175 protein-coding genes, 3 tRNA genes and 2 pseudogenes (1 of these 180 only partly in view) are annotated in these 191,841 nt (G+C 70.6%); 68 read left to right on the forward strand and 112 right to left on the reverse strand.

All coding sequences use genetic code 11. The annotated features are described in order from the left end of the window. The 3 genes from BT98_RS0105875 to BT98_RS0105885 form a co-directional block, all read left to right on the forward strand. Positions 1-303: the end of a DUF4340 domain-containing protein gene (locus BT98_RS0105875; RefSeq protein WP_019459822.1), read on the forward strand. Its footprint begins 765 nt before the window's first position; only the last 303 of its 1,068 coding nucleotides appear in the window; the start codon falls outside the window, past its left edge; it ends in the stop codon at positions 301-303. Further along, entirely contained in the window at positions 300-740 is a 441-nt protein-coding gene (locus BT98_RS0105880; RefSeq protein ID WP_027297165.1) for an NUDIX hydrolase, read from the forward strand. The genes BT98_RS0105875 and BT98_RS0105880 overlap by 4 nt, the downstream gene beginning before the upstream one ends. 67 nt (positions 741-807) lie before the next feature. After that, on the forward strand, positions 808-1,632 hold the full coding sequence (locus BT98_RS0105885; protein WP_019459820.1) for a hypothetical protein: 825 nt from the start codon (positions 808-810) through the stop codon (positions 1,630-1,632). Between the two features lie 13 nt (positions 1,633-1,645). Here BT98_RS0105885 and msrP read toward each other — a convergent pair whose 3' ends face one another. The 3 genes from msrP to BT98_RS0105900 all read right to left on the reverse strand — a co-directional run bounded on the left by msrP (position 1,646) and on the right by BT98_RS0105900 (position 5,267). Then, the gene (gene msrP / locus BT98_RS0105890) at positions 1,646-2,602 is read right to left on the reverse strand and encodes a protein-methionine-sulfoxide reductase catalytic subunit MsrP (RefSeq protein WP_019459819.1); all 957 of its coding nucleotides are present in this window, start codon (positions 2,600-2,602) and stop codon (positions 1,646-1,648) included. Positions 2,603-2,701: 99 nt separating this feature from the next. Continuing rightward, positions 2,702-4,165 carry a glycosyltransferase family 39 protein gene (locus BT98_RS0105895; RefSeq protein WP_019459818.1) on the reverse strand — a complete coding sequence of 488 codons (1,464 nt, stop codon included), beginning with the start codon at positions 4,163-4,165 and terminating at the stop codon, positions 2,702-2,704. 10 nt (positions 4,166-4,175) lie between these two features. After that, positions 4,176-5,267 carry a glycosyltransferase gene (locus tag BT98_RS0105900; protein WP_019459817.1) on the reverse strand — a complete coding sequence of 364 codons (1,092 nt, stop codon included), beginning with the start codon at positions 5,265-5,267 and terminating at the stop codon, positions 4,176-4,178. 206 nt (positions 5,268-5,473) lie between these two features. Here BT98_RS0105900 and ugpB point away from each other — a divergent pair, with 206 nt between their 5' ends. Genes ugpB through ugpC form a run of 4 tightly spaced genes read left to right on the forward strand, consistent with a single transcriptional unit; the run spans position 5,474 to position 9,675 of the window. Then, positions 5,474-6,844: a sn-glycerol-3-phosphate ABC transporter substrate-binding protein UgpB gene (gene ugpB, locus BT98_RS0105905; protein ID WP_019459816.1), complete on the forward strand. Its 1,371-nt coding sequence runs from the start codon at positions 5,474-5,476 to the stop codon at positions 6,842-6,844. Positions 6,845-6,848: 4 nt separating this feature from the next. Beyond that, positions 6,849-7,730, forward strand: a complete 882-nt coding sequence (ugpA, locus tag BT98_RS0105910; RefSeq protein ID WP_019459815.1) for a sn-glycerol-3-phosphate ABC transporter permease UgpA — start codon at positions 6,849-6,851, stop codon at positions 7,728-7,730. Further along, positions 7,730-8,599 carry a sn-glycerol-3-phosphate ABC transporter permease UgpE gene (gene ugpE, locus BT98_RS0105915; protein ID WP_019459814.1) on the forward strand — a complete coding sequence of 290 codons (870 nt, stop codon included), beginning with the start codon at positions 7,730-7,732 and terminating at the stop codon, positions 8,597-8,599. The genes ugpA and ugpE overlap by 1 nt, the downstream gene beginning before the upstream one ends. A gap of 5 nt (positions 8,600-8,604) precedes the next feature. Continuing rightward, positions 8,605-9,675 carry a sn-glycerol-3-phosphate ABC transporter ATP-binding protein UgpC gene (gene ugpC, locus BT98_RS0105920; protein ID WP_027297166.1) on the forward strand — a complete coding sequence of 357 codons (1,071 nt, stop codon included), beginning with the start codon at positions 8,605-8,607 and terminating at the stop codon, positions 9,673-9,675. Between the two features lie 45 nt (positions 9,676-9,720). Here the strand turns inward: ugpC and BT98_RS0105925 are convergent. The 5 genes from BT98_RS0105925 to ssb form a co-directional block, all read right to left on the reverse strand. Continuing rightward, positions 9,721-9,793 (reverse strand) — tRNA-Lys (locus BT98_RS0105925). Positions 9,794-9,912: 119 nt separating this feature from the next. Continuing rightward, positions 9,913-10,437 (reverse strand): peptidylprolyl isomerase, encoded by a 525-nt coding sequence (locus tag BT98_RS0105930; RefSeq protein WP_027297167.1) that lies wholly within the window; start codon positions 10,435-10,437, stop codon positions 9,913-9,915. Between the two features lie 60 nt (positions 10,438-10,497). Then, on the reverse strand, positions 10,498-11,025 hold the full coding sequence (gene coaD, locus BT98_RS0105935) for a pantetheine-phosphate adenylyltransferase (protein WP_019459811.1): 528 nt from the start codon (positions 11,023-11,025) through the stop codon (positions 10,498-10,500). After that, entirely contained in the window at positions 11,018-13,699 is a 2,682-nt protein-coding gene (gene gyrA / locus BT98_RS0105940; protein ID WP_244311116.1) for a DNA gyrase subunit A, read from the reverse strand. Before gyrA ends, coaD begins: the two co-directional genes overlap by 8 nt. A 152-nt stretch (positions 13,700-13,851) precedes the next feature. Next, positions 13,852-14,388, reverse strand: a complete 537-nt coding sequence (ssb, locus tag BT98_RS0105945; protein ID WP_019459809.1) for a single-stranded DNA-binding protein — start codon at positions 14,386-14,388, stop codon at positions 13,852-13,854. Between the two features lie 413 nt (positions 14,389-14,801). On the opposite strand from ssb, the gene uvrA reads away from it, so the two are divergent. Next, positions 14,802-17,804, forward strand: coding sequence for an excinuclease ABC subunit UvrA (gene uvrA / locus BT98_RS0105950; RefSeq protein WP_019459808.1), 3,003 nt, complete (start codon positions 14,802-14,804; stop codon positions 17,802-17,804). Between the two features lie 51 nt (positions 17,805-17,855). On the opposite strand, the gene BT98_RS0105955 is transcribed toward uvrA, so the two are convergent. Continuing rightward, positions 17,856-18,677: a phytoene/squalene synthase family protein gene (locus BT98_RS0105955; protein ID WP_026032976.1), complete on the reverse strand. Its 822-nt coding sequence runs from the start codon at positions 18,675-18,677 to the stop codon at positions 17,856-17,858. A 98-nt stretch (positions 18,678-18,775) separates the two neighbouring features. Here BT98_RS0105955 and BT98_RS0105960 point away from each other — a divergent pair, with 98 nt between their 5' ends. Continuing rightward, on the forward strand, positions 18,776-19,411 hold the full coding sequence (locus BT98_RS0105960; RefSeq protein ID WP_019459806.1) for a superoxide dismutase: 636 nt from the start codon (positions 18,776-18,778) through the stop codon (positions 19,409-19,411). 117 nt (positions 19,412-19,528) lie between these two features. Here BT98_RS0105960 and yajC read toward each other — a convergent pair whose 3' ends face one another. Continuing rightward, complete coding sequence (gene yajC / locus BT98_RS0105965) at positions 19,529-19,879, reverse strand: preprotein translocase subunit YajC (protein WP_019459805.1); 351 nt, start codon at positions 19,877-19,879, stop codon at positions 19,529-19,531. Between the two features lie 129 nt (positions 19,880-20,008). Between yajC and BT98_RS0105970 the strand changes: the two genes are divergently transcribed. Beyond that, positions 20,009-20,866, forward strand: a complete 858-nt coding sequence (locus BT98_RS0105970; RefSeq protein ID WP_019459804.1) for an ATP-binding protein — start codon at positions 20,009-20,011, stop codon at positions 20,864-20,866. Positions 20,867-20,967: 101 nt separating this feature from the next. After that, entirely contained in the window at positions 20,968-21,900 is a 933-nt protein-coding gene (locus tag BT98_RS23425; protein WP_019459803.1) for an MBL fold metallo-hydrolase, read from the forward strand. Positions 21,901-21,931: 31 nt separating this feature from the next. Here the strand turns inward: BT98_RS23425 and BT98_RS0105980 are convergent, their stop codons facing one another. Together BT98_RS0105980 and BT98_RS0105985 are read right to left on the reverse strand one after the other, a co-directional pair. Further along, positions 21,932-22,267, reverse strand: a complete 336-nt coding sequence (locus tag BT98_RS0105980) for a hypothetical protein (protein ID WP_019459802.1) — start codon at positions 22,265-22,267, stop codon at positions 21,932-21,934. 137 nt (positions 22,268-22,404) lie between these two features. Continuing rightward, a complete protein-coding gene (locus BT98_RS0105985; RefSeq protein WP_019459801.1) occupies positions 22,405-22,908 on the reverse strand; it encodes a DUF192 domain-containing protein in 504 nt (167 codons plus the stop codon). Between the two features lie 222 nt (positions 22,909-23,130). On the opposite strand from BT98_RS0105985, the gene BT98_RS0105990 reads away from it, so the two are divergent. The 6 genes from BT98_RS0105990 to BT98_RS0106015 are packed head-to-tail and all read left to right on the forward strand — an operon-like array spanning position 23,131 to position 28,628. After that, on the forward strand, positions 23,131-23,769 hold the full coding sequence (locus BT98_RS0105990; protein WP_019459800.1) for an SRPBCC family protein: 639 nt from the start codon (positions 23,131-23,133) through the stop codon (positions 23,767-23,769). Positions 23,770-23,797: 28 nt separating this feature from the next. Beyond that, positions 23,798-24,739, forward strand: a complete 942-nt coding sequence (locus tag BT98_RS0105995; protein ID WP_369699834.1) for an AAA family ATPase — start codon at positions 23,798-23,800, stop codon at positions 24,737-24,739. Further along, positions 24,726-25,955: a vWA domain-containing protein gene (locus tag BT98_RS0106000; RefSeq protein WP_019459798.1), complete on the forward strand. Its 1,230-nt coding sequence runs from the start codon at positions 24,726-24,728 to the stop codon at positions 25,953-25,955. The genes BT98_RS0105995 and BT98_RS0106000 overlap by 14 nt, the downstream gene beginning before the upstream one ends. Then, positions 25,952-26,296, forward strand: a complete 345-nt coding sequence (locus BT98_RS0106005) for an XdhC family protein (RefSeq protein WP_019459797.1) — start codon at positions 25,952-25,954, stop codon at positions 26,294-26,296. Before BT98_RS0106000 ends, BT98_RS0106005 begins: the two co-directional genes overlap by 4 nt. Continuing rightward, positions 26,293-27,000: an XdhC family protein gene (locus BT98_RS0106010; RefSeq protein WP_019459796.1), complete on the forward strand. Its 708-nt coding sequence runs from the start codon at positions 26,293-26,295 to the stop codon at positions 26,998-27,000. Before BT98_RS0106005 ends, BT98_RS0106010 begins: the two co-directional genes overlap by 4 nt. Then, a complete protein-coding gene (locus BT98_RS0106015) occupies positions 26,997-28,628 on the forward strand; it encodes an NTP transferase domain-containing protein (protein ID WP_019459795.1) in 1,632 nt (543 codons plus the stop codon). The genes BT98_RS0106010 and BT98_RS0106015 overlap by 4 nt, the downstream gene beginning before the upstream one ends. A 447-nt stretch (positions 28,629-29,075) precedes the next feature. Here the strand turns inward: BT98_RS0106015 and BT98_RS0106020 are convergent, their stop codons facing one another. From BT98_RS0106020 to BT98_RS0106070, 11 genes and pseudogenes are all read right to left on the reverse strand, one after another. Continuing rightward, on the reverse strand, positions 29,076-30,575 hold the full coding sequence (locus BT98_RS0106020; protein ID WP_019459794.1) for a M81 family metallopeptidase: 1,500 nt from the start codon (positions 30,573-30,575) through the stop codon (positions 29,076-29,078). Positions 30,576-30,580: 5 nt separating this feature from the next. After that, positions 30,581-31,831 carry a Zn-dependent hydrolase gene (locus BT98_RS0106025; RefSeq protein WP_027297169.1) on the reverse strand — a complete coding sequence of 417 codons (1,251 nt, stop codon included), beginning with the start codon at positions 31,829-31,831 and terminating at the stop codon, positions 30,581-30,583. Beyond that, positions 31,828-33,132, reverse strand: a complete 1,305-nt coding sequence (locus tag BT98_RS0106030) for an ArgE/DapE family deacylase (protein ID WP_027297170.1) — start codon at positions 33,130-33,132, stop codon at positions 31,828-31,830. Before BT98_RS0106030 ends, BT98_RS0106025 begins: the two co-directional genes overlap by 4 nt. 244 nt (positions 33,133-33,376) lie before the next feature. Then, positions 33,377-33,453, reverse strand: a tRNA-Pro gene (locus BT98_RS0106035). Between the two features lie 192 nt (positions 33,454-33,645). Further along, positions 33,646-33,954: pseudogene (locus tag BT98_RS28540) on the reverse strand (MerR family transcriptional regulator); the annotation flags it as partial. Beyond that, positions 33,954-34,283: an integration host factor subunit alpha gene (locus BT98_RS0106045; RefSeq protein ID WP_019460256.1), complete on the reverse strand. Its 330-nt coding sequence runs from the start codon at positions 34,281-34,283 to the stop codon at positions 33,954-33,956. The pseudogene BT98_RS28540 and the gene BT98_RS0106045, both read right to left, overlap by 1 nt. Positions 34,284-34,530: 247 nt before the next feature. After that, complete coding sequence (locus BT98_RS0106050) at positions 34,531-35,493, reverse strand: beta-ketoacyl-ACP synthase III (RefSeq protein WP_019460257.1); 963 nt, start codon at positions 35,491-35,493, stop codon at positions 34,531-34,533. Between the two features lie 14 nt (positions 35,494-35,507). After that, positions 35,508-36,671: a phosphate acyltransferase PlsX gene (gene plsX / locus BT98_RS0106055; RefSeq protein ID WP_019460258.1), complete on the reverse strand. Its 1,164-nt coding sequence runs from the start codon at positions 36,669-36,671 to the stop codon at positions 35,508-35,510. 26 nt (positions 36,672-36,697) lie between these two features. Next, complete coding sequence (gene rpmF / locus BT98_RS0106060; protein WP_026033043.1) at positions 36,698-36,901, reverse strand: 50S ribosomal protein L32; 204 nt, start codon at positions 36,899-36,901, stop codon at positions 36,698-36,700. A gap of 146 nt (positions 36,902-37,047) precedes the next feature. Further along, complete coding sequence (locus BT98_RS0106065) at positions 37,048-37,560, reverse strand: YceD family protein (RefSeq protein WP_019460260.1); 513 nt, start codon at positions 37,558-37,560, stop codon at positions 37,048-37,050. Next, complete coding sequence (locus BT98_RS0106070) at positions 37,557-38,135, reverse strand: ubiquinol-cytochrome C chaperone family protein (protein ID WP_027297171.1); 579 nt, start codon at positions 38,133-38,135, stop codon at positions 37,557-37,559. The genes BT98_RS0106065 and BT98_RS0106070 overlap by 4 nt, the downstream gene beginning before the upstream one ends. Before the next feature lie 174 nt (positions 38,136-38,309). Between BT98_RS0106070 and BT98_RS0106075 the strand changes: the two genes are divergently transcribed. Then, the gene (locus BT98_RS0106075) at positions 38,310-38,786 is read left to right on the forward strand and encodes an outer membrane protein assembly factor BamE (RefSeq protein ID WP_019460262.1); all 477 of its coding nucleotides are present in this window, start codon (positions 38,310-38,312) and stop codon (positions 38,784-38,786) included. A 68-nt stretch (positions 38,787-38,854) separates the two neighbouring features. On the opposite strand, the gene BT98_RS0106080 is transcribed toward BT98_RS0106075, so the two are convergent. From BT98_RS0106080 to BT98_RS0106130, 11 genes are all read right to left on the reverse strand, one after another. Further along, a complete protein-coding gene (locus BT98_RS0106080) occupies positions 38,855-40,072 on the reverse strand; it encodes an MFS transporter (RefSeq protein WP_019460263.1) in 1,218 nt (405 codons plus the stop codon). Beyond that, positions 40,072-41,079 (reverse strand): thiamine-phosphate kinase, encoded by a 1,008-nt coding sequence (thiL, locus tag BT98_RS0106085; protein ID WP_019460264.1) that lies wholly within the window; start codon positions 41,077-41,079, stop codon positions 40,072-40,074. Before thiL ends, BT98_RS0106080 begins: the two co-directional genes overlap by 1 nt. Positions 41,080-41,086: 7 nt before the next feature. Then, positions 41,087-41,617: a transcription antitermination factor NusB gene (nusB, locus tag BT98_RS0106090; protein WP_019460265.1), complete on the reverse strand. Its 531-nt coding sequence runs from the start codon at positions 41,615-41,617 to the stop codon at positions 41,087-41,089. Beyond that, a complete protein-coding gene (ribH, locus tag BT98_RS0106095; protein WP_019460266.1) occupies positions 41,614-42,108 on the reverse strand; it encodes a 6,7-dimethyl-8-ribityllumazine synthase in 495 nt (164 codons plus the stop codon). Before ribH ends, nusB begins: the two co-directional genes overlap by 4 nt. After that, entirely contained in the window at positions 42,105-43,262 is a 1,158-nt protein-coding gene (ribB, locus tag BT98_RS0106100; RefSeq protein WP_019460267.1) for a 3,4-dihydroxy-2-butanone-4-phosphate synthase, read from the reverse strand. The genes ribH and ribB overlap by 4 nt, the downstream gene beginning before the upstream one ends. After that, the gene (locus tag BT98_RS0106105; RefSeq protein ID WP_019460268.1) at positions 43,259-43,876 is read right to left on the reverse strand and encodes a riboflavin synthase; all 618 of its coding nucleotides are present in this window, start codon (positions 43,874-43,876) and stop codon (positions 43,259-43,261) included. Before BT98_RS0106105 ends, ribB begins: the two co-directional genes overlap by 4 nt. Next, the gene (gene ribD, locus BT98_RS0106110) at positions 43,876-45,072 is read right to left on the reverse strand and encodes a bifunctional diaminohydroxyphosphoribosylaminopyrimidine deaminase/5-amino-6-(5-phosphoribosylamino)uracil reductase RibD (protein WP_410527982.1); all 1,197 of its coding nucleotides are present in this window, start codon (positions 45,070-45,072) and stop codon (positions 43,876-43,878) included. The genes BT98_RS0106105 and ribD overlap by 1 nt, the downstream gene beginning before the upstream one ends. Before the next feature lie 5 nt (positions 45,073-45,077). Beyond that, entirely contained in the window at positions 45,078-45,530 is a 453-nt protein-coding gene (nrdR, locus tag BT98_RS0106115) for a transcriptional regulator NrdR (protein ID WP_019460270.1), read from the reverse strand. A gap of 15 nt (positions 45,531-45,545) precedes the next feature. Continuing rightward, positions 45,546-46,850 carry a serine hydroxymethyltransferase gene (gene glyA / locus BT98_RS0106120; RefSeq protein WP_019460271.1) on the reverse strand — a complete coding sequence of 435 codons (1,305 nt, stop codon included), beginning with the start codon at positions 46,848-46,850 and terminating at the stop codon, positions 45,546-45,548. A 10-nt stretch (positions 46,851-46,860) separates the two neighbouring features. Next, on the reverse strand, positions 46,861-47,337 hold the full coding sequence (gene rpiB, locus BT98_RS0106125) for a ribose 5-phosphate isomerase B (RefSeq protein ID WP_019460272.1): 477 nt from the start codon (positions 47,335-47,337) through the stop codon (positions 46,861-46,863). 100 nt (positions 47,338-47,437) lie between these two features. Further along, positions 47,438-48,346: a dienelactone hydrolase family protein gene (locus BT98_RS0106130; RefSeq protein ID WP_051004754.1), complete on the reverse strand. Its 909-nt coding sequence runs from the start codon at positions 48,344-48,346 to the stop codon at positions 47,438-47,440. A gap of 216 nt (positions 48,347-48,562) precedes the next feature. Between BT98_RS0106130 and hemB the strand changes: the two genes are divergently transcribed. Next, positions 48,563-49,558, forward strand: a complete 996-nt coding sequence (gene hemB / locus BT98_RS0106135) for a porphobilinogen synthase (protein ID WP_026033048.1) — start codon at positions 48,563-48,565, stop codon at positions 49,556-49,558. A gap of 52 nt (positions 49,559-49,610) precedes the next feature. On the opposite strand, the gene BT98_RS0106140 is transcribed toward hemB, so the two are convergent. Both BT98_RS0106140 and BT98_RS0106145 read right to left on the reverse strand, forming a co-directional pair. Next, on the reverse strand, positions 49,611-50,762 hold the full coding sequence (locus tag BT98_RS0106140) for an alpha/beta hydrolase (RefSeq protein ID WP_019460275.1): 1,152 nt from the start codon (positions 50,760-50,762) through the stop codon (positions 49,611-49,613). Positions 50,763-50,875: 113 nt separating this feature from the next. Beyond that, entirely contained in the window at positions 50,876-51,775 is a 900-nt protein-coding gene (locus tag BT98_RS0106145) for an alpha/beta fold hydrolase (protein WP_019460276.1), read from the reverse strand. A gap of 190 nt (positions 51,776-51,965) precedes the next feature. Between BT98_RS0106145 and BT98_RS0106150 the strand changes: the two genes are divergently transcribed. Both BT98_RS0106150 and BT98_RS0106155 read left to right on the forward strand, forming a co-directional pair. After that, positions 51,966-54,359, forward strand: coding sequence for a penicillin acylase family protein (locus tag BT98_RS0106150; RefSeq protein ID WP_019460277.1), 2,394 nt, complete (start codon positions 51,966-51,968; stop codon positions 54,357-54,359). Between the two features lie 54 nt (positions 54,360-54,413). After that, entirely contained in the window at positions 54,414-55,190 is a 777-nt protein-coding gene (locus BT98_RS0106155) for an arginyltransferase (protein WP_019460278.1), read from the forward strand. Between the two features lie 45 nt (positions 55,191-55,235). On the opposite strand, the gene BT98_RS23430 is transcribed toward BT98_RS0106155, so the two are convergent. The 11 genes from BT98_RS23430 to BT98_RS0106210 all read right to left on the reverse strand — a co-directional run bounded on the left by BT98_RS23430 (position 55,236) and on the right by BT98_RS0106210 (position 67,727). Next, positions 55,236-56,432, reverse strand: a complete 1,197-nt coding sequence (locus BT98_RS23430; RefSeq protein ID WP_019460279.1) for a patatin-like phospholipase family protein — start codon at positions 56,430-56,432, stop codon at positions 55,236-55,238. Between the two features lie 127 nt (positions 56,433-56,559). Continuing rightward, positions 56,560-58,794, reverse strand: a complete 2,235-nt coding sequence (gene parC / locus BT98_RS0106165) for a DNA topoisomerase IV subunit A (protein ID WP_019460280.1) — start codon at positions 58,792-58,794, stop codon at positions 56,560-56,562. A gap of 58 nt (positions 58,795-58,852) precedes the next feature. Then, complete coding sequence (gene recO / locus BT98_RS0106170) at positions 58,853-59,641, reverse strand: DNA repair protein RecO (RefSeq protein WP_026033049.1); 789 nt, start codon at positions 59,639-59,641, stop codon at positions 58,853-58,855. Between the two features lie 7 nt (positions 59,642-59,648). Next, positions 59,649-60,698 carry a GTPase Era gene (gene era, locus BT98_RS0106175; RefSeq protein ID WP_019460282.1) on the reverse strand — a complete coding sequence of 350 codons (1,050 nt, stop codon included), beginning with the start codon at positions 60,696-60,698 and terminating at the stop codon, positions 59,649-59,651. Continuing rightward, entirely contained in the window at positions 60,695-61,444 is a 750-nt protein-coding gene (rnc, locus tag BT98_RS0106180) for a ribonuclease III (protein WP_019460283.1), read from the reverse strand. The genes era and rnc overlap by 4 nt, the downstream gene beginning before the upstream one ends. Positions 61,445-61,449: 5 nt before the next feature. Next, positions 61,450-62,205, reverse strand: coding sequence for a signal peptidase I (lepB, locus tag BT98_RS0106185; protein ID WP_019460284.1), 756 nt, complete (start codon positions 62,203-62,205; stop codon positions 61,450-61,452). A gap of 82 nt (positions 62,206-62,287) precedes the next feature. Further along, entirely contained in the window at positions 62,288-62,752 is a 465-nt protein-coding gene (acpS, locus tag BT98_RS0106190) for a holo-ACP synthase (RefSeq protein WP_019460285.1), read from the reverse strand. A 64-nt stretch (positions 62,753-62,816) separates the two neighbouring features. After that, positions 62,817-65,120, reverse strand: a complete 2,304-nt coding sequence (locus BT98_RS0106195) for a RelA/SpoT family protein (RefSeq protein WP_019460286.1) — start codon at positions 65,118-65,120, stop codon at positions 62,817-62,819. A gap of 11 nt (positions 65,121-65,131) precedes the next feature. Next, positions 65,132-65,530: a DNA-directed RNA polymerase subunit omega gene (rpoZ, locus tag BT98_RS0106200; protein WP_019460287.1), complete on the reverse strand. Its 399-nt coding sequence runs from the start codon at positions 65,528-65,530 to the stop codon at positions 65,132-65,134. 96 nt (positions 65,531-65,626) lie between these two features. Further along, the gene (folK, locus tag BT98_RS0106205; protein WP_019460288.1) at positions 65,627-66,154 is read right to left on the reverse strand and encodes a 2-amino-4-hydroxy-6-hydroxymethyldihydropteridine diphosphokinase; all 528 of its coding nucleotides are present in this window, start codon (positions 66,152-66,154) and stop codon (positions 65,627-65,629) included. Beyond that, positions 66,138-67,727, reverse strand: coding sequence for an ABC transporter substrate-binding protein (locus tag BT98_RS0106210; protein ID WP_027297172.1), 1,590 nt, complete (start codon positions 67,725-67,727; stop codon positions 66,138-66,140). Before BT98_RS0106210 ends, folK begins: the two co-directional genes overlap by 17 nt. A 342-nt stretch (positions 67,728-68,069) precedes the next feature. Between BT98_RS0106210 and BT98_RS0106215 the strand changes: the two genes are divergently transcribed. Beyond that, positions 68,070-68,471 (forward strand): hypothetical protein, encoded by a 402-nt coding sequence (locus BT98_RS0106215; RefSeq protein ID WP_019460290.1) that lies wholly within the window; start codon positions 68,070-68,072, stop codon positions 68,469-68,471. A gap of 34 nt (positions 68,472-68,505) precedes the next feature. On the opposite strand, the gene BT98_RS0106220 is transcribed toward BT98_RS0106215, so the two are convergent. From BT98_RS0106220 to dapA (BT98_RS0106235), 3 genes are all read right to left on the reverse strand, one after another. Then, the gene (locus tag BT98_RS0106220) at positions 68,506-69,174 is read right to left on the reverse strand and encodes a sulfite oxidase-like oxidoreductase (protein ID WP_019460291.1); all 669 of its coding nucleotides are present in this window, start codon (positions 69,172-69,174) and stop codon (positions 68,506-68,508) included. Between the two features lie 243 nt (positions 69,175-69,417). After that, the gene (gene smpB / locus BT98_RS0106230) at positions 69,418-69,903 is read right to left on the reverse strand and encodes an SsrA-binding protein SmpB (RefSeq protein WP_019460292.1); all 486 of its coding nucleotides are present in this window, start codon (positions 69,901-69,903) and stop codon (positions 69,418-69,420) included. 145 nt (positions 69,904-70,048) lie between these two features. Beyond that, positions 70,049-70,927, reverse strand: coding sequence for a 4-hydroxy-tetrahydrodipicolinate synthase (gene dapA, locus BT98_RS0106235; RefSeq protein ID WP_019460293.1), 879 nt, complete (start codon positions 70,925-70,927; stop codon positions 70,049-70,051). 319 nt (positions 70,928-71,246) lie between these two features. Between dapA (BT98_RS0106235) and BT98_RS23435 the strand changes: the two genes are divergently transcribed. From BT98_RS23435 to BT98_RS0106255, 4 genes are read left to right on the forward strand one after another with little or no spacing between them, the layout of a single operon-like run. Then, entirely contained in the window at positions 71,247-73,214 is a 1,968-nt protein-coding gene (locus BT98_RS23435; RefSeq protein ID WP_019460294.1) for a lytic transglycosylase domain-containing protein, read from the forward strand. A 2-nt stretch (positions 73,215-73,216) separates the two neighbouring features. Further along, on the forward strand, positions 73,217-74,071 hold the full coding sequence (locus tag BT98_RS0106245; protein ID WP_019460295.1) for an alpha/beta fold hydrolase: 855 nt from the start codon (positions 73,217-73,219) through the stop codon (positions 74,069-74,071). Beyond that, entirely contained in the window at positions 74,068-74,529 is a 462-nt protein-coding gene (locus tag BT98_RS0106250) for a phosphatidylglycerophosphatase A family protein (RefSeq protein WP_019460296.1), read from the forward strand. The genes BT98_RS0106245 and BT98_RS0106250 overlap by 4 nt, the downstream gene beginning before the upstream one ends. After that, positions 74,529-75,014 (forward strand): CinA family protein, encoded by a 486-nt coding sequence (locus BT98_RS0106255; RefSeq protein ID WP_019460297.1) that lies wholly within the window; start codon positions 74,529-74,531, stop codon positions 75,012-75,014. Before BT98_RS0106250 ends, BT98_RS0106255 begins: the two co-directional genes overlap by 1 nt. 37 nt (positions 75,015-75,051) lie before the next feature. Here BT98_RS0106255 and BT98_RS0106260 read toward each other — a convergent pair whose 3' ends face one another. Continuing rightward, a complete protein-coding gene (locus tag BT98_RS0106260) occupies positions 75,052-76,119 on the reverse strand; it encodes a threonine aldolase family protein (protein ID WP_019460298.1) in 1,068 nt (355 codons plus the stop codon). 77 nt (positions 76,120-76,196) lie between these two features. After that, positions 76,197-77,084 (reverse strand): LysR family transcriptional regulator, encoded by an 888-nt coding sequence (locus BT98_RS0106265; protein WP_019460299.1) that lies wholly within the window; start codon positions 77,082-77,084, stop codon positions 76,197-76,199. A gap of 102 nt (positions 77,085-77,186) precedes the next feature. On the opposite strand from BT98_RS0106265, the gene BT98_RS23440 reads away from it, so the two are divergent. Continuing rightward, positions 77,187-77,630, forward strand: coding sequence for a CidA/LrgA family protein (locus tag BT98_RS23440; RefSeq protein ID WP_019460300.1), 444 nt, complete (start codon positions 77,187-77,189; stop codon positions 77,628-77,630). Next, the gene (locus tag BT98_RS0106275; RefSeq protein ID WP_019460301.1) at positions 77,620-78,315 is read left to right on the forward strand and encodes an LrgB family protein; all 696 of its coding nucleotides are present in this window, start codon (positions 77,620-77,622) and stop codon (positions 78,313-78,315) included. The genes BT98_RS23440 and BT98_RS0106275 overlap by 11 nt, the downstream gene beginning before the upstream one ends. A 4-nt stretch (positions 78,316-78,319) precedes the next feature. On the opposite strand, the gene BT98_RS0106280 is transcribed toward BT98_RS0106275, so the two are convergent. The 11 genes from BT98_RS0106280 to eno all read right to left on the reverse strand — a co-directional run bounded on the left by BT98_RS0106280 (position 78,320) and on the right by eno (position 90,017). After that, positions 78,320-78,964 carry a glutathione S-transferase family protein gene (locus BT98_RS0106280; RefSeq protein WP_019460302.1) on the reverse strand — a complete coding sequence of 215 codons (645 nt, stop codon included), beginning with the start codon at positions 78,962-78,964 and terminating at the stop codon, positions 78,320-78,322. A 131-nt stretch (positions 78,965-79,095) separates the two neighbouring features. Beyond that, the gene (locus BT98_RS0106285) at positions 79,096-79,584 is read right to left on the reverse strand and encodes a type II toxin-antitoxin system RatA family toxin (RefSeq protein ID WP_037249930.1); all 489 of its coding nucleotides are present in this window, start codon (positions 79,582-79,584) and stop codon (positions 79,096-79,098) included. Then, the gene (lipA, locus tag BT98_RS0106290; protein ID WP_019460304.1) at positions 79,584-80,714 is read right to left on the reverse strand and encodes a lipoyl synthase; all 1,131 of its coding nucleotides are present in this window, start codon (positions 80,712-80,714) and stop codon (positions 79,584-79,586) included. The genes BT98_RS0106285 and lipA overlap by 1 nt, the downstream gene beginning before the upstream one ends. A gap of 7 nt (positions 80,715-80,721) precedes the next feature. Further along, positions 80,722-82,116 (reverse strand): dihydrolipoyl dehydrogenase, encoded by a 1,395-nt coding sequence (lpdA, locus tag BT98_RS0106295; RefSeq protein ID WP_019460305.1) that lies wholly within the window; start codon positions 82,114-82,116, stop codon positions 80,722-80,724. Between the two features lie 22 nt (positions 82,117-82,138). Then, the gene (locus BT98_RS0106300; RefSeq protein WP_019460306.1) at positions 82,139-83,557 is read right to left on the reverse strand and encodes a hypothetical protein; all 1,419 of its coding nucleotides are present in this window, start codon (positions 83,555-83,557) and stop codon (positions 82,139-82,141) included. 5 nt (positions 83,558-83,562) lie between these two features. Next, entirely contained in the window at positions 83,563-84,039 is a 477-nt protein-coding gene (locus BT98_RS23445) for a GNAT family N-acetyltransferase (RefSeq protein ID WP_019460307.1), read from the reverse strand. Continuing rightward, the gene (locus BT98_RS0106310) at positions 84,036-85,418 is read right to left on the reverse strand and encodes a pyruvate dehydrogenase complex dihydrolipoamide acetyltransferase (protein WP_019460308.1); all 1,383 of its coding nucleotides are present in this window, start codon (positions 85,416-85,418) and stop codon (positions 84,036-84,038) included. The genes BT98_RS23445 and BT98_RS0106310 overlap by 4 nt, the downstream gene beginning before the upstream one ends. A 13-nt stretch (positions 85,419-85,431) precedes the next feature. Then, positions 85,432-86,844: a pyruvate dehydrogenase complex E1 component subunit beta gene (locus BT98_RS0106315; protein WP_019460309.1), complete on the reverse strand. Its 1,413-nt coding sequence runs from the start codon at positions 86,842-86,844 to the stop codon at positions 85,432-85,434. A gap of 1 nt (position 86,845) precedes the next feature. After that, on the reverse strand, positions 86,846-87,868 hold the full coding sequence (pdhA, locus tag BT98_RS0106320; protein ID WP_019460310.1) for a pyruvate dehydrogenase (acetyl-transferring) E1 component subunit alpha: 1,023 nt from the start codon (positions 87,866-87,868) through the stop codon (positions 86,846-86,848). A gap of 359 nt (positions 87,869-88,227) precedes the next feature. Beyond that, positions 88,228-88,551, reverse strand: coding sequence for an FtsB family cell division protein (locus tag BT98_RS0106325; protein WP_019460311.1), 324 nt, complete (start codon positions 88,549-88,551; stop codon positions 88,228-88,230). A gap of 185 nt (positions 88,552-88,736) precedes the next feature. Next, entirely contained in the window at positions 88,737-90,017 is a 1,281-nt protein-coding gene (eno, locus tag BT98_RS0106330) for a phosphopyruvate hydratase (protein WP_019460312.1), read from the reverse strand. 192 nt (positions 90,018-90,209) lie between these two features. Between eno and BT98_RS0106335 the strand changes: the two genes are divergently transcribed. Next, positions 90,210-90,833, forward strand: a complete 624-nt coding sequence (locus BT98_RS0106335; protein ID WP_019460313.1) for a YceI family protein — start codon at positions 90,210-90,212, stop codon at positions 90,831-90,833. 4 nt (positions 90,834-90,837) lie between these two features. On the opposite strand, the gene kdsA is transcribed toward BT98_RS0106335, so the two are convergent. From kdsA to tpiA, 4 genes are all read right to left on the reverse strand, one after another. After that, positions 90,838-91,674 carry a 3-deoxy-8-phosphooctulonate synthase gene (gene kdsA / locus BT98_RS0106340; protein WP_019460314.1) on the reverse strand — a complete coding sequence of 279 codons (837 nt, stop codon included), beginning with the start codon at positions 91,672-91,674 and terminating at the stop codon, positions 90,838-90,840. After that, entirely contained in the window at positions 91,671-93,302 is a 1,632-nt protein-coding gene (locus BT98_RS0106345) for a CTP synthase (protein ID WP_019460315.1), read from the reverse strand. The genes kdsA and BT98_RS0106345 overlap by 4 nt, the downstream gene beginning before the upstream one ends. Positions 93,303-93,420: 118 nt before the next feature. Then, positions 93,421-93,819 (reverse strand): preprotein translocase subunit SecG, encoded by a 399-nt coding sequence (gene secG, locus BT98_RS0106350; protein ID WP_019460316.1) that lies wholly within the window; start codon positions 93,817-93,819, stop codon positions 93,421-93,423. Positions 93,820-93,928: 109 nt separating this feature from the next. After that, positions 93,929-94,678 carry a triose-phosphate isomerase gene (gene tpiA, locus BT98_RS0106355; RefSeq protein WP_208852670.1) on the reverse strand — a complete coding sequence of 250 codons (750 nt, stop codon included), beginning with the start codon at positions 94,676-94,678 and terminating at the stop codon, positions 93,929-93,931. Positions 94,679-94,858: 180 nt separating this feature from the next. Here tpiA and BT98_RS0106360 point away from each other — a divergent pair, with 180 nt between their 5' ends. The 6 genes from BT98_RS0106360 (at position 94,859) to lexA (ending at position 101,439) form a co-directional block, all read left to right on the forward strand. Continuing rightward, positions 94,859-96,775 carry a peptidylprolyl isomerase gene (locus BT98_RS0106360; RefSeq protein WP_019462888.1) on the forward strand — a complete coding sequence of 639 codons (1,917 nt, stop codon included), beginning with the start codon at positions 94,859-94,861 and terminating at the stop codon, positions 96,773-96,775. A gap of 123 nt (positions 96,776-96,898) precedes the next feature. Continuing rightward, positions 96,899-97,915 (forward strand): anthranilate phosphoribosyltransferase, encoded by a 1,017-nt coding sequence (trpD, locus tag BT98_RS0106365; RefSeq protein ID WP_019462887.1) that lies wholly within the window; start codon positions 96,899-96,901, stop codon positions 97,913-97,915. An 86-nt stretch (positions 97,916-98,001) separates the two neighbouring features. After that, a complete protein-coding gene (trpC, locus tag BT98_RS0106370) occupies positions 98,002-98,853 on the forward strand; it encodes an indole-3-glycerol phosphate synthase TrpC (RefSeq protein ID WP_019462886.1) in 852 nt (283 codons plus the stop codon). Continuing rightward, a complete protein-coding gene (gene moaC / locus BT98_RS0106375) occupies positions 98,850-99,350 on the forward strand; it encodes a cyclic pyranopterin monophosphate synthase MoaC (RefSeq protein ID WP_019462885.1) in 501 nt (166 codons plus the stop codon). Before trpC ends, moaC begins: the two co-directional genes overlap by 4 nt. Before the next feature lie 16 nt (positions 99,351-99,366). Beyond that, positions 99,367-100,572: a molybdopterin molybdotransferase MoeA gene (locus tag BT98_RS0106380; protein WP_027297174.1), complete on the forward strand. Its 1,206-nt coding sequence runs from the start codon at positions 99,367-99,369 to the stop codon at positions 100,570-100,572. Positions 100,573-100,710: 138 nt separating this feature from the next. Further along, the gene (lexA, locus tag BT98_RS0106385) at positions 100,711-101,439 is read left to right on the forward strand and encodes a transcriptional repressor LexA (protein ID WP_019460679.1); all 729 of its coding nucleotides are present in this window, start codon (positions 100,711-100,713) and stop codon (positions 101,437-101,439) included. Here lexA and BT98_RS0106390 read toward each other — a convergent pair. Further along, the gene (locus tag BT98_RS0106390; RefSeq protein ID WP_019460678.1) at positions 101,433-103,700 is read right to left on the reverse strand and encodes a ComEC/Rec2 family competence protein; all 2,268 of its coding nucleotides are present in this window, start codon (positions 103,698-103,700) and stop codon (positions 101,433-101,435) included. The two genes, lexA and BT98_RS0106390, sit on opposite strands and share 7 nt — an antisense overlap. Positions 103,701-103,851: 151 nt before the next feature. On the opposite strand from BT98_RS0106390, the gene gltX reads away from it, so the two are divergent. After that, a complete protein-coding gene (gltX, locus tag BT98_RS0106395) occupies positions 103,852-105,234 on the forward strand; it encodes a glutamate--tRNA ligase (protein ID WP_019460677.1) in 1,383 nt (460 codons plus the stop codon). A gap of 110 nt (positions 105,235-105,344) precedes the next feature. Here gltX and dapA (BT98_RS0106400) read toward each other — a convergent pair whose 3' ends face one another. The 3 genes from dapA (BT98_RS0106400) to BT98_RS0106410 form a co-directional block, all read right to left on the reverse strand. After that, the gene (gene dapA / locus BT98_RS0106400; protein WP_019460676.1) at positions 105,345-106,349 is read right to left on the reverse strand and encodes a 4-hydroxy-tetrahydrodipicolinate synthase; all 1,005 of its coding nucleotides are present in this window, start codon (positions 106,347-106,349) and stop codon (positions 105,345-105,347) included. 9 nt (positions 106,350-106,358) lie between these two features. Then, positions 106,359-106,835, reverse strand: a complete 477-nt coding sequence (locus BT98_RS0106405) for a hypothetical protein (RefSeq protein WP_147292482.1) — start codon at positions 106,833-106,835, stop codon at positions 106,359-106,361. A gap of 271 nt (positions 106,836-107,106) precedes the next feature. Continuing rightward, positions 107,107-108,048, reverse strand: coding sequence for a LysR family transcriptional regulator (locus BT98_RS0106410; RefSeq protein ID WP_019460674.1), 942 nt, complete (start codon positions 108,046-108,048; stop codon positions 107,107-107,109). Positions 108,049-108,160: 112 nt separating this feature from the next. Here BT98_RS0106410 and BT98_RS0106415 point away from each other — a divergent pair, with 112 nt between their 5' ends. Both BT98_RS0106415 and BT98_RS0106420 read left to right on the forward strand, forming a co-directional pair. Further along, complete coding sequence (locus BT98_RS0106415) at positions 108,161-108,604, forward strand: DoxX family protein (RefSeq protein ID WP_019460673.1); 444 nt, start codon at positions 108,161-108,163, stop codon at positions 108,602-108,604. A 110-nt stretch (positions 108,605-108,714) separates the two neighbouring features. Further along, positions 108,715-109,521 carry a DODA-type extradiol aromatic ring-opening family dioxygenase gene (locus tag BT98_RS0106420; RefSeq protein WP_019460672.1) on the forward strand — a complete coding sequence of 269 codons (807 nt, stop codon included), beginning with the start codon at positions 108,715-108,717 and terminating at the stop codon, positions 109,519-109,521. 43 nt (positions 109,522-109,564) lie between these two features. Here BT98_RS0106420 and BT98_RS0106425 read toward each other — a convergent pair whose 3' ends face one another. The 5 genes from BT98_RS0106425 to BT98_RS0106445 all read right to left on the reverse strand — a co-directional run bounded on the left by BT98_RS0106425 (position 109,565) and on the right by BT98_RS0106445 (position 114,879). Continuing rightward, on the reverse strand, positions 109,565-110,824 hold the full coding sequence (locus BT98_RS0106425) for a PQQ-dependent sugar dehydrogenase (RefSeq protein ID WP_019460671.1): 1,260 nt from the start codon (positions 110,822-110,824) through the stop codon (positions 109,565-109,567). Between the two features lie 92 nt (positions 110,825-110,916). Continuing rightward, a complete protein-coding gene (locus BT98_RS0106430; protein ID WP_027297175.1) occupies positions 110,917-111,849 on the reverse strand; it encodes a DUF697 domain-containing protein in 933 nt (310 codons plus the stop codon). After that, positions 111,846-113,267, reverse strand: coding sequence for a YcjX family GTP-binding protein (locus BT98_RS0106435; RefSeq protein ID WP_019460669.1), 1,422 nt, complete (start codon positions 113,265-113,267; stop codon positions 111,846-111,848). Before BT98_RS0106435 ends, BT98_RS0106430 begins: the two co-directional genes overlap by 4 nt. Positions 113,268-113,274: 7 nt before the next feature. Next, complete coding sequence (gene gloA / locus BT98_RS0106440) at positions 113,275-113,670, reverse strand: lactoylglutathione lyase (RefSeq protein WP_019460668.1); 396 nt, start codon at positions 113,668-113,670, stop codon at positions 113,275-113,277. 204 nt (positions 113,671-113,874) lie between these two features. Beyond that, entirely contained in the window at positions 113,875-114,879 is a 1,005-nt protein-coding gene (locus BT98_RS0106445) for an aldo/keto reductase (RefSeq protein WP_019460667.1), read from the reverse strand. A 277-nt stretch (positions 114,880-115,156) separates the two neighbouring features. Between BT98_RS0106445 and BT98_RS0106450 the strand changes: the two genes are divergently transcribed. Next, a complete protein-coding gene (locus BT98_RS0106450; RefSeq protein ID WP_019460666.1) occupies positions 115,157-117,502 on the forward strand; it encodes a DUF4214 domain-containing protein in 2,346 nt (781 codons plus the stop codon). A gap of 75 nt (positions 117,503-117,577) precedes the next feature. Here the strand turns inward: BT98_RS0106450 and BT98_RS0106455 are convergent, their stop codons facing one another. Genes BT98_RS0106455 through BT98_RS0106475 form a run of 5 tightly spaced genes read right to left on the reverse strand, consistent with a single transcriptional unit; the run spans position 117,578 to position 121,356 of the window. Next, the gene (locus BT98_RS0106455; protein ID WP_019460665.1) at positions 117,578-118,405 is read right to left on the reverse strand and encodes a phytanoyl-CoA dioxygenase family protein; all 828 of its coding nucleotides are present in this window, start codon (positions 118,403-118,405) and stop codon (positions 117,578-117,580) included. Between the two features lie 19 nt (positions 118,406-118,424). Beyond that, the gene (locus tag BT98_RS0106460; protein ID WP_019460664.1) at positions 118,425-119,159 is read right to left on the reverse strand and encodes an amino acid ABC transporter ATP-binding protein; all 735 of its coding nucleotides are present in this window, start codon (positions 119,157-119,159) and stop codon (positions 118,425-118,427) included. A gap of 11 nt (positions 119,160-119,170) precedes the next feature. Continuing rightward, positions 119,171-119,821, reverse strand: coding sequence for an amino acid ABC transporter permease (locus BT98_RS0106465; protein WP_019460663.1), 651 nt, complete (start codon positions 119,819-119,821; stop codon positions 119,171-119,173). Next, complete coding sequence (locus BT98_RS0106470; RefSeq protein WP_019460662.1) at positions 119,818-120,456, reverse strand: amino acid ABC transporter permease; 639 nt, start codon at positions 120,454-120,456, stop codon at positions 119,818-119,820. Before BT98_RS0106470 ends, BT98_RS0106465 begins: the two co-directional genes overlap by 4 nt. An 18-nt stretch (positions 120,457-120,474) precedes the next feature. Beyond that, complete coding sequence (locus tag BT98_RS0106475; RefSeq protein WP_019460661.1) at positions 120,475-121,356, reverse strand: transporter substrate-binding domain-containing protein; 882 nt, start codon at positions 121,354-121,356, stop codon at positions 120,475-120,477. A 185-nt stretch (positions 121,357-121,541) separates the two neighbouring features. Between BT98_RS0106475 and BT98_RS0106480 the strand changes: the two genes are divergently transcribed. The 3 genes from BT98_RS0106480 (at position 121,542) to hutH (ending at position 125,790) form a co-directional block, all read left to right on the forward strand. Continuing rightward, positions 121,542-122,528 (forward strand): isopenicillin N synthase family dioxygenase, encoded by a 987-nt coding sequence (locus BT98_RS0106480; RefSeq protein ID WP_019460660.1) that lies wholly within the window; start codon positions 121,542-121,544, stop codon positions 122,526-122,528. A gap of 68 nt (positions 122,529-122,596) precedes the next feature. After that, positions 122,597-124,294, forward strand: a complete 1,698-nt coding sequence (hutU, locus tag BT98_RS0106485; protein WP_019460659.1) for a urocanate hydratase — start codon at positions 122,597-122,599, stop codon at positions 124,292-124,294. Then, positions 124,291-125,790, forward strand: a complete 1,500-nt coding sequence (hutH, locus tag BT98_RS0106490; RefSeq protein ID WP_019460658.1) for a histidine ammonia-lyase — start codon at positions 124,291-124,293, stop codon at positions 125,788-125,790. The genes hutU and hutH overlap by 4 nt, the downstream gene beginning before the upstream one ends. Positions 125,791-125,797: 7 nt before the next feature. Here hutH and BT98_RS23455 read toward each other — a convergent pair whose 3' ends face one another. The 11 genes from BT98_RS23455 to BT98_RS0106545 form a co-directional block, all read right to left on the reverse strand. Next, positions 125,798-128,575 (reverse strand): bifunctional diguanylate cyclase/phosphodiesterase, encoded by a 2,778-nt coding sequence (locus BT98_RS23455; protein ID WP_019460657.1) that lies wholly within the window; start codon positions 128,573-128,575, stop codon positions 125,798-125,800. A 215-nt stretch (positions 128,576-128,790) separates the two neighbouring features. Continuing rightward, positions 128,791-129,453: a GntR family transcriptional regulator gene (locus BT98_RS0106500; RefSeq protein WP_026033110.1), complete on the reverse strand. Its 663-nt coding sequence runs from the start codon at positions 129,451-129,453 to the stop codon at positions 128,791-128,793. 149 nt (positions 129,454-129,602) lie between these two features. Further along, positions 129,603-130,361: a cold-shock protein gene (locus tag BT98_RS0106505; RefSeq protein WP_026033109.1), complete on the reverse strand. Its 759-nt coding sequence runs from the start codon at positions 130,359-130,361 to the stop codon at positions 129,603-129,605. A 228-nt stretch (positions 130,362-130,589) separates the two neighbouring features. Then, positions 130,590-131,381, reverse strand: a complete 792-nt coding sequence (locus BT98_RS0106510; protein WP_019460655.1) for an FAD binding domain-containing protein — start codon at positions 131,379-131,381, stop codon at positions 130,590-130,592. 12 nt (positions 131,382-131,393) lie between these two features. Continuing rightward, positions 131,394-131,897: a (2Fe-2S)-binding protein gene (locus BT98_RS0106515; RefSeq protein WP_019460654.1), complete on the reverse strand. Its 504-nt coding sequence runs from the start codon at positions 131,895-131,897 to the stop codon at positions 131,394-131,396. A gap of 267 nt (positions 131,898-132,164) precedes the next feature. Then, the gene (locus tag BT98_RS0106520; RefSeq protein ID WP_019460653.1) at positions 132,165-133,187 is read right to left on the reverse strand and encodes an ABC transporter ATP-binding protein; all 1,023 of its coding nucleotides are present in this window, start codon (positions 133,185-133,187) and stop codon (positions 132,165-132,167) included. Then, positions 133,184-134,176, reverse strand: coding sequence for an ABC transporter ATP-binding protein (locus BT98_RS0106525; RefSeq protein WP_019460652.1), 993 nt, complete (start codon positions 134,174-134,176; stop codon positions 133,184-133,186). The genes BT98_RS0106520 and BT98_RS0106525 overlap by 4 nt, the downstream gene beginning before the upstream one ends. A gap of 6 nt (positions 134,177-134,182) precedes the next feature. Then, positions 134,183-135,094, reverse strand: coding sequence for an ABC transporter permease (locus tag BT98_RS0106530; RefSeq protein ID WP_019460651.1), 912 nt, complete (start codon positions 135,092-135,094; stop codon positions 134,183-134,185). Next, positions 135,091-136,032, reverse strand: a complete 942-nt coding sequence (locus tag BT98_RS0106535; RefSeq protein WP_019460650.1) for an ABC transporter permease — start codon at positions 136,030-136,032, stop codon at positions 135,091-135,093. The genes BT98_RS0106530 and BT98_RS0106535 overlap by 4 nt, the downstream gene beginning before the upstream one ends. Before the next feature lie 6 nt (positions 136,033-136,038). Further along, entirely contained in the window at positions 136,039-137,637 is a 1,599-nt protein-coding gene (locus tag BT98_RS0106540; RefSeq protein ID WP_019460649.1) for an ABC transporter substrate-binding protein, read from the reverse strand. A 415-nt stretch (positions 137,638-138,052) separates the two neighbouring features. Continuing rightward, positions 138,053-139,702: an ABC transporter substrate-binding protein gene (locus tag BT98_RS0106545; protein WP_019460648.1), complete on the reverse strand. Its 1,650-nt coding sequence runs from the start codon at positions 139,700-139,702 to the stop codon at positions 138,053-138,055. A gap of 209 nt (positions 139,703-139,911) precedes the next feature. Between BT98_RS0106545 and BT98_RS0106550 the strand changes: the two genes are divergently transcribed. From BT98_RS0106550 to BT98_RS0106570, 5 genes are all read left to right on the forward strand, one after another. After that, positions 139,912-140,298: a GtrA family protein gene (locus BT98_RS0106550; RefSeq protein ID WP_237719350.1), complete on the forward strand. Its 387-nt coding sequence runs from the start codon at positions 139,912-139,914 to the stop codon at positions 140,296-140,298. Continuing rightward, positions 140,295-141,218: a glycosyltransferase gene (locus BT98_RS0106555; RefSeq protein ID WP_027297176.1), complete on the forward strand. Its 924-nt coding sequence runs from the start codon at positions 140,295-140,297 to the stop codon at positions 141,216-141,218. The genes BT98_RS0106550 and BT98_RS0106555 overlap by 4 nt, the downstream gene beginning before the upstream one ends. 144 nt (positions 141,219-141,362) lie before the next feature. Beyond that, complete coding sequence (locus tag BT98_RS0106560) at positions 141,363-143,114, forward strand: type I secretion system permease/ATPase (protein WP_019460645.1); 1,752 nt, start codon at positions 141,363-141,365, stop codon at positions 143,112-143,114. Then, positions 143,111-144,487 carry an HlyD family type I secretion periplasmic adaptor subunit gene (locus tag BT98_RS0106565; protein ID WP_019460644.1) on the forward strand — a complete coding sequence of 459 codons (1,377 nt, stop codon included), beginning with the start codon at positions 143,111-143,113 and terminating at the stop codon, positions 144,485-144,487. Before BT98_RS0106560 ends, BT98_RS0106565 begins: the two co-directional genes overlap by 4 nt. After that, on the forward strand, positions 144,477-144,785 hold the full coding sequence (locus BT98_RS0106570; protein ID WP_019460643.1) for a hypothetical protein: 309 nt from the start codon (positions 144,477-144,479) through the stop codon (positions 144,783-144,785). The genes BT98_RS0106565 and BT98_RS0106570 overlap by 11 nt, the downstream gene beginning before the upstream one ends. A 43-nt stretch (positions 144,786-144,828) precedes the next feature. On the opposite strand, the gene BT98_RS23460 is transcribed toward BT98_RS0106570, so the two are convergent. Beyond that, on the reverse strand, positions 144,829-145,575 hold the full coding sequence (locus BT98_RS23460; RefSeq protein ID WP_026033107.1) for a glycerophosphodiester phosphodiesterase: 747 nt from the start codon (positions 145,573-145,575) through the stop codon (positions 144,829-144,831). An 88-nt stretch (positions 145,576-145,663) separates the two neighbouring features. Between BT98_RS23460 and BT98_RS0106580 the strand changes: the two genes are divergently transcribed. Then, the gene (locus BT98_RS0106580) at positions 145,664-145,972 is read left to right on the forward strand and encodes a hypothetical protein (protein ID WP_027297177.1); all 309 of its coding nucleotides are present in this window, start codon (positions 145,664-145,666) and stop codon (positions 145,970-145,972) included. Positions 145,973-146,013: 41 nt separating this feature from the next. Here the strand turns inward: BT98_RS0106580 and BT98_RS0106585 are convergent, their stop codons facing one another. Beyond that, positions 146,014-146,946 carry a nucleoside hydrolase gene (locus tag BT98_RS0106585; protein ID WP_019460640.1) on the reverse strand — a complete coding sequence of 311 codons (933 nt, stop codon included), beginning with the start codon at positions 146,944-146,946 and terminating at the stop codon, positions 146,014-146,016. After that, entirely contained in the window at positions 146,943-148,130 is a 1,188-nt protein-coding gene (locus tag BT98_RS0106590) for an amidohydrolase (RefSeq protein WP_026033106.1), read from the reverse strand. Before BT98_RS0106590 ends, BT98_RS0106585 begins: the two co-directional genes overlap by 4 nt. A gap of 92 nt (positions 148,131-148,222) precedes the next feature. Here BT98_RS0106590 and BT98_RS0106595 point away from each other — a divergent pair, with 92 nt between their 5' ends. The 3 genes from BT98_RS0106595 to BT98_RS23465 all read left to right on the forward strand — a co-directional run bounded on the left by BT98_RS0106595 (position 148,223) and on the right by BT98_RS23465 (position 152,548). Further along, on the forward strand, positions 148,223-149,848 hold the full coding sequence (locus BT98_RS0106595; protein ID WP_019460638.1) for an ABC transporter substrate-binding protein: 1,626 nt from the start codon (positions 148,223-148,225) through the stop codon (positions 149,846-149,848). Further along, positions 149,845-151,644: an adenine deaminase gene (locus tag BT98_RS0106600; RefSeq protein ID WP_019460637.1), complete on the forward strand. Its 1,800-nt coding sequence runs from the start codon at positions 149,845-149,847 to the stop codon at positions 151,642-151,644. Before BT98_RS0106595 ends, BT98_RS0106600 begins: the two co-directional genes overlap by 4 nt. Before the next feature lie 67 nt (positions 151,645-151,711). Beyond that, a complete protein-coding gene (locus BT98_RS23465) occupies positions 151,712-152,548 on the forward strand; it encodes a creatininase family protein (protein ID WP_019460636.1) in 837 nt (278 codons plus the stop codon). A 9-nt stretch (positions 152,549-152,557) separates the two neighbouring features. On the opposite strand, the gene BT98_RS0106610 is transcribed toward BT98_RS23465, so the two are convergent. Then, complete coding sequence (locus tag BT98_RS0106610; protein ID WP_019460635.1) at positions 152,558-153,190, reverse strand: HAD family hydrolase; 633 nt, start codon at positions 153,188-153,190, stop codon at positions 152,558-152,560. A 197-nt stretch (positions 153,191-153,387) separates the two neighbouring features. Here BT98_RS0106610 and BT98_RS23470 point away from each other — a divergent pair, with 197 nt between their 5' ends. The 3 genes from BT98_RS23470 (at position 153,388) to BT98_RS0106625 (ending at position 157,896) form a co-directional block, all read left to right on the forward strand. Next, positions 153,388-155,844: a circularly permuted type 2 ATP-grasp protein gene (locus BT98_RS23470; protein WP_019460634.1), complete on the forward strand. Its 2,457-nt coding sequence runs from the start codon at positions 153,388-153,390 to the stop codon at positions 155,842-155,844. Next, positions 155,841-156,710 carry a transglutaminase family protein gene (locus BT98_RS0106620; RefSeq protein WP_019460633.1) on the forward strand — a complete coding sequence of 290 codons (870 nt, stop codon included), beginning with the start codon at positions 155,841-155,843 and terminating at the stop codon, positions 156,708-156,710. Before BT98_RS23470 ends, BT98_RS0106620 begins: the two co-directional genes overlap by 4 nt. A 430-nt stretch (positions 156,711-157,140) precedes the next feature. Continuing rightward, the gene (locus BT98_RS0106625; protein ID WP_019460632.1) at positions 157,141-157,896 is read left to right on the forward strand and encodes an SDR family oxidoreductase; all 756 of its coding nucleotides are present in this window, start codon (positions 157,141-157,143) and stop codon (positions 157,894-157,896) included. A gap of 42 nt (positions 157,897-157,938) precedes the next feature. Here BT98_RS0106625 and BT98_RS0106630 read toward each other — a convergent pair whose 3' ends face one another. Beyond that, positions 157,939-158,958: a polyprenyl synthetase family protein gene (locus BT98_RS0106630; protein WP_051004772.1), complete on the reverse strand. Its 1,020-nt coding sequence runs from the start codon at positions 158,956-158,958 to the stop codon at positions 157,939-157,941. 92 nt (positions 158,959-159,050) lie between these two features. Between BT98_RS0106630 and BT98_RS0106635 the strand changes: the two genes are divergently transcribed. Then, entirely contained in the window at positions 159,051-159,263 is a 213-nt protein-coding gene (locus BT98_RS0106635; RefSeq protein ID WP_019460630.1) for a putative signal transducing protein, read from the forward strand. After that, on the forward strand, positions 159,260-160,003 hold the full coding sequence (locus BT98_RS0106640; protein ID WP_019460629.1) for a tRNA1(Val) (adenine(37)-N6)-methyltransferase: 744 nt from the start codon (positions 159,260-159,262) through the stop codon (positions 160,001-160,003). The genes BT98_RS0106635 and BT98_RS0106640 overlap by 4 nt, the downstream gene beginning before the upstream one ends. 21 nt (positions 160,004-160,024) lie before the next feature. On the opposite strand, the gene BT98_RS0106645 is transcribed toward BT98_RS0106640, so the two are convergent. The 3 genes from BT98_RS0106645 to BT98_RS0106655 all read right to left on the reverse strand — a co-directional run bounded on the left by BT98_RS0106645 (position 160,025) and on the right by BT98_RS0106655 (position 163,565). Further along, the gene (locus tag BT98_RS0106645; protein ID WP_019460628.1) at positions 160,025-160,303 is read right to left on the reverse strand and encodes a hypothetical protein; all 279 of its coding nucleotides are present in this window, start codon (positions 160,301-160,303) and stop codon (positions 160,025-160,027) included. 192 nt (positions 160,304-160,495) lie between these two features. Beyond that, positions 160,496-161,563 carry a ribonucleotide-diphosphate reductase subunit beta gene (locus tag BT98_RS23475; RefSeq protein WP_019460627.1) on the reverse strand — a complete coding sequence of 356 codons (1,068 nt, stop codon included), beginning with the start codon at positions 161,561-161,563 and terminating at the stop codon, positions 160,496-160,498. A gap of 136 nt (positions 161,564-161,699) precedes the next feature. Further along, positions 161,700-163,565 (reverse strand): ribonucleoside-diphosphate reductase subunit alpha, encoded by a 1,866-nt coding sequence (locus BT98_RS0106655; RefSeq protein ID WP_019460626.1) that lies wholly within the window; start codon positions 163,563-163,565, stop codon positions 161,700-161,702. Positions 163,566-163,922: 357 nt separating this feature from the next. Between BT98_RS0106655 and BT98_RS0106660 the strand changes: the two genes are divergently transcribed. Further along, positions 163,923-164,906: an endonuclease/exonuclease/phosphatase family protein gene (locus BT98_RS0106660; RefSeq protein ID WP_019460625.1), complete on the forward strand. Its 984-nt coding sequence runs from the start codon at positions 163,923-163,925 to the stop codon at positions 164,904-164,906. A gap of 46 nt (positions 164,907-164,952) precedes the next feature. Here BT98_RS0106660 and BT98_RS0106665 read toward each other — a convergent pair whose 3' ends face one another. From BT98_RS0106665 to BT98_RS23480, 7 genes are all read right to left on the reverse strand, one after another. Further along, positions 164,953-165,984, reverse strand: coding sequence for an amino acid ABC transporter substrate-binding protein (locus BT98_RS0106665; protein WP_019460624.1), 1,032 nt, complete (start codon positions 165,982-165,984; stop codon positions 164,953-164,955). A gap of 89 nt (positions 165,985-166,073) precedes the next feature. Further along, positions 166,074-167,687, reverse strand: a complete 1,614-nt coding sequence (guaA, locus tag BT98_RS0106670; protein ID WP_037250041.1) for a glutamine-hydrolyzing GMP synthase — start codon at positions 167,685-167,687, stop codon at positions 166,074-166,076. A gap of 56 nt (positions 167,688-167,743) precedes the next feature. Continuing rightward, positions 167,744-168,307, reverse strand: coding sequence for a GNAT family N-acetyltransferase (locus BT98_RS0106675; RefSeq protein ID WP_019460622.1), 564 nt, complete (start codon positions 168,305-168,307; stop codon positions 167,744-167,746). Further along, positions 168,304-169,689 carry an RsmB/NOP family class I SAM-dependent RNA methyltransferase gene (locus BT98_RS0106680; protein WP_019460621.1) on the reverse strand — a complete coding sequence of 462 codons (1,386 nt, stop codon included), beginning with the start codon at positions 169,687-169,689 and terminating at the stop codon, positions 168,304-168,306. Before BT98_RS0106680 ends, BT98_RS0106675 begins: the two co-directional genes overlap by 4 nt. A 127-nt stretch (positions 169,690-169,816) precedes the next feature. Beyond that, positions 169,817-171,316, reverse strand: coding sequence for an IMP dehydrogenase (gene guaB, locus BT98_RS0106685; RefSeq protein WP_026033104.1), 1,500 nt, complete (start codon positions 171,314-171,316; stop codon positions 169,817-169,819). Between the two features lie 174 nt (positions 171,317-171,490). Continuing rightward, entirely contained in the window at positions 171,491-172,165 is a 675-nt protein-coding gene (locus BT98_RS0106690) for an RlmE family RNA methyltransferase (RefSeq protein WP_019460619.1), read from the reverse strand. 132 nt (positions 172,166-172,297) lie between these two features. Further along, positions 172,298-173,374 (reverse strand): Ppx/GppA phosphatase family protein, encoded by a 1,077-nt coding sequence (locus BT98_RS23480; RefSeq protein WP_019460618.1) that lies wholly within the window; start codon positions 173,372-173,374, stop codon positions 172,298-172,300. Positions 173,375-173,500: 126 nt separating this feature from the next. Between BT98_RS23480 and BT98_RS0106705 the strand changes: the two genes are divergently transcribed. From BT98_RS0106705 to argS, 7 genes are all read left to right on the forward strand, one after another. Further along, positions 173,501-173,574, forward strand: a tRNA-Gln gene (locus tag BT98_RS0106705). 104 nt (positions 173,575-173,678) lie between these two features. Next, on the forward strand, positions 173,679-175,499 hold the full coding sequence (locus BT98_RS0106710) for a DUF6538 domain-containing protein (protein ID WP_019460617.1): 1,821 nt from the start codon (positions 173,679-173,681) through the stop codon (positions 175,497-175,499). A 212-nt stretch (positions 175,500-175,711) separates the two neighbouring features. Then, complete coding sequence (locus BT98_RS0106715; protein WP_239370890.1) at positions 175,712-176,722, forward strand: tyrosine-type recombinase/integrase; 1,011 nt, start codon at positions 175,712-175,714, stop codon at positions 176,720-176,722. Next, positions 176,722-178,698 (forward strand): hypothetical protein, encoded by a 1,977-nt coding sequence (locus tag BT98_RS0106720; RefSeq protein WP_019460615.1) that lies wholly within the window; start codon positions 176,722-176,724, stop codon positions 178,696-178,698. The genes BT98_RS0106715 and BT98_RS0106720 overlap by 1 nt, the downstream gene beginning before the upstream one ends. After that, positions 178,698-180,644, forward strand: coding sequence for a site-specific integrase (locus BT98_RS0106725; protein WP_019460614.1), 1,947 nt, complete (start codon positions 178,698-178,700; stop codon positions 180,642-180,644). The genes BT98_RS0106720 and BT98_RS0106725 overlap by 1 nt, the downstream gene beginning before the upstream one ends. Continuing rightward, entirely contained in the window at positions 180,641-181,318 is a 678-nt protein-coding gene (locus tag BT98_RS0106730; RefSeq protein WP_019460613.1) for a hypothetical protein, read from the forward strand. The genes BT98_RS0106725 and BT98_RS0106730 overlap by 4 nt, the downstream gene beginning before the upstream one ends. A gap of 388 nt (positions 181,319-181,706) precedes the next feature. After that, positions 181,707-183,461, forward strand: a complete 1,755-nt coding sequence (argS, locus tag BT98_RS0106735) for an arginine--tRNA ligase (protein ID WP_019460612.1) — start codon at positions 181,707-181,709, stop codon at positions 183,459-183,461. 95 nt (positions 183,462-183,556) lie between these two features. Here argS and BT98_RS0106740 read toward each other — a convergent pair. Beyond that, a pseudogene (locus BT98_RS0106740) lies at positions 183,557-183,991 on the reverse strand (helicase associated domain-containing protein); the annotation flags it as partial. A 486-nt stretch (positions 183,992-184,477) separates the two neighbouring features. Here BT98_RS0106740 and BT98_RS0106745 point away from each other — a divergent pair. From BT98_RS0106745 to BT98_RS27590, 4 genes are read left to right on the forward strand one after another with little or no spacing between them, the layout of a single operon-like run. Further along, positions 184,478-185,293, forward strand: a complete 816-nt coding sequence (locus tag BT98_RS0106745) for a TIGR04255 family protein (protein WP_019460610.1) — start codon at positions 184,478-184,480, stop codon at positions 185,291-185,293. Then, a complete protein-coding gene (locus BT98_RS0106750; RefSeq protein ID WP_019460609.1) occupies positions 185,290-185,949 on the forward strand; it encodes a hypothetical protein in 660 nt (219 codons plus the stop codon). Before BT98_RS0106745 ends, BT98_RS0106750 begins: the two co-directional genes overlap by 4 nt. Before the next feature lie 23 nt (positions 185,950-185,972). Then, positions 185,973-186,836 (forward strand): hypothetical protein, encoded by an 864-nt coding sequence (locus tag BT98_RS0106755; protein ID WP_027297179.1) that lies wholly within the window; start codon positions 185,973-185,975, stop codon positions 186,834-186,836. Between the two features lie 56 nt (positions 186,837-186,892). Continuing rightward, positions 186,893-187,168: a hypothetical protein gene (locus BT98_RS27590; protein WP_081798540.1), complete on the forward strand. Its 276-nt coding sequence runs from the start codon at positions 186,893-186,895 to the stop codon at positions 187,166-187,168. A gap of 496 nt (positions 187,169-187,664) precedes the next feature. Here BT98_RS27590 and BT98_RS27155 read toward each other — a convergent pair whose 3' ends face one another. From BT98_RS27155 to BT98_RS0106780, 4 genes are all read right to left on the reverse strand, one after another. Beyond that, a complete protein-coding gene (locus BT98_RS27155) occupies positions 187,665-188,234 on the reverse strand; it encodes a nucleoside/nucleotide kinase family protein (protein ID WP_115359244.1) in 570 nt (189 codons plus the stop codon). A gap of 37 nt (positions 188,235-188,271) precedes the next feature. After that, complete coding sequence (locus tag BT98_RS0106765; protein ID WP_019460606.1) at positions 188,272-188,832, reverse strand: hypothetical protein; 561 nt, start codon at positions 188,830-188,832, stop codon at positions 188,272-188,274. Then, positions 188,829-190,817 carry an AAA family ATPase gene (locus BT98_RS23485; protein WP_019460605.1) on the reverse strand — a complete coding sequence of 663 codons (1,989 nt, stop codon included), beginning with the start codon at positions 190,815-190,817 and terminating at the stop codon, positions 188,829-188,831. Before BT98_RS23485 ends, BT98_RS0106765 begins: the two co-directional genes overlap by 4 nt. A 799-nt stretch (positions 190,818-191,616) precedes the next feature. Continuing rightward, positions 191,617-191,841, reverse strand: a 225-nt coding sequence (locus BT98_RS0106780) for an ATP-binding protein (protein ID WP_027297180.1), incomplete at its 5' end; no start/stop codon positions are given.

Below are 191,841 nucleotides of genomic sequence, written 5' to 3' on the forward strand. Positions count from 1 at the left end.
GCGAAGCTCCAGGCCGATCCGGTGGGCGAGTCGCGCTTCACCCTGACCGACAACCTGGGCATCGCGGTGCGGGTCGGGCTGCAGGACGGGAATGTCTGGATCCGCCTGACCGCCACGGGCGACAGTGAGGCGGTGCGGCTGAACAGCCGCTGGCGCGGCTGGGCCTATCAGGTCGGCGCCTGGAAGGAGAAGGCCCTGGTGCCCCGCATCGAGGATCTGCGCCGCGAGGCACCCGTCCCCGCCCCGCCGGGCCAGTCGGAGCAGCCCGGGGTGCTGCCCCCTGCCCCACAGGCGGCCCCTTGAGCGCCCGCGAGTATCCGGACCGGCCCTGGGTCGGCATCGGCTGCGTGGTCCTGCGGGGCGAGGACGTGCTGCTCGTCCGCCGCGCCCGCCCGCCGCTCCAGGGCAGCTGGACCATCCCCGGCGGCGCGCAGTCGGTGGGGGAGACGATGGAGGAGACCGCGCGGCGCGAGCTGCGCGAGGAGGCCGGGATCGAGGTCGGCCCGCTGTCGATCGCCGTGGCGGTGGACGTGATCGACCGCGACGAGCAGGGCCGCGCCCGCTTCCACTACAGCATCCTCGATTTCTGCGCCCCCTGGCTTTCCGGCGAGCCCGTCCCCGGCGACGATGCCGCCGAGGCCCGCTTCTTCCGGCCGGAGGAACTGCCGGCGCTGGGCCGCTGGGCGGAGACCCTGCGCGCCATCGGGACGGCACGCGGGGTGCTGCGCGGGGCAAGCTGAGAGACCCCCGTTCCGCTACGGGGCCCGGGCGTTAGAATGCCGCCGAACCGATGGGAAAACCGGGCCCGTGAACCGCCGCCAGCTCCTGCCCTTCGCCGGCCTCCTGCTGCCCGGCGCCGCCACCGCCGCGCCGCGCCGGGAGGCGGCTGCCCCGAAACCGCTGCCGGTGCTGCCCTCGCTGGATGCCGACGGCAAGGCCAGCCTCACCCCGGAAAAGCGCGCCCTGGTGGAGAAGGTCCGCACCTCCTGGCGCGCCGCCGATGGCCGCAGCGTGGAGCAGGTCGTGGCGACGGTCGGCGGGATGGTGCGCGGCTTCCGGGCCCTGGGCTTCCGGGCGGAAACGGGGTGGCCCGACCATACCGCGACGGTCGGCTTCCTCGGCGCGCCGGTGCTGGTCACGCTGGTGCTGTCGCATGACAAGGATGTCGGCTGGCACCTGCAGCCGGACGGGCGCTTCCAGATCGGGCCGGATGTCTTCCAGCTCGGTGCCCTGGCCTATGCGGTGAACTGGCTGCAGGAGGAGGAGGAGGACCGGGGCGGCCCCGCCGGACGGGCAAGGCTGCGCGATCCGAGGAGCCTGGACTTCCTGGAGCCCGCTTCCGGAACCTCGCAGCGACGGCGCCTGGGCCCTTTGCTCGCCGAGGGCGGCTATGGCATCCGCGACCTCGCGGTACGCGCGGTGAGCCTGCCCCGCCCGGGCTTCACGGCGGGCTTCACGCTGCGTCCCCCTGCAGGCGCCGCCGCGCAGGGGGTGATGCGGCCCGTCTTCACCCGTCGCGCCGCCGACCTGGAGACCCAGCCGCAGACCCTGTCCTGGGAGCCCGGCAATGACGACGCGCGGCAACTGGCGCAGCGCCCGCCCGGCGAATGGCGCTTCGCCGCGCCGGTATAAGCGGCGGGAGGGCTCAGGTGTAGAGCCGCTCGCCCTCCAGCCCCTTGTAAAGATCGGCGACGAACTCGCCATAGCCGTTGAAGATCCGCGTCGGCACGCGCTCGTTGCTGCCCAGAAGGCGCTCGGTGGCCTGAGACCAGCGCGGATGCGGCACCTCCGGGTTCACATTGGCCCAGAAGCCGTATTCGCTGCTCTGAAGCTGTTCCCAGAAGGAGACGGGGCGTTTGTCGGTGAAGGTGACCTTCACCACCGACTTCCCGGACTTGAAGCCGTATTTCCAGGGGAAGAGCACCCGGATCGGCCCGCCATTCTGCGGCGGCAGCGGCTTGCCGTACATGCCGGTGGCGACGAAGCCCAGCTCGTTCTGCGCCTCGGCCAGGGTGCAGCCCTCGATATAGGGCCAGGAATACCAGATCTGCCGCAGGCCCGGCATGACATCGGGCTGCTGCGCCGTTTCCAGGACGAGGTATTTCGCGCCGGATGTGGGCTGGGCGAGGCGCACGAATTCGGAAAGCGGGAAGCCCGTCCAGGGCACGGTCATGGCCCAGGTCTCGACGCAGCGGTGCCGCAGCACGCGCTCCTCCATCCGCACCTGCTTCAGCAGGTCCTCCAGCCCGATCTCCCGCGGCTGGGCGACCATGCCCTCGAAGCGGATGCTCCAGGGAGTCATCTTCAGCTTCCGGGCCGCCGAGACGACATCCTTGGAATCCCCGAACTCGTAGTAGTTGTTGTAGGTCGTCGCGTTGCGTTCCGGTGTCGTGGCCCGGCCCGGATCGAAGCGCGGGTCGGGGGTGAGCCCGCCCGGCGCGGCGCCGCCCTGCGCGAAGACCGGGCCGCCATGCAGCAGGCCCAGCCCGGCGGCCAGGCTGCCGCCGATGAGCCCAAGCCCCTTGCGCCGCCCGACCACCAGGAACTCGGGCGTCGCGGCACTTTCGGGAAGTTCCCAGCCACGGCGGGTGCGGACGAGCATCGGAAGTCTCCTGCGACCCGTCTCATCTCCGTATGCGGGGCCGGAACGTCAAGGGCGGTGGCCGAATGATGACCGGCGCCGCCAAAGGCGCTCCCGTCGTCAGCGGGGGCGCGGCAGCAGGGCCGTGGATGCCCCCGGCGCGGCGGTGACGGCGTAGAGGCGGTACAGCTCCGCCTCCACCCCGCTCCGCGCCCGGGCAATCAGCCCGGGCAGTTCCCTCGCCGCGGGCCAGAGCGGCGGCCCGTCGCCGCGCCGGGTGCTGCGGATCAGCAGCCCCTTGCCCGTCGCCGGCCCCCCCGGCAGGGCGAAGAGGTCCCAGCGATCCCCGATCGCCACCACCGGCACGCCGGGCGGCAGGCGCAGCGCGAGCTGGCTTGCCAGCCCGTATTCCTCCGAGGCGACGAAATCCGCCCCTTCGGCGACGCGGGCCTGTTCCACTGCGGCGGCGAAGCGGTCCCAGCCACCGAGCCGGGCCAGGGTGGGATCGCTGCGGCGCGGCAGATGGAACGGCGCATAGGCGGCCTGAACCAGCACCAGCCCGGAGAGCAGCACGCCGATCGCCAGGCCCGGACGGAACAGCCGCTGCCAGAAGCCGGCGAGGCAGGCCGCGGCAAGGCAGGCGGAGGGATAGAGGATGGCCGGCCAGTTGCCCTGCACCCGGCTGCCCGTGGCCTGCCAGAGGAAGACCAGCGTGGCCGGCACCGTGAGCGCCACGAGCAGCCCGGCGCCGCTGTCCCGCCGCCGGACCCAGGCGCCGGCCACCACGCCGGTGCCGACCACGCAGAGCAGGAAGATCAGCGGCGTGGCCAGCCCGGCCTGCCCGCCGATGAGCTCGCCCAGGTAGCGGAAGGTGAGGCTCCCTTCGCGCAGCCCGGCCCGCCCGCCCTGCTTGGCGAAGGAGGCCCAGCCGTGCTGCGCGTTCCAGAACAGCACCGGGGAGAAGACCAGGATGGCCAGGACCCCGCCCGCCCAGAGCCGCCAGTCGCGCAACCAGGCCCGCGCCTTCGCATCCAGCAGCAGCCAGAGCAGCAGGCCGATCCCCAGGAAGGCGGCGGTGTATTTCGACAGCAGCGCGGCCCCGGCGAAGAGGCCCACCGCCAGCCACCAGCGCCCGTCCCCGCGGGCATGGGCCTCGGCGACCGCCCAGAGGGTCAGGCACCAGAAGACGATCTGCGGCGTGTCCGGCGTCATCAGCACGGCGCCGGCATTCACCAGCAGCGTGGCGTTGAACAGCGAGGCCGCCATCACCCCCGGGCGCCGGTCGGGAAACAGGAGGTTGCCCGCCCGCACCAGGGCCAGCGTGGCCAGCAGCAGCCCGACGGGGCCGAGCAGCCGGATGCCCAGCGGTGTGTCGCCCAGCAGCAGCGTCCCCGCCCGGATCCAGAAGGCGACCATGGGCGGATGGTCGTAGTAGCCGGGCGAAAGCGCCCGGGACCAGACCCAGTAGTAGGCCTCGTCCGGCGAGACCGGCACGGTGGCCGCGGCGATCAGCCGGGCCAGGGTGATGGCTGCCAGGGCCAGCAGCGGCGTCAGCAGGGACTGCGTGCGGAGGGACTGCATCATCGGCTTTTCCTCAGCGAGCGCGCCAGACCAGTGTCGAGGAGACGGCATAGTTCCAGACGGCGGTGATCAGCGCCCCGGCGGCCCCGGCAAGGCCCCAGCCCAGCGTCTCCTCCCGCACCAGCAGCCGGGCGATGCCGACATTGGCCGCCGCCCCGATGCCGCAGACCAGGTAGAAGAGCACCAGCCCCCGCCAGAGGGACGGCCCCTTGAGCCGCACGTCGCGGTAGGTGACGCGGTTGTTCAGCAGGAAGTTCGCCGTCATCGCGGCGAAGGTGGCGATCCACTGCGCGGTGGCAAAGCCGAGATGTCCGATCTCCACCGCTCCCCAGAGCACCAGCAGGTGGACAGCGATGCCGATCAGCCCCACGGCGGCGAAGCTGAAGAAGCGCCAGGGCAGCGCCCCGCCCAGGGCCTTGTCCAGCAACAGGCCGAGGAACTCCATCAGCACCGTGGCGTCGAGCTTGGATTCCCCCGCCTCGCGCGGGCGGAAGCGGTAGGGGACCTCCGTCACCCGCAGGGGGCGCCCGGCGGACAGCAGCAGGTCGAGCAGGATCTTGAAGCCTCGCGCCGAGAGCCGCGGCGCGATCTCTTCGAACAGGGGGCGCGGCAGCAGGAAGAAGCCGCTCATCGGGTCGCTCACCGAGGTCGGCAGGATCGAGCCGGCCATGCGCGCCCCGGCCTCGCTGATCCGGGCGCGCAGCGGGGAGAAGCCGCTGTCCTTCTCGCCACCCTTCACGTTGCGGGAGCCGACCGCCACCTCCGCCCCGCCGTCCTTCACGGCGGCCAGCATCAGCGGCAGGCGCGTCTCGTCATGCTGAAGGTCGCCGTCGATGACGGCCACATAGGGGGCGGAGGAGGACAGGATGCCCTCCACGCAGGCGGAGGCGAGTCCACGCCGCCCGATGCGGCGGATGCAGCGCACCCGGACATCTTCCGCCGCCACGGATTTCACCAGTGCCGAGGTTCCGTCCGGGCTGTTGTCGTCCACATAGACCGCCTCCCAGGCGATTCCGTCCAGCGCGGCCTCCAGGCGGCGCAGCATCGGCCGCACATTGGCGGCCTCGTTGTAGCAGGGGATGATGACGGAGAGTTCGGCGGGCACGGCGGCGGCTTAGCCCCGCTGCGCCTCCGGCGGAAGTGCGTGCTGCATCCGGCAGGGCCGCAATGCCTCCCGCCGTTCCCTGTCGTTTCGGTCCGGAAGCGGATCGAGACGTCATGCTCCCTTCATGAAAGTGTCATTTATCTGTAGCGTGGCCGCAACAAGCACCGGCGAAAGACCGGCCGCTCACTGACAGGGAGAACGCGATCATGCGGCGTCGTTCCGTTGCCGCCGGCGCCTTGGCGCTGGCTTCCGCCCCACTGGCCTCCGGGCTCCTCGGCCGCCCCGCCCTGGCGCAGGGCACTGGCAACCGCACCGAGATCCAGTTCTGGCACGGGCTGAGCCAGCCGCTGGGCGGGATGCTGGAGCAGATCGCCGCCGACTTTTCCGATTCGCAGGACAGGTTCCGGATCAACGCCACCTTCCGGGGCAGCTATCCGGACACCATGGTGGCGGCCATCGCCGCCTTCCGTGCCGGCACCGCGCCGCATATCGTGCAGATGTTCGAGGTCGGCACCGGCACGATGATCAATGCCGGCCGCGCCATCGTGCCGCTGCACGAGCTCGCGGCCCAGACCAAGGTCGATCTCGGGACCGCGGACTACCTCGCCGCCATCAAGGGCTATTACAGCCTGCCCGACGGGCGGCTGATGTCCCTGCCCTTCAACAGCTCCACCTCGATCGTCTTCTACAACAAGGATGCCTTCCGCAAGGCGGGGCTGGACCCGGCGAAGTTCCCGGCGACCTGGCCGGAAGTCACCGAGGCGATGCGCAAGCTGAAGGCGGCGGGCTTCGCCTCGCCCATGACCACCTCCTGGCCCACCTGGCTGAACGTCGAGCAGGTGAGCGCCATCCACAACATTCCGCTGGCCACCAGGGCGAACGGCTTCGAGGGGCTGGATGCCGAGCTGCGCATCCACAACCCGCTGCTGGTGAAGCATCTCGGCAACCTCGTGGAGTGGCAGAAGGAAGGCCTCTACCGCTACGGCGGCCGTGACTCGGCGGCGGATGCACTGTTCCCCTCGGGCGAGTGCCCGATCGTCATGGCCTCCTCCGGCCTGCGCGCCCGCACCGTGAAGGAAGCGAAGTTCGACTGGGGCGCGGCGATGCTGCCCTACTACCCGGAGGTGAAGGGCGCGCCGATCAACAGCATCATCGGCGGCGCCAGCCTCTGGGTGATGCAGGGTGGCCCCCGGGCGCAGCGCTCGGCAGCCGAGCTCCAGGGCGTCGCCGAGTTCTTCCGCTATCTCGGGCGGCAGGACATCGCCGCGAAGTGGCACCAGGACACGGGCTACCTCCCCGTTTCCATGGGCGCCTACAAGGCGACGCGTGAATCGGGCTTCTACGCGAAGAACCCCGGCGCCGACGTGCCGGTGGAGCAGCTCCTGCGCGGCGGCGGCAACACCACGGAGAACAGCCGAGGCATCCGCCTCGGCGGCTTCGCCGAGATCCGCAACATCATGCAGGAGGAGATGGAGCGGGCGCTGCAAGGGGCGCAGAGCGCCGACCAGGCCCTGGCCAGCGCGCAGACGCGCGGCAACCAGGTGCTGCGCAACTTCGAGCGCACCAACAAGGGCTGACCCGATGAGCGAGAAGACCGCCTTTCGCGGCAAGGCGCTGCCGCTCCTGCTGCTCTTGCCGCAGCTCGCGATCACGGCGGTCTTCTTCTACTGGCCCGCCCTCCAGGCGCTGATCCAGTCCACGCTGCGGGAGGACGCTTTCGGCCTTTCCAGCGAGTTCGTCGGGCTGGAGAATTTCCACGAGGTCCTGTCCGACCCGAACTGGCTGCAGGCCGCCTGGAACACGGCGATCTTCTCCTCCTCCGTGGCCATCCTGGCCCTTTCGGTGGCGCTGTTCCTGGCGGTGCAGGCGGATAAGAGGCTGCGCGCCGCCAGCCTCTACCGCACCCTGTTGATCTGGCCCTATGCCGTGGCCCCGGCCGTGGCGGCGGTGCTCTGGCTCTTTCTCTTCCACCCGCAGATCGGGCTGATCGGCCGCGCGCTCAACAATGCCGGCCTCGCCTGGGACTACCGGCTCAACGGCACCCAGGCGATGCTGCTGGTGGTGATCGCCTCGGCCTGGAAGCAGGTCGCCTACAACTTCATCTTCTTCCTGGCCGGGCTGCAGTCCATCCCGCAGAGCGTGCTGGAGGCGGCCGCCATCGACGGCGCCCGCCCGGTGCGGCGCTTCTGGACCGTGGTCTTCCCCCTGCTTTCCCCCACCATCTTCTTCCTGGTGGTGGTGAACCTGACCTACGCCTTCTTCGAGACCTTCGGCGTCATCCATGCGCTGACCCAGGGCGGCCCGGCCCGGGCGACGGAGACGCTGATCTACAAGGCTTGGTCGGATGGCGTGCAGAACCTGAACCTCGGCACCTCCTCGGCCCAGAGCGTCATCCTGATGCTGATGGTGGTGGCGCTGACGGCCTTCCAGTTCCGCTTCATCGACCGCAAGGTGCATTACTGATGGCCGATGCCGCCACCGCGACACGCCACCGGCAGGCGCGTTCGAAGCTGCTGGCCCATGCGCTGCTGATCCTGGGCGTCCTCATCTTCGCCTTTCCGATCTGGATCGCGCTGATGGGCTCCACCCACGATGCTTCCACCCTGGGGCGCGGCGAGGTGCCGCTGCTGCCGGGGCCGGACGCTGTCGAGAACTACGCCACCGCCTGGACCCAGGGCGGCGGCCGCATGCGCACCACCCCCGCCTGGGTGATGCTGTGGAACAGCGCGCTGATGGCGCTGATCATCGCGGTCGGGAAGATCACGATCTCCATGCTCAGCGCCTTCGCGGTGGTGTTCTTTCGCTTTCCCTTCCGGATGACCTGCTTCTGGCTGATCTTCATCACCCTGATGCTCCCGGTGGAGGTGCGGCTGATCCCCACCTTCCAGGTCATGGTGGACCTGCGCCTGACCGACACGATGACGGGGCTCACCCTGCCGCTGATCGCTTCCGCCACGGCGACGCTGCTGTTCCGGCAGTTCTTCCTGACCATCCCGGACGAGCTGGCCGAGGCGGCGCGGCTCGACGGCGCCGGGCCGCTGCGCTTCCTGCGCGACGTGGTGCTGCCGCTCTCGCGCAACTCGATCGCGGCGCTCTTCGTGATCCTCTTCATCTATGGCTGGAACCAGTATCTCTGGCCGCTGCTGATCGTGACCGACCGCTCGCTGGAGACCATCGTGGTCGGCCTCTCCAAGAGCATCGGCAACGGCGATTCCCAGAACGAGTGGAACACCATCATGGCCATGGCGGTGCTGGCGCTGCTGCCGCCCGTCGCGGTGGTGGTGGCGATGCAGCGCTGGTTCGTGCGCGGCCTGACCGAAACGGAGAAGTAAGCCCTTTGGCGACCCTGAAGCTGGACGAGATCCGCAAGTCCTTCGGCAAGACGCAGGTGCTGCACGGCATCGAGCTCGATGTTGCGGATGGCGAGATGGTGGTGCTGGTCGGCGCCTCGGGTTGCGGCAAGTCCACGCTGCTGCGGATCACCGCGGGGCTGGAGACGCCGACATCCGGCAAGGTGCTGATCGCCGGGCGCGACGTGACGCCGCTGGAGCCGGCGGACCGCGACATCGCCATGGTGTTCCAGAACTACGCGCTCTACCCGCATATGACGGTGGCACAGAACATGGCCTATGGGCTGAAGATCCGCGGCCTGCCGCGCCCGGAGATCGACCGGCGGGTGCGCGAGGCCGCCGAGATCCTGGGCCTGGGCGCCCTGCTGGATCGGCGCCCGCGCCAGCTCTCCGGCGGCCAGCGGCAGCGCGTCGCCATGGGCCGCGCCATCGTGCGGGAGCCGGCACTGTTCCTGTTCGACGAGCCGCTCTCCAACCTCGACGCCAGGCTGCGCGTGCAGATGCGGGCGGAAATCCGGCGTCTCCAGCGGCGGCTGGGCGTGACCTCAATCTTCGTGACTCACGACCAGGTGGAGGCCATGACCCTGGGCGACCGGCTGGTGGTGATGCACCAGGGCCGCGCGGCGCAGGTCGCCTCCCCCATGGAGGTCTGGGCGAAGCCGGCGGACACCTATGTCGCCAGCTTCATCGGCAGCCCCTCGATGAACCTCCTGCCGGCCACGCTGCTGGAAGGCGGTGCCGGTGCGCGGCTGGCGTCAGGACAGGAGATCCTCTTCGCGGACGGGCCGCGTCCCGGTGCTGCGGGAATGCCCCTGACGCTGGGGCTACGCCCCGAGCATGTGCTGGTGGGCGACGCGCCGGATGCCCTGCCCCTGACGGTCGATCTCGTGGAACCGCTGGGCTCCGAGACGGTGGTGCATGGCAGGCTGCCTGATGGCGTGCCGCTCACCGTCCGAGTGAACGGTCCCTTCGCGGGAAGCAGCCTGCCGGCGCTCCTCGACCCACGAGAACTCCATGTTTTCGATGGCGGGACTGGAAAGCGGCTGGAGACGGGCTGAGGGCTCAACGGCCCGGCCGGAGCATTCCAGGAACAGGATTTGGAGTGCGCCCGCTGGGGCTCGAACCCAGGACCCCAAGATTAAAAGTCTCGTGCTCTACCGACTGAGCTACAGGCGCCCAAGAAGGGTCGGTCGGACGGATAGCACAGGCTCCGCGCCACGCGAAGAGCATGGAGCCCGTGTCCGGCGCGGAAAACAGGGCGAGGCCACAGCGGCCCCGCCCTTCAGGAAGGCCCGCTACTGGCCTTCCGGCACATCTGCCGCGACGCGCAGGCGGATCAGCTTGTCGGGCTCCCGCACCATGCCGCTGGAACCGCTGCCGCGCTTGATCTTGTCCACGGCCTCCATGCCAGAGATCACGCGGCCCCAGATCGTGTACTGGCCGTCCAGGCTCGCGGCCGGGGCGAACATGATGAAGAACTGGCTGTTCGCGCTGTTCGGGTCCTGGGTCCGGGCCATGCCGCAGGTGCCGCGGATGAAGCGCGCCTTGGCCGGCGGGCTGAACTCGGCCGGCAGGTTCGGCAGCGGGCTGCCGCCCGTGCCGGTGCCGGTCGGATCGCCGCCCTGGGCCATGAAGCCCTCGATGACCCGGTGGAACGGCGTGCCGTCATAGAAGCCCTGGCGCGCCAAGGTCTTGATTCGCTCCACATGCTTCGGGGCCAGGTCGGGGCGTAGCTCGATCACCACGCGCCCGTCCTTGAGATCCATCAACAGGATGTTCTCGCGGTCGGCAGGCGCCGCGGCTTCGGTACTCTCGCTCATCAAGGATCCTCCGGCGATCAACGTCGTGGCGGTCAGCAGAGTGCGTCGCCGCATCTGGAACTACTCTCCCGTGGCATTCCGCACGCGGGCCAGCGTGCGTTCGAGCGTCAGGGCGGGCACGAAAGACGAGACATCCCCCCCCAGCCGCGCAATTTCCTTCACAAAACGCGAGGAAATGAACTGGTTGCGCTCGCTGGCCATCAAGAACACCGTCTCGATGCCATTGTCCAGCCGGTGGTTCATGCCCGCCATCTGGAACTCGTAGTCGAAATCCGACACCGCCCTCAGGCCGCGCACGATCATCCCGGCGCCGACCTCGCGCGCGAAGCCGATCAGCAGGCTGTCGAAGGGGCGCACGTCGATCGGCGTGCCAGTGCGGTCGGTCACCGCCCGCATCTCCGCCTGGACGAGCTCGACGCGCTCCTCCAGCGGGAAGAGCGGCCCCTTTCCCACATTGACGGCGACGCCGATGACCAGCCGGTCTACGAGGCGCGACGCCCGGCTGATGACGTCCAGGTGGCCGTTGGTGACCGGGTCGAAGGTCCCCGGATAGAGGCCGATCCGCTCGGCGCGGGCGGCCCTAGCCATCCTCCCCCTCCCCGTCATCCACCACGGGGAAGCAGGATGTCACACGTTCGTTATCGTCCAGGCGCAGCATGGTGACGCCCATGGATGTCCTCCCTGTGACCCGCACCTGGTCCACTGGCAGGCGGATCAGCCGGCCATTGTCGGTGACGAGCATGACATCGTCGCCCGGCTTGGCGGGGAAGGTCGCGACGACCTCGCGCCCCGTGCGCTTGCTCAGGCTGATATTGGCGATCCCCTGCCCGGCCCGGCCGGAGACGCGGTACTCATAGGCGGAGGAGCGCTTGCCGAAGCCCTGGTCGGTCACGACCAGCAGCAGCTCCTCGGCCGCTTCCAGCTCGGCAAACCGCTCGGCGGAGAGCGAGACCTCCTCGCCATCCTCCACCGGCTCGTCGGCCTCCAGGGGTGCCTCGGCGGGTGCGGCCTCCTCGGCTCCCTCCTCCGCCTCGGCCCCGTTGCGGCGCCGGGCGGCGGCGGCCTTGAGATAGGCGGCGCGCTCGGCACTATCCGCCTCGACATGGCGCAGCACGGAAAGCGCGATCACACCGTCACCATCCGCCAGCCGGATGCCACGCACACCGGTGCTGTCGCGGCCGGCGAAGACGCGCAGCGTGTCCGTCTCGGCAACGAAGCGGATGCAGCGGCCATTGCGGGTGGCCAGCATCACGTCGTCGCCTTCACGGCAGGTCTGCACGCCGATCAGGCTGTCGCCTTCGTCCAGCTTCATGGCGATCAGGCCGGAGGATCGGACATTGCGGAAATCCGACAGCCGGTTGCGGCGGACATTGCCACTGGCGGTGGCGAAGACGAGGTGCAGGTTCTCCCACAAGCCCTCATCCTGCGGCAGCGGCAGCACCGCCGTCACATGCTCATCTTGCTGCAACTGCAACAACTGGCGCAGCGAACGGCCACGCGCCGTCGGGCTGGCGAGCGGCAGCTTCCAGACCTTCTCGCGGAAGGCCATGCCGCGCGAGGTGAAGAACAGCACCCACTGGTGCGTATGCGCGTTGAAGGAGCGCACCACCACGTCGTCCTCGCGCGTCCCGGCGGCGGAACGCCCGCGCCCGCCACGGTTCTGCGCGCGGAAGCTCTCCAGCGTGGTGCGCTTCACATAGCCGTCGCGGGTCATGGTCACGACCATGAGGCCCGGCTCGATCAGGCTCTCGTCGTCCTGGTCCAGCACGCCATCGACGATCTCGGTGACGCGCGGCGTGGCGATCTGGGCGCGGACCTCGGCGAGTTCCTGCGACATCAGCTCCAGCCGCCGCACATGGCTGGCCAGGATGTCCAGGAGTTCGCGGATCCGGCCGCCGACCTCGTCCAGCTCGGCGACGATCTTCTCGCGCTCCAGCCCGGTCAGGCGCTGCAGGCGCAGCTCCAGGATGCCCCGCGCCTGGGTCTCCGTCAGGTGGACCGTGTCGTCGATCACGACATTGCCGCTGTCGTCCACCAGCGCCAGCAGCGCGCCGACATCGCCCGCCGGCCAGGCGCGGGTCATCAGGGCCTCGCGCGCCGTGTTGGCGTCGGGGCTCTGCCGGATCAGGCGGATGACCTCGTCGATATTGGCGACGGCGATGGCCAGACCGATCAGCAGGTGTCCACGCTCGCGCGCCTTGCTGAGGCGGTAGCGGGAACGGCGGAGGATCACCTCCTCGCGGAAGTCGATGAAGGCGCGCAGCGCGTCCTTCAGCCCCATCTGCCGCGGCCGGCCCTTGTCGAGCGCCAGGATGTTCGCGGCAAAGGAGATCTGCAGCTGCGTGAAGCGGTAGAGCTGGTTCAGCACCACCTCCGGCGTCGCCTCGCGCCGCAGCTCGATCACGATGCGCATGCCGGAGCGGTCGCTCTCGTCGCGCAGGTCGGAGATGCCCTCGACCTGCTTGGAACGCACCAGCTCCGCGATGCGCTCCAGCAGCGTGGTCTTGTTGACCTGATAGGGGATCTCGGTGACGACGATGGCATTGCGGTTGCCGCGCAGCTCCTCGATCGCCGTGCGGGCGCGCAGCGGGATGGCGCCCTTGCCGGTCTCGTAGGCGGAGCGGATACCCGCGCGGCCCAGGATCAGCCCGCCGGTCGGGAAGTCCGGCCCGGGCACCATCCGGATCAGCTCCTCCAACGAGATGTCGGGCTCGCGGATCATCGCCAGCGTGGCGTCGATGATCTCGCCCGCATTGTGCGTCGGGATATTGGTCGCCATGCCCACGGCGATGCCGTTGGCGCCGTTGACCAGCAGGTTCGGGAAGGCCGCCGGCAGGACGCGCGGCTCCTGCGCGCTTTCGTCGTAGTTCGGCTGGAAATCGACCGTATCCTCGTCGATGCCGACCAGCAGCGCGGCGGCGGACTTCGCCAGCCGCGCCTCGGTGTATCGCATCGCAGCCGGCGGGTCGCCGTCGATGGAGCCGAAGTTCCCCTGGCCATCGATCAGCGGCAGCCGCATGGAGAAGGGCTGCGCCATGCGGACCATGGCATCGTAGATCGCCGCGTCGCCATGCGGGTGATAGACACCCATGACGTCACCAACCACGCGGGCCGACTTGCGGTGCGGCTTGTCGGGCGTGTAGCCGGCCTCGTGCATGGCGAAGAGGATGCGCCGGTGCACGGGCTTCAGCCCGTCCCGCGCATCCGGCAGGGCGCGCGAGACGATCACGCTCATCGCATAGTCGAGGTAGGAGCGGCGCATCTCCTCCTCGAGCGCGACGGGCGTCCCGCTCAGCGGAACACCCGCGCCATTCTCATCCCCGCCGTTGCCGGCGCCGTCCTCGGTCTCGCTCACGCTGTCATCCTAAAATCATTCCTGGTCCCATTTCTGGTCCGGGCCCTCGGGCCGGGACCTCAGAACGGGATGTCGTCATCCAGGTCGCCCTTTGGCGCATCCCAGCCGCCGCCGCCGCCGCCGCGCGAGGGCGAGCGTCCGCCGGAGGCGCCGCCGCGCTCTCCGCCGCCGGCGCGCGGGCCACCGCCGAAGCCGCCACCGCCGCCGCCGGAATAGCCGCCGCCCTCACCACCCTCGCCGCCGCTGGCGCGGCCGCCGATCATGGTCAGCTCGCCGCCGAAGTTCCGCAGCACGATCTCGGTGGTGTACCGGTCCTGGCCGTCCTTGTCCTGCCACTTCCGGGTCTCGAGCTTGCCCTCGATATAGACCGTGGAGCCCTTGCGCAGGTACTTCTCGGCCACCTCGCCCAGGCGCTCGTTGAAGATCGCCACCGAGTGCCACTCGGTCCGCTCCTGGCGGTTCCCCTCGCGGTCCTTGTAGTTCTCACTGGTGGCGATGCGGAGGTTCACCACCTTGCCGCCGTTCTGGAAGTTGCGGACCTCGGGGTCGCGCCCCAGATTGCCCACCAGGATCACCTTGTTGACGCTGCCGGCCATTCATCCACCTCTTGCCTGGCATCGGGCCTCTCTCCATCGCCCCGGCCAAGGGACGGGTGGGACAGGACACCGGGCCGACTCGTATCGCCCCGTGCGGCACGGCCGACAGGGTCGGGCGAACTTACCCAAGGGAAGCGGCGCTCGCCACCCCCAGGGGAAGTTCGCCCGGAAGGCGGGCGGAGGCGCCCCCCGGCAACCTCCACCCACGGCGTGGATATGGTATCACGGTTGCAAGAACACAATGTGAACTAAGCCGCAAATCCTGCCATAATCGGCCCCTCACAGCCTGTTCCGCGGGAACCTTCAGGGACCCATCCGCTTTGCCCGACAGTCTTCCTCCCCGGTCCCCTTCCCGGACCCGCCGTCCCGGCCGCCGCACCGTCTCTGGCCAGGACACAGCCCAGGACACCAGCATGGCCGCCTCTCGCGACACCGACCTCGCCACTGCCGATGCCGCCTCCCCCGCCAGCGGCCTCCCGGCGAAGCAGGCCGGCGCGGCGCCCCGGGCTTCCGGGCAGGGCGCGGAGCGTGACGCGGGCCGAGGGGCGCTGAAGCCGGTGCAGGGCCCGGCCATCCGGGTCCGGGGAGCGCGGCAACACAACCTGAAGAACATCGACCTGGACATCCCGAAGGACACGCTGACGGTCATCACCGGCCTGTCCGGCTCGGGAAAGTCCTCGCTCGCCTTCGACACGATCTATGCCGAGGGTCAGCGACGCTATGTGGAGAGCCTGTCGGCCTATGCCCGGCAGTTCCTCCAGCTCATGGGCAAGCCGGACGTGGACAGTATCGAGGGCCTGTCCCCCGCCATCTCGATCGAGCAGAAGACCACCTCGCACAACCCGCGCTCCACGGTCGGCACGGTCACCGAGATCCATGACTACATGCGCCTGCTCTGGGCGCGGGTGGGCGTGCCCTATTCCCCCGCGACCGGCCTGCCGATCGAGGCGCAGACCGTCTCCATGATGGTGGACCGCGTCCTCGGCATGGGCGAGGGCAAGCGCCTGCTGATCCTGGCCCCCATCGCCCGCGGCAAGAAGGGCGAATGGAAGAAGGAGCTGGCCGAACTCCAGCGCCGCGGCTTCGAGCGCGCCAAGATCAACGGCACCCTCTACCGGCTGGAGGAGGCGCCGAACCTCGACAAGAAGCGCAAGCACGACATCGAGGCCGTGGTGGACCGCATCGTGGTCCGCCCGGGCATGGAGACGCGCCTCGCCGACAGCTTCGAGACGGCGCTGGGCCTGGCCGATGGCGTCGCCTATGCCGAGGATGCCGACAGCGGCGAGCGGACCGTCTTCTCCTCCCGCTTCGCCTGCCCGGAAAGCGGCTTCACCATCGAGGAGATCGAGCCCCGGCTCTTCTCCTTCAACTCGCCCCAGGGCGCCTGCCCGGTCTGCGACGGGCTGGGCACGGAGAGCTATTTCGACCCGGCCCTGGTAGTGCCCGACGACCTGCGCCCGCTGGCCGAGGGGGCCGTGGCGCCCTGGGCCGGCGGCTCCTCCTCGGCCTATTACGACCAGACGCTGGAAAGCCTGGCGAAGCACTTCAGGGTCTCGATGAAGACCCCCTGGACCGAGCTTCCGGCCGCCGTGCGCAAGGGCATCCTGCACGGTACCGGCACCGAGGTGGTCACGCTCCGCTACAAGGACGGGCTGCGCGCCTACGAGGTGAAGAAGCCCTTCGAGGGCGTCCTTCCCAACCTGGAGCGGCGCCTGCGCGAAACGGACAACCCCTGGGTGCGGGAGGACCTGGAGCGCTACAAGGCCGACCGCCCCTGCAAGGCCTGTCAGGGCGCACGGCTGAAGCCCGAGGCCCTGGCGGTGAAGGTCGCCGGCCTCCACATCGCCCAGGCCAGCGAGCTGTCGATCCGCAAGGCCATGGAATGGTTCCAGGGCGTCCATGGCACGCTGACCGTGCAGCGGCAGGAGATCGCCGGCCGCATCCTGCGCGAGATCAACGAGCGGTTGCGCTTCCTGGTGGATGTGGGGCTGGACTATCTCAGCCTCTCCCGTTCCTCCGCCACCCTCTCGGGGGGCGAGAGCCAGCGCATCCGCCTCGCCTCGCAGATCGGCTCTGGCCTGACCGGCGTGCTCTATGTGCTGGATGAGCCCTCGATCGGCCTGCACCAGCGCGACAACGAGCGCCTGCTCACCACGCTGCGGCGACTGCGCGATCTCGGCAATACCGTGCTGGTGGTGGAGCATGACGAGGACGCCATCCGCGCCGCCGACCACCTGATCGATATCGGCCCGGCCGCCGGCAAGGGCGGGGGTAACGTCATCGCCCAGGGCACGCCCGAGGAGGTCGCGGCCAATCCCAACAGCGTCACCGGCGCCTATCTCTCCGGCCGCCAGCGCATCGAGGTTCCCGCCGAGCGCCGCAAGCCCGATCCGGAGAAGACGCTCCGCGTCGTCGGCGCGCGGGGCAACAACCTGAAGGACGTAACCGCCGAGATCCCGCTTGGCACCTTCACCTGCGTCACCGGGGTTTCCGGCGGCGGCAAGTCCACCCTGGTGATCGAGACGCTCTACAAGGCCGTGGCGCGGCGCCTGATGGGCTCCGGCACCGTCCCCGCCCCGCACGACCGGATAGAGGGGCTGGAATACCTCGACAAGATCATCGACATCGACCAGTCGCCCATCGGTCGCACGCCGCGCTCGAACCCGGCCACCTATACGGGCCTCTTCGCACCGATCCGGGACTGGTTCTCGGAGCTGCCGGAGTCACGGGCGCGCGGCTACAAGCCAGGCCGCTTCTCCTTCAACGTGAAGGGCGGACGCTGCGAGGCCTGCCAGGGCGACGGCGTGCTCAAGATCGAGATGCACTTCCTGCCCGACGTCTACGTCACCTGCGACACCTGCAAGGGCAAGCGCTACAACCGCGAGACGCTGGAGGTCCGCTTCCGCGACAAGTCCATTGCCGACGTGTTGGAGATGACGGTGGACGAGGGCTGCGAGTTCTTCTCCGCCGTGCCCTCCATCCGCGACAAGCTGTTGGTGCTGCGCGAGGTCGGGCTGGGCTATATCCACCTGGGCCAGCAGGCGACGACGCTCTCGGGCGGCGAGGCGCAGCGCATCAAGCTGGCCAAGGAGCTCTCCCGCCGTGCCACGGGCCGCACCCTCTACATCCTCGACGAGCCGACCACCGGCCTGCACTTCGAGGATGTGCGCAAGCTGCTGGAACTGCTCCAGGCGCTGGTGAAGCAGGGCAACACGGTGCTGGTGATCGAGCACAACCTGGAGGTCATCAAGACCGCCGACTGGCTGCTCGACCTGGGTCCCGAGGGTGGCGAGGGTGGCGGCCGCATCGTCGCCCAGGGCACGCCGGAGGAGGTCGCGGCCAACCCGGGCAGCCACACGGGCCACTTCCTGGCCCCCCTGCTGCCCACGCCGAAGGCGAAGCGCAAGCGGGCCTGACCCCCGGCCGCGTCCCCGCCCCGAACGGGTTGGCGCGAGCGCGATCGGTCCTCAGACCCGCCCGCGCAGCCCGGCCCAGGCCACCGCCAGCCGGTCTGCGCCGCCGCGTGGCCCGGGCGGCTGGGCGAGGTCCGCCCCATCGGCGATCCGCCGCAGGTCCCGCCGCGCCAGGACCAGCGGCAGGGCGGCGGCGACGGCCGGCTTCGGCAGGTCCCGCAGCGCCTTCCGCGCCTGCTCCAGCACCGGCAGGGCCTCCGCCGCCAGCCGCCGTGCCACCGCCACCACGGCCGGGGCATCGGGGGCGATGCCCTCGGCCTCCGCCCCCGCCTCGGCCAGCATCTCCACCGGCAGCAGGTTGCGCCCCTGCCGCGCCTGGAGCGGCAGGGTCCGCAGCACCCCGGCCAACCCATAGCCGGCGCCCGCCGATTGCAGCGCCGGCAACAGGGCCGGCGGCGCCCCCAGCAGCCGCCCAGCCGCCACCGCGAATCCGCCGGCCGAGCCGCGCAGGTAGCTCTCGAAGGCCCCCCGGCTCTCGATCTCCTCGGCCTCGGCCTCCCGCGCATCCACCATCGCCTGGAGATCCGCCGCATCCAGCACCCCGGCCGTGACCAGCGCGTGCAGCGGCCCCGCCACCTCGTGCCGCCGCACCGGCCGGCCTGCCGCCATCTCGTCCAGCGAATCGCGCCACCATTGCAGGCGGATCAGCGCCATCATCGGCTGGCTCACGACCTCCCGGGCCCGGGCCAGCTCGTTGTTGAAGGCGATCAGCGTGAACAGCGCCTCACGCCGCTCCGGCGCCGCGAAGAGCGCGCAGAGGAAGCGATCGGGGTCGCTGCGGCGCGCGATCGCGCCGATCTCCGACAATTCAGCCATCGGCTGCCTTCTGGCGCCGCAAAGCCCGCCCCGCAAGGTTGACGCCTTACGGGGAGCCGCCCACCTTCCCGCCGGTTTCAACATTGGGGAGACCTCTCATGGCCTTCAGCCTTCCGCCTCTGCCCTATGATCCCGGCGCGCTCGCCGCCCGCGGCATGTGCCAGGAGACGCTGGAGCTGCATCACGGCAAGCACCACCAGGCCTATGTCACCGCCCTGAACGGCCTCATCGAGAGCAAGGGCCTCGCCGGCAAGAGCCTGGAAGAGATCGTTGCCCAGGCTGGCAAGGGCGGCGCCGACAGCCAGCCCGTGCTGAACCAGGCCGGCCAGCACTGGAACCACATCCTGTTCTGGCAGGTGATGTCGCCCGATGGCGGCGGCGACAAGCTGCCGGGCGCGCTGCAGACGAAGGTCGACAGCGACCTCGGCGGCCTGCAGAAGTTCAAGGACGACTTCAAGGCGGCCGGCGTCGGCCAGTTCGGCTCCGGCTGGGCCTGGCTGATCCAGGATGCCTCGGGCAAGCTGAAGATCACCAAGACCCCGAACGGCGCCAACCCGATCTCCACCGGCGAGGGCACGCCCCTGCTCGGCGTGGATGTCTGGGAGCACTCCTATTACCTGGACTTCCGCAACCGCCGCCCGGACTACCTGTCCAACTTCCTCGACAAGCTGGTGAACTGGGAATTCGTCGCCAGCCTGCTAGACAAGGGCCTGAAGTCCGGCCAGTCGGCCTGACCCGCGTCCGGGCGGCCCTGATGGCGCCGCCCGGAAACAGGAAAAGGGGGAACGCCATCGCTGGCGCTCCCCTTTTTCGCGTCCGCTCCGGAGGCCCGGCCCCCGGTGGCTTCCGCCTCAGCCCTTGGCCACGGCCGTGTCGTTGGCCGCGGTGGGCCGCACCACGCTGCCGATCGTGCCGCGCAGTACGTTGACGCGGACATTGGGGGCGATCTCGACCTCCACCTCGTCCGTACCTTCCTTGACCTTGGTGATCACGCCCACGATGCCGCCCGCGGTCACGATGCGGTCATTGCGCTTCAGCGACTGCAGCATGTTGCGGTGCTCCTTGGCCTTGCGCTGCTGGGGGCGGATCAGCAGGAAGTAGAAGACCACGAAGATCAGCAGCATCGGGGCGAGCTGCATCACGATTCCGGCGGCGCCGGAACTCCCGACGATGTCTTGCGCGTAGGCGGTGGAGACGAGCATGAGGGTTGGAGTTTCCCGGCTTGCGATGGATGGGGGCGGAACCTAGCCTTCGCCCCTCGCCCGTCAACCCATCCTTGCGGGCCGACCCCATCATCACTGTCCTTCGCAGCAAAAACGAGTCCCGCCCAAGTGTCCGAACTTCTGCCGGCCCTGCTCCGGATCGCCGAGGCGCTGGAGCGCTTGGCCCCCGCCTCTCCCGCCCCACCTTCGCCGGAAGGCGCCGATGCCTTCGTCTGGCACCCCGCCCCCGAGCCGCGCCTCGCCCCCGTGCCCAGCGTGGCCGCGGTCGATGCCTCCCTGCTCCAGGGCGTCGAGGCGCAGAAGGCGCTGCTTCTGGAGAATACCGGCCGCTTCGCCCGTGGCCTGCCTGCCAACAACGCCATGCTCTGGGGCGCCCGGGGCATGGGCAAGTCCTCGCTGGTCAAGGCCGCCCATGCCGCTGCCAACCGGGAAAGGCCGGGCAGCCTCGTGCTGATCGAAATCCAGCGGGAGGACATCCGCACCCTGCCGGAGCTGCTGAACATCCTGCGCGCCCAGCCCCGCCGCTGCCTGGTCTTCTGCGACGACCTGTCCTTCGAGCGCGAGGACGCGGACTACAAGGCGCTGAAATCCGTGCTGGACGGCGGCATCGAGGGGCGCCCGGCCAATGTCCTCTTCTACGCCACCTCCAACCGCCGGCACCTGATGCCGCGCGACATGATCGAGAACGAGCGCTCCACCGCGATCAACCCCGCCGAGGCAGTGGAGGAGAAGGTCAGCCTTTCCGACCGCTTCGGCCTCTGGATCGGCTTCCACAACTGCGACCAGCCGACCTTCCTGGCCATGGTGGAGGGCTATGCCGAGGCGCTGGGCCTCGACCTGCCACGCGAGGAGCTGCACGCCCGGGCCAAGGAATGGCAGGTCACGCGCGGCAGCCGCTCGGGCCGCGTCGCCTGGCAGTTCGTCACCGACCTCGCCGGCCGCCTGGGGCAAGCCCTGCCTGCATGACCGCACCAGGGGATGTCCCGCAGGAGAACCCGCGCGGGGACGCGCCGCTTCAGGGGACACCCCAAGAGGTACCCCGAGGGGCACCCCAGGGAGCGGTCCGGGTGAAGGGGCGCTTCCTCAACCCGGACGGCACACGCCCCGGGCAGACGCGGCGGGCCCTCTGGCGCCTGTCGCGCGAACCAGCCGGGCCGCCCTGGCCGGAATGGGTCGAGGACCCGCCGCAGCCGCCTCCGGCCGAGCCGCCGCCCGGCCATGTGGCGATCACCTTCATCGGCCACAGCAGCTTCCTGCTGCGCTTCGCCGGCGGTCCGACCCTGCTGACCGACCCGGTCTGGAGCAAGCGTTGCAGCCCCTTCTCCTTCGCCGGGCCGAAGCGGGTCCGCGCTCCGGCAATCCCGCTCGAAAGGCTGCCGCCGATTGATGCGGTGCTGCTCAGCCACAATCACTATGACCACATGGATCTGCCGACCTTGCGCCGCTTGCACCCCGTGCCGGTCATCACCGGACTGGGAAACGGCGCCTACCTGGGGCGGAAAGGAATGCCCGGAGCGGTGGAGCTGGACTGGTGGCAGGAGGCTCCACTGCCGGACGGGGCCACGGCCACCTACCTGCCCATGAAGCACTTCTCCGCCCGCACGCCCTTCGACGGCGGGCGGATGCTCTGGGGTGGCTTCGCGGTACGGACACGGGAAGGCAGGCGATTGATCTTCTGTGGCGACACAGCCCATGGCCCGCATCTGGCCGAGATCGGCGCCCGGCTGGGGCCTTTTGCCGTCGGGCTGGTTCCGATCGGCGCCTTCGTGCCGCGCTGGTTCATGCATGTGGTGCATATGGACCCGGCGGAAGCCGTCCAGGCCCGTGCCGATCTCCGGATCGGGACAGCCGTCGCCATGCATTTCGGCACCTTCCGCCTGACGCGGGAGGCCTTCGATGCACCGGTGAGAGACATGGAGGCCGCCCGCGCTGCCGCGGGCCTGCCGGACACCGCCTTCCGCGTTCCCGCCTTCGGCGAGACCCTGCTCCTGCCCCTCTGACCTCACGGGTGGCGGGTCTGGCGTACCGGTCCTACCGCACCGGGCCGGTGCCCGGGCCGCCGCGGGCAGAGGAGCCGCTGCCCGACTCGTCGCGCGGCGTCGCGCCGGGCTGGGCCGGCGTCACCGCCGGGCTCCGGGCGGTGCCATGCCCGATCGCGCTGCTGCCGCTGCCGGAATTGTCGCGTGGGGTGGAGCCGCTGCGGGGCGGCGTCACCGCCGGGCTGCTGCTGCTGCCCTTCCCCACGCTGCTGCTGCCGCTGTTCGACGTGTCGCGTGGGGTGGAGCCTTGGGCCCAGGTGGGCGGGGCCAGCATTGGCGCGGCCATCAGGCCCAGGACAGCGAAGGATGTGGCGAGGTTCCGGCGCAAGCGTGCGTCTCCTTGCAGGCGTGGCTGCCGCCTGTTCCCCCCTGGGGTCCCGGTGCGGTGGCCCTGGTTCCGGCGGGCAAGCCCACTCTGCAGGGCCAACGGTGCCGGGGCGAAAAGGTTTGCGCCCCGGCCCCATCTCAGCTGTTGCCGAAGATGCGCTGCTCCACCTTGTCGCCCACGCGGATGCCCAGGCGCTCGGCGGTGCCGGCCGCCAGTTCCAGCGTCGCCCGGACCGGGCCGTTGCTCTGGATCACCGCCTCGCTGCGCGGCACCGTGCGCTCGGCGATGCGGTCGATGGTGCCGTCCTGCCTGATGAAGACCATGTCGAGCGATGTGACGGTGTTGCGCATCCACATGCCGCTCTGCATCGGACGCCCCCAGTCGAAGAGCATCCCGCCATCCGGCGCCACGCGCTGGCGGAACATCAGCCCGATGCGCTGCTGCTCGGTGTCGGTGGCCATCTCCACGTTGAAGACATGGCGCTTGCCGTCGCGGGTGATGATCGTCAGCGGCTCGGCCGGCAGCGGCGGCTGCGGCCCCTGCTGCGCCCTGGCCGGCCGCGCGGCCAGGGCCGGGAGCACGGCCAGCGAGCCGAGGAGGAGGGAAGTCACCTGGCGGCGGCGCATCGCTTTCGGGTCCATGGGGTCTGCATTCCATCTCAGAAAGATATCGTGGGAATAAATCCCACAATACAGATTGCCGGCCTTGCCGCTCTACACCAAGAGCCGGACCCCCGAAATCCGGCCCCGATCCCCTTCCGCCCGGACTTTCTCCGCCGGTCTTCCCCCTCCGGAACCCTCCCCCTAGGCTGTGCCGAGATCGAGCTTCCGACCTGCAGTGATTCCCGCGATGGAGACGCCCAAATGGAAATGACCGGTGAACGGCGGATCGAGGCGCCGCGCCAAAGGGTCTGGGACGCCCTGAACGACCCGGAGGCGCTGAAGGCCGCGATCCCCGGCTGCGAGTCGCTGGAACGGACGCCGGAGGGCGGCTTCACCGCCCGCGTCGCGGTACGTATCGGCCCCATGGCGGCGAAGTTCAGCGGCAAGGTCAACCTGACCAACATCAACGCCCTGGAGTCCTACACCATCACCGGCGAGGGCAATGGCGGCGCCATGGGCTTCGCCAAGGGCGGCGCCGACGTGACGCTGGAGGAGGCGACGGACACCGTCACCCTGCTGCGCTATGCCGTGAAGGCGCAGGTCGGCGGCAAGATGGCCCAGCTCGGCGCCCGGCTGGTGGACAGCACCGCCAAGCAGATGGCCGACCAGTTCTTCGACCGCTTCGCCGCCAATATCGGCGTGCCGGAACCGGAGGAAGTGGCCGCCAGCGCCGCCGCCACCCCTGTCGAATCCCCCGTTCCCAAGGCCGCAGACAGCGCCGTGAGCGGCCTGGCCCTTGTACGCGCCATGATGCCGCGCGAATTCCTGGGGCAGAGCATGATCTTCTGGGGCGGGCTGGTCGTCTGGCTCCTGATGATGGCGCTGATCTTCCTCGGCTGAGGCTTCCCCATACCGTGACATCCGCGACGTGAACGGCGAGACCCCTCCCCCCGGTATCCCCGGCAGCCCCTCCTGGCCACGCGACGTGGCCGATACGCGGCGGCTCCTGGCGGAAGGCGGCTATGTGGCCGACGCCGCCCTGGCGACCTCGGTGCATCTCGCCCTGCGGATGGGCCGCCCGCTCTTCCTGGAAGGGGAGCCCGGCACCGGCAAGACGGAGATCGCCAAGGTCCTGGCTGCCCGGCTGCCGCGCCGGCTGGTGCGGCTGCAATGCTATGACGGGCTCGACCTGAACGCCGCGGCCTATGAGTGGGACCACGCCAAGCAGCTCATGGCGATCCGCCTCGCGGAAGCCTCCGGCAGTGCGGACGATGCGGCGGCGCTGGAGCGCGGCCTCTACGACCGCCGCTTCCTGCAGGAACGCCCGCTGCTCTCCGCCCTGGAGGGCAGCCCCGCCGTGCTGCTGATCGACGAGCTGGACCGCGCCGACGAGCCCTTCGAGGCCTTCCTGCTGGAGATCCTGGCCGACAACCAGATCACCGTGCCGGAACTGGGCACGATCCGCGCCCAGGTGCCGCCGGTGGTGATCATCACCTCCAACCGGACGCGGGAGGTGCATGACGCCATCCGCCGCCGCTGCCTCTACCACTGGGTGGACTACCCGGACGCGGCGCGGGAGCGCGCGATCCTGGAGGCCCGCGCCCCCGGCCTCTCGGAGCGCCTGTCGCGCGAGGTCGTAGGTTTCGTCCAGGCGCTGCGGCGCGGTCCGGACTGGTTCAAGCTGCCCGGCGTGGCGGAAACCATCGACTGGGCCCGTGCCCTCGCCGCCCTGGGCGCACGGGAGCTGGAACCGGCCCTGGTCGAGGAAACGCTGGGCGTCCTGCTGAAGTACCAGGACGACATCGCCCGGCTGCGCGGCGAGGAGGCGGCGCAGCTGCTGGCGGAGGCCCGGCAGGTTGCCGAGGCCTGAAGCCGCCGAGGATGAGCCCTCCGGTGCCGAATTCGCCGGCAACCTGATCGGCTTCGCCCGGCTGCTGCGCCGGGCGGGCCTGCCCGTCGGCCCGGCGGAAAGCCTCGCCGCCGCCGAGGCCCTGTTCATCACCGGGATCGCCGAGCGCGACACGGTGCGCGCCGCGCTGCGCGCCACGTTGTTGCACGCCCACGACCATCATGAGGTCTTCGACGGCGCCTTCGACCTCTGGTGGCGCGCCCCCGGCCTGCCCCTGGGCGGCGGGGAGGCCGGGACCGAGGCCACGGAGCGCCTGCCCGCCGCGCGGCGCCTGGCCGAGGCCCTGGCGTCGAACCGCGACCCCGCAGGGGGCGAGCGGGAGGACAAGCCGGAGGAGGCCAGCCTCTCGGTCAGCGCCGCGGAGCGGCTGGGCCAGCTCGATTTCGAGGCGATGAGCGCCGAGGAGATCGCCGCCGCCAAGCGGGAGATCCGCCGCCTCGCCCTGCCGCTCGCCGCGCGTCCGACCCGGCGCTTCCGGCCCGACCCGCACGGGCCGCGCAGCGACCTGCGCGCCACGGTGCGGGCCAGCCTGCGCCGGGGCGGCGAGATCCTGGCCATCGAGCGCCGCCGGAGGATGGAGCGGTCGCCGCCGCTGGTGGCGATCTGCGACATCTCCGGCTCCATGGCGCGTTATGCCCAGGTGCTGGTGCATTTCCTCCATGCGGTGACCAATGATCGCGACCGGGTGCATACCTTCCTCTTCGGCACGCGGCTGACCAATGTGACGCGGCAGCTTCGCCACCGCGATCCGGAGGTCGCCTTCCAGATGGTCGGCCGCACCGCGCCGGACTGGTCCGGCGGTACGCGGATCGGCGAGGCGCTGGAGCATTTCAACCGCGACTGGGCCCGGCGCGTACTGGGCCAGGGCGCCGTGGTGCTGCTGATCACCGATGGGCTCGACCGCGCTGGCGGCGAAGGGCTGGGCGAGGCGGCGGAACGGCTGGCGCATTCCTGCCGACGGCTGATCTGGCTGAATCCGCTGTTGCGCTATGCCGGGTTCCAACCCAGGTCCCAGGGCATCCGGGCGCTGTTGCCGCATGTCCACGAGCATCGCCCGGTGCATAATCTCGACAGCCTGCGCGCGCTGGTGGAGGCGCTGTCCGCCCAGGGTGGCTCCTCGGGCGGCCCACCCCGCGATGCCGCACCCCATAAGGCCAGGCCAAGGAGGCCCGCATGAGCGATACCCCCGTGATGGGTGAGGACATCCTGGCCGCCGCCGAGGCCTGGCGGCGGGAGGGCGAGGAGGTGGCCCTGGCCACGGTGGTGGAGACCTGGGGCTCCTCCCCCCGGCCGCCCGGCTCCCGCCTCGCGGTCAGCGGCTCCGGCCGCCTCGCCGGTTCCGTGTCCGGCGGCTGCATCGAGGGCGCGGTGGCCGAGGTGGCGCAGGCGGTGATGCGCGACGGCGTGCCCCAGCTGCTGGATTTCGGCATTTCCGACGAGCGCGCCTGGGAGGTCGGCCTCGCCTGCGGCGGCAAGCTCAAGGTCTTCGTGGAACGCCTCGGGGAGCAACGCGGGTGAGGACGGACATCTTCGCGCGGCTGCGCGCCGCCCAGGCGGAGAAACGCCCGGTCGCCCTGCTGACCCGCCTGCCGGACGGGGCGCAGCGCCTCTGGGGCGCCGGCGAGGATACGGAGGACATCGCGCCCGGACTGGCCGAGGCCGCCCGCGCCGCGCTGGCCGGGGATGCGGCGCGCATGGCCGAGGTGGCCGGGGAGAGCTGGTTCGTCCATCCGCACAACCCGCCGCTGCGGCTGATCCTGGTGGGCGCGGTGCATATCGCCCAGGCGCTGGTGCCGATGGCGGTGGCTGCGGGCTTCGCCGTGGCGGTGGTGGACCCGCGCCGTGCCTTCGCCACGGAGGAGCGCTTCGCGAAGGGGGCCGCGCTGATCCATGAATGGCCGGACGACGCCATGGCCCTGCTGGGCCCGGACGCGCGCAGCGCCGTGGTGACGCTGACCCATGACCCGAAATTCGACGACGCCGCGCTGGACGCGGCCCTGCGCAGCGAGGCCTTCTACATCGGTGCGCTGGGCAGCCGCCGCACCCATGCGAAGCGCCTCGCCCGCCTCGCCGAGCTGGGCCATGGCGAGGCCGCGGCGGCCCGCATCCATGCGCCGGTCGGGCTGAACATCGGCGCCGTCACCGCGCCGGAGATCGCGGTCTCCATCCTGGCCGAGATCGTGGCGGTGCGCCGAGGCGCCACGCTCGGGCAAAGGACGTGATCTTCGGCCTCACCCCGCTGGAGGACGCGGCCGGCGCCATTCTGGCGCATACCCACCGCCTGCCGGGGCGCGTGCTGAAGAAGGGCACGGTGCTGGACCATGCCGCGCTCGAAGCCCTGGCGGCGGCCGGGGAGAGCGCGGTCATCGCCGCGCGGCTGGAGCCGGGCGACGTGCCGGAGGACGAGGCGGCGAGCCGGCTGGCCGAGGCGCTGCTGCGGCCCGGCCTCACCCGTTCCCGCGCCGCGACCGGGCGCGTGAACCTTTTTGCCGCCGGGCCGGGCCTGCTGGCGCTGGACGTGGCGCTGATCGACCGGCTGAACACGCTGGACGAGAGCCTGACGCTCGCCACCCAGCCAACCTATGCCCCGCTTTCGGCGCGGGAGATGGCGGCCACCATCAAGGTCATCCCCTTCGCCGTGCCGGGCGCGGTGCTGGCCGAGGCCGAGGCGCTGGCCCGGGCCGGCCATGCCCTGTCCTTTCACCCCTATCGCCCGCTGCGCGCCGGGCTGGTGATGAGCCACCTGCCGGGGATGAAGCCCGGCATCCTGGACAACACGCTGGAGGCCACGCGGGCGCGGATCGCGGCGGTGGGCGGCGAGCTCCTTCCCGCCGAGCGCGTGCCGCATGACGAGGCCGCCATCGCCGGGGCCCTGCGCCGCCTGCGCGCGGCGGGGGCGGAGCTGCTGATGGTGATCGGCGCCTCGGCCGTGGTGGACCGGCGCGATATCGGCCCGGCCGCCATCACCCGGGCGGGCGGCGAGATCGCGCATTTCGGCATGCCGGTGGACCCGGGGAACCTGCTTTGCCTGGGCAGCCTGGATGGGCTTCCGGCCCTGGTCCTGCCCGGCTGTGCCCGCAGCCCGGCGCTGAACGGCTTCGACTGGGTGCTCCAGCGCCTCGCCGCCGGCATCCCGGTGACCGGGCGCGACATCCAGCGGCTGGGAGCGGGCGGGCTGCTGATGGAGATCGAGACCCGACCCCTGCCCCGCGCCGCCGCCGGACGGGCCGAGCCGCTGCCGCGCCCCGGGCACCGCCCCGTGGCCGCGCTGGTGCTCGCCGCCGGCCTGTCGCGGCGCATGGGGCCGGTGAACAAGCTGCTGGCCGGGGATGCCGCCGGGCGGCCCATGATCGCCCGCACGGTGGACCATGTCCTGGCCAGCCGGGCCGAGCCGGTGATCGTGGTGACCGGCCACGAGCGCGAGCGCGTGGAGGCCGCCCTGGCCGGGCGCCCGGTCCGCTTCGTGCACGCGCCCGATCATGCCGAGGGGCTTTCCGCCTCGCTCCGTGCCGGGCTGGGGGCGGTTCCGGAGGAATGCGAGGGCGTCCTGGTCTGCCTCGGCGACATGCCGCTGGTCGGACCCGGCACGTTGGACCGCATCCTGGATGGCTTCGACCCGGCGGCGGGCCGGAGCGTGGTGCAACCCGTCCATGAGGGACAGCCGGGCAATCCGGTCCTCTGGGGCCGGGAGTTCTTTGCCGAGATCGGTGCCCTGTGCGGCGACCGCGGGGCACGCGGGCTGCTGGCCCGCCATGCCGCCCGGCTGGCCGCCGTCCCTGTCACGGAGGATTCCGTGCTGCGCGACTTCGACACGCCGGAGGCCCTGGCCCGGCTGGATGCCCCGGCCTGAGACGGGTGGTGGAATGCCGTGGTCCCTGGGCACGGGAGAGCTTGGACGGACGGCGCGGGGCCGGAAGCGTTCCGCCTTTCCGCTTTCGCGGGGCGGGGCGGGCTGCCAGATGGGTTTCTTTAACGTTTTAGGATTTTAGACTTTTATCCGTCCGGATGGGGGCCGCTCCAGCTCTTCCCCGTTGCGGGTGATGCCGCGGCGGCGGGTGCGTGCGGCACCCGGCCATCCCTGGTGTCGGGAACCGGTTCGAGAACACTGCGGCGATGGGCCGCCGGAGATCGCCACCTGTGACGTGCCGGTAGGAGCTGCGGATCATGCGGCGGCGTGGTGGTGCGTTGATTTTATTCCTATGGCATGGGAATGGGCGGAGAGCAAGGGCAGTTTCCGGAACCGCGCCTTGGCATGGGATGCCGCCCCGGAAGGGTCATCCCCTTCCGGGGCCGCTGTTCAGCCCGTCACCGCATTCGCGCCCGGCTTCAGCCGCACACCCGGACGGATGTGTCGGAAGGGCAGGGTCGAGGGGTCGGCCACCACCGGCCCCGGCGCCACGGCCACCAGCACGCGCCCGGCGATAGGCTGGAAATCCGCGCGGAAATGCACGCTGGATTTCAGTGCCAGGATGCGCTCCGCCGCCGGGTCCACGCCGAAATGCCGGATCAACGCCTGGTCCAGCGCCTGCATCTTGCGGCTGGTGACGATCACCTTCACCCCGCCCACGGCCAGCAGGGCCGAGGGGCCGAGATCGACCCGGTTGCCCTTCGCCATCGGCCCGGTGCAGGTGAAGCGGCCGTCCGACAGACGCGCCACCAGCCCGGTCACCTCCGCCGGGGCGCCATCGGTTTTGCCGCCGAGGGCGAGGGTGACGGCGGCCCCCTCGCCCGCCGCATGCAGCGCCGCGGCGCTTTCGGCATCGTTGATCAGCGCGACGGTGGCATCCTGTGCATCCTGGCGCACCAGTTCCCGCAGCAGCCCGGTCGTGTCGCCATGGCCGCCGCCGCCGGGATTGTCCTGCGTGTCGGCGATCACCACGGGGCCGTTGATCTCCCGCGACAGGCGGATGGCGGTGGCGACGGCCTCGGCGGCGTCGAGCAGGTCGGGCACGAAATCCGCCTCCCGCCGGGCGAGATCGGCGAGGAAGCCCTCGGCGGCGGTGTCGGCGGTCTCCTGGCTCTCGGCATAGGCGGCGACGGCCATGCCGCAATCGGCGAAATCGGCATAGGGGAAGCCGAAGCAGAAGCCGAGCTCCACCACGCCCGGCACCGCCGCCTCCAGCCGCGCCCGCTCCGCCATGACATCGGCCATGGGCGAGACCAGCGTGCATTGCCCGGTGATCGGGGTCCAGTAATCCGCCTGCCGGAAGCTCTTCGCGAAGGGCGCGCCGCGCGCGATGCGGCGGAGCAGCAGCTCCACCGTCCGGGCGCCGCATTCCGCGCCGTCCACATGCGGATAGGTGCGGTAGGGCACGAGGATGTCGCTGTGCGCCACCATGGCGGCGGTCAGGTTGGCGTGGGGGTCCAGGCTGGCGCCGATCGGGATGTCGCCAGCGACGGCGCGGAAGCGGCGCAGCAGCTCGCCCTCCGCATCACCGAAGCCCTCGGCCACCATGGCGCCGTGCAGCTCCAGGTAGATCGCGTCCAGCGGCCCCTGCGCCATGGCGTCCTGCAGGTCGTGCAGCAGCAGCGCCGCCATGCGCTCGAAGGCCTCGGGCGTGAGGGGGCCGGAAGGGCCGGTGGTGGCCCAGCTCAGCGGCGCCACCGCGATGCCCCGGGCCTCGGCGGCGCGGATGGCTCCGGCGGCCGGGAAGCTGGTCGGGCGGATCACCTCCAGCATCGTGGCCGGGCGTTGCAGCGGCGGCGCCCCGCCGGGGGCCAGGAAATCCGCCCAGGTCGCCGGGCGCGGGGCGAAGGAATGGCTTTCGTGCTGGAAGCCGCCGATGGCGATACGCATGGTCCTCAGCCCCTCGAAACGCCGGCCGTGGCCAGCACCGCATCGGCCAGCACGCTGGCCCCGGCCTCGGCCCATTCCGGCGTGATGCTCTCTTCCTCGTTGTGGCTGATGCCGCCATGGCAGGGCACCCAGACGAAGCCGGTCGGCACCTTCTGCGCCACATAGACCGCGTCGTGCCCGATGCCGGTCGCCATGTCCCTGTGGCGGTAGCCGCGCCGCCGGGCGGCCTCGCGCAGCCGCTCCGCCAGTTCCGGCGCGAAGGGCGTGTGCGGCGAGTACCAGAAGTCCTCGACCTCGACCTCGACGCCGCGCCGTGCCGCCACCTCGGCGCCCCGGGCCTTCAGCGCATCGGCCATGCCCTTCAGCGCCTCCGGGTCGCCATGGCGCATGTCCACGCTGAACCAGGTCTCGGAGGGCACGACGTTGCGCGAGGAAGGCGTGACCTTCACCACGCCCACCGTGCCGCGCCCGTCGCCCCCGGCGGCCAGGGCGATCTCCTCCACCGCCTGCATCAGGATGGCGGCCGCGACGAGGGAGTCGCGCCGCCCCTGCATCTGCCCGCCGCCATGCGAGTCGGCGCCGCGCACCGTCACCTCCAGCCAGTGCTGCGCCAGGGCATGGGTCACGATGGCCATGTCCATCCCCTCGCGCTCCAGCACCGGCCCCTGCTCGATATGCAGCTCGAAATAGGCGCCGAGCTTCCGGAGGTCGGCGGGATCGGCCTCGCCCTTCCAGCCGATGGCCTCCAGCGCGTCGCCGAAGCGGGCGCCCCCGGCATCGCGCTTGTCGAGGATCTCCTGCTCCGTGAAGATCCCCATGGCCGCGCCGCTGCCCATCATCGGCGGGGAGAAGCGGGCGCCTTCCTCGTTGGTCCAGTTGACCAGCACGACCGGCGCCTCGGTCTCGATGCCGGCCTCGTCGAGCGCCCGCATCACCTCCAGGCCCGCCAGCACGCCCAGCACGCCGTCGAACTTGCCGCCGGTGGGCTGGGTGTCGAGATGCGAGCCCATGGCCACGGCGGGACGCGACGGGTCCCGCCCTTCCCGCCGCAGCACCATGTTGCCCAGCCGGTCGGTGGTGACGGTGAGGCCGATCGCCTCGCCCCAGCGGGCCAGGAGCTTCCGCCCCTCGCCATCCTCGGCGGTCAGGGTCTGGCGGTTGCAGCCGCCCTTCGCCGTGCCGCCGATCCGCGCCATCTCCATCAGCGAGTCCCAGAGCCGCGTGCCGGAGACGGGAAGGTTGCTGCTGGCGCTCATGCGTGGGCTCCTGGCGCGAGGGGTTCGACGCCGCACCACTCGGCCATGGTCAGCGCGATGGTGCGGGTGATGTCGTGCATGCTGGCGAGGCCGACGCTCTCGTCGATGCCGTGGATGTCCTGCGCGTCGGGCCCGAAGACCGCCGTGGGCGTGTCCTGGTAGAGGGTGAAGAACCGCCCGTCGGTCAGCCCGGAGGCGGCGTAGTGGCGCAGTTCCTCGCCCGCCGAATCCGCGTAGTGGTGCTTGGCCAGGCGCACGATCTCGCTGTCCATGTCGAAGACGCAGCCCTCGGCGTGGAAGCCCTTGAACTCCAGCTTCACCTGCGTGCCGCGCAGCCGCGTGTCGGCGGCGAGCTTCGCCACCAGCGCCTCGATATCCGCCTTCGCCTGCGCCGCCGGATAGCCGACCATGACGCCGACCCGCAGCCCGACGCGCGCCCGCGTCGGCACGGAGGAGTTCCACTCCCCGCCCTCGAAGCTGCCCAGGTTGACGTTCACCGGATGGTTCACGCCGTGGAAGGAGGCATGGACCCGCTCGGCGCGGTTCATCTCCGCCTCGTAGTCCTTGAAGCCGGCGGCGATGATCCCGGCGGCCTCGATGGCGTTCACCCCGGCATGCATCTCCCGCACATGGGTCGGGCGGCCGGTGACGGTGACCCAGGCCCAGATCACGCCGACCTCGGCGGAATAGACGGCGGCGAAGCCGGGGCCCGGCTCCGGGATGATCACCGCATCCGTGCGCGGCAGGGCGAGCATGGCGGCGAGCGCGCCGTTGCCGGTGCATTCCTCCTCGATCACCGCCTGCATCTGCACCTCGGCGGCGGGCTGCACGCCGGCCCGGCGCAGCGCCTCGAAGGCGGTGAGATAGGAGACGATCCCGGCCTTCATGTCGCCGGCGCCGCGCCCGTACATCCGCCCGTTCCGCACGTCCGGCTCATAGGGGGGCGTGACCCACAGGTCAGCGGCGCCTTCCGGCACCACGTCCACATGGCCCTGCAAGGCCAGGCTGCGGCCACGCTTCCCGCGGGGCGTGAAGACCGCCACGACATTGTCGCGCCCGTCATAAGGGATCAGCGGCGGTGAGAATCCTGGATGGTCCTTCAGGGCCGCCGGATCGGTCGGCACGCGGCGCGGGGCGAGGCCCAGCGCCTCGAAGTTGCGCGCCATCTCGTCGAGGGCGCCCTGCTCCTGGCCCAGCGTGGAGGGGCAGCGCACGAGGCGCGCCAGACGCTCCACGGAGTCCGCCTCCAGCGAAGCCACGGCGTCCAGGATCGCGCGGCGGAGGCCGGGGTCGAGCGTCACGGCTGGTGCCCCTGTCCATCGAGAAGGGATGCGGCGGTGCCGCCGACCAGGGACTGGGCCATCTTGCCTCCGGTGAATGCCGGGGGCGGAGGCTAGACCCGAAGCCATGGCGCCGGAAACACCGCGCGGCGCCGTTTTTCGGGCAACAAACAAGAGGATAGGGCCGGAAGCGCGGCAAATGCCGTGGGCGGTGCCCAAGTGCTCGGCAACCGGTTCGGGAGGAGGATTTCGGGGTGTTCGGGAATGGTCGGAGCGGCGGGATTCGAACCCACGACCCCCAGTCCCCCAGACTGATGCGCTACCAGGCTGCGCTACGCTCCGTGCGGAGGCCGTCTAGCATCGGCGCACCGCCCCGCCAAGCCCCCTGCCCCAAATGCTTCGCGGCGGCGGCGGAAAAGTGGTGGCCGGTCAGAATTCCCGGCTGTTGCCGCGGGTGATGAAGCGGATGCGGGCGGCGATGGATTCCAGCTCCTCCAGGCATTCGGCCAGGAGGTCCTCGCGCCCGATCGGCGTTTCCGGCGCGGGCGGGTTCGCCGTGGACTCGGTGCCGCTGTCGCGCAGCAGGCGCTGCACGCCCTTGATCGTGTAGCCCTGGGTGTAGAGCAGGTCGCCGATCCGCTTCAGCAGGGCGATGTCGTCCGGCCGGTAGTAGCGGCGGCCGCCGCCGCGCTTGAGCGGGCGCACCTGCGGGAACTTGCTTTCCCAGAAGCGCAGCACGTGCTGCGGGATATGCAGGTCCTCCGCGACTTCGCTGATGGTGCGGAAGGCCGTGGGCGCCTTGCGCGGGCGGAGCGGGGTGTCTTCCATCACCTCAGAGGGCATCAATAATCATCCTGGGAATCGGCCTCCCCGTCCGTGGGCGGGGCGTCGCCATTGATGCGTGCCTTGAGCACCTGGCTCGCCCGGAAGGACAGGACGCGGCGGGGCGAGATCGGCACCTCGATCCCGGTCTTCGGGTTGCGCCCGACGCGCTGGGCCTTCTGGCGCACCGTGAAGGTGCCGAAGGCGGAAAGCTTCACCGGATGGCCCGCCGCGAGGCTGGCCGAGATCCGTTCCAGGACATCCTCCAGGAGCGCGGCGCTCTCGTTCCGGGACAGTCCCACCTGCGCGTAGATCGCGTCTGCGAGATGCGCGCGCGTGACGGTCTGCATGCCCATCCATACCCCGGGTTGCCCATGGAAATGGAGTGAAAACCGCCCCTTGGGCGAGCGTCAACCACGAACGGGGATTCGGCACAACACTGCGGCACGGAAGCCACAGAAATGCCCGCGTCACGCAGAAGCGTGTGTGCGCCTTGCCTCGGCAAGAGGCGGCTGGCGTGAAAGGAGGGCGCATCGCCCCGTCCTGGCAGGGGGCGGCGACGGAGTCCGGTGCGGAAAGGCAGGCCGCGCAGGCGGGTCAGTAGCGCGCCAGCGCCGCGCCCCAGGTCAGGCCGCCGCCGATGGCCTCCATCAGCACCAGGTCGCCGCGCGCGATGCGGCCATCGCGCGTGGCCTCGGCCAGGGCCAGCGGGATCGAGGCGGCGGAGGTGTTGGCGTGGCGGTCCACGGTCACCACCACCCGCTCCCGCGGCAGGCCGAGCTTCTTGCCCATGGCCTCGATGATGCGGAGATTGGCCTGGTGCGGCACCAGCCACTGCACGGCGGAACGGTCCAGCCCATTCGCCGCCAGGGCCTCGTCCACCACGGCGGCGAGCTTGGAGACGGCGTGGCGGAAGACCTCCCGCCCCGCCATGCGGAGCAGGCCGGGGCCGCCGGTGCTGCCGGCGCCGCCCTCGACATGCAGGATGTCGGCGAAGCGCCCGTCCGCATGCAGGTGCCAGGAGAGTAGGCCGCGATCCCCGTCCTCCGAGGCGCGCAGCACCGCCGCCCCGGCGCCGTCGCCGAACAGCACGCAGGTGCCGCGGTCTGACCAGTCCACGATGCGGGAATAGACCTCCGTGCCGATCACCAGCACGGTGCGCGCCTGCCCACCCCGCATCAGGGATTCCGCCATACCCAGGGCATAGACGAAGCCGGTGCAGGCGGCGGACAGGTCGAAGGCGATGCCGGACGGGGCGCCGATCGCCGCCTGGACCAGCGCCGCCGTGGAAGGAAAGGCGCTGTCCGGGGTCGAGGTGGCGACGATCACCGCATCCACCTCGGCAGCCGGGATGCCCGCCTGCTCCAGCGCCCGCAGGGCCGCCGCCGCGCCCATAGAGGAGGCCGTCTCCCCTTCCGCGGCGATATGCCGCCGGCGGATGCCGGTACGCTCGCGGATCCATTCATCCGAGGTGTCCAGCCCATAGGCCTGGGCCAGTTCCTCGTTGCTGAGGGCACGTTCGGGCAGGTAGCCGCCGGTCCCGGCGATGATGGCGCGCATGGGCGGTCGATTCTTCAGCGGAGGGCGGTGGAGGAGAGGCCCGGGGTTTCGTGGCCGGGCGTGTCGCGACCCGGTTCTTGCTTGGACGCACCGTCAGGCGGGACGGCGGGGGGGCCGTCTTCCGGTGCGGCCGCCGCGGGGCCCCGCCGCAGCAGGGCGGCACCCTCGCGGATGCGTTCGTTGAAGCCGTGGCTCACCATGTCCAGCGCCACGTCCACGGCATGGGCGAAGCCCAGCGCGTCGGTGCCGCCATGGCTCTTCACCACCACGCCGTTGAGCCCGACCAGCACCGCGCCGTTATAGCGGCGGGGGTCCATGTAGTCGCGCAGCCGGTCCAGCGCCGGCCGCGCCAGCAGGTAGCCGATCCGCGCCAGGATGGTCGAGGTGAAGACCTGCTTCAGCAGCCCGCCCATCAGCTTCATGGCGCCCTCGCCCGTCTTCAGGGCGATGTTGCCGGTGAAGCCGTCCGTCACCACCACGTCGGTCGTGCCGGCGGTGATGTCGTGGCCCTCGACGAAGCCGCGGAAATTGGGGCCGAGATGGCTGTCGCGCAGGATCTCGGCGGCCTGGCGGACGCGCTCGTCGCCCTTCAGCTCCTCCGACCCCACGTTCAGCAGCCCGATGGTCGGCGCCGGCAGGCCCAGCACGGCGCGGGCGAAGGCATCGCCCATGACCGCGAACTCGGCCAGGTTGCGCGCGTCGTACTGGACGTTGGCGCCCAGGTCGAGCAGCACCACGTCGCCGCGTGCCGAGGGGCCGATCGCCGCCAGGGCGGGACGGTCGATGTCCGGCAGGGTCTTCAGCACGATCTTGGCCAGCGCCATCAGCGCGCCGGTGTTGCCGGCGGAGACGACGCCCGCCGCCTCGCCGACCGCCACCGCGTCGATCGCCATGCGCATGGAGGAGCCCCGCACACGCAGCGCGGCGGTCGGCTTCATGTCGCCCGGGATGGCCTCGGCGGCATGGCGCAGGCTGCAGGCCCGCGCGGCGCGCGGACGGCGGGCCAGCAGGCCGGACAGCTTCGCCTCGTCGCCCAGCAGCAGAAACCGGGCCTCGGGGTGGCGTTCCGCCGAGAGCTCGATCCCGTCCAGCACGGCGTCGGGGGCGTTGTCGCCGCCCATCGCATCGATGGCGAGCGAATAGGCGGGCACGCGGCCCGCGATGGACCCTTCGGACACGACAGGTCTCGCGGTGCCGTCGTGGCTCAGGTGCGGACCGCGGCCTTCAGGGCGTCGCCGGCCTGCACGACCTCACGGCCGTCATAATGGCCGCAGGAGGAGCAGACATGGTGCGGGCGCTTCAGCTCGCCGCAGTTCGGGCACTCGTGATAGGCGGAGGCGGTGAGGGCCTCGTGGCTGCGGCGCATGCCGCGGCGGGAGGGCGAGACTTTCTTCTTAGGGACGGCCATGGTCGCCGGGCCTTTCTAAAATGGCTTCTGCAAGAGCTGCATGAATTGGGCGCGATCGACCGGAATCGATGCAAGCTGAGGGCGGGCCTCTACCACCCGCCCCCCCAGGAAGCAAGCCTGAAGCGGCCCCGCCTGGAGCCGTGCGGTCAATCGCCCCGCTTCAGGCGGCTCAGCGCGGAGAAAGGGGTGACGGGCTTGTCGCCCGCTCCTTCCGGCCCGAGTCCCGCTCCCGGAGCGCGTGGATAGGGGTCTAGGGACAGGGCGAGCTGCTGCGCCAGCGCCTCCCCGAGATCGAGCACGCCGTTCTCGGCCTCCACCTCGTCCGGACCTTCCAGGATGTCCTCCTCGTCGGGTTCGGAGGGCTCGGCGGCGGGGGGCGGCACGCGCCAGTCGATCTCCTCGTCGATCTCCTGCGGTACCGGCTCTAGCGTCACCACGCAGGCCTGGGTCACGCTGGCCTGCATCCGGCCGCGCACGGCGACATTGCCGCCGGCCTGCGGGGTGAGCGCCACCTTGGCCTCCAGCTTCCCCAGGGACAGCAAGCCCAGGCGGCGGGCCAGGGCCTCGCATTCCTCCGGCGTGGCGGCGAGGCTCTCGCGCTGGCCGGAGCGGGGGATGTTGGCCAGCACCACGGGCCGGGAAAACTCGTTCTTGGTCACGTCTGGAACTCCAGCAGGTCGAGGCGGCCGGCGGCTAGATCGCCGATCCCCCGGGCCGAAAGGGCGGCGGCGATCCGGCAGGCGCGCGCGGCCAGCAGGGCCGGGGCGCCCTCCGGCGGCTCATCCCGCCAGATGTTGCGCGCCAGGACTGTTTCCAGGGGGGCTGTTTCCAGGGGGGGCGACTCCGCCGTCCCGTCCTGTGCCTTCCCCATGGCCTCCAGCGCCGCCTCATAGGCGCGTGCCCGGCCGTGGAAGGCCTCCCACATCGCCTTCACACGCCGGCCGATGGACATGTCGCCCACGCCCATCTCCCGCAGGTTCAGGTCCATGTCGGCGAACATCGCGTCGAAGACCGCCTGGGCGAGTTCCCGTCCACGCGGGTCCGGGTCATGGCGCAGGCGGTGCACCAGCAGCGCCACATGCAGGGCGATGGCGTCGAAGCGCCCCTCCAGCGTGTCGGGCACACCGATCGTCCCGAACAGGCCCGGGGCGCGGGCCGCCGCCACGCTGGCGGTGTAGAGCTCGAAGCCCGCACGCTCGAAGGGCTTGCGCCGAAGGAGGCCGAGAAGGCCCATATTCTGTCCCGATCACCGTTTCGAGGCTGCCCCGCCCGCTCAGCACCGTTGACCGGAGGGCAAGGCGGTGGCAATCCGCCCGACGAGATGGCCCGCGCCCCCTCCCCAGTCAATCGCCGCCCCTCGGGGCGATCCCGCCTTCTGCCAGCCGGCCGCGCCGGTCTCGCATTGGCCATGGCAGCACTGCTCGCCGTGCCCCTTGGTGGCTGCTCGGTCTTCGGCGCCCCGCGCGAGATCCGCGGCAACCGGGTGGACCCTGAGCAGCTCGCCCAGATCACGCCCGGGGTGCAGACGCGCCAGGACGTGACCGCGCTGCTCGGCTCGCCCAGCGCCACGGGGACCTTCGACCCCAACGAGTGGTACTATATCAGCGAAGTCACCCATATCCGCCCGGCCCAGATGCCGGGGGTCAGCGATCAGCGCGTCGTCGCCATCACCTTCGACCAGGGTGGCGTGGTGCGGAACATCCGCGAGCTGACCGACAAGGACAGGAACAACGTCTCCTTCGTGTCGCGCGAGACCCCTTCGCCCGGCACCGAGCGCAGCGTGCTGCAGCAGCTCTTCGGCAATATCGGCCGCTTCAACGGCGCCGGTGGCTCCATGGGCTCCGCCACCAGCGACCAGGGTCCCGGCGGCGGACCGGGCCGCTAAGGCCCCCCCCGCAGCCACCAGCGCGCCCGCGGCCGGCAGGAGCCGGCGCGGGTCCCCTTGGTTTCCGCTCAGGCCAGGGCTGGGCGGGTCGCGGACACCCGCCACAGCGCCAGGGCCAGCGCCGGCAGCAGCAACAGGTTCACCGCCTCCCAGCCCAGCCATTCGTGCAGCAGGCCGGAGCCCAGGGCGGTGCAGGCCACCGTGCCGAAGACGATGCAGTCGTTGACCGCCTGCACCCTGAAGCGCTCCGCCGGGGCATGGCTTTCGCCCAGCAGGTTGGTGGCGCCCACGAACATGAAGTTCCAGCCGATCCCCAGCGCGACCAGCGCCAGGGAGAAATGCGCGAACTGCCGCCCCGCCAGGCTGGCCAGCACGCAGGCCGCCGTGAGCGCCACGCCCCAGAGGATCACCCGCCGCGCGCCGAAGCGCGCGATCAGCCGCCCCGTGACGAAGCCGGGCGCGAACATCGCCAGCGAGTGGAGCTGGATGACCGTGGTGCTTTCCCCGATCCCGAAGCCGCAGAGCATCATCTCCAGCGGGGTGGAGGTCATCACGAGGTTCATGGTGCCGTAGGCCACGGCGGCGGTCAGCGCCGCCGTCACGAAGGCCGGGCGGGCCAGGATCTCCGCCACGCGCAGCGCGGTCTTCGGCCGGGGCGGCGGCGGCGGCAGGCGGGTGAAGGCCAGCAGCGCGAGGCAGCAGAGCGGCAGCAGCGACAGGGTGAGGTAGGTGCCCAGGAAGAGCACCGGCTCCAGGAGGCCGCGCGTGTGCTTCACCAGCTCCGGCCCCAGCGCGGCGGAAAGGATGCCGCCCGCCATGACGAGGCTGATCGCCCTGGGGCGATAGGCCGGGGTGGCGACCTCGGCGGCGGCGAAGCGGTAGTGCTGCGCCACGCCGGCGCCCAGCCCGGCCGGGACGGAGGCCAGGCAGTAGAGCAGGAAGTCGCCCCGCCAGACGCCCCAGGCGAAGGCCAGCGCCCCGGCGAAGGACAGCAGCGCCCCGATGACGAAGCCCGGGCGGCGGCCGAGGCGGGCGAAGACCATCCCGGCCGGGATGGAGGCGGCCATGGTGGCCAGCATCTGCAACGCCATCGGCAGGGTGGCGAGCATCTTGTTGGGCACGAGGCTGTAGCCGATCAGCGCCGACATCGCGACCTGCCCCACCACGGCCGCGTTGCTCAGCGCCTGGCAGAAGAAGAGCAGGCGGATGGTGCGCCGCATCCCGGCGGGCTCCTCCCCCGGCATGGCCAGGGGGGCCGTGGCTCCGGCGGGCTGCGCTGCGCTCATCAGAAGTGGCTCCATCCCCCTCGCGGCACGGAAACCGCCCGTCCCGCCCGGTCCAGTACCGTGACCGAGGCCGGGCCCGCCTGGAAGCGTCCGATCCGCGCGACGGGGATGCCGCTGCGGCGGGACGCCTCCTCCACCCGGGGCGCATCGGCGGGATCGGCGGCGAAGAGCAGCTCGTAGTCGTCGCCGCCCGCCAGCAGCGGCAGCAACGCGGCATCGTCGCCCGCCACCGCCGAGCGCGCCGGGCCGGACAGCGGCACGCGGGCCATCTCGATCGCCGCGCCGATCCTGGCGGCGCGGCACAGGTGCCCCAGGTCCTGCACCAGCCCGTCGGACACATCCATCGCCGCCCGCGCCACGCCGCGCAGCGCGATGCCCAGGGCCAGGCGCGGATCGGGCAGGCGGTAGCGGCGCAGCAGGTGGCCCCCTGGGTCGGGCGGCAGGCGCCCCTGCCCCACCGCCAGGCCCAGCGCGCCGTCGCCGATGCAGCCGGAGACCCAGACATCGTCGCCCGCCCGCGCCCCGTCGCGGCGCAGCGCCGCGCCCGGCGGCACCGTGCCCAGGATGGTCAGGGAGTGGCAGGCGGGGCCGGGGGTGGAGACCGTGTCGCCGCCCAGGATGCGGAGGCCGAAGAGCCGCTGGTCCTCGGCCAGCCCGGCGGCGAAGCCGGCGACCACGGATTCTGCCGTGCCGCGCGGGAAGGCCGTGGTGAGCAGGTAGCCCAGCGGCTCCGCCCCCATGGCGGCGAGGTCGGACAGGTTGGTGCGCAGCAGGCGGCGGGAGACCGTGTCCGGCGGATCGGTGGGGAGGAAATGCACCCCCTCCACCATCGCATCCGCCGCCAGCACCAGCGTCCGGCCCGGCGGCGGATCGAGCAGCGCCGCGTCGTCGAGCAGGCCCAGCGCCTCTGGTGCCGCGAGGGGCCGGAAATGCCGGGCGATCAGCCCGAACTCGCCGGGGAGCGGTCCTTCGCCGGGGGACGCGGCCGCGGGCGGATGCGGGGGCAAGGCCGGCTCAGGCGCGGGCGGGGTTGAACTCGCCAGTCCGCAGGTCCTTGGCCATGGCGTCCAGCACCCCGTTGGCGAAGCGCGGCTCGGCGCCGTCGAAGAAGCCGTGGGCCACGTCCATGTACTCGTTGATCACCACCCTGGCCGGCGGCTCGTTGCCCGACCACAGCTCGGCCGCCGCCGCCCGCAGCAGGGCGCGCAGCACCGGGTCGAGCCGGTCCATGCTCCAGCCGGCGGACAGGTGCCCGGCCACGATCGGGTCGATGGTCTCGGCGTTCCTGGCCACGGCGCGGACGATGCTGGTGAAGAGCGGCACATCCGCCTGCGGCACCCGTCCTTCCTCGAAGCCGCCCTCGCCCGGCAGCGCGCCGAGGCGGTGCTGGATGAACTGCTGGATGATGGCCTCGGCATTCTCGCCGCCGGCCTCGGACTGGAACAGGGCCTGCACCGCGGCCACGCGGGCGCCCAGGCGCGGCCGCGCCTTGTTCCCGCCGCCCTGCCCCTTGCTCTTCGTGTTGCTCTTCGGCGTGTCGCTCATTCGGATAATCCCAGGCTTCGGGCGAGCGCGATCTGGCCGATCAGCGCATGGGCCGCCTCCGCCCCCTTGTTGTGCCGGTCCGGGCGCGAGCGCTCGATGGCCTGCTGCAGCGTGGCGACGGTCAGCAGCGCGAAGCCCACGGGGGCCGCGGTCTCCACGGTGATGTCCATCACGCCGCGACAGGCTTCCCGGCAGATGTGTTCGTAGTGGTCGGTGTCGCCCTTCACCACGCAGCCGAGGATCAGGTAGCCGTCATGGCCGCCCCGCTCCCCCTTGGCGTTCAGGGCCATGCGCAGCGCCGCCGGCAGCTCGAAGGCGCCCGCGACGTCCACCACCTCGGTCCGGGCGCCGACCTGCTCCAGCACCGCCAGGGCGCCGTCGCGCATCCCGCCCACGACCTGGGCGTAGTAGGGCGCCTGGATCAGCAGCACGCGCGGCGCCGGCCCTTCCAGGACCGCCTGGCCGCGTTCCGGTGCGTCCTGCGTGCTCATGCCTGCTTCCCCTTCTGGCCGGCCTTCCCGCATTCCGAGATCGGCCGCGTGTCCACCACCGTCAGCCCATAGCCCTCCAGCCCGACGATGGGGCGGGGGTGGTTCGACAGCAGCACCATCTCCTTCACGCCCAGATCCGTCAGGATCTGCGCGCCGATGCCGTAGTCCCGCAGCTCCGGCGCCGCGCGGCCCTGGCCGGCGCGGACCCGCTCGCTCAGCGCCGTCGGCTTCATCTCGCGCAGCAGCACAACCACGCCGTGGCCGGAGCGGCCGATCTCCTCCATCGCGGCATGCAGCTCGGCCGGTCCCTGGCGGCTCAGCGTGTCGGCCAGCATGTTCACCGCGTGCATCCGCACCAGAGCGGGGCCGTTGCGGTCGGGCTCGCCCTTCACCAGGGCGATGTGCTCGCCATACTCGATGGTGTTGGCATAGACGATGATCTTCCAGGGCCCGCCCGGCGCATCCTCCAGCACGTTCTCCTCGACCCGCTTCACCAGCCGCTCCGTGCGGCGGCGATAGGCGATCAGGTCGGCCACCGTGCCGAGCTTCAGCCCGTGGTGCTGGGCGAAGGCCACGAGGTCCGGCAGGCGGGCCATGGTGCCGTCGTCGTTCATGATCTCGCAGATCACGCCGGCGGGGTTCAGCCCGGCCAGCCGCGCGAAATCCACCGAGGCCTCGGTATGGCCGGCGCGCACCAGCACGCCGCCCTCGCGCGCCGCCAGCGGGAAGACATGGCCGGGGGTCACGATGTCGCGGCGGCCCATCTCCGGGTTGATCGCGACCGCCACGGTGCGGGCCCGGTCGGCGGCGGAGATGCCGGTGCTCACCCCTTCCCGCGCCTCGATCGAGACGGTGAAGGCGGTCTGGTGCCGGGTGCCGTTGCTCTGGCTCATCAGCGGCAGGCCCAGTGACTCGACCCGGGCGCGGGTCATGGCGAGGCAGATCAGCCCACGCGCGTGCCGGGCCATGAAGTTGATCGCGTCCGGCGTGGCGAACTGCGCCGGGATCACGAGGTCGCCCTCGTTCTCGCGGTCCTCGTCGTCCACGAGGATGAACATGCGGCCGCGGCGGGCCTCCTCGATCAGCTCCTCGGTCGGGCTGAGGAAATCCGCGAGCGAGGCGGAGACGGGCTGGTTGGTCGCGGAGGCGCTCATGCCTCGAACTCCTTCAGGCGGGCGACATAGCGGGCCAGCATGTCGATCTCGAGATTGACCTTCGCGCCCGGGCCCAGCGCGCCGAAGGTGGTGACCTCCCGGGTGTGCGGGATCAGGTTCACGCCGAAGAGGGCGCCCTTCTCCCCATTGCCCATGACCTCGTTCACCGTCAGCGAGACGCCGTTCAGCGTCACCGAGCCCTTGGGCGCGATGAAGCGGGCGAGCTGCGCCGGCGGGCGGAAGACCCAGCGCTCCGAACCGTTCTCGGGGGTCACCGAGACCACCTCCGCCAGACCGTCCACATGGCCGGACACGACATGCCCGCCCAGCTCGTCGCCCATGCGGAGCGGGCGTTCCAGGTTGATCCGGGTGCCGGGCCGCCATTCGCCCAGCACGGTCAGCGACAGGGTCTCGGCCGAGGCCTCCGCCTCAAAGGCTTCGGGCTCCAGCGCCACGGCGGTCAGGCAGCAGCCGTTGCAGGCGATGGAGGCGCCGAGCTGCGCCCCCTCCAGCCAGCCCGGCGGGGTGCGGACATGCATGCGCATGTCCCGCCCCTCGCGGATCGGGGAGACGGAGAGGACCTCTCCGGTGGCGGTGACGATTCCGGTGAACATCAGGCGCGCTCGAACTCGCTCAGCAGGTCGGGACCGCACGGGATGGTGGCGGTGCGAAGGAACTTGGGAATGGCGGCGAGGGAATCCACCGGCAGGGCCTGCGCGGCGGGCAGGCCATCGCCCCCCATGATGCCGGGAGCATGGAACCAGGCGAGCCGATCCACCAGTCCCGCGCGAAGCAGGGAAGCCGCGAGCGTGGCGCCACCCTCGACCATCAGCCGGGTCACGCCCCGTGCCGCCAGGGCACGGAGGATCGCCTCCGGGTCCAGCCGGTCGGAATCGCGGGCGCCGCTTGGGTCCGTGGCCGGGCGGCCTGAGGGCGGCACCACCACCAGCGTCGCCCCGGCGCCGGACAGCCGGTCCATCGCCGCGCGGTCATGCCCCGCCACGGTCAGCACCACCACCTCCCCCCGCGCATGCACCGCTTCCGGCCCGCCTTGCAGCAGCCGGGCGGTGGGCGGGGTGCGGAGGCGGGTGTCGGCCACGGCGCGCAGGATCGGGCGCGGGGTGAAGCCCTCCAGCCGGCAGCTCAGGTCGGGGTCGTCGGCCAGCACCGTGCCGCTGCCGACCAGGATGGCGTCATGCGTGCCGCGCAGCGCATGGGTCAGCCGGCGTGCCTCGGGGCCGGTGATCCAGCGGCTTTCCCTCGTGCGCGTGGCGATGCGCCCGTCGAGCGTGGTGGCGAGCTTGAGCGTCACCAGCGGCAGGCCGGTCTCGATGCGGCGGATGAAGCCGGCATTCAGCGCCCGCGCCTCCGCCTCTAGCACCCCTTCCGTGACCGCGATGCCGGACTCCCGCAGCCGGCGGATGCCGTTGCCGTCCACCCGCGGATCGGGGTCGCGCAGGGCGGAGACCACCCGCGCCACGCCCGCCCTGGCCAGCGCATCGACGCAGGGCGGCGTCTTGCCCCAGTGGGAGCAGGGCTCCAGCGTCACATAGGCGGTGGCGCCGCGCGCCGCCTCGCCCGCCCGGGTCAGCGCGTTCACCTCGGCATGTGGGCGGCCGCCCGGCGAGGTCCAGCCGCGCCCGACCACCACCCCGTCGCGCACGATGACGCAGCCGACGGCGGGGTTCGGCCAGGTGTTGCCCAGGCCGCGCGCCGCCAGGGCCAGCGCGACGCGCATGTGCTGCCGGTCGATCTCTGTCGCGGGGATGTCGTTGTCGTGAGGCATGGCGAAGGGGGGCGGGTTTGGCACCCCCCTCAGCCATTGTCCAGCGAACCGAGCAGGTCCTGGAAGTCCTTCGCCTCGCGGAAATTCTCGTAGACGCTGGCGAAGCGCACATAGGCCACCTGGTCCAGCTCCTTCAGCCGCTCCAGAACCATGCGGCCGATCTGCTTGGAGGTGACCTCGCTGTCGCCGTCCGTTTCCAGCCGGCGCTGGAGGCTGTTGACGATGCGGTCCACGGCCCCCTCCTCCACCGGCCGCTTGCGTAGCGCGACCCGGATGGAGCGCCCGAGCTTGTCGCGGTCGAAGGGCACGCGGCGCCCGTCGGTCTTCACCACCGTCAGCTCGCGGAGCTGCACCCGCTCGAAGGTGGTGAAGCGCTCGCCGCAGCCGTTGCAGACGCGGCGGCGGCGGATGGAGGTGCCGTCGTCAGCCGGCCGGCTGTCCTTGACCTGCGTATCCTCGCTTCCGCAGAAAGGGCAGCGCACCGGCCGGCGGTCCCGTCAGGCCTGGTAGATCGGGAACCGGTTGCAGAGTTCGAGGACCCGGGCCTTCACCGCCGTCTCGGCGGCGCCGTTGGCCCCGGGGTCGTTGGCCTTGCCCAGCCCTTCCAGCACCTGGCCGATGAGCTGGCCGACCTCGCGGAACTCGGCCTCGCCGAAGCCGCGCGTGGTGCCGGCGGGCGAGCCCAGCCGCACGCCGGAGGTCACCATCGGCTTTTCCGGGTCGAAGGGGATGGCGTTCTTGTTGCAGGTCAGGTGGGCGCGGTTCAGCGCCGCCTCCGCCGCCTTGCCGGTCAGCGACTTGGGCCGCAGGTCCACCAGCATCAGGTGGTTGTCCGTGCCGCCGGTGACGATGCCGAAGCCCAGGGATTGCAGCGTCTCGGCCAGGGCCTTGGCATTGGCCACCGTCTGACGGGCATAGGCGCGGAAATCGGGGCGCAGCGCCTCGCCGAAGGCGACGGCCTTGGCGGCGATGACATGCATCAGCGGCCCGCCCTGGAGGCCCGGGAAGACGGCGCTGTTGATCTTCTTGGCCAGCGCCTCGTCATTGGTGAGGATCATGCCGCCGCGCGGGCCGCGCAGGGTCTTGTGCGTGGTGGTGGTGGTGACATGGGCGTGCGGTACGGGCGAGGGATGCGCACCGCCCGCCACGAGGCCGGCGAAATGCGCCATGTCCACCATGAAATAGGCGCCGACCTCGTCCGCGATCTCGCGGAAGCGGGCGAAGTCCCAGTGCCGGGCGTAGGCGGAGCCGCCGGCCACGATCACCTTGGGACGGCTTTCCCGCGCGATGCGGGCGACCTCCTCCATGTCGATGATCTGGTCCTCGCGCCGCACCGTATAGGGCGCGACCTTGAACCACTTGCCCGACTGGTTGGCCGGGGAGCCATGGGTCAGGTGCCCGCCCGCGGCGAGGTCCAGGCCCATGAAGGTGTCGCCCGGCTGCATCAGCGCGAAGAACACCGCCTGGTTGGCCTGGGCGCCGCTATGCGGCTGGACATTGGCGAAGCTGCAATCGAACAGCTTCTTCGCCCGCTCGATCGCCAGGGACTCGGCGATGTCCACGACCTCGCAGCCGCCATAGTAGCGGCGGCCGGGATAGCCCTCCGCATACTTGTTGGTCAGCACCGAGCCCTGCGCCTCCATCACCGCGCGGGAAACGATGTTCTCGGAGGCGATCAGCTCGATCCCGTCCTGCTGCCGCGCCAGCTCGCCGGTCAGGGTGGCGGCGATCTCGGGATCGGTCTCGCTCAGCGGCGCGGAGAAGAAGCGCGACAGGTTCGGGGCGGTGGTCTGGTCGTTCATCGGGGGGGCCTCAGGCGGAAGGCGTGCGTTCGGGCGTCAGCTTGGTCACGCGGCGCTCGTGCCGCCCGCCCTCATAGGGGGTGGTCAGGAAGGCGCGCAGGGCGTCCAGCGCCACTTCCGGTCCAGTCACCCGGGCGCCGAGGGCGATGACATTGGCATCGTTGTGCTGGCGCGACAGCCGCGCGCCGGTGACATCGTGGACCAGGGCGCAGCGGATCTTCGGGTGGCGGTTGGCCGCAATGGAGATGCCGATTCCCGTGCCGCAGACCAGCACGCCGAACGGGGCGTGGCCGGAGCTGACCGACTGCGCCACCTTGTTCGCGAAATCCGGGTAGTCCACGCTTTCCGATCCATGCGTGCCGAAATCCTCGACCGTATGGCCGGCGCCTTCCAGCGCCTTCTTCAGCGCGGCCTTCAGCTCGACGCCGGCATGGTCGCTGCCCATCGCCACCATGAACGTGGCGCGCGGGGGGGAGGATTGTGTCATGTGCCGTTCCCTACCATGGCTGCGGGTTCCGTGAAACAACGACCGCCCCGTTGCCGTTGCCCGGGCTGCCATGCACCGGTCGTGGCGCCGCCGGATGCGGTCACTCCTGGCCGCCGGGCGGCAGGCGGGCCAGGAAGGCCGCCACCCGGCGGAGCGCGTCGGCGCGGGCCGCCGCGTCGGTGCCCATCCGCACCCGGCCATCGCCCTTCGGGGTGATGGCCATGCCGGACAGTTCCCGCACGGGCATATGGGGCTGGTCGAAGCCATGTTCCGCCCCCGGATAGGTCACGCTTTCGACGGACGGGCCCGGCCGCTCCCCGGCGCGGCGAGCCAGGGCCTCGCAGAAGCGCGCCGGGGTCCAGCCGTCGGCGCCGCCCAGCAGCATCAGCACCGGCGATGCCGGATCGAAGGGCGGCAAGGCACGGCCGACCCGGACGCAGCCGGGATAGAGGGCCACGGCCCCCCGGACCAGCCCCTCCGGCACAGGACCGAAGACGCGGTTGGCCGCCGCGAGCACCGTGCTGCCGCCATGCGACCAGCCGAGCAGCACGACGCCGCCCGCCGCCGCCCAGCCCTGCCGTTCCGCCCAGGCGGCAGCGGCCAGCGCATCCCCGCGCCGGAGGTTCTCCGGCTGAATGCCGCGCTCCCCGCCATGGCAGACCTCGGCGACGCCGCGCGGCCCGAAACTGTCGGGGAAGAGCACGGGATGGCCGCTCGCGGCGAGGCGCGCTGCCCAGTCCGCCTCGCGCGCCGGCAGGTGCATGGGCCGGGCCGGTCCGCCCAGCCCGCCGCAGCCATGCAGGGCCACCACCGGCACGCCCTTCCGCCCGCCTTCGGGCAGCACCAGCAGGGCGCGGAGCGTGATGCCGTCCGGGCCGGGGAAGGCCACGGCTTCCGGCGCCACCATCGCCGGCCGGGCTGTGGCGAGGGTGGACAGAAGGCAGGCCAGGGCCGCCAAAGGGCCCAGGCAAGGGCCCCGGCGCGGCGGGCGTAGGCGGAACGGGTTCATGCCAGGATCTCCCGCCGCCCCGGGGTTGGGCGGCACGCAGCGGATGCGCGGCCCGCGCCAGACCCTTCCGGTCCTGGCCGCAGCCCCGCGCAACGGGAATTTGGCATCCGGCGGCGGTTTGGCCACATAGGGGGCTCCGATGGCCGGATCGCCCGGCGTCGCGGGGCCTTGCCCCTGGCGCCCGGCGGCTCCGTTTCGCAGAGGCCCGAGAACCGCGTGATCATTCCCAGCTTTCCCCTCGCCCGCCCGCGCCGCAACCGGCGCGACGACTGGACCCGTCGTCTCGTGGCCGAGAACCGGCTTTCGGTGGATGACCTGATCTGGCCGATCTTCATCCGCGAGGGCGATGGGGCGCCCGTCGAGGTGGCCTCCATGCCCGGCCAGTTCCGCGTCGGGCTGGACCGGATCGTGGAGCATGTGGGCCAGGCGGTGGAGCTGGGCATCCCGGCCGTCGCGCTCTTTCCCGCCACGCCGGCCGGGCGGAAGGATGCCGAGGGGACCGAGGCACATAATCCGGAGAACCTGATCTGCAGCGCCGCCCGCGCGTTGCGCGCCGCCTTCCCGAAGCTCGGCCTGATCGGCGACGTGGCGCTCGATCCCTATACCGACCACGGCCATGACGGGGTGATCCGCGACGGCTATGTCCACAACGACGATTCCGTCGCGGTGCTGGTGAAGCAGGCGCTGGTGCAGGCCGAGGCGGGGATCGACTGCCTCGCCCCCTCCGACATGATGGACGGGCGCATCGCCGCCATCCGCCGGGCGCTGGACGAGAAGGGCCTCGTGGACACGCGGATCATGTCCTACGCGGCCAAGTACGCCTCCGGCTTCTACGGCCCCTTCCGCGACGCGCTGGGCTCGGGCGGCGCGCTGAAGGGCGACAAGAAGACCTACCAGATGGACCCGGCCAATTCCGACGAGGCGCTGCGCGAGGTGGCGATGGACCTGTCGGAAGGCGCCGACATGGTCATGGTCAAGCCGGGGATGCCCTATCTCGACATCATCCGCCGGGTGAAGGACGAGTTCGGCGTGCCGACCTTCGCCTACCAGGTGAGTGGCGAGTACGCGATGCTGACGGCGGCGATCCGCAACGGCTGGCTGGATGGCGACCGCGTGGTGCTGGAGGCGCTGATGAGCTTCAAGCGCGCCGGCTGCGACGGGGTGCTGACCTATTTCGCGCTGGACGCCGCGCGGCGGCTGCGCGCCGGCTGAAACACCGGGGGCACGGAGCGCCCGGGGGAGAATCCTCCCCCGGGCGGTGTCCTCAGCGGTGCTGCGGCGGCACCGGGCGGATGCGGCCGCGCGGGGCCGGCGGGGCGGCGGGCGCCGGGGTATCGAGGAAGATCTCGCGCAGCCGCCCGGCCAGGTAGGTCTGCGCCTCCCTGGCCTTGGACAGCACGGCATCGGCGCCGAAGAACTCGTGCGTCACGCCGGGATAGACCTGCCGTTCCACCGGCGCGCCGGCCCGGCGCATCGCTTCCTCCAGCCGGGCGCCGTCATCGGCCAGCGGGTCGATCTGGGCGTTGACGATGATGGTCCGCGGCAGGCCGCGCAGGTCCGCCTTGCCGTAGATGTTCAGGCGCGGGTCCTGCAGGTCCGATCCGCCATTGGTGTACTGCCCCAGGAACCAGAGCAGCGCCGGGGTGCCGAGCGGCTTGGCATTGGCGAACTGCTTGTAGGACGGCGTCTGGTCGGTGCCCGCGACCGGATAGATGGCGCCCACGGCCATCGGCTTCGGCGCATTGCCGGCATGGGCCGCGAGCGCCGTGGCCAAGGCGAGGTTGCCGCCCGCGCTCTCGCCCACGATGGCGACCTTGTTCGGATCGGCGCCCAGCACGGTGGCGTTGCGCACCGCCCAGACATAGGCGGCATAGGCGTCGTCATGCGCCGCCGGGAACTTGTTCTCCGGCGCCTTGCGGTAGTCCACCGAGACCACCACGGCGTTCGCGTCGGCCGAGAGGGCGCGGCAGGAGCTGTCATAGGTGTCGAGGTCCGCCAGCACCCAGCCGCCGCCATGGAAATAGACGATCAGCGGCAGCGGCTTCTGTCCCCGGCGCTCGGGGAGCTGGGCCGAGCTGTAGACGCGGGCCGGCAGCGCGCCGCCCGGGCCGGGGATGGAGATGTCGCGCACCAGCGGCAGCGGGCGCGGGTCGGTGGACTTGCCGTTCTGGAGCAGCAGCCGCTTCACCGCGTCGGACAGGCCGGGCTGCAGCCGCGCCTCCAGCGGCGACAGGGTCTCCACCGGCTTCGGGTTCAGCGAGGCGAGGCTCTCCAGCAGCGCCTTCATCTCGGGGTCCGCCAGCCCCGTGGGATCGGCCGGGCCGGCGGGCGGGGCGGAGGTGCTGGCGCAGGCCGAGAGCAGGGCGGGCATCCCGAGGCCCAGGAACAGGGCGGATCGGCGGGAAAGCGGTGTCATCGGGCAGGTTTCCTCAGGTTACCGGACCCGGCTGCATGAGCCGGGAAGACGGTCCGGGAACGCCGGGGGCGCGGGCACGGTTCCTGCCGGTCGCGCATGGCTGATACGTTTCGTCACGGCGTAACCTCCGCGTGTGCATCCCGCTCGCGCGCTAGGAAGCGGGCCACGAGGGAGGTCTGGGACAGGCTCATCAGGGCCGGCGCGTGGCCGCAGCCCGGGATCACCGCCAGTTCGGTGCCGGGCCGTTCCAGCATCCGCGCGGCCGTCTCCGGCAGCAGCAGCGGGCTGTCCTCGCCGCGCAGCAGCAGCACCGGCAGGTCCAGCATCCGCCAGAGCGCCCAGAGGTCGACATCGGCGGCGGGCGAGAGCCGCATCGGCTCGCCGATCGCCGGATCGTAGTGCAGCACCAGCCGCCCATCGACCGTCGCCCGCGCGCTGGTTTCCGCGAGGTGACGCCACTGCGCGTCCGTGAGCCGGCCGAAGCCGGCATGGATCGCGCGCAGGTGCCGCTCCAGCGCCGGCAGGTCGGGAAAGCTCAGCGCCTCCGCCATATAGGCGCCGATATGCGACAGCGCCTCCGCCGGGATGAAGGCGCCCACGTCGTTCAGCACCAGGCGCCGCAGCCGGTTGCCCGGCAGCGCCGCCACCGACATGCCGATCAGCCCGCCCATGGAGGTACCGACCCAGTCATAGGGCCGCTCCAGCGAGGCCAGCATCGGCGCCAGGCCAGTCACATAGGTCGGCACGCTGTAGAGCGCGCCCTCGACCAGCCAGTCGCTGATGCCGCGCCCGAAGATATCGGGGCAGATCACCCGCCGGCCCTGCCCGGCCAGCAGGCGGGCCAGCACGTCGAAGTCCCGGCCGGTGCGAGTCAGGCCGTGCACGCAGATCACCGGGTCGCCGTCCAGTGGGCCCCATTCGGTCCAGCGCAGCGTCGCGGCGAAGGGGTTGAAGCGGCAGCGATAGGCCCCGGTGCGGGGCGGTTCCGCCCAGACCCTTTCTGGGGTGGTCATGCGAAGGCGTCTCCCGTTCCGAGTCGTGTCAGGGCTGTCGCGGGCGGATGCTTTCACGCCCCGCCCCGCTTTCCGATCACGTTCCGTCCAGGGCCGGAAGGGGCCGCACCCCCGCGCCGCCTGCCGCCCCTGGCTTGACCATGGCTGGGACCCCTGGCGCCCGCGCCGTCCGCGCCCATACTGCGCGGGCATGCGCCACCCGCACCATCCCCGCCACCGCCCGCCGCGCCGCCCGCTGCGCGCCGCCCTCGCGGTCCTGGCCCTGCTCGTGGTGCTGGCCCTCGCCGCGCTGGCGGGATGCCTGTGGTGGACGCTGCCGGCGCGCGAGGCGGGGCTTTCGCTGCCGGGGCTTTCCGCCCCGGTCGAGGTGGCCCTCGACGCCCAGGGCATCCCCCGCATCGCCGCGCGGAACGAGGTGGATGCGGCCATGGCGCTGGGCCTGCTGCATGCCCGCGACCGGATGTTCCAGATGGACCTGATGCGCCGCAGCGCCTCGGGCCGCCTCGCCGCGATCGCCGGCCCGGCGGCGCTGCGGGCCGACCGCTTCATGCGCGTGCTGGGCCTCGCCGGGCGGGCCGAGGCCGACCTCGTGGCCCAGGCGCCGGAAACGCGGCGCCTGCTGGAGGCCTATGCCGCCGGGGTGAATGCCTGGATCGCCGAACGCGGCCGCTTCGCCGCGCCGGAATTCCTGCTGCTGGGTGCGCCGGAACCCTGGCGGCCCGCCGACAGCCTGCTCTGGGGCAAGCTGATGGGGCTCTACCTGTCCGGCAACTGGCGCACGGAGCTGGCCCGTGCCCGGCTGGCGCGCAGCCTGCCGCCGGAACGGATCGGGGAGCTCTGGCCCGCCGACGAATCCTCCGGCAGCGCCGAGGTGGCCGCGGCCATGCCGGCGCCAGGCACGCCCGGCCCGGAGGCGCTGGAGCGGCTGCTGGCCGCCCTGCCGGAATTCCCGGGCGATGCGCCCCTGCCGGACAGCGCCTCCAACGCCTGGGCCGTGGCGGCGCGGCGCTCCGCCACGGGGGGCGCCCTGCTGGCCTCGGACCCGCATCTCGGCTTCGGCGCGCCGATCCTGTGGTATCTGGCGCGGATCGAGCTGCCGGAGGGACGCTTCCTGGCCGGGGCCACGGCGCCCGGCGTGCCCTTCGTGGTGATCGGCCGCAGCGACCGGCTGGCCTGGGGCTTCACCACCACCCATTCCGACACGCAGGATGTCTTCGTCGAGCGCCTCGCGGGCGTGGCGGGCTACGAGACCCCTGACGGCCCCCGCCCCTTCGCGCTGCGCGAGGAACGGATCGCCGTGCGGGGCCAGCCGGACACGGTGCTGCGGGTGCGCGAGACCCGCCATGGGCCGGTGGTGTCGGATCTGGAGGCACCGGGCGGCGATTCCCCGGAGACGCCCCCCGGCACGGTGCTGGCGGTGCAGATGGCCAGCCTGGCACCGGGCGACACGGCGGCCTCCGGGCTGCACGCGCTGAACCGGGCCGGGACGCTGGAGGAGGCGGGCGAGGCCGTGGCGCGCATCAGCAGCCCCGCGCAGAACGTCGTGGTGGCGGATGCGGCGGGCGAGGTGGCGCTGTTCCTGGCGGGACGCACGCCCATCCGGGCCTCGGGCGATGGCGGCATGCCGGCGCCGGGCTGGGACGGCAGCCATGACTGGACCGGCTGGATCCCCTTCGCGGAGATGCCGAACACGCTGCGCCCGGCCTCCGGCGCGGTGGCCAATGCGAACAACCGGGTGCAGCCGCGGGACTCGTCCGTCTTTCTCGGCCGCGACTGGTTCGGCGACTGGCGCTTCCGCCGCATCGCCGGGGCGCTGGCCGCCCGGCCGCGCCATGCGCCGGAGGATTTTGTGGCGCTGCAGGAGGACACGGTCAGCCTGCTGGCCCGCGAGCTGCTGCCCCGTCTCCGCGCCATTCCCCGCCCCGCCGGCCTCGCGGGCGCGGCGCGGGACCTGCTGGACGGCTGGGACGGCGAGATGGCGGCGGACCGGCCGCAGCCGCTGATCTTCAACGCCTGGATGCAGGAGGCCGGCGCCCTGGCCCTGCGCGCCGGCGGCGTGCCGGAAGGAAGCTGGGAGGCGGAGCCGGAATTCCTCCGCTTCGTGCTGACCACCCCGGCGGGCGCCGCGCACTGGTGCGGGCCCGGCGGCTGCGACGCCCTGGTGGCCGAGGCGCTGTCCCGGGCCGGCGACGGGCTCGCCGCGCGCTTCGGCCCGGACCCCGCCGCCTGGCGCTGGGGCGAGGCGCACCGGGCGCTGTTCGAGCATCCGCTGCTGCGCTACGTGCCGCTGCTGTCCCGCCTGACCCGGATCAGCGTGCCGACGCCGGGTGACGACCAGACGGTGAACCGCGGCGGCTACCGGGCGGATTTCGCGCATGTGCACGGGGCGGGCCTGCGGCTGGTGGCGGACCTCGCCTCGCCGGACGGGCTGCTGGCGGTGATCGCCACCGGACAGTCGGGCAATCCCCTGTCCCGGCATTGGTCCGACCTGAACGCGGCCTGGGCGGCCGGGCATCCGCTTCGCCTGGGCCGGGAAGCGCCCGTGGAGGGAAAACTGCATCTTTCTCCCGTCGCGGCACGTTGAAACGGCATTGATGCATTGCGGCCGGGCCCCGCAATCACGAGAATAAGAGGGACGATGCTTTCCCGCAGCCCCACCCGACCGCAGTTCTTCTATACGACCACGCCCCTGCCCTGCCCCTACCTGCCGGGGCGGACGGAGCGGAAGATCGTGACCGAGCTGGCCGGGCCGGATGGCGAGGCGCTGCACGACCGGCTGTCCCGCGCCGGGTTCCGCCGGTCCCACAACATCGCCTATACGCCCGTCTGCCCGGGCTGCCGCGCCTGCATCCCGATCCGCATCCGGGTAGCGGACTTCACCCCCGACCGCACGCAGCGCAAGGTCGGCCGCGCCAATGCCGACCTCCAGGGCCGCGAAACGCCCGCCCGCGCCACGGCGGAGCAGTACGCGCTTTTCCAGCGGTACCAGCAGGGCCGCCACGGCGACGGCGACATGGCCTCGATGGGCTTCTACGACTACCGCGCCATGGTGGAGGACACGCCGATCACCACCCGCGTGATCGAGTTCCGCGAGGCGCCGGACCGGCTGGTGGGCGCCTGTCTGACGGACATGCTGGGGGACGGGCTCTCGGCCGTCTATTCCTTCTACGACCTCAACTCGGCGCGCCGGTCGCTCGGCACCTTCACCATCCTCTGGCTGGTGGAGCACGCGGCGCGGCTGGGCCTGCCCTATGTCTATCTCGGCTACTGGGTGCCGCAGAGCCGGAAGATGGCCTACAAGGCCCGCTTCCGCCCCAGCGAGGTGCTGACCGGCGGCACCTGGCGCCCGCTGACGGATGCGGAGGCCGAAGGCGAGAGCGAACCCGTCGCCGCCTCCCCGGCCCCGGTGGAATAGGCCCGCGCCGCTTCCGCCAGGGCCGCCTGGCCTCTCTCCGCCGCGTCAGGCCGCGGGCGGGGCGAGCGGCGGCGGGGCCAGGCCGTTCGCGGCGGGACCGGCCTCGGTCCTGACCTCCCCACGGCAGACCTCGTGCAGCATGGCGGCCAGCCCGGCCGGCTTGCGCCGTGTCCAGGGTGCCTGCCGCAGCGCCGCCCAGAGCTCCGCATGGCCCGCCTCATGCCTTTCCCGGATGGAGGCGCGGGAGAATTCGGCGTCGCTGCCAGAGATCGCCGTGCTGCCCGGGTCGTAGGTCACGTGCAGGATGTCCATCCGGCTGGTCCGCGCCAGCGCCTTCTCCTCCGGCAGGTCCTGCCCCGCCAGCTCGGGCCGCGCCTCGCGGAGCAGGCTCCGGGCGTGGCAGAGGTCCAGCCGCGCGGCCAGCGAGCGGATGCCGCGGCAGGTCCGGCTGGCATACCGGATCTCCTTCTGCCGCCACTGCACCCCGTCCATGCTGTCCGGCACCGGCCCCTGGCGGTTCCAGAGGTCGATGACGAAGACGACGCAATGGCCCTCCGGCGGGCTGCGCAGGATGGCCTCCAGCGGTGTGTTGGAGACGCAGCCGCCATCCCAGTAGGTACGGCCGCCGATGCGCTGCGGCGGAAAGGCCGGCGGCAGGGCGCCGCTGGCCATGACATGCTCGGGGGTGATGCGGCTTTCGCGGCTGTCGAAGAAGACCAGCTCGCCCGTTTCCACATCCGTGGCCCCCAGGCTGAGCCGCGTCCCGCCCTCGGGGCCGAGGCGGTCGAAGCGGATCAGCCCCTCCAGCGTCCCCCGCAGCGGCGCCGTGTCGTAGAAGCTGAGGGCCGCCATGGAGCCGGGCGGCGAAAGATAGGGACCGGGAAGGCGTGGGGCGAAGAAGCCCGGCTGTCCCAGGAGCAGCGCCTCCCAATGGCTGAGCGCACCGGACAGGCGGGGATTGCAGTCCCGCAGCCCGGCCAGGGCCGTGCCGGGGCGCGAGATGGCCTGCCAGAAGGCGGCCATCCGCTCCAGCCGGTCCGCGGGGTCGTTGCCGGCGATCAGCGCCCCGTTGAAGGCGCCGATGGAGATGCCGATCACCCAGTCCGGGGCGAAGCCGGCCTCCTCCATCGCCTGATAGGCCCCGACCTGGTAGGCGCCGAGCGCGCCACCCCCCTGGAGCGCGAGGATGACCGTCGGCTTGCGCCCGTTCTCGGGGCGCACCGGGACCGGGGCAGTGGCCATGCAGGCCCTCCTGGATCATGGCTGGAACACGGTCCCCCGGCCGGACCGTTCATTCCATCTCAGAAATGCTACACGGCCCGCGCCCGGCCCGCACGCGTTTTCGGCCCCCGCGCCCGGTGGAAGTTCCTCAGCCGTCGAAGCTGTTGCTCTTGGGGAAGCCGTTCGGCGGCATCTTGCCAGCACCGGCGCGGTTCCCCACCCAGCCGGACAGCGCCGTCTCCGTGCGGGTGCGGCCGCCGAGCTGCCAGGTAAGGCCATCGGCGCGGCGGAAGACCTTCACGTCCGACAGCCCGCCATCCTTGTAGCCCTGCAGCGTCACGCCGCGGCCCCGGCTCATCTCCGGCACCTGCTCCAGCGGGAAGACCAGCAGCTTGCGGTTGTCGCCGATCACCGCGACGCTGTCGCCCTCGACATCCGTGACTACGAAGAGGCGGTCCGGCGGCTCCACGGTCAGCACGTTCTTGCCGGTGCGCTTCTCGGCCAGCAGGTCCTCGGCCCGGGCGATGAAGCCGCGCCCGGCCTTGGAGGCGAGCAGGAAGCGCAGCCCTTCCTTGTGGACGAAGGCGGCGATGATCTCGTCCTCGTTGCCCAGATCGACCATCAGGCGCACAGGCTGCCCGTCGCCGCGCCCACGTGGGAGGGCGTCGGCCTTGATGGTATAGGCGCGGCCGTTGGAGGCCATGAAGACGATGCGGTCCGTGGTCTCCGCATGCAGGCTGAGCTGCAGGGAGTCGCCTTCCTTGAAGCGCAGCTCGGCCTCGGGCGGCAGGTGCCCCTTCTGCGCGCGCAGCCAGCCCTTCTCGGACAGGATGACGGTGATCGGCTCGCGCTCCACGAAGGCGGATTCGTCCACCAGCGCCGCCGCCGGGGCCTGGGCCTGCACGGTGCGGCGGTCGCCCAGCGCGCCGGCGCCGAACTTCTCCCGCGTCGCTTCCAGCTCCTCGCCGATCCGCTTCCAGCGCGCCGCCTCGCTGGACAGCAGGCGCTGCAGCGTCTTGCCTTCTGCCGTGAGCTTCTTGTGCTCCCGCCGGATCTCCATCTCCTCCAGCTTGCGCAGGGCGCGCAGGCGCATGTTCAGCACCGCCTCGGCCTGCACCTCGGTGAGCGAGAAGGTGCGGATCAGCGCCTCCTTGGGATGGTCCTCCTCGCGCACGATGCGGATCACCTCGTCGAGGTTGAGATAGACGGCGAGATAGCCGTCCAGGATCTCCAGCCGCCGCTCGATCGCCGCCAGCCGGTGCTGCGAACGCCGCACCAGCACCACCTCCCGGTGGTCCAGCCAGTGGCGCAGCACCTCCTTCAGCCCCATCACGCGCGGGGTGCGGTCGGCGGCGAGCACGTTCATGTTCAGCGGGATGCGCGATTCCAGCGGCGTGGCGCGGAACAGCGTCTCCATCAGCATGGCGGGATCGACGGCGCGCGTCTTCGGCTCCAGCACCACGCGGACCACATCGGTGCTCTCGTCCCGCACATCGGCCAGCAGGGGCAGCTTCTTCTGCTCCAGCAGCTCGGCGATCTGCTCGATCAGGCGGGACTTGGCGACCTGGTAGGGGATTTCCGTGACCACGACCTGCCAGGTGCCGTTCTTGAGCGGCTCGACCTCCCATTTCGCGCGCAGGCGGAAGCCGCCACGTCCGGTCTCGTAGGCATTCAGGATCGCCTCGGGGCTTTCCACCAGCACGCCACCGGTCGGGAAATCCGGCCCCGGCACGTGGCGGACCAGGTCGGCCGTGGTGGCGGCCGGGTTGCGCACCAGCTCCAGCGCCGCGGCGCAGAGTTCGCCCGCATTGTGTGGCGGGATCGAGGTCGCCATGCCGACCGCGATGCCGTTGGCGCCATTGGCCAGCAGGTTCGGGAAGGCCGCCGGCAGCACCACCGGCTCCCGCTCCTCCCCGTCATAGGTCGGGCGGAAATCGACCGAGTCCTCCTCGATCCCCTCCAGCAGCGCCTTGGCCACCTCGGTGAGCTTGGATTCGGTGTAGCGCATGGCCGCGGCGTTATCGCCGTCGATATTGCCGAAATTCCCCTGCCCCTCGACCAGCGGGTAGCGGGCGGCGAAATCCTGCGCCAGCCGCACCAGGGCCTCGTAGACCGAGGCATCGCCGTGCGGGTGGAACTTGCCGATCACGTCGCCCACCACGCGGGCGCATTTCTTGAAGCCGCCCGCCGGGTCCAGCTTGAGCTGGTGCATCGCCCAGAGCAGGCGGCGGTGCACCGGCTTCAGCCCGTCCCGCACATCCGGCAGGGAGCGCGAGACGATGGTGGACATCGCATAGGCGAGGTAGCGCTCGCTCAGCGCCTCGGCCAGCCGCGTCTCGTTGACGCGCCCGCCTTCCGGAAGGGTCTTCAGGTCATCCGGCATCGCTCAGTCCTCTCGCCCGATGGCGTTCTTGCTTCGTTCTCGATCTCAGTCTGGCGTTCTACGCCGAAACATCGTCCGGGGGAACCTCCGGCGGCGGTTCCGGCGGCGCGGCCAGGGCGGAGACGCGGTCGTAGAGCATCTCCCGGGCCGCCGGGACCGGCCGGTGCCGCGTGCCGAAGGCGTCGCGGGCCAGGAAATGCCCGGTCAGGCGCAGCCCGGCGGCCCAGTCCCCTGGCCCGGACGCGGCTTCGGCATCGCGCAGAAAGGCCGGCAGCGGCAGGAGACGGTCGCGATAGGGTTCCGCGACTTCGGCGCAGACCGCCCGGCCGGTGCGGGGCGAGACATGGGTCAGGCCCTCGGTCGCCCCGGTCTGGGCGCAGCGGGACAGGTCGAGCCCGTAGCCCAGGTCGGTCAGCAGCAGCAGCTCCCAGCGGATATAGTCGGGCAGCAATCCCGGCGTCGCCGCTGCCTCCTGCGTGCCCAGCCGCGCCAGGATGGGCAGTAGCCCCCGGAACAGGCGCGGATGCGCCTCCCGCTCCGGCAGAGCCTCGCCAGCCACCGCGCAGGCGGCGGAGAGCAATGCGAGCGCCAGCGGGTCCTCCAGCGCCAGGGCGGCGGTGGGGTGGACCAGCTCGCCGCCCAGGCTGCCGAGCTGGTCGGCCAGCCGGGCCCGCCAGCGCGCCTCGATCAGGTTGCCCGCCTGCCAGACCGCCGCCTGCCCGCGGGAGGCACCGCCATGCACCATGCCGCCATGGCGCCCTTGCGCCTCGGTCAGCACCACCGCCACCGCCCCGCCCTCGCCATAGGGGCGGGCATCGAGGACGATGGCCGGGGCCTGCCACTCGATCAGGGGGCTACCCCTCTTCCTCGTGCAGGCCGATGGCGCGCAGCCGGGCGCGCTCCTCGTCCCAGCCCGGGCGCTCCTTGACGTTCAGGAAGAGGTGGACGCGGCGTTCCAGCAGGCGGGTCAGCTCCTCCCGCGCCCGGCGGCCGATCTCCTTGATGCGCGCGCCGCCATCACCGATCAGGATCGCCTTCTGGCTGGCCCGGCCGACATAGATGGTGCAGTCCACCCGAACGCTGCCGTCGCGCCGCTCCTGCCAGCTCTCGGTCTCCACCGTGGCGTGGTGCGGCACCTCCTCATGCGTCTGGCGCAGGATCTGCTCGCGCACGATCTCGGCGGCCAGCATCCGCTCGTTGAGGTCGGACAGCTCGTCCTCGGGGAAGAGCCAGGGCCCCTCCGGCATGGTCTCGGCCAGTTTCGCGGTCAGCCGCTCCAGCCCGTCGCCGGTCTCGGCGCTGACCATGAAGGTCTCGGCGAAGGTGAGCTGCTCGTTCAGCGCGGCGGTCAGCGGCAGCAGCCGCTTGGTGTCCAGCAGGTCGGTCTTGTTCAGCACCAGCCAGAGTGTCGGGGAGCCCCGCCGCAGCCGGTCCACGATCGCCTGCACCGCCTCTGTCAGCCCGGCCCGCGCATCCACCACCAGCAGCGCCATGTCGGCATCCTGCGCGCCCGTCCAGGCGGCGGCGACCATGGCGCGGTCGAGGCGGCGCTTGGGGCGGAAGATGCCCGGCGTGTCGGTCAGCACGACCTGGGAACGGCCGTGCATCAGCACCGCCCGCACCCGGAAGCGCGTGGTCTGCGGCTTGGGCGAGACGATGGTGACCTTGGCGCCGGTCAGCCGGTTCACCAGGGTGGACTTGCCGGCATTGGGCGCGCCCAGCACGGCGACGATGCCGGCGCGGGTCGGCCCCGGGGGCGCCTCCGGCGGCTGTTCCGGCGGGGAGCCTGGGAGCTGTTCCGCTTCCCGGGCTTCTGCCTGACCGGGATGCTGTCCGGCTTGGGTCCCAGGCCGCCGGGCCACCGGCACGGGTTCCTCGGGCGTGTCCGCCCTGTTCTCGGTCATGATTCTTCTTCTCGGGCCCGCACCGTGCCAGGAGCTGGGCCAGGAACTGGGCCAGGGGCCGGGCCGGTGTTTCCCGCCTCCGGGGGCAGGCCGGCCAGCCAGGCCTCGGCGGCGGCCTGTTCGGCGGCGCGCTTGGTGTCGCCCTTGCCCTCGGCGGTGCGGCCCTGCGCCTGCACCTCGATCACGAAGACGGGCGCGTGGGAGGGACCGGTGGTGGAGGCCGTCCGGTACACCGGCAGGCCCAGGCCACGGCCCAGCGTCCATTCCTGCAGGCGACTCTTGGCGGACATGGGCGGGGTCGGGTCGGCGGCCATCAGCTCGGCCCAGTAGCGGCGGACGAAGCGCTGCGCCGCCTCCAGCCCGCCATCGAGGTACAGCGCTCCGATCAGTGCCTCCGTGGCGTCGGCCAGCACGGTGGCGCGCTGGCGCAGCCCGGTGCGGCCCTCGGCCGGGGGGATGCGCAGGGCCTCGGACAGGCCGATCCCTTCCCCGACCTTGGCCAGCGTGTCGGCGGCCACCAGCACGGCGAGGCGCTTGCCCAGTTCGCCCTCCCGCTCCTGCGGGAAACGCTCGGCCAACCATTCGGCGATGGCGAGCGCGAGCACGCGGTCGCCCAGGAACTCCAGGCGCTCGTTGCTGTCGAGCTGCCGGCGGCGCGGGTCGGCGGCGGAGCGGTGGGTCAGGGCCTGGGAAAGCAGGGCCGGATTGGCGAAGCGGTGCCCCAGGCGGTCGGCGAAGTCACTCACGGCGGTCAGCGAATCCCCGAGAAGATTCGGTTCCAGCGGACCTCGAAGGGCCAGCGCCAGACCTGCCACCAGGGCGCGGAACCGTCCCAGGAGAAGAAGATGAACTCGGCGCGGCCCACCAGGTTCTCCACCGGCACGAAGCCGACCGCGTTCATGTAGCGGCTGTCCTGGCTGTTGTCCCGGTTGTCGCCCATGGCGAAGAGATGCCCGGCCGGGACCAGGTATTCCGGCGTGTTGTCCGCCTGCCCGTTGTCCGAGAACTCGATGATGTTGTGCGTCCGGGGCTGCGCGCCGGCGCTGGGCGGCAGCGTTTCCAGGTAGCGCCGGGCCTCCATGGTCGGCCCGTCGCCGGTCACGGTGTAGGGGCCGGCGAAGTCCCGCTTCACCGGCTGGCCGTTCACGTAGAGGATGCCGCCGGTCACCCGGATGCGGTCGCCCGGCAGGCCGACGATGCGCTTGATGTAGTCCGTCGTGCCGTCGGAGGGCAGCTTGAACACCACCACGTCGCCGCGCGCCGGCAGGCGGCCGAGGATACGTCCGGAGAACAGGTCCGGCGTGAAGGGCAGCGATGCGTTCGAATAGCCATAGGCGTATTTCGACACGAACAGGTAGTCGCCGACCTGGAGGGTCGGGATCATGCTGCCGGAGGGGATGTTGAAGGGCTCGAAGGCCACCGTCCGGATGCCCACCGCGATGATCACGGCGTAGACGATGGTCTTGAGGCTCTCCACCCAGCCGCCCTGGGCCTTGTTCTTCGCCATGCTGCTCAAGGGAAGGATCCACGTTCGCGCGGCACGGAAGGGGCCGCAGGGGGCCGGTTAGACCCCCTGGCCCTCCGGCCTGTCAAGGAAGGCCGTGCGGCGTGCCGCCGATACCGGACCCGATGCCCGGGCTGGCGGCCAGGGTCACGGGGATGCCGGCGATGATCACGATCGCCTCGGCATAAGGGTATTCGTCGGTCATGGTCAGGCTGACCTGGGCGGCGTAGCCCCGCGGCGTGATGGCCGAAAGCCGCGCCGCCGCGCCGCCGGTCAGCCGCAGCGTGGGCTGGCCGGTGGACAGGTTCACCACCCCCAGGTCGCGGTGGAAGACGCCGTGGCTGAAGCCCGTGCCCAGCGCCTTGGAGGCCGCCTCCTTGGCCGCGAAGCGCTTGGCATAGGTGGCGGCGCGCAGCTTCTCGGTGCGCGATTCCGCCTTGCGCCGCTCGGCCTCGGTGAAGACGCGCTGCACGAAGCGGTCGCCGTGCCGCGCCAGCACCTTCTCGATGCGGCGGATGTCCACGATGTCGTTGCCGAGGCCGATGATCATGCCTCCGGTCATAGCGTGGCGACGGGGAAACGTCGCCCCCGGCCTCGTTCCGCGCCCCGGACCGTCAGCCCGTGGCGCGCTCGACCTGCTCGATGCCGGTGGTGGCGCGCAGGGTCGCGATGACCCCGGACAGGTGCCGCAGGTCGCGGACCTCCAGGTCCACCCGCAGCTCCGTGAAGTCGCTGGCCCGGTGCAGGAACTTCAGGGACTGGATCTTCGCGTCCTGCTTGGCGATGGTGATGGTCAGCGCCGCCACGGCCGCGTTGTCGTTGGCGGTGACAATGGACAGCCGCGCGAGGTGCTGTCCCACCGAGCCCGCGGCGGTGTCCCAGTCCACATCGATGAAGCGTTCCGGCGTTGCGGCGAAGGACGTCAGGGTCGAGCACTCGGCATTGTGGATCGTGACCCCCTTGCCGGTGGTCACGATGCCCACGATGCGGTCCCCCGGCACCGGGTGGCAGCAGCCGGCGAAGCTGACCGCCATGCCCGCCACGAGGCCGGAGATGCCATAGGCCGCCTCCGGCCGCCGCGCCTGACGGCTCGGCAGCACCGTGGCCCCGGGCTTGCCGCGCGCCTGGGTGAAGGGCAGCATCTCGTGCGCCTGCCGGCTTGGCCCGCGCAGCTCCGGATAGACGGCGTGCAGCACGTCCCTGGGCTGGATGTTGCCGCTGCCCACGGCAATGCAGAGCTCGTCATAGCCCGGCTGCTTCAGCGCCTTGATCGCGGGCTCGACGATCTTTTCGGAGAAGTCCAGCCCCTCCTGCCGGAAGGCCCGGGCCATGGCGCCCCGGCCGTTCTCGCGCGCCTCCTCCCGCTGCCGCGCCAGCACGAAGCGGCGGATGCGGGCCCGCGCCTTGCCGGTGACGACGAAGCGCTCCCAGGCCGGGTTCGGGGTATTGCCCCGGGCGGTGATGATCTCGACCTGGTCGCCATTCTCCAGCCGCTGGCGCAGCGGCTTGATCTGGCCATTGATCTTGGCGCCGACGCAGGCATCGCCGATGGCGCTGTGGACCTGGTAGGCGAAGTCCACCGGTGTGGCGCCGCGCGGCAGGGCGATCAGGTCGCCTTTCGGCGTGAAGCAGAAGACCTGGTCCTGGTGCAGGGCGAGCTTGGTGTGCTCCAGGAAGTCCTGCGCCTCGCCCCCGGCATTCTCCAGGATGTCCAGCAGGTCCTTGACCCAGGGATAGCGGCGGCGCGGCGGAGCCGCGGTTCCTTCCCGCCCCTGCTTGTAGATCCAGTGCGCCGCCACGCCGTACTCGGCGACCTCGTGCATCTCCGGCGTGCGGATCTGCACCTCGATCTTGGCGTTGCGCCGTTCCGGCACCGTCACGCCCGTGTGGAGCGACTGGTAGCCGTTGGGCTTGGGGGTGGAGATGTAGTCCTTGAACCGCCCCGGCACGACGCGATAGGCCGAGTGGACCGCGCCCAGCGCGGCATAGCACTGCCCCTTGTCCGGCACGATGACGCGGAAAGCCATGATGTCCGAGAGCTGCTCGAACTCGACCTTCTTCTCGTGCATCTTCAGCCAGATGGAATAGGCCGACTTTTCCCGCCCCTGGACGTCGATCAGCGGCACCGCGGCCGCGGCCAGCTTGCGGCGCAGGTCGGCGGCGATCTCGTCGATCAGGTCGGCGCCCTGGCCGCGCAGGAAGGCGAGCCGGGCGGAAATGGTCTGGAAGGCGTCCGGCTGCAGCTCGCGGAAGCAGATCGCCTGCAGCTCCGTGCGCAGGGCGTCCATGCCGATGCGCTCGGCGAGCGGCGCGTAGATCTCCATCGTCTCGCGCGCCACGCGCTGCCGCTTCTCGGGCTTGACCACGAGATGCAGGGTGCGGACGTTGTGCAGCCGGTCGGCCAGCTTCACGAGGAGGACGCGGATGTCCTCGCTCATCGCCAGCACCAGCTTGCGGAAGTTCTCGGCCTGCTTGGTGCGCTCGGACTGGATCTCCAGCCGGGTCAGCTTGGTCACGCCGTCCACGAGGCGGGCGACCTCGGTGCCGAACTGCTTCTCCAGCACCTGGAGCGTCAGCCCGGTATCCTCGACCGTGTCGTGCAGCAGGGCGGTGACGATGGAGGCGGTGTCCAGCCGGTAGCCGGCCAGGACCCGCGCCACGGCCACGGGGTGGCCGATATAGGGGTCGCCGTTCTCGCGCGCCTGGCCCTCATGGGCCTTGCGCGCGACCTCGTAGGCCCGCCGGATCAGGGCCGTGTCGGCCCGCCCGTCATAGGAGGCGACCAGGGCCGCGAGCTGGGCCCCGTCATCCTCCGGCCCGGCCGCCATGGCGGGGGCGGGAGTGGTCTCCGCCAGGGTGCCGCCGGTGCCGTCAGGGGCGTGCGCCGCCCAGAACCAGCCGGCTCCGGCGGCGCACACGCCCGGGCCTCTCAGCGGCGGCCGCCCAGCTCGGCGGCGATGGCCGCCTCGATGTCGTCGGTGTTCAGGTCGTCGCCCGAAGCCGCGGAATCGGGGCCCTCGTTCTCGTTCACGTCCATGACGCCGAAGATGTTCTCGTCGGTGGCGATGAGGTCGATGACCTCCTCCTCCACCGGCTCGGGCTCCGGCGCGCGCAGCAGGGACTTCACGATGTCCTGCTCCAGCGCCTCCAGGTCCACCGTCTGATCGGCGATCTCGCGCAGGGCCACGACCGGGTTCTTGTCGTTGTCCCGGTCGAGCGTCAGCTCCTCGCCCCGGCTGATGTTGCGAGCACGCTGCGCCGCCTTCAGCACAAGCTCGAAGCGGTTCGGAACCTGGAGGATGCAGTCTTCAACCGTAACGCGTGCCATATCGAAAACCAGTCGCTGCTTGGGAGGACAAAACTAGATAGACGTCGGCCCCCCGCGCCGCAAGGCTTTTGCCGGAAGCCGGCCGTCCCGGACGGGTCAGAGCCGACGCATCGGCATGGGCGGCAGCCGCTCCAGCAGCGCCTCCACCGGTCCTTCCACCGGATGCCGCCAGCCAGGGGCCACCTCCGCCAGGGGCAGCAGCACGAAGCGCCGCAGATGCGCCCGGGGATGCGGCAGCACCGGGTCCGGCGCCCCGCGGACCGTCCCGCCCACCGCGATCAGGTCCAGGTCCAGCGTCCGGGGGGCGTTGGGATAGGGGCGGACCCGGCCGGCCGCATCCTCGATCGCCTGCAGGGCGCGCAGCAGCGCCAGGGGGTCGGCCGTGCCACGCAGCCGGGCCACGCCGTTCACATAGGGGGGCGAGCGCGGGTCCGGCGGGTCGGCCGGCGTTTCCCACCAGTTGCTCAGCGCCACCAGCGGCAGGCCGCAGATTCCGTCCAGCGCCGCCGCGGCGCGGCGGCAGGCCTCCAGCGGCCCGGTGCCGTCGGCGGCGGGCAGGTTGGCCCCCAGCGCGACCAGCGTATCGGCGAAGGGCCGCCCCGCCGCCTCAGGGACGCCGGACATTCCAGAAGATCGGCATGTTGGCGGGCACGATGTCCTGCAGGGTGTCGCGGTAGGCGGTCGGGTAGAAGAGCTGGCCCAGGGGCAGGAAGGGAACCTCCTCGAAGGCGATCGACTGCATGTCCCGGGCGATCCGTTTCTGGGCCGTCTCGTCCGGGGCGTCGAACCAGCGGTCGCGCAGCGCCTCCAGCCGCGGGCTGGTGGGCCAGCCGAACCAGCCGCCGGCGCCGTTGCCGCGCAGCGGGATATGGGTGGCGGGGTCGGCCACCGTCAGCCCCTCATAGGTGGTGGCGAAGGCGCTCCATCCCCCCTTCTCCACCGGCTCCTTGCTCGTCCGCCGCTGCACCAGCGTGCCCCAGTCCATGCTGGTGTATTCCACGTTCAGCCCGAGCCGCTTGAACAGATCCGCCGCCACCTGGGCGAAGGTCTGGGTGGTGGGATAGTCGGAGGGCGACATCAGCACGATCCGGTCGCCCTTGTAGCCGCTCTCGGCCACCAGCTTCCGCGCCCGCTCGATGTCGCGCGGGCCGGCCAGCACCTCCATCCCCGCATCGTTGGCCATGGGCAGGCCGGGGGTGAAGACGCCGCAGGGGACCTGGAAGAGCTCCTTTTCCTCCCCCAGAGCGGCGGTCATGAAGTCCCGCTGATCCAGCACCGAGAGGATGGCGCGCAGCAGCTTCGGGTTGTCGAAAGGCGGGTGCAGGTGGTTCAGCGCCAGCATCCCCATCACCCCCACCCGGTCGTTCACCGCGACCTTCACCCCGCGCGAGCCGCGCAGCATGGGCAGCAGGTCGAACTGCGGCACCTGCACCCAGTCCACCTCGCCATTCTGCAGGGCCGAGGAGGCGGTGGCGCTGTCGGGCATGACCCGCCATTCCACCCGGTCGAAATGCACCACCTTGCCGCCGGCGAGGTAGCTCGGCGGCTCCTGGCGCGGCTGGTAGCGGTCGAAGCGCGCATAGACGGCGCGGTCGCCGGAGACCCATTCGTCGCGCAGGAAGCGATAGGGGCCGCTGCCGACATACTCGGTGATCTGCTGGAAGGGATCGGTCCTCGCGATCCGCTCCGGCATGACGAAGCAACTGTCGGCGAAGGCATGGGTCATCAGGGCGAAGGGGTGCTTCAGCCGGATCTCGAAGCGCCGGTCGTCCAGCGCCTTCATCTCTTCCGTCAGCTCCAGCAACTTCTGGCCCAGCGGGCGGCGCTTCGCCCAGCGGTTGATGCTGGTGACGCAATCCACCGCCCGCACCGGCTCCCCGTCATGGAAGAGCAGCCCGTCCCGCAGGGTGAAGCGCCAGGTGAGATGGTCGCCGGAAAGCTCGTGCCTCGCCACCATCTGCGGCCGCGGCACGAAGCCGGCGTCGCGGGCATAGAGCATGTCCCAGATCATCAGCCCGTGGTTTCGGGCGATGGTGGTCGTGGTCCAGACCGGGTCGGCATTGGCCAGGTTGCTTTCCGGCACGAAGCGGAGGACCCGGGCATTTTGTGCCAGGGCCGGGCCGGAGAGTGGGGAAACCGGCAATGCCGGCGCCGCCATGCTCAGGGCGCCCGCCGCCAGGAAACTTCTGCGTCGCATGGCCCCGAATCCCTTTTGCCGCCGGAGCCATGAGGCTAGGCGGCCCACGCCCCGGATTCCAGCGGGCAGGGCATCGCAGAAAATGCGGCGGGGGCTGCCCCGTTTTCGCCCCATTCTGAACGCCGCTGTCGAGCCAGCTTCATGCCTTTCCTGAATTGAAGTCTTTTATATGTTGATGGAATTCAGTTTTTCCGACCGCGGATCGAAGGAAATTGGGGCGAAATTGTGTTTGCAATGGGGCAGCGAGGGCCCCTATGAGGGCCGGGGCGAGTTTGATGCCGCATCGCACAACGGGATGCAGGGGGCGGGGTCTTGCGGGATTTTCGGATCGGAAAGGGGCTCGTGGGTGGGCTGGCGGTGCTTCTGCTCGCCTGTGCCTCCGGCCATGCCCTGGCACGGCCCTTGCGGAATTCGGGCGGCGGGCTGGTGATCACCGCCGCTTTCGGCGGCGCGGTGCCGTCGCAGAACATCGGCGGCGACAGCGTCTACGTCATCGCGCGGCTGGGTGATGCCGAAGGGCTGAACGACCGCTTCACGATCGCCAGGGCCTCGCCCTTCCTGCCCCAGACCAAGGCGGTCTGGGACAGCCGTCCGCAGATGGCCCTGGGTGCGCGCTACGATATCGGCCGGATCGAGAACCTGGGCGAGGTCTCCGTCGGCGCCCTGGTCTGTGCCGCCGTCGAGTACGATCCGGCGGAACGCCGCCCGATGGTCGGTGTCGCCTCGCTGCGCGTGAGCTTCTGACGCGCATCGCATCCACCGGAGGCGTGGGCCGCGTTCAGCCGTAGCGTTCCTCCAGCCAGGGATCGCCGCGGTGGTGATAGCCGCGGACCTCCCAGAAGCCCGGCCGGTCCTGCGCCAGGAACTCGATCCGCCGCAGCCATTTGGGGCTCTTCCAGAAATACAGGTGCGGCACCACCAGCCGCATCGGCCCGCCATGCTGCCGCGTCAGCGGCGCGCCGTTCCAGCGGAAGGCCAGCAGGTTCGCGGGCCGCGCGAAATCCTCCATGGCGAGATTGGTGGTGTAGCCGTCATGGGATTCGAGCGAGACGAAGCGGGCCTCGTCCTTCACCCGCACATGCCCGATCAGGGCACTGACCGGCACGCCGTCCCAGTCGTTGTCGTAGCGTGACCACTGCGTGACGCAGTGGATGTCGTTGCGGAAGCCCTGCTGCGGCATGGCCTGGAGCGCGTCCCAGTCGAGCAGCGCCGGTGCCGCCACGAGCCCGTCGATCCGCAGCTTCGCGCGGTCCAGAGGCACCTCGGGCTGCACGCCGAGATCCAGCACCGGGAAGTCGGTCACCAGGCGCTGGCCGGGCGGCAGGCGGTCCCGCTCCGGATCGCCGGGCCTGCCGGTGAGCAGGCGGCCCTCCTCGGCCCAGCGGCGCTTGGTTTCCACCAGCTTCTCGCGGATACGCCCGGCCGGCCCGGTCCCATCCTCGCTCATCCCATCCCTCCTCGCGCGGCGGCAGGGATGGCAGATGAGGCGGCGGGGCCGGTGGCGCAACGGGCCGCATCGCGCCCCGGCGAGCGCGGCTTCAGGGCGTGGCGGGCAGTTCCCGTGCCAGCGGCGCGTCCGCTCGGGCCGGGGAGGCGCACAGGGCAAGGACCGACACCAGCACCAGCGCGCCGATCATGCCGACATGGCCGGTGGCGGTGTGGAAGGCGACGACCTACCTCGGCCCCGGCTTCAGCCCCGGTCGCGCATCAGCCGGGCCTTGTCGCGCTTCCATTCGCGGTCGGCGATGGCGGCGCGCTTGTCGGCCTTGTTCTTGCCCTCGGCGAGGCCCAGCACGACCTTGGCCATGCCGCGCTGGTTGAACAGGATCTCCAGCGGCACCAGGGTCGCGCCTTCCTTGGAGACCGCCCCGGCCAGCGAGGTCATCTGCTTACGGTGGAGCAGCAGCTTGCGCGGGCGGCGCGGCTCGAACTTCGCCACCACCGAACCCGCCTGCCATTCGGGGATGTAGCAGTTGAACAGCCACATCTCCCCGTCCCGCTCGCCTGCCCAGGCCTCGGTCAGCGTGGCGCGGCCGGCGCGCAGCGACTTCACCTCCGGCCCGACGAGCATGATGCCCGCCTCCACCGTGTCGTTGATCTTGTAGTCGAAACGCGCCTTGCGGTTGGTCGCGGCGGTTCCGTGGCTGATCAGGCCCTTCTTGCGTGGCTCTGCCATGCTGTCCGTTCCCGGAGCCCGTGTCCCGCGCACCTGGCGGGCCGGTTTCCGGCCTTTCCTGTCATCGCGTGGCCCGGCCCCGGGCTGTCACGCCCGCCGGCCGTCACGCCCTGGCACCCTGGGGGCCTCGCCCCGGGCGCCACATTCAGTTGAGCAGCCCCGCCGCCACCATCGCCTCGCGCACCCGGCCACGGCTGGCCTCCGCGATCGGCGCCAGGGGCAGGCGGCAATGGTCGGAACCATAGCCCAGCAGGCTGGCGGCATGCTTCACCGGCCCCGGCGAGGTCTCGCAGAACATCGCATCATGCACCGGCAGCAGCCGGTCCTGGATCGCGATGGCCTCGGCCACCCGGCCCTCGGCCCAGGCATCGTGCATCTCCCGGCACAGGCGCGGGGCGACATTGGCGGTGACGCTGATGCAGCCATGGCCGCCGGCGGCCAGGAAGGCCACCGCCGTGTGGTCCTCGCCGGAAAGCTGGCAGAAATCCGGGCCGCAGGCGGCGCGGGTGTGCAGCGGCCGGGCGAGGTTCGCCGTGGCGTCCTTCACCCCCACGATATTGGGGTGCTTCGCCAGCCGCGCCATGGTCTCGACGCTCATGTCCACCACCGAGCGCGGCGGGATGTTGTAGATCACCACCGGCAGGTCCACCGCATCGGCGACGGCCATGAAGTGGCGGTACAGCCCCTCCTGCGTCGGCTTGTTGTAGTAGGGCGTGACCACCAGCGCGGCATCCGCGCCCACCTCCTTGGCATGGCGGGTCAGGCGGATCGCCTCGGCCGTGCTGTTGGAGCCGGCGCCGGCCATCACCGGCACGCGGCCGGCGGCGACCTCGACGCAGAGCTCCACCACGCGGTCGTGCTCGGCATGGGACAGGGTCGGGCTCTCGCCCGTGGTGCCGACGGGGATGAAGCCCTGGGTGCCCTGCTCGACCTGCCATTCGACGTGGTCGCGGAAGGCTTTCTCGTCCAGGGCTCCTTCGCGCGTCATCGGGGTGACCAGGGCGACGAGGGAGCCCTTGAACATGGCGGATGATCCTTGAGGATGGCGGGCGGAAATCATGGGCCCCGCCGGATGGCGGGGGGAAGTCGCCGAAACTAGGCGTCCGGCGGGCGCGGAACAAGGCGGCGCGGGACGGCTTCCGCGCCGGGATGCGTGCGGCCCCGGCGTGCGGCCCCGGCGTGGGGATTTCCGGCGTGGGGATTTCCGGCGTGGGGATTTCCGGCGTGCCGGGGGCAGCCCGCCGGAACGGAGGACGGATCGGGATGAACCAGGCGCGAAACGACCGCCCCCGGCCGCAACCCGCCACGGGACAAAGCCGCCGCGCTCGGGTAAAGGCGATGTCATGCGCCGTGCCGCCATCGCCCTGCTGCTCGCCACCGTCGCCTTCCCGAGATCCATTCCCGCCCAGCCCTGGTCGCCGGAAGACCAGCGCAATGCCGGGCGGGTGGCCCTGGCCATGGCGGATTCCGGCCGGATGATGGAGGCCCAGGGCCTCGCCCTCACCGCCGATCCGATGGTCCGCAAGCTGGTCACCTGGATTCGCCTCCAGGCCAAGGACCAGGCCACGGCAGGCGAGCTGGCCGCCTGGATCGAGGCCAATCCGGACTGGCCGCTGCCCGGCCTGATGGCGAAGCGCGCCGAGGAGGCGCTGGTCAACGACCCCGACGACGCGCTGGCGCTGCGCTTCTTCGCGCAGCATCCGCCGCGCGGCCTGGAGGGCGCACAGCGCTATGCGGATGCGCTGAACCGCGCCGGAAGGCTGGGCGAGGTCACGCCCGTGCTGCGCGCCGCCTGGGTGCAGGCCCCGGGCGACGCCGTTGCGGAACCCGGCTTCCTGGCCCGCAACGCCTCGGTGCTGACGCCGGAGGACCACTGGCAGCGCTTCGACCGGCTCGCCTATGCCCGCGAACTCGGCGCGGCGGCGCGGGTGATGCCCTATCTCGACCCGGCGCGCCGCCCCGCGGCCTCGGCCCGGCTGGCGCTGGCCGGGGACCGGCCGGAGGCGGAGGCGCTGCTGCCCGCCGTGAGCACGCCCGATCTGGGGCTGCTGGTGGAACAGGCCCGCTGGCTGCGGCGGCGCGACCGCGATGCCGAGGCCGCCACGGTCTGGGAAGCCGCCGCGCGGCTGCAACGGGACCTTTCCCCCGAGGCCGCCCGGGCGGTCTGGACGGAGCGCGAGGTCCTCGCCCGCAAGCTGATCCGCCTGAACGAGCCGCGCGCCGCCTACCGGGTCGCGGCCGAGCACGGCCAGCCCGGGCCGGGTGCCGCGCGCGGCGAGGCGGAGTTCCTGGCCGGCTGGATCGCCCTGCGCCGCCTGAACGAGCCCGCCACCGCGCATCTGCATTTCAGCCGGGTGGCCGAGGGCAGCACCAGCATCATCACGCGCTCCCGCGCCGCCTACTGGCAGGGCCGCGCCCTGGCCGCGCAGGGCGATACGGCCGGCGCCAAGGCCGCCTGGAACGCCGCCGCCAGCCTGCCGACCTCCTATTACGGGCAGCTCGCCTCCTTCACCCTGAACGAGAGCCCCGCCCGGCTGGCGGAGCGCATCCGCGCCGCCGGCGCCGCCCCGCCGCCACCCGGCCAGACCGCGCTCTTCGTGGACCGGGAACTTCCCCGGGCGGTGCTCACCCTGGCCGATCTCGGGTTGCAGCGGCGCGCCCTGCCCTTCCTGCTGCGGCTGGAGGAGCTGTCGCCGGATGCGGGAACGCGGCTGCTGGTGGCGCGGCTGGCGGACAGCACCGGGCGGCCGGACCAGGCGGTCTGGGTCTCGCGCCGCTCCGGCATCGACGGCGTGGCCCTGGTGCCCGAGGGCTGGCCCACCCCCTACCCCACGCCGGACGGGCTGGAGCCGGCCCTGGTCCGCGCCATCTCGCGCCAGGAAAGCAATTTCGACCCCCAGGCGGTCTCGCCCTCCAATGCCCGCGGGCTGATGCAGCTGCTGCCCACGACGGCGGCCGAGGTGGCGCGCAGGAACGGGATCCCGCACCAGTTCGGCTGGCTGACCAGCGACCCGGCGCACAACATGAAGCTCGGCTCGATCTACCTGGGCGACCAGCTCGCCCGCTTCGGCGACAACCCGGCTCTGGCGGCGGCGGCCTACAATGCCGGGCCGCGCCGGGTTGCGGAATGGCTGGCCACCTATGGCGAGCCGGGCACGCCCGGCGTGGACATGATCGACTGGGTGGAGCTGATCCCCTTCTCCGAGACCCGGAACTACGTGCAGCGCGTGATCGAGAACATGGTCGTCTATCGTGCCCTCGGCGGCGACGGGGCGCAGCCCCATCCCCTGGCCCGCTGGCTGGCTCCCTGAGCATGGCGGAACAGGCTCCGCGGGAGCGCCGGATACGCAGCCGCGACGGATACACCCTGGCGGTGCTGGACTGGGCGGGCGACGCCTCGCGCACCCCGCTGCTCTGCCTGTCCGGGATCGGGCGCAACGCGCTGGACTTCGCCGGCCTGGCGGAGCGCCATGCCGGGCAGCGCCGCGTGGTGGCGCTCGACTATATCGGCCATGGGGAAAGCGACCGCGCCGCCGAGGTCACGCGCTACGACCCGCGCGAGGCCCTGGCCGATGTGCTGGATGTCTGCGCCGCGCTGGGCATGCCGCGGGTGGTCACGGTGGGCACCTCCTTCGGCGGGCTGCTCTCCATGTTCCTGGCGCTCCAGCGGCCGGCCATGCTGCGGGGCGTGGTGCTGAACGATATCGGTCCGCGCATCGAGAGCGGCGGGGTCGGCCGGGTGCGGGAGTTCCTGGGGCGGGACCCTGCCTTCGCCTCGGAGGCCGAGGCGGCCCAGTATCTCCGCCGGGTGCAACCGCAGCTTCCGGTGGCCGACGAGGCCGGCTGGCTGCGCCTCGCCGCGCGCACCTACAAGCGCGGCCCCGACGGCCGCCTGCACCCGCGATGGGACCTGCGCATCGCGCGGGCCATGGACACGGGCGCGGCGGTGAGCGATTTCGGCCCGCTCTTTTCCGGCCTGCACGACATCCCGGTCCTGCTGGTCTGGGGCGAGCTGAGCGAGATCCTTTCCGCCGCCACGGTGAACCGGATGCGGGGGGAGAAGCCGGACCTGGAGCTCGTGGTCCACCCGACCTCCGGCCATGCCCCGCTTCTGGAGGAACCGGAGATCGCCCCGCGCCTGGATGCCTTCCTGGACCGGCTGGCGTGACCGCCCTGGCCCAACAAGCGGCGACCCCGCGCCTCGCGATCCTCGTCGCCTCCATGGGCGGCGTGGGGCGTCTGCGCCCGGCGCCCGGCACCTGGGGCTCGGCCCTGGTCCTGCCCCTCGCCTGGCTCGGCCCCGGGCCCTGCATGCTGGCGGCGGTGCTCTTCACCCTAGCCGGGGTGCTGGCCGTCAGCCGCCTGCCCCGGGCGCAGAGCGACCCGCCCTGGGTGGTGGTGGACGAGGCCGCCGGGCAGAGCTTCGCCCTGGCCGCGCTGGCGCCGCAGGCCGGTCTTGCCTGGGTGCTGGCCGCCTTCCTTCTGTTCCGCTTCTTCGACATCCTGAAGCCGCCGCCGGTCCGCTGGGCCGACCGGCGCGACGGGCCGGTCTGGGTGATGCTGGACGACGTGCTGGCCGGGGCGCTCGCCGCCGCCGTGCTGGCGATCGCGCGGAGCCTGCCGTGATGCTGCCTGACGAGACCCTGGCGCAGGCCGGGCGCCTGCTGGAACGCCTCCAGGCCCGGGGGCTGACCCTGGCCACGGCGGAAAGCTGCACGGGCGGGCTGATCGCCGCCGCGCTGACGGCCGTCCCCGGCTCCTCCGCCACGGTGCTGGCGGGGTTCGTGACCTATTCCAACGGGGCCAAGACGGCGATGCTGGGCGTGCCGGAGGCGGTGATCGCCTCGGTGGGCGCGGTCAGCGAGGAAACCGCCCGCGCCATGGCCGAGGGCGCGCTGGAACGTTCCGGCGCCGACCTCGCCGTGGCGGTGACGGGCATCGCCGGGCCCGGCGGCGCCGTGCCGGGCAAGCCGGTGGGGACGGTCTGGTTCGGCCTCGCCCGGCGGGGCCGGCCGGTGCGCGCGCTGCGCCACGTCTTCCCCGGCGACCGCACGGCGGTCCGCGCCGCGACCGTGGCCGAGGCGCTCCGCCTGCTGGACGAGGCGGCCTGACGCCGGGGGCGGCGGAGCCTCCCCCGGGTCGCGCCGATCAGCGTTCCGCGACGATGCCGCGGATGGCGGCCAGGGTTTCCTCGATCATGCCCGAGGACACGTCGAGATGCGTGCAGGCGCGGATCTTGCCGGCCAGGGCACTGACCAGGATGCCCTGGCGGCGCAGCTCCGTCTGCAGATCAGCGGGCGAGAAGCCGGCGCCGCGCGGGTCGAAATAGACCAGGTTGGTATCCGGATCGGTCACCTCGATGCCCGGGATCTGCTTCAGGCCGCGCGCCAGGGCGGCGGCGTTCATGTGGTCCTCGGCCAGCCGGTCCACGTGGTGGTCAAGGGCGTAGAGGCAGGCCGCGGCGCAGACGCCGCCCTGGCGCATCGCCCCGCCCAGCCGCTGCTTCCAGCGCCAGGCATGGCCGATGAACTCCTCCGACCCGCAGAGCACCGCGCCGAGCGGGGCGCCGAGGCCCTTGGTGAAGTCGAGCCAGGCGGTGTCGAAGCCGGCGCACATCTCCGCGGCCGGGATGCCGGAGGCGACGCAGGCGTTCAGCAGCCGGGCGCCGTCCATATGCGTGGCCCAGCCCTGCTCATGCGCCACCGCCGCCACGGCATCGAGCTGCGCCTTCGGCCAGACCGCGCCGCCGCCATGGTTCGAGGTCTGCTCGACCTCCAGCATGGTCTGGGGCGGGGCGTTGCGGTTGCGCGGGCGGATGGCGGCGCGGACGGCCTCGGCATCGAACATGCCGCGCGGGCCGGCGAGCCCGGTGATCTGCACCCCGCCCAGCGCGGCATGGGCGCCGCCTTCGCTGTTGATGATATGCGCCGTCTCATGCGCCAGGATCTCGTCGCCCGGCCGTGTGTGGACCAGCGTGGCGATGACGTTGCACATGGTGCCGGAGGGCAGGAAGACCGCCGCCTCCTTGCCCAGCAGGGCCGCCATGCGGTCGCAGAGCGCGTTGATGGTCGGGTCGTTGCCCGATTGGTCGTCGCCCACCTCGGCCCGGGTCATGGCCTCCAGCATCGCCGGGGTCGGGCGGGTCTGGGTGTCGGAATAGAGGTTGATCCGGACGGGCGGCGCACCGGCGGGCGGGCGGGGCGGGGCATGGACCATGCGCGCGGACTCCTGACACTGCTTCGGCGGGGAAACTGGCAGGGATGGCGCATCGCGTCATCCCCTCGCGCCCCGGATCAGCGGCGCAGAGGCAGGGCGGCCCGCACCATCTCCAGCCAGGCCCTGGCCGCCGGGGAGAGCGCGCCGTCCTGCCGCCAGATCAGCCCGCACTGCCAGCGCAGGTCGGGCTCCTCGACCAGCGCCACGGGCATGGAGAGCGGCGCGCGGGGGGCGACCATCAGGCGGGGCAGCAGCGCCACGCCCAGGCCGGAGGCCACCAGGGCGGTGATGAAGTCGCTCTGCCCGCTGCGCGCCGCCTCGCGCGGGGCGAAGCCGCGGGCGGCGCAGGCGCGCTGGATCACCTCGTTCAGCGCGAAGCCGGTCTCGAAGAGGATCAGCGGCCGGTCGCGCAGCTCCTCCAGCCGGATCGCCTCCCGGCCGGAAAGCGGGTCGCCCTCCGGCAGCAGGGCGACCAGCGGATCGTCCCAGACCGGCTGCCATTCCAGCCCCGCGGCGATCGGCAGAATGGCCATGGCCATCTCGATCTCCCCGCCCAGCACGGCTTCCGACAGGGTTAGCGAGCCCTGTTCCAGCAGGGCGATGGTGATGTCCGGATGCGCGGCCCGGAAACGCCCGACCAGCGGCGCGAAGAGCGCGGCACTGCCGAAGGGGGTCAGCCCCAGGCGCAGGTGGCCGCGCGTCAGCCCGCGCAGCGCGTCCAGCTCGGCCAGCATGGTGTCGCGGCTGGCCAGCATGGCCTGGGCATGGCGCAGCACGACCTCCCCGGCCTCCGTGGGCCTCACCCCATGGGGCAGGCGGTGCAGCAGGTCGAGGCCCACCTCGTCCTCCAACTGGCGGACGGCCTTGCTGACGGTGGGTTGGCTCGCGAAGATCTCGCGGCTGGCGGCGGAGAAGCCGTTGCGCCGCACGACCTCGACGAAGGCCCGGAGGGCGCGCAGGTCCATACCCTATTCTGTATCGGAATGGGCTGAATTCCAGCAATTCATTTTGGGTATGCTGCGGCGCGGCCTATCTTTCTGCCTCCGACGCCCCAGCGGACATCAGCCATGAGCATCCCCGTCAACCTCGCAGGACCCTTGCGGCACGAGTTCCAGAAGCGCTGGTGGCTCCAGGCCGGCTTCTTCGTCCTGGTCTCCTGGGTCAGCGGGCAACTGGTGCAGCGGACGGGGATCGGCCTGCCCGGCACCATCCTGGGCCTGGGGCTCGTGCTGGTGCTCCTCGCCTCCCGCCTGATGCGGCCGGAAAGCCTGCGACGTGGCGCGCTGGTTCTTCAGGACCACCTGATGCTGTTCTTCGTGCCGCCCATGCTGGCGTTGCTGGACCATCCGGAATTCCTCAGCCGCGACGGCCTGCTGGTGCTGCTCTCCGTGGTGGCCGGCACGCTGGCCGTGATGGCCGGGACCGGGCTGGTGGTGGAGTTCTGCATCCGCGCCATCGAGCGGGCCGAGGCGCGCGAAGGCACTCTCCGGGACGGGCATCATGTGGCCTGAGCATCCCCTCGCCGCCCTGGCCTGGCTGCTGGCGACGTTGGCGATCTATGCGGGCAGCCGAGCCCTGCACCGCCGTTTCCTGGCATGGTGGAGTTCGCCGCTGCTGCTCACCTGGGTCTCGCTGCTGGTGCTGATCCCGATGGCCCATTCGGACTACCGGACCTATCTCGGCGGCACCGCCTGGCTGGGGGCGCTGCTGGGGCCGGCGACCATCTCCTTCGCGCTGCCGATCTACGACCAGCGGGCGCTGATCCGGCGCTACTGGCCGGTGCTGACGGCCGGGGTGCTGGCGGGCAGCGTGTTGTCCGTCGCCGTCTCGGCCGCGATGGCACATCTGCTGCACTTCTCGCCGACCATGGAGCTGAGCCTCTTTCCGCGCTCCGTGACCACGCCCTTCGCCATGATCGCCTCGCAGGAGATCGGTGGCGTCCCCGGCATCACCGCCAGCTTCGTGGCCATCACCGGCATCTTCGGCGCCACGATCGGGCCGGCGCTGATTCGCCTGCTGCGCCTGCGCAGCGGCTTCGCGCGTGGTGCCATGCTCGGCATGGGCGCGCATGGCGCCGGCGTCGGGCGGGCCTACCAGCTTTCGGCGCAGGACGGTTCCGTGGCCAGCACGGTGATGGTGCTGGCGGGGCTGCTCAACGTGCTGGTGGCGGTGGGGGTCGCCGCCCTGATGGGGTGACGGCTCAGCCGGCGCCGCCCGGCTGGAAGTGCTTCCGCCAGACCGGTCCGGCGCCGGGGCGCGCCGCCACGGCCCGGGTCAGCGCCTCCAGCCTCGGGCAGTGGGCCGGTATCCAGTCCTTCCCGCCCATCCAGCGGGTCAGGACCGAGAGATAGATATCCGCCGCCGAGAAGCGCGATCCCAGGATGAAGGGGTCCGGCCTCGCCTCCCGCTCCACCAGAAGCCAGATCTCCCGTCCCATCTCGCGCGCGCGCTCGCGGATGGCAGGGGCATGGGACGGATCGGCGCTGAAGCGCTCCGGATAATCGACGCGGGTCACGTGCGGATAGAATTCCCCGGCGGCCAGCGCCATCCAGCGCAGGGCCCGGGCGCGTGCCGGATCGCCGGGCGGCGGCAGAAGGGCCGCTTCGGGGTGCCGGTCCGCCAGGGTCAGCAGGATGGCGAGGCTCTCCGTCAGCACCGTTCCATCCGGAAGCAGCATCGCAGGAACACGGCCCATCGGGTTGATCCTGCGATATTCGTCGGAGAGCTGATGGTCGCCTTCCAGGGGCACCGGACGCAGCTCCACGGGGGCGCCGATTTCCGCCAGGGCCATTTCCGCGGTGCAGGAGCCGGAGCGGCGGTCACCGTAGAGGATATAGGGTTCCATGACCCGTGACACTGCGCCCGGAAGCGCGGCGGAGGCGAGTCAGAAAACCTGATGCCCCGTATCAGCCCGCTTCATGGAGGCTTCAAGGAAGCAGTCAGGAAACGCCTTCAACCTGCTGATCCTGTGGTTTTCTAGCTGATCGGCTGCGGCTCGCCACGCGGCTGGGTGACGCCGGGGCGGCCATAAAGGGCCATGGCGCGGCGTTCGAAGGCCCGGACCATCAGCCGCACCGCCTCACCGAAGACGGTGCCGATCACCGCCTGGAGCAGGCGTGAGCGGAACTCGAAATCCACGAAGAAGTCGACTTCGCAGCCCGTACCGCCGCCTGGCTGCGGCACGGGCCGGAAGCGCCACTGGTTGTTCAGGTAGCGGAAGGGACCATTCAGGTATTCGACCTGGACATGGCCGGGGCGGTCCAGCGTGACCTGGGAGCGGAAGGTCTCGCGGAACATCTTGAAGCCGATGGTCAGATCGGCCACCAGCTTCTTCTCGTCGCCCGAAATGACCCTTGCGCCCACGCACCAGGGCAGGAATTCCGGGTACCGGCCGACATCCGCGACCAGATCGAACATCTGCTGCGGCGTGTACCGGAGCAGCCTCTTTTCTGCATGGGTCGGCATCAGACGGCCGAACGCGCCCCCTGCCCGGCCGGTTGCATCCCGAGCCGGGCCTCGCGGGCGGCCCGGAGCGCCGCGAAGTCACGGTCGGCATGGTAGGAGGAACGGGTCAGCGGCGTGGCCGAGACCAGCAGGAAGCCCTTGGAACGGGCCATGGCGGCATAGTCCTCGAACTCCGCCGGCTCCACGAAACGGTCCACGGCGGCATGCTTGACCGTGGGCTGCAGGTACTGGCCGATGGTCAGGAAGTCGATCTCGGCCGAGCGCATGTCGTCCATGACCTGCAGCACCTCGACCCGGGTCTCGCCCAGCCCGACCATGATGCCGGACTTTGTGAAGACCATCGGGTCCAATTCCTTCACCCGGTCCAGCAGGCGGAGCGAGTGGAAGTAGCGGGCGCCGGGGCGGATGCTCGGATAGAGCTTCGGCACCGTCTCCAGATTGTGGTTGAAGACGTCCGGCCTCGCCTCCACGACAACCTCCAGGGCCCCATCCTTGCGCAGGAAGTCGGGGGTCAGGATCTCGATGGTCGTGTCCGGCGCGGCGCGGCGGATGGCGCCGATGGTCTCGGCGAAATGCCGGGCACCGCCATCCTTCAGGTCGTCGCGGTCCACCGAGGTGACGACGACGTGCTGGAGGCCGAGCTTGGCCACGGCGTCGCCGACCCGGCGCGGCTCGTCCGCGTCCAGATGCTTCGGCATGCCGGTGGTGATGTTGCAGAAGGAGCAGGCGCGCGTGCAGATCTCGCCCATGATCATCATGGTCGCGTGGCGCTTGGACCAGCACTCCCCGATATTCGGGCAGGCGGCTTCCTCGCAGACCGTCACGAGCTTGTTGTCGCGCATCAGCTCGCGCGTCTCGTGATAGACCGGATGGGTCGGGGCCTTGACCCGGATCCATTCCGGCTTGCGCTTGATCGGGTTATCGGGCCGGTGCGCCTTCTCCGGATGGCGCAGGGCCGCCGCGGAAGGGACCGCGGCCGGGCGTGGCGAGAGCGTGGGCAAGGGTTCGCGCGCCGCCAGCGCGGCGCGCACCTCCTCGTTCGGGGTGGGGGCGATGACGGCCGCTGCCGCCTCGCCGCTCCGCTGCACCGCGCCGCCGGCGCGGTGGTCCACCAGGATACGGTTGGCCATGACGTCCCTAGATGTGGATCACGCGGCCATAGGCATCAAGCACCGACTCATGCATGGCTTCCGAGACCGTGGGGTGGGGGAAGATCGTGTCCATGAGCTCCTGCTCGGTGGTCTCCATCGTCTTGGCGATGACATAGCCCTGGATCATCTCCGTCACCTCGGGCCCGACCATGTGGGCACCCAGCAGCTCCCCGGTCTTGCTGTCGAAGACGGTCTTGATGAAGCCCTCGGGCTCGCCCAGCGCGATCGCCTTGCCGTTGCCGATGAAGGGGAAGCGGCCGACGCGCACCTCGTGCCCGGCCTCCTTGGCCCTGGCCTCGGTCAGCCCCACGGAGGCGACCTGCGGGCGGCAATAGGTGCAGCCCGGGATGTTGTTGGTGTCCATCTTGTGCGGATGGCCGCCGGCGATGGCCTCGATGCAGGCGATGGCCTCGTGGCTGGCCTTGTGCGCCAGCCAGGGCGCGCCGGTCAGGTCGCCGATGGCGTAGACGCCGGGCTCCCCGGTCTCGCCGAAGCCGGTGGTGACCACATGGGTCCGCTCCACCTTCACCTTGGTGCCTTCCAGGCCGAGATCCTCGACATTGCCGACGATGCCGACCGCCGAGATCAGCCGGTCGGCGGTGATCTCCTGGGTCTTGCCGCCGGCCTCGACCGTGACGGTCACGCTGTCGGCGCCCTTCTTCACGCCCTGCACCTTGGCGCCGGCCAGGACGGTCATGCCCTGCTTCTGGAAGGCCTTCTGCACGAAGGCGCTGACCTCGGCATCCTCGACCGGCAGGATGCGGTCCAGCGCCTCGATCAGCGTCACCTTGGCGCCCATGTTCAGGTAGAAGGAGGCGAATTCCGAGCCGATGGCGCCGGAGCCGATCACCACCAGCGACTTCGGCATCTCCTGCGGCACCAGGGCCTCGCGGTAGGACCAGATCAGCTTGCCGTCCGGCTCGATGCCGGGGAGGACGCGGGCGCGGGCACCGGTGGCGAGCACGATGTGCTTCGCCTGGATCTCGGCGACCGGCTTGCCGTCCTTGGCCACCGAGAGCCTGCCCGGCCCCGCCAGCTTCGCATGGCCGTCGAAGACCGTGACCTTGTTCTTCTTCAGCAGGTGCTTCACGCCGCCCGAGAGCTGCGAGGCGACCGCGCGGGAGCGCTTGACCACCTTCTGGAAGTCGAAGCGGATATTGTCGGCGGCGAAGCCATAGGCATCCAGCGTGTGCAGCAGGTGGTTGATCTCGCTGGCGCGCAGCAGCGCCTTGGTCGGGATGCAGCCCCAGTTGAGGCAGATGCCGCCCAGGTTCTCGCGCTCCACCAGCGCCACCTTCATCTTCAGCTGCGCCGCGCGGATCGCCGCGACATAGCCGCCGGGGCCACCGCCCACCACCACCAGGTCGAACTGCTCGGCCATCGGTTCTTGTCCTTCCGTGTGATCAGCCCGCCGCCAGACCCGGCAGGCGGCGCAGCGCCGGCATCCGCCGGGCCGCGAGTGAGAGGATTCCCCAGGCCGCGGCAATGGCGCCGCCGAGCATCAGGGCGAGGTTGTAGCGTTCCTGGTTCACCGAGGCCCCGGCATGGACGAGGAGCATGATCCAGGCGGGCGCGGCGTAGAGCAGGAGCGGCGTCAGCCGGCCGGCGCGGCGCGCGGCGGCAAGGCCGAAGGGCGCCAGGAGAACCATGCCGATCCCCCAGTAGCGGCCGATCCACAGCCCTCTCCAGGCGAGGGAGAGCGTGGTCAGCGCGTGCCAGAACGGGTGGAGCAGGATGCCCTCCCGCACGATCGCGGCGAAATGCGCGTCGATGCCGCCGGACAGCGCCAGGGCCGCCTCGCGGTGCTGCTGGCCCAGGTCGTAGAAGCTGCCGGGCCGGTCCCAGTCGAGCGGCCAGACCGTGTCCCGGCCGAACAGGGCGGTGGCGAGGTTGTCGCCGAAATCCGGCAGCCAGTAGAGGAAGGAGGCCAGGAGCTGGCGTGCCGTCATGTCGTTGTAGGACAGGCGCTCGACCAGCACGGCGGGGCCGTAGCCGGCGCTCAGGGCGAAGTGGCCGAGCACGAGCCCGTTGCGGATCATCCAGGGCAGCAGCGGCAGCGCGAGGCCCAGCGCGAGGAGCGGCAGCGCCGGCCAGGAAAGCCGCCCGCGCGCGGCGAAGACGGCGACGGCCAGCAGCGCCACGGGGATCAGCACCATGTGGCTGGGGCGCGTCAGCACCAGCAGGCCGAGGGCCGCGCCCGCCAGCAGGGCCGGGAGGCCCCGCGGGCCGCGATCCTGGAACAGACGGAGGAACAGCAGCGCCGCGCCGGCGAAGAGGAAGAGGCCCAGGCTCTCGGTCATGGCCAGGGTGATGAGCTTGGCATAGCTCGCCAGCGTGCCGAGGCCGATGACGGTGGCAAGCGCCGCGATGGCCGTGCTGCCGGACAGGCGCCGCGCGGCGGCGAACAGGAAGGCCAGCGCGCCGGCACAGAGCGCCATCTGCACCGGCAGGGTGAGGCCGCGATAAGGCGGGCAGTTCTGCGCCACGTCGCCGCTGGACCAGTGGCGGACGAGGCAGGCCGCGTTCTCGCGCAGCCGGGGGTCGAGCTCCATCATTCCGGCGAGGAGCAGCGGATAGCCGGGGCCGAGGAACATGCCGGGCGGCGGGACCTCCCGGCTGCTGTCCACCTTGTCGAAGAAGCCGTCGGAATAGACGCCGTGATGCACCAGGTCCCAGGCCGTCATGGCGTAGAAGCGCTGGTCGAAGACATCCAGCGTCCGGGGCCGCGCGGCCGAGCCGACCGCCAGCAGCACCGCGAGGCACAGGGCGAAGGCGGCCCCGGCCTGGAGCAGCGGGGAGAGATGGCCAGCCGGGCGCGCCATGGCGGTCAGGCCGCGAGGCCCCGCAGCGCCTCGCCATCGAGATAGCAGCGCTGGTGACCGATGGCCGTGCCGGCCCCGAGCCGGTCGTAGAAAGCGACGGCTGCTACGTTGTCGTCCTTCACGCCCCATTCCAGCCGGTCGCAGCCGGCGGCCAGGGCACGGCGCGCCAGATCGGCGAAGATGGCCCGGCCGATGCCCTGCCCCCGGGCCGCTTCCTCGACGAAGACCGTGGTGGCGTGCATCAGGCTGCGGCCGCTGTACATGCGGAAGCGGAAAGTCCAGGCGGCATAGCCGAGCGGCACGCCGTCCCGCTCCACCAGCAGGGCCCAGGCCACGGGCGGCGCGCCGAAGAAGGCGCGCCGCAGGTCGTCCTCCGTTGCGGTCACCCGCTCCGGCTGCCCCTCATGGTCCGCCAGCGCCCGGGTGAGGCGCAGCAGCACGGGGATATCGGCCGGAACGGCGTCCCGCAGCAGCGGGGTCACAGCATCAGGCTCAGCGGGTCCTCGACCGTCTTCTTGAAGGAGGCCAGCCATTCCGCCGCCAGCGCGCCATCGACCACGCGGTGATCGACGGAGAGCGTGCAGGTCATGACCGTGGCGACCGCCAGGGCGCCGTCCTTCACCACCGGGCGCTGCTCCCCGGAGGAGACCGCCAGGATGCCGGCCTGCGGCGGGTTGATGATCGCCGCGAAGTCCTTCACCCCGAACATGCCCATGTTCGAGATGGAGAAGCCGCCGCCCTGGAACTCCTCGGGCTTCAGCTTGCCGGACTTGGCGCGGGCGGCGAGGTCCTTCATCTCGTTGGAGATGGTGGCGAGGCCCTTCTGGTCGGCCTTGCGCACGATCGGCGTGATCAGCCCTTCCGGGATCGACACGGCCACCGAGATGTCCACGTCGTCGTACTGGATGATCGCGTCGTCGGTCCAGGTCGCGTTGACGTTGGGGAACTTCCGCAGCGTCGCCGCCGCCGCCTTGATCACCAGGTCGTTGACCGAGAGCTTGAAGGCGCCCGGCCCGTCCTTCGGCGCGCGGGCGTTCAGGTCGGCGCGCAGCTTCAGCAGCGCATCGAGCTGGATGTCCATCGAGACGTAGAAATGCGGGACGGTCTGCTTGGATTCCGACAGGCGGCGCGCGATGACCTTGCGCATCGAGCTGTTCGGGATCGCCTTGTGCGGGGCCGTGATCGCCGGGGCCTTGGGCGCGGGCTTCGGTGCCTCCGCCTGCGGCGCGGCGGCGGGAGCGGCGGGCTGGGCCGCGGCGGCCGGCTTCGCGGCGGCGCCACCCTGAACACCCCCCTTCTTCTGGGCCGCCTCGATATCCGCCTTCACGATCCGCCCGTTCGGGCCGGAGCCCTGCACGGCGCCCAGGTCGATCCCCGCCTGTTCCGCCATGCGGCGGGCGAGCGGCGAGGCGAAGACGCGGCCGTTGGAGCCGCCGCCCGCGGACGCGGCCGGCGCGGCCTCGCCCTTGGGCTGCGGCGCGGGGACCGGCTGCTCGGCGGCGCCCGCCACCTTGCCGCCGGCTTCCTTGACCGCTTCCAGCGCCGGGCTGCCGGAGGGGGAGGTGTTGCCCTCCCCTCCCTTCCCGTTGGCGGCCGGGGCGCCGGAGGGCACCGCCTCGCCTTCCTCGATCATGATGCCGATGGGCGCGTTGACCTTCACGCCCTCGGAACCGTCGGGCACCAGGATCTTGCCCAGGACGCCCTCGTCGACGGCCTCGAACTCCATCGTGGCCTTGTCGGTCTCGATCTCGGCGAGGATGTCGCCGGACTTGACCGTGTCGCCTTCCTTCTTGAGCCAGCGCGCCAGCGTCCCCTCCGTCATGGTGGGGGACAGGGCGGGCATCAGGATGTTGGTGGCCATGCGGATGCGCCCCTTACTTGCGGTAGGTCACGGATTTCACCGCGTCCACCACCTGCGAGAGATGCGGCAGGGCCAGCTTCTCCAGGTTCGCGGCATAGGGCAGCGGCACATCGGCGGCGCAGACCCGGGCCGGCGGCGCGTCGAGGTAGTCGAAGGCCTCCTCCATCACCCGCATCGCCACCTCGGCGCCGATGCCGGCATAGGGCCAGGCCTCCTGCACGATGACGAGGCGGTTGGTCTTCTTCACCGAATCCACGACGGTCCCGGTGTCGAGCGGCCGCAGCGTGCGCAGGTTGATGACCTCCGCCTCGATCCCCTCGCCCGCCAGCTGCTCCGCCGCCTGCATCGCGAGGCCGACCTCGATCGAATAGGCGACGATGGTGACGTCCTTGCCCTCGCGCTCGATCTTGGCCTTGCCGATCGGCAGCACGAAGTCCTCGGCGGTCGGACACTCGAAGGTCTGGCCGTAGAGGATCTCGTTCTCGAGGAAGATGACCGGGTTCGGGTCGCGGATCGCGGCGCGCAGCAGGCCCTTGGCATCGGCCGCCGACCAGGGCGCCATCACCACCAGACCGGGCACGCTGGCATACCAGGCGGCATAGTCCTGGCTGTGCTGCGCGGCGACGCGGGCGGCGGCGCCGTTCGGGCCACGGAAGACGATCGGGCACTCGATCTGGCCGCCCGACATGTAGCGGGTCTTGGCGGCGGAGTTGATGATCTGGTCGATCGCCTGCATGGCGAAGTTGAAGGTCATGAACTCCAGGATCGGCTTCAGCCCGTTCATGGCCGAACCCACCGCGATGCCGGTGAAGCCGTGCTCGGTGATCGGCGTGTCGATCACGCGGCGCGGGCCGAACTCGTCCAGCAGGCCCTGGGAGATCTTGTAGGCGCCCTGGTACTGCGCGACCTCCTCGCCCATCAGGTAGACGCGGTCATCCGCCCGCATCTCCAGCGCCATGGCGTCGCGCAGCGCCTCGCGCACGGTGGTCGGCTTGGTCGGGCCCCAGTCCTTCTCCGGGGCGATCGGCTTGGCCGAGGCCTCGGGGCGCTCGGCCGCGCCCTTCTCGGCCACCTTCTTGTGGTCCTCCGCCTCCTTCGCCACGCCGGTATGCGCGGCGGCAGGGGGGGCAGGCTCGGTCGGCTGGTTGCTGTCGGAGCCCGGCGCGGCGGGCTTCGCGCCCTCCCCGCCACCGTCCAGCTCCGCGATCGGGGCGTTGACGCTGACGCCCTCGGTGCCCTCGGGCACCAGGATCTTCGTCAGCTTGCCCTCGTCCACGGCCTCGAATTCCATCGTGGCCTTGTCGGTCTCGATCTCGGCGATGATGTCGCCGGAGCGGACCTCGTCGCCTTCCTTCTTCAGCCAGCGCGCCAGCTTGCCCTCGGTCATCGTGGGCGACAGGGCAGGCATCAGGAGAGTGGCACCCATCTCAGCGGCTCTCCACCATAACATCGGTCCAGAGTTCGGATTCGTCGGGTTCGGGCGAGGTCTGCGCGAACTCGGCGGCATCGGTGACGATGGCCTTCACCTCGTCGTCGATCTTCTTCGTCTCGGCCTCGTCCACGCCGAGCTCCTGCAGCCGCTTGCGCACCATCTCGATGGCGTCGTGCGTCTCGCGCATCTGCTGCACCTCGTCGCGGGTGCGGTACTTGGCCGGGTCGGACATGGAGTGGCCGCGGTAGCGGTAGGTCTTCATCTCCAGCAGGTACGGGCCCTTGCCCTCGCGGCAATGGGCCACGGCGCGCTCGCCGGCCTCCCTGACCGCCAGCACGTCCATGCCGTCCACCTGCTCCCCGGGGATGCCCCAGGGCGCGCCGTTCTGCGACAGGTTCTTGGAGGCCGAGGAACGCTCGACGCTCGTGCCCATGCCGTACTTGTTGTTCTCGATGATGAACACGACCGGCAGCTTCATCAGCGCGGCCATGTTGAAGCTCTCGTAGACCTGGCCCTGGTTCGACGCGCCCTCCCCGAAATAGGTCAGGCTGACATTGTCGGTCTGGCGGTACCAGTTCGAGAAGGCCAGGCCGGCGCCGAGCGAGACCTGCGCGCCCACGATGCCGTGGCCGCCGAAGAAGCCCTTCTCGACGCTGAACATGTGCATCGAGCCGCCCTTGCCCTTGGAATAGCCCGTGGCGCGGCCGGTCAGCTCCGCCATCACGCCGCGCGCCTCCATGCCCGTGGCGAGCATGTGGCCGTGGTCGCGATAGGAGGTGATCACCTGATCGCCGGGCTTCAGGCACATCTGCATGCCCACCACCACGGCCTCCTGGCCGATGTAGAGGTGGCAGAAGCCGCCGATCAGGCCCATGCCGTAGAGCTGTCCCGCGCGCTCCTCGAAACGCCGGATCAGCACCATGTCGCGATAGGCCTTCAGCAATTCCTCGCGCAAGGCGGATGGATCCTTGGACTTCCCGCGGCGCTGCTTGGAGGTCGGTTCGACGCCCTGGATCATGGGGGCCCTCTCGCTGCTGTCCTGATGGGCTATCTGCCGGTATTCGCGGCGGCAGCCTCAACTTGGCAGATACGCGGGAGACGGCGCGCCCGCAAGCGCACCCAAGCAGCCGGACAGGTCGTAAGTAATTGATGCTGCATTGCAGCAGGAGATTTTTCGTCCACCTTTCCATCATTCTTCAATGAAAGGGGAAAGGCGGCCCTATCTATACATTTAAACTTCTAGATGACCGGCGCGAAGACTTGGCGGATGCCACACCATGTCTTTTTGCGGCGCACAAGAACCCTTCCGGACGCGCTGCCCGTGGGCACGGGCGGCGCGTCCGGGCAGGCCGCGGGGCCTGCCCGGACGCGGATGGATCAGAACAGGCGCTCGTTGGGTCCGTAGGGAATCACGATCTCATCCTTGCCCACGACGTTCAGCAGGGCACGGGCGCGCTCGTCGAGCATGTCGCGGTCCAGGTGCTCGGCCCGCAGCCCGGCGACCCGGCGGTCCATGGCGTCCCGCTCCGCCTCGGCGAGGCGAAGCTCGCTCCTGGCATCCTCGATCTGCGCCATGCGCACGGCCCTGGCTTCCGTGCCGCGCGAGCCGCTGATCGCGTGATGGGCGAAATAGGCGCAGATGGCCAGAAAGACCGCCGGCAGCACAGCCCCCTGCAGGCGTCTCTTGATCGACTTCAACATGGTTGATCGCCCCCCCGAGCGATGAAAACCCCTCAATGGCCGCGAGAAGACACTCGCACGTGCGAACGTGCAAGGGATTCAACGCGCAAGGAATGGTTTCGCGGTGCCGGTGTGTCCCCGCCGCCCCGCCGGGCGTGCGTTGCGGGGCGGTGGCGGGGCACCCGGAGGGGTGCCCCGCGGCGCGCTCAGCCGCGCGGCAGCACGGAGCGGCCGGCGTAGCGCGCGGAGGTGCCCAGGCCGCCCTCGATGCGGATCAGCTGGTTGTACTTGGCCAGCCGGTCGGAACGGGACAGCGAGCCGGTCTTGATCTGTCCGCAATTGGTCGCCACGGCGAGGTCGGCGATGGTGGCGTCCTCGGTCTCGCCGGAGCGGTGCGACATCACCGCCTTGTAGCCGGCGCGGTGTGCCATCTCGACGGCCTCCAGCGTCTCGGTCAGCGAGCCGATCTGGTTCACCTTCACCAGGATGGCGTTGGCGATGCCCTGCTCGATGCCCTGGCGCAGCCGCTCCGGGTTGGTGACGAAGAGGTCGTCGCCCACGAGGTTGCACTTGGCGCCCAGCTTCTCGGTGAGGAGCTTCCAGCCTTCCCAGTCGTCCTCGGCGCAGCCGTCCTCGATCGAGACGATCGGGAACTTGCCGCACAGTCCGGCGAGGTAATCGACCATGCCGGCGGCGTCGAGCTTCTTGCCCTCGCCTTCCATGTCATAGACGCCGTTCCTGAAGAACTCGGTCGAGGCGCAGTCGAGCGCGAAGACGATGTCCTCCCCGACGCGGTGGCCTGCCGCCTCGCAGGCCTGGGCGATGAAGCCCAGCGCTTCCTCGGCCGACTTCAGGTTCGGCGCGAAGCCGCCCTCGTCGCCCACATTGGTGTTGTGGCCGGCGTCGTGCAGCTTCTTCTTCAGCGCGTGGAAGACCTCGGCGCCCATGCGGACGGCATCGGCCTCGGTGCCGGCGGAGACCGGCATGATCATGAATTCCTGGATGTCGATCGGGTTGTCCGCGTGCTGGCCGCCATTGATGATGTTCATCATCGGCACCGGCAGGGTGCGGGCATAGACGCCGCCGACATAGCGGTAGAGCGGCATGCCCAGGTCGGCGGCCGAGGCCTTGGCCACGGCGAGCGAGACGGCCAGGATCGCGTTGGCGCCCAGGCGGCCCTTGTTGGGGGTGCCGTCGAGCTCGATCATGGTCTCGTCGATCTTGACCTGCTCGGTCGATTCCATGCCCGAGATGGCGTCGAAGATCTCGCCCTCGACATTGGCAATGGCCTTGGCCACGCCCTTGCCGCCGTAGCGGGACTTGTCGCCGTCCCGCAGCTCCACGGCCTCATGGGCGCCGGTCGACGCCCCCGAGGGCACGGCGGCGCGGCCGGCGGCGCCGGAATCCAGCACCACATCGACTTCGACCGTGGGATTGCCGCGCGAGTCGAGGACCTCGCGCGCGATGATATCGGCGATGGCGGCCACGGCAGGTATCCCTCTGTTGGTTTCCCGGTTATGGCGCATAGGGTGCCCATCGGCCCAGGGCAAGGGGGGCTACGCGGCGGCCCGGCCATGGCGCGGGGACCACCGGGCGGACCGGGTTGACCGGATGGCCGCCACCCCGCCCAATGCATGGCATCGCGGGCCGGCACGGAAGACGGGGGAGATTCGGGGGATATGAGGCGACGCGTCCTGGCCGGGCTCCTGCTGCCCCTCCTCCTGCTCCCCGCCACCCCCGCCCTGCCGCAGGGCGCCCCCGCCATGAACCGCGACCCGATGGCGATCCGCGCGGGCCGCTACCGCCTGGATTCCGCGCATGGCCGCATCACCTGGGCGGTGAATCATTTCGGCCTGTCGATCTACCGCGGGCAGATCACCGGGGTCGAGGCGCAGCTGGTGCTTGATCCCGCGAACATTGCCCGCACCGCGCTCGACGTGACGGTGCGGGTGGACGGGCTGCGGACCGGCGACGCGGATCTCGACCGGCATCTGCGGACGGCGGATTTCTTCGACCTGTCCCGCTTCCCGACGGCGCATTTCGTGGCGGAGAAGGTGGAACGGACGGGGGAACGCGGCGCCCGGGTCCACGGGCGGCTGACCCTGCATGGCGTGACGAAGCCGGTGACGCTGCGCGTCACCTTCAACGCCGCCGGGGTGCATCCGGTGAGCAAGCGCTACACGCTCGGCTTCGACGGCAAGGCGACGATCCGGCGCTCGGAATTCGGCATGACTGGCTACCTGCCCGCCGTGGGCGACGAGGTCTCGCTGGAGCTGGAAGGGGAGTTCCAGCTCCAGGAGTAGAAGGTCAGCCCGGTTTGGCGAGCCGGTCGAACGCCATCAGCCGCTCAATCAGCGCGGGCATCTCCCGGACCGGGATCATGTTCGGCCCGTCGCTGGGCGCGTGGTCCGGGTCCTCGTGGCATTCGATGAAGACGGCCGCCACGCCCACCGCCACCGCGGCCCGGGCCAGGACGGGGGCGAATTCCCGCTGCCCGCCCGAGGAGGTCCCCTGCCCGCCCGGCTGCTGCACCGAATGGGTGGCGTCGAAGACCACGGGGAAGCCTGTTTCCGCCATGATGGGCAGGGCCCGCATGTCGGAGACCAGGGTGTTGTAGCCGAAGGAAGCGCCGCGCTCGCACAGCATCACCTGGTCGTTGCCGGTGGAGGCCAGCTTGGCCGCCACGTTGCGCATGTCCCAGGGCGCCAGGAACTGGCCCTTCTTCACGTTCACCGGCTTGCCGGTCCGCCCCGCCGCCAGCAGCAGGTCGGTCTGGCGGCACAGGAAGGCCGGGATCTGCAGGCAATCCACCGCCTCCGCCGCCGGGGCGCATTGCTCGGCAGCGTGGACATCGGTCAGCACGGGCAGGCCGGTGGCCTCCCGCACCTCGGCCAGGATGTCCAGGCCCTCCGCCATGCCGATGCCGCGGGCGGCATTGGCGCTGGTCCGGTTCGCCTTGTCGTAGGAGGACTTGTAGATCATCGCCACCCCGGCCTTCTCCGCCATCTCCCGCAGGGCATGGGCGGTTTCCAGCGCATGGGCGCGGGATTCGATCTGGCAGGGGCCGGAGATGAAGGCGAGCGGCCGGTTGTTAGCGATCTCGGCGACCCGGCTGCCCGGGGCGCCGACGCGGACGGTGATCATACCAGCCTCGCCTGCTTCACCGCCGCGCCCACGAAGCCCGCGAAGAGCGGGTGCGGGGCGAAGGGCTTGCTCTTCAGCTCGGGATGGAACTGCACGCCGATGAACCAGGGATGGTCCGGCCGCTCCACGATCTCCGGCAGCACGCCGTCCGGCGACATGCCGGAGAAGCGGAGCCCGTGCTCCTCCAGCCGGTCGCGGTAGTTCACGTTCACCTCGAAGCGGTGGCGGTGGCGCTCGGTGATCTCGGCGGCGCCGCCATAGACCTGCCGCACCAGCGAGCCCTCGGCCAGGATCGAGGGATAGGAGCCCAGGCGCATGGTGCCGCCCAGGTCGCTGGCCTCGTCGCGGCGCTCGGTGACGTTGCCGCGCCGCCATTCGGTCAGCAGGCCGACCACGGGCTCGGCGCAGGGGCCGAACTCGGTGGAGGAGGCCTCCTTCAGCCCGGCCTCGTTCCGCGCCGCCTCGATCACCGCCATCTGCATGCCGAAGCAGATGCCGAGGAAGGGGATCTTGTGCTCGCGGGCGAAGCGGACGGCCTCGATCTTGCCCTCCGCGCCGCGCTCGCCGAAGCCGCCCGGCACCAGGATGCCGTGCACGCCCTCCAGCCGCTCCACCGCGCCGCCGGTCTCGAAGACCTGGGCATCCACCCAGTCCAGCTTCACCTTGACGCCGTGCGCGATGCCGCCATGGATCAGCGCCTCGTTCAGCGACTTATAGGCGTCCAGCAGGTTGGTGTACTTGCCCACCACCGCGACCTTCACCTCCCCTTCGGGGTGGTTGAGGCCGCGCACGATCTGCTGCCAGCGGCTCAGGTCCGGCTCGCCATAGGCGGACATGTCGAAGTGGCGCAGGACCTCCCGGTCCAGCCCTTCCTCGTGATAGCTCAGCGGCACCTCGTAGATGCTGCTGGCATCCAAGGCCGGGATCACGCTCTCGGGGCGCACGTTGCAGAACAGCGCGATCTTGCGGCGCTCGTTGTCCGGGATCTGGCGGTCGCAGCGGCAGAGCAGGATCTGCGGCTGGATGCCCAGGCCCAGCAGTTCCTTCACGCTGTGCTGCGTCGGCTTGGTCTTCAGCTCGCCGGCCGAGGGGATGTAGGGCACCAGCGTCAGGTGGACGAAGAGGCTCTGCCGCTGGCCGAGCTCGTTGCCGAGCTGCCGCAGGGCTTCCAGGAAGGGCAGGCTCTCGATGTCGCCCACCGTGCCGCCGACCTCGACCAGCACGAAGTCGTAGTCCTCGGTCTCGGCCAGGACGCCGGCCTTGATGTGGTCGGTGATGTGCGGAATGACCTGGACCGTCCCGCCCAGGTAGTCGCCGCGGCGCTCCTTGGCGAGCACCTCCGAATAGATGCGCCCGGAGGTCCAGGCATCCGCCTGGTTCGCATGGACGCCGGTGAAGCGCTCGTAGTGGCCGAGATCGAGGTCGGTTTCCGCCCCGTCATCGGTCACGAAGACCTCGCCATGCTGATAGGGACTCATCGTCCCCGGGTCCACGTTGAGATAGGGGTCGAGCTTGCGCAGCCGGACCTTGTATCCGCGCGCCTGCAACAGCGCCGCGAGGGAGGCGGCGGCGATGCCCTTGCCGAGAGAGGAGACCACGCCGCCGGTGATGAAGATGAACCGCGTCATGGGAGTCCGTCATAACCCTTTCCGGGGGTGCCCGGCTACACGCACGGCACGCGGGAGGGCCATGCGCGGATCAAACCCGCGCGGGTGTTGAACCGTGCGGGGATCGATGCAGGGGCCGTCAGTTGTTCGGGACGGAAGGCCCGGACGGAGTCGCGGGCAGGGCCGGCAGGGCCGGGGGTGCGCCAGGCGCCGGGGTCGTGGAAGGTGCGGCGGGCGTACCACCGGGGGTGGCGGGCGCGCCGGCGGCCGGGGGCGGGTTGTTCAGGATGGAGCTGCCGCCGCTCTGGCTGGCGCCACGGTTGATCAGCGCCAGCGCCATGGCCAGCACCATGAAGAGCGTGGCCAGAACCGCGGTGGAGCGGGTCAGCAGGTTGGCGGTGCCGCGCCCGGTCATGAAGGCGCCCATCCCCTGGGAGGAGCCGATGCCGAGGCCGCCACCCTCGCTGCGCTGGAGCAGCACCACGCCGATCAGCGCGAGGGCGACGAAGAAGTGCAGGACGAGCAGGACGGTGGTCATGGTGCCCGGCTTCTAGCCGCCCCGCGTGACCGTTGCTACCCCGGCCGAGCGGCCCGGCCGGGGTTTTGCGCCCGAATCCCGCGCATATCCCGACCGATCCGGGCCCGGATCAGCCCGCCGCGCCGGCGGCGATGGCCAGGAAGTCCGCCGCCACCAGCGAGGCGCCGCCCACCAGCGCGCCATCCACATGCGGCAGCGCCAGGATCGCCTTGGCGTTGGAAGGCTTCACCGAGCCGCCATAGAGCAGGCGGGTGCCCTGCCCCGCCTCGCCGAAGCGGGCCACCAGCTCCTGCCGCATCCGGGCATGCATGGCGGCGATGTCCGCCTCGGTGGGCGTCTTGCCGGTGCCGATGGCCCAGACGGGCTCATAGGCCACCACGCCCTTCGCCGCCGTGAAGCCGTCCGGCAGGGAGCCGGCGATCTGCCCGGCCACCACGGATTCGGCCTCCCCCGCCTCCCGCTGGGCCAGGCTTTCCCCGACGCAGACGATGGGGACCAGCCCGGCGGCGATGGCGGCCTCGGCCTTGGCCTTCACCAGCGCGTCCGTCTCGCCATGGTCGGCGCGGCGCTCGGAATGGCCGAGGATCACATAGGCGCAGCCGGCATCCGCCAGCATCGGGGCGGAAACGTCGCCGGTATGGGCGCCCTTCTCCTCCGGCGAGCAGTCCTGCGCCCCGACCGCGATGGGCTGGAAGGCGATGGCGGCGGAGGCCGCGTGGATATGCACGAAGGGCGGGCAGACCAGCAGGTCCACGGCGCCGGTCACCGCCCCCGCCCCTTGCCGGACCGCGTCGGCGAGGCCGGCGGCCTCCCGGGCGGTGCCGTTCATCTTCCAGTTGCCGGCGATCAGCGGGCGGATGCCAGGGGTCATCGAAACCTCTCCGAACGTTTCATTCGCTCTCCCCGGCGGTATCCCGGCCGGTGGAGGTTTGGCAACTCCGCCCGCCTCCGGTAAGGCGTGCCCCCGACCCGGCGTACCATGCCGGACCCTTCTTCTTTCGGGCGCCCCCGGGCCGCCTCAGGGACTTGCCGGACCGAGATGCTCACCGCCTTCCGCCGCCTCGCCGGGACATGGTTCGCCAAGGGCCTGTTCCTGCTGCTGATCCTTTCCTTCGGCATCTGGGGGATCGAGGACGTCGTGCGCAATTTCGGCCGTGACAGCGCCGTGGCGCGCGTGGACGGGCAGCCGATCGAGCTGGCCGAGGCCCAGCAGGCGGCGCGGCGGCAGATGGCGCAGCTGCAGCGGCAGCTCGGCCCGGACTTCGCCGTCAACGATGCCGTGCGGCAGACCGCGGCCCAGCAGGCGGTGGCGGCCCTGGTCAACCAGCGCATCGCCTCGGCGGAATCCGACCGCATGGGCATCGCCGCCTCCGACCAGGCGGTGCGCGACTACGTCTTCGCCATCCCGGCCTTCCAGGCGGGCGGGCAGTTCAGCCGCCCCATCTTCAACCAGTTCCTGCGCGGCAACGGGCTGGACGAGAACGGCTTCCTGGCCCTGGTGAAGCGGGAGCTGGAGCGGCAGCAGATCATCACCTCGATCCGCGCGGGCATCCACGCCCCGGATGCGCTGGTGAAGCCCCTGCTGGCCCAGGCGGGCGAGCGCCGCGTGGTGGAGCTGGCGACCCTGCCGCTCTCGGACGCACCGGAGCCGCCGGCCCCGACCGGGGAGCAGCTCCGCCGCTTCTGGGAAAACAACCCGCAGCAGTTCTCCACCCCGGAATACCGCACCGCGACCGTCGCGCGGCTGGCCGCCGAGATCGTGATGAAGGACGTCCACGTCACGGACGAGGAAATCGCCCAGGCCTATGCCGCCGCCGGCGACCGCTTCCACGCGCCGGAACGCCGGACGCTGGAGCAGGTCCTCTTCCCCACCGGCCCCCGGTCGGAGGAAGAGGCGAAGGCCCTGGCCGAGGCCTGGAAGGGTGGCGCCGGTTTCGCCACGATCAGCGAGAAGGCGAAGGCGGAGGGCGGGCAGCCGGTGGAGCTGGGCACGCTGTCCCAGGCCGAGATCCCCGTGCCGGAACTGGCCCGGGCGGCCTTCGCCACGCCGGAGGGCGAGGTGTCGGCGCCGGTGAAGTCCTCCTTCGGCTGGCATGTGCTGAAGGTGGCCAAGGTCGACCCCCCGGCGGTGCGCGGGCTGGACCAGGTGCGCGACGAGCTGCGCAACGAGCTGGCCCAGAGCAAGGCCGCGGACATGGCCTTCGAGCGCATCAACGGCGCCGAGGACGCGCTGGCCGGCGGCGCGAAGCTGGCGGAGGCGGCGAAGCAGTTCGGCATGGAGGTCGGCACGGTGACGGTGGATGCCACCGGCCATGCCCCGGACGGGCAGGCCGCCACGCTGCCGGTGCCGGACTATGCCCGCGACGAGACGCTGGCCGCCATCTTCGCGGCGCAGCCCCGGCAGCCCGCGCGGATGGAGGAATCCAAGGCCGGGGCCGGCTTCGTGGGCGTCGAGCTGGATTTGGTCCAGCCCCCCGCGCCCCGGCCCTTCGAGCAGGTGGTGGACGCCGTCCGCGCCGCCTGGACCGAGGATGCCCGTGCCCATGCCCAGGAGGAGAAGGCGGCCGCCCTGCTCGGCGCGGTGAAGGACGGGCGCAGCCTGGAGGATGCGGCGAAGGAGGCCGGGGTGATCGCCCTGCGCAGCGATCCCTTCGGCCGCGACGGGCGCAACGAGGCCGGCCCCCGCGTGCCGCCCGAGCTGCTGAACCAGATCTTCGGCACGAAGCCCAAGGACGCCACCATGGCGCGTACCGCCCAGGGCTTCGCCGTGGCGCAGGTGCTGGAGGTCACGCCGGGCGACGTGAACGATGCCACGGCCCTGCGGGCCTTCCGCGGCCGGATCGAGAACGGCATGGGGGACGAGCTGGAGATCCAGTACCTCAACGCCCTGCGCGACCGCACCCCGGTGCAGATCAACGAGGCGCTGCTGCCGCAGGTCGCCGGAGGGATGCCGTGATGCCGCGCGCCCCGCTTGATCACGGCGCCGGGAGGCGGAACACTGTCCGGCCATGATCCTGGCCATGATCCCCGACGCCGCCCTCCCCCGCCCCCTGCCGGCCGGCCCGGGAAGGGGCCGGCCATGAGCGAGACCTCCCTCAAGCCGGTGCTGGCGCGCGTTGCCCAGGGCGAGACGCTGGAAGAGGACGAGGCGGAGCGGGCCTTCGGCATCATCATGAACGGCGAGGCCACCCCGGCGCAGATCGCCGGGCTGGTGATGGCCATGCGGCTCCGCGGCGAGACGGTGGCGGAGATGACCGGCGCGGTCCGCGCCATGCGCGCCCGCATGGTGCCCGCCGAGGTGCCGCCCGGCGCGGTGGACATCGTCGGCACGGGCGGCGACGGCGCGGGGACGCTGAATATCTCCACCGCCGCCGCCATGGTGGTCGCGGGCTGCGGCGTGCCGGTGGCCAAGCACGGCAACAAGGCCCAGTCCTCGCGCTCCGGCACGGCGGATGCCTTCGCGGCGCTGGGGGTCAACCTCGACATACCCTTCGAGCGCATCCCGGCGGTGATCCGCGAGGCCGGGATGGTCTTCCTGATGGCGCAGCGCCACCACGCCGCCCTGCGCCACGCCGCCGGGCCGCGCGTGGAGCTCGGCACCCGCACCATCTTCAACCTGCTGGGGCCGATGGCCAATCCGGGCGGGGTGACGCGGCAGATGACGGGCGCCTTCGCCCCGCAATGGCTGCGCCCGATGGCCGAGGCCCTGGGCCGCCTGGGCAGCGAGCGCGCCTGGCTGGTGCATGGGCAGGGGCTGGACGAGCTGACCGTCAGCGGCCCCAGCCAGGTGGTGGAGCTGCGCGACGGTCGCCTTCGGGAGTTCACCGTCTCGCCGGAGGATGTGGGCCTGCCGCTTTCCCCGGTGGAGTCGCTGCGCGGCGGCGATCCGGAGCGCAACGCCGCGGCGCTGCTGGCGCTGCTGGACGGTGTCGCCAGCCCTTATCGCGACTGCGTGGTGCTGAACGCGGCCGCGGCCCTTGTGGTGGCGGGCCGGAGCGACGATCTGCGCGAGGCGGCCCGGATGGCCGCCGCATCCATCGACCAGCACGCCGCGCGCGGCGTGCTGGAACGTCTTCGCACCGCCACCGCATCCTGACCACCCCCCGGCCCCTCCGGCACATGCAACCCGGAGCGGCGGCCGAAGCTTGACGAGGCGGCGTCACACGCCGCAGGAACCGTTCCATGGACCAAGCCTCAACGCTCGCGGCTCCCGAGACCCGGAGTGCCGCCAACCGCGACATGCCCGACATCCTCGCCCGGATCATGGCCGAGAAGGCCGTGGAGGTGCAGGCGCGGATGCACGAGATCTCCCGGTCCGAGATGGAACGGCGCGCCACCGCGGCCCCGGCGCCGCGTTCCTTCACCGGGGCGCTGTGCAAGTTCCTGGGCGAGGGCCGCACGGGCCTGATCGCCGAGATCAAGCGCTCCTCCCCCTCCGGCGGGCTGATCCGCCAGGACTTTTCCCCGGCGAAGCTGGCCCGGGCCTATTGCGATGCGGGCGCCGCCTGCCTGTCCGTGCTGACCGACGCGCCGCATTTCGGCGGCTCGCTCGAATACCTCGCCGAAGCCCGCGCCGCCTGCGAGTTGCCGGTGCTGCGCAAGGACTTCATGCTCGACCCCTACCAGGTCTTCGAGGCCCGGGCCGCCGGGGCCGACTGCATCCTGCTGATCATGGCCGCCATCACCGACGAGCAGGCGCATGCGCTGGAGGACACGGCGCGCAGCCTGGACATGTCCGTGCTGGCCGAGGTGCATGACGAGCGCGAGCTGGACCGCGCGCTGGGGCTGGAGACGCGGCTGATCGGGGTGAACAACCGCGACCTGCGCACGCTGCGGACGGATATCGCGGTGACCGAGCGCCTCGCCCCGCTGATCCCCGCCGACCGCATCCCCGTGGGCGAGAGCGGTATCCGCACGCCCGAGGACGTCCGCCGCATGGCCGAGGCCGGGGCGCGCTGCCTTCTGGTCGGGGAGCACCTGCTGCGCCAGCCGGACGTGGGAGCGGCGGCCCGGACGCTGATCGAGGCCGGTTGAGCGGCGGCGAAACCGAGGGCGCCCCCGGCTCCCTCACCCATTTCGACGCGGCCGGAAAGGCCGCGATGGTCGACATCTCGGCCAAGGCGGTCACCGAGCGCCGCGCCACCGCGCGCGGCCGCGTCGTGATGCGGCCTGAAACCCTGGCGCTGATCCGCGAGGGCCGTGCCGGCAAGGGCGACGTGCTGGGCGTGGCGCGGCTGGCCGGCATCATGGCCGCCAAGCGCACCGCCGACCTGATCCCGCTCTGCCATCCCCTGCCCCTGACCTCGGTGAAGCTGGAGCTGGAACCGGTGGAGCCGGATGCGGTGGAGATCGCCGCCACCGTGTCCACCGCCGGGCGCACCGGGGTGGAGATGGAGGCGCTGACCGCCGCCACCGTGGCGGCCCTGACCGTCTATGACATGTGCAAGGCGGTGGACCGGGGGATGCGGATCGAAGCGGTGCGCGTGGTGCACAAGTCGGGCGGCAAGTCCGGCACTTTCGAGGCCGACTGAAAGGGTTCCAGCCAGGATGATCCCGGTTTCCGAGGCGCTGCGGCGAATCCTGGATGCGCTGTCCCCCGTTCCGGCGGAGACGGTCAGCCTGCCGGAAGCCTGGAACCGCGTCCTGGCCGCGCCCGTGGCGGCGCGCCTCACCCAGCCGCCCGCCGACGTCTCGGCCATGGACGGCTATGCCGTGCGGGCCGCCGAGGCGGTGGAGGGTGCCAGCCTGGCGGTAACCGGGGCCGCACCGGCGGGCCATCCCTTCGCCGGCACGGTCGGGCCGGGCGAGGCGGTGCGGATCTTCACCGGCGGCTTCGTGCCGGAAGGGGCGGACGGCATCCTGCTGCAGGAGGACGCCACCGCCGAGGGCGCCCGCGTCACCGTGCGGGAGACCGTGCGTCCCGGGCGCTGGATCCGGCGGCGCGGGCTGGACTTCGGCGCCGGGGAGGAACTGCTGTCCCCCGGGCGTCGGCTCACCGCGCGGGACATCGGGCTCGCCGCCGCCGCCAACCATCCCTGGCTCGCCGTGCACCGCCGGCCCCGGATCGGCATCCTGGCCACGGGCGACGAGATCGCCCTGCCCGGCGACCCGCTGCCGCCGGGCGGCATCGTGTCCTCCAACGCCCATGCCCTGGCCGCCCTGGTGCGCGGCGCGGGGGGCGATCCCGTCATCCTGCCCATCGTGGCGGATGATTCCACGGCCATCGCCATGGCGGCCCGGGCGGCGGAAGGCTGCGACCTGCTCGCCACCACGGGCGGCGCCAGCGTCGGGGAGCATGACCTCGTGCAGTCGGCGCTGGGGCCGCAGGGCTTCGCGCTGGATTTCTGGCGGATCGCCATGCGCCCCGGCAAGCCGCTGATCTGGGGGCATCTGCGGGGCGTGCCGCTGCTCGGCCTGCCGGGCAACCCCGTCTCGGCCCTGGTCTGCGGCGTGCTGTTCCTGCGCCCGGCCATCGCGCGCCTCGCCGGCCTGCCGGCGGGCCCCGCCCCGACCCGGCTGGCCCGGCTCGGGCGCGCCCTGCCGGAGAACGACCGACGGGAGGACTACCTCCGCGCGAGCCTGGAGGCCACGGGCGCGGACCTGCCCGTCGCCACGCCCTTCGCGGCGCAGGACAGCTCGATGCTCAAGACCCTGGCCCGCGCCGATGCGCTGGTGCTGCGGGCCCCGCACGCCCCCGCCCTGGCGGCGGGCGAAACGGTGGAAATCATCGACCTCGCGGCGCTCGGGGTCTGATCCGGCGCCTCCCTGACCCTTCCGTGATGGCGGAACACCTGTGGAATCCGGGGATAAACTTGACGACAAGCCAGGAACTTATCTAGAACAAGCAGATAACGTTTCCTCTTTGTTCGCCGCCCGGTTGGGAGATGCGCCATGCTAACGCGGAAGCAGCACCAGCTTCTCGTCTTCATCGACCGGCACCTGCGCCAGACCGGCTTCTCGCCCTCCTTCGAGGAGATGAAGGAGGCCCTCAACCTGCGCTCGAAGTCCGGCATCCACCGCCTGATCACGGCACTGGAGGAACGCGGCTTCCTCAAGCGGCGCGCGCACCGGGCCCGGGCGCTGGAGGTGGTGCGGCTGCCGGACAGCCTCGCGCCCGGCAAGGCGCCGTCCCGCGCGGCAGCGGCGGGCCCCGCCGGATCGTCCGGTGGCGCCTCCAACGTCATCCGCGGCAACTTCGCGCCGAACCTGGCGGGGGTGCCCTCCCCGGCCGAGCACAGCACCGTGCAGCTTCCGCTCTATGGCCGCATCGCCGCCGGCCAGCCGATCGAGGCGCTGCGCGACACCGGCGGCAGCGTGGAGGTTCCGGCCTCGCTGCTCACGGGCGGCGAGCACTATGCGCTGGAGGTTTCGGGGGATTCGATGGTCGAGGCCGGAATCCTCGACAACGACACGGTGATCATCCGCCGGGGCGAGACGGCTGAGAACGGCACCATCGTCGTGGCGCTGGTGGACGATGCCGAGGTCACGCTGAAGCGCCTCCGCCGCAAGGGCAATTCCATCGCCCTGGAGCCCGCCAACGCGACCTACGAGACCCGGATCTTCGGCCCTGACCGGGTGAAGGTCCAGGGCACGCTGGTCGGGCTGCTGCGCCGCTACTGACCTGTCCCGGGGGGTGATCCGGGGGCTTCCGCGGGATCGGCGGCCATGTCCGTCCCGCCCTCGTCCTCCTGCGCCGGGGCCTCGCGCGGCCTCGGCTTCGGGACCGGCGGCACCCAGGGCCGTTCTCCCCGCAGCATCCGGTCCGTGACCACCCTCGCCCCCTCCGGGCCGAGGAACACCGCCTGGGCGCCGTCACGCCAGACGCTGAAACGGTCCACCACCAGCGGCGCCCGTCCGGTGCGGCAGCGGCCACGGACCGGCTCGGCCGAGACCAGCACCGCCACGCTGTCGCACCAGGGTTCCATCCGGATCGGCGCCGCCGCCGCGCCCCGGCGCGTCTTCACCTTGCGCAGCAGGGCAATCGCCGGCGCCCCGGGCCGGGGCCGCAGCAGGCAGTGGTCGGCGGCGCAGCGCAGCCCGGCTTCCATCCTTTCCTCTTCCGCCGGCAGCGGGGCGAAGCCCGCCTCCCCCCAGTCGCGCAGCCAGCTGTCGCGCGCGAAGCCGTTGCTGCCCGAGCCGCGCTCCAGGAAGACGCCTTCCGGGCTGCGATAGGCGATCAGCCGCGCATCGGCCGAGACCAGCAGGTCGGGTTGCGGCACCGTCGGCCCGGAGAACAGGCCGAGCAGGATCAGCGGCACCCCGGCCCAGCGCCAGCGCGTGCGCCAGAGGCAGAGCCAGAGCATCCCGAAGCTCGCCAGCAACAGGCCCCAGGCGGGAATCGGCGACGCGATGGCGGCCGCTCCGGGCCAGGAGGCGACGCGGCGGGCGGTGGCCAGCACGATCTCCGTGCCCCAGCCCATCGGCACCAGGGCCAGCCATTCCAGGCGGAAGGGCATCAGCAGCACCGCCAGCATCCCCGCGGGCATCACCAGCAGCGAGGTCACCGGCACCGCCACCGCATTCGCCACCACGCCATAGAGCTGCAGCCGCCCGAAATGGTGCAGGCCGTAGGGCATGGTCGCCAGCCCGGCGAGCAGCGAGGTGAGCGTCAGCCCGAGCACCGCCACCAGCCCCCGCCGCCAGGCCTCGCCCTGGCCGCGCAGCCGGTCCAGCGGGGCGCGCATCGCCTCCCACCCGGCGATCAGCGCCAGCACGGCGGCGAAGCTCATCTGGAAGGAGGGGCCGAGCAGCGCCGCGGGCTGCCAGGCCAGCACCAGCGCGGCGGCCAGGGCCAAAGCGCGCAGCGACACCACCCGCCGCCCCAGCAGCATCGCCAGCGTCGCCAGGGCGGCCATGGCCAGGGAGCGCAGCATCGGAACCTGCGAGCCGGTGAGCACCGTATAGCCCGCGCCGAGCAGCAGCCCCGTGGCGGCGGCGACGGACTTGCTGTCCACCCGCAGGGCCAGGGGCGGCACCAGCGCGACCAGCAGCCGCACCACGCTCATGCCCAGCCCGATCACGATGGCCACATGCAGGCCGGACACGGACAGCAGATGCGCGAGGCCGCTGTCGCGCATCGCCGCCACGGCCTCGTCCGGGATGGGCGTCTGGCTGCCGGTGAGCATGGCGCTGGACACGGTGCCCGTCGCGCCGCTGCCGAGCACGGCGAGGACGCGCTGTTCCAGCAGGCTGCGCAGCCCGGCGAAGCCGCTCCCTCCCGGCGATGGCGGCGCGGCCTCCAGCCTTTCGACGGCGGCGAGGGCCGAGGCGCTGCCGGCGCGGCCCTCGAAGAAGGCGGCCCGCTGGTAGTCCCAGGCGCCGGGGGCCGGGGGCGGCGGTGGCGGCCGCAGCAGGGCGCGCACCCGTAGCCGGTCGCCCGGCGAGACGGGGGTCTCGTCGCCCTTCTTCAGCCGGAGGCGCAGGCTGCGCTCCAGCGCCGGCTGCCCCTCGCCCGGCCTGGCGCCGGTCAGCACGACGCGCCGCCCGCCCGGCAGGCGTTCGACCGAATCCACCGTGCCGGTCAGGATCACCGCCCGGCGCGGCAGGTCCGGCACGGGGGGCAGGCTGGCGCGCGCCCAGACGGCTAGGGCGAAGCCCAGCGCGACAGTGCCGGCCAGCCCCAGCAGCAGGCCGGGCAGCGGTGCCCGCCGCCGCAGCCAGAGCGCCGGCGCCAGAAGCGGCCAGGGCAGCCAGAGCCAGGCTTCCGAAGGTTCCGTGGGCAGGGCGAAGTAGAGCAGGATGCCGGTGCCGAGCGCGACGGCGAACCAGGGCGGGATGCGACTCCATTCCGCCTGCAACAGGGTATGGAGCCCTTCGCGCAGACGCGTGGCGAGGCTGGGCCGGGCCTGCCGGCCCGGTGCGAGGAGGATGGTGGAGGACAACAACCCAAGGTTGTTTCATTCCGGGCCTGGGCGCAACTCTCCGTGAGGGTCTTCCCGCCGGGACAGGGCGCCCCGTCCCGCCGCCGCCACATTCCAGCGCCGGCGGCGTCCCGTCTTCAAACCGGTCCGGACAGGATGCTAATCAGCCGGAATGACCGTCCGCACGCGCTTCGCGCCCTCTCCCACGGGCTACCTCCATATCGGCGGCGCCCGCACCGCGTTGTTCAACTATCTCTTCGCCAGGCACCATGGCGGGCAGTACCTGCTGCGCATCGAGGATACCGACAAGGCCCGCTCAACGCCGGAAGCGGTGCGGCAGATCCTGGAAAGCCTGGAATGGCTCGGCCTCTCGCCCGACGAGCCGCCGGTGATGCAGTCGTCCCGTGAGGCACGGCATGCCGAGGTGGCGCGGCAGCTCCTGGCCGAGGGCAAGGCCTATCTCGCCTTCGACACGGCCGAGGAACTGGCCTCGATGCGCGAACAGGCGATGAAGGAGGGCCGCCCGCCCCGCTACGATGGCCGCTGGCGCGACCGCGACCCCTCCGAGGCGCCGCCGGGCGTGCCGGGCGCCGTGCGCATCAAGGCGCCGCGCGAGGGCGAGACGGTGGTCCGCGACCTCGTGCAAGGCGAGGTGCGGGTGAACAATGCCGAGCTGGACGACATGATCATCCTGCGCTCGGACGGCACGCCGACCTACCAGCACGCGGTGGTGGTGGACGACCACGACATGGCGATCACCCATGTGATCCGTGGCGACGACCACCTGACCAACACCTTCCGCCAGATCATGATCTATGACGCGATGGGCTGGCCGCGGCCGGACTTCGCGCATATCCCGCTGATCCATGGCGCGGACGGGGCGAAGCTGTCCAAGCGCCATGGCGCCGTGGGCGCGCTGGAGTTCCGCGACCAGGGCCTGCTGCCGGAGGCGGTGTGCAACTACCTGCTGCGGCTGGGCTGGGGCCATGGCGACGAGGAGATCGTGCCGCGCGACCGCGCCATCGAGCTCTTCGAGCTCCGGGATGTGGGGCGCTCGGCCAGCCGCATGGACTACACCAAGCTGGCGCATCTGAACGGCGTCTATATCCGCGATGCCGATCCCGACCGGCTGGCGCGGGAGGTGATGACGCGCCTCGCCAAGCGGGGCCTGCCGATCGACGATGCCGGCGCGGCACGGGTCCGCGCCCTGGTCCCCAGCCTGCAGCCCCGCGCCCGCACGCTGGAGGAGATGGCGGACGGCGCCGCCTTCGTGCTGGAGCGGCCGGAACCCGACGCCAAGGCGGCCGGGCAGCTCAACGAGGAATCGCGGGCGCGGCTGGCCGCCCTGGCCGGGGCGCTGGAAACGGTGGAATGGGATGGCCCCGCGCTGGAAACGCTGCTGCGCGAGCAGGCCGAGGCGCAGGGCGTGAAGCTGGGGGCGCTGGCGCAGCCGCTGCGCGCCGCGCTGACCGGGCGCACGCAGTCGCCGCCGATCGACGCGGTGCTGCTGGCCCTGGGCCGCGAGGAAAGCCTGCGCCGCATCCGGGCCGCCTGAACCGCGCCATCCCTCCCGCGGCCCGGCCGGCGGGATGGCGCGCCCGTCCCGCCGGCCGGGCCAGCAGGACGATGTGGAAGGCCGGGAGGCTTCCCGGCCTGGCCTCGCTCCTAGTGGAGCTTGCCGGGCCTCGCTTCCGCGCCCGGATGGACGGGGCGGGATGCCGGGAACGGCATGTCCTCCGGCCGGGCCGCCAGCAGCTCCTCCTGCGGAAGAAGCGTGCCGAGAAGCCGCTCCAGTGCCATCCGGGTCTCCACGCGGGCGCGGATCAGGGGCAGGCGCGGCCGGCCATCGCAGAGCCGCAGGCTCTCCAGCCCGGCCTTGAGGGGCACGGGATTGCTTTCCGTGAAGAGCGCCTCATGCAGCGGCGAAAGGCTCTGGTGCAGCGCGGCGAGCATCCCGGCGTCACGGGCCGCCCAGGCCCGGTACTGGGCCGTGCAGAGCGCCGGCAGCAGGTTGGCGGCGACCGAGATGCACCCCGCCCCACCCGCCAGCAGGTGCGGCACGGCGGTGGCGTCGTCGCCCGAGAGCTGCGGGAAATCCGCGCCGCAGAGGCGGCGCAGCCGCGCCGGGCGGCCGATATCCGCCGTGGCATCCTTGAAGGCCTGGACCAGCCCGCCGTCGCGCAGGGACGCCACGGTCTCGTCGGCGATGGCGACGCCTGTCCGCGATGGCACGTCGTAGAGGACGAGCGGCAGGCCACTGACGGCCGCCACGGCCCGGACATGTGCGCGGATGCCATCCTGGCTCGGCCTGATATAGGGCGGGGCGGCGCAGAGCAGGCCCGTCGCGCCGCCCCGGGCTGCGGTGGCGGCGAGTTCCACCGCGGCCTGGGTGCAGCCACCGCCGACGCCGGCGATCACCCCCGCCCGATGGCCGACCGCCTCGGACACGACGCGCAGCGCCCTGGCCTGCTCGACCGGCGTCATCGCGGCCGCCTCGCCGGTGCTGCCGCAGACCACCACGGCGGAGGCCCCGCGCGTGACGCAGCGTTCCGCCAGCCGGGCGAGGGCCGCCTCGTCCAGTTCCCCGTCGCCGGGGCGGAAGGGCGTGGCGAGGGCTGGAATCCAGCCTTCCAGGCGGGGAAGGAGATACGCGGAGGCTCGGCCCATCATCGCCGTTCCTCAGCGCGCCGGGTGCCGGCCCGGCAATGGCGCGTGCAGCCGGCAGGTCACCACCACCGCGCCGTCCGGCCCGGACGCGACATGCACCGCCCTGAAGCCATCGCCGCGCAGGCGCCGGACCAGCGAGAGGGCCACGCCCCTCGCCTTCTCGCCGAGCAGGCGCAGGGCCAGGCGGCCGCCGGACGCGCCTTCGGCCAGGGCACGGCGGGCGGAGCGGGCCACCGACAGGGCCTCGTCCTCGCTGTGCAGGCGGGGCGCCACCACGACCTCGGCCGCGACAGGATGGGCCGGGGGATCGGTGACGCAAGTGGCCGAACGGCAGCCCCGGCGCACCGTGGCGCAGAGCAGGTCGGCGCTGCCGCCACCGATGATCAGCACGCGGTCGTGCGGCTGCGTCTCCACCGAATCGAGGAGATCGCCGCCCGGCGCCGCGCCGGGGGCGAGCAGGCGCTGCAGCCGCGCAGGGCGGCTCAGCAAGGCCAGGGGGAGCGGGACCGTCCGGGCCGTGGAGGCCTGGGAGGGCCGGGGCGCGGGCGCGGGCGCCGCCGCCGTGCGGATGTTTGGCATGCGGGAAGAATAGGCCCGGCCAAGTAAAGGCGATATTTGCCGCATCGGCCGTCCGCGTAAAGAAGGCATAAAGACCGCGGCGCCGACGGGCCGCGGCCCCAAGTAATCCGCTGGCCGCCTCATTGGCGGGACGGAAGCGGGCCGCGTGCATCTGGCGCCGGCGCTTCTCCGGGGGTCCGGCTCACCGCCGGGGCAGGTTCTTCTCCCAGGGCGGTTCCGGCACCCAGGCCTCCGCGAGATATGCCACCATCGCCCTTGTCTTGGCGGGCGCCTGCCGTCCCGCTCCTGCCGGCAGTGGCGGCTGCACGGCATGGATGCCGAGCCAGCCCATCGCAGGCTGGTCCAGCCCGATCTCCACCAGCCTGCCGTCGCGCAGGGCCTCGTCGAGCAGGAAGACCGGCTGGTAGATCAGCCCGTGCCCGGCGATGGCGGCCTCGCGCAGCGCATCGCCGTTGTTGGCCCGCAGGCTGCCGCCGACCGGTACCGGGACCTGCCCCTGCTCCCCGAAGACCCAGCGATCCGGGCCCATCGCCTCCGACAGCGTATAGCCGAGGCAGGCGTGCCGCCGCAGGTCCTCCACCCGCCCCGGGGTGCCGTGCGTGGCGAGGTAGGAGGGCGCGCCGCAGACCGCCATCCGCACCGGCGCCAGGCGCCGCGCCACCAGGCTGCTGTCGCCCATGCGGCGGATGCGGATGGTCAGGTCCCAGCCTTCCTCCACCAGGTCCACCAGCCGGTCGTTCAGGCCCAGCTCCACGGTCACGCGCGGATGGCGGCGGCAGAATTCCGCCAGCAGCGGCGCCACATGCCGCGTGCCGAAGGAAACCGGCACGTTGAGCCGCAGCAGCCCACGCGGCTCCAGCCGGTCGGCGGAGACGGCGCGCTCGGCCTCCTCGATCTCCGGCAGCAGGCGCAGGCAGGAATCGAGGAAGCCCCGCCCCGCCTCGGTCAGGGAAAGCCGGCGTGTCGTGCGGTGAAGGAGCCGCACGCCGAGGCGTTCCTCCAGCGCCGCGACATGCTTGGTCACCATGGTCTGGGACAGGCCCAGCGCCCGGGCGGCGGCGGAAAAGCTGCCCAGCCCGGCCACCCGCGCGAAGACCTGCATGCCCGTCACGCGATCCAGCATCGGCCCGGCCCACTCTCCCGGTGTGAGGTGAGTTCCGGAATAGACCGATTATCCCCCGGCCGGCGAGGGTGCATCTCCACCGGCACAGATTCCGACGGAGAACCCTCCCCCGATGACCGCCCCTCACACTGCCCCCAACACCGCTCCCTGGGGCGCACTCCTCCTGCGGCTCTCGCTCGGCGTGCTGTTTCTGGCCCATGCCGGGCTGAAGATCCTCGTCTTCACTCCCGCCGGCACGGCCGCCTTCTTCGGCAAGCTCGGCCTGCCGCCGGCCCTTGCCTATGCCACGATGGCCGTCGAGGTCCTCGGCGCCATGGCGCTGATCCTGGGCGTCTGGGCCCGGCTGGCCGCGCTGGTGCTGATCCCCGTGCTGCTCGGCGCCATCCTCACCGTGCATGGGGCCAACGGGTTCTTTTTCACCAATGCCGGCGGCGGCTGGGAATACCCCGCCTTCTGGGCCGTAGCCCTCTTCGCCCAGGCCCTGCTGGGCGATGGCGCCCTGGCGCTGAAGCCGACCCCGCTGCCCGCCGCACCGCGCCAGCCGGTGCATGCCTGACGCGACGGACGGCGCGGAGCGCTTCCCCGGCGGCCCGCGCCCTGCCTGAACCTCCTGCCACGCCGCGCATCGAAGCGGCCGTGGCGAAGCCCGCCAAGGAGACGCCGACCATGACCACCCCGACACCCCGCCAACCCGTGATCTTCATTCCGCATGGCGGCGGCCCCTGCTTCTTCATGGACTGGCCGAACACCTGGGACCGGATGGCGGAACACCTGCGCGGCATCCCGCGGCGCCTGCCCGCGCGGCCGAAGGCGATCCTGGTCGTTTCCGGCCATTGGGAGACGGCGGTGCCCACCGTCACCACCGGCACGCAACCGCCGCTGCTCTTCGACTATCACGGCTTCCCGCCGCACACCTACGAGCTGCGCTACCCGGCCCCCGGCTCCCCGAAACTGGCGGCGCGGGTGCAGGAGCTCCTGGGGCGGGCCGGGATCGAGTCCGCCGGGGACGCGGCGCGCGGCTTCGACCACGGCGTCTTCATCCCCTTCCTTCTGGCCTTTCCGGAGGCAGAGATCCCGGTGGTGGAGCTTTCCGTGCGCGAGGACCTGGACCCGGCGGCGCATCTCGCCCTGGGCCGGGCGCTGGCGCCGCTGCGGGACGAGGGGGTGCTGATCGTGGCAACCGGCATGACCTATCACAACCTCCGCCACTTCATGCGGCCGGATGGGGTGAACGACGAGGTGTCGGTGGCCTTCGACGGCTGGCTCGCCCAGGCCGTGACCGCACCGCCCGAGCAGCGCGACCGGCTGTTGCAGGACTGGGAGCATGCCCCCGGCGCCCGCGCCTGCCATCCGCGCGAGGAGCACCTGATCCCGCTGCTCCTCGCCGCCGGCGCCGCCGGGGAGGACTCCGGCCAGCGCGACTACAGCGACCGGGTGATGGGCAAGGCGCTGTCCGGCTTCCGCTTCGGCTGACGCGGGCGGCGATGGCGGGGGCGCCTCCCCTGCCATGTCTGCGTCAGCCGGTGGCGGTGACGCGCCAGACGGTGTTGCCGCTGTCATCGGCCACCAGCAGCGCGCCCACGGCATCCATGGCGACGCCGACCGGGCGGCCATACACCTGTCCCGTTTCCGGATCGGCCATGAAGCCGGTGAGGAAATCCCGCGCGGGACCGCTCGGGCGCCCATTGGCGAAGGGCAGGTAGAGCACGCGGTAGCCGGCGAAGGCCGTGCGGTTCCAGGAGCCGCGCTGGCCGATGAAGGCGCCGCCGCGCCATTCCGCCGGAAAGGCGCCGCCGGTGGAGAAATCCAGCCCGAGCGAGGCGGTGTGCGGCCCGAGCGCGTAGTCCGGCACGATGGCGCGGGCCACCAGCTCCCGCTCCCGGCTCCCCATCTTCTCCCGCATGCGGGGGTCGATGTGCGTCCCGAAATAGCTGAAGGGCCAGCCATAGAAGCCGCCCTGCCGCACATGGGTCAGGTAGTCGGGCACGAGGTCGTCGCCGATGTTGTCGCGCTCGTTCACCACGGTCCAGAGTTCGCCCGAGCCGGGTTCCCAGGCCATGCCGACGGGGTTGCGCAGCCCGCCGGCGAAGAGGCGCTCGTTCGAGCCGTCCAGATCCACCTGCAGGATGCAGGCGCGGCGGCGCTCGTTCTCCAGCCCGTGCTCGGCCACGTTGCTGCCGGACCCCACGCTGACGAAGAGGCTGCGCCCGTCCCGCGCCGGCAGCAGGTTGCGCGTCCAATGGTTGTTGTAGCCCCCGGCCGGCAGGTCGAGGAGCTTCCGCCCCGGCGCCGTGATCTTTCCGCGCCCATCATTCCAGGGAAAGCGCAGGAGCGCGTCGGTGTCGGCGACAAAGAGGGAATCGCCCAGCACCGCCATGCCAAAGGGCCGGTTCAGCCCCTCCAGCAGCAGGGTCCGGCCGCCGGCCTGGCCCGCGCGGTCCGGGGCGTGCAGCAGGGTGACGCGGTTGGCGCGCGGCGCCTCGGACACCAGCACCCGGCCGTCCGGCAGGGGCAGGATCATGCGGGGATTGTCGAGGTCCGTTCCGAAGGCCGTCACGGTGAAGCCCCGCGGCGCCTGCGGCCTCCGCCCGGCGGGCCAGCCGCCGCCATGGGAGCGGTTGACCACGCGGTGCGCCGTGTTCGGCGCGGGCAGGTCCGGCTGAGGCCCCATGCCCGGAAGCTGGCCGGGGCCGTGCTGGGCCAGGGCGCGGGCGGCGTGGCCTGCGGCGAGTCCCCCGGCGGCGAGACCGAGGAGAAGGTTGCGTCGAGGCGTCATGGTCGGCTGGCTCCTGTCGCGGTCGCGTCCCGGCGGCGGTGGCATTCCCAGCGCAACGTCCGAGGTGGCGGAACGCTTCGGAGGCGTGCGTCTCAGCGCTCGCCCTGGCCCCCGCCCACGAGGCCAGCCGGAGGCGTGCCGGGAGCGGGCACGATGCGGCAGGCGGCGGCGGCCGCGCGGGCCAGGGAGAGCATGCGCCGCGCCGCGACGGCCCCGGTGGCGGCCTCGCCCGCCAGCTTCTCCACCAGCGGGTTCGACACCACGGCGCGGGTCGCCGCATCGGCCAGGACATTGGTGGCCGCGACCGTGGCGGCGGAGAAGGCCGAGCGCCGCAGCAGCGCCACCGTGCCCGCGATGCCGGGCCGCAGCCCGTGCAGCGCCGCGACCTGCCGCACCAGCCGCACCGCGCGCCAGCCGAAGACCAGCGCATCCCAGGCCGGGGACGGGCTGATGGCGGTGGCGGCGAAGGCCTGCACCGCCGCGGTGCGGCCCAGGGCGATGGCCTGGGCATCCAGGGCGCGCAGCGGCCCGGCTTCCAGCAGGGCGCGCAGGGTGGGGATGTCGGGCGCCTCGCGCAGCGCCGGCAGGGTGTCGCGGGCGGCGGGCACGCGCGCCGCCCAGCGGATCGCATCCGCCTTGGCGCGGGCGAGGTCGCCCGTGGCCAGGGCCTCCCGCGTCCGGTCCACCGCGTCCAGCGCGGCCAGGGCACGAACCTCGCGCAGCCCGGCCCAGAAGATCAGGCCGAAGCCGAAGACCGCCACCAGCAGGGTGAGCCCGCCCAGGACCGGCCCGCGCTCGAACTGCGAGGCGACGAAATTCGCCGCGTCCAGCATCGACAGGCCGAGGATCAGCGAGGCCACCCCCGTCGCGGCGAGGCTGAGGCTGGACCAGCCGCCGGTGCGCGGCTCCGCCACAGGCACCACCGCCTGTTCCCAGCGCAGGTCCAGCCGCTCGTCCGGGCGGGAGGGCGCCTCCTCCTCCAGGATCACGCGCGGGCCGGCGGGCGGGGTCCTCGGGTCGCTCACAGCAGGTCTCCGATCAGGCTGGCCAGCAGGCGGTCCAGCCCCAGATGCGGAACGCCGGAATGGCCGCCGGGCTCCAGCCGGGGCGGGCGGAAGACCGGCATGGCGAAATAAGGGGCGCTCCAATAAGCCGCGTCCGGCCGCCGCGCCGGCACCTGCCCGGGATCGACCCGCGCCCAGCGTCCGGTCTCCAGCAGCACGCCGCGCACGGCGGGCACGGCATGGCCGTCGCGCTCGGCCAGCGTGTCCTCGGTGCAGCGGAGCGCGGCGATGGCCTGCACCGAGACCTCCGCCCCCGCCGCCAGGACGCGGGCGCGGGGCGAGGAGACGAGGTCGCCCAGCAGCGCGGCGAGGTTCTCGCGCGAGGCTTCCGGCACATGGTCCGCCTTGGTCGCGGCGAAGGCGACATGGGACACCCCGGCGCCCGTGATCCAGTCGAGCCAGGAGCCGCCATAGCGCAGGCTCTCCGCGATCGCGGCCAGGGATTCCGCCGTGTCGTCGAAGGATTCGCGCCCGGCATGCAGCGCGCCCAGCACGTCCACCAGCACCGCCTGGCGGTCGAAGCGGCGGAAGACCGGCTCGAAGAAATGCGCCCGCTGGTCCTGGAGATAGGCATCGTGGCGGCGGGACAGCAGCGCCGCCATCTCCCCGCCCCGGGCCGCCTCCGGCAGCGGAAAGAACCAGAGCAGCGGCGTTTCCCCGCGCGGCCCGGGATTGAGCACCCGGCCGGGCTGCAGGAAGCGCAGGCCCAGCTCGTCCCGGCAATGGCGCAGCGCGTCGCGGTAGAGCACCCAGCCACGGCGGACCAGCGCCTCCTCCGCCGTGGCGGCGGGCGGCAGGGCGCGGGCGAAATCCAGGAAGGCGCGCACCGGCTCGGCCCGGATGCGTTCCAGCCGCGCCAGCGTGGCATCGGACCAGCCGGCATGGCTGCCGTTGAACATCGGCAGGTCCAGCAGCCACTCGCCCGGATAGTCGAGCAGCTCCAGCGTCACCTGCCGGTCGGGCAGGAGCTGGCCCCAGAAGTTCCTCCGGCGGATGGTGAGCGCCAGGGAGAGGGTCGAGAGGTCCTCCGTCCGCGCCGGCCATTGCGGCGGGTCGGCGGCGAGGGATTCCAGATGCGCCAGCGCGTCGAAGCGCGGCGTGTTCTCGGTGCCGGCGGGGACGAGCTGGACGGACAGGAGACGGCCGCCGGCCGCCTCCTCCAGCGCCGGCAGGGTGCGGGCGCGTGAGCCCGCCGCCAGCAGGTTGGCCACCAGCGAGGTCAGCATCACCGTCTTGCCGGCCCGCGACAGGCCGGTGACGGCGAGGCGCACCTTGTCACGCCCGGCGAGCGCGCGGGCGGCATCCTCCGTCCCGGCCAGGACGTCCCGCCACAGCCGGCTGGGCGTCCCGGTCAGCACATCCAGGGGCGACGGGCTCACCGCTGGATCAGGGGCGCTGGATCAGCTCGATCTTGTAGCCGTCCGGGTCCTCGACGAAGGCGATGATGGTGGTGCCGTGCTTCACCGGCCCGGCCTCGCGCGTCACCTTGCCGCCGCCGTGGCGCACCTTCTCGCAGGCCGCGGCCACGTCGGGCACGCCCACGGCGAGATGGCCGAAGCCGGTGCCGATCTCGTACTTGTCCACGCCGTAGTTGTAGGTCAGCTCGATCTCGCCGCCATTCTCCTTGTTGCCCTCGCCATAGCCGAGGAAGGCGAGCGTGTACTGGCCGACGGGCACGTCGTTGCGGCGCAGCTCCTTCATGCCCAGCAGCTCGGTGTAGAACTTCACGCTGCGGTCGAGATCGCCGACGCGGATCATGGTGTGCAGGAAGCGTCCGGACATTCGGGGGTCTTTCTCCTCTATGGCGTTTCAGCGCCGGAGCGGGGGCCGCGTTTCAGCGTGCCCGGGACGTGGCGGGGCGGAAACCGCACCGGCATGTCCCGGCCCCGGAATCGGCGGGCACGGCGCCCACGCCAGGGCGGGCCGGGTCCCTAGCTGGCCCCGGCGCCGCCCGGGCGCAAGCCGCCGCCGGGCCACGCGGGCCGGTCAGCCGGTCACGCGTCCCTCCACCGGATAGGCCGGGTCGGTGTAGCCAGGGGTGGAGGGGTGCCCGGCCGGCACCAACCGGTCCACCAGCGCCTCGTCCTCCGCCGTGAAGCGATGGTTCAGCGCGCCGAGATACTCCTCCCACTGCGCCTCGGTGCGCGGCCCGGCGATGGGCGCGGTGACGAGGCGGTTGTGCAGCAGCCAGGCCATGGCGAACTGGCCGGGGGTGATGCCGCGCACCTGGGCGTGGCGCGCGATCTCCTGGGCGATCTCCAGGCTTTCGCGACGCCATTCAGTCTCCATCAGGCGCTTGTCGGCGCGTTCCGCCCGCGTGCCCGCCTCCGGCGCCGCATCGGGGCGGTACTTGCCGGTCAGCACGCCCCGCGCCAACGGGCTGTAGGGGGCGACGCCCAGGCCGAAATGGGCGCAGGCCGGCAGGTGCTCCACCTCCGCCATGCGATTCAGCGCGTTGTAGAGCGGCTGGCTGACCACGGGCCGGTCGATGCCCGCCGCGTCGCAAAGGCGGCAGATCTCCGCCAGCCGCCAGGAGCGGAAGTTGGAAACGCCGAAATGGCGGATCTTCCCGGCGCGCACGAGATCCGCCATGGCGCGCACCGTCTCCTCCAGCGGCGTCTCGTGGTCCTCCTTGTGCAGGTAGAGGATGTCGATTGCCTCCACGCCCAGGCGGCGCAGGCTGGCCTCGGCGGCCAGGATGCAGTGGCGGCGCGACAGGCCGCGGTCGTTGGGCCCCTGCCCCGTCGGGTTGGCGAGCTTGGTGGCCAGCACCCACCAGTCGCGCTCGCCATGGATCAGGCGGCCGGTGATCTCCTCGGAGCGGCCGGCATTGTAGACATCCGCCGTGTCGATGAAGTTGATCCCGGCCTCCCGCGCCCGGGCCACGATGCGCCCGGCGACATCCTCCTCCGCCGGGCCGCCGAACATCATGGTGCCGAGGCAGAGCGGCGAAACCTTCAGGCCGCTGCGACCGAGCCTGCGATACTCCATGGAAGTCCTCCACCCTTGTCGTGCCGCCGCGATCCTAGGGCGGGCGATCCGGAATGCCGACTCCTCCAGCCCCCGCGAACCTCGGACCGGCCTTCAAAATGCAACCATAAGTTGTTGTTAAAAATCAGGTTTCTCCCGCCATTCTTTCGGTTTCGATCTGGTCGCGTGCCGATTCTTTCCCGATAACCACTGCTCCACGAGGGTTATCGCTATGGCGACGAGCAGCTTCACTCCGACAGGGCCCACCTTGGCCGGCCCCCTGACGACGGACGACCGGTTGGTCGTCGAAGCGGGCCAGGCGCTCGACGTGACCGGCCTGGTGCTGGTCGGGGCTGTCTCGGATGCGGGGAGCCTGTCGGTTCCGGCCTCCTCGACCCTGGAAGTCGCCCGGAGTGGTGCGACGGAACAGAGCATCGACCTCTCGGGACGGATGGAGGTTGCGGGCACCGTCAGAGTGGACAACGGACAGGCCCTCGTCGCATCCCAGGGTGAGCTCGTTCTGGCCGGAGGCTATTTCGGCCCGCCCGTCATGGACGCGGGCTCGACGATCATGGTGCCGAGCTACGCCCAGAATCCTTCCATCAAGGTGGAGGGCCTGGTCCATGGCTATGGCGTCATGGGGGCCGGGCGCGAGTTCAGCCGCGGCCCGGCCCTGTACGGCACCATCGAGAACCTCGGGACGATCGTGGCGGATGCCCCCGGCCACCAGCTCTCCGTGGCCGCACGCACCTTCACCAACACCGGCGTGCTGGAGGCCGGGAGCGGCAGCACGCTTGACGTGCTCACCACCTCCTTCATGGGCGCGGGCACGCTGATCGTGCGCGATCATGGGCAGCTTCTGGCCGGCGCGGGCGTGAATCCGGACAGCCACATCATCCTCGACGGCCCCGACTCCCAGATGTCGGGGCATGTCTTCTTCATGGGCGCCCGCTTCACGCTCGAAGGCCACGACCAGATCGGGGTGAACGGCTACAACGGGGTGATCAACCGCTATGGCCTGACCCAGGTCGGCACCGCCGGCAGCCTGGAACTGCTGAACGGGCGCGACTTCCACTCGGTCAACACCATTGCCGACAACGGCAGCATCCTGCTCGGCGGGGGCGATTTCGATTCCGCCGGGCTGACCGTCGGTGCCACGGGCAGCTTCGCCGGGCATGGCAGCCTCGGCGGGACGGTGGTGAACAACGGCACCATCACCGCCCAGGGCGGGACGCTGGTGATCGACAGCGCCAGCCTCACCGGCACGGGCGGCTTCGCGATCCAGGCCGGGGCGGAGCTCAGCCTGGGCGACCGGGTGGCGGACAATGCGGCGGCGGGGATCGGCACGCTGGGCACGGATGTCGGCATCCGCTTCCTGGGCGCGACCGGCACGCTGAGCATCGAGGAGGCGGGCGATTTCCATGCCTCCGTCGCGGGCTTCGGCATCGGCAACCGCATCGACCTGATGAACGAGAGCATCGGCTTCGGCATGCTCAACGCCGATGGCACGGCGAGCCTCTATGGCAGCGGGGCGCAGGCGGGCGAGCTGGTCGCCGTCCTGTCGATGAAGGACCTGCGCTCCGGCCATTTCGTCACGGTCACCGGCGACGGCCATGGCGGCACGCTGGTCGGGCTGAGCGACAGCGATCCCGGCCTCGTGCACATGGTCCAGGGCGGCGCGGGCGACGACCGGCTAAGCCTGGACGGCCATGCGCTGAACCATGTCGATGGCGGCGGCGGCCACGACAGGCTGGTGCTGGGCGCCGTCGGGCTTCGCGGCAGCGAGGTCGCCATCCAGGCGGACGGCACCCTGCTGTTGCAGGCCGGCGGCGCGGCCGCCGTGCTGCGCGACGTGGAGGAGGTGCGCTTCGCCGATGGCCGCATGGTCTTCGACCTGCACGACCCGGCGGCGGAGGTCATGCGCCTCTATGGCGCGGCACTGGGGCGCTCGCCGGACCCGGCCGGGCTGAACCACTTCATCGATGCGCTGGACGGCGGGCAGAGCCTGGCCGGCATCGCCACCGGCTTCCTGAACAGCCGCGAATTCGCCATGCGCTACGGCAGCCTCGACGACACGGGGTTCGTCACCCGCCTCTACGGCAATGTCCTGGGCCGCGCGCCTGATGCCGAGGGGCTGTCCTTCCACATCACCAATCTCGCCCATGGCATGTCGCGCGAGGAGCTCCTGGTCAGCTTCTCGGAAAGCCAGGAGAACATCGCCCGCACCGCCCCGGTGGTGCAGGCGGGGATCTGGGATGCCGACGAGACCGCCATGCGGGTCGCCCGCCTCTACGACGCCACCTTCGGCCGCCACCCGGATGCGGGCGGGTTGCAGTTCTGGGCGGACCGCATCGAGAGCGGCGCCCTCGCGCTCGCCGGCGTCGCACGGGGCTTCGAGGGCAGCGCGGAATTCCAGGCGAGCTATGCCGGGCTGGACAATGCCGGCTTCGTCACCCGGCTCTACCAGAACGCCCTGCACCGGGCGCCGGACGCGGGCGGGCTCGCGAACTGGACGGCGAATCTCGACGCGCATGTCCTCAGCCGCGCCGAGGTGCTGCTCGCCTTCTCGGAAAGCGCGGAGCACCAGATGCTGACCGCGGACCTGACGGGCAGCACCTCCGGCCACGGCATCGCCTTCGCCTGATGGCCTCCGCCCGGCGGCTCTCGTCCGGGGCCGTCCGCGCGAGACCGGTCGCAGCGGCCGGTCCCACGATGGCGCTCAGGCGCGCCGGACGACCGGGAAGACCGGGCTGTCCATCGGTCCGCCCGGTTCCGGCGCGCCCGGCAGCGGCGGCGGCGACATGAAGCCGTTCCGCAGCACATAGGTCGCGTCGTCGCCCGTCCAGCGCGACGACACGGCGCGGCGCCGCGTCGGCAGGTGATTGCCCGGCGCGCCGTGCAGGGTGAGGCCCTGGAAGACCACGCAGTCGCCCGGCGCCAGGTCCCAGCCGAGCAGGCGGTTCTCCCGCTTCACCTGCTCCATGTCCGGCATGGTCTCGAACTCGTCGGTCGGATGGTCCTTCTGGTCGGCGAAGCGCTTCGGGCGGAACCAGCGGCCCCAGCGGTGCGAGCCGGCCACGTACTCCACCCCGGCCTCGCGCGGCACCGGCTCCAGCGCCATCCAGAGCGAGCAGACCTGGAAGCCGTCCACCGTCCAGTAGGGCTGGTCGTGGTGCCAGGGCGTCGGCTCCAGCGTGCCCGGTTCCTTCACCAGCACATGCTCGTGGAAGAGGTTCACCTTGCGCGAGCCCATCAGCCGCCCGACGATCTCCGCCGCCGGGGAATGGAACAGGAATTCCCGGTATTCCGGGATGCGCTGCCAGTTGCAGTAGTCGGCGAAGAACATGCCGGGCTTGCCCTCCGGGGTGTAGCGCTTCCCCATCGGCCCGGGCTCCTCCATGTTGCGCTCGATGCCGCGGTCCAGCATCGCCAGCCATTCCGGGCCGAAGGCGCCGCGGACGCGGACGGCGCCGTCCCTGTCGTAATCCGCGCGCAATGCGTCGAGCTGGGCCGCGAGGGCTTCCGGCAAGGTGGCGGTGGCAGACATGTCCTGTTTTCCTTCGGGGCTAGCCCGCCGCCCAGGCGACGCGGCCGAGATAGGTGGCGAGGAAGCGTCGCAGCCGCTCTTCCGCCGGATGGGTGAAGACCTCCTGCGCCGGCCCATCCACCAGCACCCGCCCGGCCTCCATGAACAGGGCGCGCGTGGCGACGGAGGCGATGAAGCCCATCTCGTGGCTGACCACGAGCATGGTCAGCCCGTCCTTCGCGAGGTCGCGGATCACGTCCAGCACCTCGGTGGTCAGCTCCGGGTCGAGGCTGGCCGTCGGTTCGTCGAAGAGCACGAGGCGCGGCCGCGAGGCCAGGGTGCGGGCGATGGCCACGCGCTGCTGCTGCCCGCCGGACAGGGTGGCGGGCTTGCGCCCGGCCTGCTGCGTCAGCCCCACCCGGGCCAGCATGCGCTGCGCGATCTCCCGCGCCTCGGCGCGCGGCATCTTCCGCGCCACGCGCAGCGGCATGGCCACGTTCTCCTCGGCGGAAAGGTGCGGCCAGAGGGCGAAGTTCTGGAAAACCATGCCGATGGCGCCGTCGCCGGGGCGGGCCTGCCTGCCCTCCACCGTCACGCGGCCCCCGCTCAGCGGGTCGAGCCCGGCGATGCAGCGCAGCAGCGAGGACTTGCCGGAGCCGGAGGGGCCGATGATGCCCAGCACCTCGCCCCGGGCCACGGAAAGGTCGATGTCGCGCAGGATCTCCACGTCGCCGACCCGGCGCTGGAGGTTCTCGACGCGCAGGAGCTCGCTCATTCCCCTCTCCCTCAGGCCGCCAGGAGCCGCGCGGTCACGCGTTCCGCGCGCCGTCCGGCCACGGCCATGATCTCCACCAGTGCCCAGTAGAAGACCGCCAGCACCGCCATGGCCGGGGCATAGGCGAAGGTGGCGCTGCCGACGCCGGTCACGCGGAAGGTGATCTCGGGCACGGTGATGATCGACAGGACGGCCGTTTCCTTCAGCAGGATCACGGTCAGGTTCACGATGGCGGGCAGCGCCGCCAGCGCCGCGCCCGGCAGCAGCACGCGCAGCACGGATTGCGCGCCGTTCAGCCCGGCCAGCCGCGCGGCCTCCATCTGGGCGGGCGGCACGGCGACGAAGCCGCCCCGGAAGACCTCGGAATAGTAGGCGCCGCCATAGACGGTCAGCGCCAGCATTCCGGCCAGGACGGGCGAGAGGTCCAGCCCGATGAAGGGGCCGCCGTAGTAGAGCAGGAAGGACTGCACCAGGAAGGGCGTGCCGCGCACCACCTCGACCAGCACCGCCAGCAGCCAGCCCAGCGGGCGCGGGCCGAGATGCCGGCCGCAGGCGACCAGCAGGCCGAGCACGAGGCCCAGCGCCGCGCCGCCCAGCCAGACCAGCAGCGTCAGCGGCAGCCCGTTCAGCGCCGCGACGAAGGATTGCTGCAGGACGTTCACGGGACGCGCCTCCGTGCCGAGCCGATGCCGAGCAGGACGAGGTTCAGCGCCAGGTAGAAGAGCCCGGCCAGGGCATAGGATTCCAGCGGCATGAAGGTGCTGGCGGCGATGGCCTGGGAGTTGCGCGTGATCTCCGAGATCCCCACCACCGAGACCAGGGCGGAAGCCTTGAGGATCATCGTCGCCTCTCCGACCAGGGCGGGGCGCATGGCGGCCAGCGCGATGGGCAGGCGGATGCGCAGGAAGGTCTGGCGCGGCGTCAGCCCGGCGAGCAGCGCGGCCTCCAGCGCCGGCCTCGGCACGGTGGAAAGCCCGCCGCGCAGGATCTCCCCCGCATAGGCGGCGCAGCAGAGGCCGAGCGTGCCCACCGCCGCCACCCAGGGCGAGAGGTGCAGGCCCAGGAAGGGCAGCGCGTAGTAGGAGAGCAGGAGCTGCACCAGCAGCGGCACGCCGCGGAAGAAGGAGACATAGAGGCGCGCGAAGAGCCGCGCCCCCGCCGAGCGGGCGGTGGCGGCGGCGGCGATCAGCGCGCCGAGCGAGAAGCCGATGGCGATGCCGGCCAGGGACACCAGGATGGTGTTTCCCGCCCCGCGCAGCAGGGCGGGCCAGGCCTCCGCCAGGAACGCGGCGTCCAAGCTGTCAGGCCGTCCGGGTCAGACGGCGGGGTCGGTCACGCGGGCCGGCACGTCGAAGCTCTGGCCGAACCACTTCTCCTGGATCTTCGCCAGCCGCCCGTCGCCGCGCATCTTGTCCAGCGCCGCGTCCACCGCGTCGAGCAGCGGCTTGCTGGCCTCGTCCTTGCGGCCGAGGAAGCCGAAATAGCTCTTGGCGCCGAAGGTGGGCAGGACCACGGCGAAGACGTTCGGGCGCTGCTTGGCGGTATAGGCGATGTTGGGCAGGGAGTTCCCCACGGCGACGATGCGCCCGGCGGCGAGGTCGGCATAGGCCTCCGAGAAGGAGACGTATTCCCGCACCTCCGTCTTGCCCGGCAGCTTGCCCACGAATTCCTGCGTCTGGGCGAGCTGCGAGGTCGCCTTGCCGGAGCCCACCGCCTTGCCCGCCACATCCTCGGGCTTGGTGATCCCCTTCTCGCCGGCGCGCTTCAGGAAGGCGACCGTGGCCTCCGCCACGGGGGCGGTGAAGCGGTAGCGTTCGGAGCGGGCCCTGGTGATGGTCGCGGGGCCGGCCACCATGTCGTAGTTCCCGGCATCCAGCCCCGGCAGCACGGATTCCCAGGGCAGGTCCTGGAACTCCACCTTCACGCCCAGCTCCTTGCCGATCTCGGCGAAGGTATCGGCGTTCAGCCCGACCTGCTTGCCGCCCTCGGTGAAGTCGAAGGGGGCGAAGTGGAATTCCGAGGCGACATGCAGCACGCCGGCGCTCTTCGCCTTGGCCAGCGCGTCCTGCGCCCGGGCGAGGCGCGGCGCCGCCAGGGTGAGGGCCGCCGCGGCGCCGAGCAGCGCCAGCGGGCGCCGCCCGATCGCGGCGACCCCACGGGCGAAAGCCGGGGACGGCCGGGTGGGAAGATCCGTCATGCCTCATCTCCATGCCGGGCCTCCATCATGCGGGCACGCGGGAACGCGCGCTCCTTTGCGGGGAGACCTCCGGGAATTCCAGACCGAGCCGTGCCGCGGCGTTCCCGCCGTCTTTCGGGATGCAGGTTGACCTGCCCTGCCCGCCTCGTAAAGCTCTGCGCCGGAAGCTTTCCGAGGGTATCCCCATGTCCGCCTCCGTCGCGCCGGCCACCCTGCCCATCATCGACATCGCCGGGCTGCGCGCGGGCCATCCGGGGGCGCTGGAACGCGCGGCGGCGGAGATCCACGCTGCCTGCACCGGCCCGGGCTTCTTCTACATCCGTGGCCACGGGGTGCATGAGGGCGTGATCGCCGCCGCGGTGGACGCCGCCCGCGCCTTCTTCGCCCTGCCGGAGGACACCAAGCGCCAGGTCGCCGCCAATCGGCTGCACCGCGGCTGGCACGCCATGGGCGGGGCGCTGATGGAGGGCGCGAGGCACACCGACCGGAAGGAGTTCTTCTCCATCGGGCTGGAACTGCCGGAAAGCGACGCGGCGGTACGGGCGGGCGAGCCGCTGCGCGGGCCGAACCAGTGGCCCGCCTTCGTGCCGGCCATGCAGCCGGCCTTCGCCGACTATTTCCGCGAGATCGGCCTCGCCGGGGCGGCGCTGCTGTCGGCCGTGGCGGCGAGCCTCGGCCTGCCGCCGGATTTCTTCGCCGCCTCCTACCGCAAGCCGCTGCAACGGACCCAGGCCATCTACTACCCGCCCCGGCCCGAGGGCGCGGGCGAGGACGAGTTCGGCGTGGCGCCGCACACGGATTTCGGCTGCCTGACCCTGCTGTGGCAGGATGGCAATGGCGGCCTCCAGGTGCGGGAGCGGCAGAGCGGCGGCTGGATCGACGCGCCGCCCCTGCCCGGCACGCTGGTGGTGAATGTGGGCGACCTGCTCGGGCGCTGGAGCAACGACCGCTTCGCCTCCACCCCGCACCGGGTGATCAACCGCTCGGGGCGGGAACGCTTCTCCATCGCCACCTTCTACGACCCGGATTTCGGCGCCATGGTCGATCCCCGCGCCCTGGGCGCCGCGGAAGGCGAGGCGCGCTACGAGCCGGTCACCGCCGGGCAGCATATCCTGAACCGCTTCGACCAGGCCTTCGGCTACCGCAAGCGCCTCGCCGCCGCCCAGGGCTGACGCCGGGGCCCGTCCGCGGCCCCGCCCGCCCTGCCCCCTCTTTCCACGCCGCGAAGGGACCCCCGCCCATGCCGGATTCCGCCGCCGAGAGCCACCGCTTCCGCAACGCCCCGGCCATCCGCGCCCCGCGCGGGCCGGAGATGAGCGCGCGCCACTGGACCACCGAGGCCGCGCTGCGGATGCTGATGAACAACCTCGACGACGAGGTGGCGGAGCGGCCGGAGGAGCTGGTCGTCTATGGCGGCATCGGCCGCGCCGCGCGGGACTGGCAGTGTTACGAGGCCATCGTGGCGACGCTGCGCCGGCTGACCGGGACACAGACCCTGCTGGTGCAGTCGGGCAAGCCGGTCGGGGTCTTCGAGACCCATGCCGATGCGCCGCGCGTGCTGATCGCCAATTCCAACATCGTGCCGCACTGGGCGAACTGGGAGCATTTCTCCGAGCTCGATCGCAAGGGGCTGATGATGTACGGCCAGATGACGGCCGGTTCCTGGATCTATATCGGCTCCCAGGGCATCGTGCAGGGCACCTACGAGACCTTTGCCGAGGCCGGGCGGCAGCATTTCGGCGGCAGCCTCGCGGGACGCTGGATCCTGACCGCCGGGCTCGGCGGCATGGGCGGGGCGCAGCCCCTGGCCGGGGTCTTCGCCGGGGCCTGCGTGCTGGCGGTGGAATGCCAGCCTTCCCGCATCGAGAAGCGATTGCAGACCCGCTACCTCGACGAGAAGGCCGACGATCTCGACACCGCGCTGGCGATGATCCGCAAGGCCCGCGACGAGAAGCGCGCCATCAGCGTCGGACTGCTCGGCAACGCGGCGGAGGTCTTCCCGGAACTGGTGCGGCGCGGCGTGGTGCCGGACATCGTCACCGACCAGACCTCGGCGCACGACCCGGCCAACGGCTACCTCCCCGCCGGCTGGACGCTGGACCAGTGGGAGCGCGGGCGGGAGCGCGACCTGCAATCCGTGGCCGCCGCCGCGAAGCGATCCATGGTCGCGCATGTGCAGGCGATGCTGGACTTCCAGCGCCTGGGCGCCGTCGTGATGGATTACGGCAACAACATCCGCCAGATGGCGCAGGACGAGGGGCTGGAAGGCGCCTTCGGCTTCCCGGGCTTCGTGCCCGCCTATATCCGCCCGCTCTTCTGCCGCGGAATCGGCCCTTTCCGCTGGGCGGCGCTGTCCGGCGATCCGGAGGACATCTACCGCACCGATGCCAAGGTGAAGGAGCTGATCCCCGACGACGCGCACCTGCACAACTGGCTCGACATGGCGCGGGAGCGGATCGCCTTCCAGGGCCTGCCCGCGCGCATCTGCTGGGTCGGGCTGGGGCAGCGGCACCGGCTCGGTCTCGCCTTCAACGATATGGTGGCGAAGGGCGAGCTGAAGGCCCCCGTGGTGATCGGCCGCGACCATCTCGATTCCGGCTCCGTCGCCTCGCCGAACCGGGAGACCGAGGCGATGCGCGACGGGTCCGGCACGGTGTCCGACTGGCCGCTGCTGAACGCCCTTCTCAACACCGCCTCCGGCGCCACATGGGTCTCCCTGCATCATGGAGGGGGAGTCGGCATGGGCTATTCGCAACATGCGGGGATGGTGATCGTGGCGGACGGCACGCCGGAGGCGGAACGGCGGCTGCGGCGGGTGCTGTGGAACGACCCCGCCACCGGCGTGATGCGCCATGCCGATGCGGGCTACGAGATCGCCATCGACTGCGCCCGGGAACAGGGGCTCGACCTCCCGATGCTCGCCGGAGGCCAGCCATGATCACGCCGGGACAGGCACCGCTCGACGCGCTGCGCGCCGTCATGGCGGGCGAGGCGCTGGAACTCCCCCCCGGCTGGGAGGGACCGATGCGCGCCTCCTGCGACGCGCTCGCCGCGCGGCTGGCGGCGGGGGACACGATGTATGGCGTGAACACCGGCTTCGGGAAGCTCGCCAGCACGCGGATCAGCGATCCCGATCTCGTGCAGCTCCAGCTCAACCTGATCCGCAGCCACGCGGCGGGGGTGGGCGAGCCGCTGCCGGACGCGGTGGTGCGGCTGGTGCTGGCGCTGAAGGCGCTCTCCCTGGCGCGCGGCGCATCGGCGGCGCAGCCCTCCACGGTGGAGGCGCTGCTGGCCCTGCTGAACGGCAACGTCCTGCCGGTGATCCCGGCGCGCGGCTCGGTCGGCGCCTCGGGCGACCTCGCCCCTCTCGCCCACCTGTCCCTGGTGCTGATCGGCGAGGGACAGGCCATGGAGCTCGGCGCCACCGTGCCCGGCGCCGTGGCGCTGAAGCGGCTGGGGCTGAAGCCGCTGGCCCTGGGCCCCAAGGAGGGGCTGGCGCTGCTCAACGGCACGCAGGTCTCCACCGCCCTGGCGCTCGCCGGCCATTTCGCGGCCGAGGATCTCTGGCGGACGGCGCTGGTCTCCGGCGCGCTCAGCACCGAGGGGGCGCGCGGCTCCGACACGCCCTTCGACCCGCGCATCCATGCGCTGCGCGGCCAGGAGGGGCAGATCCGCAGCGCCGCGATCCTGCGCGCGCTGATGGCCGGCAGCACCATCCGCGACAGCCACCGCGACAACGACCCGCGGGTGCAGGACCCCTATTCCCTGCGCTGCCAGCCCCAGGTGATGGGCGCCTGCCTCGACACGCTGGAGCACGTGGCGAAGGTGCTGGCGCGGGAGGCCAATGCCGTCACCGACAACCCGCTGGTGACGGAGGATGGCGACGTCCTGTCCGGCGGCAACTTCCATGCCGAGCCGGTGGCCTTCGCCGCCGACCACCTCGCCCTGGTGCTGGCCGAGATCGGCGCCCTGGCGGAGCGGCGCATCGCCCTGCTGGTCGATCCGGTGCTTTCCGGCCTGCCGGCCTTCCTGGTGAGGGAGGGCGGGCTGAATTCCGGCTTCATGATCGCCCAGGTGACGGCGGCGGCGCTGGTGGCGGAGAACCGCGCCCTGGCCACGCCGCGCAGCGTGGACAGCCTGCCCACCAGCGCCAACCAGGAGGACCATGTCAGCATGGCCACCGGAGCCGGGCTGCGCCTGGCGCAGATGGCGCGGAACCTGACCGACATCCTGGCCATCGAGCTGCTCTGCGGCGCCCAGGCGGTGGAGTTCCACCGGCCGCTGCAATCCTCGCCGGCGCTGGAGCGGGCGCATGCCCTGGTGCGCGGCGTGGCCGAGCCCTGGGAGCGGGACCGCCAGATGGCGCCCGACATCGCCGCCGTCTCGCGCCTGATCCAGAAGGGCGGCTTCGCGGGCCTCTGCCCCGCCGTGTGAGCGGGGGTCAGACCTGGGGACCGGCGCTTGCCCAGGGGGTCTTTTCCAGGAAGGCCTTGATCTCGCCGGCCGGGCGGGGCGGGCTGAACAGATAGCCCTGCCCTTCCTCGCAGCCCTGGCGCAGCAGCATCTCGTGCTGCTCCGGGGTTTCCACCCCTTCCGCCAGGGTGATCATGCCCAGGCTGGCGCCGAGGCTGGTCACCGCGCGCACGATGGCCGCACAGTCCTCGCGCCCACCCATGTCGCGGACGAAGGACTGGTCGATCTTCACCTTGTCGAAGGGGAATTTCCGCAGGTAGCTCAGCGAGGAATAGCCCGTGCCGAAATCGTCCAGCGCGATCCGTACGCCATGCCGGCGGATCTGGTGCAGGGCGGACAGCGTGTCCTGCGTATCCTCCAGCAGCACCGTCTCGGTCACTTCCAGCTCCAGCCGGTCCGGCCGCAGGCCCGACCGTTCCAGGGCGCCGAGGATCTGCTGCACCAGCACCTCCCCGGCGGCGAACTGGGTGGCCGACAGGTTCACCGCGATCTTCAGGTGCGCGGGCCAGGTCGCGGCCTGGCGGCAGGCTTCCTCCAGCACCCAGGCGCCGATCGGCACCATCAGCTCGCTCTGTTCGACGAAGGGCATGAACTCCGCCGGAGAGACCAGCCCGCGATGCGGATGGCGCCAGCGGATCAGCGCCTCGAAGCCGACCGCCTCGCCTGTGCAGAGGCGCAGGATCGGCTGGTAGAACAGCTCGAACTCCTGCCGCGCCAGGGCATGGTGCAGATCGGCTTCGAGCTGCCGCCGGGACTGCATGGCCCTCTCCATCTCAGGCTCGAAGAAACGGAAGCGCCCGCGCCCCTCCGCCTTCGCCTGGTAGAGGGCGAGGTCGGCCTTGCGCATCAGCGCGTCCTCGCCCTCCTCCTCGCCGGGCAGGAGCACCGCGATGCCCAGGCTGACCCCCACGCGCAGGGTTTCCCCGCCCAGGCGGCAGGGCAGGCTCAGCTCCGCGATCAGGCGCTCCGCCAGGGTGGCGGCATCCTCCGCACGCTCCAGCCCCGTCTGCAGCACGGCGAACTCGTCGCCGCCGAGCCGTGCCACCGTGTCGATGCTGCGCACGCAGCGCCGCAGCCTCGCCGTGGCCTCCCGCAGCACCGCGTCCCCGGTGGGATGGCCCAGCGTGTCGTTGATCTCCTTGAAATGGTCGAGGTCCAGATACAGCAGCGCGCAGCCCTCGCCGCGCCCGGCCCGTGCCACGGCGGCGCTCAGGCGCTCGCCGAAAAGGCTGCGGTTCGGCAGGTCGGTGAGCGCGTCGTGGCGCGCCATATGGGCGATCCGCGCCTCGGCGGAACGCCGGGCGGTCACGTCCTCCAGCGTGGCGATCCAGCCTCCGTCGGGCATCTGGCGCAGGTTGACCGACAGGAAGCGGCCATCCTCCAGCTCCCAGGAGAAGGCCCAGCGGCCGCGGCGAACCGCCCTGCCCTCCGCCGGCCCGCCCGGCTGCGGGTCCTTCCGGAGATGCGAGCGGAGATTCCGGAGATCCTGCCGGGTCAGGGCGCCACCGGCCAGGACGGCGGCAAGGAGGCTGGACACCGGATGCCCGATGGGGACAGTGCCGTCCTGCAGGCCCAGGATCGCCAGGAGGCGCTGGTTGGCCACCTGCAGGATGCGGGATGCATCCAGCATGCAGATGCCCTGCACGAGATTGTCCAGGGCGACGCCGAAGCGCATCGCCTGGAGGACGCGCTCATGCTCCGCCTGCTCGCGCTCCCGCAACAGCTCCAGCTCCGCGCGGCTCTCCGCCGCCTGGGCCCGGGCGATGCGGGCCTGGTTGAGCAGTTGCCGCCGCCCCAGCAGCGTCATGCCGAGTACGCCGGCCTCCAGCAGCAGCGCCGAGCCGAGGAGAAGCCATCGCTGCCGCCGCCATCCTTCGAGCAGGGCGTCGCGCGTGCGGCTGACGGCAATGACCAGGGGGTTGAGTTCCAGGGAGCGCAGGACAATGACGCGCGACATTCCGTCCATGCCGGTCTGCGCGCGCAGCGTCCTGGTCTCACCGGGTTTCGGCGCCTGCCCTATCCGTGCCCTCACGATGCTGTCCGCCCCTGCATCCAGCGGCGGGAAGCGCGAGAGCACCAGGCCGTCCAGGTGGATCAGGGTGATGGCCATGCCGGGCAATGTGGCCAGCTTGGCGTAGAAGCTCTCGAAATAGCTGAACGGCATGGCCACCAGCACGAAGCCCAGGAGATCCCCCTGGGCACCGAGGATGCGGCGGCCGATCCAGATCCGCCGGCGCATCCCCTCCGGGGTCCCGGGCGGATCGCCAATGATGCGGTCCTCCTCCTCCAAGGACAGCATGCTGGCGATCCAGTCCCGCGACAGGGGCGGCCGCGGCTGGTCCGCTCCCCCCACGCCCAGGACGGCACGGCCCGAGCGGTCATAGACACCGATGGTCTCGATCTGCGGGAGGCCGGCGACCCAGTCCTTGAGGCGCCGCCTCAGCTCCGGCGCGACACTGGCACGCGCGAGGTCATCCACATTCTCCACGCCGCGCTCGCGCAGGCCATCGGTGATGCTCAGGTTGATCAGTTCGATCGACTGGAAGGCCCGGTCCGCCTGATCCGACAGCGCCAGGGCCAAACGCTCCAGATCCTGCGTCCCGGCGACGAGGGTGCGCTCGCGCAGATCCTGCAGGAGGAGGAAGGTGCCGGCCGCGATGGCCAGCGCCAACGCCAGGCTCCCTGCCAGCAGGAATGCCGCGGAACGGGAGATCCCGTTCCGGTCCTGCCAGGCACAGCGATTCATCGGCGTTTCCCCCCACATCGGGAAGGCGGCCGGCCATCGCAGGTTGTGAAGGCCTCGCGCTGCCCGATGAAGCGCCCCCGAGAGATGTGAGGAGCGCCCCCAGCAAACTCCCTTGTCAGGAAAGATGCCACCGAAAGTTGCATTTCAGCCCATGTCTGGCACCGAAATTCCATCGCATCAACCTGCGCGCCAGCACCGTCTCCGAGGGCCGCCCGCTACAGGACGGTGCCGGCCTCCGGCGCGGTCAGGGCGGAAAGCACGCCGGTGCGGAAGGTCCAGACCGCCTCGTGCATGGCGCGGGCAGCATCGGCCGCGCGCCCTTCCAGCACGGCCAGAAGGAGGTTCTCGGCAACCGGCGTGTCGGAACCGGCCTGCCCCGGTCGGAGCAGCATCATGCGGCGTGATTCGTCCAGCAGGCGGCCGATCTGATGGGACAGGCGCTCGTTTCCGGAGAGACCCGCGACACGCCGGTGGAAATCATGCCGCGCCTCCAGCCTCTCGACGAGACTCGCCGCCGCCATGGAGCGTTGCCTTGCCTCGGCCAAGGCCGTGTCGCCCGAAGCCACGCGCCCGGCCGCGCGCCGCGCCGCCTCGGGCTCCAGCAGAAGGCGCAGGTCGAAGACCTCGTGGATGTCGCGGATGGTCACCAGCGACACCACCCAGCCACGACGTGGCACGGCGTCGACCAGCCCTTCCTCCGCCAGTCGGGCCAGCGCGGCCCGGATCGGCGCCTTGCCGAGGCCGAGGCGCTGCGCCGTGCTGCCTTCCGCCAGGGTCTCGCCGGGGCGCAGGCGGCAGTCGATGATCTCTCCGCGCAGCCGGTCCATGGCCTGCCGGGTCAGCGAGGCATTCGGCATGTCCGGGGCGGATTCTGTCATGGCGCTGCCTCTCCAACTGACATGTCAGATGAGGATTATCCCGGTTTCCGCCGCGTGCCACAAGAAGGCGGTGGGCCGAGCAAGGAACCGCACGCAAAAAACCCCCGGCACCACGGGCGCCGGGGGTCTTTCGGTCCAGAAGGACGAAATCAGTTGTCCTTGAGCACGACCGCCTGACGGCCACGCTGCCCGTCACGGACCTCCAGCGCGACCTTCTGGCCCTGCTGGACATCCTGGACGCCGGCGCGCTGCAGCACGGAGGAGTGCAGGAACACGTCCTGGCCACCATCGTCCGGCGTCACGAAGCCGAAGCCGCGCACCTGGTCGAACCACTTGACGGTGCCGCCGACGGCGTAGGTCGGGCCACCCTCGTCGCGGCCGAAGTCACGGCGCGGCGGCGGACGGTCGCCGAAGTTGCCACGCGGCGGGCCGCCACGGTCGCCGAAGCCACCGCCGCCGAAGCCGCCACGGTCGCCGAAGTCACGGCGCGGCGGACGGTCGCCGAAGCCACCGCGATCGCCGAAGCCGCCACGCGGCGGGCCACGGTCGCCGAAGCCGCCGCCGAAGCCGCCACGGTCGCCGAAGTCACGGCGGGGCGGACGGTCGCCGAAGTCGCGGCGGGGGGGACGGTCGCCGAAGCCGCCGCCGGCATGGCCGCCGGGGCCCTTCTTCAGCTCGGTGATGCGGGTCACCAGGCGGCGTCCCTGGCGGTCCGTGCCGATCTCGCAAACCAGCTTGTCGCCCGTCTCGGGGGGCTCGATGCCGGCTTCGGTCAGGGCCGATGCGTGGAAGAAAACGTCCTGGCCATCGGGGCCAAGCACAAAGCCGAAGCCTTTACGCCCGTTATACCACTTCACCTCGGCCTCGACGGCGCCGGTGCCACCCTGGGGGTCGTTGTCGGGAAACACTGTCTCTTTCGCCTACGCAACTTCCACGGCCCGACGGAATGCAGGACCGGTGCGATGATGGTCGCACGCACTCATGCGGAAATCTAGCCGAAACGACAAAACGCGGGGTAAAGACATGCAATTTTACGCTGCGGATGCTCCGCCGCCAGCCAGGGTGCCGGACGGCTCCCCGGCGTCTCGTGCGGCGGTCCGTCTCCCGGGGCTTTCCGCAAGCGGCCGCGCAGGGCTTCAGCCGGCGTCCAGCACGGCCCGCCTGGCCATCACCGTGACGAGATGCGCCCGGTACTCCGCTCCGCCGTGGATGTCGCTGAGCAGGTCGTCCGGCGGCTGGCGAATCCCCGCCACCGCTTCCGGACTCCAGCCCGCGGCCAGGGCCGCCTCCATCTCCGCCTGCCGGAAGACGCCAGGGCCAGCGCCGTTCACCACCACGCGCACCCCCGCCGGTCCTTTCGCCACGAAGACTCCGGTCAGCACATAGCGCGAGGCCGGGTTGCGCATCTTCGCGTAGCCGGCCTTTTCCGGCACCGGGAAGCGCAGGGCGACGACCAGCTCGTCCGGCTCCAGCGCCGTGGTGAACATGCCCTGGAAGAACTCGTCGGCCCCGATCTCCCGTCGGTCGGTCACGAAGCGGGCGCCCAGCGCCAGGGCGGCGGCCGGATAGTCGGCGGCCGGGTCGTTGTTCGCCAGGCTGCCGCCGATGGTGCCGCGGTTGCGGACCTGCGTGTCGCCCAGATGGCCCGCCATGCGCGCCAGGGCGGGAATCGCCTGCCGCACCACGTCGCTGTCCTGGATGTCCGCATGGCGCGACAGGGCGCCGACGACCAGCGTGTCGCCCTCCCGGCGGATGCCCTTCATCTCGGCGATGCCGGTGAGGTCCACCAGCGAGGAAGGCCGGTTCAGCCGGTGCTTCAGCGCCGGCAGCAGGGTCTGGCCGCCCGAGAGCGCCTTGGCCTCCGGATCGGCCAGGAGCTTCACCGCTTCGGCGAGGGAGGAAGGCTTGTGATAGGCGAAATCGTACATGGTGCCCTCCCCTTACTCGGCCGCCGGGGCAAGGGCCGGCTTGCGGCCGTGCATCACCTGCTGCGCCGCGTCGATCGCCGCCACGATGTTATGATAGCCCGTGCAGCGGCAGAGATTGCCCTCCAGCCCGTGCCGGATCTCCACCTCGGACAGCCCCTCGGGATGGCGCTTCACCAGGTCGATGGCCGACATCACCATGCCCGGCGTGCAGAAGCCGCACTGGAGCGCGTGATGCTCGCGGAAGGCCTCCTGCATCGGATGCAGCGTGCCGTCCGGCCCGGCCAGCCCCTCGATGGTGGTGACCTCGCTGCCCTGCGCCTGCACGGCCAGCACGGTGCAGGACTTCACGCTCTCGCCATCCACATGCACCACGCAGGCGCCGCACTGGCTGGTGTCGCAGCCGACATGGGTGCCGGTCAGGCGCAGCTTCTCGCGCAGCAGCTCCACCAGCAGGGTGCGGCCCTCGACCTCCACCGTATGCGCCGTGCCGTTCACGTTCAGTGACACCTGAGGCATCGCACCCCTCCCCATCCCTGCTGCGTCGGATCAATAGTCGCCATCGGCGATGGCCGGCGAAGATCCCGGCTTTCCGGCAAGAGTCCGGCCCCTGGCGGCCCACGTCAAGCAGGGCATTGATTGAGAGCGATTCTCAGATGAGCGCCGCACCGGCCTGCGCCGTCTGGGAATGGCGGGGCGGGAACGGAAAACGGGCGGAAGAGCCACGGGCCCTCCCCCCGCCGCATCGCGCGCCGGAGCCGCGGGGCCCCGGCCCGGCGTCAGGCTTCAGACATAGGCCGGCACGTTGCGGGCCAGCGGGTTCTGCTCCTCCGGCAGGTCGTGCAGGTGGCAGGCCGCGAAATGCCCGCTCTCCGTCGGCTTCAGCCGCGGCTCGTCGGTGCGGCAGCGGTCGAAGACATAGGGGCAGCGCGTGTGGAAGCGGCAGCCGGAGGGCGGGTTGATCGGGCTCGGCACGTCGCCCTTCAGCACGATGCGCTTGCGCCCGGCACCCGGTTCCGGCACCGGCACGGCGGAAAGCAGCGCCTCCGTATAGGGGTGCTTCGGCGCGGCGAAGAGCTGCCGGCGCGGCGCCACCTCCACCATCTTGCCCAGGTACATGACCGCCACGCGGTGCGTCATGTGCTCGACGATGGCGAGGTCGTGGCTGATGAAGAGCAGCGCCAGGCCGAGCTCCTTCTGCAGGTCCTGCAGCAGGTTCACGATCTGCGCCTTCACCGACACGTCCAAGGCCGAGACCGCCTCGTCGCAGATGATGAGGTCGGGTTCCGCCGCCAGGGCGCGGGCGATGCCGATTCGCTGCCGTTGCCCGCCGGAGAATTCGTGCGGCCAGCGGTTGATGGCGTCGCGCGGCAGGCGGACCGTGTCCATCAGCCTGTAGAGCCGCTTCTCCAGGTCGTCGCCGCTCTTGGCCATGCCGAAGTTGCGGATCGGCTCGGCCAGGATGTCGCGCACCCGCATGCGCGGGTTCAGCGAGGAGAAGGGGTCCTGGAAGACCACCTGCATCCGCCGCCGCATCTTCCGCAGCGTGCCGAGCGGCATGTCGTCGATGCGCTGTCCATCCAGGACCACCTGCCCCTCGGTGATGTCGAAGAGACGCAGGATGGCCTTGCCGACGGTGGACTTGCCGCAGCCGGATTCACCTACGACGGAAAGTGTCTCGCCCCGGTTCACCGAGAAGGAGACACCGTCCACGGCATAGACATAGCCCTTCACCCCGCCGAGCAGGCCGCCGCGGATGGGGTAGTGCTTCTTGAGGTCGATGACCTCCAGGACCGGCGTGCCGCTCATGCCGCGAGCGCCTCCTTCTCCGCATAGTGGCAGGCCGCGAGATGGCCGGGCGCCTTCAGCTCCAGCGCCGGGGCCACCTTGCGGCAGAAATCCGTGGCGTAGGAGCAGCGGCCGGCGAAGACGCAGCCCTGGATCTTCTGCTTCAGGCTGGGCACCAGGCCGGGGATCTCGGCCAGCCGCTCCGTCTCGCCCGTCAGGGAGGAGCCGAGCTTCGGCACGGCGCCGAGCAGGCCCTGGGTGTAGGGATGCTTGGGCGCGCGGAACAGCTCGCCCACCTCCGCCTCCTCCACCTTGCGGCCGGCATACATGACGATCACCCGCTCCGCGACCTCGGCCACCACGCCCAGGTCATGGGTGATCAGCACGATGGCCGCGCCGACCCGGTGCTTCAGGTCGCGCATCAGGTCGAGGATCTGCGCCTGGATGGTCACGTCGAGCGCGGTGGTCGGCTCGTCGGCGATCAGCAGCTTCGGATTGCAGGCCAGCGCCATGGCGATCATGACGCGCTGGCGCATGCCGCCGGAGAGCTGGTGCGGGTACTCCTTCACCCGCCGCTCCGGCGCCGGGATGCCGACCAGCTTCAGCATCTCGATGGCGCGCGCCTCCGCCTGCCTGCGGTTCATGCCCTGGTGCAGGCGCAGGCTTTCGCCGATCTGCTTGCCGATGGTCAGCACCGGGTTCAGCGAGGTCATCGGCTCCTGGAAGATCATGCTGATCTCGTTGCCACGGATGGCGCGCATCTCGTGGTCCTGGAGCTTCAGCAGGTCCTTGCCCTCGAAGCGGACGGAGCCGGCGATCCGGCCCGGCGGCTCGGGGATGAGCCGCAGGATGGACATGGAGGTGACCGACTTGCCGCAGCCGGACTCGCCCACGATCGCCACCGTCTCGCCGGCATTGACGTGGAAGCTCAGCCCGTCGACGGCGCGGTTCACGCCGCCGTCGGGGGTGCGGAAATGGGTCTGGAGGTTCTCGACTTCGAGCAGGGCCATGTCAGGTCAGATCCTCTTGGCCGCGCGCGGGTCGAGCGCGTCGCGCAGGCCGTCGCCCAGCAGGTTCACCGCCAGCACGGAGATGGACAGAAACAGGGCCGGGAAGAAGACGATATAGGGCTTCACCTGCCAGAGGGCGCGGCCCTCGGCCATGATGTTGCCCCAGGACGGGATGATCGGCGGCGTGCCGGCGCCGATAAAGGACAGGCTCGCCTCGATCAGCATGGCGGCGGCGCAGATATAGGTCGCCTGCACGGTCATGGGCGCGATGGTGTTGGGCAGGATGTGGCGCCAGATGATCACCGGCGTGCGGGTGCCCGAGGCGACGGCCGCGTCCACATAGGGCTGCTCGCGCAGCGAAAGCACCACGCCGCGCACGAGGCGCGAGACGCGCGGGATCTCGGCGATGGTGATGGCCAGCACCACGTTGCCGACCGAGCCGCGGCTGAGCGCCATCAGCGCGATGGCCAGCAGGATCGAGGGGATGGACATCAGCCCGTCCATCACCCGCATGATGATGCTGTCCGCCCAGCGCACGAAGCCGGCGAAGAGGCCGATGGCCAGGCCGATCACCGAGGCGAAGAAGGCCGTCGCGAAGCCCACGATCAGCGAGACGCGGGTGCCGTAGAGCACGCGCGAATAGACGTCGCGCCCCAGCATGTCGGTGCCGAACCAGTACATGGCCGAGGGCTCGCGCGTGCGGCGCGCCGGAGCCAGGGCGGTCGGGTCCACCGTCCAGAGATAGGGGGCGAAGACGGCGACGAAGACCAGCAGGGCGAGCAGGAAGCCGCCCAGGGCGATGGTTGGGTAGCGCCGGATGAAGCCGATCGCGCCCTTGCGGACCTTGGCGACCGGCATGACGTCCGGCATCGGCGGCGCGGCCGCGGTGCTCCGCGGCTCGAGGACGGAGGTGCTCAATAGCGGATCCTCGGATCGAACAGGGTGTAGAGCAGGTCGATGCAGAGATTGACCAGCACGTAGGTGAAGGAGAAGAGCAGCACGACGCCCTGGATGATCGGGTAGTCGCGGCGCAGGATCGCATCCACCGTCAGGCGGCCGAGGCCGGGTATGGCGAAGACGCTCTCGGTGATCACCGCGCCGCCGATCAGCAGGGCGATGCCCAGGCCGATCACCGTCACGATGGGCACGGCGGCGTTCTTCAGCGCGTGCAGGAACAGGATGCCCGTCTGGCCGACGCCCTTGGCGCGGGCGGTGCGGACGTAGTCCTGCTGCAGCACCTCCATCATCGTGGCGCGGGTGATGCGGGCGATCAGCGCGATATAGGCGCTGCCCAGCGCCAGGGACGGCAGGATCAGGTTGGCGAACCAGGGGCCGATGCCCTGGGACAGCGGCGTGTAGCCCTGCACCGGCACCCAATCCAGGCGCAGCGCGAAGAAGTAGGCGAGCAGGTAGCCCACCACGAAGGTCGGCACCGAGAAGCCCAGCACCGCGAAGCCCATCACGAAGCGGTCGATCCAGGACCCTGCCTTCCAGGCCGCGACCACGCCCATCGGCACGGCGATGGTGATGGCGATCAGCAGCGTCAGCACCATCAGCGACAGCGTCGGCTCGATGCGCTGCGCGATCATCGTGCTGACCGGCAGGTTGGTGAAGATCGAGGTGCCGAGGTCACCCTGGATGATGTGCCAGGCCCATTCGCCGAAGCGCACCAGGAAGGGGCGGTCCAGGCCGAGCGTGGCACGGATGCGCTCCACATCGGCAGGCGTCGCCTGGTCGCCGGCGATCACCGCGGCCGGATCGCCCGGCGCGAAGTAGAGCAGCGAGAAGACGAAGAGCGCGACGATCACCATCACGGGGATCGTCGCCACGATTCGACGGAGGATGTACGAGAACATGGACCCTTATGCCTTGGAAACGCCCCAGAAGACAGGGAACGGCGCCTGCACCACGCCGGAAACGTTCCGCCGCCATGCCTGGTAGGACAGGAAGAACCCGGTGGGGGCGTAGAGGCCCGCCTCCACCGCCGCGATGTTGAGCTTGTCGATGGCCGCCTTCTCGGCCGCGAAATCCGGCGCGGCGAACCACGCATCGCGCGCCGCCTCGACCGCATCCGACTTCGGCCAGCCGAACCAGGCAGCGTCGCCATTGGCGCGGATCGGCGTATAGGCGGCCGGGTTGATGCAGTCTCCGCCGGCATGCCAGGTGTGGAACATGTTCCAGCCGCCCTGGCCCGGCGGCCCCTTCACCGCGCGGCGGGCACCCACCGTGCCCCAGTCCGTCGCCACGAAGTCGAGCTTGAAGCCGATGCGTTGCAGCAGGTCGGCGGTGACGTCGCCCTGCGCCTTGGTGATCGGCTGGTCCTGCGCCACGATGCAGGTGACGGGGCGGCCGTCATAGGAGGAGGAGGCGAGCAGCTTCCGCGCCGCCTCGATGTTGCGCATCTTCAGGATCTCGCCGCCCGCCTCGGTGTAGAGCGGCGTGCCGGGGGTGAAGTAGCCGGCCATCGGCTTCCACAGGCTGTCGTCGTCGCCGACGATCGCCTTCATGTAGTCCTCCTGGTTCATCGCCATCATCACCGCATGGCGCACCTTCACGTCGTCAAAGGGCGGCTGGGTGTGGTTGAACCGGAAGTTGCCGATGTTGCCGAGCGGATCGGCGATATCGACCATGACGTTGCGGTTGGCCTTCAGCATCGGGATCAGGTCGCTGATCGGGCTTTCCCACCAGTCGATCTCGCCGTTCTGCAAGGCGCTGGAGGCCGTCGCCGCGTCGGGCATGACGATCCACTCGATCCGGTCGACCAGGGCCTGCTTGCCGCCCGCCAGCCAGGAGCCCGGCTCCTGCCGCGGCCTGTAGTCGGCGAACTTCGCGAAGACCGCCCTGGCGCCCGGCACCCATTCCTCCCGCACGAAGCGGTAGGGGCCGGAGCCGACGTATTCCTTGATCTGCTCGAAGGGGTCGGTCTTCGCGATCCGCTCCGGCATGATGAAGGAGCAGGGTGCGTTCACCTTGCCCAGGGCGAGCAGCATCTTGGGATAGGGCTTCTTCAGCGACCAGCGGATGGTGCGGTCGTCCACCGCCACCAGCTCGTTCTGCTGCGCCCGGATCATCTGCCCCATCGGGTCGCGCACCGCCCAGCGGTTCAGGCTGGCCACCACATCCTTCGCCAGCACCGGCGTGCCGTCGTGGAACGTCAGCCCGTCGCGCAGGCGGAAGGTCCAGACCAGCCCGTCGGAGGAGACCTCCTCGCTTTCCGCCATCTGCCGCTGCGGCTGCAGCTTGCTGTCCACGCCATAGAGCGTGTCCCAGACCAGGGTGGCGGCGTTGCGCACCACATACTGGGTGCCCCAGATCGGATCGAAATTGGCAAGGTTTGCCTGGGGAACGAAGCGCAGGGTCTTCGCGGCCGCACCCTGCGCCAGCGCGGGGGCGGAAAGGCCCGCCGTCGCGGCAACGATGCCTAATCCGGCGCCAGTCCTCAGGAACGAACGTCGATGCATCGAAAGCGAATCTCCTAAGCGGCGCCCGGGAGAGCGGCCATGTGGAAAAGGCTCCGTGCAGGAACGGCGGACGCCATGCCTGTTGGAACCTCGCCATGAGCCAGCACAATGCATGCCACTCCCGGACCTCCCCCCGCCTGGACCGGTCGCTTGGCCGGAGAAGCGTTATTTTCCTTGCGGCGAGCCTAACACGGGACGCCCCGGTCTCCGCGAGAGGAAAACAGGCGCCGGATCACGGAAAAATGTCATGCGTATTGCGGAAACGTGACGAAAATTCGATCTGATGCTTCAGCCGATAGCTGAAGTCAGCCGCGCAAACCGTTGATGATCCCGAAAACAGGCGCGAATGTGGGGTGGCGCCCGTCATGCCCGGCCCCTGGCCCGGCCTTCCCGCGGGAAGGCCGGGTGGCCGGCGTCAGGCCGTGCGCTGCACGTTCCAGAACAGCGGCATGCCCTTCAGCACGCCACTCAGCGTGCGGCGGTAAGCCGTGGCCTGGAAGTACTGGCCCAGCGGCAGGTAGGGCACGTCCTCGAAGGCCTGCTTCTGGACCTCGGCCGCGAGCTTCTTCTGCGCCTCCAGGTCCGGCGCCTCCAGCCAGGCGGCGCGCAGCTCCTCCAGCTTCGGCGCGGTCGGCCAGCCGAACCAGGCCTTCTCGCCATTGCCACGCAGGGACTGGCTGACAGCGGGGTTGAACATGTCCAGCCCGGCCCAGAAGGTGAAGAAGATGCTCCAGCCGCCCTTGGACGGTGCCTCGCGGCTGGCGCGGCGCTGCACCACCGATCCCCAGTCGGTGGAGATGAACTCCACCTCCATGCCCGCCTTCTTGACCATGTCGGCGCCGACCTGGGCGAGCGCGTTCAGCGAGGGGAAGTCGGAGGCGGCGATCAGGGTGATCTTCTCGCCCTTGTAGCCGGCGGCCTTGAGATCGGCCTTCACCTTGTCGTAGTCGCGCGGGCTGGTCAGCGCCTCCATCCCGACATCACTGGCCATCGGCGTGTCCGGCGGGAAGAAGCCGACATTGTCGCGCCACAGGCTGCGGTCGTCGCCGATCACCGCCGACATGTAGTCCGCCTGGTTCACCGCGCCGAGCAGGGCGCGGCGGATGGCCGGGTTGTTGAAGGGCGGGTGCAGGTGGTTGAAGCGGCAGATCGCCACCAGCCCGGTCGGGTCGGGGATCTCGACCACGATGTTGCGGTCCTTGCGCAGCACCGGCTGCAGGTCGGCGGTGGGCTGCTCCCACCAGTCCATCTCGCCATTGGTCAGGGCGTTGGAGGCGGTGGCCGCGTCCGGCATCACCGTCCATTCGATCCGGTCGAAATGCGCGAGTTTCGGCCCGACGGTCCAGTTCGGCGTGCCGTCCTTGCGCGGCACATAGCCCTCGAAGCGCTTGTAGACGATCTTCGAGCCCGGCACCCGCTCTTCCGGCACCCACTGGAAGGGGCCGGAGCCGATGACCTCCTTCACCGGCGTGGCGGGGTCGGTCTTGGCGATGCGCTCCGGCATGATGAAGCAGATCGGGGTGGAAGGCTTGCCCAGCGCGTCGAAGAGCAGCGGGAAGGGCTTCTTCAGCCGGAAGAGGATGGTCTTCTCGTCCGGTGCCGAGAGCTCCTCCGTCACCGCCATCAGGGCCTGGCCCAGCGCGTCGCGCGCCGCCCAGCGGCGGATGGAGGTGACGCAGTCCACCGCCTTCACCGGCTGGCCGTCATGGAACTTCAGCCCGTCGCGCAGGGTGATGGTGACGCGGCGGCCGTCCTCCTCGACCTTGTGGCCCTCGGCCATCTGCGGCTGCGGCTTGTAGTCCTCGTCATAGCCATAGAGCGTGTCCCAGACGAGGAAGCCGTGGTGGCGGGTGACATAGGCGGTGGTGACGATCGGATCGACCACGGCGAGGTCGGCCTGCGGGATGAACTTCAGCACGCGCGGCGCGGCGGCCGGTGCGGCCGCTCCCGGCGCGGCGGCCGGGGCCGCGGGCGCCGGCCTGCCCGCCTGGGCATGGCCGTTCTTCGGCAGGGCGGAGGCCATTCCGGCCAGGGCGACGCCGGCCAGCAGATCACGGCGGAACATCGGACAACCTCTCCAGATGTCGGGTTTGTCAGGAAAGGAAGCCCGCCCCCGGACGCGGCGCAAGCCCCCGCCCCCGTAACGGATCGTATTCCCCGCCGCCGGCCCGCCGGGTGCCGGGCGCTTGGCTTTCGCGCGCCGCTCGCCTATTGCCCTGCGGCATGGAGGCCAGCCTTGCCACGAACGACCGAAACGGCCCGGGGCCCCGGGCCGTGCTGAGGCAGATGTGGCGCTTCGGCGTGGTCGGCGGCATCGGATTCTTGGTCGATTCCGCGGTGCTCATGGCCGCCATCGCCCTTGGCGCCGGCCCCTATGGCGGGCGGGTGCTGTCCTATCTCGCGGCGGCCACCACCACCTGGGCGCTGAACCGGGCCTGGACCTTCCGCGGCCGCGGCGCCGGGCCGGCGCACCGGCAATGGGCGCGCTTCCTCCTGGTGAACCTCGTCGGCTTTGCCCTGAACTACGGAACCTACGCCCTGCTCCTCTCCAACATGCCGCTGGTCGCGGCGCACCCCGTGCTCGGCGTGGCCGCCGGCGCGCTGGCCGGCATGGGCGGGAACTTCGCCCTGTCCCGCCGCTTCGTCTTCACCGACCGATGACGGAACCCCGCATCGCCGTGCTCGTCCCCTGCCGGGACGAGGAAGCCGCCGTGGGCGAGGTGGTGCGCGGCTTCCGCGCCGCCCTGCCCGGCGCCACCGTCTATGTCTATGACAACAACAGCACCGACCGGACGCGGGAGGTCGCCGCCGCCGCCGGGGCGGTGGTTCGTTCGGAGAGCCAGCCCGGCAAGGGCAGCGTGGTGCGGCGGATGTTCGCCGACATCGAGGCGGACGCCTATGTGCTGGTGGACGGCGACGGCACCTACGACGCCTCGGCGGCGCCGGAGATGGTGCGCCGGCTGCTGGAGGAGCGGCTGGACATGGTCACCGCCATCCGGGTGGACGAGAGCGTCGGCGCCTATCGCCCCGGACACCGCTTCGGCAACCTGATGCTGACCGGCATGGTCCGGCTGGTCTTCGGCAACCGGATCACCGACATGCTCTCGGGCTACCGCACCTTCTCGCGGCGCTTCGTGAAATCCTTTCCCGCCCTGGCGCATGGCTTCGAGACGGAAACCGAGTTCACCGTCCATGCCCTGGAGCTCCACCTCCCGGTCGGGGAACTGCCGACCCCGTATCGCGAGCGGCCGGCCGGTTCCGCCTCCAAGCTGCACACGATCCGCGACGGCGTCCGCATCCTGGGCACCATCGCCGCCCTGGTGCGGCGTGAGCGCCCCCTGCCCTTCTTTGGCGGCCTGGCCGCCCTGCTGCTGTTGCTGGCGGCGCTGCTGATGATCCCGGTGCTGGAGACCTATCTGGAAACCGGGCTGGTGCCGCGCATGCCGAGCTTCCTGGCATCGGTCGGGCTGACCATCCTCGCCTGGCTGTCGATCGCCTGCGGCCTGATCCTCGACACCGTCACCCAGGGACGGCGGGAGGCCAAGCGGATGGCATATCTTTCGATTCCGTCACGATATTGATTCCATCGCAAAATTAATACAAACTTCCGCGAGGGTTAATTATACTGGCGGTTGTACTCTTTAACCTTCGGGAACCTGTTCGTTGGTATTGGACTACCCCGCGTACCGCCGTGATCCCGCTTCTTCCCCGGAAAGGAATTCCGCATGACGCCTCCCAAGGAGATCCGGGAAAAGGACACGGTGTTATCGCGGGCACTGGCCGCCTGCCGGCAGCAGTTCATCGGCGTGGCGCTGTTCAGCGGCGTGGTGAACGTGCTGCAGCTCACGATCTCGCTCTACATGATGCAGGTCTTCGACCGCGTCCTGGCGACGCGCAGCACCGACACGCTGCTCTGGCTGACCGTGGTCGCGGGCAGCGCGATCCTGCTGCTGGCGGTGCTGGAGGGTGTGCGCGGGCAGGTGATGCAGCGGGCCGCCGGCTGGATCGAGGCCCGGGTGGCGCCCGAAGGCTTCCTGCGCGCCCTGGAGGCGCAGCTTCGCGGCCGGACCTACCGCACCGAGGCGCTGCGGGACCTTTCCCTGGCGCGCAACTGGCTCGGCAGCCCGGCGGCGCTCGCCCTCTATGACGTGCCCTGGGTGCCCATCTACCTCGCCGTGATCTTCCTGCTGCACCCGCTGCTCGGGGCCGTGGCGCTGGGCGGTGCCGTCCTGCTCTTCGTACTGACCCTGCTGGGCGAGGCGGTGACCTCGCCGCTGCTGAAGCAGGCGGGCACGGCCAGCCTGCTCGCCAACCGTCGGGCGGAGATGCTGATCCGCAATGCCGAGGTGATCGACAGCATGGGCATGGCCCCGGCCGTGCTGCGCCGCTGGCGGGAGGCCGTGGCCGACGGCACACCGCAGCAGGAGCGCGCGGCGAACCGGGCGGCGCTGCTGATGTCGGTGACGAAGTTCACCCGGCTTGCCCTGCAGATCGCCATCCTGGGCCTGGGCGCCTGGCTGGTGCTGCGGCAGGAGCTGACCTCCGGCGCCTCCATCGCGGGCTCGATCATCATGGGCCGCGCCCTGGCGCCGGTGGAGCAGGTGATCGCCGGCTGGAAGGGCCTGGTGCAGGTGCGCCAGGCGTTGCAGCGGCTGAAGACCTTCCTGGCGCTGCCGCGCCTGCGCCCCGCGGGCATGCCGCTGCCGGAGCCCAAGGGCCGGCTGGTGGCGGAGCGCCTCGCCTATGCGCCGCCGGGCCAGACGGCCGCGGTGATCAAGGGGCTGAACTTCGCGATCGAGGCCGGGGAGAGCGTGGCCATCATCGGCCCCTCCGCCGCCGGCAAGACCACGCTGGTCCGCCTGCTGATCGGCACGCTGGCGCCCAGCGCCGGGGCCGCGCGGCTGGACGGGGCGGATGTCTCCACCTGGCTGCGCGAGGATCTCGGCCGCCACCTGGGCTACCTGCCGCAGGATGTGGAGCTCTTCGAGGGCAGCGTCTTCCGCAACATCGCCCGCATGGGCGAGGCGGAGCCGGAGGACGTCTTCGCCGCGGCGAAGCTGGCCGGCTGCCATGAGATGATCCTGCGCCTGCCCCAGGGCTACGACACCGAGGTCGGCGAGGCCGGGCAGCAGCTTTCCGGCGGCCAGCGCCAGCTGGTGGGCCTGGCCCGCGCGCTCTTCGGCCAGCCGAAGCTGCTGGTGCTGGACGAGCCCGACAGCAGCCTGGACGGCGATGCCGAGGCGCGCCTGCTCCATGCCCTGCGCGAACTGCGGGAGCGTGGCACCACCGTGGTGCTGGTGAGCCACCGCCCGGTCCTGGTCCAGGGCGTGGACAAGGTGATGCTGCTGCGCGACGGGCAGATCGATGCCTTCGGCCCGCGGCAGGAAGTGCTGAACCGCGTCATGGGGCCGCGCCCGGCCGTGGCCGCACCGCGCAACCCCGCTTCCCTGCCCGGCCAGCCTGGAGTTGCCGCATGAGCGCGAATATCGCCCTGCCGCCCGGCGGCGGCCCCCTGACCCCGGCCTCCGCGGGCCATCCCGGCCTGCCGGAACTGGTGCTGGACCTGCCGCGCCCCCGCACGCGCGGGCCGATGCTGCTCGGCATCGCCAGCATCGCGCTGTTCGTCGGCGGCTTCGGCACGTGGTCCTTCACCGCCCCCTTGAGCGAGGCCGCCATCGCCCCCGGCGTCATCAAGGCCGAAGGCAACCGCCGCGCCGTGCAGCACCTGGAAGGCGGAATCGTGCGCGAGATCCTGGTCCGCGACGGTGACGAGGTGAAGGCCGGGCAGGTCCTGATGCGGCTGGACGACACCCAGTCCGATGCCACGCTGGAAAGCTCGCGCGGCACGCGCTGGGCGCTGATGGCGCAGGCGGCCCGGGACGCGGCCGAGGTGGCGGGCGCCACGACCGTCGCCTATCCGGCGGAACTGCTCTCGTCCGACGATCCTCGCGCGCGGGAGGCGATGACGGGGCAGAGCATCCTCTTCGCCAGCCGCCTCGCCAGCCTGGCCAGCCAGATCCAGGTGCTGGAGTCCCGGCTGGGCCAGTACAGCGCCTCCATCCTGTCCAGCCGGGCCCAGATCACCAGCCAGCAGCGCCAGCTCGACCTGCTGCGGCGCGAGGAAACGGATGTGCGGGCGCTGGTGGCGCAGGGGCTGGAGCGGATGCCGCGGCTGCTGGGCCTGCAGCGCCAGATCGCCTCGGCCGAGGGCAACATCTCCGACCTGCAGGGGCAGGTCGAGCGGGCCGAGGCCCAGATCGCCGAAACCCGGAACCAGCTCCGCAACACCCGCGACCAGCGCGTGCAGGAAGCCTCCACCGATGCGCGGGAGGTCGATACCAAGCTTCGGGAGCTGGAGGAGCGCATCCGCGCCGCGCAGGACGTGTCCACACGCCGCGAGATCCTGGCGCCGGTCGATGGCGTCGTGATCAACAGCCATTTCTTCAACGCCGGCGCCGTGGTGAAGCCCGGCGACACGGTGCTGGAGATCGTGCCCGAGCGCGACCGGCTGGTGGCGGAGGTGAAGGTCTCGCCCACCGACATCGACGTGGTCCATAACGGGCTGGAGGCCGAGGTCCGGCTGCCGGCCTTCAAGCAGCGTCTGGTGCCCTATCTGCACGGCCACGTCACCTTCGTGGGCGGCGACGTGAACCAGGAGCCGCAGCGTGGCACCGAATACTACCGCGCGCAGATCGTGATCGAGCAGGACCAGCTCGCCAAGCTGGAGAATGTCTCGCTGAAAGCCGGCATGCCGGTGGAGGCGCAGATCAAGATCGGCGAAAGGAGCTTCTTCCGCTACATGATGCAGCCTCTGATCGACAGCTTCCACAGGGCCTTCCGTGAGCAGTAGCAACAAGCCGGCCCCGGCCGCACATCCCTGCATCTTCAGCGACGGGATCATCGATGCCCAGGTGCGCCACGGCGTGGCGCGCTTCACCCTGGGCCAGACCGGAACGGACGGCCAGCTCGCCCCGGCGGGCCAGCTCGTCCTGCCGCTGACTCAGCTTCCCAACCTGATCGGCAGCATCACGCGGCTGCTGCAGGAGCTTGAGGCGCGCGCCCGGCAGGCGCAGCAGCAGCAGGGCACGGCGGCGGCGGCCGAACCGGCTCCGCCAGCCGGGGGCGCCTTCCGCTTCTCCACGGACTGAGGCTTCCGGGCGCCCCTGGTGGCGGGGCGCCCGATCCCGGCCCCTATTCCCGCTCGTCGCGCATCCGCATGGCCAGGACGGGGTCGTCGCTGGCCATCGCATCCACACCCAGATCCAGCATGCGGCCGATGCTGTCCGCGTGGTTGCCGCCCCAGACGGCGACCCGCAGGCCGGCCGCGCGCAGGCCCGCGACCAGCTCCGCATCCATCACGCTGGCATGGGTCTCCACCATGGAAAGCCCATGGGCCCGCGCCACGCCGATGATCCCCGGCAGGCCGAGGCCTTCCAGCATGGCCGGGTCGAAGAGCCAGGCGACATGGTCGAAGCCGCCCGCCGCCTGGGCCGCGGCGGCGGTGGGCGCATGGAAGGCGATGATGCCGCAGCGCCGCCGCATCCCATGCCGGTCCAGGATCGGGAGCGCCACCTCCAGGAGGCCGGGATAGGGCCTTCCCCGCGCATCGGTCTTGAGCTCCACCTGCAGGCCGCAGGAGGATGAGGCGACCAGCTCGGCCACATCCTTCAGGTGGGGGATGCACGCGCCGCCCGCCCCACGCAGGCGGAGGCGGGTCAGCTCCTCCGCCGTATGCTCGGCCAGCAGGCCCTGTCCCTCGGAGGTCCGCTCCAGCCTGGCGTCATGGAGCACGATCGGCTGTCCATCAACCGACAGGTGTATATCGCACTCGCAAAATTCAACCTTGAGATGAGTTGCGCTGCGAAACCCGTCAATACTGTTCTCGGGCCACAAAAATGCACCGCCGCGATGCCCGATGATTTTTGTCATAGGCAGCATTTTCTCCCATCTTCTTGAAAGGGTGGAACTGGATGCGCATTGGGCCTATTCGTATTCTCACCTGCCCTGAAGCGTGGAACGTGGTGAGATGTCGCTCATTCTGGTTCTGTATGACTTGCCACAAGGCGCGACCGAGGTTCTGGAACAGGCGATCTGGGAAGTCTCGGAAAGCCACTGGATCGCCAATGCGAACGCTCTCTTTGTTTCGAGCGACATGCCGGTGAGCTACCTTTCCCAGCATCTTCGTGGCGCCCTGCGGCGCAACGGGATCGCCGGGCCGATCCTGGTGATGCGCATGGCGGAAGATATCGCCACGGACGGCCTGCCGCCGGATGCCGCCTCCTGGCTGCGGCAGCAGGTGGAACTCCCCATGCCACGAGGCGCCCGGGCGAACTGAGGCCCGGCCCCCGCCCGGCCCGCGCGACGGGCCGCCATGGCTCATGGCAGTGAGGCCAGGCGCCCGGCCAGGGCCTCGAAGAACGGCTCAGGGTCCAGTGTCTCCGCGACGTGGATGTTCGGCGGCTGGCGCATCCGGTTCCAGCGGTCGATATGCGTGCGCCCCCGGCCGATGCCGGTGCCGCATTCCACCTCCACCCAGGCTTCCCGAAGGCCGAAGAGTTCCGGCCACAGCACCAGCGCGACGGCGCAGGGGTCGTGCAGCGGAAAGCCGCGATGCCCGAAGCGGCGCGAGGCCGGCACGCCGCGCAGGATGGCGCAGGCGGCCTCCAGGCAGGTCCCCTTCCCCATCCCGGCCAGCCGCTCCACCACCGCGGGGGTGACGAAGGCCTGGGCGGTGAGGTCCAGCGTCACGAGGCTGACCGGCAGGCCGGTGGCGACCAGGGCGGCCAGGGCCTCGGGGTCGGAGGCAGCGTTGAACTCCGCCGAGGGGGTCCAGTTCCCTTCGCCCCAGGCACCGGTCATCAGCACGATCTCGCGCACACGGTCGTGCAGGTCCGGCTCGGCCAGGAGGGCCAGGGCGAGGTTGGTGGCCGGTGCCAGTCCGACCAGCGTCACCTCGCCCGGGGCGGCGTGGCGCAGCAGGTCCCGGATGGCATCCGCCGCCCGGCCCGGCGCGGCGGGCGGGCCTTCCGGCAGGCGCACCCCGGCGAGGCCATCCGCCGCATGCACCGCCGTCTCGGAACGGAATTCCCCCAGCAGCGGGCGGCGGGCACCGCCCACCACCGGCACGGCCCGCCCGGCCAGCCCGACAATGGCGCGGGCATTGGCGAGCGTCCGCTCCAGCCCGACATTGCCGCCGCAGACCGTCACCAGCCGGACATCCAGCTCCGGCGAGGCGAGCGCCAGCCAGAGCGCCAGCGCGTCGTCCGTGCCGGGGTCGCAGTCGATGACGGTGGCGCGGGGTGGGTTCATCCCAGTTCCGCCTCGACCAGGCTGCACCAGTAGGCGGCGCCATGCGCCAGGATCTCGTCGTTGAAATCGTAATGCGGGTTGTGCTGGTAGCCTTCGGGATGGCGCGGCGCGCCCATGCCGATGAAGGCGAAGGCGCCGGGACGTTCCAGCAGCATGAAGGCGAAGTCCTCGCCCGGGGTGATCGGCTCGGGATCGTCGTCCACCAGGGCCTCGCCCACCGTGGCGCGGGCGGCGCGCAGCGCGACCTGCACCTGCTCCGCATGGTTCACCGTGGGCGGCGTGCCGTGGATGTAGCGGGCCTCCACCGTCACCTCGTGCGTGGCGGCGGTGTTCTCCGCGATGGCCAGGATGCGGCGCTCCAGCAGCGCGCGTTCCTCGTTGCGGAAGGCGCGGGCGGTGCCGCGCACCACCACCTTCGCCGGGATCACGTTCGGTGCCTTGGCATCGCCGGCCGCGATATGGCCGACGCTGACCACGCCGCTCTGCAGGGGATCGATGTTGCGCGCGACGATGCTGTGCAGGGCGGTGATGAACTGCGCCGCCGCCAGCGTGGCATCCGCCGCCAGGTGCGGCCGCGCGCCGTGCCCGCCCTTGCCGGTGAAGACGGCCTCCCAGGTATCGGCGCTGGCCAGGGCGCGGCTGCGCGGCACGGCGATGCTGCCCACCGGCATGTCGAGCATGTTGTGCAGGCCATAGACCGCATCGACGGGGAAGGTCTCGAACAGCCCTTCCCGGATCATGCGGTCGGCGCCGCCGAGCCCTTCCTCGGCGGGCTGGAAGACGAAGTGCACCGTGCCGGAGAAGCGGCCCGGGTTCCGCGCCAGCCACTTCGCGGCGCCAAGCAGCATGGCGGTGTGGCCGTCATGGCCGCAGGCATGCATCGTGCCGGGCGCCCCGCTGGCATAGGGAAGCCCCGTCACCTCGCCCATCGCCAGCGCGTCCATGTCGGCACGCAGCCCGATGGCCCGGTTGCCGCCGCCGCTGCTCCCCTTGCCACGCAGCGTGCCGACCACGCCGGTCCCGCCCAGCCCCTCGGTCACCTCGATCCCGGCCTCGCGCAGTTCCTTCGCCACCAGCGCGGCGGTGCGCGTCTCCTCGAAGCCGAGCTCCGGATGGGCATGGATGTCGCGGCGCCAGGCGGTCATCGCCGGGGCGAGAGGGGCGAGATCCTCCGGTGAGGGCATAATTCGTCTCCAGACTGGATAGCGGGCTTGCTTTCCGGCGCCGGGCGGTATCATGCCACGCGCCAGACATCACTGCCACCGGACCACCCGCCATGCGCCTTCCACGCCTCCGCGACGCCCTTCTCGCCACCACCCTCCTGGCCGGCGCGGTACTGGCGGTCGCGGCACCGGCCGCGGCCCAGGGGGGAGGCCAGGAACAGGACACGCTGCGCATCGGCATGGAGGCCGGGCCGACCAGCATCGATCCGCATTTCGCCAGCGTCATTACCAACTACGCCTATGGGCGCCACTACTTCCAGCCGCTGATGGAACAGGATGCGCGGCAGGTCCTGCGTCCGGCGCTGGCCACCGAATGGCGCGCGGTGGACGACCTGACCTGGGAAATCAGGCTGAACCCCGCGGCGCGCTTCCAGGACGGCACGCCGGTGACGGTGGACGATGTCGCCTTCACCATCGCCCGCGCCGGCGACGTGCCGAACTCGCCCTCCTCGCTCAACACCTATACCCGCCCCGTGAAGTCGGTGGAGCAGGTGGACGCGCACACGCTGCGCATCCACACCCATGCGCCGACGCCACTGATGGCGAACTACCTCTCCATGGTGATGATCCTCGCCAAGCACGCGGCGGAGGGGCTTTCCACCGCCGATTTCAACGCCGGCAAGGGCATGATCGGCACCGGTCCCTACCGCTATGTCTCCTGGACGCCCGGCGGCGTGGCGGTGATGGAGCGCTACGAGGAATTCGCCGGACCGAAGCCCGCCTTCCGGCGGGTCGAGTTCCGCCCCATCGCCAATGCCGGCGCTCGCACCGCCGCGCTGCGCGCGGGCGATGTGGACCTGATCGAGATCGTGCCGACCGACCAGTTCGACCGCTTCAGCAAGGACCCGGCCTTCGCCACCGCCGTCAGCCCCTCCAACCGGCTGATGTTCCTGACGCTGGACAGCGACCGCGAGGTGACGCCGCACATCGCCGGCCGTGACGGCAAGCCGATCCCCAACCCGTTGCGCGACGTGCGGGTGCGCAAGGCGCTGTCCATGGCGATCAACCGGGAGGCGCTGGTCTCGCGCGTCATGCAAGGCCAGGGCCTGCCGACCAACGACCTCGCCCCGCCGGGCTACTTCGGTGCCTCGCCCGAACTGGCGAAGCCGCAGACCTTCGACCTGCCGGGCGCGAAGAAGCTGCTGGCCGAGGCGGGCTATCCGGAAGGCTTCGCGGTGCAGATCAACGGGCCGAACGACCGCTACGTGAATGACGAGCAGGTGGTGCAGGCGGTCGGCCAGATGTGGAGCCGCGCCGGCCTCGCCGCCACGGTGGAGACGCGGCCGCGCGGCACCTGGCTGAGCGAGTCGGCGCAGTTGAAGTACTCGGTGAACCTGTCCGGCTTCTCGCCCAATCCGGAGGTGCTGGGGATGCTGGAGGCGCTGATCCACACGGTGGACCCGTCGCGCGGCTTCGGCCCCGCCAATCGCGGCCGCTTCAGCAATGCCGCGATCGACCGGCTGATCGAGCAGGCCCGCACCACCATGGACGACCGGGAGCGCGAGCGCATCAGCCGCGAGGCCACGCGCATGGCGGTCGTCGAACAGCAGGCGCTGATCCCGCTCTATTTCCAGACCAACACCTGGGCGATGCGGAAGGGCCTGCGCTACGAGGCCCGCACCGACGAGATGACGCTCGCCACCAGCGTGGGCAAGGCGCCCACGGGGAACGGGCAGTGAGCTTCGCCCCCGAAGCCCCCATTCCCACGGAGACCCGCCGCCGCGCCGTGCGGGCGGCGCAGGGCAAGGCCCCCTTCGACCTGCTGCTCACCGGTGGCACGCTGGTGGATGTCGCGACCGGCGAGCTGCGCGCGGCGGATGTCGGGCTGGTGGGCGGGCTGATCGCTTCGGTGCATCCGCCCGGCACGCGCGCCGATGCGGCGGAGACCCACGACGTGACGGGCCGCTTCCTGGCGCCCGGCTTCGTGGACAACCACCTGCATTTCGAATCCTCCTTCATGGCGCCGGTGGACTATGCCGCGACCGTGGTGCCGCACGGCGTCACCACCACCGTCTGGGACCCGCACGAGCTGGCCAACGTGCTGGGCGTCCCGGGGGTGCGCTGGGCGGTGGAGTCCGCGCGGGGCCTGCCGCTGCGCGTGCTGATCGCCGCCCCGTCCTGCGTCCCCTCCGCGCCCGGGCTGGAGGTGGCGGGGGCCGAGATCGGGCCGGAGGAGATGCGCGAGATGCTCCGCTGGCCCGAGGTCGCGGGCGTCGCCGAGGTCATGGACATGGCCGGCGTGCTGTCCGGCAGCGAGCGGATGGAAGGCATCGTCGCCGCCGGGATGGCTGCGGGCAAGAACGTCAACGGCCATGGGCGGGACCTGGCGGGCCCCGCCCTCCAGGCCTATGCCGCCTCGGGCGTGACCTCGGACCACGAGATCACCTCGGGCGAGGACCTGCTGGCCAAGCTGCGCGCCGGGCTGACGGTCGAGCTGCGCGGCAGCCACGACAATGTCCTGCCGGGCGCCGTGGCGGCGATCCTGTCCCTGCCGGTCTTCCCCGCCGGCCTCGTCGCCTGCACGGACGACATCTTCCCGGACGAGCTGGTGGCCAAGGGGGGGCTGCGCGACATGCTGGCGCGGCTGGTGGCGCGCGGGCTGAACCCGGTGCTGGCGATCCGCATGGCCACGCTGAACGCGGCGCTGCGGCTGAAGCGCGACGATATCGGCCTCGTGGCGCCGGGACGACGGGCGGAGATCGCCGTGCTCTCCGACCTGCCCGGCATGGTGGTGGAGCGTGTCTATGTCGCCGGCCGCCTCGTGGCGGAGGGTGGCCGGATGCTGGAAGCCCTGCCCCGCGACCTGTCCGATGCGCCGCGCGGCACGGTGAAGCTGGCGCCGCAGGCCCCGGAAGCCTTCCGCCTGCGGGTGAAGGGCATCGACAACGGATACGCGCGCCTGCCGGTGGTCGGCGGCGCCCGCGTGGTCCATTGGGCCGAGGCCGAGGTCGCGGTGCGCGACGGCGTGGCCGAGCTGCCGCCGGGCCATGCGCTGATCGCCGTGCTGCACCGGCACGGGCGGCGCGACCCGGCGCCGATGCTGTGCCTCGCCGATGGCTGGGGCGAGCCCGCGGGCGCCGTGGCCACGACGATCAGCCATGACAACCACAACCTGCTGGTGCTGGGCCGCGACCCGGCGGACATGGCGGCCGCCGCCAATGCGCTGATCGCCTCGGGCGGCGGCATGGCCGTGGCGGCGGGCGGCGCGGTGACGGGGCTGATGCCCCTGCCCATCGCCGGGCTGCTGGCCGAGACCCCGCCCGGAGAGACCGCCGCCAGCTTCGCCCGTCTGCGGGCGGCGGCGGATGCGGTGATGCAGTGGAAGCCGCCCTTCCGGGTCTTCCGGGGGGTGACCGGCATCTCGCTGGCCTGCAATCCCGGCCCGCATCCGACCGATCTCGGCATCACCGATGGCGGCACCGGCGAGGTGCGCGACCCGGCCCTGCCGATCGGGGCGGAGCCGGTTCCGGCCTGAAGGGCGGCGCGACGCCGGGGGCGGCCTTCCGGCGTTGCCGTGTCGGAGAGAAAGGAAGACGCCCGCCATGCCGATCCGCACGCGTTTCTGGGCCGAGCTGCGCTGGCCGGAATTCCGTGACCTGCCGGAGAACACGGTGGCGGTGCTGCCCATCGCCGCCACGGAGCAGCACGGGCCGCACCTGCCCGTCTCCACCGACCAGACCATCAATGCCGGCATCCTGGCCCGGGCGCTGACCCATTGCCCGCCGGAACTGCCGCTGCTGGTGCTGCCCCATCAGGCGGTGGGGCTTTCGGTGGAGCACCTGGCCTTCCCCGGCACGCTGACGCTGGACGAGGAAGGCTTCCTCGCGCTCGTCACCGCGATCGGCGCCAGCGCGGCGCGGGCGGGCGTGCGGCGGCTGGTGGTGATGAACGCCCATGGCGGCAACGGCGCGATGCTGGAGGTCGCCTGCCGCCGCCTCCGCGCCGCGCACCGTATCCTGGCGGTCAGCGCCCATTGGGACCGGATGGGACGCCCCGGGGAGCTCGCCGATCCGCTGGAGGCCCGCTACGGCATCCATGCCGGGCGGGACGAGACGGCGCTGATGCTGCGCCTTTCGCCCCAGGATGTGGACCGCGCCGCCATGGCCGACTTCCCCAGCGCCCGCCGGCGGCTGGAGGAGCAGGCCCCGGCCATCGCCTCCTCGCTGGGCGCCACGCTGGCCTGGCAGGCGCAGGACCTGAACCCGGCCGGGGCGGTGGGCAATGCCGCGAAGGCCACGGCGGAGATGGGCGAGGCGCTGCTGGATTTCGCCGCCCGGCGCATGGCCGGGCTCTGGCGGCAGGTGGCGGCGGTGGACCTGGACGCCTGGCTGCGGGATATGCCCGGGGACATGAACGGGGGGATATCCGGGGCGCCGTAGTCCCCGCCGTCAGGCCAGCGGCTTCACCGGCAGGCCCAGCGTCACCAGCGCCGCCCGCAGGTGCTCGGGCGAGGTGAAGTGGATGCCCTGCATCCCGAGGCCGGTGGCCGCCTGGGCGTTGGCCGGGTTGTCGTCGATATAGACGGCCTGTCGCGGGTCCACCCCGAAGCGTTCCAGCAGCAGGCGGTAGATGCGCGGGTCGGGCTTGATCAGCTTCTCCCGCCCGGACACCACCACGCCCCGGAACCAGCCCATGAAGTCGAAGCGCTCCTCCGCCACCGGAAAGGTCTCGGCGGACCAGTTGGTCAGGGCATAGAGCGGCACCCCGGCCTCGCGGAGTTCGCGCAGGATCTCCACCGTGCCGTCGATGGCGCCCCGGATCATCTCCGGCCAGCGCTGGTGGAAGGCGTCGATCAGCGCCTCCTGCCCCGGGTGCTGGGCGCGCAACAGGGCGGTGGCCTCGGCCCAGCTCCGCCCGGCATCCTGCTGCAGGTTCCATTCGTTGGTGCAGACCCCGGCCAGGAACTGCTCCATCCCCGCCTCGTCCCCGGGGAAGAGCTGGCGGTAGAGGTGGCGCGGGTCCCAATCCACCAGCACGCCGCCGAGATCGAAGATGACGATGCTGCGCGGTTCGGCGGCCATGCCGGGTTTCCTTCCGGATCGGGGTGGGGCGGAGCGGCGCAGACTGCCCGCTTCCGCCCGGGAAGTCAGCCACCCAGGAGGAATCGGCGCGCCGGGCCGGGACGGCGGCTGGCGCAGCGGGGGCCAGCCCGGCTAGATGAAAGGATGAGCGCCACCTTCCCGTCCGCCACCCCCATGCCTGCCGGGCCCTTTCCGGGATGAGTGCCGCCGCCGACGAGATGGTGGACGGCCGGGGCCGGGTCCGTCCGCACTGGCGCAGCATCCTGGGTGCCTTGTCCGGCCTGTCCGGCCCGGACCTGTCGGACCGCGCGCTCAGCCTGCACCGGGCGCTGGAGGAGGACGGGATCGCCTCGCTCCTGCCCTCCGAGGAGCGGGTGACGGCCTGGCGCTGCGACCTGCTGCCCATGCCTATCCCGGCGGGGGAGTTCGCCTATCTGGAGGCGGGGCTGGCGCAGCGGGGCCGGCTGCTGCAGGCGGTGCTGAAGGATGTCTATGGCCCCCGGCGCCTGCTGGCCGAGGGGCTGCTGCCCGCCGAGCTGGTCTTCAACAACGCAGGCTTCCTGCGCGCCTGCCGCACCACCGGCCCGGTGCCGCGCCCGCCCATGCTCAGCGTGCTGGCGACGGACCTGCAACGGGGCCAGGACGGGCAGTGGCGCGTGGCCGGGGATTCCATCGCCCGCATGGCCGGGCTGGCGCAGGCGCTGGAGAACCGCCGCCTGCTCGCCCGCACCATGCCGGAGCTGTTCCGCCGGGTGCCGCTGCGGCCGATGCGCCCCTTCCTGGAGGCCTGGCAGCTCTCGCTCCGCCATGCCCTGCCGCCCGGGCACGAGGAGGACGCCATCGCCCTGCTCACCCCGGCCGTGGGCGATCCGAGCTGGGCCGAGAACGTGGTGCTGACCCAGGCGCTGGACTGTATCCCGGTGGAGCCGGGGGACCTCACCGTGCGGCGGGGCCGGCTCTACCTGAAGACGCTGCGCGGCCTGCAGCCGATCGGCGCGCTGCTGCGGCGGATGCAGGGGCATCTGCTGGACCCGCTGGAATCCGATGGCCCCGCCGCGGGCGGCGTCGTCGGGCTGATGGATGCCGCGCGCAACGGCGCGGTGCGGATCGTCAACGACCCGGGCGCCGACATGGCGGAGGCCCCGGCGCTCGCCGCCTTCCTGCCGCGCCTCTGCGAGTTGCTGCTGGACGAGGCGCTGCGCCTGCCGGGGCTGCGCACGCTCTGGCTGGGCGATCCCGCCGCCCTGGAGGAAGTCCGCGCGGCGCCGGAACGGTGGATGCTGCGCTCCGCCACCGATCCGCGCAGCCCCGCCGTGCTTCTGGACCTGTCGAACCAGGCCCTTCTCGCCCGCCTGGAGGCCCGGCCGGAAGGCTGGGCGGCCACGGAGATCTCCCCGCCCTCGCAGGCGCCCTGCTGGGTGAGCGATGCCGGGGAGGATGGGACCGGCGCCAAGGTGCCGCTTCCCGTGCGGCTCCGCATGTTCCTGGCCGGCGACGACGCGGGCGGCGCCCCCTTCTGGCGGGTGCTGCCCGGCGGCTTCGCCCATATCCTGGAGGACGGCGCCCATGCCTTCACGCGGGTGCCGGAGGGCGGGCTGTCCAAGGATGTCTGGGTGCTGGAGGACGAGGCGGAGGCCGGGCTGCTTCCCGCCCTCCAGTCGCCGCCGCTGGCGCTGCGCCGGATGGCGGCCGGCATGCCGTCCCGGGCCGGGGACAACCTGTTCTGGCTGGGCCGCTACGTGGAGCGGCTGGACACCGCCGCACGCCTTTCGCGCGCCGCCCTGGTGCGGCTGGAGCGCGACGCCCTGTTGCCGCACGAGCTGGCGGAGCTGCACACCCTGGCCCGCTGCCTGGTGCCCGCCGGGCTGGTGAAGGTGGAGGACTTCCCCGTTGCCGGGGATGCGGGGCCGTTGCGCCGCGCGCTGCTGCGCGCCGCCCGGCCGGATGAAGCCCTGTCCCGCGCCTTCGGGCGCATCGCCCGGCTGGTCGAGGCCACGCGCGACCGCCAGACCGGCGACATGCACGACGCCTTCCTGCAGCCCTTGCGGGAGATGCGGGACAAGCTGCCCCAGGTGCGCGACCTGCAAGCCCTGTCCCGCCTGCACCGTGCCGCCATGCGCTATGCCGCCGGGGTCGCCGGGGTGGCGGCGGAGAACATGGTGCGCGGCGGCGCCCATACCTTTCTGGACCTCGGGCGCCGGGTGGAACGGGCCCAGTCCATCGCCTCCGCCCTGTCCATGGCGCTCGACCAGCCGCCGGCGCGGCTGGAGGCCGGGCTGCGCCTCGCCCTGGAGCTGTGCGATTCCGTGATCACCTACCGCACGCGCTACCTGGCCGCGCCGCAGGCGGAACCCGTGCTGCGGCTGGTCCTGGCCGATGCCGGCAACCCCCGCGGGCTGGGCTTCCAGTTCGCCCGCGCACGCGAGCTGCTGGAGAGCCTGGCCGGCCTCGATGACAGCCTGGCCGGGGAGGCGGAGGCCCTGTGGCAGGAGACCTTCGCCATCGCCGAGGGGCCGGCGGCCGTTGTGCCCGCCCGGCTGCGGGGGGTGGAGGAGCGCGCGGGCAACCTCGCCGAAGGGATCTCGCGCCAGTATTTCACGCTGCTGCCGCAGGCGCGGTCGCTGGTGCCGGTCATCGGGCGGGGGATGGCATGATCCTGCGCGTCCGGCACGTCACCAGCTATGCCTATGGCCATCCGGTGGAGATGGCCACCCACATGCTCTGCCTGACGCCGCGCGACCTGCCGGCGCAGCGCGTGCTGAGCACGGGCCTGACCAGCACGCCGGAGGCCGCCCGGGTCACCACCGGGCAGGACCATTTCGGCAACCATGTCACCTGGCTCTTCCTCGACAGCCCGCATGAGCGCTTCGAGGTGGTGACCGAGGCGGTGGTGGATGTGCGGTTCCCGCCCCCTCCCCCGGCCGGCTCGACCCTGCCCTGGGAGGCTGTGGCGGCCCTCGCGCCGCGTGATCCGGAGGCCGCGGAGTTCACCTTCCCCAGCCCCATGGTCCGGGTGGGCGATGCGGCGCGGGACTTCGCCGCCGCCTCCTTTCCCGCCGGCCGGCCGGTGCTGGAAGGGCTGCTGGACCTGAATTCCCGCTTCAGGAAGGAATTCCGCTTCCGCTCCGGCGTCACCGGCATCGCCACGCCGGTGGACGAGGTGCTGCGGCGGCGCGAAGGCGTCTGCCAGGACTTCTCCCACGTCATGATCGCCGGGTTGCGCGCCCTCGGCCTGCCGGCGCGCTATACCTCCGGCTATATCCGCACCTATCCGCCGCCGGGGCAGCCGCGCCGCGTCGGCGCCGACATGTCCCATGCCTGGGTCGGCGCCTGGCTGGGGCCGGAGCTCGGCTGGCTGGATCTGGACCCGACCAACGACATCCTGCTCTCGGAGGAGCACGTCCTGCTCGGCTGGGGACGGGATTTCGGCGACGTCTCGCCGCTGCGCGGCATCATCCTGGGCGGCGGGCGGCACAAGCTGGAAGTGGGCGTGGACCTGGCGCCGGTCGGCGAGGATTGATTCCGGACGGCGGAACGCGCCAACCCATGGGCGCGCGTGCACCGGCCGTCGCCGCGGAGCCATGCTCTCCGGCATGATCCCCCGACGCCGCTTGCTTCCCGGAGCCCGCTCAGGTATAGGAATAAAATCAACCCACATCGTGGCGCAACGGCCCCCCGGGAACACGAGCCTGGGCACTCCCCCGGTTCGCGACACCGGGCACGGCCCTGCATCCGTCCGGTCGGATAAAGGGCTAAAATCCTAAAATCCTAAAATCCTAAAAATCTGCACGGCGCGCGTGACGGAAGGCCCTGACCCGTGAAGGCGGACGGCACCGGCTCGCGACGCGTCCGGCGGCCTGCGTTCCGCCGTTCGATGACACGTCTCCCTCGTCTTGCCGCAAGGTCGCGGGCGACGCAGGCTGCGCCCGCATTCCAGGGAGTGGGACGAGATGACGGAATCGCGGATCGCGGTGGTGACGGGCGCCGGCTCGGGGATTGGGCGCGCGGCCACGCTGGCGTTGCTGGCCGATGGCTGGTCGGTGGCCCTGGCCGGGCGGCGGCGCGATGCGCTGGAGGAGACGGTGGCGCAGGCGGGCGAGCATGGCGGCCACTGCCTGCCGGTGCCGGCCGACATCACCGACGCGGCCTCGGTGAAGGCGCTCTTCGCCACGGTGAAGCAGCGCTGGGGGCGGCTGGACCTGCTGTTCAACAATGCCGGGCGCGGCAGCCCCGCCGTGGATTTCGACGAGATCAGCGACGACGACTGGTTCGGCGTGGTGGCGGCGAACCTGAACGGCGCCTTCCTCTGCGCCCGCGCCGCCTATGCGATGATGAAGGCGCAGGACCCGAAGGGCGGCCGCATCATCAACAACGGCTCGATCAGCGCCTATGCCCCCCGGCCCGGCAGCGCGCCCTATACCGCCACCAAGCACGCTGTCAGCGGCCTGACCAAGTCAATCAGCCTGGACGGGCGCAAGCACGGCATCGCCTGCGGCCAGGTCGACGTGGGCAATGCCGCGACCGAGATGACCGAGCGCATGACCCGGGGCGTGCCGCAGGCGGACGGGCGAATGATGGTGGAGCCGCGGATGGACGTGGCACATGTCGGGCGCGCCGTGGCCCATATGGCCGCGCTGCCGCTCGACGCGAATGTGCAGAGCATGACCATCATGGCCACCGCCATGCCCTTCGTCGGGCGCGGCTGAGCCAGCGGACGGGGGAGGACGCCGCCCTCCCCGTTCCACGCCTCAGCGGGCGCGGGCGATGCAGAAGCGGATGATGTCGGACAGGGCTTGGCGCTCCGGCCCCTGCGGAAAGAGGTCCAGCGCCCGCTGCGCCGAGCGGCCGTAATCCTCCGCCAGCGCCAGGGTGGCACCCAGCGTGTCGTGTCGGCGCATCAGCTCCAGGGCGCGTTCCAGGTCGCCCTCGCCCTGCTCCCGCTCCTCCAGCACCCGGCGCCAGAAGACGCGCTCCGCCTCGTCGCCCCGCTGGAAGGCCAGCAGGACCGGAAGGGTGATCTTGCCCTCGCGGAAATCGTCGCCGACCGTCTTGCCCAGCTCGGCCTGGCGCGCGGAATAGTCCAGCGCATCGTCCACGAGCTGGAAGGCCATGCCGAGGTCGCGGCCATAGGCGTGCAGCGCCTGGGCCTCGGCTTCCGGCCGGTCGGCCACCACGGCGCCGATCTCGGTGGCGGCGGCGAAGAGCGCGGCGGTCTTGCCGGCGATGACCTGGAGGTACTGCTCCTCGGTCGTGGCCGTGTCGTTCTGGATGACGAGCTGCAGCACCTCGCCCTCCACGATCGTGGCGGCGGCCTGGCTCAGGATAGCGAGTACGCGCAGCGAGCCGTCGCGCACCATCAGCTGGAAGGCACGGGCGAAGAGGAAGTCACCCACCAGAACCGAGGGCTTGTTGCCGAACAGCGCGTTGGCGCTGGCCTGGCCGCGGCGCAGGGAGCTCTCGTCCACCACGTCGTCATGCAGCAGCGTGGCGGTGTGCAGGAACTCCACGCAGGCGGCCAGGGCGGCATGGCGCTCCCCCCGGTAGCCGCACATGCGCGCGGCGGCCAGGGTGAGCAACGGCCGCAGGCGCTTGCCCCCGGCCGCGACGATATGCGCGGCGAGCTGCGGGATCAGGGAGACCGGGCTGTCCATGTGCTCGACGATGAGCCGGTTGCACAGCTCCAGATCGTCGCGGACCAGCTTGGTCAGAACCACGAGCGCAGCCTCGGGATTCTCGTCGTCGGGCGTCGGCGTGACGGCTACGCTCAAGCAGGAAATGACCTTAGAAGACCGGCCGGCAACATAACCATGACGGGCAGCCACGCCAAGGCGCGCGCGCCCACAACCCTGCCGGAGCACGCATGCACATCCTGGCCACGGGCCTCGACCCGGTCCGCCTGAGCTTCCTGCAGGCCTTGTTGCGGGATGCGGGCATCCCGTCCATCGTCCTCGACGCCCATGTCAGCGCCGTGGAGGGCGGGATCGGCGCCTTCCCCCGCCGGCTGGCGGTCCGGCAGGAGGATGCCCGCGCCGCCGAGACGGTGCTGCGGGAGGCGGGCGAGACGGGCGCGTGACCGGCGGCCCCATTCTCACCGAGGACCGGCTGCTCGATGGCCGGGTCCTGCTGCGCCAGCCCGCCGACGGGCTGCGGGCGGGCCTGGATGCCGTGATGCTGGCGGCGCATGTCCCGGCCCGGCCCGGGGAGGCGGTGCTGGAGCTCGGCTGCGGCAGCGGTGCCGCGCTGCTCTGCCTGCTGGCCCGCATCCCGGGCCTCGAAGGCATCGGGGTGGAGCGCGACCCTGGCCTAGCCGCCCTCGCGGCGGAGAACCTGCGCCGGAACGGCTGGGAGGGGCGCGCCCAGGTCCGAACCGCGGATATCGCCTGCCCGGAGGCCCTGCCCGGCCGGGGATTCGCGGCGCATGGCCTGGCCAATCCGCCCTACTGGACGGGCGGCACCGCCTCGCCCGATCCGCGCCGGGCGGCGGCGATGCACGAGGCGGAGCCGGTGCCGCTGCCTCTCTGGGCGAAGGTCCTGGCCCGGGGCATCCGCCCGGGCGGGTCCGCGACGCTGATCCTGCCCGCGCATCGGCATGGCGAGGGCTGGGCGGCCTTGCGCGGGGCCGGCTTCGGGGCCGTCTCGCTCTTCCCGCTCTGGCCAAGGGCTGGGCGGGAGGCGAAGCGGGTCATGTTGCAGGGCTGGCTGGCGCGGCGGGGGCCGGACCGGGTTCTGCCCGGGCTGGTGCTGCATGAGGGCCCGGGCTGGTCCGCCGGGGCGGAGGCCGTGCTGCGACAGGGGGCCGCCCTGCCCGGCTGAGCGGCGCGGCCGTCCCTCGCTTCAGCCCTGCGCTTCCGGATGGCGCAGCAGCCAGAGCCGCTCATGCGCCGCCACGAGGCTTTCCATGTTCTTGCGCCGGTTGACGTCCGGATGCACCGGCTTGCGGGTCAGCATGACCTCGAGAAGCCGCAGGAGATCCTCCGCGACCTCGAAATCCTCCTGGTCGCAGGCATGGTGGAAAGCAATCAGGATCTTGTCCGAGAGGCGCCGCGTCTGCCGCGGGGCCGAGCCTGGACGCGTGCCCGGCTTTGTCGTCTCGCTGCTATCGTTATCAGCCATGTCGAGGCCGGCACCCCACGCTATGATCGGATGGATTGACGTCATTTCGTCAAATACACGCAGTCCAATTTATCCGGTGCCAGCGTGCCACGAAACCCCGTCACTGTACCGTCATTTTCGACCGAAGAAACACAAATTTGAGACACCGCCCGTCATCCTGGGCAGTGCCTCCCCTGCTTTCTCCGATTTCGCTCAGTGCCGGGAGCGTTCCGAGACAGAAACATCCTTGGATTCCGCGGCGGAGGCGTTGAACACGCTGTCCTCGAAGGCCTCTTCCCAACTTCCGGTTGTGGAAGCCTTGGAATACTCCGTGGCACGGTTCTCGAAGAAATTCGTGTGCTCGATGGCATTCAGCATCTCGTCGAGCCAGGGCAGCGGGTTGCGCTCGATCCGGTAGACCGGCTCCAGGCCGAGCTGCTGCAGCCGGCGGTCGGCGATGAAGCGGATGTACTGCTTCACCTCCGGCGCGGTCAGTCCCTGCACGTCGCCCAACTCGAAGGCGAGGTCGATGAAGGCGTCCTCGTGTTCCACGATCGTCTCGCAGATCTGCGTGATCTCGCGGCGCAGGGCCTCCGTCCAGATCTCCGGATTCTCCTGCACGAAGGTGTGGAAGAGCTTGATCACGGACAGGCAGTGCAGCGTCTCGTCGCGCACCGACCAGGTGACGATCTGTCCCATCCCCTTCATCTTGTTGAAGCGAGGGAAGTTCAGCAGGATCGCGAAGGAGGCGAAGAGCTGGAGCCCCTCGGTGAAGGCGCCGAAGGCGGCCAGCGTCTTGGCGATCTCGGTCTTCGAATCGACCGAGAAGCCCTGCATGTAGTCGTACTTGTCCTTCATCTCCTTGTACTTGAGGAAGGCCTGGTACTCGGTTTCGGGCATCCCGATGGTGTCGAGGAGATGGCTGTAGGCCGCGATATGCACCGTCTCGATGTTCGAGAAGGCCGACAGCATCATGAGCACCTCCGTCGGCTTGAACACCTGGGAGTAGTGCTTCATGTAGCAGTTGTTCACCTCCACGTCCGACTGCGTGAAGAAGCGGAAGATCTGCGTCACGAGGTTGCGCTCCACCTCGGACAGGTTCTTCTGCCAGTCCTTCACGTCATCGGCCATCGGCACCTCTTCCGGCAGCCAGTGGACGCGCTGCTGCGTCAGCCAGGCGTCATAGGCCCAGGGATAGCGGAAGGGCTTGTAGACCGGATTGGCGGTCAGCAGGTCGAAATGCGGCGGCATCTCGTCGGAGGGGTTGTGGCCATCGGGCATGGGGCGTCTCGCTGCGTTTTCAGTCTGTCTCGTTGGCGGCGCGAGGAAGGGGCCGGTGGGGCGGCCTCCATGCCGGGGCGCTGGCCCCCGCCACCTTCCGCCGGGGGAGCCCCCGCCGCGCCGGACCCGGCTCCGCCTACTGGCAGGCCAGGCATTCCTCGTAGTTGGTGGTCCCGCCAGCCGCCTGCTGCGCCACCAGCGGCAGCGGGATCTGCGCCCCCTCCGCCACGGCGGCCAGGCCCAGCGAGGGCTGCATCGCCACCTTCTCGCTGATCGTGTCGGCGCGCTGGATGGAGAGCGAGCGGCAGTAGTAGAGCGACTTCATCCCCTTCTTCCAGGCCTGGAAGTGGATCTGGTGCAGGTCGCGCTTGTGCACGTTCGCCGGCAGGAAGATGTTCACCGACTGCGCCTGGCAGATATAGGGCGTACGATCGGCGGCGTGCTCGATCACCCAGCGCTGGTCCAGCTCGAAGGCGGTCTTGAACACGGCCTTCTCCTGATCGTCCAGGAAGTCTAGGTGCTGCACCGAGCCCTTGCTGACGGTGATGCTGGTCCAGGTGTCGTCGTCGTCGCGGCCGTGCTTCGCCAGCACCTTCTTCAGATGCGGGTTGCGCACGATGAAGGAGCCGGAAAGCGTCTTGTGGTTGTACACATTGGCCGCGATGGGCTCGATGCCGGCCGAGGCACCGCCGCAGATGACGCTGATCGAGGCCGTGGGCGCGATCGCCATCTTGTTCGAGAAACGCTCGTTGAAGCCGTACTCCGCCGCATCCGGGCAGGGGCCGCGCTCATTGGCGAGCCTGACGCTGGCGGCATCGGCCTGGGCGCGGATATGCTTGAACATCCGCTTGTTCCAGACCTTGGCCACCACGCTCTCGAAGGGAACGTTCTGCGCCTGCAGGAAGGAGTGGAATCCCATCACGCCGAGGCCCACCGAGCGCTCGCGCATGGCGCTGTAGCGCGCGCGGGCCATGCTGTCGGGCGCCGTGTCGATGAAGCTCTGCAGCACGTTGTCGAGGAAGCGCATCACGTCCTCGATGAAGGTCGGATGGTCCTTCCACTCGAACCAGGTCTCGAAGTTCAGCGAGGAAAGGCAGCACACGGCGGTGCGCTGCTGCCCGTGCTGGTCGCGGCCCGTGGGCAGCGTGATCTCGGAGCAGAGGTTGGAGGTCTTCACCTCCAGCCCGGCCAGCTTGTGGTATTCGGGGCGCGCGTTGTTCACCGCGTCGCTGTAGATGATGTAGGGCTCGCCCTGCTCGATGCGCGCCAGCAGGATACGGATCCAGAGGCCGCGCGCGGAGATCTTGCGGATGACCGCGCCGTCCTTGGGGCTGGTCAGCGCCCATTCCTCGTCGGCCTCCACCGCGCGCATGAAGGCGTCGGGGATCAGGACGCCGTGGTGGAGGTTCAGCGCCTTGCGGTTCGGGTCGCCGCCGGTGGGGCGGCGGATGTCGATGAACTCCTCGATCTCGGGATGCGAGACCGGCAGGTAGACGGCGGCCGAGCCGCGCCGCAGCGATCCCTGGGAGATCGCGAGCGTCAGGCTGTCCATCACGCGGATGAAGGGCACGATGCCGGAGGTCTTGCCGTTCTGGCCGACCTTCTCGCCGATCGAGCGCAGGTTGCCCCAGTAGGAGCCAATGCCGCCGCCCTTGGAGGCGAGCCAGACATTCTCGTTCCACAGGCCCAGGATGCCGTCCAGACTGTCATCCGCCTCGTTCAGGAAGCAGGAGATCGGCAGGCCGCGCGTGGTGCCGCCATTGGACAGCACCGGCGTCGCCGGCATGAACCAGAGCCTGGAGATGTAGTCGTAGATCCGCTGCGCATGTGCGGCGTCGTCGCCATAGGCCGATGCGACGCGGGCGAAGAGGTCCTGGTAGGATTCGCCGGGAAGCAGGTAGCGGTCGTCGAGCGTGGCCTTGCCGAAGTCGGTCAGCAGCGCGTCGCGGCTCCGGTCGATGGTGACCTGGCCATGCCCCTCAAGCTGAACGGCGTCGAACATGGCGGTCCTCTCCTTAGGCGGGTCCGGGGGCGGTGAAACACGGAAACGGAATCCGACGCGGGAGTCGGGGCGGGATTCTTAACACCACATCTGGTGGGGTTCCAGGGAAAGGCCGCTAGACGTTGTGGCTGGAGACCGACAGGGCGGATTGCGCGAAACGCCGCGGCAATCCTTGCTTTTCCCCCTCGCAAGGTGCCGCGGGGCGGATGATGGCGCCGTCCTTATCCCCCTTTTCCCCGTTTTCCACAGGCGATACGGAGACCACGGGAGGCACCGACCTCAAAGCTTCACTGGCTACCTCACCTTCCGGTGACTAGCGGAACGCTCCCCGTAGCCCGTGGAATCCAAGCCGTCACCATGCCCAGCAAGCCTGTCGAGAACCTGTCGCCCGTGCCGGCGGAACGGCGCGCAGAATTCGCCGCCCTGCCGCCCCTGCGGGAGGCGCATGCCGGGGCCATGGCCTCGGTGGCCGCCTTCGGCGAGATCGAATCCGCCGCCGCGCCGGCCGGGGTGGAGAAGAGCCTGCTGCGCGTGGCGGCCTGGAACCTGGAGCGCTGCCTCTATCCCGATGCGGCCGCGCGCCTGCTGCGGCAGCAGGGGGTGGACCTGGTCCTGCTCTCCGAGATGGATTCCGGCATGCTGCGCACGGGGCAGCGCCACACCACGCGCGACCTCGCCGGCTTCCTCGGCCATGGCCATGCCTATGCGCTGGAGTTCCTGGAGTTGGCACCCATGCCGGCGCCGGTCGCCTACGACGATCCCGCGACCGATAACAGGCTGGGCTTCCACGGCAACGGCTTCACCAGCGCCCTGCCCTTCCGCGACCCGGTGGCGATCCGGCTGGACGAGGTCGCGGACTGGTTCATCGACCCGCCCGGCGGGCAGAAGCGCATCGGCACGCGCATGGCGGTGGCGGCCACCTTCCGCTGCGGCGATCGGGAATTCGTCGGCTGCTCGGTGCATCTGGAAAGCCGCGCCGACTTCGCCGGCCGCGCCCGGCAGATGCGCGGGCTGCTGGATGCGCTGGATGCCTATGCCGGCTCATTGCCGGTGCTGATCGGCGGCGACCTCAACACGAAAGTGGCGCCGGGCGGCCATGACGATCCGGAGGAGATGCTTTTCGGCGAAGCGGCGGCGCGGGGCTATGACTGGTCCGGCTGCAACCTCGCCGGCGTCACCACCCGCCGCAGCACCTGGAGCAGCGGCCTGAACCCGCGTCAGCTCGACTGGTTCTGCACGCGCGGCCTGGTGGCCGAGGCACCCGCGGTGATGCCCTCGGTGGACGAGGTCGGAAAGGTCCTTTCCGACCATGATGCGATCCTGCTGACGCTGCGCCTCTGACGACGCGCGGCCGGGAGGGACGCGGCCTCCCTCCCGGCCGTCATGTTCAGCGCATCGGCGGCGGGTATTGCAGCCCGCCCTTGTTCCACAGGTTGTTCAGCCCACGCTGCACGCCCATCGGGGTGATGTTGCGGTCCCAGACCTCGGCGTAGTTGCCGACCTGCTTGACCACCTGCACGGCCCAGTCCGCCGGCACGCCGAGCATCTTGCCCAGGTCGCCGCTCTTGCCCATGAAGCGCTGGACCTCGGGGTTGTTGTTGTCCACGAAGCTCTCGACGTTCTTCGAGTTCATGCCCAGCTCCTCGGCGGTGAGCTGGGCGTAGTGCGTCCATTTCACGATGTCGAAGAACTTCCAGTCGCCCTTGCGGACCATGGAGCCGAGCGGCTCCTTCGAGATGATCTCCGGCAGGATGGTGTACTCGCCGGCATTGGCACCCTGGCTGAAGCGGAAGGAGGCGAGCGAGGAGGCATCGGTGGTGAAGGCGTCGCAACGGCCGCTGATGAAGGCACTGCGGATCTCCTCGATGCTCTCGATCACCACCGGGGTGAACTTCATGTTGTTCGAGCGGAAGTAGTCGGTGAGGTTCAGCTCGGTGGTCGATCCCGGCTGCACGCAGACGGAGGCCCCGTCGAGCTCCTTCACCGACTTCACGCCGGAGGCCGTCTTCACCGCGAAGCCGGTGCCGTCATAGAAGTTCACCGCGGCGAATTCGAGGCCCAGCGCCGCCTCGCGCCCCAGCGTCCAGGTGGTGGAGCGCACCAGCATGTCCACCTCGCCCGATTGTAGGGCGGTGAAGCGGTTGGTGGCGGTGGTGTTGACGAAGCGGACCTTGTTCGCATCGCCCAGGATGGCCGTGGCGACGGCGCGGCAGGTATCGGAATCGATGCCCTTCATCACGCCCTGGCTGTCGGGCAGGCTGAAGCCGACATTGTTGCCGGCGACGCCGCAGAGCAGGTAGCCGCGCTCCTTGATCGCCCCCATCGTGTCGGCGGCGGGCTGGGCCGAAGCCTGGTGCGCGGCTGGAAACGCGGAGATGGCGACGGCCAGGGCGGCCGCCGCGACGCTCGTCATGCGCATCGTGTCTTACCCTTCCCAGGGGCCTCCGTTCCGTTGGAGGCCGATGGGTCGAGCGTCGCCGTGCTACCGCCCGCCAAACAAGCGGTGGTTTACTCCCATTCGATGGTCCCGGGCGGCTTGCTGGTCACGTCGTAGGCAACGCGGTTGATCCCGCGCACCTCGTTGACGATCCGGTTGGCAACCCGGCTCAGGAAGGCGATCTCGAAGGGATAGACATCCGCCGTCATGCCGTCCGTGCTGGTGACGGCGCGCAGGGCGCAGGCCTGGTCGTAGGTGCGGCCGTCACCCATCACGCCCACGGTGCGGACCGGCAGCAGCACCGCGAAGGCCTGCCAGATCGCGTCGTAGAGGCCGGCATTGCGGATCTCCTCCAGGAAGACCAGGTCCGCCTGCTGCAGGATCTGCACCTTTTCCCGCGTCACCTCGCCGGGGATACGGATGGCGAGCCCCGGCCCCGGGAAGGGGTGGCGGCCAACGATGGCTTCCGGCATGCCCAGTTCACGGCCCAGGGCGCGGACCTCGTCCTTGAACAGCTCGCGCAGCGGCTCGACGAGCTTCATGCGCATGTTCTCGGGCAGGCCGCCGACATTGTGGTGCGACTTGATGGTGACGGAGGGGCCGCCGGTGGCGGAGACGCTCTCGATCACGTCCGGATAGAGCGTGCCCTGGGCCAGGAAATCGGCGCCGCCGATCTTGGCCTGCTCCTCCTCGAAGACCTCGATGAACAGCCGGCCGATGGTCTTGCGCTTCACCTCCGGGTCGGTGACGCCCTTCAGCGCGCCGAGGAAGAGGTCGGAGGCGTCGCGGTGCACCAGCTTGATGTTGAAGCGGTCTCGGAAGGTGGCGAGCACCTGCTCCGTCTCGCCCGCGCGCATCAGCCCGTGATCGACATAGATGCAGGTGAGCTGGTCGCCGATCGCCTCGTGGATCAGCACCGCCGCCACCGAGGAATCGACGCCGCCGGACAGGCCGCAGATCACCCGGCCGGCGCCGACCTGGGCGCGGATGCGGGCGATCTCCTCGGCGCGGAAGGCGCCCATGGTCCAGTCACCCTTGCAGCCGCAGACGGCATGCGTGAAGTTCCGCAGCAGCGCGGCGCCGTGCGGCGTGTGCACGACCTCCGGGTGGAACTGCACGCCGTAATAGTGGCGGCTGTCATCGGCGATGATGGCGAGCGGCGCGCCCTCGCTCACGCCCACCGGGCGGAAGCCTTCCGGCAGGCGCGTCACGCGGTCGCCATGGCTCATCCAGACCTGCTCGCGGGCGCCCTTCTCCCAGACGCCCTGGGTCAGGGCGCAACCGTCGGTGATCTCGACGAAGGCGCGGCCGAACTCGCGGTGATGGCCGCTCTCCACCAGCCCGCCGAGCTGGGCGCACATGGTCTGCTGCCCGTAGCAGATGCCCAGCACCGGCAGCTTGAGGTCGAAGACGGCCTGCGGCGCGCGGGGGCTCTCGCCCTCGTTCACGCTGGCCGGGCCGCCGGACAGGATGATGCCGCGCGGCTGGAAGTCGCGGATACGGTCGTCGCTGGCGGTGAAGGGCCAGATCTCGCAATACACCCCGCTCTCGCGCAGGCGGCGCGCGATCAGCTGCGTCACCTGGCTGCCGAAATCGAGGATCAGGATGCGGTCATGCCCCCCAGCGGCCTCTTGCGCCGAGGCGGGGGCTGGGGTGACGGGAGTCGTCGCGGTGGGGTCGGCCATGGCGGCGCGAAGCACGGCGGAAGGGGCGGCGTCAACCACTTCCTGCGCAGGGCAGGTCAGCCGCGGGAAGAAACGGCTGTGGCGTCGAGCAGGGTCTCGATCGGGTCCCAGGCGATGGCAGTCTGCTGCACTGCCCGGCCGCCGACCTGGATGACCTCCTGAGCGACTGGGCGCCCGCCGAGATGGCGGTAGAAGAAGCGGGCATGGTTGTCGGACAGCACCCAGAGCATGGCCGAGGCGCAGCCGATCGCCGCCAGGTGCGCGGCGGAGGCCCGCAGCAGCCGGCGGCCGATTCCCTGGTCCCGGTAGTCGCTGAGGACATAGAGGGTGGCGACCTCGCCCTCCCCCCAGCGGCTTCCCATCCCCGCGCGCCGGGCGGGACCGGCCGAGGCGAAGCCCACGACGCGCCGGCCCGGCTCCGGGATCTCGGCGACGAAGAGCGCCTCGCCCTCCCGCCGGGAGATCAGCCCCTGGCCGTAGCCGGCGCCGATCCGCTGCGGCGAGAGGTTGGCGAGGTAGTCGTCCGGCAGCAGCCCGGCATAGGAATCACGCCAGGCCGCGACATGCACGGCGCCGATGGCGAAGGCATCCTGCGGCCGGGCGCGGCGGATGGCGGTCACGATGTCCCGGCCTCCCGCCGCTCCAGCACGGCGCAGAAGAAGCCGTCCGTCTCCTCCCGGTGCGGCGCCAGGGCCAGGAAATCCCCTTCCGTGCCCGAGGCGCCACCCAGGATGCCACCCAGGCCGGCGCCCATAGCGGCACCGGGCCTGACCGGAACCGCCTCCCCTTCCCACCCGGCGAAGCCCTGCGCCCAGGCCTCCGCCAGCGGCACCGCCCGGAACTCCGGATGGTCGCTCAGAAACTCCCGCACCTGCACCTCATCCTCCCCGGGCAGGACCGAGCAGGTAGCGTAGACCAGCTTTCCCCCCGGGCGCACCAGGGAAGCCGCGCGGCGCAATATCTCGCCCTGTTTCACCTGGAGCTCCGCCAGGTCGCCCGCGCCGGTACGCAGCCGGGCATCGGGGTTGCGCCGCCAGGTGCCGGTGCCGGTGCAGGGCGCATCCACCAGGACGCGGTCGAACTGCCCCGCCCGGCGCTTGGCCCAGCGGTCGCCAGGCACCAGCAGATGCGTCTCTGCATTGTCCACCCCGGCCCGGCGCAGGCGCTGCGAGGCCCCCGAGAGCCGCGGCACGGATACGTCGCAGGCCACGATCCGCCCGCGATTGTCCATGGCGGCCGCCATGGCCAGGGTCTTGCCCGCCGCCCCGGCGCAGTAGTCGGCGACCCGCATCCCCGGCCGCGCATCGGCCAACAGGGCGATGAGCTGCGAGCCCTCGTCCTGGATCTCCACCAACCCCTCGCGGAAGGCGCGGGTGGCCAGGATCGGCTGACGCTCCGCCAGCCGTAGGCCCCAAGGGGACAGGGTGGTGGGCTGTGCCGTGATGCCCTCCGCGGCCAGCGCGGTGATGGCCGTCTCGCGCGTGCCCTTCAGCAGGTTCACCCGCAGGTCCAGCGGCGCGGCGCCGCTCATGGCCTTCGCCGCCTCCGGCAGTTCCGGGCCGAAACGCTCGCGGAAGCCCGGCAGCGCCCAGCCGGGGATGTTGAGCCGGATCTCCTCGGGCATCTCCGGGCGCAGCAGCGGTGGCCGCAGGGCGGAAAGGACGCGGCGCTCGCCCGGCTCCAGCGGCGCCTCCGCATGGCGTTCGCCACTGAAGGCAGCCAGCACGGCCTGAAGGGATTCCCCGGAGGCCATGAGCATGTAGGTCGCGACCAGCAGGCGCGGCGTCGGCTGGCCGCCGACACGTCCCAGGTGCCAGTCGAGGCGCAGCCGCTCCCGCACCACGCCCCAGGCGATCTCCGCCACGGCGCGGCGGTCGCCGCCCCCGATATAGCGGCGCGCCCGGAAGAACTCGTTGGCCACCGCGTCCGCCGGGCGACGGGGCTGGGCCTCCTGCTGCTCCAGCAGGGTGACGGCGGCGGCGATACGGGCGGCGGGGGTCATCTCAAGAATTCTGCCTGAACGGGCAACGCCCCGGGAAGGCGCCTGGATGGCAGCGCCTCGGCCCGGGGCGGGTTGCATGGAAAGGAATGGCTCCGGCCCGGCCTGCCGCCGGGCCGGAGGAAGGGTCTCAGCCGTCGGCGCGGTAGTTCGGCGCCTCGCGGGTGATCGCCACGTCATGAACATGGCTTTCCCGCAGCCCGGCATTGGTGATGCGGCGGAAGCGGCAGTTGCGCTGCATCTCCGCCATCGTGCCGTTGCCGGTATAGCCCATGGCCGAGCGCAGCCCGCCCACGAGCTGGTGGATCACCGCGCCGACCGGGCCCTTGTAGCCGATGCGGCCCTCGATCCCCTCGGGCACGAACTTCAGGCTGTCCTGTACCTCGGCCTGGAAGTAGCGGTCGGCCGAGCCGCGCGCCATGGCGCCCAGCGATCCCATGCCGCGATAGGACTTGAAGGAGCGGCCCTGGTAGAGGAAGACCTCGCCCGGCGCCTCGTCCGTGCCGGCGAAGAGGCTGCCCATCATCACGCAATCGGCGCCGGCGGCGATGGCCTTGGCGATGTCGCCCGAGGTGCGGATGCCGCCATCGGCGATGGCCGGCACGTCCTTTTCCCGCGCCGCGGCGGAGCATTCCAGCACCGCCGTCAGCTGCGGCACGCCGACGCCGGCCACGATCCGGGTCGTGCAGATGGAGCCCGGGCCGATGCCGATCTTCACCGCATCGGCGCCCGCCTCGATCAGCGCCAGCACCGCCTCCGGCGTCGCCACGTTGCCAGCGATCACCTGCACGCTGTTGGAGAGCTGCTTCACCCGCTCCACCGCCTTCAGCACGCCGGCGGAATGGCCATGGGCGGTGTCCACCACGATCACGTCCACCTCGGCATCCACCAGGGCCTCGGCGCGGCGCAGCCCGTCCTCGCCCGTGCCGGTCGCGGCGGCGGCGCGCAGGCGGCCCATCGCGTCCTTCACGGCGGACGGGTTGGCCTGGGCCTTGTCCATATCCTTGACGGTGATCAGGCCGATGCAGCGGTACTGGTCGTCCACCACCAGCAGCTTCTCGATCCGGTGCTTGTGCAGCAGCGACCGCGCCTGCTCCGGCGTGGCGTCGTTCAGCACGGTGACGAGGTTCTCCCGCGTCATCAGCTCATAGACCCGGAGGTTGGGGTCCGTGGCGAAGCGCACGTCGCGGCTGGTGACGATGCCGACAAGGCGCTTGCTTTCCCGCTCCACCACGGGGATGCCGCTGATGTGGTGCTGGTCCTGCAGGGCGCGGACATCGGCCAGGGTCTGGTCGGGATGGATGGTGACGGGGTTCACCACCATGCCGCTCTCGAACTTCTTCACCCGGCGGACCTGGGCGGCCTGCTCCTCGATGGAAAGGTTCTTGTGGATCACGCCGATGCCGCCGGCCTGGGCCATGGCGATGGCCATGGGGGCCTCGGTCACCGTGTCCATCGCCGCGGCGACGAGCGGGATGTTCAGCCGGATTTCCCGCGTCAGCCTGGTGCGGGTGTCGGTCTGGGAGGGCAGGACGGTGGAATAGCCGGGAACCAGCAGCACGTCGTCGAAGGCGAAGGCCTCCTCGAAGGTGATGCGGCTGTCGATTCGGGGGAGCATATCGGGTGCCATGGGCGGGGGCCTCTCGGGGGATGGCGCTGCGCGACCTTGGCGGCCCCTCCTACGCTGCCGGGGCGGTCGATGGCAAGCTTCTCCGCCCGTGCAGGTTGTCCCGCACGATCCTGGCAGGGTCGCGCCCGCCGCAGGGCCGCCGGCCTGGACGCACCGCCACCGCGGTCCCAGATCTCAGTCGTTTGAGCCGCGGAAGCCCTGGGCCACGACATAGGCCTCGGCGCTGTCTTTGCGGCTGGCGGGTGGCTTGGCATGGCGCACCTGGGCGTAATCGCGCTTGAGCGCGGCCAGCAGCTCCTTTTCCGTGCCGCCCTGGAAGACCTTCGCCACGAAGCCGCCTCCCGGCGCCAGGACACGCCGCGCGAAATCCGCCGCCAGCTCCACCAGCCCCATGATCCGCAGATGGTCGGTCGCGTTGTGGCCGGTGGTGTTGGGCGCCATGTCGGACAGCACCAGGTCCGCCTGCCCGTCCAGCGCCGCCAGCACCGCATCCTCGCCCGCCTGCTCGGTGAAGTCGCCCTCCAGCAGCACCGCCCCGTGGATCGGGTCGATCGGCAGCAGGTCCAGCGCGACCACCCGGCCGCGGTCGCCGATCGTCTTCAGTGCGACCTGGGTCCAGCCCCCGGGCGCGGCGCCCAGGTCCACCACGCGCTGGCCCGGTTTCAGCAGCTTGAAGCGCTCGTCCAGTTCCAGCAGCTTGAAGGCGGCCCGCGATCGCCATCCGGCGGCCTTGGCGGCGCGGACATAGGGGTCGTTGATCTGGCGTTCCAGCCAGCGCTGGGAGGCGGTCGTCCGGCCCTTGGCGGTGCGCAGGCGCGCGGTGAGGCCGCGATCGGCGGGAGGTTTCATGGACCTCTTATAGAGCAGGTCGCCATGGATGGAGCAGGGGCAGCGAGACCCGAAAGCGCGGAGCCGCCCCGCAGACGGCGGGCCAGGAAAACCGGCCGCCGGTTGTTTCCCGGAAGGCCCGGCACGCGGCCTTCAATGCGTTGCGGCGCTCGCCCCGCGTGCCAGGAGCCATTCCCGCCCCCGGCGCCCGGCCGCGGGGCGGCCATGGCGCATCATCCGCAGCAGCATGCCCTCCCGCAGCCCGCGATCGCAGACGGTGAGGCGCGGGGCAGGCCAGGTGCGGCGGATGGCGGCGTAGATGGCGCAGCCCGGCAGGACGAAGTCCATCCGCTCCGGCCCGATGCAGGGATGCGCCGCCATGCCCGCCCGCCCCAGCGACAGCAGCTGGTGCAGCGCCTCGTCCGCCGCATCGATGCTCAGCACCTGCCCGTCCACCAGCGGGCGCGAATAGCGCGGCAGGTCCAGGGCGATGCCGGCCAGGGTGGTCACCGTGCCGCTGGTGCCCATCAGGCTGACCCCGCCGGCGCGCATCTCCTGCCGGATGCAATGGACGGCGTTGAAGGGCTCCAGCCGGGAGGCGATCTCCTCCACCAGCGCGGCGAAGCCCTGGCGGCTGTCGCAGAGTGCGCCCGCCTGCTCGGCTACCGTCACCACCCCCACGGGGACGGAGACATAGCCGAGGAGCGAGGGCTGCGCCCCCGGTTCGCGCGGCGTGCGGATCCAGGCGACCTCGGTCGAGCCGCCGCCGATGTCGAAGAGCAGGATCCGCCGGTCCGCCTCCGCCATCAGCGGCGCGCAGGATTCCATGGCGAGGACCGCTTCCTCGCGCGGCGAGATCACCTCGATCGGCAGGCCCAGGGCGGATTCCGCGCGGCGCAGGAAATCCGCGCCATTGGCGGCGCGGCGACAGGCCTCGGTGGCGACGGCACGCGCCGCATAGATCGGGCGGCGGGCCAGCTTGTCCCGGCAGGCGGAGAGCGCCCCCAAGGCACGGTCCACGGCGCTGCTGGTCAGGCTGCCGGTCCGGCCCAGGCCCTCCCCCAGGCGCACGATTCTGCTGAAGCTGTCGAGGACGCGAAAACCCTCCGGACCGCCGGGCGCGGCCAACAGGAGGCGGCAGTTGTTTGTCCCGAGGTCGATCGCCGCATGGACCGGCGCGGCGAAGGCCGAGCCGGGGCGACAGGTCGGGAGGTGGCTCATCGTCGCCATGGGATTGTCATGATCCGGGAGCCCATGCGCCTGGGCAAGAGCTTTCATGCGCTGGGGTGGTTGCAGGCCATGAGGACCGATGCTATCTCGCGCCTCGTCAGTGACCGGGGCATTCGACCCGGCCTCTGGGGAATAGTTTAACGGTAGAACTCCCGACTCTGACTCGGGCAGTCTTGGTTCGAATCCAGGTTCCCCAGCCACTCCCAAATCCTTCAAAGTCTTCGAGTGCCACCGCCCGGTATGCGGACCACAAGGTCCACATGGCCGGTCCACCCTTTTGCTGGGCAGGACGCGGATGGCACCCATGGCCATTAACCTCCAGTTACGCGGCGCCGTGTATCGATTCAGGCGACGCGTACCCGACTCCCTCGTGGAGCGGATTGGCCGCAAGGAGATCATCCGCTCGTTGGAAACCTCTTCCCGGGCCGAAGCCGGTCTCCGGGCGCGCGTCGCTTGGTTGGCGACGGAGAGGGTCTTCGGGATGGTTCGCGCGAACAAGTCCTTGGAAAGGGCGCAGATTGATGAGTTGTTGCGCAGGCTGACCGATGAGGCGGTCCAGAACTCTCCTACTCGAGCGGAGCTATCCAGGGATTTCGAGCGTCTAGAGCCCAGGTATGTGGATCTGCTCTTCGGCGACGAGGGGCGTAGAGCCATCCTCTCCCATCCTGGCAAAGAGCAAGACCTAATCCTTGAGCACCTCGAACGCCTATTGGATGGCGCCGAGATCGCGGTCCTCAAGGAAGCCACCGAGACGGCTCAGACAGAGGCGCGGGTCCACGAGATCCGGCGGACGATGGCTGAGCGCGAACGGCGGGATATGCATTGGATGGCCTTGGCTGCCATGCTGATGCTGAAGGAGGAGCGCTCGGCCAAGGTCCCGACGTCCGCCGCCCTCCCGGCCTCAGAGGCAACGGCAGAGCCTAAGGATGCAGGCCGGAAGGAATCTGCGCCCGCCGCTCTGATGACCACAGGGGCATCGAGCCTCGCATTCCTTGCGCACCGCGATGCCTACCTAGCCAGCCGTGTGCTTGCCACCGACGACTTCCCCGCCCTGAAGCCTAACTCCATCAAACAGGCGACCAAGACTCTTGAGCTCTGGGCCGAGTTGATGGGGGACCGGCCAATTGCTGTGATCACCAAGGTCGAGGCCCGCCGCTTCCGCATCCTGCTTCGGACCCTGCCCGCCGCCTACGGCAAGGCGGTCCGAGCCGGACCCGTTTCGCTGGAGGCTGAGATCCAGCGAGCGCGGGCTCGGCAGGCGGAGGTCGATGGCCGAAACGCGTCCCTGGCACCTGACATGGAGCGCGAGGCGGACATCGCACTGGTCGGTCTCAGGACGGTCAAGCGACACTTCAGCGCGTTGAGCGCCTACTGGCAGTGGCTGGCTAACCATAGCTACGCGCCAGAGGACGCCAACCCGTTCATCGGCTTCTCGTGGCCGGGCGTCCGCAAAGGCCGCAAGGGGCGGGACATGTGGTCGGAGCAGGATCTCCGGACCCTCCTCACCTCCCCCCGCTTTGCCTCCGGCTCCGAGCGCGGCTCCTTCTGGTGGATCACCATCATCGGGATGTACTCGGGAATGCGGGTCGAGGAGATTGCCCGGCTCCGTATTCGCCAGGACATCCGGGACCTCCACGGCAGGCTTGCCTTTGTCGTCCAGGAGCAGTTGGGTGTTTGGAGCCCGAAGACTGAGGCAGGCGCCCGAATTGTTCCGGTCCACCCTTTACTGCTGAAGCTCGGCTTCCATGACTTCGTGGAGCGACGGGCGGCTCAAGGTCATCAACGACTGTTCTACGACCTGCCGCCGCGGGGGAAGGAGCAGAGCTACGGCGCCGACTTCTCCCGGGAGTTCTCCAAGTACAAGGCGGCGCTCGGCATCGGACCCGGAACAGTCTTCCACAGCTTCCGGCACTCGGTCCGCACGATCCTGACCAATGCGCCCGCGGACCAGTTCCGCGACGCCTGGATCGACGCCTTCATGGGGCATAGCGCTGACGAGGATGCTGACGAGGGGCGGCCAAAGCGTCAGTCGGTCGGCGTGACCGTCTACCTCAAGGCGGTGGACATGGAGAACCTCTGCAAGGTCGTCGAGGCCATCCGCTACCCTGTCGAGCCGACGCCATGAGCCGAGATCGCCATCGACCTGGCACCGGTCGGGCGACTCGAATCGGCCGCCAGGAGGCGCCACCGAAGGAGCCATGTAAGGGAGAAGCGGACGCCGCGCCGTACCGCTTGGTTGCCTCGACTGCTGACCTGGTCGTCTCTGGCGAATCCTTTCCGGGCCTTCCCCTCTTCAAGCCCAGGGACGCTCTTATTGATGCTGTGCCCTCCTTGTGGGTGCTCGCGGGGGTCAGGGAGCGGAGCTACAGCCTGAACACAGTGGAGGCTTACGCCACGGGCCTGCTCCTCTTCCTGAACAGCCAGGAGGTGGCTGCTCCCAATATCGGCTGGCAGCGCGCGACCAAGGACGACGTTGTCCGCTTCAAGCGCGAGCTTGCAGCACGCGGAAACGACGCCGACACGATCGCGCTGCGTCTCGCAGCCGTCGAGAACTTCTATGCGTGGGCAGAAACCCACGGCTTCGTCCGGGTCAGGCCGTTCAAGGTCAATCCGAAGGGTGAAGGACCCGCGCCGGTCGTCAAGGCGCCTCCAAGCACCCGGGCCCGCAAGGAAGTCTTCACGGAGGAGCAGTTCGAGCGGATCAGGGCCTGCATCGTCATGGACGACCCCATTTTGAGGCGGCGCGTCGACCTGATGTTCCGCTGGGGTTGGGGCGTAGGCCTTCGGGAGGCCGAGGTCTGTGGCCTGTCGGTGCGGAACCTTCGCCGGTCAGTCGAGGCCGAGGCACCCCCGCGCGCCCGCGGCAGGAGCCTCGGGGAAGCGTTTGCCGCCACCGCCGCCGAAGGATTTGTTCTCGACCTCGTTCCCGCCGCTACCAAAGGGGCAAAAGGGGGTGCAGTGCTGGTGCCCCGCGCCCTCATGAAGCCCACAGTGGAGTGGATCGACGGATCCCGCACTGAGTTTGCCAGAGCGGACGCGGACTGGGTTTTCGTCACCGAGGGCGGGAGGCCGCTAACCCCGGAGACGCTGGGACGATACTTCCTGGCAGCCGTCAAAGCCGCGAAAGAAGTGGGTTCTTTCCACTCCCTTCGGCACTCCTACGCGACGCGGGTGCTGTCGGAGTTCAATCGCCTCGGCCACCCCGAACTCGGCGCTCTCTTTGTCCAGAAGCAGTTGCGGCATGCCTACCGGGAGACGACCGAGCAGTACACGCACATGGTGCATATGCGGGACCATGCCATCACCGCTGGGATGGCCGTCAACCGTGCATTTGGTGGGAGGAACTGATGACGACACATGATCGCCTACCTTCCCGGCGCGCGAAGCTTCATGCGGAGAAGATCGCGTCTCTGTTGTCCCTCGGTCCTATTGGCAAGGTACTGGCCTCGCATTTCGAGGAGCGGGTATCCGCTGCTCCGCAGTCCACTGGCCAGACCGTCTGGACGCATGTTTCGGTGATCCGGGACGTCCTCTCAGAACGCGGCGGAACCATTGACGGCCCGATGTTCGATGCCTTGTACACGAGGCTTGAGGCCTCAGGCATGGCGCCCTTGTCGAAGGCTACGCTCTACGGAGGTGCGATGGGCATCGCCAAGCGGTTGATGGATGACGGCGCGATCCCCGCATTCAAGGTGCCGCGTCGCTACGCACACAAGGCGGTCCTCGCTGCAACGCCACCGCCGCGTCGCATGACCGATGGCATCGACCCCGACACGTCGGTTTCAGACCATCAGTTTCTGGAGGCTGTGGTCGACTTCGCCTATGCCGAACTCGAGACGTGGAATAGGAAACGCGCCCTTGCCGCCGAGATCGCGGAGGCGGGGCGGCTGGCCTACCAAGACATGCTCCCCCGGCTGGATGAGAGCCTCGGAAACAAGATGGACTCTGGTTGGGCCGGAGCATTGATTCGCGACCGCAGGGCTGAACTGGCGCGGGACAGCTTTCCAGTGGACGCGATGGGTCTGGCCTCCTTCACCTACTGCTACCTGTTCGCTCAGGAGGCCCTGGACGGCATTCCCTTGACGGCGAATGCGATGGCCCGTGACGGAGGACTGACACCTGCCGAGCGCAGATATGCTCGCAGGATGAAGTTCGTCTCGGGCAGCTACCCCGGGCTCTTCCCTTCGGTCCTGTGCCCGAGCCAGGATGAGGCGGCGGCTCTGGCGGTGCTACTTGCGGCCGCACACGTGAACGCCTTCTCGATTGCCGAACTACGTGCCGGTTGCCTGCGCCCAACCGAGAACCCGAATGTCTACGTCCTGGCCTGGCATAAGCGCCGGGCTGGAGGAGCCATGCACGGTCTGGCGTTCCCAGAAGGAGAAGACTTGGCAGCGGACCGCCAGTACGACGAAGTGGCCGATCCCAGCATCACGTATGACTCAGCCACAGGCGAGGTATCCCGCATTCTTCCTGACTGCGGACGTGCTGTCAGGGGACGCTCTGTCCCCGCTGTCATCCGGCTCTACAAGGACGGCGCTACTGCATTGCGTCGTGCCATGGGGTACCGCGAGGACGACCCCGAGGCGCCCCTCCTCCTGACACGGCCCGACAAGATGTACCCGGGCGAAAAGGCGGGCAACGTTTACCAGCCGAGCCTCGCCACGCTCACGCGTGCTGTCGAGGAATTCCGATTGCGCTTCGCTGAGGCGCGAACCGATGACATCCCAGGCGTGGCGGAAGCGCGATTCACCTTGAAGTCTATTCGTGTGTCCGCGATCCATCAGCATCTACGCGCCAGGCGGGATCCGGCAGCCGTCCAGACGACAGCGCAGCACAAAGGCCCAAGGGCGACGGCCTACTATCTCCGCCACCGGGAAAGCATGCAGATCCACTCCGAGGAGACGCGCCGGATTGTGGATGCGATGGAGACGGCGGTCCGTGAGAACAACCTTGTTGTCGGCTTGGCTGAGGCACCGCCAAATGTCCAGGACATTGGCCACGGTGCGGCCTGCCGGGACCGGTACACTGGCCAAATGCCGGGGCAGCGTGAGGGTCGCCCATGTGACTTCTTCATCGGCTGCCTGACCTGCGAACGTGCCGTGGTCGTTGCCACGCCCTTGAATTACGCACGCATCCTCCGTTGGCGCGACCATCTTCTCTCGTCGCGGAGGCGGCACGATGAGGCTCCTGCACGGTGGGAGCGCTGGATCGCACCACAGTTGCGGGTCATCGAGGATGCATTGGCCGACTTCCCTGCGGACGTGGCACTCGCGGGCAAGGAGATGGCATCGCGCCTTCGTCTTGATTTCGGAGCCGTCTGGTGATGCTGAGATCCCCGCAAGCGACGGTCCCGCAGCACGTCGACCTATTAGCCGATACTGTGGGCGCGACGATGCGCCTGCCGCCATGGGTCAGCGGCGAGGCATACCCGGATTGGCTTGTGCCGGTGCCGAACGAGACGCTCGTCTTTGTGGTGCATGTGCAGAACAAGGCAACCACCATGCGGCCAAGGCTCGACTTCTCGACTTTTTTCGAGGTCGAGGGGGCTCGCTGCACAGTTGCCGAGATCGGGCACCTGACAACGATTGCCCTCTGGACCATCTGGCTGCTCGGCACCGAAGGGCTGGGAAGCAAGCCGTGGAAGCCATCTTCTCTGCCGAATGCCTTCTACGTGCTGCGCAGGGCAAGCCAGTGGATGGCGCGCGAAGGCTTCGGGCGATGGGATATGCTCGGCCCCGATGACATCGTCCGCCTGAAGGAGCACCTCTATGCAGGCGGTCAGCGGAGCCTGCTTGGTCGGTGGGGTCGGCGTTATGCGCTGACCATTCTCAAGGTGCTTCATACCCTGCATCGGCGCTGGAGCTTGATTCCGGACGGGATCACTTTCGACCCTGAGGTGGACGACAAGGTCGTTGTGCGCCGCGTAATCCGGCGTGCGCGCGTGGACAACCCTGACCTGGTAGACAGTGGTCCAGGAGGTACGCGCTCTATTCCTTGGGATACGGCACAGGCGCTTCTCTCGACCGCTGTGACCATGGTCGAAACCATCGACGCCGATGCCGTGAATGACCTCGTCAACGAAGCACAGCAGGCTCTTTATCAAGCCAGAAGGGAGTTACCCCAAAAGCGTGTCGCAGCGTTCGTTCAAGCGCACCTTCGATGGTTTGGAGCAAGGCACCCTGTGGCCGGAAGGCTCATGGAGGCCTATGAGCTAAAGGGGGCTGGGGCCGCGATCGATCTCCATCGCGACTTGATGACCGCCTGCTACATCCTTCTGGCTTCCTTTGGCGCCCTCCGCATCTCAGAAGCGGCAGATCTACCGGCAGTTGGCTGCATCAACGAGCGTCCCGATGGCCCCTGGACGAACACGGTCATCATCAAGACGTCGGACGAAATCCTTGGTAGTAACGTGGCCCGGGTTGTTCCCCCGGTGGTCCGAACTGCTGTTGATACCGCACTTCGTCTGACGGCACCTCATCGGTCTGAAGAACGAACTGAGTTGCTGTTTTCCTATGACCATGACCGTGCCCTGGTCTCGCTGTTCAAGGCCAGGGTTGCCAAGGAGAGGCTGATCCAGTTCGCGAAGCGCAGGATGCCGGGGCATCCTGAATGGGCATACGCGACCCACCAACTCAGGAAGCTGTTTGCCCAACTCTATGTCCGGCGCTTCGAGGGTACACTCCCCGCTCTCCAGCAGCATGTGGGGCATATCTCAAACCGCATGATCGAGGCCTACCTGGACGACCTGGAGATCATCAGGATGATCCGGGACGACCAGAAGGATTTGACCTCGGAAATCATGGCTGGGGTCATGCTTGGCCGGTCGGCGGCTAGCGGGAAGCATGCTGAGGGGTGGCGGGCTGCGGGCATAGAGTACCGGGCGAAGAACATGACCGTCGCCGAGGTTTCGAAGGTAGTCCGCAGGCGCCTTGACGGAGAGCAGATGCACCTCGAGCCGACTGGCATCGGATACTGCGTCAGTAGCCCGGTCTCGGCCGCCAGCGGGCTGTGCGGCCAGAACTCTTTGGGCCTGCCTGACCATGCCAACCGCCAGGACGGCATGTGCTTGGCATGTGTCAACAATGTTAGCACTGAGGCGAACGAGAGCCAGTTGAAGGCAGAGTACGTCCTGCACCGGCAGATGGCCGAGAGCCCGGACGCGGCACCGCCTCTCCAGGAGGCCTCGCGGAAAAGGTGCCTACTCATCCAGCATCGTCTCCGGGAGCTCCAAGAGACACGGCAGGCTGCTCAGCCGGAAGCCTGCGCATGAAGTCCATGGACGCCCTCGTCCTGTCTCTGGACGACATTCTTGACAGTGAGCCGACGGACGGTGCTGCGGCCCCTGGTACCGCGCTGCCTGATGCGGCGGATGCCATCACGGAACCGCCGAGGAATCCTGAATGGCTCCGGTTCGAGGTGGATCTCAGACGTGGTCTCATCGCGGTGAAGCGCCAAGTCATGGGGATCATTGCTGCGGGAGAGCAGCCCAAGAAGATCACTGTTGCTTGGGTGCTGCGCGAGGCTGGGCGCGGACGGTCTCAGTTCTACGCGAAACATGCGGCGTTCGAGGTTCGTATTCTCCGCGCACAGCGAGCGGCCGAGCGGGTCGTGGCACTTCGAGCCAAGAAGGCGCAGCGCCAGCCGGGGAAGACCGAGTTGGCCCAGGAGAACAGACGCCTCAAGGTGAAGATCCAGGAGCTTGAGGCTCGCGAGATCTCTAAGCTGGCGGCGATCGCCTTCGAGCGCGCCTTCCCTCGAGATCTCGTCATCCTGAATGCGGAGAACGCCGCCCTGAGGGCGCAGGTCAGTCGGCTGGAAGAGGAACTCGCGTCTCTCCGATCTTATCTGAGGACCTATGACCGCCATCAAGGCCGGTCGGTGACGCGGGTTGGTAGGCTACATGAGGTCCCACTGCTGGGCAGTGACACACCGACCGAAGGCTGACATTTCTTGGCTACGTAGGGGACTTGGCGCCATCCTCGCCGCTCAACTTGCTGATGAGCTCTCCTCCCGCAGGCGTTCAAAGGCTCAGGTGGTATTCCAGTTAGGGCAGGCCGGACATCCGGGGATCTTCCACAGGCGGCCCTGAGCAATTTCGAGCGTATCTGCTGCCATCTTGGACTCCGAGGCAGACCGGACACTTTTTGAATCCGGGTATTTGCTATTACCCCGCCTCTGAAGCTCCCAGGCATTTCTGTCCGGCCACGTATGCCGAGGACGGTGCTCCTGGCCGCCACGCAGCCGCCCATGGGCGGCTGCGTGGCGGCGCGACGAAGATGAGACGGCTCCCTTCCGCCTTCTCCCATCGTCGCACCGGCCAGGAACAAAGCACATGACTACCGTCCTCCACCAAGCGGCCGAGCACGCTCTCGGCGCCGCCTTGATCTCTCTCGGTCTCCAAGATGTTCCCGCGCGCCTACTTCCCTGTCCCAAGCCCGAGCTCGGGCATGCAGCCATCGGTAGCGCGCTCCAAGGCGCCAAGCTGCTGAAGCGGTCCCCCATGTCCATCGCCGCCGACATCGCAGTGGCCATGTCGGGTGCATCTGGCATTGCCAAGGCAGAGGTGGCGCCGCCCGGCTACGTGAACCTCACCTTCACGGACGACGCGATTGCCGCGGCTCTGGAGGCGCAGGCGGCCGACCCAAAATGCGGTATCCCCGGCGTCCCCGCCCCCGAAAAGGTGGTCATCGACTTCGGTGGGCCAAACATCAAGCCCATGCACGTGGGCCATCTCCGGTCGCTGGTCATCGGTGAGGCGTTGCGGCGGATGCTCGAGGCTATCGGCCATGACGTGGTGTCTGATATCCACCTCGGAGACTGGGGCCTGCCGAGTGGCATGATCCTCGCGGAGATCCGGCATCGGTTCCCGGAAGCTCCCTGGTTCGATCAGGCGGCCCAAGGTCCGTTCCCTGAGGAACTCCCGGTCAGCGTGGATGACCTGTCCTCCCTCTACCCACAAGCGGCGGCCGCCTGTAAGGCCGACGAGAGCCGGATGGAAGAGGCCCGGGCCACCACTGCTGCACTCCAGGCAGGCCAGCCCGGGCTGTCAGCCCTCTGGCGGTCCATCGTGGCGCTGGCCAAGGGCCGTATCCTCGAATCCTGTGACCGGCTCGGCGCCCACTTCGATCTCACCCTCGGAGAGTCCGACGCCCAGCCGGAGATCCCAGCCCTGCTTGCCTACTTGGAGGCCACCGGTGCTGCCCGGCGGGATGGAGCCGCCCTGCTCATGGACGTGGTGGCCTCTGAGGACCGGCACGAGGTGCCTCCACTCGTCGTGAAGAAGGGCGATGGAAGCGCGCTATACGCCACCACAGACCTAGCGACCATCCTGATGCGGCGGCGGGACCTCAATGCTGATCGCATCCTCTACGTTGTCGACGGACGGCAGCACCTGCACTTCCTTCAAGTCTTCCGGGCTGCGGTGAAGGCTGGCCTGTCCGGGGAAGCTGCTCTCGAGCACATCGCCTTCGGCACCGTGAACGGTCCGGATGGCAAGCCCTTCCGGACGCGGGCGGGGAATACGATGGGCCTCGTTGAACTTCTTGACCTCGCCAAGGAAAAGGCGCTGGCACGGCTAGCAGAGGGCGGGCGGTTGAAGGATTCCTCGTCGGAAGCACTGGACGATGCAGCCGACGCGATCGGCACTGCCGCGCTTCGCATCGCCGATCTCTCCTCCCATCGGACGACGGGCTATATCCTGGATCTCGACCGTGCCGTGTCCTTCGAGGGAAAGACAGGTCCCTACCTGCTCTACGCCCTCGTCCGGCTGCGGGCCATCCTGGCCAAGGCCGGGGCGGCTGGCGGGCACATTGTGCTCCAGCATCCGGCTGAGCGGCGCTTGGCGATCGCGTGTCTCGGCCTTGGGGATGCAGTGCATCGGGCCGTGAAGTCTCGGTCGCCCCACGAACTCACGGCCTGGACTTTCGACCTGGCTGCCGAGGTCAGCCGCTTCTATGCGGATTGCCCCGTGTTGGGGGAGCAGGCACCGGAGATCCAGGCCTCACGGATCACCCTCTGCTCCGCCGCCGAGACGGCACTGGGGGCATCGCTGCGGCTGCTCGGATGCCGGGTGCCCCCCGCGATGTAACGCAAAGCCTTAGCCGACTGGACGGCCTGCGGGTCATCGCCAACTCGTCGGCTGTTGCCTCGTATATCTTGTTGCCCCAAGCCACCGGCCGCGTCTCAGCGAAGCATCTGCGACGCCCCGTGCTCCATCTCCTCCGCCACCTCACTGCGGTGGAAGAGCCCCCCATCATTGACCAGGTACTCGAGCTCGCCGTCCGGAGCATGGATCCGGATGTCACCAGTCTCGTAGTCCGGCGCCAGATATCCTTGGCCCTCGATCCGGTCGGAGGCGGACGTCTTGATGACGTACCGGCCGCCCGATTCCTTGACGCCGACAAGGCCGACCTTGTGGACGAGCCAGGGGTCCTTACCCTCCTGGGCGCACCAGGAGAGATTAGGGTGTCCGGCGGAGACGGTCGACTGGAGCTTACGCAGCGCAACCCAGGACCAGCCTGGTATGGCTTCCAGCGCACGGATCCTGTGAGAGACGAGTTTGTTCTGGGCATAAGCTTTCCGACGGCCGCGCACCCAGGCTCCTAGTGAGAAGCCATCTTCCGCTTGGCCCGTTCTCTCTCGCTCAACGCAGCGGGGACACTTCCGGCCTGAGGTACCAGCGGTGGGGAATCGACGAGGCCCGTCAGCAGGCGCATGTCCTCAACCTCCACTGCGAACCCAGGAAGGCGGAAACTCTACCAGGGGGCGATACTCTCCCCGGAACTAGGTCGTCGGTGGCCGCGCCAGAAGGCTGAACCCTTGTGGCGGACCTGGGCCGCCCGGCTGGGCTGACCGATGGCTGGCGGGCCTACCCCTTCAGGGCTGATGCTTTGAGCTTTAGGGAAGCTTTAGCCAAGCCGGGCTCGCTCGCAACCGATGGTGGTCGCGGCCGTCGAGAGCTTCTAAAGGTAACCTACTGAAAACATTAGTTTTAATTTTAGAGGCACAGCGATCACGCGAAAAACTTTGTCGCCAGCATGGACAGGACCTACTGTTTAGTGGCTTGTATAGTTAGATGGATAGTCGAAGGAGGAGGGACACGTGATGGAACGGTTGAAGTTCGCGCCACTGCGCTACTCCCTCGCTATCGTCAGGTTCCCGCGCTTGCTCAACATGGAGCCGCATGTCGGCAACTTCCAAGAGCAGATCCGGCACCAGTACCCCCTGCCAGACACCTATATGAACCAGGGCCTGGTGGCTGAGGTCGGCCCAGAGGGAGTCCGGTTCAACCAGGTCCTCGACAAGCTGTGGCAGTTCGCCGACCCGGAGCGCAAGTATGCCTTGGTTCTGGGCTCTGACTTCCTGCTCATCCATGCTGGTGCGGCCTATGAGGGGCACGGACCGTTCCTGGACCGGCTCCGCGATGCGGTCTTCGCGCTGATGCAGACCCCGGGGATGGGAATCACGCACGCCACGGCCCTTGGACTGCGAGTGATCGACCTGGTTGAGCCGCGTTCTGGGAATGAGGAAACAGTCGCCCAGTACCTATGCCCCTGGGCCTTGCCCACCGCCGCGGCCGATATGGGGGATGGTGCAATCGAGATGCGCGAGGGGGCCTATATTGCCTCTTTCTCGACGCCTCATGGTGGGCTGCGCTTCCAGGCGTTGAGACGTCCGGGAGGGTCGTTCCCGGCCGACTTGGCCACTCCCTTTGTCCAGAACAACGGCTGGCTCCCGCAGGTGACTGCCGAGGATTTCGTGATTCTGGACATCGACCACTTTGCTGCCCTTGAGCCGCCGATCGCGCTGAATCCGGTCGAGCTCCGTGAAAAATTCGAGGGCTTGTACCTTTCCTCGCGAAAGGTGTTTGAATCCGCAGCCACTCCGTTCGCATTCGAGGTCTGGGGAAGAACAGGATGACGCTCGTTATCGCACAGGGATACAGCCCCGCCTTGAGGCTTCCGCCCGCCTTTTCTCCCAGCATCGCGAAGCTTCAGGCCGGAGGCAGCATGGCGAACTGGTTTGCCGGAGCCGTGGCTAATGCCGCCTTCCAATTGGCCACAGTCTTCGTCCCGTCCGTCGCTGCGCCCTTGCCTGCGCCAGTGCCGGTGCGGGCGGCAGCGCCAGTCCTCGCAACGCCCAAGCTGGCGGTCTCCACTGCCAGGGACATGGCGGGCATCCTCGTCAACAAGCTCGACTTCCCGATCACTGCCCTGTCGGACGTGCTCGATGTCGAGCGCAAGACGATCTACGACTGGCTGAAGAAGGGGTCCGAGGCCGGACACGAGAACGCGGAGCGCCTGCACCGCCTTGTGGAGGCCTTTGCCCAGGAGGAGCCTGGCTCCCTGCGCGTCTTTCACCGCTTTTGGAAGCGCACGCTGCCGGATGGCTCATCATTGCATGAGGTGCTGATGGCGCCGACCCTGGAGCCTGAGCGGATCCGGTCGGCGCTGGAGGCCCTCCGGCCCGCCGTGAACGCTGCCATCTCTTCTGATCGGGCGCGCGGTCCGGTATCCTATGAAGCGCCTCATCCAGCGGATCTGCTGTCCGAGTACCTGGAGGTTGGCTCCAGGTAACAGGCTGGCAGGGACTTCCGGGAATGGCGGACGCGGAATCAACGGCGGGCGAGCCGGACGGCGGGATTGAACAGGTCGACTGGCGGCAGTGCAGTCTCTGCACGCCGTCCGACCCCGCGATCCTGCCAGAGATCCTTGCCTACGAACCGGACAAAGATCTGCTCCTGATCGCCACGCAGACCTGCTCACTGGTTGGCAAGGGTGCGGAGCCTGCCTTCGAGGTCGTGGCTGTCCGCCTGATTGAAGAGTTCAACCCAGCGGCTCCTGAAGCCAAGGGGAAGATTACCCGCTTCCTCCAGCTTCCCTTGGAAGGCGGCGCAACAGGGCGCGGCATCCGTCTCGATGTTTCCCGCCGCGTCATCCTGCCGAGCGCGCATCTTCAGCAGATGAAGCCCGCCCAGGCCCAGGTTTCGGAAAGGGCGCTAAAGGCGTTCCAGGGCTGGATCGCTCGCTACTATGCCCGCATTGCTCTGCCCGACGAATTGGACCGCCGCCTGCGCAAGCGACAGTTCCATAAGAAAGTCGAGAAGGCCTTGGGCCAGATGCTGATGGATGGCACTGAGGCCTACAAGGTGCACACCGACGTCGACAGGATCTACATTGCCTGGAGCCCCGACAGCGAGCTTTCGGGGGATGATGTCTACACGGTCAAGGTGCTGATCGTGTGCAGGCGGCCCGGCACCAGGGACCACCTGCTGGACGAGTTATCGGGGCTGGCCAGCGGGGTGAAGAAGGCGCCGCTCGTGAACGGAGTGCGCATGGATGACCCTGACGTGATGCTCGCCAAGGAGGTCACCGTTGAGCACACATCCAAGATGACCAGGTTCACTTCCTTCGACGAATTCAGCGCGCTGGCGGAAGTCGCCAGAGCCATGGGCGACGAGTAGCCAAGCCGACAGCACCGGCTGTCCTGGAGCGCCGCCGACCGCACTGGGGAGAGGCCATGAGTCTGTACACGAAGAACGGTCGGCCCCTCCAGGTCTCTGGCAATACCGTCTACAGCCGCTCGGGTCAGGTCGTCGGCCGCATCAGTGGTGACAAGGTCTTCGGTACAAACGGAGGCTACGTTGGGACCATCACGGGTGACCGCCTTGTCTATCGCTCTACCGATAGCGCACGCATCAGTTCACCATTCGCTGCGTCTAGCCGCGCCGGGTCGGCCACGGCAAACAGCGCGGGATCGGCTGCCTGGGGAGATGAGCCGGACATCCCGGACTGATAAGGCAACCGCCCGTCTGCATGCCGTACGCTGCCGTGAGTTGACACCGTGAAGTTTGTTGACCGCATGGCCAGATTGGCTTCTACGAACTAAGTTTTTTTCAAGCTTCGTACGTCAGAGGCACCCGCGGGCAAAGGCTTGTAGCCAGCATAACCAGGGTAACCTGGATACCCAGGGTATCCCGGATATCCAGGGTAACCGGGATACCCGCGGAATGGGCGGTTGAGAGCTACCAAACGATTCCCAACGATGGTGCCCAGATAGTTCCCATCGGTATCTGCGACGTCAGTATCACCCCAGGGAAGCCAGCCTACCCAATCACCGTCATCGTTGAAGACGAACTTGTCTGTGGGGCTGCGTCGAAAAGCGATCCAATCACCAGAAGAGTTGAACAGGAACTCAGTCACGTTGCTCTCCGGATTCCTTGTGTGTGGCAGAGGGAGTAGGCGTTGAAGACAGCGACCCTACCTCAAGGAATATATCGTGAGTTCATGCTTCAATTGGAAGTAGAGCAGTGCACGAGATTTTCCGTCAGGATGTCTCGATATCCGCCGTCGCCTCCAGCCTGCCGACCCTCACCTCCGGCTCCCGCCAAGTCACATGGAAGTCCGCGCGCCTCGCTGGCTGGCGCTCCCTCAGGTAGGCGTCGACCTCCTCTGACAGGCACTGCGGCGCCCCCCCTGTCTTCGTCATCTTCCTCAGGATCGGCTTCCAACGCCTCGTTGGTGACGAAGATGAGGTAGTCCGGCTGCACCCCGAGGAGCTCCAGTGTCCGCAGCATCATCACGCCTTCGATGATGACAGGGCGGTCGCGATGATGCCGGGCTCGCATGACCTCTCTGATCTCTTCGATCCGGTGGGTCACAGGCGACGTCGAGGACAGCCAGAGATCCGTCTCCAGCACCGGCATACCAAGCTGCCACGCCAGATAGCGCGCCACCGACGTCTTGCCCGCGCCATTCCGGCCATCGATGGCGATGGTGAGCGCCCGCCAGGGCAGGCAGAAGGAGCGCAGATGGGCAAGCAGGTCGCCTACGCCGGGTATCGGCTGCCTCGTTGGGATCATCGTTGTCTCCGTAGTGCTATGAATGGCCTTGGTGCTGTCATGACCGGCGCCGCCATTCATCGCCGGGCACATGAACGACCCGCCCGGCCTCCTCGGACCAGACAAGCCAGCCATCGACCTTGGCCTGGAGGTGGCGCAGGCGCTCAAAGAACTCTGGCGTCACGATCCGCATGCCGTCGCTGAACGGGCGGGCAGCGAAATCGCCCGAAGCGACCCAGTCGTAGATCCCGCGCTCCCAGCCATAGGGCCAACTGGCGGCGTCATGTGTTTCCGCGCACCAGCGCATGGCATCATGCAGGTCGAGCCTGGGGTTCCGGGTCAGCACGGCGGGGTAATCCGCCTTCCACTGCATCCAGCGTGCGACGAGCTCGGGAGCGACCAGGGGGTGCTGCCACGTCGTCCGCGCCCAGCAGAAGGCGCTCGACGGGGCAATGTAGAAGGGCACCACCAGACGAGCATCTGCCGCCAGTAGGGCATCAATGGTGTCGGCCGCCATCTCCTCAAAGCGGCGCCGTGTCTCAGCCTCGCCGTCCGTAAGGCTGAAGATGTCGTCCAGGTACTCGCACTGGTGCGCCAGCAGGTCGGCCCTGCTCCTCATGTTTGGCGCTCCGCCCGCACAATGGCTTCGACCTCGGCACCGGTCAGCACCTCCCGCTGGATGAGCTCAGCCGCCAGCTTGTTCAGGGTGGCCCGATGTTCCCGCAGCAGGCCGCAGACCTCTGCGTAGGCGCCTGCCAGACGCTCCTCAGTCCGTTGAGCAAGCTCGGGCCTTGTCAGCAGCAGGGTTGCCAAGTGCTGGTCATCCCAGAGGCCAAGCCAGAGCAGTGGCCGCCGCGACATGCCCATGGCCGTGTCCGCATTCACAGCCAACCAGGTCGCGCGGGCCAGATCACTGTTGATAGGGCCACCAGAGCCGCCCGTGACATGCCCCAGGACCACTTCCTCGGCGGCTCGCCCGGCCAGGAAACGGCGTAGATGCATGCTGAGCCAGGCTTCCGTAAGGTCGTCGCTGACGGTGTCGACGGCCACGTGACCGGCGCTCAGCGCGTCCTCGCGGATGGAGACGTACTTCAAAGTGCCGGGCTGCTCGAGTTCCTGGATCAGGGCATGCCCGGCTTCATGGACCGCCGGGACCACACGACCGCCAACCGGGCGCTGCACTGAAGTGCCCCGAATCTCCACCATCAGGTCATCCAGCACCATCGGGCGCCTGCCGTTGCGTGCCCGCCGCCGAGCACCGCGGACCCACTTCTCGCAATCCGCTCCAGTGCTGCCCTGGGCATACAGAGCAGCCTGGGTCAGGTCAGCGCCCGCCAAGTCCGCTCCCAGGTGGATCCTGAGGATGGCGGCCAGCGCCTGCCGGTCGGGCAGCGGGATGGTGATGGTGCGGTCCAGGCGGCCTGCCCGCAGGATAGCCGGGTCGATGAGCTCCGGGTGGTTCGTGGCGCCAACGACGACGACACCCTCGCGGCCCTGAAGGCCATCAAGCTGCTCCAGCAAGGCGCCGATAACGGCAGTCCACCAGTCCCGGCCTCCGGCGCCTCCTTGCCGTGTGTGCAGGCTGTCGAGCTCATCGATGAACATGATGCAGGGTGCGGCCTTGCGGGCCTCGTTGAAGGAGGCGGCCATCGCCCGAAGCAGGTCGCCGAGATGACCGTCCTTGGTCGACTGCCAGCGTGCATAGGAGGTGGCGACCAGCGGTACGCCGCAGGTTGCGGCCAGCGCCTTGGCGAAGGTCGTTTTGCCGGTGCCAGGAGGCCCTGCCAACAGGCAGCCGCGGTCGACGTCACGCCAGAGCAGCCGCCCGGCCGCGTAGTCCTGGAGGTCACGGGCGAGGTCCAGTCCCCAGGCTACCGCTTCATCCATGCCGGGCAGGCTGTCGAGGGAACCGCCAGGAGCGACTGCCGCACTCTTGCTGCGTGCGGCGATACGGGCGGCACGCTCCAGGAAGTCATCTGCCGACTGGCCAGAGCGGCGGGCCAGCCGCAAGGCCAGCGGCGAGATCAGCGCGCAGTTCTCTCGCGATGGCAGGGATGTTGGATGGCCGTTCGTGACCCACTGGGCGACCACCTTCAGACCCTCAGCATCCAACGGTTCCAGCACCAGGCGCAGGTCAGCCGCACGAAGCAGGTCAGGCGGCAGATAGCGTTCTGGCGCCTGGGACACGCCGAGGACGTTCTGCCCCTGCCATAGGCTGGTCGCGATGAGGTCATTCTCGTAGCTGGGTGGCTGACGGCGCTGGGATCCACCGCCACCCTCGAAGACCATCCACTCACCTGGCCGGACAGCGAGGTCGCCCAATCTGCCGCCGGAGCTCTTGCTGCTGGGCACGCTGACCACGTCGATCCAGGCGCTGCTGACAGGCTCAATCCAGGCGGCCTCGGGCACCTCGATGATGACAGCACCCTGAAGGGTGGCGGCATCAACCTGATGGGCGGCCAAGGTACGGCGGAGGGCAAGGAGAGAAGCCGCTCGCGCCGGGTCTACCTGGCGGGCGGGGTCTTCCGAGTCCGGCTCGTCACCGAGCCGTTTGACGTGGATCTCGAACTCCGACTCGTCGAAGTCCTGATGGGGGTTGGGCATGCTGAACCCTGCTGGCGTGAGTGCGGGATGGCGGCACGGCGGGGCCGGTCGCTATTCGCAGGGGCGCAGTCCGGGTCAGGCACTCGGCCAACTCAGGCCTCCTCATCTCCAGGTAAGAACATTAAGAGAACGCTTGGGGCCCGACAAGGAAGATCGTGCGACGCCGCCAGGAGCCCTGGAACTTCAGGTCCGAATCGGCGCAGAGGTCCCATTGACCCCCGCGTTCACGCTGCCCTCCTTCCGGAGAACGGCGTGACGCATAGCGATTACTCGGGAATAGACCGCTTCATCGCCCTGCGCAGGCGCAGGGTTCGCAAGCTGTCTTCCATTGACCTCTGAAGGCTCGCCATCGAGTGCTCCTGGTGCAGCCTATCGCTCCTCGACGCTGTGTAGACGGCCAAGGAGCACCAGACGAGGAGGCCGATACCTATGGCAATGCAGAGGACGTCGCTGGTGACAGGGGCGTAGGTTTCCATGGCTGACTCCCATCGCTCGGGCACCCTGGACTTGGCGGCTGAGCAGCGTCGACCGAGGCATCCAAGGTGGACCTGGGTCCTGACTAGGGCAACTCCAAGAACGCTTTGTCGCTTCAAAAGATGACAAGGTGCTCGGTAGCGGCGCCTCTATGTGAGGAGGGCCTTATGGCCAATCCCTGGACCAAGAAGAACCCGTTCCTGAGCATCATGCTGAGCGGCGCCAATGCCTGGGCCGGAGCCGCCCGCGTGTCAATCGGCACTGAATTGGGACCCCAGATCGGCACGCAAAAGGGACCCTCTTGTGAGGTGTGTTGAGGGGGCGTTCAGGCGCGGTTCTTGAATCGCCAACTATCGTTGCCGGTCTCGACGATGTCGCAGTGGTGAGTGAGGCGGTCGAGTAAGGCAGTGGTCATCTTGGCGTCCCCAAAGACGCTGGGCCATTCACCAAAAGCGAGGTTGGTGGTGACGATGACCGAGGTCTGCTCGTAGAGACGGCTGACAAGGTGGAACAGCAACTGGCCGCCGGACTGGGCGAATGGCAGATAGCC

Source organism: Roseomonas mucosa ATCC BAA-692 (genome assembly GCF_000622225.1).
GTDB classification, from domain to species: Bacteria; Pseudomonadota; Alphaproteobacteria; order Acetobacterales; family Acetobacteraceae; genus Roseomonas; species Roseomonas mucosa.

Coding starts and splice junctions, on each gene's coding strand:
- msrP (WP_019459819.1), bottom strand. CDS start 2,602: ATGCTCGTCCGCACCCGCCGTGGCTGGGAACTTCCCGAAAGTGCCGCG.
- BT98_RS0105895 (WP_019459818.1), bottom strand. CDS start 4,165: ATGATGCAGTCCCTCCGCACGCAGTCCCTGCTGACGCCGCTGCTGGCC.
- ugpB (WP_019459816.1), top strand. CDS start 5,474: ATGCGGCGTCGTTCCGTTGCCGCCGGCGCCTTGGCGCTGGCTTCCGCC.
- ugpA (WP_019459815.1), top strand. CDS start 6,849: ATGAGCGAGAAGACCGCCTTTCGCGGCAAGGCGCTGCCGCTCCTGCTG.
- ugpE (WP_019459814.1), top strand. CDS start 7,730: ATGGCCGATGCCGCCACCGCGACACGCCACCGGCAGGCGCGTTCGAAG.
- BT98_RS0105930 (WP_027297167.1), bottom strand. CDS start 10,437: ATGAGCGAGAGTACCGAAGCCGCGGCGCCTGCCGACCGCGAGAACATC.
- coaD (WP_019459811.1), bottom strand. CDS start 11,025: ATGGCTAGGGCCGCCCGCGCCGAGCGGATCGGCCTCTATCCGGGGACC.
- gyrA (WP_244311116.1), bottom strand. CDS start 13,699: ATGCGCCGCTCCTACCTCGACTATGCGATGAGCGTGATCGTCTCGCGC.
- ssb (WP_019459809.1), bottom strand. CDS start 14,388: ATGGCCGGCAGCGTCAACAAGGTGATCCTGGTGGGCAATCTGGGGCGC.
- uvrA (WP_019459808.1), top strand. CDS start 14,802: ATGGCCGCCTCTCGCGACACCGACCTCGCCACTGCCGATGCCGCCTCC.
- BT98_RS0105955 (WP_026032976.1), bottom strand. CDS start 18,677: ATGGCTGAATTGTCGGAGATCGGCGCGATCGCGCGCCGCAGCGACCCC.
- BT98_RS0105960 (WP_019459806.1), top strand. CDS start 18,776: ATGGCCTTCAGCCTTCCGCCTCTGCCCTATGATCCCGGCGCGCTCGCC.
- yajC (WP_019459805.1), bottom strand. CDS start 19,879: ATGCTCGTCTCCACCGCCTACGCGCAAGACATCGTCGGGAGTTCCGGC.
- BT98_RS0105985 (WP_019459801.1), bottom strand. CDS start 22,908: ATGGACCCGAAAGCGATGCGCCGCCGCCAGGTGACTTCCCTCCTCCTC.
- BT98_RS0105990 (WP_019459800.1), top strand. CDS start 23,131: ATGGAAATGACCGGTGAACGGCGGATCGAGGCGCCGCGCCAAAGGGTC.
- BT98_RS0106005 (WP_019459797.1), top strand. CDS start 25,952: ATGAGCGATACCCCCGTGATGGGTGAGGACATCCTGGCCGCCGCCGAG.
- BT98_RS0106020 (WP_019459794.1), bottom strand. CDS start 30,575: ATGCGTATCGCCATCGGCGGCTTCCAGCACGAAAGCCATTCCTTCGCC.
- BT98_RS0106025 (WP_027297169.1), bottom strand. CDS start 31,831: ATGAGCGCCAGCAGCAACCTTCCCGTCTCCGGCACGCGGCTCTGGGAC.
- BT98_RS0106045 (WP_019460256.1), bottom strand. CDS start 34,283: ATGCAGACCGTCACGCGCGCGCATCTCGCAGACGCGATCTACGCGCAG.
- BT98_RS0106050 (WP_019460257.1), bottom strand. CDS start 35,493: ATGCGCGCCATCATCGCCGGGACCGGCGGCTACCTGCCCGAACGTGCC.
- rpmF (WP_026033043.1), bottom strand. CDS start 36,901: ATGGCCGTCCCTAAGAAGAAAGTCTCGCCCTCCCGCCGCGGCATGCGC.
- BT98_RS0106070 (WP_027297171.1), bottom strand. CDS start 38,135: ATGGGCCTTCTCGGCCTCCTTCGGCGCAAGCCCTTCGAGCGTGCGGGC.
- BT98_RS0106075 (WP_019460262.1), top strand. CDS start 38,310: ATGGCAGCACTGCTCGCCGTGCCCCTTGGTGGCTGCTCGGTCTTCGGC.
- BT98_RS0106080 (WP_019460263.1), bottom strand. CDS start 40,072: ATGAGCGCAGCGCAGCCCGCCGGAGCCACGGCCCCCCTGGCCATGCCG.
- nusB (WP_019460265.1), bottom strand. CDS start 41,617: ATGAGCGACACGCCGAAGAGCAACACGAAGAGCAAGGGGCAGGGCGGC.
- ribH (WP_019460266.1), bottom strand. CDS start 42,108: ATGAGCACGCAGGACGCACCGGAACGCGGCCAGGCGGTCCTGGAAGGG.
- ribB (WP_019460267.1), bottom strand. CDS start 43,262: ATGAGCGCCTCCGCGACCAACCAGCCCGTCTCCGCCTCGCTCGCGGAT.
- BT98_RS0106105 (WP_019460268.1), bottom strand. CDS start 43,876: ATGTTCACCGGAATCGTCACCGCCACCGGAGAGGTCCTCTCCGTCTCC.
- glyA (WP_019460271.1), bottom strand. CDS start 46,850: ATGAACGACCAGACCACCGCCCCGAACCTGTCGCGCTTCTTCTCCGCG.
- rpiB (WP_019460272.1), bottom strand. CDS start 47,337: ATGACACAATCCTCCCCCCCGCGCGCCACGTTCATGGTGGCGATGGGC.
- BT98_RS0106130 (WP_051004754.1), bottom strand. CDS start 48,346: ATGAACCCGTTCCGCCTACGCCCGCCGCGCCGGGGCCCTTGCCTGGGC.
- BT98_RS0106140 (WP_019460275.1), bottom strand. CDS start 50,762: ATGACACCGCTTTCCCGCCGATCCGCCCTGTTCCTGGGCCTCGGGATG.
- BT98_RS0106145 (WP_019460276.1), bottom strand. CDS start 51,775: ATGACCACCCCAGAAAGGGTCTGGGCGGAACCGCCCCGCACCGGGGCC.
- BT98_RS0106150 (WP_019460277.1), top strand. CDS start 51,966: ATGCGCCACCCGCACCATCCCCGCCACCGCCCGCCGCGCCGCCCGCTG.
- BT98_RS0106155 (WP_019460278.1), top strand. CDS start 54,414: ATGCTTTCCCGCAGCCCCACCCGACCGCAGTTCTTCTATACGACCACG.
- BT98_RS23430 (WP_019460279.1), bottom strand. CDS start 56,432: ATGGCCACTGCCCCGGTCCCGGTGCGCCCCGAGAACGGGCGCAAGCCG.
- parC (WP_019460280.1), bottom strand. CDS start 58,794: ATGCCGGATGACCTGAAGACCCTTCCGGAAGGCGGGCGCGTCAACGAG.
- era (WP_019460282.1), bottom strand. CDS start 60,698: ATGACCGAGAACAGGGCGGACACGCCCGAGGAACCCGTGCCGGTGGCC.
- lepB (WP_019460284.1), bottom strand. CDS start 62,205: ATGGCGAAGAACAAGGCCCAGGGCGGCTGGGTGGAGAGCCTCAAGACC.
- acpS (WP_019460285.1), bottom strand. CDS start 62,752: ATGATCATCGGCCTCGGCAACGACATCGTGGACATCCGCCGCATCGAG.
- rpoZ (WP_019460287.1), bottom strand. CDS start 65,530: ATGGCACGCGTTACGGTTGAAGACTGCATCCTCCAGGTTCCGAACCGC.
- folK (WP_019460288.1), bottom strand. CDS start 66,154: ATGTCCGGCGTCCCTGAGGCGGCGGGGCGGCCCTTCGCCGATACGCTG.
- BT98_RS0106210 (WP_027297172.1), bottom strand. CDS start 67,727: ATGCGACGCAGAAGTTTCCTGGCGGCGGGCGCCCTGAGCATGGCGGCG.
- BT98_RS0106220 (WP_019460291.1), bottom strand. CDS start 69,174: ATGAGCGAGGATGGGACCGGGCCGGCCGGGCGTATCCGCGAGAAGCTG.
- smpB (WP_019460292.1), bottom strand. CDS start 69,903: ATGGCAGAGCCACGCAAGAAGGGCCTGATCAGCCACGGAACCGCCGCG.
- dapA (WP_019460293.1), bottom strand. CDS start 70,927: ATGTTCAAGGGCTCCCTCGTCGCCCTGGTCACCCCGATGACGCGCGAA.
- BT98_RS23435 (WP_019460294.1), top strand. CDS start 71,247: ATGCGCCGTGCCGCCATCGCCCTGCTGCTCGCCACCGTCGCCTTCCCG.
- BT98_RS0106245 (WP_019460295.1), top strand. CDS start 73,217: ATGGCGGAACAGGCTCCGCGGGAGCGCCGGATACGCAGCCGCGACGGA.
- BT98_RS0106255 (WP_019460297.1), top strand. CDS start 74,529: ATGCTGCCTGACGAGACCCTGGCGCAGGCCGGGCGCCTGCTGGAACGC.
- BT98_RS0106260 (WP_019460298.1), bottom strand. CDS start 76,119: ATGGTCCATGCCCCGCCCCGCCCGCCCGCCGGTGCGCCGCCCGTCCGG.
- BT98_RS0106265 (WP_019460299.1), bottom strand. CDS start 77,084: ATGGACCTGCGCGCCCTCCGGGCCTTCGTCGAGGTCGTGCGGCGCAAC.
- BT98_RS23440 (WP_019460300.1), top strand. CDS start 77,187: ATGAGCATCCCCGTCAACCTCGCAGGACCCTTGCGGCACGAGTTCCAG.
- BT98_RS0106275 (WP_019460301.1), top strand. CDS start 77,620: ATGTGGCCTGAGCATCCCCTCGCCGCCCTGGCCTGGCTGCTGGCGACG.
- BT98_RS0106280 (WP_019460302.1), bottom strand. CDS start 78,964: ATGGAACCCTATATCCTCTACGGTGACCGCCGCTCCGGCTCCTGCACC.
- BT98_RS0106285 (WP_037249930.1), bottom strand. CDS start 79,584: ATGCCGACCCATGCAGAAAAGAGGCTGCTCCGGTACACGCCGCAGCAG.
- lipA (WP_019460304.1), bottom strand. CDS start 80,714: ATGGCCAACCGTATCCTGGTGGACCACCGCGCCGGCGGCGCGGTGCAG.
- lpdA (WP_019460305.1), bottom strand. CDS start 82,116: ATGGCCGAGCAGTTCGACCTGGTGGTGGTGGGCGGTGGCCCCGGCGGC.
- BT98_RS0106300 (WP_019460306.1), bottom strand. CDS start 83,557: ATGGCGCGCCCGGCTGGCCATCTCTCCCCGCTGCTCCAGGCCGGGGCC.
- BT98_RS0106310 (WP_019460308.1), bottom strand. CDS start 85,418: ATGGCCACCAACATCCTGATGCCCGCCCTGTCCCCCACCATGACGGAG.
- BT98_RS0106315 (WP_019460309.1), bottom strand. CDS start 86,844: ATGGGTGCCACTCTCCTGATGCCTGCCCTGTCGCCCACGATGACCGAG.
- pdhA (WP_019460310.1), bottom strand. CDS start 87,868: ATGATCCAGGGCGTCGAACCGACCTCCAAGCAGCGCCGCGGGAAGTCC.
- BT98_RS0106325 (WP_019460311.1), bottom strand. CDS start 88,551: ATGTTGAAGTCGATCAAGAGACGCCTGCAGGGGGCTGTGCTGCCGGCG.
- BT98_RS0106335 (WP_019460313.1), top strand. CDS start 90,210: ATGAGGCGACGCGTCCTGGCCGGGCTCCTGCTGCCCCTCCTCCTGCTC.
- kdsA (WP_019460314.1), bottom strand. CDS start 91,674: ATGATCACCGTCCGCGTCGGCGCCCCGGGCAGCCGGGTCGCCGAGATC.
- BT98_RS0106345 (WP_019460315.1), bottom strand. CDS start 93,302: ATGACGCGGTTCATCTTCATCACCGGCGGCGTGGTCTCCTCTCTCGGC.
- secG (WP_019460316.1), bottom strand. CDS start 93,819: ATGACCACCGTCCTGCTCGTCCTGCACTTCTTCGTCGCCCTCGCGCTG.
- BT98_RS0106360 (WP_019462888.1), top strand. CDS start 94,859: ATGCTCACCGCCTTCCGCCGCCTCGCCGGGACATGGTTCGCCAAGGGC.
- trpD (WP_019462887.1), top strand. CDS start 96,899: ATGAGCGAGACCTCCCTCAAGCCGGTGCTGGCGCGCGTTGCCCAGGGC.
- trpC (WP_019462886.1), top strand. CDS start 98,002: ATGGACCAAGCCTCAACGCTCGCGGCTCCCGAGACCCGGAGTGCCGCC.
- BT98_RS0106380 (WP_027297174.1), top strand. CDS start 99,367: ATGATCCCGGTTTCCGAGGCGCTGCGGCGAATCCTGGATGCGCTGTCC.
- lexA (WP_019460679.1), top strand. CDS start 100,711: ATGCTAACGCGGAAGCAGCACCAGCTTCTCGTCTTCATCGACCGGCAC.
- gltX (WP_019460677.1), top strand. CDS start 103,852: ATGACCGTCCGCACGCGCTTCGCGCCCTCTCCCACGGGCTACCTCCAT.
- dapA (WP_019460676.1), bottom strand. CDS start 106,349: ATGATGGGCCGAGCCTCCGCGTATCTCCTTCCCCGCCTGGAAGGCTGG.
- BT98_RS0106410 (WP_019460674.1), bottom strand. CDS start 108,048: ATGCTGGATCGCGTGACGGGCATGCAGGTCTTCGCGCGGGTGGCCGGG.
- BT98_RS0106415 (WP_019460673.1), top strand. CDS start 108,161: ATGACCGCCCCTCACACTGCCCCCAACACCGCTCCCTGGGGCGCACTC.
- BT98_RS0106420 (WP_019460672.1), top strand. CDS start 108,715: ATGACCACCCCGACACCCCGCCAACCCGTGATCTTCATTCCGCATGGC.
- BT98_RS0106425 (WP_019460671.1), bottom strand. CDS start 110,824: ATGACGCCTCGACGCAACCTTCTCCTCGGTCTCGCCGCCGGGGGACTC.
- gloA (WP_019460668.1), bottom strand. CDS start 113,670: ATGTCCGGACGCTTCCTGCACACCATGATCCGCGTCGGCGATCTCGAC.
- BT98_RS0106445 (WP_019460667.1), bottom strand. CDS start 114,879: ATGGAGTATCGCAGGCTCGGTCGCAGCGGCCTGAAGGTTTCGCCGCTC.
- BT98_RS0106455 (WP_019460665.1), bottom strand. CDS start 118,405: ATGTCTGCCACCGCCACCTTGCCGGAAGCCCTCGCGGCCCAGCTCGAC.
- BT98_RS0106460 (WP_019460664.1), bottom strand. CDS start 119,159: ATGAGCGAGCTCCTGCGCGTCGAGAACCTCCAGCGCCGGGTCGGCGAC.
- BT98_RS0106475 (WP_019460661.1), bottom strand. CDS start 121,356: ATGACGGATCTTCCCACCCGGCCGTCCCCGGCTTTCGCCCGTGGGGTC.
- BT98_RS0106480 (WP_019460660.1), top strand. CDS start 121,542: ATGTCCGCCTCCGTCGCGCCGGCCACCCTGCCCATCATCGACATCGCC.
- hutU (WP_019460659.1), top strand. CDS start 122,597: ATGCCGGATTCCGCCGCCGAGAGCCACCGCTTCCGCAACGCCCCGGCC.
- hutH (WP_019460658.1), top strand. CDS start 124,291: ATGATCACGCCGGGACAGGCACCGCTCGACGCGCTGCGCGCCGTCATG.
- BT98_RS23455 (WP_019460657.1), bottom strand. CDS start 128,575: ATGAATCGCTGTGCCTGGCAGGACCGGAACGGGATCTCCCGTTCCGCG.
- BT98_RS0106500 (WP_026033110.1), bottom strand. CDS start 129,453: ATGACAGAATCCGCCCCGGACATGCCGAATGCCTCGCTGACCCGGCAG.
- BT98_RS0106510 (WP_019460655.1), bottom strand. CDS start 131,381: ATGTACGATTTCGCCTATCACAAGCCTTCCTCCCTCGCCGAAGCGGTG.
- BT98_RS0106515 (WP_019460654.1), bottom strand. CDS start 131,897: ATGCCTCAGGTGTCACTGAACGTGAACGGCACGGCGCATACGGTGGAG.
- BT98_RS0106520 (WP_019460653.1), bottom strand. CDS start 133,187: ATGAGCGGCACGCCGGTCCTGGAGGTCATCGACCTCAAGAAGCACTAC.
- BT98_RS0106525 (WP_019460652.1), bottom strand. CDS start 134,176: ATGGCCCTGCTCGAAGTCGAGAACCTCCAGACCCATTTCCGCACCCCC.
- BT98_RS0106535 (WP_019460650.1), bottom strand. CDS start 136,032: ATGTTCTCGTACATCCTCCGTCGAATCGTGGCGACGATCCCCGTGATG.
- BT98_RS0106540 (WP_019460649.1), bottom strand. CDS start 137,637: ATGCATCGACGTTCGTTCCTGAGGACTGGCGCCGGATTAGGCATCGTT.
- BT98_RS0106545 (WP_019460648.1), bottom strand. CDS start 139,702: ATGTTCCGCCGTGATCTGCTGGCCGGCGTCGCCCTGGCCGGAATGGCC.
- BT98_RS0106555 (WP_027297176.1), top strand. CDS start 140,295: ATGACGGAACCCCGCATCGCCGTGCTCGTCCCCTGCCGGGACGAGGAA.
- BT98_RS0106560 (WP_019460645.1), top strand. CDS start 141,363: ATGACGCCTCCCAAGGAGATCCGGGAAAAGGACACGGTGTTATCGCGG.
- BT98_RS0106565 (WP_019460644.1), top strand. CDS start 143,111: ATGAGCGCGAATATCGCCCTGCCGCCCGGCGGCGGCCCCCTGACCCCG.
- BT98_RS23460 (WP_026033107.1), bottom strand. CDS start 145,575: ATGCTGCCTATGACAAAAATCATCGGGCATCGCGGCGGTGCATTTTTG.
- BT98_RS0106580 (WP_027297177.1), top strand. CDS start 145,664: ATGTCGCTCATTCTGGTTCTGTATGACTTGCCACAAGGCGCGACCGAG.
- BT98_RS0106585 (WP_019460640.1), bottom strand. CDS start 146,946: ATGAACCCACCCCGCGCCACCGTCATCGACTGCGACCCCGGCACGGAC.
- BT98_RS0106590 (WP_026033106.1), bottom strand. CDS start 148,130: ATGCCCTCACCGGAGGATCTCGCCCCTCTCGCCCCGGCGATGACCGCC.
- BT98_RS0106595 (WP_019460638.1), top strand. CDS start 148,223: ATGCGCCTTCCACGCCTCCGCGACGCCCTTCTCGCCACCACCCTCCTG.
- BT98_RS23465 (WP_019460636.1), top strand. CDS start 151,712: ATGCCGATCCGCACGCGTTTCTGGGCCGAGCTGCGCTGGCCGGAATTC.
- BT98_RS0106610 (WP_019460635.1), bottom strand. CDS start 153,190: ATGGCCGCCGAACCGCGCAGCATCGTCATCTTCGATCTCGGCGGCGTG.
- BT98_RS23470 (WP_019460634.1), top strand. CDS start 153,388: ATGAGTGCCGCCGCCGACGAGATGGTGGACGGCCGGGGCCGGGTCCGT.
- BT98_RS0106620 (WP_019460633.1), top strand. CDS start 155,841: ATGATCCTGCGCGTCCGGCACGTCACCAGCTATGCCTATGGCCATCCG.
- BT98_RS0106625 (WP_019460632.1), top strand. CDS start 157,141: ATGACGGAATCGCGGATCGCGGTGGTGACGGGCGCCGGCTCGGGGATT.
- BT98_RS0106635 (WP_019460630.1), top strand. CDS start 159,051: ATGCACATCCTGGCCACGGGCCTCGACCCGGTCCGCCTGAGCTTCCTG.
- BT98_RS0106645 (WP_019460628.1), bottom strand. CDS start 160,303: ATGGCTGATAACGATAGCAGCGAGACGACAAAGCCGGGCACGCGTCCA.
- BT98_RS23475 (WP_019460627.1), bottom strand. CDS start 161,563: ATGCCCGATGGCCACAACCCCTCCGACGAGATGCCGCCGCATTTCGAC.
- BT98_RS0106655 (WP_019460626.1), bottom strand. CDS start 163,565: ATGTTCGACGCCGTTCAGCTTGAGGGGCATGGCCAGGTCACCATCGAC.
- BT98_RS0106660 (WP_019460625.1), top strand. CDS start 163,923: ATGCCCAGCAAGCCTGTCGAGAACCTGTCGCCCGTGCCGGCGGAACGG.
- BT98_RS0106665 (WP_019460624.1), bottom strand. CDS start 165,984: ATGCGCATGACGAGCGTCGCGGCGGCCGCCCTGGCCGTCGCCATCTCC.
- guaA (WP_037250041.1), bottom strand. CDS start 167,687: ATGGCCGACCCCACCGCGACGACTCCCGTCACCCCAGCCCCCGCCTCG.
- BT98_RS0106680 (WP_019460621.1), bottom strand. CDS start 169,689: ATGACCCCCGCCGCCCGTATCGCCGCCGCCGTCACCCTGCTGGAGCAG.
- guaB (WP_026033104.1), bottom strand. CDS start 171,316: ATGGCACCCGATATGCTCCCCCGAATCGACAGCCGCATCACCTTCGAG.
- BT98_RS0106690 (WP_019460619.1), bottom strand. CDS start 172,165: ATGAAACCTCCCGCCGATCGCGGCCTCACCGCGCGCCTGCGCACCGCC.
- BT98_RS23480 (WP_019460618.1), bottom strand. CDS start 173,374: ATGGCGACGATGAGCCACCTCCCGACCTGTCGCCCCGGCTCGGCCTTC.
- BT98_RS0106710 (WP_019460617.1), top strand. CDS start 173,679: ATGGCCATTAACCTCCAGTTACGCGGCGCCGTGTATCGATTCAGGCGA.
- BT98_RS0106720 (WP_019460615.1), top strand. CDS start 176,722: ATGACGACACATGATCGCCTACCTTCCCGGCGCGCGAAGCTTCATGCG.
- BT98_RS0106725 (WP_019460614.1), top strand. CDS start 178,698: ATGCTGAGATCCCCGCAAGCGACGGTCCCGCAGCACGTCGACCTATTA.
- BT98_RS0106730 (WP_019460613.1), top strand. CDS start 180,641: ATGAAGTCCATGGACGCCCTCGTCCTGTCTCTGGACGACATTCTTGAC.
- argS (WP_019460612.1), top strand. CDS start 181,707: ATGACTACCGTCCTCCACCAAGCGGCCGAGCACGCTCTCGGCGCCGCC.
- BT98_RS0106745 (WP_019460610.1), top strand. CDS start 184,478: ATGGAACGGTTGAAGTTCGCGCCACTGCGCTACTCCCTCGCTATCGTC.
- BT98_RS0106750 (WP_019460609.1), top strand. CDS start 185,290: ATGACGCTCGTTATCGCACAGGGATACAGCCCCGCCTTGAGGCTTCCG.
- BT98_RS0106755 (WP_027297179.1), top strand. CDS start 185,973: ATGGCGGACGCGGAATCAACGGCGGGCGAGCCGGACGGCGGGATTGAA.
- BT98_RS27590 (WP_081798540.1), top strand. CDS start 186,893: ATGAGTCTGTACACGAAGAACGGTCGGCCCCTCCAGGTCTCTGGCAAT.
- BT98_RS27155 (WP_115359244.1), bottom strand. CDS start 188,234: ATGATCCCAACGAGGCAGCCGATACCCGGCGTAGGCGACCTGCTTGCC.
- BT98_RS0106765 (WP_019460606.1), bottom strand. CDS start 188,832: ATGAGGAGCAGGGCCGACCTGCTGGCGCACCAGTGCGAGTACCTGGAC.
- BT98_RS23485 (WP_019460605.1), bottom strand. CDS start 190,817: ATGCCCAACCCCCATCAGGACTTCGACGAGTCGGAGTTCGAGATCCAC.